Here is a 230,686-nt window from a genome sequence, read left to right on the forward strand (position 1 = left end):
AATATAAGGTTACCTATCAACAAGTGTATCAATGGGTTAAAAAATATGAAACAAAAGGTGCAGAGGCGTTAAAGGACAATCGTGGAAGAACAAAAAGTGAAACAGAACTGTCTCCAGAAGAAAAAATGACATTACAAATGAAGCGACTAGAATTGGAAAATGAACGTTTAAGAGCGGAGAACTTATTTCTAAAAAAGTTAGAAGAGATCGAAAGGAGGAGGAAATAGATCAAATAAGGTTTAAAGATAGGTATATGGCGATACGGGAACTTCATGAGGAAGAGGGATTTCCTATTATCCTTCTTTGTGAAATTGCGAAAGTGACAAAGTCTGCTTACTATAAATGGTTAAATCGAACACCAACAGAACGAGAAGTTGAAAATAAAGAACTTTTAAAAGAAATGATAGATCTACATGAAAAAGTAGAAAGTATTTATGGATATCGCCAAATGAAAATGAATATGGATCGGAAATTTAAAAAGAAATTTAATCATAAAAGAATCTATCGATTGATGAAGGTTGCAGGGTTACAATCGGTTATTCGTAAAAAGAAGAAACGTTATAAATCCTCCATTCCCCAACAAGTTGCGGAAAACATCTTGAATCGTGAATTTAAAGCAGAGAAACCAAATGAAAAATGGGTAACAGATGTCACAGAATTCAAATATGGTTTGTCCAAGAAAGCCTATTTAAGTGCTATACGCGATGTGTATGATGGATCAATCGTAAGCTTTGTTTTTAGCCATCGAAATGATAACCAACTTGTTTTTAGGACAATGGATTTAGCTATCGATATATTAGAGGACGGGGAACACCCACTTATCCATAGTGATCGAGGATATCAATACACTTCACGAGAGTTTAAACGGAAGATAGATAAAGCAAAGATGACGCATAGTATGTCTCGAGTTGGAAAATGCATTGATAATGCACCAATGGAATCATTTTGGGGAACTCTGAAATGTGAAAAATACTACTTACGCAAGTTTAATACATTTGAGGAGCTCTCTAAAGCAATAGATGATTATATATATTTTTATAATCATAATAGATACCAAGAAAGATTAAACGGCCACAGTCCTATGGAATACAGGACGATGGCCGCCTAAATCATTTTTATTATTTCCACTGTCTACTTGACGGGGGGCAGTTCATTCTTCAAATAGAATTCGAATTAGTGAGGATTTTTCTTTTTGGGTTATTTTCGTAAACATGCCCTACGCTCCACTCACTGAATATAGAACCGATCCTAGCGAAGGAAGTACACGGAGACTCCTTGAAAAAGAAAACTACTTTTTCTGCGTGCGATGTGTCGCTGAAGTAGCGTTCCTTGTCCTGGGGGAAAGCGTAGTGTATTTCTGTAGCGGTATTCTGAGCGATATGTTACTGTACACGTTTCAATCAACTAAGAATTAAGTTCTAATCGTTCGTCTTTAGAGTGGAAGTTTTTTAGTATGGAAAAAATGGTTGATTCTTTTAATTATATAGCTTATAGTAAAACTAATTAAATCGGAAAGGGTGTTACTTGGGCAGATGGATAATTAATCCTATTTTTAAACGTGATTTGAATAATTGTAAAAAAGTCAGGAAAAACCTGTCTCTTTTGTTATGCAATTATTCGAATACGAAGAATAGGATTAGACTGTCTTAGTATACCTACAATTCCTGAACAGGGGCAATTCTGCTTTTGTTCGTTTGTTAGGCGTCTGCTTCCTATTCTTCCTAGTGAATGGGAGGCTTTTTTGCATCCCGAAAAAAATATATGGGGTTGATCGGAATGCTTATATTAGAAGGAAAAAATATATCACACGAAATTCAAGGAACAGAATTATTAAACATTGATCATGTACAAATCCAAGAGAATGACCGGATTGGTGTCATTGGAAAGAATGGTTCTGGTAAAACAACATTACTAAATATATTAGCAGGAAAGCTAAAACCTACGTCTGGCAACATTTCAACAACTGCAACTCGAAAGCTATTACCGCAGTTAAAGCGAGCAGATACTACACAAAGTGGTGGTGAGGTAACACAAGCATATATAAATGAAGCACTTGCTGAAAAAGCTGATATTCTTTTTGCAGATGAGCCAACTACTAATCTAGATACGAGACATATGGAGAAGCTAGAAAAACAATTCAATCGCATAGATGGTGCAATTCTAATTGTCTCTCACGATCGTGCTTTTTTAGATGCGCTTTGTACAAAAATTTGGGAAGTGAAAGATACTTCGATAACCGAATACGTTGGTAATTATTCTGATTATGAGGTGCAACGGGAATTAGAGGTTAGACAACAGGAAGCGGCATATGAGCAATATATGAATAAGAAAAAACAACTTGAGAACGCATTGGAGCAAAAAAAGAAGAAAGCAGCTCGTGCAACTAAAAATCCGAATAAACCAAGTGATTCGGATTCTAGGCAAAAGGGAGCAAAACCTTACTTTGCTAAGAAACAGAAAAAACTGGAAACAACTGCAAAAGCAATTAAAACACGATTAGAGAAGTTAGAAAAAGTGGAAAAGGTAAAAACGGAAGCTCCTATGAATATGGATATTGTAGGGGCAAGTACACTAAAAAATCGCGTTATTATTCGTGTAGAGGATTTGGAAGGCAGAATTGGTAATAGAGTATTGTGGAGAAAGTCAGGCTTCCATATTAAAGCAGGGGATAAGCTGGCAATTATCGGTGAAAATGGAACAGGAAAAACAACTTTTGTCAAAAAGATAATTTCTAACGAAAAGGATATTCAAATTTCTCCTACTGTCCAGATCGGTTATTTTAGTCAAAACCTGGATATCTTGGATGTTAGCAAAACCATATTGGAAAATGTAAAGCAATCTTCCTCTCAAGAAACAGCATTAATCCGCACAGTCTTAGCAAGATTGTACTTTTTTGGAGATGATGTTTATAAAAAGGTTAATGTTTTAAGTGGTGGGGAGCGTGTAAAAGTAGCGTTTGCAAAACTTTTCTTAAGTGACATTAATACAATTATTCTTGATGAACCAACAAACTTTTTAGATATTACAGCAGTTGAGGCACTGGAATCATTATTACAGGAGTATCTTGGAACAGTGATATTTGTTTCTCATGATCGACGGTTTATCGAAAACGTAGCCAACCGTATTTTACACATTGAAAATCAAGAAATGAGGTTATTTGATGGGACATATGGAAAGTACATGCAATATGAGCTACTTGATGAACGGGATACCAAAGAAGACCAACGGATAGTGTTAGAGACAAAAATTTCAGATGTGCTCAGTAGGTTAAGTATAGACCCTAAGCCAGAATTGGAGCAGGAATTCCAACAATTGATGAGTGAAAAAAAGAAACTAGAGCTAGAGTAACAGAAGTGGAGCCTTTCCGTTAAAGAAAAGGCTCCATTTTACATTTCTGAATGTTTTTATTCATATATCAAATTTATGATAAAATTGTAAAAAATACGAAGTGAGGGATGAACATTATTGAAAATAACATCTATTGCTACGGCAGATTTTAAGTAACCGATGATTCAGATTAATAAAATGAATGACGTTGCATGTATGTTAAACTTAGATGGGGTGATCATAATGAAACATAAACCGATATATGTTGAAATCCCGATTGATGCTGAGATGGATGAATTATGGGAAGCGACACAAAATCCTAAATTACACGAACAATGGGATTTGCGTTTTTCTTCGATAAAGTATAAGCCTAAAAGAGAAGGTGAACCTCAATTATTCGATTACAAAACAAATATTGGATTCGGATTAGAAATTGAGGGGTGGGGTAAGAGTGTTGGAAGTTATCATGCAGAAGATGGATCAAGAACTTCTTCCCTACATTTTGGTACGGAACAAGCTATTTCTATCATTCGAGAAGGTAGAGGATATTGGAAATACATACCTGAAGGTCAACAATCCATAAAATTTCTTACGCAATATAACTATAAAACTAGCTTTGGTAAGTTAGGAAGCCTGTTTGATGCGATTATATTCCGTCCAATGATTGGATGGGGAACAGCGCTAAGCTTTGATGTATTGAAAAGATGGTTAGAAAAAGGTGAGACACCTGCTTCACAGTATATTCGATTCTTTAGTACAGGGGTTCTTACTGTTTTTTTCATGTTTCTATGGATATACCATGGACTTATTCCAAAATTAATATTTATGTATCCAGATGAGGTTACTATGTTGACTAACACCTTGCCAATAACATATAGCCAAGGTGTGGGAGTTGTTTACATAGCTGGAATATTAGAAGTGGTTTTTGGTGTGTTGTGGATTTTCTATCGAAGGAAGAGGCACCTATTTGGAATTCAAGTAATACTCTTTCCGATACTAACTATAGGTGCCATTATTGCGGAACCAGAACACATCATCCAGCCTTTTAATCCTTTAACATTTAATATAGCACTATTCGTTCTTTCGATATTGGGTTTATTACTGAGTAATGACGTACCAACTTCAAGAAACTGTAAGCGGAAAAGGTAGGAAGGTTCATATGTCAATATATAGACAAGTACTAGGTGAGAATTATAATAAACTTCATCCCATGCTTCAGCGGAGATATGCTTTTGAAAATGCTACACCTTTTATGGCTAAAGGTGTTATGAAAAATGTTTACAGTGGACCGAGATGGTTATATCCATTGTTTATACTAGGAACGAAATGGGATGTATTATTTCCTGAGTATGGTCAGAATATCCCATTCCAAATAAAAAATACTCCTCTAAAAAGTAGAGGGGATGAGGAACAAGTTCTTTGGGAGAGAGAATTTATTTTCGGTAAGAAAAAGAGGTACTTCAATGCACTAATGAGTTTGGATGAAAAACGTAATGTAATAAAAGACTATTTTGGTGAACCACCTGTATTTTACTCAGATCTTGCTCTTATAGTTACCGAGTATGGTGGATTAATCATAGAGTCGAAAAAACAGCGTATTGTATTAGGGAAATTAGAAATTCCTTTACCAAAGCTACTTCAAGGTAAAGCAATTATAAAAGAAGAATTTGATGAAGAAAAAGGTATCTACTTCATTTCTGTTACTGTTAACAATCCACTAATTGGTAGACTTTTTGGATATGAAGGGGAGTTTGTCCAACATGACATTTCGTAATTTAGCAATGATAAATAGTATTGTTCTATTATTAATTTTTTCTCAAATTGATCCTTGGTATAGTGTCTTACTAACAGTTGCACAGACTGTCTTTGTACCATTCACTCTTCATCTCGTTTTACGCGATCATAAAATTAATACTCCCTTATTTTGTTTTGCAATCTTTTCCTCTGTAGCTATATTTACTTTGCAGGTCACCGATCAGTCGGTGTTTGATCCGATTCTAGCAATGATATACTTTGGATTTACAATGGCAATAGCATTGATAGGGTTAAGGAGGTTCTTACATCGAGGTTTTGAACAGTTGGAAGAAGGGCTAATTGATGCAGGTCTTATTTACCTTGCTATTGGAGGTGGTTGGTTTTTCGCATTCGAAGTAGGAATAGACACCGGTTTTTCATCAATTCTTACGTGGCTAACAGCAATTCATTTCCATTACTCTGCATTTTTGTTGCCAATATTCGTAGGTTTTTTAGGAAGGTTATACAAGCCAAAGCTATACCTAATCATTGGATTCCTTATATTAGTTTCTCCCATAATTGTAGCATTAGGTATAACTTTCTCACCTATAATTGAAGTCTTATCCGTTATCCTTTATATCATTGGAATATATGGATTAATTGTACTTACCTACCGGACTCCATTTCACGTATCATTACAAAAATGGCTCATTCGTATATCTTTTGCTGCGGTAGGAATTACCATCTTGTTTTCACTTTTATATGCTGTAGGAAATTCTACGAAACTTTTTACAGTAACAATTGATTTTATGCTTCGATTTCACGGGATAACAAATGCTGTTGTTTTTGCGTCGATTGGTATTATAGGGTGGTACATATTTTTACCTCCTACTACGTATAAAAAAAGGTCGTTTCCTATTAGTAGTTTAAGAGGTGGAGGAACGATTGGAGAAGATTTTTTTAAGGGAAAAGAAGATAACCAACATTACCAGGGATTGGTTGATAACATGGCAGTGTATGAACCCACTATAGATGTGGCAACATTATCACCGACAATTAAGGACTTTTATGAGAATACGAACCAATACCGACTATTTGCAGAAGTGAAATGGAAGGGCTGGTTTCGTCCTTTTGCTGCAATCTACCGTGCAATAAGTCGGACAACGAGGCAATTAAATCTCCCATTATCGAGTAAACGAATGGAAATGACCGGAGATATTACTTCCATAAATGATGAACTGGATGGAAGAAATGAGACAAGAGCATGGTTACGGAAAGCTGATGGGGAGACTGTTTTTGTTGCGCTGTACTCATATCATCAAACGGACGGAAAAACATATATGAATATTGCTTTGCCATTACCAGGATCAACAATGGTTGGAGTTTTACACCTTAAACAAAAAGGGAGTCATTTAGAGCTATCAAGTAAGCAAGCTTCGCGTACTGAAACAGATCCGGGAATTTATCTAGCTATTAGAGAATATTTGTTAAAACTTCCACTCGAAGAGGATTTTCAAGTGAAGGAAATAGAACATGGTGTATTGCAAGCACAGCATCATATGAAGATTTTTACCTTCCCATTCCTAACGATAAATTATGAAATTCATCATGATACAAAAATGGCTTGAATAAATTTTAAAAAGGGCATTCGATGTAAAGACTATAAATGGATGTTCAAAAATTCCGGTAAAAATGACACATCTAGATAGGGGATCTTCGACTAACTACCGACACGTCCTGTGTCGAACGTCGAAGTCACCACATCCTGTGGAAGCTCGTTGGTTTGTTTCTGCGTAAAGAGCGGTGTACCTGCGTCTCCTAGCATACTCATAGAAGCATATTCCTCGGTACAAGGCAGCATTGAAGTTGTTTCTCGATGCAGCCTTGCTCATGTATCTAAATACATACATTCCGTTCCTTGGATAAGAAGAACACTTATCCTACGTGCGATGCAGACTCAGGGGAGCTTTCCTAATGCTCGAAACTATACCGCCTCGAACTTCTTGGTCCTTTTCATCCTCATTTTTGAACACACATTATAAGGGAAGTGTATGATATGGGAGATGGTTGTATTGAATTTCTATAAAATTGGGTTTGGTGTACTGTCAATTTTCTTTATAGTTTTTGTTATCGCAACATTTTCTTCTAGCCCTGAAAGTAGACAGGCCCAATCAGTGGAGGGGAAAAATACCTTGAAACATGAAAGTAAATCCGTACTTAATAATCTGGAGGCAGAGGCTATTGAAATAACAAGCTTGGACGATTATCTGAGGAGTGAGCCAGTATTACAAGGAGCGTTAATTGGCATTAGTGTTCGATCCGCTTCAGACGGTAAACTGCTCTATGAACACTTTGGGAATACCCGACTCCGACCTGCTTCTAATATGAAGCTGTTGACAGGTTTTGCTGCCCTGAACGTACTTGGAGAAGATTATCAATTTTCAACTGAAATTTGGACAAATGGAAAATTAGAGTCCAATACATTAAAAGGGAATCTTTATTTAAAAGGAAAAGGTGATCCTACATTACTTCAAGAAGACTTTGAAGCATTTGCTACAGAAATCCGTGAAAACGGTATAGAGATGATTGATGGAGATATTATTGGAGATGATTCTTGGTATGATGATGTACGGTTATCAAGGGATTTAGATTGGACAGATGAACACTGGTATTATGGTGCTCAAATTTCAGCTCTAACAGCCTCTCCGAATAAAGATTATGATGCAGGTTCAGTAATAGTACAAGTAACTCCAGGCAATAAGGTAGGGGAAAAGCCTAAAGTATCTATTTCTCCTGATACGCCATATATCCAAATCGCAAATACGTCTACAACGAGTACTGCAAGTGTGGAAGAAGATATAACACTAGAGCGGAAACATGGTACCAATACCTTTACAGTTGAAGGTAGTATTCCTATTGGCGCTGCTAATGTAACAGAATGGATGGCTGTTTGGGAACCGACTGAATATGCCATGGATTTATTTAAACAAGCTCTTCAGAAACAAGGAATTACATGGACTGGAACAGTAAAACGTGGCATCGTTTCAGAGAATAGTAAATTACTCTTCACTCATGATTCAATGCCATTATCAGAACTACTAATCCCATTTATGAAATTAAGCAATAATGTACATGCGGAAGTAATGATGAAAGAAATGGGGCAGTTTGTCCATGGTGAAGGAAGTTGGGAAAAAGGTATCGAAGTTGTGGAATCCGAACTAGAAAAAATGGGACTGGATACGAAGAACCTAGTTATTCGAGATGGATCTGGAATTTCTCATGTAACGCTACTACCGCCAAACCAAATTACTCAGTTATTGTATCTTGTACAGGAAAAAGATTGGTTTTCCACTTATTACAATTCTTTACCTGTCTCGGGAAATCCTGAAAGAATGATAGGCGGAACGTTAAGGTCTCGAATGAACGATATTGCTGTACAAGCAAAAACCGGGACCATAGCTGGCGTAAGTACGTTATCTGGCTATGTTGATACAGCAAGTAGTGAAAAACTTATTTTTTCCATCTTGTTGAATAATATTATCGATGAAGATGATGGTCCACAAGTAATTGACCAAATTGTAAGGTTGCTTAAAGATGAATTTTCTGTGAGTTCAAATGGTTGACACGATTTATTTCTTTCTATATGCTAAGTTTTAATAATTAAATATTTTATATTTAATTCTATCTAGAGAGGTGGAGGGACACGGCCCTTTGAAGCCTCGGCAACAGGTTCCATATGGAATACTGTGCCAATTCCTGCAAGCATTTGCTTGAAAGATAGGAGAGAGAATTCCCTTTACCCAGGTCATAAAACTCTTTTCCTATCTTGATGGAGAAGAGTTTTTTTGTTTGGGTTTTTTGAATCTTTTAATGCAGTCTATGTAAATTACTCAGTAAAATTCATTACTTGAATAAGCAACAAACTTTTAGAAAACAGTCTTTTTTTATAAAAATTGAGAAGAGGAGTGGAGAAAGTGAAGTATGGATTTTGGTTACCGATATTTGGTGGATGGCTACGAAATGTTGAGTTCGAGGATATGCCTCCGACCTATGATTACGCAAAGAAGGTCATTCAATCAGCTGAGCAGTGGGGCTATGATACAACACTGATTGCTGAGTTATATTTAAATGATATAAAAGGACCAGAACAGGATTCACTTGAAGCATGGTCAACAGCTGCAGCGTTAGCAGCTGTAACAGAAAAAATTGAAATTATGACTGCAGTAAGACCTGTATTCCATAATCCAGCAGTAACAGCGAAAATGGCTGCAAATATCGACCATATTAGTAATGGACGTTTTACATTAAATGTTGTTTCCGGCTGGTGGGAAGGGGAAGCGAAACAATACGGAGGCGATTTTACGGAGCATGATGAAAGGTATGATCGTACAACCGAATTTTTGGAGATTTTAAAGGGATTGTGGACTGAAGAGAACTTTACCTATCATGGTAAGTTCTATCAAGTAGAAAATACCGTACTGTCTCCAAAACCTGTTCAACGTCCTAACCCGGTTTTATACGCTGGCGGAGAGAGTGAAAAAGGAAAACAGGTTATCACATCACTTTGCGATGCCTATGTGATGCATGGCGGTACAGTTGAAGAAATAGAAGCGAAAATTACAGATATGAAAGAGAGAAGAAATAGAGTTGGGCATGAACCGTTACAATCTTTTGGTATGGCAGCTTATGTTATTTGTCGGGATTCAGAGGAAGAGGCCCAAGAAGAATTAAAGCGAATTACGACAGTAAAAGATACTAGTGGTTATGCTGGCTTTAAGGATTTTACATCTAAGTCTGAACTAGAACAACAAATTCAACTTCAGGATTATTCTGTATCGAACAGGGGATTGCGTCCAAATTTAATTGGAACACCTGAGCAAATTGCAAAGCAAATATTAGCTTATGAGCAAGCAGGCGTTGATTTACTATTACTCCAATGCTCACCACAACTGGAAGAGTTGGAACGTTTCGCAAATCAAGTCATGCCAAAAGTTGAAGAACTTCGTAACGAATAGACAAACATACTAATCATAAAGGAGATAAGAGCCTTGCGTAAAATATATGTCATACACAAAAATAATGAATGGACAGAGCATCTATTGAAGAGATTGGAAGAATTACAACTTCCATATGAAGATTGGTTAGTAGATAAGGGAAATGTTGATCTTTCCTCGGCACCACCAGAAGGGATCTTTTATAGTAGGATGAGTGCTTCTTCACATACGAGAGGACATCGTTATTCACCAGAATTGACGAGTTCTATACTGGCATGGTTGGAGCAACATGATCGAATTGTAATTAATGGAAGTCGTGCACTACAATTGGAAGTTAGTAAGGTATTACAATATGTAGAACTTGAAAAACAAGGTGTACAGACTCCGAAAACAATTGCAGCAGTTGGGAAAGAAAAAATATTAAAAGCGGCTCAATCATTTGCAGGTAAAAAGTTTATCACAAAACACAATCGTGCAGGTAAAGGTCTTGGAGTTCAACTTTTTAACTCGATGGATGCATTTCAAGAGTATATTGATGGAGAAGGTTTTAACGAATCCGTTGATGGAATCACATTAATTCAGGAGTATATTGAGTCTCCAGATTCATTTATTACACGATGTGAATTTGTTGGTGGGAAGTTTGTTTACGCAGTACGTGTAGATACGTCAGAAGGTTTTGAATTATGTCCGGCAGATGCATGTACAATTGACGATTTATTTTGTTCCGTAGGTGAGCATTCGTCAACTCCATCTAAGTTTCAGATACAGGAAAATTTTGACCATCCTATCCTAGAAAAATATGAACGTGTCCTAGCTGCTAATAATATTAAGATTGCTGGAATTGAGTTTACCCAAGACAAAAATGGTGAGATTTACACATATGATATTAATACAAATACGAATTATAATAGTGAAGCAGAAGCTATCAGTGGGAAATACGGTATGTTGGAAGTAGCGAATTATTTAGGAGAAGAGCTTAGTAAGCTGGAAGTGGTTAAAATATAGTTGCAATGATTGTACGAATAATAGCTGGAAAGCCTAGTTAACTCTAGGCTACTTTTCAATCGGATGCAACTTACTCTAGAGCTTCCTTATATTTTTCATACCATTTTTTCCAGCTTTTCTCACGTGGTCCATAATCTGTGCCGTCTAAAAGTGCTTCGATGACATCTAGGCATACATGCCAACCTGCTAGATCTTTTGGGGTATGTTCCGTTAATTCATTAATTGTTTCTATGAGGGTTAATTCACAACCATTATCCTCCTCCATAAAATGAAAGCGAACACGATCCTTATCCCAATCGAACTCTAAAACAGCTTGATGATCCAGTTCAGTTATCTTCATTTCTTCATATGTGCCATCGCCCATATCAAATAATATAGTTCCACCCTGACGAAGATCTTCTACGTGAAGTTCATCAAACCACTGTTGTAATTTACTATTGTCAGTAAACATCGCCCATACATTTGCAACTGGATGAGTTAGGTGTCGCTCATATGTTACAGAATATTTACTCCCATTCTTATTAATTTGTGCCAGCATGATATCAACCTCCATTATGTAGCCTTTAAAATAGTATACCTCTAATTACAATAATTTTCTAACATGTCCGGTTGGTGAGCTTAAAATGGGCTACCGTATAAGTCACCAATAGTTGATTGGATGAATAACTAGTTAAAGAGTAGTTTTTTACCCATTTCTAGAAGGAGTGAGATGATTGTTTTATCATGTAAAAGAGTTACAGTATCGCGCAAAGCCTGACCGGCCAGATCCAGTATTCGCCAGGAAGCTTCAGGAAATCCTAGGTGGACAGTTTGGAGAGATCTCTGTAGCATTACAATATTTATTCCAAGGTTGGAGCACACGAGGTAATGGAAAATACAAAGATCTTTTAATGGATACAGGTACTGAAGAATTGGCACATATTGAAATGTTAGCTACAATGATTGCTAGATTGCTTGATGGTGCACCAGACGTTGAATTAGAGGAAGCTGCAAAGAATCCAATTGTTGCTGCGATTCTAGGAGGATCTAATCCACAGCATACAATCGTATCTGGATTAGGTGCAATGCCAGCGGACTCAAATGGGAATAGATGGACAGCAGATTATATCATTGCTAGTGGCAATTTGCTAGCCGACTTCCGAGCTAATTTAAATGCTGAATCACAGGGAAGATTACAAGCCTGTCGATTGTATGAGCAAACCAATGACCGTGGTGTAAAAGATATGCTATCATGGTTAATTGCTAGAGATACGATGCATCAGAATCAGTGGTATGCAGCTTGTTTAGAGCTTGAGCAAAAAGAAAATATAGTTGTACCAAGTACATTCCCTCGTGAGCTACAAAAAGAAGAAGTTGCTTACACATTATTTAACTATTCTGCTGGAAATGAAAGTGCATATGGTCGTTGGGCTAACGGGCCAAGTATTGATGGTTGTGGAATGTTTAATTTTGTGGAACATCCTGTACCGTATGGTAAGAAACCAAAACTTAAACCGGCACCACCATATATATTTGATACACCACCAGAAGTGTTACGAACCTCTGATGATTTACCAGATCCAGATATGAAATAATAGGGTGATAAAAAATGAGAGACTGTCAAATTTGGCAGTCTTTTGAAGTGCATATTTTAGAGGTGGCTGTCTTCTAAAAGCCTTTTTCCTATCTTAGTGAGTAATTTATGTAGACTACGAAGTAACGTTAAAAGATCGATCACTTTGGTCGATCAATAGAGTATGAGACATCAAATGGATGAGAGAAAATAATAAATGGCTCATGCTGAAGTTACTTCACAATTTTCATCAAACAGAAACAAACTACCCCAAAAGAGCCTTAGATTTAAAACTCGGAATATAGTATAATAATAATTACCTTCTCCTTTCCTTCCATACTACCAATCAAATTTTCTACATTCCAAATTCCAACTTTTTAATTGAAATGGGTGTTATATGATGAGACTTATAATTGCAGAAAAACCTTCCGTTGCCAAAAATATTGCGGATGCTTTATTAATCAAAAATAAACAAGACGGTTATTTTGAAGGACAACAATATGTTATTACTTGGGCTTTTGGCCATTTATTACAGTTGTTTGATGCGAAGGATTATGATACGAAGATGGCTAGGTGGAAGATGGACAACTTTCCATTTATCCCTGATAAATTCGAATATAAAGTCAAGAATGATCCTCGAAATAGAGGTAGATCGGACCGTGGTGCAGAAAAGCAGCTGAAAACAATCCATTATCTTATGAAACGACGTGATGTGGAGATGATTATTTCTGCATGTGACTATGATCGCGAAGGGCAGATTATCGGTGACAGTATTATATATAGAGCAAAATTGAATAAACCTGTATATCGTTTATTACTGAATGAATGGACGAAAGATGAAGTTCTTCATGGGCTTGAGAATATGAAGCCAAATGAACAATTAAGACCTCTACAGGATGCAGGTGTTAGTAGACAGTGGGCGGATTGGGTAATCGGAATTAATCTTACCTCTGTAGCCACTTTGAAATATCAAAAAGGAAAAGGTAAGGCACTAAATATTGGTCGTGTACTTCTACCAACGCTAAAAATAATCTATGATCGAGATAAACAAATTGAACAATTTGTCCCTGAAGATTACTTTAAACTAAAGGCAGTATTCCAAACCGATGAAGGAAAAACATATGAAGGTACATATATAAAAGGAAAAGAGGAAAAGTTTAAGAAACAGGATGAATTACTTCATTTACAACAACTTGTACAACAAAAACAAGCAACGGTGATTGATAAGAAAGTAGAGAAAAAGAAAGAATTTCCGCCATTTTTATTTAATCTATCAAACTTGCAAGGATATATTACGAGTAAGTTTAAGGGGTGGACATCAGATAAAGTTTTAAAGGTAGCACAATCCTTATACGAGAAAAAGTTTATAACATATCCTAGAACCTCTAGTATTGCTCTTGAGGAAAGCTTAGTTGGAAAAACTGCCAAAGTTCTCAAAACTATTTCAGAGGATTTACCTTATAAAGATGAAATTAAATTTATGAAAACAAAACGAATATTTAATAATGCTAAAGTGGAAAGCCATAGTGCGATCATTCCAACTTATATGATACCGAAGCGTCTTACAAAAGAAGAGCAAATTGTTTATACTGCCATAAAAAATCGTTTTATCATGCAGTTTATGCCGATTGCTCAACACGAGGAAACGAATGTAAAAACGAAAATTAATAACCATGAAGTGACAGGATATTTTGTTTCCAAAGGTAGAGTGCAACTTGTTGATGGCTGGAAGAAGGTTGAAAATATACAATCGAAAGATGCATTACTACCAGTTGTTCGAATCGATGAGCATGTTCATGTTCAAGATGCAGAAGTAACCAGTCATGTGACGAAGCCACCTAAACCTCATACAGAAAAAACACTTCTTCGTGTAATGGAAACGTGTGGAAAAAGTTTTCAAGAAGATGAAAAAGAAGAAATTATGGGAAGTATTTTAACCGGGTTTAGTATTGGTACACCAGCAACTCGAGCAGAAACAATTAAAAAGCTAAAAGATGTTGGGTATATTACTACAAATAGCAAAAACGTAGTAACGACAGATTTGGGAAGAAAGTTAGTAGAAACGTTCCCTGTGACAGATTTATTTGATCTTGAATTCACTGGTCGACTGGAAAAAACGTTATCGGAGATTCAAAAAGGAAAGGTACATAAAAGAGAATTTTTACATTTGGTATTTAATTTTACGAATAATTCTGTCGGAACGATTAAAGAAGATCGTGATATCATTATTAATGAAGTTTCTGTAGCAAAAAGTATGACAAATGAAATTCTCGGAAAATGTCCTGCTTGTGAAGGTAACATTGTTGAAGGAAGTAAAGGGTATGGCTGTAGTAATTGGAAGAAAGGCTGTACGTTTGTTATTTGGAAAAATGATTTTTATTTACGGGCTCTTAAGAAACGACCTACCAAAACGATGGTGAAGGATTTACTAAAAAATAGACAAGCGTATGTAAAGGGACTTACTAGTAAACAAGGAAAGAAATTTAACGCATATCTCCAATATGAAAAAAATGAGCAAAATGACTATTATAGTTGGAAAATGGAATTTAAGAAATGAGGCTGCTAATAGCAGACTCATTGTTAAATCATGAATCGAGACAAAGGAAAATAAAAATGGTGCCTAGATATGCTCTAGACACCATTCATTTTCAGTATTATTCATTTGATAACTTGAGGAGATCAAATAACTTAAATAATAAGCTTAATATAATTGCTACTATCGTTGCTAGTCCCATTCCAGTTAACGCAACTTCTTTAATTTGGATGGTTGTACCACTAATTCCAATAACAAGTACAACACAAGTTAGAATTAAGTTTTGTGAACGACTGTAATCAACTTTCGCTTCTACTAGCATTCGGATACCACTTGCTGCGATAATACCGAATAATAGTAAAGATATACCTCCCATTACTGCTGCAGGAATGGAAGAGATAAGCGCGGCAAGCTTACCTGAAAATGATAGAATAATGGCAATTACTGCAGCACCACCAATAATCCAAGTTGAATATACACGTGTAATTGCTAAAACTCCGATATTTTCACCGTATGTTGTATTCGGTGTCGATCCTATAAAACTAGAAAGAATCGTGGATAACCCGTTACCCATTAGTGAGCGATCAAGACCGGGATCCTTTGCCAAGTCCTTTTTAACAATATTACTTGTAACAAATAAGTGTCCGATATGCTCAGGTATTAAAACAAGGGCAGCTGGTAAAATAATAAATATGGAAGACCAATCGAACTTCAGTTGATAAAATTCAGGAGTAGAAACCCAAGCGGCTTCACCTACTGCATCAAAATCGACTAATCCAGTAAAATAGGCAATGACATATCCGGATACAATTCCGATTAAGATTGGAATAATTTTAAAGAAACCACGTAATGTTACCCAACAAACAATTGTAATCGCTAGTGTTAATACGGAAACAATTACTACTTTTGGATCCATCGTCCATGTGGAATCAGCCCCATCTGGAGCAATTAATCCAGCCATTTCCGCTGCTACCGGTACTAGTTCAAGACCAATAACTGCTACGATAGCCCCCATTGCTGCAGGTGGGAACATCACATCGATCCAGCCAGTACCAGCGACTCGTACGATTAAACCAACCAATGTTAACACAATACCTACTGCAAGGAATCCACCTAGTACGTAACTATAACCATCTCCACCGTTATGATGGCCTAATACAACTAAAACTGGGGAAATAAAAGCAAAGCTTGATCCTAAATAAGCAGGAATTTTTCCTTTGGTTATAAAAATATAAATTAACGTTCCAATACCATTCATTAATAAGATGGTGGCAGGGTTAACCCCAAATATAACAGGAACTAAAACAGTTGAGCCAAACATGGCGAATAAGTGCTGAAAACTTAATGGTAAACTTTGTAAAAAAGGTAAGCGTTGATCCACTTGAATCTCATCGTATTTTTCCATTCTATTCTCTCCCTTTCATTAGTAGGTTCATCAGTTACCAGGTAAAAAGGAAGCTACAAAACTATCAAAAAAACACCTTGCCAAGAATCGGCAAGGTGTTTGCGTACATATAAAACAATAGGGCAACATTTCCCCATTGGTTTTAATATTTACAGACCTATGTCTGTTCCACCTTGCCAGTCTCACGGGACTGAATTAAAGGTAACCGTATGAACTTAATTTGATATTACACATAATGGACTACCATGTCAATATATATTTTAAATACTTGTAATAAATTACCTGCATAATACAACATTGGAAAGCTAAAATATAAATATGAAAAAATATATATTAGTTTTAACGACACTGCTCGTATTCATGTTTCCAACTAATTCAAATGCAGATGAAATGGTCACGGTTAAACTAGTTAACTATGTTGGCAATACATCTGAACTCGATATTAAAATTGCAGGAGACTACTTCACATTTGACCCTACATTACAATTAAAAGAAGGAGTGAATTATACATTATCGGTGCAGCGAGGGTCACTTTATTTAAAGGAGGGGAAAGCGAAAAAACAAAAAATAAGTGGACCTTTTATTCTTATTCCAGCGTCAGAGAGTGAAGGACAACAAGTACACGTAAATGATCGTCCGTACTTAGGAGCGATGGAATTTACTATTGAAGAGGATAAATTTATTCGCCCGATTAACCAACTTCCACTAGAAGATTATTTAAAAGGTGTTGTTCCATTTGAAGTATTTTCGTCTTGGGGGATGGAGACATTAAAAGCACAAACCTTAGCAGCTAGAACGTATGCTGTTTCGAAAATAAATCAAATTATTGACGATACGATAAGGTTTCAAGTTTATGGTGGATATTCTTGGGATGAAAGTACAACAAAAGCGGTCGAGGAAACGAAGGGTGAGGTGATTACATTTCACAACCGCTTGATTGAAACGTTTTATTCGGCTAGCAATGGTGGAGTAACAGAAAATAATGCGAATGTATGGGGGGGGAATCCCTTAAAATATTTCCCGGTAAAAGAAGATCCATATGATCCAACTCATCCATGGGAATTTAAATTACATCAACTACAAATCGATTTGGATGAAATTATGTGGGATCTTCAAAATTGGTGGGAAAGCTTAGAGGAGAAGGATAAAGAAATCACACAATCGATGAGAAATTGGTTAAATAATAATGGGTACCCAGGTGAAATCAAAATCCTATCTATACCTAAATTTGAATTATCTAACGAAACATTTGAATCTGGTCGAAGTGAGAAAGGTTCAATAACAATTGAGTTTATGCAGCGACTACTGGAAGGAACGGTTTTATTTCAAAAATTAGAGCTGAAGGATGTAAACTTAAATCGAATACGACCAATGATAGGGGGAACCATTTTCAAAAGTTACTTAATTGATTCATTGGAGGTAAATAAAGAACAGTATACAATGAAAGGTAGAGGGTATGGCCATGGTGTTGGTATGAGCCAATGGGGAGCACACTATATGGCGGAACAGGGGAAAAAATATAAAGAGATTGTTAACTATTATTACCCCGGAACTACGATCGTGGATATAGCCGATGAAGCAATTGTACGTCCAACGAATTAATTAAAAGTCACCATTTGGTGGCTTTTTCTACTTTGTCTATAGCTAGGTAAAAAGTATTGTTCTTTGGTTGTAATTAGGAAATTAGTAATATTGACAAAAATAATAGAAATATTCAATCTAAAATAAAATGATCGTGAAGAATGGGGGAGTGTAACATTGTATAGTTGGTATAAAGGAATCATTTCTATGCTTTTTATCCTATTCATTTTTTCGGGATGCAGTAATGATGATCCAGATAATGTCAATGTTGATGGACAGGAAGTTGAAAATAATAAGATCGAGGAAAATGATGAAAATGACGAACAAACATCGGAAAAAATAGATAATATATTTGAGCAAGTTCAATCTGTTGTAATACCTACATCATTACTAGAAATGAAAGAACAGCAAGGAGGTCTAATGTTAAATGGCCGTTCCTTGCAAGATGAATTAGAAGTAGATATGGCAGAATTTCTTTTGGGTATGGAGAGCGAGCTAAAATCACACATAGAAAGTCTTACTTCTGAAACACAGAATCCGTCTGAATTAGAAAAAGCGCTAATATACATTTTAGGAACACCAAACTATCAGGAGGTATTGGAGTTAGCAGAAGGATTTGAACCAGAATTCGAAGAACCTTACCTTCCATACCCGGGTAAAACGGTAGAAGAGATAAAACAAGAACCAAACAGTGACAAATCGATCATTTTATTAGATGCAAGTTCAAAGTATGTTATTATCGGTCGATGGTGAGGTTAAAATGGATATTGCGAAGAAGGCAGTAAAACGTTTTGCTGATGTGATTGGTCAGGATAGTGAGATTTCACTTGTTGTATATGGTCACGAGGGTTCTGAATCAAGTGAAGATAAATCGTTGTCATGTAATGGTATAGAGGAGATTTATCAGTTAGATACATATGAGAAAGAAAAATTTGAAGCATCTTTATCTACTTTTGAAAGTAAAGGGTGGACGCCATTAGCTGGAGCAATCAATAAGGCAGCAGAAATGAGTGCGAGTGTGGATGGTTCTATAACGGTGTATATTGTTAGTGATGGGGTTGAAACCTGTGACGGTGATCCTGTCCAGGCTGCGGAAGATTTTGTGGCATTGAATGATCATCGTTCCGTAAATATAATTGGATTTAATGTTGATCAAGATGCGGAGGAACAATTGAAACTGGTTTCTGAAGCAGGAAAAGGCGAATATTATACAGCGAACAATGCAGATGATTTAAAGCAAACAATTGAATATGAGTGGCTACCATCTGCAATTGATTTAGCATGGGCATTTACAAAAGCTCCAGGCCCATGGGAGATTCTCGATGAATATAACAAATATGATGTAGATCACGAGAAAATAAAAATCATCATGCAACAAGAACGAGACCGGTATAATTTTGCGTTAAACATGATCAAAGAAGCAGATATGATTCCGAGTGACCAACATCAGGAGTTAAAAGATTTAATAGCTACACATTATAATAAACGAATGGAAGATTGGAGAGAATTACGTTCTGCTAAAATCGATGAAATTAATGCAATTGCAGATGACATAAAAGAAAAAGTAAGCGATTGGACAGAGGAAATGAAGAAACGGAAAAAAGAACGGGGAGACGTTTGGTAACCATTTCTTATTCAATAATAATGTGTCGACTGCCTGGACAGCGGTCGACACTTTTTCTGGTCGATTCATTTAAAGTGAATACAGCAATATATTTTTTGCATGATAATTTCCATTTTAAGACAAGATAAAATATGATGGATAAACTTACTCTCTAACTGCTTTGCTATTATAACAATCTTTGCTATGATAGAAATAAGATTAAATTGGTATTCATTGGTAATTGACACACTTATTTAGAGGTCGGTAAGAAAGTTGCTAGGGAAACTGGAAAGGGTGGAAATGAATGAATTCAAAACCAAAAATAGTCATCTTAGGTGCTGGATATGCAGGAATGATGACGACGAAAAAACTGATGAAGAGATTACAACCAGAAGAAGCGGAAATTGTATTAATTAATAAACATAACTATCATTATCAAACGACGTGGCTACATGAAGTGGCTGCTGGTACAATTAATCACAATCAGGCTCGAATAATGATTCGTGATATTATTAATCCAAATCGTGTACGTTTAATTTATGATGCTGTTGTGGAAGTGAAGCGAGAAGAACAACTTGTGGTGTTGGAAAATAGTGAGATTAAATATGATTATCTTGTGATGGCTCTTGGATTTGAAACAAATACGTTCGGAATAAAAGGGATGGATGAGAACGCCTTTTTCATTCAGGATATCGATTCTTGTCAATTAATTCGGGAGCATATAGAATATCAATTCGCTCAATATAAAAATAGCGAGCAAAAAGATGACCATAGTCTAACGATTCTCGTTGGTGGTGGCGGATTTACAGGAGTTGAATTCATAGGTGAATTAGCTGAGAGAGTCCCACAGTTATGCCGAAAATATGATATTGACCGGAACATACCAAAAATAATTAATGTCGAAGCATCGCCTTCTATTTTACCTGGTTTTGATGAAGAATTAGTTGCTTATGCTAAAAAGTCCTTACAGGAACGTGGAGTCGAACTGAAGCAAGGTACAAAAATTCAATCATGTACAAAAGAAGGATTTATCGTTGGAGAAGGGCATGAATTAATTAAGGCAGGAACGATTGTCTGGACTGGTGGTGTTACTGGCAACTCTGTGTTAGGTAAGTCCGGATTTGATTTAACTAAAGGAAAAGTAACGGTTAACAGTGATCTGCGAGCACCAGGTGAAGAAAATATCTTTGTCTTGGGTGATTGTGCATGGGTAATGAATGAAGCAGAAAACAGACCTTACCCACCTACAGCTCAGGCTGCGATGCAACACGCTACTACTTGTGCTAATAATATTAGAGCGTTACTTCACCATGAGCCTTTGCAGAAGTTTGTATTTAGTGATAAAGGAACAGTAGCTTCTCTAGGTGTAACAGATGCTATGGGAACTATTTTAGATGGTACAAAATTGTATGGAAAACCAGCTGCAGCAATGAAGAAAGTTGTTGATAACCGATACCTATTCTTACTCGGAGGTTTACATCTGTTCCTAAAAAAAGGGAAAGTACGTCCTTTTTAAATAAAAATAACTGTTACTCCAGGAGGGGATTATAGAATGAAACGAGCATTTTATTGGTTCATTGCAGCCATAGCATCATTGGTCGGCTACATGGTTGCTTGTAGAACATTAGAAAATAAGCGCGATTTTAGATGATTAGTATAAAACGTTGGTGTGAAGATCGTTATTACGATTTTACCACCAACGTTTTCTTTGGAATAGTTTCTTTTGGCTCTTTTCGCATAGTTTGTTGCAAAATTGATAGAAAATGCACAGCGAGCATTTGTGAGTAAATAGAATCTAACTGAGGGAGTAACTTAAGTTAAAAAATTGGTGAAACTGATGCGTAATGTTATGCTCCAGACATCGCTCCGGAAATACATTTCGCTTTCCGCGGGCGGCTGGTGAGCCTCCTCGTGCTGTCGCACTCCGGGGTCTCACCGATGCCTTTCCTCCCGCAGGACAAGGAATGCTACATCAGCGTTACATCGCACGCAGAAAAAGTGGTTTTCTTTTTCAAGGAGTCTTCATGTATTTCCTACGCTAGTGTAGTTGTAACAGTTATCTTTAGACATGAAATCACCATCAGCGTAGGCAGAATACGTAGACTCCTGTGGGAACAGCACGTGTCCGAAGACCCCGGAGATGCGCCTGCGTCTTCTAGTTACGCTCCGAAGTATGCTTCCTCGGCGCAAGGGAACGAAGAAGTATATTCGAGAAGTACCCTGGCTGAGGCCGTGCCCACGGCAAAGTAGACACTGTAAAAGCGACCTAAAGGAGCTTGAACAGATGTCGCACTTGTGCTGGAAGTGAAAGCGAAGTATTCTGCCGGAGCGGTTTTGTAGCACTCAATTTAATAAGAGTGTGAGAACAAACCCACGACAATGTTACTGCGCATTCTATATAAATTACTCATTAAGATTCATACTTAATAAACAACAATCTTTTAGAAAACAACCTTTCTTTTTTACATGCTTTTTCCTATTCGTTAAATACTAATAGGAGGAGGTCTGATGATCATGAAGAAAGTTCTATTACTCACCACAATATGCTTACTAATTACCACTAGTGAGGTTGCTGCAACTACATTAGTAATTAAAGACGAACATGTTAGTGAAACGCTAGTTCGAGAGCACTTTCGAATTCAAACTGCAGCTCCACAATTTATTAATCGTAACAAATTGGAGCTACTATTTGATCGAATTGAAGAACAGATATTTAAAGCCCCGAAAAACGCTTATATCAATGATCATGGACAAATAATACCAGCCAAACCAGGAGTAGCATTGAATAGATATAGATTATATCAGCATTTTCACGATTATTATTATTCTAATGTTTCACTTCAAGTAGATGTGCCTTTAAGAAATATTTATCCTAGGGTAGATGGTGAGTTGCTATCTGAAATACGAAATTTTGAATTAGGTAGTTACATGACGTATTTTCGACAAGGGAATAAGGAACGATCACATAATATTGAGTTGGCTGCAGAGGCGATAAATAATCATGTCGTTTTTCCTGGTGAGCAGTTTTCTTTTAATAATGTGGTCGGTAAAAGAACAAAAGAGAGAGGATATAAGCGGGCGCCAGTTATCGTGAAAGGTGAATTGTCTGAGGATATTGGTGGTGGAATATGTCAAGTTTCCTCTACACTTTTCAATGCAGTATCATTAGATGGTATCAAAATAGTAGAGCGTTATTCCCATAGCCGAAAAGTCCCTTATGTACCTCCTGGAAAGGACGCTACTGTTAGTTGGTGGGGACCAGATTTTGTATTTGTAAACGAATACAATCATCCCATCCTCATCCGAGCAAAGGCTTTGGATGGTAAAGTGATCATTCGAATTTTTTCTTCTGAGTCTGTGGAAATAAAAAGTAAAAGAAATTGATTCTAATTGCAAATTATTTTTTTATTGACATAACAAGCGTTTCCATTTATTATATTAATGTAATTGATAAAGATTCTCATTATCACTGAGGTAGGTGAATAACATTAACATAGTAGATATCGTAAGGAGCAGGAGAACGATATTAGATTATAAACCGGAAAAAATTAGAAGAGAATTATTAATCGAATTGTTAGAACATGCGTCCTATGCACCGAATCATCATATGAAAGAACCATGGAAGTTAAAAGTATACGAAGATGAATCACGATCCATATTTGGAGAAAAGGTAGTAGATAGTTACATAAGATTAGGTCTATTAAAGACCCTAAAGGAAGAAAAATTAAAAAAGGCACGTATAGCATATGATCGTTTCTTTACTTCTGTTCCGCACCATATTCTTTTTTATATGGACAAAGAGGATAACGGTGGTTATATTGATGATGAAAATTATGCGGCTGTATGTGCATTTATTCAAAATTTCCAACTGTTAGCTTGGGAAAAGGAAATAGGTACAATGTGGACAGCAAAAGAAACGTTACGTGATGAAGTTTTTATAAATGATATTGGGTTAAGTCCTGATAAACACCGATTGATTGCTGTTGTTCAAGTTGGATATCCCAATAAAGTTCCAAAAGGAAAAGAACGTACATCCATTTGTGATTCGATCGATTGGATTCAAACAAAAAATATTAGATAGGAGAAAATATTATGAAAAAATTTCTAGCAATTACTATTTTTCTTATATTATCATTATTAGTTGCTTGTGGAGGAAATAATGACGAAGGTGATGCAACAGAAGATGCCAATACAAACGAGGAACGAACCGTAACAATTGAAGATGCATTGGGGGAACAAACGATTACCGGAACACCTGAGAACATTGTTGTCCTTGAATGGTCCTATGCGGAGCACTTACTTGCATTAGGAATTCAACCAGCTGGAGTAGCCGATTTAGACGGATTTCATCAGTGGGTAAATATTGATGAAGAGTTTGATGAGAATGTTGTTGATGTTGGAACTCGTCAAGAGCCAAATTTAGAGGCAATCTCACGTTTAAATCCAGATTTGATTATTGCGGTTGATTTTAGACATGAGCAATATTTAGATAGTTTAGAAGATATTGCCCCAGTAGTAACGTTTGCACCATATGGTGATGAAGCAATTCAAGATCATTATCAAAATATGATAAATGAGTTTAACACGATGGCTAAAATCGTTGATAAAGAAAGCGAAGCTGAAACTGTTTTAGCAGAGTTGGATAGCTTTATGGAAGAGCAAAAGCAACGAGTTGTCGAAGCAGATTTAGAAGGAGCAACATATGTAGCAACACAAGCATATACAGCACAGAACACACCTATTATTAGACTATTCACGGATAATTCAATCGTATCACAAGTTATGAGTAACTTAGGGTTTGAAAATGCATATGAATCTGATAAAGTTGAAGTATACGGCTATAGTGAAGTGAACGTTGAGGCGTTACAAAATTTCCAAGAAGAAAACCTGCAATTTTTATATATTGTACAAGAAGACGATAATATATTTGAAAATCAACTTAAAGGAAATCCAGTATGGGAAAACCTAGGTTTTGTTGAGGAAGGTAATACCCATCAGCTGCCGGGTGATACGTGGACGTTTGGCGGAACATTATCAGCGGAAGTGCTTACAGAAACATTAGTCGATGCTATGGTAAAAGAGTGATTGAATGAGTTTAAAAATTAGAAATATGATCATTGCGGTTCTTACCTTTGGCGGTGGAACCGCGCTTTTATGCCTTTTCACATTTATACATATAAACCAAGGTAATGTGTCCATTCCAGTTGAATCTGTATTAGGTGCAATATTTCATCCACAGGATATTTTAGAGCATCATACAATCAGGTATTTACGATTACCACGCGCATTGATGGGAGTCATTGCAGGTGGAGCACTAGCGGTTGCAGGTGTCATTTTGCAAACAGTTACCAAAAATCCATTAGCCTCAGCAAGTACATTAGGAATTCATTCAGGTACATATTTTGCGGTGGTTTTTGCTACTGTTTTATTCCCGACCGCCTTAATTGGGAATGGGATCGTTGTTGCGTTTCTAGGTGGGATTCTCACATTTGTCATTGTGTTCATCTTATCTGGTGGAAATAATGCTTCACCAGTACGAATGGTTTTAGCGGGGATGATCGTTACATTTTTATTTTCCTCGCTTACAAGTGTGTTACAGATTTTTTATGAAAATGAAACAGCAGGGCTGTTTTTATGGGGGGCTGGTACACTTATTCAAAATGACTGGAGTGGTGTTCAGTTTTCCTTACCGATTGTCATTATTGGTGTTATCTTCATCACCTTCCTTTCTTTTAAATTGGATACCTTAACTTTAGGTGATGATGTAGCTATTGCGTTGGGGCAAAGTGTTAATCGTATAAAATTTATTTCGGTTATCATTGCAGTTCTTCTAACATCAGTAACAGTTAGTGTTGTCGGTCCAATTGGTTTTGTTGGATTAGTAGCACCACATTTAATTAAGTTAATTGGCTATCGAAAACATTTTCCATTACTTATTGCTTCATTTATATGGGGGGCAAATGTACTATTACTAGCTGATATTTTAGCAAGGGTAATTGATCCATCTTTCTCTGAACTTCCAGTTGGTGCAATTACTGCATTAATTGGGGCACCATGGTTAATTTATTTGGTACTTCGGATGAAGAAAAATAAATATGGATCCGAAAACTCTTCCATTATTGCAGGTAGAACAACAATGAGACTTCCACTTAAAATTGTTGTTCCCGTGCTATGTGTAATTATCATATGTACCTTATTTATTAGCTTAGCTTCGGGAAATTATGGGTTTGAACCGATACTCACATTCCAAGCGTTGTTTGGCGATAATGAGTTTATGAAAAACGTGATATTAAATCTTCGCTTGCCCCGTGCCTTAGTAGCGTTATTAAGTGGTATGATATTAGCGGTTAGTGGTTTAATCTTTCAAGGTGTACTTCGAAATCCATTGGCTGATCCGTCTGTAATCGGAATAACATCTGGAGCAGGTGTTGGTGCACTATTAACGATGTATGTGTTTGGGATTTCAGCAATATGGATTCCTGTTGGAGCAATGATTGGATCTTTTGTATTCTTTCTAATCGTAATGATACTGGCGATTCGTGCTTCTTTCCAACCGGCAATATTAGCGTTGCTTGGGATCGGTATATCCGCATTTGGTTCAGCAGTTATTCAAATATTAGTTGTCCAAGCAGATATGGGTGTAGCGTCTGCATTAACTTGGCTATCGGGAACCACCTATGCAAGAGGATGGTCTGAGCTAGTTCAATATTTAATTTGGCCAGTTTTGATCCTCATCCCAATACTACTCATGCGAATTCGTAAGTTAGACACCTTGTCATTAGGAGATGAAACTGCTACAGGGCTCGGACTGTCTGTGATGACTACAAGATTTCAATTAGCATTACTGGCAACATTACTGGCTGCTTTCAGTGTTGCGGCAGTTGGTGCTATTGGATTTGTTGGACTAATTGCTCCACATTTTGCAAGGCTATTGGTAGGGCCATCAAACCAACGACTACTGCCAGTTACGATGTTAATTGGAGGAGTTCTGCTTATGGTAGCGGATGTTTTTAGCCGAACATTACTAGCTCCGAATGAGATTCCTTCTGGGATATTAGTTGCTATCATAGGTGCACCATACTTTTTATGGTTAATGAAACGAAGTGGTTAGTAGGTTGAAACAATTATTTTGTTATGAGGAAAATAAAAAGATTAAGAGTTAACTAACAAGTAAAAGGGCGCAATTAATTGCGCCCTGTCGTTTTATGCTTGTTTATGTGCTTCAATTTCGAAGTTGATTTTCACTTCTTCTCCAACAAGTACGCCACCAGTTTCAACTGCAACGTTCCATGTAAGTCCAAAGTCTTTACGATTAATTGTAGCTTCTCCACTGAATCCAGCTACTTCATTTCCACTCATTGGATCTTTACTAACACCTTCCAACGTAACATTTACAGTTACTGGTTTCGTTGTACCATGTATAGTTAAATCACCATTAAGGTCAAAATTGTTATCAGATATTTTCTTAATATCTGTTGCAACGAATGTCATCTTAGGATGATTTTCAACATCGAAAAAGTCACCTGATTTTAAGTGATTGTCCCGATCTTCATTGCGAGTGTTAATACTATCAAGATCTACAGATACTTCCACTTTCGAGTCTGTCAAATCAGCAAGATCTGCTTCGATAACTGCATCAAAGTTCTCAAAAGTACCTTTCACTTTTGAAATCATCATATGTTTTACAGAAAAACCTAATTCACTATGGGCTGCATCTACATTCCATACGGTCTTAGCCATCAATATCCCTCCAAATATAATTATTAATGAGTAACTTACTTTATGTTACTAAGTATATATTTATAATTAAAGTTAGTCAAGTGAGAAATTCGTAAAAATTGACTTTTCTCACTTATTCTATTGTTATATATATAAACTGTGACATAAGTGTTATTCCTGATAAAAGGCATAAAAATTAGTACATGATTTATTGTATGGCAATCATAGAATTATTGGTAAAAATTAGTAAAAAAATATTTCGCTTTTCTAAATATATGTAGTGAAAAATATTTAAGTTATTGTTATTATAGAAAATATACTGATTTTTTTATAAAGGAGAGGTAACATGCAAAGCACGAAAGAATATAGTCAAACATGGGATTTAGATGTGATTTTCCCTGGTGGAAGTGAATCAAAAGAATTTCAAACATATCTTCATACTGTTCAAGACGAAATTAGTAAACTTGAATCTTCTGTGGAAGATTTTGATCCAAAAGACAGTCTTACAAGTGCTACTAAACTTGTAGATATCACGAATAGTTTAGAAAGCACGATGAAAAAACTACGTGAATCTTTTGCTTTTATAAGTTGCTTAAGTGCACAAAATGTAAAGGATTCACATGCCAATCTGCTAGTTGGTAAACGAAGTGCATTAAAAGCTGAAATGGATGCTGTTAAAACGGTATTCGACCAAAAACTTGTAGCAGTTGATGATGAATCATGGAACAATTTAGTTTCTGATGAGCGTCTTCAAAATCTCTCTTTTGTTTTAAGTGAAACGAGAAATAAAGCAAAAGAATTGCTTTCAGAAGATCAAGAAGTGTTAATTAATGACTTAGCTGTAGATGGATACCATGCTTGGGGACAAATGTATGATGCAATTGTTGGGAATATGAATGTTGAAATAGAAGAGGACGGAGAAGTTATATCCTATTCTGTTGGACAAGCGGCCAATAAATTAAGTAATCCGGATCGTGAAGTTCGTAAACACGTTTTCGAGCAAATGGGTAAAGCATGGTCGGATCATGCAGATTTATTTGGTCAAACACTGAACCACTTATCCGGATTCCGTTTGCAAAAATATAAACATCGTGGCTGGGATAACGTTCTTAAAGAACCACTAGCTATTAATCGTATGGAAGAAGATACATTAAATGCAATGTGGACAGCTATTTCAAATAATAAGCAGCATTTCGTGAAGTTTTTGAATAAAAAAGCGGAACTATTGGGATTAGATAAATTAAGTATGTATGATATTGGTGCTCCAATTTCTAAATCAGTAAAGAAATCTAGCTATTCAGAAGGAGCTAACTTTATTGTTAAGCATTTCCGTGAATTTAGTCCGAAAATGGCTGAATTTGCTGAAATGGCGTTTGATAAGCGTTGGATCGAGGCAGAGGATCGTGCTGGTAAACGTCCGGGAGGATTCTGTACAAGTTTCCCGGATAGTGAACAAACTCGTGTGTTTATGACGTATTCAGGTACGACATCTAATATTTCAACGCTTGCACATGAATTAGGACATGCATACCATCAACATGTCATGAATGATGTACATGGTTTAAACCAAGGGTATGCGATGAATGTTGCGGAAACCGCTTCAACATTTGCCGAAATGATCGTTGCAGATGCAGCGGCAAAGAGTGCACAAAATAAAGAAGAAAAACAAGCATTGCTTGAGGATAAAATCCAACGTAGTGTCGCTTTCTTTATGAACATCCATGCACGTTTCTTGTTCGAAACTCGTTTCTATGAAGAGCGAAAACAAGGATTAGTATCTGTAGATCGTTTAAATGAACTAATGGTTGAGGCACAGAAAGAAGCATATAGTGATTCACTAGAAGAATATGATCCAAATTTCTGGGCATCTAAACTCCATTTCCATATTACAGGTACACCGTTTTACAACTTCCCATATACATTTGGTTACTTGTTTAGCCTCGGTATATACGCATATGCTGTGGAAAAAGGTGGTAGCTTTGAAGAAGACTACATTGCATTATTACGTGATACGGGTAGTATGAAGGTAGAAGACTTAGCAAAGAAACATTTAAACGTCGACTTAACAAAACCAGACTTCTGGGAAAATGCAATTGCATTATGTGTAAAAGATGTTGAAGAGTTTGTAGCATTATAATTTTAAACGATGGCAACCCAATTTCGGTGGTGAAATTGGGTTGTTTTTTTTATGTAATGACAGGAAATGTTATGTGGTTGAAAGGCGATGTTCTAATTTGAAATCACGAAATTCAGGTGTAGCATTTGATATCTATCCTGTATTGTTCTAATATCTTCATTGTAAAAATCTGAAAAGTACGTTACAATACTTGTAGCAAAAAAAGTGAATTTAAAGCCTACAGGGGGAGCCGAATGGCTGAGAGTGAACATTTATTGTTCAGACCCTTTGAACCTGTTAGTTAGTACTAGCGTAGGGATGGTGGCTTTTTTGATGGATTAAAAGCAATGTGAGCGGAATTCCCCATCAGGAAGCTTCCCCTTGGCATTGCTTTTTTTGTGTGTTTAAAAATCTGTTTAATAGATTTTTAGATTACATGAAGGGGAGGAATTAATTATGAATACTAATAAGAAAACATTATTTTTAGTTGAGGTAGCTATTTTTACTGCATTAGCTTTTTTACTGGATATTATTCCGTTTTTGTCATTTAAAGTATGGCCAAATGGAGGATCTGTTTCCTTTGCAATGATTCCAGTGTTTATTGTTGCATTTCGCTGGGGGATTAAGGGGGGATTGCTTTCTGGGTTATTATGGGGATTATTGCAATTGACTATAGAACCGTCGATTATTCACCCATTACAAGGATTTATTGAATATGGATTCGCATTTACTGTATTAGGTTTAGCTGGAATATTTGCAAAACCAGTTCAAAAATCCATGAAGGACGGCGTAATTGTTAAACGATTAATGTATATCATGTTTGGTGTGTTGATTGGAACCTTTTTACGATTTCTAGCACACTTTTATGCAGGAATAGTGTTTTGGGATCATTATGCACCAGAAGGTCAAGAGGTTTGGATTTATTCTCTAGTATATAATGGTTCATACATGCTTCCGTCATTTATCCTATGTACGATTGTGGTATTTTTCTTATTTATTAAACAACCAAAGACACTTTTGCAAACCACGTAACATAGTCTTATTCTCCGCTCACAGAAGGATAGCCTCATAATGGGGTTATCCTTTTTATATAGTATAATATAATACAGAATTTTCGTGATTTATAAAAATTGAAAAGGTGGTTAAATGCGTGAATTAATTGGAACATGTGAATCTTGTGGAAGAGAAGTATATTGTGACAATGGATTCTTTGATGGGGTACATGATGAAGGAACGTTATTGTGTCATCAATGTAATGAGGGAAGAGAAGACTAGATGATGAACTAGGAGGGAAATATTGAGTAAGAAAAAAACTGTATTTAGTTTAATAGGTAGTATTGCATTCGTGTTGATAACTTCAATAGTCATGGGAGATAAGAATAAAGAAATAAAAGTACATGATTATACGTACGTTGGAGAGAGTAAGCATTGGCGTGGTGAATATTACCTTCGAGGGGAAGAAATCTTTTATGAAGAAGATGGTGTTTTCAGGGCAGGAAGCTGGCATAATGATCAACATCGAATTATTTATAGAGGTAAAGTAAGCGAATTGAAATCCCTGGAGCATTTAGAAGTGACCTTTCGTACTTCAACACGAAAGAGTAAAACTAGTAGAACATTTAGTAAACCACCAAAAGATATATTCTTTGAACTTGGAAGTGGGGGAGGTAACGGGAATTTTGTCAACTTAAAAGACCCCATCGAAGTTGAAGTGATTTGGGATGGTCAATTAGAAACCTTTATGTTATATCGAGATGATTTATAACTACCAAAGTCTAAATTACAGCATACAACTGTAAATTAGACTTTTTTATTTTTATGTAACTTCCATATATTCCTTTCACCGCTACACATCGTGATGCATAGGCTATAGCACAGTTAATAACGAAAGGAAGATACATGTGGAACTAACGTTATCGCATTTGTTATATGGTTTGTTCACGCTTATAATTATCGGTACGATGATTTTTCGTAAAGGTGTAGTTCTACCAACTTTATTAGGAACCTTCGTCATTGCCTTAGTATTTAAAGGTAGTTTGGTGGATGGATTTACAGCAATATTTAAAGCAAATTTAGTAGCAGCACAAGAGCTTTTTAGTATCTTTTTAATCATTACGTTTATGTTGGCGTTGCTTAATTCCCTAAAGGATCTAGGAGCAGATGTAAGGATGATACAACCGATTCAAAAGATGATGGTCAATGGGCATATATCGTTCTTCGTGCTTATTGGAGTGACCTATGTAATATCCTTATTTTTCTGGCCAACTCCAGCAGTTCCTTTAATTTGTGCACTACTTGTACCTGCCGCCATACGAGCTGGGTTACCAGCCATGACAGCAGCTGTAGCAATAGCGCTTGCAGGGCAAGGTATGGCTCTTTCTTCTGATTATATTGTACAGGTAGCACCAAGCTTGTCAGCATCAGCAGCAGGTATCGATGCAGGGATAATCGCAGATCGAGCGATCGTGCTCTCACTTATAGCTGGTGGAGTCGCGATTTTATTAGCTTATTTTCTGTATCGCAAAACAATTCGCTCGCAGAATGACCCAAGAAATGAATTAGAATTACAGGCGATACAAACACAAGAAAAATCCACAAATAAAGCGAAAACAGAAAACCTTACGACGTGGAGCAAAATATTTGCTGTATTAGTTCCACTATCACTCTTAGCAGTTGTCGTGTACATGATGTATAACAAACTCTATTCGGGAAGTGATGGTTTAGCAGGTGGGGATGGCGCAGCCTTAGTAGGTGGAGTAGCTGTTATACTTCTACTACTTTCCACGATAGCTTTTGGAAAACATCAAGCACTTGATTATATCAGTAATCATATTACCGATGGGTTTGTCTTTGCATTTAAAGCAATGGGTCCAGTTATTCCTATTGCCGGATTCTTTTTCTTAGGGAGTCCAGATTTTTCCGGAAATATATTAGGAGTAGAAGAAGGACCATCGTTCTTGTTCGGACTTGTTGAAGCTACTCAAAATTACTTGCCGCAAAGTGCCTTTCTCGCTGCATTTAGCGTGTTAATCATTGGTATTATATCAGGTTTAGATGGTTCAGGATTCTCGGGGTTACCACTAACCGGTGCATTAGCTGCCTCTTTAGAAACAGCATCCATAGACACAGCAACGCTTGCTGCAATCGGACAAATGGGTGCCATTTGGACAGGAGGCGGAACACTAGTTGCTTGGTCATCACTTATTGCTATCGCTGGACTATGTGGAGTATCTGTCATGGATTTAGTACGAAAAAATTTCCTGCCAGTTATCATAGGACTCATCGTAATGACAGTTGTTGCTGTATTAATTTTGTAGGATAAATTGTTTTCATTGGTATAATGACAACCTTTTGATACAATCATAACCAATATGATGGATTATTGGAGGTTCATGTTGTGGCAAATAATACAGTGGAAATTATTCAAGATTCATTGCATGCATTATTGGACGATAAAACTTTTTTACCAGATTTAAAAGGAGAGGCTAGAGAGAAAGCTTTTACTTCCTTGGTTTCCATTCTATCAACACCAAACCATGTAAATAAATCTTTTCTACGAATTGCCTTAAAAAATGGCAGTGTTGTACGAATTCCATCTTTTCGAGTGCAACATAATAATATACTGGGCCCGTATAAAGGTGGTATACGGTTTCATGAAACGGTTAGTGAAGATGAAGTTGTCAATCTAGCTTCCTTAATGACGTTAAAAAATGCTTTACATGAAGTTCCCTTTGGTGGCGGTAAAGGTGGTGTTGTCATCAATCCAAGAGACTTTGGAGATAAAGATCTTTATTTAATTTGTAAAAAATATGTGCAATATTTTAGTGATATCCTCGGCCCAGACAAAGATATTCCAGCGCCAGATGTTGGTACGAGTGCTCGTGAGATGGATTGGATGATGGGAGAGTATAAAAGTATTCGACCTGGTGAATCCTATCGAGGGAGCTTTACAGGAAAAAGCGTAGAAAACGGTGGATCATTAGGGAGAAGGGAAGCAACAGGTAAGGGAGTCTACTATACATTTCGTTATTTGCTCTATAATTTTGTTAATGAACAGGAAAAGTGGCTTTCGGAACGAGAAAATATATTCGCAAAAACGGCTTTATCTCTGAAAGAAAAATCGTTATCGTTAGCGGTTCAAGGATTCGGTAATGTAGGTTCAGTTGCGGCATTAGCTGCTTATCAATGTAACCATTTAAACAATAAAATTGTAGCAGTAAGTGATCGAAATGTAACACTTTATAATTCGGATGGATTGGATATATCAAATTTAGTAAAGTTTGTAACGGATCAAAATGGCGATCTGCCAACGACAGAAGAACAATTAAAACATGCAGACGTAAAAGCTACAATTATGGATCGTGATAAGGTATTAACGGCTGATGTAGATGTATTATTTCTTGCTGCATTAGAAAATCAAATACACCGAGAAAACATGAAAGAAATAAAGTCTCCAATTATTGTCGAAGGTGCGAACGCTCCTGTGACCACGGAAGCAGATGACTTTTTAAGTGAAAAAGGTGTTATCATTATTCCTGATATTCTAGCTAATGCAGGTGGAGTGATAGTATCTTATTTTGAATGGTTACAAGGAAGGGAAACACAATTTTATAGTGAGGAAGAAGTTATATCAAAACTTTATGAAAAAATGCAAGTAACGTTTGATACGGTATTGCCACAATTTTTTGGAGATCCTTTTCCTCTAAGGCAAAATTGCTATATTCACGCTGTCATGAAACTTTCCACTATTTTATATCGACAAGGAAAACTATATTAAATATATAAGCCTTTCTACATGGGGTAGAAAGGTTTTTCTTTTTGGCTGTTTTCCAAAAGATTGTTGCTTATTTCACTGGTATAGACTGTCCTTTACTTCAAACACTGAACTTTAAACGGACAAATATAATTTATTTACTTTTTGTAATATTTAGTCTACAATAAAAATTGTACTAAAGTAACATGCTATCACATAGCGTGTAATAGGGTTAGTCCATTTATTTCATCTAAGACCCAGACCCACTCTAATTTTATGGAGGATCCAATAAATAGGGGAGGTAGTGAAGTTGAATGGTATTGTAATTGCAGTCATTGGTTTATTGATTTATGCACTTGGTTATCGGTTTTATTCGAAATTTGTAGCAGAAAAAATATTTCGATTAGATCCAAATTATGTGACTCCTGCACACCGGTATAAAGATGATGTTGACTATGTACCAACGAACAAATTTGTTTTATGGGGTCACCACTTTACTTCCGTAGCAGGGGCAGCGCCAATACTCGGTCCAGCAGTAGCTGTATATTGGGGTTGGTTACCAGCGTTGTTATGGGTTGTATTAGGTACTGTATTTGCTGCAGGGGTACATGACTTTGGTACATTAGTATTGTCTGTACGAAATAAAGGGCAATCGGTAGGTACATTAGCGCACCGATTGATCGGTCAACGAGCGAAGATCCTGTTTTTATTCATTATTCTTATTCTTGTATTAATGGTAAATGCAGTTTTCGCATGGGTAATTTCGAATTTATTTATTGCATATCCAGCAAGCGTAATTCCAGTATTTATTCAGATTCCATTAGCCATTTGGATTGGATATGCGGTGTACAAAAGAAATTCAAAAATGCTTATCCCGTCATTACTTGCACTTGCTGCTATGTACATAACAGCTGTTGTTGCTAGTAAAGTCAATTTCCTACAAATCGATTTAGTAAGGTATATGGGTGGTGAAGATGGAGCTGGTCTCTTTGGACTAGGAGCTGTTTCTTCTGCATTCCTAATCTGGATCGTCATTTTAATGGTTTATGTTTACATTGCATCAACCCTACCGGTTTGGAAATTACTCCAACCGAGGGATTTTATTAATTCCCATCAATTAGTTGTTGGATTACTTATTCTATATTTAGGGTTACTATTTACGAATCCTGATATTACTGCTCCGGCTATAAATGGAAGCGCTACCGATGTTTCGTGGTTCCCGCTGTTATTTATTACAATTGCATGTGGAGCTATTTCTGGATTTCATGGTCTTGTTTCTTCAGGTACCACATCAAAACAGTTAGACAAGGAAACAGATGCCCGTTTCGTTGGTTATGCGGGTGCAGTTGGGGAAGGGGTACTGGCTTTAGTAGCAATCATTGCAGTAGTCACCTTATTTAACAGTGAAGAGGCATTTGTAGGTGTTTACAGTAGTTTTGTTGATGCAAATGCATCTGGTTTAGGGAACTTTGTAGAAGGAGCTGCAGTTCTTGCACAAGGATTGGCGATTCCACCTGATGTTGCGACAACGATTGTATCGATTATTGTTGTTAGTTTTGCTGCAACAACCCTTGATACATCTGTTCGTTTAATGCGTTATATTATTTCTGAATTAGGTGTTGAATATAAAATGCCAGCACTTACCAAGACACATGTTGCTACGTCTGTAGCAGTTGTTTCTAGTGCAGTGTTAGTATTATTACCTGAAGGATCAAGAGGTTTTGGATCTGGTGGGTATTTACTTTGGCCACTATTTGGAACGTCTAATCAATTACTAGCGGGTATTAGTTTATTATTAATCTCGATATGGTTGAAACGCCAAGGTCGAAATTATGCAATTACATTAATACCGATGATATTCCTAATGTTTATGACGTTATACGCCATGTTCCAACAAGTGGTATTCCAGTGGTCATGGTTTGGAAACAATTCCAACACATTGCTATTTGTTTTAGGTGCAATCATTTTCGTCTTTGCTGCATGGATAGTGTTAACGGCTTTCCAAGCATTGACTGGAAAATTCGATCCACCAATTGATAACGAGGATAAAGACGCAGTATAAAATAGAGGGAAAGGGATCATAGATTGAAATGATCCCTTTTCTATTATTGTAAAAGAGGTGTTGAGATGCTTGATAAGATAAAAAAGCTGATTGAATATTACGAAGAGGTATTAAGCATGCCACATCGCCAGGAGATTGCTAGAGAGCTTCGTAATGAAGATGACTTGTTCTTATTACTGCTATACTCTGAGATGATTGGCATCCCAAATCCGGTATATTATTATACACTTGAACTTTATCCGTATATGATTGAAAAATTTCATGATTGGCATCTCCGTATGGGAATGGAAAAGTCTCCACTTACTGGTATCAGATGCTGCTAGGTTTTGAGATTATAACTAGAGGTGAAAACAATGCGTGATGAACTAGCGAAAAAGAATATTTTTGTTGGTGGAAAAGGTGGAGTTGGAAAATCTACATCTGCCGCAGCTATTGCTTGGCGGGCAGCTAAATCAGGAGAAAACACATTACTTATCTCCACAGACCCAGCACATAACCTAGGTGATATTTTTGGACAAAGAATAGGCGGTATGACAAAGAAAGTTGCTGAGAACCTGTCTGCACTAGAAATTGATCCTGAGGTAGAAACGTCAAATTATATAAAAAGTGTAAAAGAAAATATTAAAGGTGTTGTTCATTCACATATGATGGAAGAGGTTCATCGACAATTAGATACTGCCAAGGCATCTCCTGGGGCAGATGAAGCGGCATTATTTGATAAGCTAATTTCTATTATTCTTGAAGAAAGTGGTAACTTTGACAAATTGATTTTCGATACGGCCCCGACTGGTCACACGATTCGTCTTTTATCATTACCTGAATTAATGGGTGTATGGATAGAGGGCCTATTACAACGAAGAAGGAAAACAAATGAAAACTACACCCAATTACTGAATGATGGAGAACCAATAGAAGATCCAATTTATGATGTTTTAAGAAATAGGCAAGAACGTTTTTCAAAAGCGCGTGAAATTTTACTCAATCCGAGTACGACAGGATTTATTTTTGTGTTAAACCCAGAAAGATTACCGATTCTAGAGACAAAAAAAGCGATCAATTTACTTGATAAATACCATCTTCATGTGAAATCATTACTAATAAATAAAGTGTTACCTGAACAGTCTGATGGGGGTTTTTTTCTTAAACGAAAACAACACGAAAAAAAGTACATAACAATGATTGAAGAAACGTTTTCCAACCAACATTTGATTTATATCCCACTGTTTCCACATGATATAACTAGTGAGGAACAATTAGATCAATTCAGTAATCACTTCGTAGAGGAGATGAAACAAACATGAAAGCATTCGTGCATGAAAACGGAAATTTAAAGGTTAAGATAATGGATGAGCCAATTGCTAAGAAGGATGAAGTAGTTGTTTCAATTCGCTATGCTGGTTTAAATCGACGTGATCTATATATTCCTAATCGACGTGGTGATAATCCAGATCCTTTGATTTTAGGATCTGATGGTGCGGGAGTAATTGATGCAGTAGGGGATGGTGTAGGTAATTTTCAAATTGGAGATGAGGTTATTATTAATCCATCCTTACGCTGGTATGAAAAAAGTGATGCTCCACCGGAAGGTTTCGATATTTTAGGTATGCCCGACCATGGGACATTTGCTGAGAAAATTGTAATATCAGCAGAACAGGTGGAGAAAAAGCCAGCATACTTGTCTTGGGATGAGGCGTCCGCAATAGCATTACCCGCATTAACAGGTTATCGTGCGTTGTTTACAAAGGGACAAGTGAAAGCGGGGGATACTGTCTTTATTCCTGGCGCAGGAAGTGGAGTAGCAACGTATGTAATTATGTTTGCTAAAAATATTGGGGCAAAGGTAATTGTGACATCTAGGAGTGAAAAAAAACGAGAGCAGGCAATACATATTGGCGCAGATATGGCAATCGATACAAAAAGTGATTGGGTAGAGGAACTAAAAAATGAAACAATCGATCTTGTGATTGAAAGTGTTGGAGAAGCTACATTTAATCGTTCCTTAGAAGTTTTGAAAAAAGGGGGGCGTATGGTTACCTTTGGTGCAACAACAGAGGATACCATTACATTTAATTTGCGAAGCTTCTTCTATGGACAATATCAATTATTTGGATCGACGATGGGAAGTAAAGAGGAGTTACGTGAGATGCTAAAGCATATGGAAAAACATCAAACACATCCAGTTATTGACTGTACGTATACATTAGATGAGGCACAAAAAGCATTTGACTATCTGGAAGCGAATAAACAGTTTGGCAAAGTGATACTGAAAATAGAAAGCTAGGCTCCAAGTGAGTCTAGCTTTATCTTAGAACAGAGAAAAATGGTGAAATAACAATTGCCACAGCAACTAGGAACATAGTGATGGACCCAATTTTACTATCTTCCTTCCATAACGTAACTGAAAATCCAAGCGTGTAAACATTAACGAGTAGGATAACAAACCAAATTGCTATATTCATGTTAATCCTTCACATCCTCTACATTTAACATTTCACCCTGCCTACCGAATTTTCCAAGTCTAACATCCGTTGTTACTTTTATTTCAATGTCCGGATAGCTTTTCATCCAGTCAAACGATGTCCATTCGGGAATAGTTGAAAACTCTTTTCGAGCAATTAACGACCAACCAAAAGGCTCTGTTTTAAATTCATCCTGAGTTTTTTTAATAAGGTCTTCAAATTCTTTCGTTATTGCTTCTTGAAATGACTTCTTTAAAGTCTCTCTCTTTTCATCGTCTTTGGCAACGTTTGTACCACTATGATTCGTTAGTACTTCAATTTGAATGGGAACAGTCAAATCTATACTAGGGTTGTCTTTTTTCAGATTCATATCAAATGTAATCTTCCCTTTAGGTGTAATTCTAGTGGCAATTTGATAATCTTCATGAAATGGATCAGGTAAATTTGTTAAAATAGCCGCTGGATTTAAGGTGGGATTTAATAGAAACATTAGTCTCGTTTCTTCAAGAGTAAGAATATCGATCATTTTTCCTTCTTTAAATAAAGCAGATCCGGCATATTGTGCAGTATTCGTTTCTCCACTATATGGGAAATCTCCAGCTATAATTTCGTCTGGGTCTTTATGAAAGTTAGATTCATTCGTCTGTTGTGCAGTCCCATAGGCAGCGGCAAATAAATCTGCATCTGCTTCCGTTATACGAAAAAAAGTTAATAAATCAGACTGTGGCACCATACCAGTCTGCTTTCCTCGATAGAATAACATTTCAAAATATTCATGTGGTCTTGTTTCAAGTAAAGGTTTATTAGAAAGCATAAATGAACTTGTTTTTTCCTTCGTTACTAATAGCTTAATATCTCTTCGGATTTCCATTTCCTTGGTAGCATCATAGGCCCACCTTACAAATTTGGGGTCTTTGGCAAAATCCTCAGAAACAATGAGTATATCTAATAAATCATACGTAATTTCCTTAGCAATTACTGTATTTGCTAAATTTTTAGATGTGATAAAGTCATTGGAGGGAAAGGTGATAATTTCTCTAGGAGGTTCTTCACCAGCTCCTCCGCCACCTTGGGCTAGCGAACCCACTTCAGGGTTGGAAATTAAATAGGTAACCTTTACTCGATTTTCATTTTCTTCATCTTTATCTAGACCAATTGCAACGACATATGCCATTTTTTCAACTTCTTTTAGATCCCAACAACCACTTAATACGAGGAGGAAAACGAGTAAACAGAGCATTTTAAGTGGAATTTTTAGCTTTGTCATGTTTTAGATCTCCTTTAAGCTTTGCTACAATCCAAATCAGCCCTGGTAAAACGAAATATAAAGGTGTTGCCATATTAATAAGGGTCTGTCTTAATTCAAAGATAGATTGTGTAGGGCTTTCTGGTATTAATCCGATAAATACAACTAATGTTGCCAGAGCTGGAATAGCGTATTCAAAGTGCTTTATTTTGAATAATCTTCCAAATAAAATGGCGCTAATATATATATATACGGAGAATCTTACAAAGGAAGCAACTAACCAAAAAGGGAAGAAAAAAGTTTCCATATTTGTTAAAAAGCCCAATTGGATGGTACGTATTTGTTCATGGAAAGGATAATTTAGCATCATAACTGATTGATAATCAAACATAAAAAGATACATTAACATAGCAAGCGTTAACTCAATAACAATGATTAGTAAGGAAATCCATACTCCCCTCCTGAAATCTTTTTCACTTTTGATAAACGGAAATAGAATAAAAATAAAAAGCAAATCACCAAAAATGGAGAGCTTGAGCGTACTCTCTTTTATAATCGCCCATTCTCCGGGTCCTAATATCGGGAATAGAAAATCCATTTGCCCTTGATGGAAAGACAAAACCGCAGCAATAAGTATGGAAACTTTAATATATGGAATGACAGCCCATGATATGGATCCTATTTGTTCGAAGCCTCTTTTTCCTCCATAGGCACAGACTGCCATTAATAGCCCATAAATAGCTATTGTCGGTGTTCTCGTGAAATACATGGTACCAATTATATCTGTGTAAATGGCGGAATCAATAATAAGTGCACTATATGAGATTCCCCATAAAATAAATATAATGAAAAAGCCAAGGAATCTACCAAATAAATGGTCAATGACATGGATTAAACTTTTATTTTGGTAGCTTGTTATGACTTTCATCAAAAGGGCTATAGGAATAATAAATAATACACCAATGATGATTGGTGCCATCCAACCTGCATTCATTAACTTTTCAAATAATATTGCAGGTGTATCATCTGCTAGCTTTGTTCCAGTCATTAACACCGTTAAAGCTATAAATTCTTTTATCCCGATTTTCCCTTTTGACTGTTCCATTGACGAACTCCTTATTTCTTCTTAATATCCTTTGGTTTAACATATCCTGGTCGAAGTACTTCATGTTGTAATACTCTTCTAAATATCGTATCTCCAGAAGAAGCATATCTGGGTGTAAGTGGTGCCAAATATGGGACACCGAACGATTTAATTGATATTAGATAAAACAAACCGAGAGTAAATAATGCGGCCATGCCATAAATACCGAATAAAGTTGCAGCTAGTAAGAATAAGAATCGAGTTAACCGAATCGCAAAATTCATACTAATATCTCCTACTGCAAAGGAACTTAGACCACCTAATGCGACTACAATAACGACGATAGGGCTTACAATATTAGCTTGAACGGCAGCCTGACCTAAAATAAGTGCCCCAACAATTCCAATGGTAGGTCCAATTGGATTGGGAACCCGTAATCCTGCCTCTCGAATTAGTTCGAAGGCAAGCTCCATCAGGATTACTTCAATTGCAGCAGGAAATGGAACTCTTTCTCGTGTTGCCGCAATTGCTAGTAATAAATCTGGAGGTATCATTTCTGCATGATAGGTTACAACACCCACATAGATAGCAGATGTAAATAATGTGATAAATAAGGCAACGACTCGCAATAGTCTCGTAAAATTACCATAAGGAAAACGCAAATAATGATCTTCAGAAGAATGATAAAACGACCAAAACGTTGCTGGTAGGACTAGAGAAGCTGGTGAATTATCCATAATTAGCACAATATAGCCATCTTCTATAAATGATGCAGCACGATCTGGTCTTTCTGTATTTAAAACAGTTGGAAAAATGGATATTTTACGTTCTTCGATATATTGTTCCAATAAACTAAGGTTTTGAATGGCATCTAGATCTAGCGCATTTACTTTTTTTTTTATATTTGTGACAAGCTTTTCATTTGCTAAATCCTTTTCATAAAGAATAAAAAGATCATTTTTTGAGCGCTCTGAGATGGTTAGTGATTCGACAACTAAATTTTCATTTTTTATTTTTTTACGTATTAACGATATGTTCGTGCTAGATAATTCAGTAAAGGCTTCTTTAGGTCCTTTTACAGTTGTTTCATTTTCAGATTTCTCGACGCTTCTACCTTCAAATTTTGTTACACCAAATAAATAAGCTTGTGATTCATCCTCTATAATTAATGCAGCACTTCCTTTGTTAATTTCAGGTAAAATATCTTTTATTATTTTTTTCGTGTCAACGGATTGAATGGAAACAATGTCCTCAATCTTGTCGGAAGAATTATTTATTAATAATGGACGGAGAATATGTTGATCGATTAATGATGAATCTGTTATGGTCCGAATATATAAGAGGGAAGCTTTTTTATTCATTCCACTGATATGTATATTTCGAATAATGAAATCATGATTGTCTGGGTAAGAATATATTTGTTTAAACGTCTTTAATGTTTGTTCCAAATCTCCATCCAGGTGTATTTCCTTACGTTTAATATCCTCCGGGAAAGATTTCTCTGGAACATTAGGTACATTGCTATATAATTTTTCAAATAACTTTTTTAACATGTACTACAACTCCAACATTTTATTCTTCTCTTACGTTTCCACGAAGTTTCCATATTATGTGTGATGTAAAGAAAAAGCAACACCCAACTATTATTTAAAAGAGGATGTCACTTTAAGTAGGTATCAACCATATGCAATGCTTCTTGGAGTTTTTTACTGTTTTTTTCATACATTTGCTTTACATTTATATTTTCTGTTGCTAATGCAAAAAGCTCTAAATCTGCCTGGCACTTTTTCATTGTTGCTAGAAGGAGTGGCTTTTGTGTTGGACTTGGTACAGCAATTTTATCATCATATAAATCGACTGTTAGCTGTCCATGTGTGTCAACTTGTCCGAGGAAAACATTTTCAATACTAACGTTTAATTTATCTAATTCAGTTTCTAACCAATTTGTATTTAAGGACAGGTTTGCTAGTGGTTCCAGTAATGCTTTTCCATCCATAATAACGGTTTGTGGTTCTCGTTCAGGTGCAAGTTTGATATTCAAATCTTTTGCAGTTAGTGGTTGATTTTCCTTTTTGGGGAGGACTGTTAATTTACCAGTTGGTTCGAGAAGCGCAAACTCGACGTCTGCAACTTTAAATAAATTTTTCTCCCTTAGATTTTCGAGTAAATCGTCCGTTGAATAATGTTCTTTCTTTAAATTATCTTCCATGATTTTTCCGTTTTGAATAACAACGGTGCTTTTTCCTTGAATAAAGTTACGAAAGGATTTGCTTTTTAATGAAATGAGCTCCGCAATATATGGGATAATGAACCAAATAAACATAGCAAGTAAGGCATAATAAATTGGACTATCCAGTGTACTCACGTGGATGGCTACGATCCCACCTAAAACAACACCAGAAATATATTCAAATATATTTAACTGAGATAATTGTTTTGTTCCTAACCATTTAGTCAGCAAAAATAGGATAATTAATAATGAAAATGCTCTGATTATGATCTGAATCCAGTCTGGCATAACCTATTATCCTTTCTATTGTTTATATTGTGGTTCTTCTTGGGATAAAAATATTACTTGTTGATCTAGATCTTGTTTGATTTCTTTAATAATCGCTTCCGCTTTTTTGAAAGCCTCTGCTGCTTCTTTTTCATTGGATTGTAATGCAAGTGTTTCTAAACTGGCTTCAACACTTTTCAAACTGGAATAACTAGCTTTCACTTGGGAACCTACTGTCATACTATTATACCTCCAAATAATAGGGAGTAGGGGAGGGTGTTGGATAACGTTCTCCCACACTATCCCTTTGGTTTAAAGATTAACGCACCGATCATTCCAAAAATAATCGCAGCTGAAATACCAGAGCTTGTGACTTCAAACATTCCTGTTATAACCCCAATCAGTCCATGTTTCTCAGCTTCAGCCATTGCACCATGAACTAAGGAATTACCAAAGCTTGTAATCGGTACAGTTGCTCCAGCTCCAGCGAAATCAATTAAAGGCTCGTATAAACCAAGCCCGTCTAAAATGGCACCAGCTACAACTAAAATACTTAGGGTATGACCTGGTGATAATTTAAAAACATCAAACATAATTTGTCCGATGACACAAATTATGCCACCAACGACAAATGCCCAAAAAAATATCATAATGTATCACTTCCTGATTCGATTGAAACTGCATGGGCAATACAAGGAATGGGATCTTTCTGGTAAATGCTTAGTGGGGAATGTAGTGCACCAGTTGCAACCACTAAAATTCTGTTTAATTCGCCCTTTTTCATTTTGTTAAGAAAATGACCATAGGTTACAACAGCTGAGCATGCTGCACCACTTGCACCAGCTAATACGGGTTGGCCTTCACGATAGATGGTTAGACCACAATCAACATATTTATTTTCATCAATTTCAATACCATTTTTATGAAATAGATCTAAGGAGACTTCTCTCCCGATATGACCCAAATCACCGGTAATAATTAAATCATAGTACGATGCATCAATACCGCGTTCTCGCAAATGTGATGAGATAGTATCTACGGCAGCAGGGGCCATTGCACCACCCATATTAAATGGATCCGTCATGCCCATATCAACTACTTTACCAATAGTTGCCGATGTAACCATTGGTCCAGTCCCTTCTTTAGCGAGGAGAACACAACCTGCGCCTGTAACAGTCCATTGTGCTGTCGGTGGTTTTTGTCCACCATATTCTGTTGGGTATCGAAACTGTTTTTCGGTAGCTGCATTATGGCTAGAAGCTCCACTCAGAATATAATTTGCTCCATTACCATTTATTATCATCGCTGAAAGTGCAAGACTTTCCATGGATGTGGCGCAAGCATTGAATAGACCAAAATAGGGTACTCCTAATGTTTTAGCTGTAAAACTTGTTGGTGTAATTTGATTGATTAAATCGCCACTAATAAAAAAGGAAACCTGTTCCTTTTCAATCTGACTATTCTTGATTGCATGTTGACATGCTTCTTCCATCATCATTTGTTGGGCTTTTTCAAAAGAATCTTGATTTAGCCACATATCCTCATGTAAGATATCGATATCATTTGGGATATTTCCGTTTGCTTCAAATGGACCACCAACAGTACCAGTAGAAATAATAACTGGACTATTTCCAAACAACCAAGTTCGATGTCCCATTAACATTATAATCCACCCCATTGAATCAGGATGGTTTTAATTAACGCTACGATAAATGCGGAAAATACACCAAATAATATAACCGATCCTGCTAATTTAAACATATTACCACCGACACCAAGAACATACCCCTCCGTACGATGTTCAATTGCAGCAGAAATGACCGCATTACCAAAACCAGTTACTGGAACAGCTGAACCTGCACCAGAAAATTGTCCTATCCGATCATAAATTCCAAATCCTGTTAATAACATCGTTATAAATATTAATGTTGCAACGGTAGGATTGCCAACCGTTTGTTCCGTAAAATTAAAAAAATGTATATAAAATGTGGAGATAAGTTGGCCGATAAAACAAATAAATCCACCTACGAAAAAAGCCTTAACACAGTTTTTAACAATAGGTCGTTTTACTTCACGTTTACTTTGAAATGATTGATATTGTTGGGCTGAAGGTGGTAAGTTTTTCTTTTTTTTATCTGCCATTTCATTTCACTCTTTCTTATTATGTTTGTTCTTGTGAAAGATCCATTATTTTTTTTACTTTTTTTTCAAGATCTTTCTTTTTAATGGAGCCTTTTTGGAGTTTCTTTTCTAGTTTTTCAACTTCTAGAATTATTTTTTGATCCGTTGATAATTCCACTTCCATTTTAGGGAATTTTTTCTTCATTTCATCCTTCAATTTTTTTCTTGTGGAAGCTAATTGAAACCTCTCATGGTGTGGTACCTCAATAGTAATTAGCAGTTTTTTTGAGGTATTAACAGCCTTTACAGCAGTTACATTCTTTTTCTGGCTAAGAATATCTTTTGCCTTATTTGCTGGTTGTTGATCAATGTCATTATTAAGATTAGATATCTTCGTAAGTTCGACGGTATTTTTGTCACCATTTGTTCCGTTGTTTGTATCAGTTGTACAACCAACGAGTAGAAATAGTACAACTCCGATAAATAACATTCTTTTTGGATTAGACATATTTTTCACCCAATTCTAATGCATGGTATGGAATAGGGGGGACTTCTCATCCACCCCTACTTTAGTGAAGTAATCGTACGAACTAAAATCCTTTGTATTGTGGTTCTTCTTGTTCAATTTGTTGGACTCTTGGTTCAACGCTCTGTAAGATAGTTTGGGTTTGTTGTGCTGCATTTTCATACATTTGCTTTGCTTGTTTATTTTCTGTTTGTAATGCAAATTGTTCAAAGCTTGCTTGTGCACTTTTTAATCCAGCGATGGTTTGTTTTACCTGAGATGAAACGGTCATTAGTAGATCCTCCTTTAATACCCCTCACTTTTATATTCTTTTAACTAGGGATATTTATACTTACTATATATTTCCTTTATTGGTATATTTAGATGAAAAAAGATGTCCGAATTGGACACCTTAATTTTAACTTTTATTGAAATTTTTATTCTTAACAAATGATGATACTTCGGCCCGTTGTACTTTACTATATTTGCGCATCATTTGTTTTGTCCATGTATCTGATCGTTGGTTATGGGAACGATTTTGATAATATGTTTTTAGTTCTTCATCGAATTTTTTTAGTGATTCAGTTACATCTTGTAATTCGTAGTTATTTTCATGGTAAACAACATCGATCGGTAAACGGGGTTTTTTTTCAGGTTTCTCAGCGGGATAACCAATAGCTAAACCAAATAATGGAATAACGAAATCAGGTAGTTTTAACAGGTCATTTACTCGATGGATATCATTCCTTAAACTACCGAGATAACAAACTCCTAAGTCCATTGATTCCGCAGCAAGAGTTGCATTTTGAGCTGCTAAAGCTGTATCGATGATCGCAACCATAAATTGTTCTGTTGTTTCCATACTTTTTTCAAGTAACTTTTTAACTTCTGAAGAAGCTAATCTGTGGATACGATTTAGATCTGCACAGAAAACAAAGAGATGCCCGTTATCTTTAACATAGGGCTGGCCAGATACTTCACATAATTGTTCTTTTATAGTCTCATTCGTTACACCAATGATAGAATATGCCATAACATAACTAGATGTGGATGCCTGTTGAGCTGCCTGAACAATGATTTTAATTTGGTCTTCGGTTATTTTTTGATCTGTAAATTTTCTGATGGAACGGTGATCAAGTATAGTTTCAATTAATTTGTTCATATGTATACTCCTTCTACTCAAGTTGTGTTTTTAGTAAAATAGTTGTCGTTAGCTTGAGATCTCCTTGCCAACCATCAATCATTTCTTTAGTTGGTTCTACAATGTTCGGTATAGATACTGAAATAGTTTCGTTATCCAGCCAGTCTACAGAAAGAATTGGCCATCTATAATTTAATACATCTACATCGTTTTCATCTAAATTTATTAATTGTATTGGCTTCCATTCCTCAAGGTCCATGACGACAATATTTGCTAATGGAAGGGGAAGGGAAGAGTCTCGTTTAAAGAATAATAATAATTTACTACCATCATTCGATAATTTCGTTTGTGTAATTGTAGCAAGGTCTGCAACAAGGTGACCGGTGTTTTCTTTGTTTTGATCTAATAATAAATAGGAACAATATGTATTATTACAAGAGAATTCAAGCAAGTAAACACTATTCTCATCTTTTTGATGAACTCTTTCTATTGTCATTTCTTCAATTTTTTTATCTCGATCTGATGCAACTTGTAAGTATTGTTGTAATATGGGAACACGACTTAAATTAACCATGATTATCTCATCATTTAAAGGAAATTCAATGAATTCATCAACATCTTCTTTGTCGTTTGTTTGTTTGATTAATTCTGGGGTGGTATTAGGATCTATAGGTGGGGTATCCTTTTTTACAAGGGCGGGTTCATCTTTTGCACAAGCAGAAATGAGTAAGCACATCCATAATAGAACGATTATTCTCTTCATCCTGATCCCTCCTAAAAATTAATGTAATTTCATTATACACTTAATTACAGTGCGGGGAAGCGGACTATGCGAAAAAAACATCACGTTTGGTGATGTTTTGGTTTAGAGTTTTTTTGGATCTTCGATATTTTTTCGGGTGCCATGTGATATATATTCTTCATTGATGTCAGATTCTTGAGGAGAATTATGCACTTTAGCTCTGTTACTAAGTATTAATAGTAAAATCAATAAGATGATCGCAGCTATAAAAATAATTACTGTAATCAATGGGTACACTCCTTTTTGGATGAAATTTGTAAAGTGATTTAATATTTTTTTATTTATCACGCCTAAAATGTAGTGAGGGATGGAGAACCTTCCATTGAATCAATATTTCACTTTATCTTGCCCAAATAAAGGAATATCATTATATGAAAGAGAAGAAGTTTGATAAAATGAAAATAATAATATCAAATAAATAGGGGGTCTTTATTTGAAAACATTCAAATTGCAATCACTACAAATCATCGAGAATGTAGCTGATGAAATAGTAAAGCACCCAGTGCCACTGCATGATGGACTTATTATCAATAGGGAAGATGAGGCAAACCGTTGGTTAATTGAAGCTTATGTAGAAGCTACGTATAAGGATTTTTTTACGGAATTGAGTAATAACAATGAAGAGATAATGGTAGAAGTAGTAATTACAAAAGAAGATAACGCACCAGCTACATTTATCACTTCTATTATTGGTATAAATGATATCGGTGGTCATATTAATGTGCTGTTTTTAGGTAATATTGTTGATAAGCAAAAGAGTAAGATTGAAGAGATGTTAAGTGATTTAATTGACAAAGGGTACCAAGGGGAAGAATTATTAACTACATTTAAGAAGTTAATTTAAAGCTCCTTTGACATCGTTTATTGCAATATTGATGTGAAATGCGAAGTAACCTATCAAAAATTTCTCTGATTACAAACTGTAAATTAATATAACGCTCCTAACACCGCTTCGGAAATACACTTCGCTTTCCGCGGGCGGCTGGTGAGCCTCCTCGTGCTACGCACTGTGGGGTCTCACAGATGCCTTTTCTCCCGCAGGAGTCTTCGTGTATTTCCTACGCTAGTGAAGTAGTAACACTTTTCTTTAAACAAGAAATCAGCATCAGCGGAGGCAGAAAACGAAGACTCCTCGAAAATATAAACCAATTTTCTTCGTGCGATGCAATGCTGCCGTAGCTTTCCTTGGGCCTGCGATTACTCGGCCCACCGAAAACATTTGTCCTGTGGGAACTGCACGTGTCCGAAGACCCCGGAGATGCGCCTGCGTCTTCCAGTTACGCTCCGAAGCATGCTTCCTCGGCGCAAGGGAACGAAGAAGCGTATTCAAGAAGTACCCTGGCCGAGGCCGTGCCCACGGCAAAGTAGACACTGTAAAAGCGACCTAAAGGAGCTTTAACAGATGTCGCACTTGTGCTGTAAGTGAAAGCGAAGTATTCTGACAGAGCGGTTTTGTAGTGCACTATTGTATTAGACTGTGAAAGTAAATCTACGCAAAAGTTATGTCGCAGTCTATATAAATTACTCATTACTAAACTAATCATTACTTAGAAAAGCAATATACTTTTAGAAACCTTTTTTTAACTTGATTATTAATTATTAGCGTTTTCATAGGCGCTTAATAATAGGTCTACAATATGAACAGCTTTCATATTTTCAGTTAGTCCTTCTCTTTCAATTCCGAGTTTCATTTGCAATAAACAGCCTGGGTTAGCTGTTACAATGGTTTTAGCTTTTGTTTTTTTCGTTTGTTCCATTTTATAATCGAGAATTTGCATGGACATTTCTGATTCCACAATATTATAAATACCAGCTGAACCACAGCATCTTCCAGCATCCGTCATCTCAACATAATCTACACCCGTAATCGACTGTAATAATTGACGAGGCTCCATAAATGTCTTTTGCCCATTTTTTAAATGGCAAGAATCTTGGTAAGTAACAATTTGCTTATCTAACTCAAGGTCTAATTTATGAAAATCAAGTTCGATTAATACACTTGTAATGTCTTTAATTTTGTTAGCAAAGTTTACCGCTCGTTCTTTCCAATCAGGTTCACCCTCTAATAAATGACCATAATCAACTAGAAATGCACCACAACCTCCAGCATTTGTAATAATATAATCTACACCTGCATCTTCAAAAGCTTGGATGTTCTTTTTTGCCATTTCTTTTGCTTTATCTCGTTCCCCGCTATGACCATGTAATGCACCACAGCATCCTTGTGTATCCGGAATCACTATTTCACACCCAGCATACTGAAGTAACTTGGTTGTAGCATCATTAGTAGGTAGAAAAATTGTGTCCATTAAACATCCTGAAAAGAAAGCTACTTTTTTCTTCTGTGATGCAAAGGGGGGGAGGTGACTTGGTCGCTTTTTCATTTCTTTTTTCTTTGGTATAGATGGTAAGACTTTCTCCATTGTTCGTAAAGTTTCTGGGAAAAGTTTCATCATCCCTGAACTTCTAGCTACTTTTTGTAGACCAGAACGTTGATAAAAACCTACTAAACTTGTAAAATTAACCATTCTATTATGGTGGGGAAAAAGTTGATCAAATACGATGTGTCTCGTTGCTTTTACGGGAAACGAAAGTTTTTTATTTTGGTAGATAATATCTCTGGCTTGTTCTAATAAACGGCCATAATTAACTCCAGAAGGGCACACCGGTTCACAGGCTCTACATCCTAAACATAAGTCTAATGAACGCTTAACATCTTCATCAGGCTCGAGATCTCCATCCACAACAGCCTTCATCATTGCAATCCTTCCTCGAGGAGAATGTGCTTCATCTTTGCCTGACTCGATATAAGTTGGGCAACTAGGTAAGCAAAAACCGCACCTCATACAATTCAGTAATTCATCATAGTCCATTTTTGTTTTAAAAGCTTCTTGGATATTGTGTTTTTCTCTTGTACTCATCATTTGGTAACGACCACTCTTTTACGTTCTGATTTGGCAAAAATCTTACCAGGGTTCATTATGTTATTTGGATCCAACGCAGTCTTAATCTGCTGCATTGCTTCGATTCCTGCTTTACCGACTTTAAGGTGCAAATAGTCTGATTTCATAGCACCTACACCATGTTCACCTGTAATAGTACCACCAAGTTCTATTGCATATTTGAAAATTTCTTCGAAGGCTTTCTCGACCCGTACAATTTCTGCCTTATTTCGCACGTCCGTTAAACAAGTAGGATGTAGGTTCCCATCTCCTGCATGACCAAATGTACAAATGGTTACATCATATTTCTTTGCTATTTCATCTATTGCTTTAACCATTTTTGCAATTTCTGATCTTGGAACAGTAGCATCCTCCAAAATAGTTGTTGGCTTTAATCGAGCTAAGGCAGAAAGTGCTGCTCTCCTAGCAGTTGTCAGTGCTTCAGCTTCTTCTTCTGTTTTAGCAACAGAAACTTCTACTGCTTTATGTTCACGGCAGATCTTTGCAATTTCATCCATATCCTTTGCTACAACGGATGGGGGTCCGTCCTGTTCAATCAAAAGCACAGCTTTTACTTCTGTTGGTAATCCAATTTGAGCAAAATCCTCAACAACTTGTAATGTAGGTTGATCTAAAAATTCAAGTGTAGCTGGAACGATTCGATTAGCTATTATAGCAGAAACGGATTTAGCAGCAGCATCTAGATCTTGATATAAAGCTAATATCGTTTTTTTCGTTTCAGGTTTAGGTATTAATTTCAGGGTAGCCTCTGTGACGATTCCAAGCGTTCCCTCTGAACCTACAAATAATCTAGTTAAATCATAACCTGCCACATCTTTTGCAAGTTTACCTCCCGTACGAATAATTTCTCCGTTCGGTAACACAATTTCTAATCCTAGTACATAATCACGCGTTACTCCATACTTTAATCCTCTTAGTCCACCAGAGTTTTCATTAATATTTCCACCAATCTGAGATATTTTCATGGAACTCGGATCTGGCGGATAAAACAATCCCCTTGATTCTACAACATCGATAAGGTCTTTCGTTATGATTCCTGGTTGTGTTGTAACTGTTAAGTTTTCTTCATCTAAATCGAGAATTTGATCCATATGTTTAAATAAGAGAACAACCCCACCTTCAACAGGTGTAGTACCAGCACTTAAGTTTGTTCCAGACCCTCTAGGAACAACAGGGATATGGTGTTTATTGCAAAACCTTACAACTTGGGACACTTCATTGGTATTCCTTGGTGATACAACAGCGTCTGGCATGGATTGAAATTGAGGAGTTGCATCATAGGAATAGACTAGTAAACTTGCTTTATTAATATCCAAATTTTCATGACTTACAATTGACCGTAGTTCTTGGATTAATTCTTCACTAAGCATAACCCAACTCCTATTCATTTTTTAATTTATTTTATAAAAAAAAGAGAAGAAATTATATAGATGATTACACAAAAAAAGGATGAAAAAACTGGATTATTTTGTTTTTTCATCCAAATAATATAGTGCAGAGTAAAAAGAGGCGATGGAATAGGTTGCTTTAGGATTTAAATTTGTTAACTTTTCAATTCTTTTTAATCGATAATGAAGTGTATTAATATGAATATGTAATTCTTTGGCTGTATTTTTTAAGTGTAAATTATTTTCCAAGAATACTTTTAATGTGTGTAGTAGTTGGTCCTCCTCTTGTATTGGAGAAATGATACGGTTGATAAATTCTTTCTTTAAATGGTGATCTACATCATCCAAACAAATTTCCAACAATAAATCTTCATAAAAAATAATTGCTTGCGAATTCATAGCTACTCGCAATGCTTTTACGGCATTTTGATAGGAAGATTTGATCACATTAGAATCAACGGTTGAACCTATTCCTATGGATGTTTTAACATGTAAATGTGTACGTGCGTACGTTTGAAAGGATGTTAATTGTGAATGTAAATATAATTTAGATTTACTTTGATCTTTTTCTTCAGTAAGTAATAGTAGTCTATTATTTCCCCACCGAATTAATGTACTATCCAAAGTTAGATCTAACCACCTTTTTAGATCATTAATTTGATGAGATTCAGGGTTATCATGAATATATAATAAAGAACATCGTAATGGAGAAGTATGTTTAATTCCTAATACTTCGGCTCTACTTAAGAAATCAGGAGGTAAAGAATCTAACTGGATCCAATCAAGGAACAATACCTCTAATGCTCTTGATTCCCATTCAGATTCTTGTATATACATACTCTCACGAATTAGTAATTCAGTCATTTTTTTCATTAATGAAGCAAAAGGTGTTATTTCCGTCGGGTTTCCAGTAATTCCGATCACACCGATTACTTTTTGATTAATTGTAATCGGTAAATTTATGCCAGGCTTAATTCCTTGCATCGTTTTTTGATGCTCACGAGTAAGCACAATTACCGAATTTGTTTCTATCGTTTTTTCTGCACCTTCATGAAATTGTCCGATGCGAGAAGCGTCTGTACTTGCAATAATTATTGCTTGAGTATTTACAATAATGATGTTTTCATTAATTAACTTTCTTGCCTCATTAATTATTTTTGAACCAAGTTCTGCAGTTAGTTCCATGCGAAACCTCCTAGGAATAAACATCAGGTTAAAAACTCATGAAAATTTTTAATATTTACATATTGGGCTATAGTCTGCTACATTAATTGTATATGGATTAAGTAATTTTGTCGAAAATAGAGGAATTTATCTCATAGAACTGCTATAATAATAATCAATCTAGCCGATAAAAGAAATAAGTTGGCCATTAAGGAGCATTTTCATGTTATCATCCAATTCATTTTTTCGTTGGATTCAAAATTTGTCTCCAGTTCGAATGATATTCCTTTTCTATTTTCTTGCAGCAGTTATTTCTACTGCGCTCTTATCATTACCAGTAGCTAAACAGGATGGCGTGCATATAGATTTTATAGATACTATATTTACAGCGATTAGTGCGTTAAGTGTTACTGGATTGAGTACTATTACCATTGCTGATTCACTTAGTACAACAGGTATTATTATTTTAGCCACCATCATGCAAATTGGTGCAGTTGGTGTAATGGCAATGGGTACATTTATTTGGATTATTCTCGGAAAGAAAATTGGTTTAAAAGAACGCCGTTTAATTATGACGGATCAGAACCAAACAACATTCGAAGGTATGGTCCGGTTAATAAAACAAATTTTTCTTGTGTTATTATCTATTGAGTTTGTTGCCTTTTTGATTTTAGGTACATATTATTTGCAGTATTTTCCTACTGTGGGGGAAGCATATTTAAATGGCTTTTTTAGTACAATTAGTGCTATTACAAACGGCGGTTTTGATATAACTGGTGCTTCTTTGATGCCATTTAGGAATGATTATTTTGTTCAATTTGTACATATCTTGTTGATTGTTTTCGGTGCAATTGGTTTTCCAGTATTAATAGAGGTAAAAGAGTTTCTATTCTCTAAGTATGACAAGCGAAAGTTTATGCGTTTTAGCTTATTTACCAAATTAACTACTACTACATTTTTGTTTTTGATTGTAATTGGGACCTTATTTATATACTTATTAGATATGGGGAACTTTTTTGCAGGTAAATCGTGGCATGAAGCATTATTTTATGCACTTTTTCAATCGGTAACGACTAGAAGTGGTGGTTTATCAACAATGGATGTAAGTCAATTATCAGAGCAGAATCATCTTTTTATGTCGTTTTTGATGTTTATCGGGGCGTCACCTAGCAGTGCTGGTGGGGGTATTCGAACGACCACATTTGCCTTAGTTGTCATATTTATCATTACGTATGCAAGAGGTGGTAACAGTATACGTATTTTTAGACGAGAAGTATATGAGCAGGATTTAATGAAAGCTGTAACCGTAACACTTATGGCCATCATGACCGCATTTATATCATTATTGCTTATATCCATTGTAGAACCTTTTACATTTACGGAAATTTTATTTGAAGTAACGTCAGCCTTTGGGACAGTCGGGTTATCATTAGGTATAACCGGGGATTTAACTACTTTTAGTAAAATTTTCCTAATGATTTTAATGTTTATTGGTAGAGTGGGGATCATTACTTTTCTACTTATGTTTAAAAATAATAAACATAATGGTAAATTCCGTTATCCGAAAGAAAGAATCATTATTGGGTGATTTTACTTATACAGTTAGGAGATAAGATCTATGACAAAAGGTAAAACAGTTCTACCTATGCATAACCAAATATTATACTCCTTAAAGGAAGCCGTCCTTTTTGTTCAAGATGATGGACAGATAATTGAAGCTAATAGTAATGCTGAAAGAATCTTGAATAACGCTAACATTAACATTCAAGAGCAATCTATTTTCAGCTACCTTGACTTTGATTTATTGACCGATTCCAATGAAGTTCATTTATTAATGGAGCAGAAAAATCAAAAAGGAAGATTACTTGAAGTGAAGTCCATCCAAGTAGCTGAACGTGTTTATTGTTTACTATTACATCCATTATCTATTCAAGATAAAGCAGAAGAAATCAAGCAATATATCAATGAAAACTCTTTTGCTGGAATGGAAGGTATTGTCATGTATGGTGAGAATACTATTTTAGATTGTGATCCGATTTTTGCTAATATGTTCGGTTACAGTATAGATGAAATAAAAGGTATAGAAATTTACAAGTTAATTCATCGTAAAGGTAAATCAATGATAGAGGAAAATTGTTGTAATCTAGAAAACCCTTATGAATTAACTGGTATTAAAAAAGATGGAACGAAATTTTATCTTGAAGTAATTTATTACCCCTATAATAATGAAGGTTCCATTATTCGTGTTGCGAGTGTTAAGGATATTACAGACAAAGTAGTGAATGAAAATCAGATTGAATACATGGCCTATTATGACCAGCTAACCGATTTGCCCAATAGAAACTTTTTCTATAAGGTATTGAAAGAAGCTGTTTCTGAAGCAAGAAAAAGTGGAGAAATCTTGGCTGTATATTTTATTGATTTGGATTACTTTAAGGAGATAAATGACACTCTAGGATACGCATTTGGTGATCAATTACTACAGGCATGTGGAAATCGATTGAAGTCATTTTTAGAAACGAATACATTTATTGCTCGAATGAGTGGGGATGAATTCTTAATATTAAAGCGAGATGCTTCGACAAAAGAAGAAGCAGTAGAACTGGCAGAAAAACTTATAGCTGAATTTGAGAAGCCAATTAAAATAGATGAGTATGAAATTTATACTTCTGTAAGCATAGGAATAAGTGTATATCCAGAAAATGGATCAAATGCAAATGACTTAATTAAACATGCAGACTCTGCCATGTACGTCATAAAAGAGAAACATCGAAATAATTATAATTTATTCGATTCATCCATATCGGAAAACTTTCGAATGCGCCTTACTTTGGAGACAGAGTTAAGAAAGGCGTTAAGAGAGGGGCAATTCGAATTACATTATCAGCCTCAAAAAAGTTTTAGTACTGGAAAAGTAGTTGGATTGGAAGCTTTGCTAAGGTGGAATCATCCTCAAAAAGGCTATATTTCACCATCTGAGTTTATCCCACTCGCAGAGAAAACCGGATTAATTATTGAAATTGGTGACTGGGTGTTGCATGAAGCGTGTAAGCAAAATAAGGCGTGGCAAAACCAAGGATATGATCCGATAACGGTCAGTGTGAATTTATCGGCCAAACAATTTCACCAAAGAAGCTTAGTCGATAAGGTAAAAGACATTCTTAATGACACAGGACTTTCCCCATATTACTTAGAACTGGAAATCACCGAAAGTATGGCGATGTCAAACGAGAATTATATCTTAAAAACATTAAAAGACCTAAGAGACTTAGGAGTACTTGTGTCTATTGATGATTTTGGAACTGGATATTCTTCGTTTAAATATTTAAGTCTATTCCCAATTACAAAGTTGAAAATAGATAAGATGTTTTTGAATAATGAACAACAGGAAAATAAAGCAATTGTTAAATCTATTATCCATATGTCACATTCTTTGAATATGAAAGTAATAGCAGAAGGAGTGGAAACAATGGAACAATTTGCGTTTTTATCTCAAGAACGATGTGATGAAATGCAAGGGTTTTATTTCAGTAAACCATTACCAGCAACACAGTTAACGAAATTTTTTACTGTATAAATGAAAGAGGTCTCGATCATCATGATCGAAACCTCTTTTCATTATTCGTCATAAGTAATATTAATTATTTTCAATTGGTCATTTTCATATCCAATTGTAAAATGATATGTTTTATTTTCTTCAACTAGTTCTTCCTCATCCGGTAACTTCTTTTTAATAGACACTTCCGCAGTTGTGTTTATTTGTTTATTTTCTATCGGTTCACTAGAAATGTTTTCATACTCCAAATCAACAATTTGAATATACCCTTCTCTAAAATTGGAATAGGATGTAGAAGCTTGCATGGAATCACCTAGTAGTGCATAGGCATTTACATAATCTCTAATTAATATACTATCCAAAAAATATTCCACTACATATTTAGCGTCTTCTTTGAATTGTTCTGTATCAAGTGTGTTAATCATATCTTCCGTACTTGCAAAATGCAATTGATCATTTTGCGCTTCATTGGACCACTTTTCGATCTGTGAAAAAACATCGATGACTGGAATACTAAATCCAATTGTACCGTCTTTCGTACCGACAGAATTAATACCAATAACCTTTCCAGTTTCTCTATTCAGCAGAGGTCCGCCACTATTTCCCTGTGTTATTTGTGCTGAAATTTGAAATGCATTGGAATAATTATATCCGTCAACGGAAAAGTTCCGTTCTGTTCCTGATATAATGCCTAGCGTTACCGTGTTTTGGAACCCGTGCGGACTACCTAGTGCAATAACTTCATCTCCAATTTCTGTTTCGTTTTTCGTTTCAACCGGAAGGCCGTTTTCACCTGCAAGTTGTGGTACACGAACAACTGCGATGTCGGTATCTTGTCCAACACCGATAACTGCTGCAGGATAGATTCTTGCGTTCGCTGTACGCACATAAATAACTTCAGCATCCTCAATGACATGTGCATTTGTAATAATATCACCTTTATTATTATAAAGAAATCCAGAGCCAGTTAAGGTACTATACTCATTTTGTGCTTCAATTTGGACAACGTGTTTTTCCGTTTGATAAATTATATTCTTTAGGTTTTGCGGTTGAGAATCTAATTCCACTTTACTAATAATTGGATTACTCACGGAAAGTTCTTGTTTGTCCCAGTTAATATACATATATATAGATATTGTTATTCCTATTAATCCAATCAATATTGTTAGAAGAATAGGTGGATATCGCTTGTGTCGCATGGATAAATCACTCCATTAATAATCTAGATACCAAGTTATTGTATTAACATTTATATCAATCTCATCTAAATTTTTTTCATTTATATCATAATGTGTAAATTCAAATTCACCTGTTTCTTCGGGATATAGCGTGTCTGGAAAAACATATACTTCGTTTGATAAGAACTCTGTTTCTTCGCTTTTAAGAAGGGAGTAGTCAATCAATACGGAGTTAACAGGGTCTGTTGCAATACTTTTTACTTCTCCTTTAACAACGATATTACCTTGTTGGTCATTTTCTATTTCTACTGAAACTAATTCAATTGCATCGTTTTCATTGCTCTCTCTTTCCTCTGCTTCGGCATTGATAGCTTGTTCAATACGTTGCTGCTGTGTCACTTCAAATGATATTTTTTCCTTTTCAATGGTTGTTTTTAAGCTTCCAAGCTTTACAGAATCTGGGGCATATTTAAGTCCGTCTTCCACAATAGTTTGAGCATCTGTAAATTGCTTATTGGATAATTGTTCGCTTGCTTTTGAGAACGTAAAATCAATAATTTGATTACGAATATTTTCGACGATTAGTTCAGCGTCATTTTGTTTTAAAGCGTCTGCTTCCCAGAGCAATGTTTTCAATTCATCAATTGTTGGATTCTGTTCAAGTATGCTTCTTACTTGTTCTATTTTAATTTCATTTCGATAGAAGACTAATTCATCAACTAAGTTGATAACTGCGGATCCATTATAATTTTTTAATGTACTTTCCGCACTGTTCAAAAGTGAAAGCGCATCTTGAAAGTTTTCATCATCTACTTCGTCATTGGCATTTTGAATTGCAGTCTTAACAGCTTTGGCTTGATCCACAAAATTAAGCGCATTTATAGCTTGTGTAAAATTACTTTTATGTTTAATAGCATAGTTAAATAATTCTTTTGCTTCCTCGAAATCTTCATCTACTAATTTTTTTTCTCCCTGTTCATAATAATCTTTCGCCAAAGAGGACTGGTTTTGCAAGAATAAGTAAAAAATACTGATACCAACTACAAATATAATAACTGAGGCAATAGGTATAAACCAAAGTCTATTAAATCTCTTTCTATGTTCTAATCGGTCATCTATATCACCGGGAAGTTTTTTGCCACATGAAATACAATATGATTCCTCTTCTTTAATGCCAGATCCACAATATGGACAATATAGCATTTGATCACCTACTTTATAGTAAATATAAATGATTGCTAGATTAATATATCATAACTAAATACGTTTCACTCTATTTTATCATATTTTCCTTTATTTAGGTGGGGAATCTTGGTATGATAGTATAGGACAGATTAGAATGCTATTCTCGCATGTAACGGGCAGTGGGGATGAAGAAAAACCCCACACTGAATGAAGTTTCACTTTATAATGGGTTAGCTGTCCCTGAATATTCTTTTATAATCTACATAAAGTAAGTCAAGGAGGTGCACTCTCAAATGGATATTTGGGAAGTTTTTGGTATAATTTGTTTTGGGATTTTAGTATTAAATATAGGTTTTTGCATATTTGATAATGAAAAATAGAAATGAAAAAAGGTCCAAACTTTTAACGGAATGTTTGGACCTTCTAAACACAGCTGTTTATCTTGTTCTTTCCATCTCAGAGAAAGGAAAGATAACTAATTCAGATCTTCCAATTATTTCATCTTCTGTAATAAAACCTAGACCATTTCTGCTATCTTTACTGATCGCTCGGTGGTCACCCATAACAAAATAACTATCTTCTGGTATTTCAATTGGACCGAAATTACCCGTATGGTTTATCGCTTCTTCAGTTATGAATGTTTGCTCATATTGCTCATCGTTAATAAACAATTTATGATCCTTAATTTCAATAGTCTCTCCAGGTAATCCTATCACTCTTTTTACATAATTTTTTTGCGGACGTTGAATGATAATGATGTCTCCTCGTGCGGGTTCGCCAATAAAATAAACAATCTTATTAAAGATAACTCGCTCGCCATTTTCCAAGGTAGGATCCATACTATCACCTTCAACGATAGATGTAGCAAACAAAAAGTTTCTTATAATAAAAGCAAGTATAATAGCAATAATAATAGCTTTTATCCATTCGATCCACTCGTTTTTCTTTTTTACTTTTGTCAAAAAAGACATTCCTTTCTTTATTAACACAGCAATTTATAAGCGTTCTTTTCATTCTATTTATCTGTATGATATTATTATACCAACTTTACTGAAATTGCATAATTCTTTAAAAATAAAGGGTGAATCAATTAGATAAATAAATAATATGTTAATTATGTTCATAATCTATGAACTATGCTAAAGTAATATAAATAAATTAAAGGAGGTTTACATTAGCAAAAATATGTATGATACTGACAAGCTCCTAAAGCAAATTGAAATGTTACGTCTCCAAATGACAGATGTTGCACTATCGAAAGGAATTACCAGTTTAGAATCGATAGCTTTAAGCCAAGAATTAGATCGATTGTTGAATATATATAACGAAATGAAAATGAAAGAGTAAACTTCAAACAGAGAATAGCGTAATAGGAGGGGTAGTCACAGATTGGAAATTATTATTGTGTATTGACCCCAACTATTGTATTAGCTTAACGTTTCGGTATGTAAAAAGTCTTCAATTCTGTCTAATCCTTTTCTTAAAGTGGTTAAATCATAAGCATAAGAAAGCCTCATATATCCTTCCCCTAAACGAGAAAAACTACTTCCCGGTACTAAAGCGACTTTCCCTTTTCGTACAAGTTCTAAGCCAAGTTCAAATGAGTTCATCTTATCAATTGGAAACTTTGGTAAAAAATAAAATGCACCCTCTGGTTTGTTAACAGTTAGTCCTATTTTTACCAATCTTTCGTATACGTAATCCCGTCTCTGTTTATATGCTTCACGCATCTCGACTGTGTCCCGCTTCCCATTTACAAGTGCTTCAAGTGCTGCATATTGACTGATGGAAGAAGCACAGGAAACGTTATATTGGTGCACTTTTATCATGTGTTGTGATAGCCATTTTGGAGCAAGTGTATAACCGATTCGAAAGCCTGTCATAGCATGTGATTTCGATAGCCCATTTACAATGATTGTTTTTTCTTTTACTTCATCGAATGATGCAATGGAGGTGTGATTGTGATCGTATACGAGTTCACTGTATATTTCATCTGCGAGGATAAAGATATCTTTATCTTTTAAAACTGAGACAATATCCTGCAACTCGCTTTTAGAAAATGATGCTCCAGTTGGGTTGGAAGGATACGGTAAAACAACACATTTTGTTTTCTCTGTGATCTTTTCTTCTAATTTTGATTTGGTTAATTTAAAGTTATCCTGCGTAGTATCAACATAAATTGACTTAGCACCTGCTAGCGTAATTAATGGCTCATATCCTGGATATATGGGTCCGGGCAATATTACTTCATCACCAGGATTAAGAATGGTTCGACATGTAATATCTATAGCTTGTGATGCACCGGTAGTAACTATTATTTCTGATGCTGGATCATAGCTTACATGATAATTCGCTTCATAGTAAGTTGAAATAGCCTGTCTAAGCGCTAAAATCCCTGGGTTTGGTGTATAGCTTGTCCGATTTTCTATAAGTGCATTATTTGCAGCACGCTTTATATGTTCAGGTGTATAAAAATCAGGTTGCCCAATTGTTAAAGAAATAATATCTGTTTCATCTGAAACCATATTAAAAAATTTTCTGATTCCTGATATCTCAATATGCTGTACTTGTTGATTTAATAGATGTTTCATTTCGTGATCCTCCATATACGCGTTAATACATATTCATGAATATATAATCGTGATTATATGATGAAAAATAATTTCCCATAGTTAATCATAACATATTATAAGAACAAAAATGGAAATAATAGCAGGAGGGATGTGGATCCTCCCTGTTTTTTTGGTAAATTTTAATTTACATGGACTGTACTATTTTTGCCATAGCCCAGCTCTTAATGAATAATCTTTCTTGACTGGAGTTCTTGTGTGCTTTCAGTTTTTTTGGATAATTGAATTAAGATCACAGCGCTAATGATACAAGTCATTCCGATCATTTGCATATAGGTAAACGGCTCATGAAAAATAAAAATCCCGATGAGTGTTGCTACTACGGGTTCAATAGTAGTTAATATAGATGCTTTAGAGGCCTCGGTTTGCTGTAGTCCATATGTATAAATAATATATGCAAAGGCTGTTGGTAAAAATCCTAAACCAAAAGCATATAACAATACGATAGGATCGGTAAGCAAAGATAATTTTTCATGATATGGAAAGAAGGGAATGAGTATGATAGACGCAACTAAAAAAGTGAATGTAGTAACAGATAAGCTCGTGTATTTTTTTAGTGCAAATTTACTAAAAATACTATATAAAGCATATCCAATACCAGAACCAAGTCCAAATAAAATACTACCTAATTGAAGTGCATCTAAATTTAAAGGAATAAGTCCAACTACAAAACACGTTCCAATTAATGTAATCAATAAAGACGTTATCTTTACTTTTGTTAACTGCTCTTTAAATAAAACGAAAGATAATATGGTAACAAAAGCTGGAGCAGTATATAAAAGTGCAGTTGCAACAGGAATAGTCGAAAGTTCTATTGCGGTAAACATACAATAATTAAAAAAGATAATACTTAAAATACCTGTACCTAAAAAATATTTAATATCTGAAAGGGTTGTAAGCTTTAGTTTTTTTGGTGATACAATTAGTAAATAACCTATTAATAGAATCGTAGAAGTCCAAGATCTAAGCGTTACTACCTCCATCGGTGTAAAGCCGAAAGCATATAAATTTTTTACATACCATCCAATAGTGCCCCAAAGAGCAGCACCTACTATAATAAATAGAAAAGCTTTATTCAATGTACTTCACTACCTTTCTAAAAAAACAATAACACACATTATACCAAAATATTAAAAGATTTGATTAATGTATAAATTTCTGTCAAAAAGTTTATGATGAAAGTAAAGTTTATGAAAGGAAGATGTTAGTACCAGTGTATACAAATGTATTTATCATAAAAATGGCACATATAAGATCATTGGGTTTAACAGAAGAAATATTTTTTTCGATTCTCATTATATTGGGGATAGTAGGGAGTTATTTCCTAGTGCGTCCAATTATATCTTTTCTTATTGCATTACATTCTACAAGATTACTTAGCTATTTCATAAGTAGTCTCGTATTCATTGTAATATTTTTTGCAGTAGTATTATTAATAGGAGAAATCCAATTACTAACGTTCCAACTATTCAAATTTGCTCTGCAGTCATTAGCTGTATTTGGAGGAACCTTGCTCATCATCCATGTATTTAAACAATTTACAAACAAGCGTGCATAAAAAAAGCGCACAGTCGTACGCTTTTTTTTGAATAGAGGAGAAGCAGTCCTTTCATCTTCCAATACCAGATTGTTTGGTGTTAACGAAAGGTTTTTTTGGGTGGCCATTCCATTTTCCCTAAAGATGAGGGTGTAAAATAGGAAGAAGTGTATTCTTTTGGTTTTGAGCGTGTTTTTTTAGGTTGCCAATTTATATACTGATAGATGATTCGCTTCGCCTGGGATAAAGACATTTTAGTTTGAGGGTTGCGATAGTTCTGATCGAGAGAACCTAAATGCTCTAGTTCCTTGAAGTCTTCCTTGGCTGGAGGAATATGAAAGTAATATTGATCTACCTTGACAAGTAACGTTGAGTGTTGATTACTGAATTTAGGGTGATCAGAAAAGTGAAGACCAATTTTTTCTGCTCGTTTTTCTTCTAGAAGACGTTTAATGGATTCTTTCTTAATGAAATATAAATGAGCTGGTTCGGGAGCCGTCTTGGCATGCCTATTTATCGTATAAATTGCTTTTGCTAAGTCAATTAGTGGGATATCCTGTTTATTGTGCACGATATTTACCTCCTTTCCATCAGTTTTTTACTTGACTCTATACTAACCGAAAGCTTGTCCACTTTCAAGAACAATAGGTGCAAACTTTTGATTATGTGATAGATTTTTTCTCATGAAAAAAGGAGCATTCACGATGCTCCTTTATCTCATACTTTCAATGTCATTGACAATTTCATCTATTTGTTCTTCCTGTAATAAATATCCGTTATATTTTTTTACAGCCTTTCCTTCTGGGGAAACGAGAAAAAAACTAATACCATGTACGATATCGGTATCCGTTAATTGATCGGCTTGTGTTTTAAACGAATCCCTTGCGAACTGTTCAATTGTTTCAAATTCATATCCAGTTAAAAAGGTCCAGTGATCAAATGTAATTCCACGTACCTCTCCATATTCCTTCAATACTTCAGGCGAATCTTTCTCAGGATCGACACTAAACGATACAAATTCTATATCGTCGATTCCTTCCTCTTGTAAAGCACGTTCAACTTTTTGTTTGTTGTACGTCATTTGTGGACATTCTTCATCACAGGAAGTAAAAATGAAATCAGCAATCCATATTTTTCCCTCAAAATCACTTTTACTAACTTCTTCACCATCTTGATTAGTAAAAGTAAAGTCATCAATTTCATAAGAGAATGCTGGTTCAAACTTCTCACCACATCCGCTAACAATCAAAAAGAGAAAAATAGTTGTCGTTGCTAAAATAAATCTGTTAATCATATGTATTTCCTCCATTATAGTTTCGGTAATAGTGTAGCATGTTTATAGGAAGAATACGATGAATAAATTAGTACAATTATTAGGAGTTGAACATTATTCATTTTTCAAGGTGAATTCATGTATTTCTGGTTTACATAAAAATCGGTAAGGCACCCTTGTTGTTCCAATTCCCCTGCTTACATATAATGTTAGGTTACTAGAATCAATTTTATAGGTACCTTCAACATATTTTTCAGCATAAGCCGGAGTGTAAAGATGTCCTATTAATGGAAGGCGCACTTGTCCACCATGGCTATGTCCTGATAATTGCACATCAATAGGGTACTCTTTTGCTAAATCAGCAAAATCCGGCTCATGAGCCAAGAGTATAGTAAATAGATCTGGATTAACCTTTTGTAGCGTCTTATTTAAGTCAGGGGTACCAAGCATTACATCATCAATTCCTGCCATTACTATCCGATCATTATTTAATTCAATAAGTTTATGATTGTTTTTCAATAAATGAAAATTAGCTTGATCCATCACATTCTTTACAATATCTGTACCATAACCACCATGATCATGATTGCCGTACACCCAAAATTTACCATATCGAGCGTGTAAAGAATGTAGTAAATCAGTAATCCTATTATTCCATTTATATTTATTCGGTTCATCTACTAAATCTCCAGTGAATACAATTATATCTGGATTCATTTTATTTATTTTTTGTACTAAATCGGCAAATTGTTCTAGTGTATATTGAAAACCAATGTGCGTATCGGTTATTTGGATAATTTTAAAGTTATTAAAAGTGCTGGGGATAGCACTTGAGATGATTTCTTCTTTATGAATTTTAAGAGACTTAGGCTCAATGTCCCTTGCATAATAATAAGTCCCGCCACCTAGCCCTATAACAGCCAAAGTGCTTCCTAATATTTTTTTGAGAAAAGAACGTCTATTCATATTGCCAACCTTTCTTGCATCATTCATTACTAAAATTATAGCATGAATAGGAGCGAGATTAATATAAATAAATAGTTCAGATTAATATGTCTTACTTTTGACTATAAATGCAATAAACAATATTATGAAAAGTAAGTATCTATAGAAGGGGGCAGTTGTATATGCAAGGTAAGACAGTAATTGTTACTGGTAGTTCAAGTGGTATGGGGAAATATATGGCAAAAAAATTTGCTGACGAAGGAGCAAATGTTGTACTAACCGGGAGAAAAGCGGATACATTAATGGAGGTAGAGAAAGAGTTAGAAGAAACGGCAACAGGGGAGTTCTTCATATTTCCAATGGATGTAAGGAAACCTGATGATGTAGAACGTTTAGTGAGGGCAACAGACGAACATTTTGGACGCATTGATCATTTAGTAAATAATGCAGCGGGGAATTTCATTTGTGCTGCAGAGGATTTAACTGTGAATGGTTGGAATTCAGTCATTGATATCGTTTTAAATGGTACCTTTTATTGTAGTAGTGCGGTAGGGAAATACTGGATTGAGAAAGAAGTAAAGGGGACCATTTTAAATATGGTTGCTACATATGCTTGGAATGCTGGTGCAGGAGTTATTCATTCTTCCGCCGCCAAAGCGGGCGTATTAAATATGACAAGAACACTAGCTGTTGAATGGGGAACAAAATATGGTATTCGTGTAAACGCAATTGCACCTGGTCCAATTGAACGTACTGGTGGTGCTGATAAATTGTTTGAATCAGAAAAGGCAGCGAAACGAACCATTCAATCTGTGCCTCTTCAACGTTTAGGGCAGCCCGAAGAAATTGCAGAACTAGCATACTTTTTATTATCAGATAAAGCAACTTATATTAATGGTGAAGTGGTGACTATGGATGGGGGACAATGGCTAAATAAATTTCCTTTCTAATCACAAGCGTGCTATCCCTAAGGATAGCACGCTTCTTTATATGACAAAATAAAATATAGAAAAAAAGTGAAACGATGAACCAGCTAATACAAACAAATGCCAAACTGCATGATGGAAACGAAAGGCTCGCCACAGATAAAAGATAGTTCCTATCGTATAGCAAACCCCGCCTAATACTAATAATGTAATGCCGGTTTCATGTATCATATTAGTAAGTGGGTTCCAGGCAATAATAATGAGCCAGCCCATAAGTATATATCCTATTGTTGAAAGTACGATAAATTTTTTCGCGAAAAATATTTTAAATACAATTCCAATTAAGGCAATTCCCCAAACAGTACATAGCAATATCCAGCCATGTTTACCACGTAAATGAACGAGCAAGAAAGGGGTATATGTTCCTGCTATGAAAAGATAAATGCAAGCATGATCAAAGATTAGGAATAAACCCTTCCATTTTCCTTCTGGTAAGCTATGAACGATTGTCGAAGAAAGATACATGAGTAGCATTGTAGAACCAAAAATAGTAACAGATACAATTTGCCATAAATCCCCATCAGGTGAAGCGTAGATGATAAGGAGTACTACTGCAACTATGCTAAAAATAGCTCCGATACCATGTATAACCGCATGTACAATCTCTTCCTGTTTCGAAAATGTATAGACCTTCACGAATGATATCTCCAATTCTCTTCATTTTACATAATTAGTATGTTACGAAAAAAAGCTATCATACATATTAATCACAAGAGTCACATTCTGTATGAAGTTGCGAACTTTCCCCTTCGAGTTGTATTGTGCAGTGCGTAATATGGAATTTTTGGAGAATGAGACGATTGGCTTTGTGTAAGAGTTCATCACGATTGACCTGATCTTCGACCACGATATGACAACTCATCATCGGAACCTCTGAAGTTATAGACCAAACATGTAGATCATGAACATTCTTGACACCGTCCAATGTTAGTAATGCCTTTTTGACGTTATTTATATCAAGGTGCTTTGGTTTTCCTTCCATTAATACATGGATTGTTTCTCTCGTAATACGAAAACCAGAAATAATAATGAGGATTGCAACAATTACACTTGCTATTGGGTCAGCTATATACCAACCAAAAGCAAATATTAATACCCCAGCAATTATTGCGCCTATAGAGCCTAATAAATCGCCTAATACATGAAGTAGAGCACTTCTCACGTTTAGATTCTCTGAAGAACCCCCACGCATTAATAATAGGAACACGCCAATGTTAACTAGTAGTCCGATGATCGCAATAAACATCATATTCGCACTAACATTTGGAGGCGTAACAAAACGGTGCATTGCTTCATAAAATATATATATAGAAATTGCAATTAATGTGACTCCGTTAATAAATGCAGCAATGATTTCGAATCGCTTGTATCCATAGGTTTTGCTGTTGTTAGCTTTCCGTTCTCCAATTTTGAATGCTAACAAACTTAAACCTAAAGCAGCTGCATCACTTAGCATATGCCCGGCATCCGATAGCAATGCGAGACTATTCGTTAAAAAACCTCCAATCACTTCAACAATCATAAAGGTGAAGATAGCAATAAAACTCCAAAATAACACTCTCTTATTGTTTGTATGATGATGGGTATGATTATGGTCATGATGATGTCCCATTATTCCACCTCCTGGTCGCTATGCTTCACATGGTCAATCGTTTGCTCTAATAAATTCATGACATGATAATCGTCTGGAGAGTAATAATACATTGTTTTCTCACGTCGATTTTTTACTAATCGTAGTTGTTTTAAGTATTTCAGTTGATGGGAAATGGTAGACTGTTGCATGTTTAACTGTTTTGAGATTTCATTTACGGATCGTTCTTCATGAAACAAAAGGTGTAATATTTTAACCCTAGTTGGATCTGCCAACGCTTTAAATGTTTGCGAAACATTATTTATAATATCTTCATGAAGTGGCTTATAAGTCACATTAATCAACTCCTATGGTTATATGATCATATGTTCATATTACATAATGTGTTACATAATTTCAAATATCTTTTACAAAACTACTTACAATTTTTTCTCCATTCAAAAGTATGGTAAACTATGGTTAGAGCGTAAAAAACTCCTTTTTGAAGGGTACGTAGTTTGACGATATAAAATAAAAGGAGCGTTTTGTTATGAGCATTCTAGAAGATAAGGAATTAACAACAATTACTGTAGAAGATTTGATGATTCCATCTGAGAAAGTTGCCCATGTTCAAGTAAATAATCCTTTAGAGCATGCATTATTAGTTTTAGTAAAATCAGGGTATTCCGCAGTACCTGTTTTAGATTCATCGTATAAATTAGTAGGAACAATTGGAAAGACGATAATTTTGAATCAAATTCTTGGCCTAGAACGATTTGAAATGGAACGTTTGGCAGATATGCGTGTACAGGAAGTGATGCATACAGATATCCCGCGTTTATCTAGAAAAGACAGTATGTTAGATGGATTAAAAGCTGTAATTGATTATCCGTTCGTCTGTGTGGAAGATGAAGAAGGATATTTTGATGGTATCTTAACTCGGAGAGCCATATTAAAGCATGTAAGACGAGATCTTTATACGACAAAGTACCAATGAAAATAATAACATAGTATTAAAAGGTCCTTGTAATGAAGCAAGGGCTATTTTTATTGTCTCTTTTCGCATATTTTTTATAAACTGTGCCATAACGTAAAAAGATGGCTCGCTTCAGAATAAAGCGCCAAACGGTCGTTCATAGCAGTAATGAAAGCCCGAATGGAGAAAATAAAATGCCATCCGGTCGTTCATAGCAGTGATGAAAGCCCGGATGAGGAGAATAAAATGCCATCCGGTCGTTCATAGCAGTGATGAAAGCCCGAATGAGGAGAATAAAGTGCCAATCGGTCGTTCATAACATTAATGAAAGCCCGAATGAATAGAATAATATGTCAAACAGACGTTCATAACATTAATGAAAGTCAGAATGGGTGAAGAGAAAAAATAACTAATTTTCACATTGCAGTTATTCCGCATTTTACATCAATTACTAATGAAGATTCATTCATGGAATAAATTATTCGTTTAGAGAGGAGACTTTATTTTTAAAAAAACACGCACAGTTGTTGCTTGTCTAATAAGTGTTTGCTAAAGTAAAAAAGAATATATAACTAGGAGGAATTAGTCATGAAGATGATGGATGCAAATGAAATTATTAATTTTATCTCTAATAGTAAGAAGAGCACACCTGTTAAGGTATACATAAAAGGGGTAGACCTAAATTCGTTAACATATAATGACATCCAAGCTTTCATAGAGCAACAAAGTGGTGTCCTTTTTGGGGAGTGGAAAGTTGTTTCTGAATTTTTAGAGCATAACAAAGATAAAATTACAGATTATGTAATAGAAAATGACCGTCGTAACTCGGCAATTCCTCTACTAGATCTAAAAGGAATTAATGCCCGAATTGAGCCAGGTGCTGTTATTCGTGACCAGGTTGATATTGGTGATGGTGTTGTTATCATGATGGGAGCAATGATTAATATTGGAGCTGCAATAGGTGAGGGAACGATGATCGATATGAACGCTGTACTTGGAGGAAGAGCTACTGTCGGGAAGAATTGTCATGTTGGAGCAGGGACAGTACTAGCTGGTGTTATTGAGCCCCCTTCAGCAAAACCGGTTATTGTGGAAGATGATGTTGTCATTGGTGCAAATGTAGTAGTTCTAGAGGGAGTAACCATTGGGAAAGGTGCTATCGTTGCAGCTGGAGCAATTGTGACGAAAGATGTTGCTCCTAACACGCTAGTTGCTGGTACACCTGCAAAAGTATTAAAGGAAATTGATGAGGGAACAAAATCGAAAACGGAAATTAAGCATGAGCTACGTAAGCTAGACAATTAAATAGGAGAATATCATGAAATTTGAAACTTTACAGCAAATAAGGCGAGATTTACATCAAATTCCTGAATTAGGATTTCAAGAAGTGAAAACACAAGCATACGTACTGGAAAAAATTCAAGATATGGCTACAGAACGGGTAGAAGTAGCGAAATGGAGAACAGGAGTCTTAGTCAAAGTTTCTGGAAAAAATCCATCGAAAGTAATCGGTTATCGTTGTGATATGGATGGTCTGCCAATCACAGAAAAAACAAATTATACTTTTTGTTCTACACACGAAGGTCGTATGCATGCTTGTGGGCATGATTTCCATATGACAATTGCTTTAGGAGCATTGCAACATATTATTGAGCATCCGATCCAAGATGACGTTGTAATTCTATTTCAACCAGCTGAAGAAGGACCTGGTGGGGCTTTACCAATGATGTCGTCGGAAGAATTTAAAAGGTGGAAACCTGATTGTATTTTTGCCCTACACATCGCACCAGAACTTCCGGTTGGAACGGTTTCTAGTAAGCCTGGACTATTATTTGCTAACACGAGTGAGTTATTTCTAGATTTTGTTGGAAAGGGTGGCCATGCTGCTTATCCTCATTTAACGAAGGATATGTCTGTTGCGGCCGGGAGTTTCATCTCACAAATCCAGGAAATAATTTCTAGAGGTATCGATCCTTTAGACAGCGCTGTACTAACTATTGGGAAAATGGAAAGTGGTCATGTTCAGAATGCAATTGCTGAGACTGCGCGTTTGGAAGGAACTATTCGAACGCTTCGCCCTGAAACAATAGATATCATAAAAGAAAAACTAGAGTCCATTGTTCGAGGATTTGAAATTAATTTTGATTGTACCATTACCGTTGATTATGGTGCGAATTATTATCAAGTCTATAATCATGATGCATATGTTCATTTGTTTAAAAATGCTATGAAAATTGCAGGAATTACTTTTCACGAGGCTAATAAAGCTATGACAGGTGAAGATTTTGGTTATATGTTAAAGGATATTCCCGGGTTTATGTTTTGGCTGGGGGTGGATTCACCATTTGGCCTACATAATAATCAGTTACAACCTAAGGAGGAATCATTGGTAGTCGGTATAAATGCTGTGGTTTCAACGATAGGTGCGTTATCTAAGTCATAAAGAATTGATGAATATATTACTTCTTCTTGGTAAAACTAACTATGAAAATTTGCATAGCTAGAGGAGTGATATAATGGCACGTATTGGAGTAGAAGGTACACTAACTGATGTGAAAGAAGCATTAATGGAAATGGGTCATGAAGTTATTGATCTACGTTCTGAAGGAGATACTGCACACTGTGATTGTTGTGTGATTTCTGGACAGGACAAGGATGTAATGGGGATGGCAGATACAAGCATTGCAGGTCCTGTAATAAGTGCAGACGGTCAGAATGCTGAGCAGGTTTGCCAAATGGTAAATAATAAATTAAGTTAATAGAAATAAGGCTTTTTCTTTTTAAAGAGAAAGCCTTATTTTGATGAATAAATAAAAAGTTTAGAAAATTTTTGTATGGTTATACTGATTTATGACGATAAAAGTAATAAATACTAAATGAGAATCAATTTAATTGACTTTGTTAAGAAAATCACATAAAATTTTTGTTGGTGTAAAAATATATTAGTTTTTGGAGTGATTACATATGGCAGAAAGAATGGTAGGAAAACAAGCACCACGATTTGAAATGGAAGCAGTTATGCCAAATAAAGAGTTTGGTAAAGTAAGTTTAGAAAACATTATGAAGGAAGACAAATGGACAGTTCTTTTCTTCTATCCAATGGATTTTACTTTCGTATGTCCGACTGAAATTACGGCTATGTCAGATCGTTATGATGAATTTGAAGATCTAGATGCAGAAGTTATTGGTGTGTCAACAGACACAATTCATACGCATAAAGCATGGATTAATACATCCCGTGATGATAATGGGTTAGGTGATCTAGCTTATCCACTTGCAGCAGATACAAATCATGTTGTGTCAAAAGACTATGGTGTTCTACTTGAGGATGAAGGTATTGCATTACGCGGGTTATTTATCATTAACCCTGAAGGTGAACTTCAATATCAAACAGTATTCCATAATAATATTGGCCGTGATGTTGATGAAACACTACGTGTACTGCAAGCATTACAAACTGGTGGACTATGCCCTGCAAACTGGAAACCAGGTCAAGAAACATTATAAGTTTCTGGAAATTTTTTAAAAGAACTTGAATATGATACAGAAGCTGACCATTTGTAATATACATTTTTAACTTTTTTTGGTCAGCTTCTTTTTGATATAATATAGGGAGGAACAAATACATGAGGTTAAGAGCTCAGATGCCTGAATTGGAAGGTGCAACAACTTGGTATAATAGTAAACCTATTATGAAAGCTGATTTATTAGGTGGTAAACCAACACTAATTCATTTTTGGTCTGTTAGCTGTGGTCTTTGTAAGGAAGCGATGCCGAATGTTAACGAATTCCGTGATGAGTATAAAGAGGAACTAAACGTAATTGCTGTTCATATGCCTCGTTCGGAAAAAGATTTGGACTTAGACCAAGTAAAACAGGTTGCAGAAGAACATGATATTACACAACCTTTATTTGTTGATAATGCACATAAGTTGACAGATGCTTTCGAAAATCAATACGTTCCTGCATATTATGTGTTTGACGAAGAAGGTAAGTTACGACATTTCCAAGCCGGCGGCGGTGGTATGAAAATGCTACGCAAGCGAGTAAACCGCGTCTTAGGAAAAACAGATAAATAATATAGTTAGGATAACCTTGGCGTCAGCTAAGGTTATTTTTTTATGGGTAAACATGTCCTAGATATTAAATTCATCCTAATTTAAAAGTAAATAAAAAAATTTTAAAAAATTTGAGCAAAATATATGGCAATTTATTTCGGCAACCGTTATATTAGTTATTACGGATATAAATAACTTCACGAGGGAGGGGCTAATTTGGATACATTTAAAAAACTAAAGCGATTTTATTGGCCGCACAGAAAGTATTTTTTCATATCTTTATTTTTCTTGTTTTTTGTAACGGCTATAACGGTTGTGTATCCGGTCATATTACAGTTAACAATTGATGAAGTAGTGGCAAAGGAGAGGTATTCCTTAATTCCTTACATCGCAATTGGATTTCTAGTACTTATGTTAATAAAGGGGATATCAACGTATCAACATCAATACTTGGGGGACCTATTTGGGATTAAAACGGTATATCATGTTAGAGATTCCCTATACAAAAAACTTCAAGTATTATCTTTTAAGTATTACGATAACGCGAAAACAGGGGATATTATGTCCCGCTTAACAGCTGATGTCGAAGGTTTTCGATTCTTTCTATCTGCTGGATTTGCTGAATTAATTCGTATTACTTTATTGATTGTACTAAGCTTGAGTGTCATGTTTTACTACTCTGTCCCACTTACATTAGTTACAATGGCAGCTATGCCATTTTTAGTACTTGTAGTATTGCGTTTTGATAAGCGTGTACACCCTGCATTCCGTAGTATTCGTAAATCTTTTGGTAGGTTAAATACGAGGGTACAAGAAAATATAAGTGGCATGCAGACGGTAAAATCATTGTCTAGGGAAGATTTTGAGATTGGAAGGTTTTCTGGTAGTAATGATGACTATCGTCAAAACTTTATCAAAACATCGAACATCTGGGCGAAATACTTTCCACTTATGGAGTTTATCGGTAATTTTTGTGCGGTGGCACTACTTGCATTTGGCGGGTATTTAGTAATTTCAGGTCAACTTCAACCTGGAGCATTGATAGCATTCTTTAGTTTAGTTTGGTATATTATGGGACCACTAATGAACCTCGGTTTTGTAGTTAACCAGTTTTCTCAAGCAAAGGCATCAGGTGAAAGATTACTTGAAATCTTGGAAGGAAAAGAAGACATAGTTGAAAAAGACAATGCAATGGACACACCAATTAAAGGTCATGTGACTTTTAAAGATGTTACGTTGACATATGTAAAAGATGATGACGAAGCATTAAAGAATATAAATTTTGATGCACCATCAGGTAAGGTAATTGGCTTAATTGGTTCTACTGGATCCGGGAAGACGAGTATTACGCAGCTAATTACACGATTTTATGAACCTGAAACTGGGGAAGTGCTAGTGGATGGTCGACCAGTTTCTGATTACAAGATCAAAACTTTACGTAAATATATTGGGTTTGTTCTACAAGAATCGTTCTTATTCTCAACAACGATCCGTGAAAACATTGCCTATGGTAATCCAAATGTGACAGAGGACCAGATTATCGATGCAGCAAAACGAGCACAAGCACATGATTTTATTATGGAGATGCCTAAAGGTTATGACACCTTATTAGGTGAAAGAGGAATGGGACTTTCTGGTGGGCAAAAACAGCGTATTGCGATTGCTCGTGCTATTTGTATCAATCCTAGTATCCTTGTGTTAGATGATGCAACTTCTGCTGTAGATATGGAAACAGAATTTAAAATCCAAAAAGCGTTGAAAGAAGTAATGAAGGGTAGAACTTCATTTATCATTGCACATCGAATTTCTTCATTAAAGCATGCCGATGAAATATTGGTATTAGAAGATGGTAAAATCGTAGAGCGTGGAACACATGATGAATTAGTACAGAATAATGGTCAGTATCAACGTATTTATGATATTCAATATCAGGACAGAGATGCAATCATGAATACGTCAACGGTTTAAGAAGGGGGGAGAAATGATGTCAGATGCTACAACACAAGAGCAAAAAGATCGTCATTTGAAACGATTTCATTACACGATCGATCAAGCCATTGAAAAGCCTTTTAACTGGCAGCAAATATGGCGTTTACTTACTTATTTAAAACCATATACAAAAACCTATTTGCTAGGGGCAATCATTGCTATGATTGTTTCTACAGCAGTTCGACTAACTGTACCAATACTTATTGGTAAGGTTGCTATTGATGTTGCCATCGAAAATGAAGATCCGACATTACTAACATATTTAGTGATTGGAATAGGAGTTCTCTATTTAATCAATTATATTGGTAATGTCTATCGAATCAAATGGGTGAATTTATTAGGACAGAACGTCATTTATGATTTGCGTCAGCATTTATTTACTCATGTACAACGATTATCACATCGTTTCTTTGATAATAGATCGGCAGGATCCATCTTAGTAAGAATCATGAATGATACGAACTCCTTACAAGAGTTGTTCACAAATGGGATAATCAATTTATTAATGGATATTGCAACTTTATTAGGTATTATTATTATCTTAGTAACACTAAGTCCTAAGCTAGCATTAGCTGTCATGATTGTGTTGCCTTTAATGTTTTATATTTCAACCAAGCTTCGACGAAATATTCGTCGTTCATGGCAGGATGTTCGTATTCAACAATCACGAATGAACTCTCATTTGAATGAAAGTATTCAAGGGATTCGAATTACCCAATCTTTCTCACAAGAAAAAGAAAACACGGAATTCTTTAATGGTGTGAATACAGAAAACTTCAAAAGCTGGAGAAATGCATCAAAGAAAAGTGCCATGTTCCGTCCATTTGTTGAAATGAGTAATGCAGTTGGAACCGTAGTATTAATCACCTATGGGGCTCATCTAATCATATTAGGGCTAGATGATGGGGGAATTACGCTGGGTACATTTGTATCATTCGCCTTTTTCTTAGGAATGTTCTGGGATCCAATATCAAGATTAGGCCAGGTATATAACCAACTATTAATGGCAATGGCTTCATCAGAGCGTATTTTCGAATATCTAGATGAACAGCCAAATGTTGAGGAGATAGACCATGCTTATGAATTTGGAGAAATGAAGGGGCATATTGAATTTGACAAAGTACAATTCTCCTATGATAGTGAACGAATTGCTTTGCATGAAATATCACTGGAAATGAAAGCTGGAGAAACAATTGCACTAGTAGGTCATACGGGTAGTGGGAAATCTACCATTGCCAATTTAATTAGCCGTTTTTATGACCCTACAATAGGTGAGGTTAAAATAGATGGCCATAATTTAAGAAATGTTAAATTAAGTAGTTTACGTCAACATATCAGTGTCGTATTACAGGATACGTTTATTTTCTCAGGGACTATTATGGAAAACATACGATTTGGTCGTCCAGATGCATCGGATGAGGAAGTTATCGATGCAGCTAAAGTCGTTGGAGCGAACGAGTTTATTGAACGCTTAGCAAATGGCTATCAAACCGAGGTCGAAGAAAGAGGTAATATACTATCTGCTGGAGAGAGACAATTACTGTCCTTTGCACGTGCTTTATTAGCAAATCCAAGTATTATTATTCTAGATGAAGCAACAGCGAGTATTGATACAGAAACGGAAGTGAAAATACAAAAGGCTTTACGCAAACTATTAAATGGTCGAACAGCAATTATTATTGCTCACCGTTTATCGACTATTCGAGAGTCGGACAATATCTTTGTATTGGAAAACGGAAAAATATTGGAAAATGGAAATCATGAAGAGCTGATGGATCTGAAAGGTGAGTATTATCAATTAGTAAAATCACAATTTCAAATGTTAGATGCTATGTAACAAGAGAAGCAATCTCAATAAAAGAGATTGCTTCTTTTTATCTTTCTTGATACAGTAATAAAGTATTAATCGTTATATTCTATGGTATAAGAACACCAAGGATTGAAAATTTACTATTAAGTACATAAACAAAGTATGATATGTATGGAGGAAATAGTATGAAGAGAGAATTTGCAGTAATAGGATTAGGAAGATTTGGTGGAAGTATTTGTCGTGAATTGAGTAGGGAAGGGATGGAAGTATTAGCAATCGATAGTGATGATGATAAAGTGCATGAATTTAAAAATATAGCATCTCACGCTGTAATTGCTGATTCAACAGATGAGGCAACTTTAAAAGATTTAGGCATTAAAAATATTGACCATGTCATTGTTGCGATAGGAGATAATATTCAAGCAAGTATTTTAACTACAGTTATTCTTCATGACTTGGGGATAAGAAGAATTACTGTCAAGGCGCAAAATGATTATCATGAAAAAATATTGAATAAAATTGGTGCGGACCATGTTGTGCACCCAGAGCGAGATATGGGTAAACGAATTGCTCATAGTATTATCTCGAATAATATTCTAGACTATCTGGAACTATCGGATGATCACAGTATTGTAGAAGTTAAGGCTGGTCAAAAAATCATTGGTCGTACACTCGTTGACCTAGATATACGTGCGAGATATGGGTGTAACGTTGTTGCTATTAAGCAAGGTAAAGAAATTAATGTGTCGCCAGCAGCGGATGAAATAATGAGAGAAGATGATGTACTCATCGTTATCGGTGCGGATAAAGACATTTCCCGTTTTGAAAAGCAATTAGTTATTGATGATGACTAAATATTATTAATGAGAAGGGGGGACGTTTTGAATGATTTTCAAAACGTCCCCCCTTATTTTTTATTTTATATTTCCATAATGATTGGTAATATCATCGGTCTACGCTTTGTCTTTTCGTATAAGAATGGAGCGATCGTATCGATAATCTCATTCTTAATTTCGGACCATTGCGTTGTTTTTCTTTCCATAACTTTATTTAGGTGGGATGCTACTAATTTTTGAGCTTCATTTATTAAGTCCTCTGATTCCCGCATGTAGACAAATCCACGAGAAATTATATCTGGTCCTGCAGCAACTTTAAATTCCTTCATATTGATGCTGACTACGACTATAACTAATCCTTCTTCAGATAGAATTCTACGATCTCTAAGAACAATATTTCCGATATCACCGATACCACTACCATCAACATAGATAGATCCAGATGGTATTTTACCTGCAACGGTTGCATTATCTTTACCGAGAGCTAATACATCACCATTATCCATAACAAAAGTATTGTCTAATGGTACACCACAAAGTTCACCTAATTTTGTATGTTCTTTTAACATTCGGTATTCACCGTGTATAGGCATGAAATATTTTGGATTCATCAGTCTTAACATCAGTTTTTGTTCTTCTTGACTACCATGACCAGATGTATGGATATCACTTAATTTACCGTGAATGACATCTGCACCTGCACGGTAGAGCTTATTGATTGTCCGGCTAACACTAATTGTATTTCCAGGGATTGGAGAGGATGAAAATACAACCGTATCACCAGGTATAATTTGAATTTGTCTATGTGTACCATTGGCAATTCGTGAAAGTGCAGCCATCGGCTCACCTTGAGATCCTGTACAAAGAATGGTTACTTCATTCGCTGGAAGGCGATTTATTTGATTTGCTTCAATAAATGTATCTTTAGGAGCTTGAATGTACCCTAATTCTTGTCCTAATTTAATCGCTGATTCCATACTACGACCAAATACAGCGATTTTACGGTTATGTTTTACTGCAGCACCTACCACTTGCTGTAATCGGTAAATATTAGAAGCGAAGGTTGCAAAAATAAGTCTGCCGTCTACACGACCAAAAATATCATTGATGTTTCCTTCAACTACTTTTTCAGACATTGTAAAGCCGGGTATCTCACTGTTTGTACTATCAGAAAGTAAACATAATACGCCTTCTTTACCTATTTCAGCCATTTTAGCCAAATTAGCTGGTTCACCAATCGGAGTAAAGTCAAACTTGAAATCTCCTGTATGAACAATATTTCCTGGAGGTGTCTTCACAACAACACCATAAGAATCTGGAATACTATGTGTCGTACGGTAAAAGCTAACAGATGTTTTACGGAATTTTATTACATCATCTTCTTGAATGGTATTTAATTTTGCATTTCTTAATAGTCCATGTTCTTCTAATTTATTTCTAATTAATCCAATCGCAAGTTTACCTGCGTAAATTGGTACATTTATTTCGCGTAGAAGATACGGGATACCGCCAATATGGTCTTCATGACCATGTGTAACAATTAAGCCTTTAATTTTTTCTTGATTTTGCACGAGATAGGTGTAATCAGGAATTACATAATCTATTCCAAGTAGTTCATCTTCAGGGAATTTTATTCCCGCATCAATTAAAATTATCTCATCTTGGAACTGTACACCATATGTGTTTTTACCTATTTCTCCTAGTCCGCCTAGGGCAAAGACAGCTGCTTGATCATTTTTTACAAATTTCATAGTCTATACATTCTCCGTCGTAAAATTTTCGTCTTGTTTTTCATAATCTAAATGTGATTCATTAAGCTCCTGAATAAACTCAATGTTATAATTGCGATCACTCAAATTTCTTCTAACTGCTTTTTTAGATCCTGCCTCAATATAAAGGCTTTTTGTGCGTTCACGTACTGGAACTTCGTACGATGATTCTTGATATAGTACTTTGTAAATCATTTCATCTCTCCTTAGTTATGTTTATTTCTTTATAATACCATCCATTTTAATCGTAAAACAATCTGATATGTATTATGTTTTTGGCATTACTTAAAAAAGGTTATGCATTATTTGCTATAACGTAACTATGTTTGTATCATTTTTAGTTCCGCTCCATAATACATGATTATCTTAAACAATTTTCCCGTAACTTTCTATTAAATATACATAGATCCCACAATTATATTGTGATTGGTTCATTCCGAATTGGTAGTTATTCTAGAATGTTTCTCGTAAGCGGTAGATAATATTGGTGCAGCTTCAAACAGCTGCACCACCATTTTGAATCACTTAGTCTTTATAAGTTGTGGGTACACGTCCTTGGCCTAAAAAATCCTTCCAGCGTTTTTTTAGCTTTTCTTTTAGGCGTTTTAACATTTTGGACTACAACTCCTTTCAGCGAATTCAAGAAAAGCGAAAAACGTTCTACCGATCCAATCCCTCTTAACTATAGTATAGTACGATTTTAGAAATATTGGAATAAAAATCCCTCTTATATGAAAAAACTTTTTTTTAACTGGTTTTTAATGACATGTAAAAACTAACTATAATATATTACTTGTATGTATATTTTTTACCTACATTCATTTCTTATACATTCGCTAATAATGAAGTTACTAGATAAAAAAACAACAGCTGAAGGATAGCTGTTGTTTTTATTCAATAGCTTTAGCATTTTCTGGAATTGCATAGGGGTTATCATCGTTTATGTGATCATAGAACATAATTCCGTTTAAGTGGTCTACCTCATGCTGAAAAACAATAGCAGCATAATCTCTTAAACGTAATTTTAATTTATTACCATCTAAATCAGTTGCTGTTACTGTGATTCTTGCATAGCGTGGTACATAACCTTCTACATTACGATCAACGGAAAGACACCCTTCACCAGCAGTTAAATAAGCTTTCTCTACAGAATGACTTACTATTTTAGGGTTGAGTAATCCGTAACTGTATAATTTCCCGTTGAGATCTTCAAAATGTAAAGCAACCATCCGTTTCGATACGCCTAGTTGAGGTGCTGCTAAACCTACGCCAGGACGTAAGTTATATTTTGAACAGACTTTTTCATCTTGACTATTTTTTAGATAAGTTAGCATATCATTTAAGAGTTCTAATTCCTCCTCTGATGGTGGAAGTAGTACTTCACCTGCAACTTCTCTTAGTGATGGGTGGCCTTCTCGTACAATGTCGTCCATCATTATCATTTCTTGTCACTCCAAACTTTTTCAATATGAATTCCTGTATGTGTATCAATTCATAAGTTTATCATAAACCATCTAAGTAAATCATAGATTTGCATTAAACAAGCTAATAAATTTTTATTCGTTACTAGTCCTATTTATGTTATACTTGAACTAATTATGAAACATATTTAATTAATTTGAACAGCTATGAAGAGGAGAAGATGCTGCATGACGTTAAAGAAAATTATATTTCCACTTATAATGAGTACTTTTTTTGTGTTAACAGCATGCGGAGAGTCTGTTGATACACAAATATATAATCATTTGGAAGAGGCTGTAAGTCTTGAAAAGGGCTTTGAAGATCAACAAACCGCCATCAATAATCTGGAAAAGAAAGAACAAGAGATTTATGAAAAGATCATTGAATTAGGCATGGATGATTTTGACACAATTAAAGAATTGTCCGTTGAGGCGACTACTGTTATTGATGAGAGAGCAGATAAGATTGAGATCGAAAAAAATAGCATTGATGAATCACGTGTTGAGTTTGAAAAGGCAGAATCATTAATTAATGAAATTGATGATGAAACAGTAAAAGATAAAGCAGAAAATATGTATGAAGTGATGATGGAACGGTATGATGCATATGGAATACTCTACGAAGCTTATATTAACTCATTGAATTTAGAAAGAGAACTGTATGAGATGTTACAAAAGGATGAGATGGATCAGGAAACGTTAACAGCCCATATTGATAAGATAAATGAAAGTTATCAAGTTGTGATTGAAGCAAATGAAACTTTTAACACCTACACTTCTGATTATAACCAACTAAAGAAAGAATATTATGATGTAGCAGATATAAATGTTACCTATGACAACAAAAATTAAATCCGAGCTAGAGAGGCTGTACCAAAAACATTTTAATTGGAAGAACCATCAAAGTAATAAAGCTTTGGTGGTTCTTTTGTAACTTAATAGAGAAAAAGAGAAAGCTAGGCAAACTCATATTTCTAATTGTTTCTATGTGCGATGCCATGTTGTCGAAGCTTTTATTATCTAGCGAGAACAGTACGTAAGGGAAGATTCGGCAAGATGCGAGTGAAATAGATGATACCCATACTCATGGAAAGCGTCTGTCGGTACGGTAATCTACACCAACTTATTATTGGATACATAATTATACTTCAAGAAGAAAAGGGGGCTACCCATATGTCGTGAAACACGACATATGGGCAGCCTTTTTTTGATTGAATAATACAGTTTCAATAACAAATTATAACAGCTTACTATAATGTGGATGATCTGTATCTATTTCCGTAAAACAGTAACAAAAAAATAATAAATCGTAAAACAAACTAGTTGACCGATCGGAACATCATGAGCTAAACTTTAAGTGTATTAAAAATTGTACCAGTATTTTTCTTGATGATTATGTAACAGTTTTTTGGTGTCATTATCTATAATTTTGATTTTGCGTGAAAAATGTACAAAAAAATGGAAAATAGGTACAGATTTTCTAACGTTTTGGGAAGGCTAGAAAAGATAATATAAAAGGATAGAAGAAAGGAAGAGGTGAACTATTTTGAAACACGTACTTGAAAGTGTGGAAAGTCAGTTCGAAATGTTCCAGATTCTTAACGAAGATGGGAAAATAGTAAATAAGGAATACTTACCTGATTTATCAGATGAAGAATTAAAAGAGCTTATGAAGAGAATGGTTTATACGCGCATTCTAGATCAACGCTCTATTGCATTAAACCGTCAAGGACGCTTAGGTTTTTACGCTCCTACTGCTGGTCAAGAAGCATCTCAATTAGGAAGTCATTTTGCTCTTGAAAAAGAAGATTTTATATTACCTGGGTATCGTGATGTACCACAATTAATTTGGCATGGCCTTCCATTATATCAAGCTTTCTTATTCTCAAGAGGACATTTCCATGGAAATCAAATGCCTGAAGGTGTACATGCATTAAGCCCTCAAATTATTATTGGTGCACAATATGTTCAAGCTGCAGGTGTTGGTTTGGGTATGAAAATACGCGGTAAAAAAGCAGTAGCAATTACGTATACTGGTGACGGCGGAACTTCTCAAGGTGATTTCTATGAAGGAATTAACTTTGCTGGGGCTTATGGTGCTAACTGTATTTTCGTTGTGCAAAATAATGGTTTCGCAATTTCTGTTCCTCGTGAAAAGCAAACAGCAGCGAAAACTTTAGCACAAAAAGGAGTCGCAGCTGGTATTGAAGGCCTTCAAGTAGATGGAATGGATGTACTTGCTGTTTACGCAGCAACGAAGCATGCTCGTGATCGTGCAATTAACGGGGAGGGACCAATGTTACTTGAATTGATGACATATCGTTATGGTCCACATACTATGGCTGGAGATGACCCAACACGCTACCGTACATCTGAAATGGATTCGGAGTGGGAGAAAAAAGATCCATTAGTACGTTTCCGGAAATACTTAGAGGGTAAAAAACTCTGGTCTGAAGAAGAAGAGAATAAAGTAATTGAGGAAGCAAAAGAAGAAATTAAAAACGCTATTAAAGAAGCAGATAAATATCCTAAACAAAAAGTAACTGATTTAATTTCAAATATGTATGAGGAACTTCCAGTAAATCTTCAAGAGCAAATGGAAGAATACAAAGCAAAGGAGTCGAAGTAAATCATGGCACAAATGACAATGATTCAAGCAATCACCGAAGCAATGCGCACAGAACTTAAAAATGATGAAAATGTGCTTGTATTTGGTGAAGATGTTGGCCAAAATGGTGGGGTTTTCCGTGCTACAGAAGGCCTGCAAAAAGAATTTGGGGAAGATCGTGTATTTGACACGCCATTAGCTGAATCTGGAATTGGTGGCTTAGCTATTGGTCTTGGTTTACAGGGCTTTCGTCCAGTACCAGAGATTCAGTTCTTCGGCTTTGTTTATGAAGTAATGGACTCTATTAATGGACAAATGGCACGTATGCGTTACCGTTCAGGTGGTACTCATACATCTCCAATTACTGTTCGATCACCTTTTGGTGGGGGAGTACATACTCCTGAACTTCATGCGGACTCATTAGAGGGGTTAGTTGCACAACAACCAGGTCTTAAAGTTGTTATACCTTCCACTCCTTATGATGCGAAAGGATTATTAATATCTTCAATCCGTGATAATGATCCAGTAATTTTCTTAGAACATATGAAGCTTTATCGTTCATTCCGAGGAGAAGTGCCTGAAGAGGAATATACGATTGAATTAGGGAAAGCTGATGTAAAACGAGAAGGTAAAGACGTTACAATCGTTACTTATGGAGCAATGGTTCATGCTTCATTGAAAGCAGCTGAAGAACTTGAAAAAGATGGAGTTAGCGTCGAAGTTATTGATTTACGTACAGTATCACCAATTGATACGGAAACAATTGTAGAATCAGTTAAGAAAACAAATCGTGTTGTTATTGTTCAAGAAGCACAACGTCAAGCAGGTATGGCAGCCCATATCACTGCAGAAATTCAAGAACGAGCAATTTTACATCTGGAAGCACCAATTTTACGTGTTACAGCACCAGATACAGTATACTCATTCTCTGAAGCAGAAGAAGTATGGCTACCAAATCATAAAGACATCGTAGAAAAAGTAAACAACGTAATGAATTTCTAAAAGGAGGTAGTATAATGGCATTTGTATTTAAATTGCCGGATATAGGTGAAGGAATTCACGAAGGTGAAATCGTTAAATGGTTTGTAAAAGAAGGCGATGAAATAAAAGAAGATGACGTACTTTGTGAGGTGCAAAATGATAAAGCTGTCGTTGAAATCCCATCTCCAGTTGAGGGTAAAGTTACGAAATTACATGTAGAAGAGGGAACAGTCGCTGTCGTAGGTGACAGCCTTATATCTTTTGATGCAGAAGGTTATGAAGATGAAGGTGATGAAACTCCAGAAACGGAAGAAAAACAGGAGCAAGCACCGACGGAATCACCTAAAGCAGATACCGAACAAACAATGGATGAGCAAGCAGATGATAAACGTGTGATCGCAATGCCATCTGTTCGTAAATATGCTCGTGATAATAACGTAAATATTCGCCAAGTATCTGGATCTGGAAGAAATGGACGTATTGTCAAAGAAGATATTGACAGCTACTTAAATGGTGGTCAACCAACTGAAGCTTCTGAAACTGCTGAAGAACCAGTACAAGAAGATACTACTGCAAAGACTGCAGCACCAACTGTACCAGCAGGCGACTATCCTGAAACACGTGAGAAAATGAGTGCGATTCGTAAATCTATTGCTAAAGCAATGGTTAATTCGAAAACAAAAGCACCTCACGTAACATTACTTGATGAAGTAGATGTAACTGAGTTAGTAGCACATCGCAAGAAATTTAAAGCTGTTGCAGCAGAGCAAGAAATTAAATTAACTTACTTGCCATACGTTGTTAAAGCAATTGTATCTGCATTGAGACAATTCCCAATACTAAATGCTTCAATTGACGATGCAACGGATGAAATTGTTCAAAAACATTATTACAATATTGGTATTGCAGCAGATACAGAAAAAGGTTTACTAGTACCAGTTGTAAAAGATGCCGATCGTAAGTCCATTTTCACAATATCATCAGAAATCAATGAATTGGCAGATAAGGCAAGAAGTGGTAAACTTAGCCCTGAAGAGATGAAAGGTGCATCAAGTACAATTACGAATATTGGATCAGCTGGCGGACAATGGTTTACTCCGGTTATTAATTATCCAGAAGCTGCAATTTTAGGTATTGGCCGTATTGCTGAAAAGCCAATCGTACGTGATGGAGAAATTGTTGTTGCTCCAGTACTTGCATTATCATTGAGCTTCGATCACCGTATTGTTGACGGTGCTACAGCTCAGCATGCCCTAAATCAAATCAAGCGTTTATTGAGTGATCCACAATTAATCATGATGGAGGCGTAAGGTTATGGTAGTAGGAGATTTCCCAATTGAATTAGACACATTAGTTGTTGGAGCGGGTCCTGGTGGCTATGTAGCTGCTATACGTGCTGCACAACTGGGACAAAAAGTTACGATTGTTGATAAAGGTTCTCTAGGTGGAGTTTGCTTGAATGTTGGATGTATTCCTTCAAAAGCATTAATTCAAGCAGGTCACCAAGTAGAAAATGCACATGGAAGTGCTGATCTTGGTATCTCTACGGAAAAGGTTTCTGTAGATTTCTCTAAAGTCCAAGAATGGAAAGCTTCAGTAGTAAATAAATTAACTTCTGGTGTGGAAGGACTTTTAAAAGGAAATAAAGTAGATATCGTTAGTGGTGAAGTTTACTTTGTAGATAAAAATACGGCTAAAGTGATGGATGATAAAAACTCTCAAACCTATACATTTAATAACTGTATTATTGCAACAGGTTCATCACCAATCGAAATCCCAACATTTAAGTTTTCTGATCGTGTACTAGATTCAACTGGTGCATTAAACTTAGACGAAATTCCGAAAAAGATGGTTGTTATCGGTGCTGGATATGTTGGTAGTGAACTTGGTTCAGCGTATGCTAACTTCGGTACAGAAGTTGTTTTCCTTGAGGGTGCAAAAGACATTCTAAGTGGCTTCGAAAAACAAATGACACAACTAGTTAAAAAGCGCTTGAAGAAAAAAGGTGCTACCATCATTACAGAAGCGATGGCTAAAGGTGTAGAAGAAACAAAAGATGGCGTGAAAGTTACGTATGAAGCTAAAGGCAAAGAGGAAACAGTTGAGGCTGACTATGTATTAGTTACGGTTGGTCGTCGCCCTAATACAGAAGAAATTGGATTAGAGCAAGTTGGTATTGAAATGACAGACCGTGGTCTTGTAAAAGTGGATAAACAATGTCGCACTAATGTAGATAATATCTATGCAATCGGTGATATTGTTGATGGACCTCCACTTGCACACAAAGCTTCTTATGAAGGTAAAATTGCAGCAGAAGCAATTAGTGGCGAGAAATCTGAAATTGATTATATCGGTATTCCTGCTGTAGCATTTACGGAACCTGAATTAGCGACTGTTGGTATGAGTGAAGCAGAAGCAAAAGAAGCTGGTTATGAAGTGAAAGTTGCTAAATTCCCATTTGCAGCTAATGGCCGTGCATTATCGTTAAATAATAGTGACGGATTCTTAAAACTTGTTACACGTAAAGAGGATGGACTTGTTCTAGGTGGTCAAATTGCTGGACCTAATGCAAGTGATATGATTTCTGAAGTAGGGCTAGCTGTAGAAGCTGGTATGACTGCAGAAGATCTTGCACTTACAATCCATGCACATCCAACTTTAGGTGAAATTACAATGGAGGCTGCTGAAGTAGCTTTAGGTACTCCAATTCATATGTTATAAGTTGAAAATATAAAAAAGAGTTGTGCGGAGGTACCGTACAACTCTTTTTCTATGAATAAATGATCATCTATTGCCTTTTTTAACTCTTGCATCCATTTCTTTCTTTTCCGCTTTGAACGATTTTAATAAGGACAACACAATTAAAATCATAATGATTGTAAAAGGTAGTGCTACAATAATTGCAGCAGTTTGTAATGCTTCTAGCCCACCTTGCCATAGCAATACAGCTGCAGCGCTTGATTGAATTACTCCCCAAAATAATTTTACCTGATTAGCTGGATAAAGACTTCCGTTAGTTGTCTGCATGCCGAGAACAAAGGTAGCAGAGTCTGCGGAAGTAATAAAGAATGTACTGATCAATAAAATGGCAATGAGTGACATGATCATACCTAATGGGTAATGCTCTAACACCGCAAATAATGCAGCTTCAGTGCCGGAGTTATTTACATGTTCCATAATATTTGCTTTTTCAAAGAAATCCAAGTTAATTGCTGATCCACCAAATACTGAGAACCAAAGTGCTCCAAAAATAGTGGGAACTAATAACACCCCGGTAACAAATTCTCTAATTGTTCTCCCTCTAGAAACTCGAGCGATGAATGTTCCTACAAAAGGCGCCCATGAAATCCACCATGCCCAATAAAATATGGTCCACCCTTTTATCCAATCTAGATTATCTGTATCAAAGGGTGTCATTCGTAAGCTCATGCTTGGTAGGTTTTGAATATATGTTCCGAATGTAGTTGTGAACATATTCATAATGAATTTAGTTGGTCCTAAAAATAACAGGAATAACATTAAACTTATGGCAAGTACAATATTTGCATTACTTAAATATTTAATACCCTTGTTTAATCCGGTAGATGCAGAAATCATATACAATACGGTTACTATTAGTATAATGATTAATTGAAACAGGAATGTTTGGTCAAATCCAAAGACAAATGATAAGCCACCACTGATTTGAATTGCTCCAAATCCAAGCGAGGTGGCGACCCCGAAAACAGTCGCAAAAACTACTATTGTATCGACAAGCGTACCCCAGCGACCCTTAATTTTATCACCAAATAACGGTTCCAATATGGCACTTACTACACCAGGTGATTGTTTCCGAAACTTAAAATAAGCTAATGCTAATGCTATTGTTGCATATATAGCCCATGGATGAAATCCCCAGTGGAAAAAACTATATTGCATTGCGGTTTTTGCTGCCTCATTTGTTTCTGCTTCTCCATATGGTGGTGAATAAAAATGTGATAATGGTTCTGCTGCGCCCCAAAATACTAAACCTATTCCCATTCCGGCGCTAAACAACATCGCAAACCATGTAATGTAGGAGTATTCAGGTTCATCTCCTGGCCTTCCTAGCTTAATCTGTCCATATTTAGAAAAAATCAAATAGATAGCAAAAATGAGAAACCCTGTTGCACTAAATAAATAGAACCATCCAAATTTATCTACTATGTACCCTTGAATAAGTGTTGTAACATCATCAAGATTTCCATTGGGTAAAATACTTTCAGGTATTAAACCCCATACGACAAACAAAACTGCAACAATTGCAGAGATATAAAACACATTAGAAACTCGTTTCATTACAAAAATCCCTTCTGTCTATACTTGTTTTTTCCAAATGACACTAAGGTATTATATCAATTCTGTTCTTACTATTTCCATTTAAAGGCTTTATAATTCCATGATTTTTAAATCAGTACTTTTAGTCTTGTCAACTCGGACAAGCTAAACTAAACTGAAGGTGACTATATAAAAATAACAGCAGGAGGAATACCAGTGAAAAAAACAGTGTTTTATATCGGTGTTATATTATTAATTATGCTCAGTGCCTGTACAAACGGTGATGAATCAGACTCAGATGAACATGTTGGCGAAGAGACAAAAGAACAGCAAGAGGAAGTGGAAATAGAGGAAGAATCGGATCGAGCTGAAAAGGAAGAAGAATTAGAAGAAATAGAGGATGAAGATCAACGAGAAGAGGACCTGGTTGTTAAAGCTAAATATAAGATTAGTGAAAATTGGTCAGTTGAACCAATCGTAGAAGGAACTAATGAAAACGTGGTATTGTTAACCATTGATGATGCTCCTGATAAATATGCGTTAGAAATGGCTCAAACCTTAAAACAATTAGATGCCGGTGCAATCTTTTTTGTTAATGGTCATTTTTTAGATACACCAGAAGAAAAAGAAATACTTAAACAGATTCATGATATGGGTTTTGTCATTGGAAATCATACGTATAGCCATGCCTTTTTACCTGATTTAACAAATGAAGAACAACAAAAAGAATTGGTACAATTAAATGATGAATTGGAAGAAATAATCGGTGAACGTCCATCCTTTTTTAGAGCGCCTAATGGTGCAAATACTGATTTTTCGATGCAAGCTGCCGAGGATGAAGAAATGGTTGTTATGAATTGGACATATGGTTACGATTATTTTACTCCATATATGGAGGCAGACAAATTGACAACAGCAATGGTTACTGGAGAAGGTCCTGAAGTTGATGTACCTTATTCCTTATTAAAACCAGGAGCAAATTTATTAATGCATGACAGAGAATGGACCAATGAGGCATTAGAGGATATTGTAATTGGATTAAGAGAACAAGGTTACGAAATTCTTGATCCCCATTTAATTCAAACCGTTAAATAGTATCAATAACAAAAGTCAGTGGAATACCGCTGACTTTTTTAGATGTGATAACAAGTACTGGTAAGCGCCTCATAGCTCCCCCTAAAAGTTTAATTAATAGAGACCTTCCGCATACCCTCTTTATCTTCCACAATCCTTCTCCTTTAGTAAAAAACGTATCTGCTTATTACATAATTACCCCCTACGTAGAATATATTCTAATTTACTTCTTCTACTTCAAATTTCAATCTATCTAAATCCCAGATGTCTTCATCATAATTTTTGATAACATTAACCTTTACTTTTTGCCCTACTTTATAGTCTTCTGGATTTGAAACTCGAATAGTTTGTGACATTGACTCCTTTTCAATTTCAAATGAATCTGTAGAAGATACTGTTTCGCTAATTGTCATTCGTCCTTTAACTTCAATATCCCCAATTTCTTCGTCAATTTCTGTTATGTTCCCTTCAATAAATATTCCATCCTTATTCTGGGAACAACCTATCAAAGTGAAAAATAAAATTGCAATAATGAAGAATACCTTGCTTTTTGACATTAGGAATTTCCCCCTTTTATTTTGTTCCATAATCCTGCCAGTTGTATAACATACTTCTTATTTTAACATAAAATTCCATAACGTCCTTTTTATAGTCAAAACCCACAATATTTTATAAAGCAGGCTATTATAATGAAAACTTTGTTTGGAACGCAATGTTACATCACAATTGTAACTAGGGAGCAATTTGGATAAGTTACTTCGCAAGTTATTTTAATTGTAACAAACCATGTGAAAACACTTTTTAAAATGTTACACTAATTACTATTGAAAAATTAATTATGTCATACTATAATATAAATAAGGTAACATAATTAATGATAAGGGAGTTGGGCCACACATGGGCACAATAGTTTGTCAAGATTGTCAGAAAGTTATTGATTACTATGATGAGGAAAAAGTGACAACGATTTATAGTACATGTCCAACTTGTAAATCAAATAAATAATGGGATTGTAAGTATTTCATACCCTACTTTTAACCGCAGTATTTCTTACTGCGGTTATTTTTTGTAATCAAATTTGTCGAAGGTCAAAATAATAGCCAACTTGAATAAATCAATGATAGGATAAATTAACAATAACTTTACTTTAATTGGGGGAGAAGTATATGGGCTGGAATACAAAAGTAACTGAGTTATTACATATTGAATATCCAATCATCCAAGGTGGGCTTGCCTATCTAGCATATGCAGATCTTGCTGCTGCCGTTTCAAATGCAGGTGGACTAGGACAAATTACAGCGATGAGTTTACAAAATCCAGATCAATTAAGGCGAGAGATTCAGAAGGTTAGAAAATTAACAAATAACCCTTTTGGGGTTAACTATGCTATCGGTCAGCATGGCCGTGCCTATGAAGATATGGTTCAAGTTGCAATTGATGAACAAGTTCCAGTGATTTCAGTAACTGGAGGAAACCCTAAAGGGGTATTAGATATGGTACAACCCCATGGTATAAAGACACTTGTATTAGTTGCTGCAAAAAGACAAGCAGAAAAGGCGGAAGAATTAGGTGCGGATGCAGTAATGGTAGTTGGTCAAGAAGGTGGAGGACATTTAGGGCGTGGTGATATTGGAACGTTTGTACTTACACCACAAGTAGTTGACCATGTATCGATTCCGGTTATTGCTTCGGGTGGAATTGTTGATGGCCGTGGATTAATGGCAGCGTTAGCTCTCGGTGCTGAAGGTATCGAAATGGGAACTAGATTCATTGCTACAAAAGAGTGTGTTGATGCTCATGCAAATTATAAAAACGATATTTTACATGCAGATGAAAATTCTACAGTAGTGATTAAACGTTCAATAGGAACACCTGCACGAGCCTTAAAGAATCCATGGACAGATCAAATATTGGAAATAGAGAAAAAGAATAAAGGGTACGAATCTCTGAAAAATTACATAAGTGGGAAAGCAAATAAGCAATATATTATTGAAGGAGATCGTACACATGGATTTGGATGGTCTGGACAAGGTGCAGCGAGAATAGATAGTGTACCAACTGTACAAGAATTATTTCAAAAGATGATAGAAGAAGCAGAATTAATTAAACAGAAATATGTAAAGTGAGGTGTACTAATAACGTGAACTACCAATATCCATTTGATATAAGTTGGACCAAGCAAGAGGTAATTGATGTCGTACAATTTTTTTCGTTGATTGAGCAGGCGTACGAAAGAGGAGTCAGTCGGGAACAATTAATGAGTGCATACCGAAAATTTAAACAGATAGTTCCTTCTAAAAGTGAGGAAAAGCAATTTTTTACGGATTTTGAAAATGAATCAGGTTATTCGAGTTATCATGCAGTTAAAAAAGCAATAGAGAATAAAGAAGCACAAAATATTAAGATGAAATAAGCACCAACTCAATATAGAGTTGGTGCTTTAATTTGTTCATGCTTGGAGTGCTTTTTGATAAAAAGGTATTAACGTTTGATACGTTTCCTTCACCTTTTCAATAAATAAATCACCGTTGGTAACCGTTTTATCTACTGGTGAAAAATGTCTCCCAATAAGAAACTCTGCTTTTTTAATATCTCTAAACCTTTCCACATGCTTCAATTCTAGATCTTGTAATGCGAATGCATCTTTTTTCGTATGATCTAATGATACAACATAATCATCTGGTAGTTTTTTTAGTTCCTTAAAACTAGTTACAAATTCATTAGCAATTTCTTTTTTATGATCTAATTCATAGATAAGTGCAAGCCAAATAAATACATGATCATCAAACAAACCAACTTGAAAATGCGGATGCTTTTTATATCCACGTTTATTATTTGCAATTGCTAGCCAAGTATCTTTTGGTGGATTTACTGTTCTTCTAGCGTGTTTTGCTATATGTAAGTACATTTCATTGCCTAATTGTGCAGAAAGAAAATCTACTAATTCTGATCCTAATTCCTGAAACTTCGGTTGAATGTTTGTTTGAATTGATTCCATTCTTTCATCCAAACCATCTATAGTAAATGTATTAAAATCGTTTTTGTTAAACCCTTGAAATGTCAACTGTATCATCCTTTCAGTAATTAATAATAATTATTAATTAAAATTGATAATCAGTCAAGCATTACAATGAAGTTCCAAATATTCTGTTCAAACCAAAATTTTTATAGTACCTTGAAGGACATCAACTAGAGACTAAAATTTCGTAAATAATTGAACGAAAATGGAAAAAACTCATATATATAAAGAAAATATAATTATTATGGTCAAAATCATATTGTATTCATTCATTTATTATCCACTTTAGAAAATGTTAGGAAAGGGCGTGGATCATTTTGAAATATGTACTTGAAACCTTAAGATTAGAAGAAGAACGTGAAAAACTCCCTGTAATTCGTATGGAAATTGATTATGAACTATTAACACTTTATGATGCATTACAGGCAGATGATACAGTTCTAATAATAAAAACAAAAGAACGGCTAGAACAACTAAGAAGACAATTAATTAAACTTGAAAATAAATAAATCCATATTCCTTCATAAAATATGACTAGATATCTTGAATTTGATAAGCTATATAATATAACACGAAAAATATGGAGGAAATAATATGGATGAAGACACTCGAGATGAATTATTTCACCAAGCAAAAAAGTGGGTAGAAGAAGCTGGTGAAATAATTCGCAATAAAATAAACGATCCTTTAACTATCGATACAAAGTCGGATGCAAAGGATTTAGTTACACAAATGGATAAAGCTATTGAATACTTTTTTGTTCAGCGAATTAAACAAGAGTATCCTAATCATTTAGTGCTGAGTGAAGAAGGGTATGGCGATGATGTAACATCAATGGACGGAACGATATGGATTATTGATCCAATCGATGGGACAATGAATTTTGTACAACAAAAAAGAAACTTCGCTATTTCAGTTGGTATTTACCATGATGGAGTAGGGGAAATTGGGTTAATCTATAATGTGATTGACGATGTGCTTTACAGTGCAAAACGAACTCAGGGGGCATTTCGAAATGATGTGAAGTTGCCAAAATTAAAAGAACGTTTAACCTTAGAGAAATCCATGCTCGGATTAAATCATTACTGGCTATGTGATAATAGACTTGTTGAAGGGACAGAAATGCAGCGTCTTGTCAGAAAAATACGCGGAACAAGGTCATATGGATCCGCTGCTCTTGAATTTGCTTTCGTCGCAGAAGGAATTTTGGACGGTTACTTAGCAATAAGTCTTTCACCTTGGGATATTGCAGCCGGAATGGTGATTGTGAATGAGGTCGGAGGGGTATCCACAAATATTGAGGGAAAACCACTTCATATTTTAGAGAAGAATTCGGTTATGACTTGCCATCCTGCTATACATGATCAGTTAATACAGGAATATATTCAAGTAGGAAAAAAGTGACTTATTAGGAAGTCACTTTTTTCCTTTTTAATGAAATACCCAAGCCCATCACAATAAAACCTAGGAACAAAAATAAGAGAATAAATCCGACACTTCGGAATGCAATAGCCACTCCAACCGCTAAGAATAAAAGGATTACTACTACAGCCAATAAAAACATTGGAATGTTCATGTTTTTCATGCTGATCCACCTCGACTTTCTATATGTAAAGTATATAATGTTTCCTTGCAATTTACAAAAAATGTGGGAAAAGGAGTAAGAAACTAGCATATTTGAGATAAATTTAGTATGATTACAAAGAGTTATTTTGTTGTAATGGGGGATACATATGTTTTTTGATTTTGTAATGGACCGATTTGGCGAAGATCATATTTTTTCGGTATTTTTTATCGTGAATTTTATTTTAGCTGCAATTGCGTATAAATTAGGTTTTGCTAGAAAGCTTTCTGTTCTCAAGTCAATTATTGTCTATATTCTTCTTGCGATCGGCGTATTTGTCCTAAATATCATGTTTATAGTACTACCAATTGCTTGGGCATCCACTCCGTTGCCAATCGCTGAAAGTTTAGTTGTAATTTGTCTTATATTAGGTATTTATCGTTTTCGTTTATATTTGCAACGTCAATCGAAAGAATGATGAAATGAGAAAACCCACTCTGTGTAGTGGGTTTTATTTGTTTAAACTAAATAATAAGGTCAAGGTTAGATTAATTCATTTGTTTTTTTCTTTTCTCGATACAAACGAAAATTACCTGTTTCATGACGTTTGGTCGTATTTTCTCCAACTCTTTCATAGCATGAATCGCATAAATACATATGAATTCGACGATTTCTTAACCGTTTTGCTTGTAACGAGTTTTCTTCAATATCCTCCACCTGGTCACATATTACACATTTAACTTGCATATTTTCACCTCTATAGTAGGAGTGTTCATTCATAACTATAACATATAAAAGTGTGGTAGAGGAATACGAATAGTAGTTTAAACTAAAAATAATAGGGGTATTAGTAAATAAATAGTAAACGAAAGGATGGTTTACTTGAGAAAAAGATATATTGTCTCAGCATTAGGTATAGCTGGTGTTGCAGGAATGTTAATCGGGAATAAGAATGTTCGCCGTAATAACTTTATGAAGCAAGAGTCAAATGCTACTATCGTAAATGCTGGAATTCCAGATCAAGTCTCTAGTGAAAATGAAGCACAATTAGATAATGCCAAAATGGTATCAGAGGGTTCATCATACGGTGTTAACTATTTCAATGATACACAACAGCATGATAGCGTGGAAAATAACGAATAGATAAAGAAAAGAGGCTATCCTAAAAGTCATGTTTCATGCTTTATAGGATAGCCTCTTTATCATGTTATTCTTCTCGTTTTTCTTTTTGATTTTTGGATTGTTCATTCTGGATATCATCTAGTTGATTTTCTTCATTGTCATCTTCAAGGATCTCTTTATTAATGTCATCTTGTTGTGGTTGGTTTTCTGGAATTGGAAGATCGGGCATATATCTACCAACGATTGCAGAAACTTCATCCACTATGCCTTGAATTGGATGACCCTGTTGTATTTTATCTGCCATTAATCGAATGCGTTCATTTACATCACCATCCGCAACAACAACAGCTGTTTTTCCATATGGGTCATGTTGCAAAGCTTCAAGTACGGAATATTTTATTGTACCAACACGGGACCGGTCTAACTCTTTTCGAACATCAATTCCAACTACTGCATAAGGTCCTGCAACAATGGCTACTGCATCATCTACATCCGGAACATCACTTGCGACATTTGCTAAATGATCTGCAATTTGTTCATTCGATAACTCAAGTGGTTCTCTAGGGTCTGAGTTTTTCACATTCACGATTCGATCATTTTGGTCCTGTTCTTTTGATGGTAACGAATTCTCCGTATTATCTTGCTGGCATCCAGCGATTAATAATATGCTAACAAAAAGAATACTAATTCGAAATATCATTTGACACTCCTCCTAATAGTTAAAAAAAGTAGAACTTTACTGTTATTCTTAGTAGTAAGTGTCAAATTATACAATCAAAAGTACCTTATCAATCAAGTAAAAAAACGGTCTAGCTACAGACCGTCCGAGTTACAAAACTTCAATTTTTTTAATTCCCTTTATGGGATTGTCTTTATTAGAACCATCTTGATACATGAGATGAACTGGCCCATCTTCCTTAAGTGGTTTTCCTTCGCGTGCAAAAAACAAATATGCGTCCATTAGGTCAGATAAAGACAAAATAATATCTCCATCTCTCGTAATTAGTTTTGCTTCTTTTGCTTCAGGTTTAACCTCCGCATGATTTATGAAATCTTTAATCGGCATAACGTAAGATTCTGTCAAAATCTTCTTTCCTTCAAGGCGAGAAATACTTTTATTTACAGGAGGATTGATTTTATGATGGAATACTTCATTTTCCCATCTCTTTGCAGCCTTTTCAATGTCATCCTCATTATTATCTATTGGTTGTTTATTTGAAGAAAATGCTTCATGTAGTAATATCTTTCGATCATCAAATATCCAAACCGTAGGGTCCATCGTTATAGAATATGTAACATTGCCAATAATTGGGACTATCATTTTTTTCCACCTTTCCAAAATGTCTTCTATTAGCATAGCAGACAAATTTATATTTTTCACTAGATCCGATAAATTATCACTCATTTTTCTGGTAATATTTCTTTACCCTAATATTTATATTTGCATTTTCTAGATTCTAGCGATAATATAGATAGAAGAAAGTATGTTAAAATTACTAATAAAATAAACTTTGATTTCATAAAATTAAGGTAACGAGTATAGTTTTTTAAGTGGAGGGGAGTATATGATGCCTGAGGTAACGATCGATCATCGTGAAAAAGCCTATGCCCTTCTAAAGGCTGATGCTGATAAAATATTACGGCTTATTGAAGTCCAAATTGAAAATTTGACGATGCCACAATGTCCTTTATACGAAGAAGTTTTGGATACGCAAATGTTTGGTCTTTCAAGGGAGATCGATTTTGCTGTACGTTTAAACTTAATCAGCGAAGATGAAGGTAAAGCACTTCTGGAAAATTTAGAGAGGCAGCTTAATATATTACATGAAGCAGCTCAAAATTCTGTTTGATGGATTCATGTATGAGGATTACGTAATTAAAACTTTGCCGGCATAGGATTTGGCAAGGTTTTTTTGTTTAATTAGGTTAGGGGAAGATGAAAGAGTTGAAATTCTAATGTTTCTTCCAAGAATGTGCTAAATTAGTAATAATTGCACATCATTCTGCTTACTATTATTGAATTGAGGAGAAATAACATGATGCAGAAAATAAAGGACTACGACTATACGCTAATGATTATCCCAATACTTTTGACTGGCTTTGGAATAGTTATGATTTATAGCGCGAGTATGGTTCAAGCTGTTGTAGAGGGGTATGAAAGTAATCATTATTTAATGCGACAGATCCAATGGTTTTTCATTTCGATGATTGGATTTACATTTTGTTGCATTTTACCATATAAATATTATCAAAAACTAATTAAAATAATTATATTAATAATTATTGGATTATTGTTAAGTGTTTTGGTTATTGGGGAAGAAATAAACAATGCTAAATCTTGGTTTGAGTTTGGTCCAGTAAATCTACAACCTGCGGAATTTGCCAAATTAGCATTAATCATGTATTTAGCATCTGTATACTCCAAAAAGCAGGCCTACATAAATGATTTTAATAGAGCTGTATTGCCACCATTAGTTTTAACTGGGCTAATTTTAGGCTTAATTGTTATGCAGCCTGATATCGGTACAGCAGCTATTATATTTTTGATTGCTTGTTCCGTCATTTTTAGTTCGGGAATTCGAATAAAGCATTTATTTTTTCTAGTATCTATCGGGCTTATTATACTAGCTATAGCTGTACCAAATATGGTAACGGAGACAAGGATAAATAGATTTACAGGAGCATTTCAACCATTTAATGCTCCGGATTCAGCAGGCTATCATTTGATTCAGTCGTACCTAGCTATAGGTGGTGGAGGTATCACTGGAGAAGGTTTAGGACAAAGTGTTCAAAAATTAGGCTATTTGTTTGGACCACATACTGATTTTATTATGGCAATCATAGCTGAAGAGCTTGGATTTATTGGCGTTTTCCTAGTAATAGGGATGCTCGCTACAATTGTACTTCGTGGAATATTCATCGCGAGGAAATGTAATGATAACTTTGGTGCACTATTAGCAATTGGTATTTCCTTTATGGTAGGGATACAAGCTTTTATTAATTTAGGTGCAATTAGTGGTTTACTACCAATTACAGGGGTAACGCTACCATTTGTAAGCTATGGAGGATCTTCATTACTAGTATTAATGATTTCCATGGGGATTTTAAATAACATTGCTAAGGATGTGAAAAAGAGCGAACAGGAACCTAAGCCTGTAACCGCACAAACTCCCCCAGTTAGAAATGTCTCTAATTATAAAGGAGGAAGAAAATGGTCAAGTTAAATCAAGTTAATAAAATATTAGTTGCAAACCGTGGAGAAATAGCAATTCGTGTTTTTCGTGCATGTACAGAATTAAATATTCGTACCGTTGCTATATATTCAAAAGAGGATTCAAGTTCGTATCATCGGTATAAGGCGGATGAGGCGTATTTAATAGGGGAAGGCAAAAAGCCAATTGATGCCTATTTGGATATCGAAGGGATTATTGAACTTGCCAAAGAAGTTGGTGTAGACGCTATTCACCCAGGGTATGGCTTTTTATCTGAGAATATTCGATTTGCTAAACGCTGTGAAGAAGAAGGGATTGTTTTTATTGGTCCTACGAGTGAACATTTACATATGTTTGGAGATAAAGTAAGAGCTAGGCAACAAGCAACTCAAGCTGGATTACCAGTTATTCCTGGGAGTGATGGTCCGGTTGATAGCCTCCAAGAAGTGGAGGCGTTTGGTGAAAAGCATGGATACCCCATTATCATTAAGGCATCACTAGGTGGTGGTGGACGAGGCATGCGAATTGTACGGAATGCCAGTAATGTAGCAGAAAGCTTTGATCGAGCTAAATCAGAGGCAAAAGCAGCTTTTGGCAATGATGAAGTTTATGTCGAGAAATTAATAGAAAATCCAAAACATATAGAAGTACAAATAATCGGTGATCAGCATGGAAATATTGTCCATTTATATGAACGAGATTGCTCTGTTCAACGGAGGCACCAAAAGGTTGTTGAAATAGCACCAAGTGTCTCCTTGAATGAAAATCTACGAGAGAAAATATGTCAGTCAGCAGTTGATTTAATGAAGAATGTGGCATACATTAATGCCGGAACCGTTGAATTTCTAGTAACTGGGGAAGATTTTTTCTTTATTGAAGTAAATCCAAGAATTCAAGTGGAACATACGATCACAGAAATGATTACTGGCGTAGATATTGCACAGACACAAATTAAAATTGCTGATGGACAAAATATTCATGATGTTTCTATCGGTATACCACAACAGCATGAAATTACAACATTGGGTTATGCGATTCAGTCTCGCGTAACTACCGAAGACCCTCTTAATAACTTCATGCCCGATTCTGGTAAAATAATGGTTTATCGAACAGGTGGGGGATTCGGAGTCCGTCTGGATGCAGGGAATGGGTTTCAAGGTGCAGAGATATCACCTCACTATGATTCATTATTAGTGAAAGTTTCTACATGGGCATTAACATTTGAGCAATCCGCTCAAAAAATGGTGCGGAACTTAAAAGAATTCCGTATTCGAGGCATAAAAACAAACATTCCTTTTTTAGAAAATGTAATTCTTCATAAGCAATTTATGAATGGGGAGTACAATACGACTTTTATTGACCAAACTCCAGAATTATTTGTTTTTCCAAAACGAAAAGATCGTGGAACAAAAATGTTAACCTATATTGGTCACACGACAATTAATGGGTTTGAAGGAATGACCAAACAATCAAAACCTTCCTTTTCTGTTCCAGCACTTCCTAAAGTAAACAAACTAGAAAGTATGCAACATGGTACAAAGCAAATACTCGATGAGCGTGGGCCAGAAGGTTTGGCTACCTGGTTAAAAGAACAGAAAGAGGTTTTATTAACAGACACTACCTTCCGAGATGCGCATCAGTCATTACTTGCAACAAGAGTCCGTACGAAGGATCTTGTTCAAATAGCGGAACCAACTTCTAATTTGCTTCCAAATCTTTTTTCAGTAGAGATGTGGGGTGGAGCAACTTTTGATGTTGCATATCGCTTCTTAAAAGAGGATCCATGGGAACGCTTGTTAAAATTACGTAAAAAAATGCCAAATATTCTATTTCAGATGTTATTAAGAGCCAGCAATGCAGTAGGGTATAAAAATTATCCAGATAATTTAATTAATGAATTTGTGGAAAAGAGTTCTTCAGCCGGCATTGATGTTTTCCGTATTTTTGATAGTTTAAACTGGGTCGAAGGTATGAAGCCTGCAATTGACGCTGTACGGGAAAATAATAAGATTGCAGAAGCTGCTATTTGTTATACAGGTAATATCTTGGATGCTAGTAGGTCAAAGTATGATTTGGCATACTATAAGAAAATTGCGAGAGAGCTAGAGCAGGCAGGTGCCCATATTTTAGGTATAAAAGATATGGCTGGCTTACTAAAACCAGAAGCTGCATATCAACTCATATCAACTTTAAAAGAATCAGTTGATCTACCTATTCATCTGCATACGCATGATACAAGTGGAAATGGTATTTATACTTATGCACGTGCAATTGAAGCTGGAGTTGATGCAGTTGATGTTGCTTGTGGTCCGATGGCTGGATTAACTTCTCAGCCTAGTGCTCAAACGTTATATCATGCCCTTGAAGGAACAGCTCGTCAACCACGAGTAAATGTAGATTCCTATGAAAAACTGTCACATTATTGGGAAGGAGTAAGGGATTACTATCAAGCGTTTGAGAGTGGAATGAAAGCACCTCATACTGAAATATATTTACACGAAATGCCTGGTGGACAATATAGTAACTTAAGACAGCAAGCAAAAGCTGTTGGTCTGGAAGATAGATGGAATGAGGTTAAATCAATGTTCCGTCGCGTAAACGATATGTTTGGTGATATCGTAAAAGTTACTCCTTCATCAAAGGTAGTGGGGGATATGACCTTATTTATGGTTCAAAATAATCTTACGGAAGATGATATATATGAAAAGGGAGAAACGATCAATTTTCCTGATTCCGTAGTAGAACTTGCTGAAGGTTTATTAGGACAACCATACCAAGGTTTTCCACAGGAACTACAACGGATCATTTTAAAAGGTAAAAAGCCTATAAAGGTTCGTCCTGGTGAATTAATGGATCCAATTAATTTTAATCAGTTAAAAGAGTCTTTATTTAAGACATTAGACCGTCAAGTAACGAGCTTTGATATGATTGCTTATGCACTATATCCGAAGGTATTTATGGATTATCATCGCTTTTATGAGTCATATGGTGATGTTTCTGTATTAGATACACCAACATTTTTCTATGGGATGAATATAGGTGAGGTTATTGAGGTCGAAATTGAACAAGGAAAGACGTTAATCGTTAAGTTGGTTTCTATTTCAGAAGCACGTTCTGACGGTACGAGAGTTGTTTATTTTGAATTGAACGGTCAATCACGTCAAGTAGTAGTTAAAGATGAAAGTGTACAATCCTTAGTTGAAACCAAGCCGAAAGTAGACAAAGCCAATGATAAACAAATTGGTGCAACCATGCCTGGAACAGTTGTTAAAGTCATTTCAGAAAAAGGACAACAAGTTAACAAAGGAGAACACTTACTTATAACGGAAGCAATGAAGATGGAAACTACCGTCCAAGCTCCTTATTCTGGAACAATAAAATCCATACATGTGAAAGATGGGGATGCAATAGCGGTCAATGATTTGTTAATTGAATTTGAGTAATTGAAAAAGGGCGGAAGAAACTCATATGTTTCTTCCGCCCTTGTTATATATTATTTTATTTTCGTAAAACCGTTTGAATGATTCGTGTTTTCATTTCTTTTTTCCATCGCGGCGCTTCTTGAGGAAAGAAGGATAAAGTAGCTTAACATAGCAAAATAACAAGAAATTACTAGTGCGTGCAGTAATGCAATACCAAGATTAAGTAAAGTAAAGATTATCATGGCACCGAAAAATACTTGTAATGAAATTAATATTAATACCGTCGTCCATCCCCATAACATCACACGGGAATGGCGGTATTGTTTAACCATTCGAATAAATAGTAGCACTGTCCAAATAAATAATATACCTGCAGCTAAACGGTGTCCCATTTGGATCCATTGTTCAAGACTATAATCTGAAAAAGCAAAAGGGGTATAATTCGTACAAAACGGCCAATCACCACATACAAGATTGGCGTTTGTATGGCGAACTAATGCACCAGTATATACTACTAAAAGGGTATAGATTGTAAGTGCATATATTTCCATTCGATGCCTTTTTTTTATGTGAAGAGAATTTGCGTCAAATTTTTGATCAATTTCAAAAATAAGTAACATTAGTAAGAATACGGCTGCAAAAGAAATAAGAGAGATGCCAAAGTGAGCAGCCAATACAAAATCAGATTGTCCCCAGATAACTGCCGCTGCACCAATAAGTCCTTGTAATACTAGAAAGAATAAAGATAAAAACGATAGAAATTTCACCTCGCGAATATAACCAATATGTTTCCATGAAAGGAAAGAGAGCAATAGTACAATAAATCCAACTGATCCAGAAACTAATCTGTGACTAAGTTCTATAATTAATTCTGGCGTAATATCTTTTGGAATGAATTCTCCATTACATAATGGCCAACTAGCTCCACATCCTGCTCCTGATTCTGTTTTGGTCACTAGTGCACCACCAATTAATATAAATATCATTCCAGTAGATGCTACTACCGATAGCCATTTTAATATTTTTATCATAAGTAAATCCTCACTTCGTGTTGTTTAATGAGCAAATAAATTTTGTAATCCATTTTAATTTCTATCTTCCATAATAATATCTTACTATTATATAAATCAATAAAATAATAGCAAAACGAAACAATTGACACATAATTTACATATTATCACGTTTTATTACTATTTTCATGTTCAAAAATAGAAAAAAACCTTGCATTGTTTTCGATTGTCTGCTAGAAATAATGTAGGGGATATTTGATAAGCTTCAAAATACTGTGTCCATGTTTTGGGCAGCTACATATTTTTGCTAAATGAAGGCTGAGATGCCTTTTATTTTATTTTATATATGACATTCACAAAATTGTCATATATCATCTGATAGGCAGTCAATATCATGTAGCAAAATAGAATATTCAATTCGTTCCATGATACAATGAAGAATATAATAAGGATACTTAAGGGAATAGTAATAACGAATAGTTCTATAACTACTCAAAAGTATGCTTATTTAGATGTGTTCCTTAAGTCAGGAATATGAAGGGGGGATAATCATAATGAACAAGGCCGAGACAACAACTTCTTCACAGGTGTTGGGGAATGTAACTGTATCAAAGGAAAATAAAACTTCATTATTATCAGACTTAAAAGCTCTCATTAAAGTTGGTATTGTTAATTCAAATTTAATGACAACCGTTGCTGGTTTTCTATTAGCACTTCACTTTACCAATTCCTCGTTTACGGCAAATTGGGACATATTAATACTAACAATAACTGGGACTGCACTTGTTATAGCGGGTGGTTGTATTCTCAATAATTGGTATGATGTAGATATCGATCCGAAGATGACTCGAACTAAGAAGCGTCCAACGGTGACAGGTAATTTATCACTAAAGACAGTGTTAGGCCTAGGAGTTGGATCAACTGTTATTGGATTGATCTTATTGTTATTTACAACAATGGAAGCTGCCTTCATAGCATTATTTGGCTGGGTTGCTTACGTAATCTTATACACCATGTGGTCTAAAAGAAGATATACACTTAATACAGTAGTAGGTAGTTTTTCTGGTGCAGTTCCACCATTAATTGGTTGGACAGCAATCGAACCAAGTCTTCATATCGTGCCAATTGTTCTGTTTCTCATTATGTTTATATGGCAAACTCCACATTTTCTTGCATTAGCAATGAAAAAAGTAGATGATTACAAAGCAGCTAATATTCCAATGCTTCCAGTTGTATATGGATTTGAATTTACAAAGCGACAAATTGTCATTTATATTGCTTGCTTACTGCCATTACCATTTTTCCTGCTGGAATTAGGAACCATTTTCGTAACGATTGCTTCGTTACTAAATGTAGGGTGGCTAATTTTAGCGATAAGAGGATTTTTTGTAAATGATGATTTGAAATGGGCAAACATGATTTTTATCTATTCATTAAATTATTTAACAATTTTATTTGTAATGATGGCAATAATAACTATCGATTTCCCTATTAATTAATATAAAAAATAAGGATGAATGAAGTAGAAAGAGAGGTATAAATACATGTTAGGTTGGATGGGAAAATTTAGAGCTTTATTCCTATTAAGCTCATTAGCACTAGTATTATCTGGCTGTGGTAAGGAAAATTTAACAGCTTTAGTACCTAAGGGGTATGGTGCTGAGTCTTCATTGGATTTAATTATTTTAACAACCGTTATCATGCTATTTGTTTTTGCGATAGTAATGGTAATTTATGTGATTGCACTCGTGCGTTTTCGTAAGAGAAAAGGTCAGGAAGATTACATACCAAAACAAGTTGAAGGAAACCATACTTTAGAAACTGTATGGACAGTGATTCCAATCCTGTTATTGATCATCATTGCGATACCAACAGTTATTGCAACATTTGATTTAGCTGATGAAACTGATGCAAAAGATGCAATCAATGTAAGTGTTACTGGGAATCAGTATTGGTGGCATTTTGATTATGCAGGAGAAGAAATACAAACTAGTCAGGACTTATATATTCCTGTTGGTGAAAAAGTATATTTAAACATGCTTTCTTCTGATGTTATTCATTCACTATGGGTTCCATCACTATCAGGTAAAATGGACGTAAACCCAGAAAATGAAAACACCATGTATATTGAAGCGTATGAAGAAGGCGTTTACTGGGGGAAATGTGCTGAATTCTGTGGTCCTTCTCATTCATTAATGGACTTTAAAATTGTAGTAGTAAGTCCAGAGGAGTATGAGCAATGGATAGCAGATATGCAAAATGTAGATCCAGAAGCAGAGCCTGAAGATGCAGTAGCAGCAGAAGGTCAAGGATTGTTTGAAGAGAATAACTGTATGGCATGTCATGCAATCGGTTCATCACCAGTTCAAACAGGTCCGAATTTAACGAATATCGGAGACCGTTCACGCCTTGCTGGTACCGAGGAACTGACAAAAGCCAACTTAGTAGAATGGCTTAAAGACCCTGAAAAATTAAAACCAGGAAATAAAATGACAGATAAATACCCATCACTTTCAGATGAAGATGCTGATAAGATTGCGGAGTATTTACTACAGTTACAGCCTTCTGACATAACACCTGAAAGCGCTGGTAACTAATTAATAAAATAGGGATGGAAGACGTAAAAGGGAGGTTTAACTTGTGAGTATAGCTACTCAAAATAAAGGCTTCGGCGCCGTGTTATGGGACTACTTAACAACAGTTGATCATAAAAAAATAGGTCAATTATATCTGTATGCAGGTGGTTTGTTTTTCTTACTCGGCGGATTAGAAGCAATGATTATCCGAATACAATTAATTAAGCCTGAGAATGATTTCATTACTGCAGGTTTATATAATGAAATGATTACAATGCATGGTACTACCATGATATTCTTGGCAGCCATGCCACTTTTGCTAGGCTTAATGAACGCGATTATGCCGTTACAAATTGGTGCTCGTGATGTAGCATTTCCATTCTTGAATTCATTGGGTTTTTGGATGTTTTTATTTGGTGGAATCATGCTAAATGTAAGTTGGTTTACAGGTGGTGCACCTGATGCAGGTTGGACTGCATATGCACCTTTATCAACAACATCTCCAGGACATGGTGTTGACTATTACATAATGGGACTACAGCTTTCTGGTGCGGGTACATTAATGGGTGGTATTAACTTTTTAGTTACTATCGTTAACATGCGTGCACCTGGAATGACTTATATGCGTATGCCATTATTTACATGGACATCATTTGTAATAAGTGTGCTAATTCTATTTGCATTCCCAGCATTAACTGTTGGTCTTTTCCTTTTGATGTTTGACCGTATGTTTGGCGCAGCGTTCTTTGATGTTGCATTAGGTGGAAATAGTATTATTTGGCAACATATCTTTTGGATATTTGGTCATCCGGAGGTATATATTCTGGTATTGCCGGCATTTGGTATATTCAGTGATATCTTCTCCACTTTCTCTAAAAAGCGATTGTTTGGTTATACAGCAATGGTATTTGCTACGATTTTAATTGCTTTCTTAGGATTCATGGTATGGGCTCACCACATGTTTACAGTAGGCATGGGGCCGGTAGCAAACTCCATTTTTGCGATTGCAACGATGGCTATTGCAGTACCAACAGGTATTAAGATCTTTAACTGGCTATTAACATTATGGGGTGGAAGTATTACGATTAACTCTGCCATGTTATGGGCATTAGGTTTTATCCCGACATTCACACTAGGTGGGATGACTGGTGTAATGGTTGCAGCATCTGTTGCCGACTACCAATATCATGACACATACTTTGTTGTAGCTCACTTCCACTACGTTATTGTTGGTGGTGTAGTATTTGGTATTTTTGCAGGTCTACATTATTGGTGGCCGAAGATATTTGGAAAAATCCTACATGAAGGAATGGGTAAGATAACATTCTGGACTTTCTTTATTGGATTCCATTTGACATTCTTTATACAACATTTCTTAGGCCTAATGGGTATGCCACGTCGTTACTGGGTATTCCTAAAAGACCAAGAGTTAGAAACTGGAAACTTAATTAGTACAGTCGGGGCATTTTTCATGGCTTTCGGTGTAATAGTATTTTTGATAAACATCATTTACACGACAGCTAAAGGTGAAAAAGCACCTGCTGATCCTTGGGATGGTCGTACATTAGAGTGGGCGATTTCTTCACCACCACCATACTATAACTTTAAACAATTGCCACTTGTTCGTGGTTTAGACCCATTATGGATTGAGAAAATGGAAGGTAAAGGAAAAATGACTCCTGCAGAGCCATTAGGAGATGTTCACATGCCAAATGGATCTATCATTCCTTTCATTATGTCTCTCGGATTCTTTATCGCAAGTTTTGGTTTCATTTATCAAACAAATTACAATATAGCTTATATTTTCCTATTCGGAGGAATGGCTATTGGTTTAGGTAGTATGTTAGTTCGATCACTTAAAGATGATCATGGCTATCATATTACGAAAGAAGAACTAGAAAGGGAGGCTGACTAATATGAGTCACGATCATTCCTTGAATCCAGAAACTATGCCACATAATCCAGAGAAAGCTACACTTGAAGGCAAAAATAAATTTACGGGTCTTTGGTTCTTTCTTGGAGGAGAGACAGTTCTTTTCGCAAGTTTATTCGGTACCTATTTAGCTTTAAAAAATTCAACAGCTGGTGGTCCTGCAGCAGAAGAACTATTTGGCTTAGAACTAGTTTTCATTATGACAATGTTGCTACTTACTAGTTCATTAACTAGTGTATATGCAATGTATCATATGAAAAATAATGATTTTAAAAAGATGCAGTTATGGTTAGCGATTACGGGATTATTAGGACTAGGATTTCTTTCTTTAGAAATTTACGAGTTCTATCACTATATTCACCATTATGAGTTTACATTCCGTTCATCTGCTTTTGGTTCAGCTTTCTACACGTTAGTTGGATTCCATGGTGGACACGTATTGTTTGGACTTTGCTGGTTAGTAGCTATCATGGTTCGTAATGCTAAAAGAGGTTTGAATTTATACAACGCGCCTAAATTCAACACGTTCAGTTTATACTGGCACTTTATCGATGTAGTTTGGGTATTTATTTTCACAGTTGTATACTTGATGGGGAAGGTGGGGTAAGCAATGGCAAATGACACCAAAACCGGAATTGATTCGTTCCATAAACAAAAGCATAAAGACGAAATGGTAAAACAGATAATTACGTTTGCATTAATGATTGTTTTTACAATTATTGCATTCGTTGTCGTATTAACTGAAATGGATAAATTCTTCGCACTTCCTTTATTACTGTTACTAGCAGTAGTACAGGTCGGATTCCAATTTTATTATTTCATGCATATGAAGGATAAGGGACATGAAATGCCGTCTTTAATGATCTACGGCGGGATTGGAGCAGCGATCATAACCGTATTAGCTCTTACCTTAATCATTTGGTGGTAAGCTTAAATGAGAAAAAGATCAGGATGTTTCCTGATCTTTTTTCACATTGTATATTCGGTAAATTCTACCAGTCATTGTTTGATTTTACGTAAAATGTCACATTTATTAGGTTTTTCAGTTCGAAAATACGTTATACTACAAACTATACTAGCTTTCTTGGAGTGAATTTTTATGTGGTTAGAACTACAGATTTTTGGATTTCGAGCATTATGGAGTCCGTATTTCTTTTTATTTGTAATTGGACTAGGGATATTATATTTTCTAGTAACAGGACCACTACGTCATAAATTTTATGCTGGGGCGGAATCAGTAAGTGTCAAACAGCAAGTATTCTTTTATACTGGTTTAGTATTACTTTATGCAGTGAAAGGATCTCCAGTTGATTTATTGACGCATATTATGCTCACAGCACATATGATGCAAATGGCGATTTATTTAATTGTATTTCCGATCCTGATCATAAAGGGGATACCAACCTGGTTGTGGGAAAAGGTTCTACTAAAGCCATTGATTAGACCTGTTATGAGATTGTTAACCTTACCACTTATATCAATTTTATTATTTAATACATTATTTTCGTTGTATCATATACCAGCAGTGTTTAATTTTGCTAAATCGTCTTTGGTTGCACATACGTCCATTTCGATCATCCTATTAGTTGCTGCTTTTATCGTATGGTTTCCGGTAATTTCTCCTTTGAAGGAATTTGATCGGATGAAGCCACTCGGAAAGATATTTTATATATTCGGTAATAGTGTATTAATTACGCCTGCTTGTGTCCTTATTATATTCTCCAATGTACCACTTTATGAAGCGTATAGTGCCGGTGGTGCATGGTTACAAGCGATGAGTCTATGTGTACCTGCAGATATCTTAAATGGTCTTGCATTTGAAATATCTGGCCCAGAAATGTTCTCAACAATGAGCGCATTGGAGGATCAGCAACTTGGGGGAATTATTATGAAAATCATGCAGGAAATTACGTATGGTGTAATTTTAGCACGAGTTTTCTATGGTTGGTTTAATCCCGAAAGTCATAAGATCGATCCGCTACCAGTGGCAAATGCAACAGAGTCACATTAACAGTTATTAAAATTTTCACTATCGAAAAGTACAATACAAAAATTATTGTGCTTTTCGCCCCTATGAACTAGTAGTATGGAATGGTTGAAGTAAATGTTGAAAGGAATTGTAGTAAATGGCTATATTACCGACAATAAGTACATTTTTTATATTGCTAAGTGCAATTTTAGTAGCAATTGGCTGGCGATTAATCGTAAAAGGAAACAAAAGAGCGCATAAAAAAGTTATGATTTCTGCTGCAATAAGTGCATTATTGTTTTTTATTATCTATGCTTCTCGTACGATATTTGTAGGAAACACTAGTTTCGGTGGACCAGAGGAGCTAAAAATATATTACACGCTCTTTTTAGTGTTTCACATTTGTTTAGCAACTACAGGAGCAGTTTTCGGTATTGTTACATTAGTATTGGCATTTAAAAGGAAGATCTCGATACATAGAAAAGTTGGACCCATTACTAGTGTGATTTGGTTCTTTAGTGCTATAACTGGAATAATGGTATATTTATTGCTCTATGTTTTATATGATGGTGGAGAAACTACGAGTTTAATAAAAGCTATTTTAGGAACATAAAAAAACAGTGTGAGAATGAACTCTCACACTGTTTTTATATTTTTATATCCCATTTTATTATTCCAGCTTCTCTTGCTGAATTAAATAAAATTACTGACAGCGGCCCTAAAATAAATCCGAAAATACCTAGTAGTTGTAACCCTAAAAACATTGCGATTAAGGTTGCTAGCGGTGATAGTCCTATATGGTGTCCCATCACTTTTGGCTCTACCGTTCTTCGAATAGCTAGTAGGATGATAGCTAACAACGATAATTTAATCCCCATCGCGATATCTCCGGCTAAAAACATAAATAATGCCCATGGCCCTAATATGATGATGGAACCTATTATAGGGATTAAATCTATTAACCAAATGATGATCGACATCACGATTGCAATATCAGGTACGATGAGAAATAGACCGATTAATGTAACTAAAAATATCGGGATACTTACAAGGAATTGCGCTTTAAAGAAACCAACGATTACACTTCTAACACGACTTGTCATAAAGGACACTTTTTCCGCTGTTTCCTTTGTCATTAGTTGATAGGTTTTTTCTGTTAATTTTGGTAATTCTAGCATAAACAAGAACAAAGCAATTAAATACACAATAAAACTAATTAAATACTCTGGTATTGCTGCAAAAGCGGAAGAGATTCTTTCAATCGTTATTTTATCTCGAACGATTTCACTTAAATCAGTTATGTAACTTTCAATACTGTTTGAAATATCTTCAAAAAATTCAGGTGGCAAATCTTTCGTGTATTGTCTAAGTTCTTCTTCCCAATCGGCATATATTTCTTTCAGTTGTGTGACATAAGTAGGTACGGTCTCTACAAAAGTGACGGTTTGCCCAACTGCTTTCGTCACAATAAATGTTCCGACAAACCCAGTTAGTAATATAAATAGTAGAAATACGATTAATACAGAGTTGCTTCTACTAAGTTTAATTTTCCCTTGAATCAATCGTATAGCTGGATTGAGTGCCAGTGCGGTGATCAGGGCAATTATTAATGGGAGTGATATCGGTAAAATAAAATAAAGCATTAATAATAAGACAATTGCTAAAATTATTAAATTCCATTGACGTTTCGTAATTTTAAGGAACAAAAGGCATATGGTCTCCTTTCAAAAGCTCTAAAATTAAATCTATTACCTATGAAAAATATAGCATGTATTTAAGGTTTTGAACAGATTTATATTGTTAAATCTATATGAAGAAGCCAACAGCTCATACATAGCTGTTGGCAGATTGTAAGGTTCATACGTAGCTATTATTTTTCGTAAGAAGTTAATTCTTCTTTCACTTTCGCTACAAGCTTATGAGCACGTTCAACAAGATTTTCTGGGAAATTTTCTTCTTCACCATATTCTACACCATGTGGATAGTAATGCTTACCTAAGAGTGGTGTCAATAATTTTATAACAGCATTTCCACGATCTACATCACCTTCAAGAGCATAACCTTGAATTCGGATATAATATGTAATATTTTTTTCTTTAGAACCAATTTTATAATCATATGTAACACGTTCATAATCCCATTGACCTGCTCGAATAAAAGCGTGTTTACCCATAATATGATCAAGGGGTTTAAGATCCATAACGGTATCTTCAATTCCTAAATTCTCTAGTTTCATCTTTTTACACCTCACAATTTATCATCACTAAAACTATAATAGTACGAAATACTCTAACTTGCAACGGAAAAGGAAAACATTTTCAGACTGGCTAGATAATGCGTTCATGAAATTGAAACAAATTTTAGACATTATAATTATTTAAATTTAGTATAACGAGTAAGCATGTAATTATAATCTAGTACATATAGTTAATTATATGAACAATTGAAAGAAGGAGATTATAGATGCGCTTATTACGAAGTATAATTACTCTAGTAGTCATTGCCATAACAATATTTTTCTTTCTTGATAAGAATAATGTGATCCCAAGAGAGGCAATAGACCATATAACACTAGTTTTAGATGAGAAGAAACATGATGTACCTACTAAAAAGATACCAGAAAAAATACGTACTGATCAAAAACTAGCAGGGGATCTATTTCATTGGATAGGTAGGGAAACCGATGAATTAATAGAAAAGTATGGGGAGCCAGAACGGAAAGATAGGAGTGCGTATGATTATGAATGGTGGGTCTACTCAAATGCGGAAACGAAGTATATGCAATTTGGTGTAATCGATAATGAAATTAAAACTATTTTTGCAACTGGAACAGAATTGGAGATAGAACCATTTGTAATCGGAGACACCTATGAATCAATCGATAAGGTTCTTTCCTTTTCGGATGAAGTAACCTATAATAAAGGACTCTCATCATATACATTCCAATTAAATGACGAAGATGTAAATAGACGTCCATTAGCCAAGGTTACGGATGATTTATTTATTCAAAGCTATTTTGATACGTTTACGAATCGTCTTTCTTCTATACGAATTTTGTCCGGAGATATACTATTACAACATCGCCCATATGCTTTACAGTATCGGGGAAACCTTCCAGAATCACCAGATTTTAGTGAAAAAGAGTGGCACACCATTGAAAGTGGGATGGAAAAACAAATTTTTGACATTTCTAATGTAATTCGTCAGTCTAATGAAAAATCGTTACTAAGTTGGGATGACACAGTACATGAAGTTGCCTATTTACACAGTAAGGATATGTATGAGAACAATTATTTCTCCCATTACGGTTTAAATGGAGAGGGTTTAAAAGAGCGACTTGCAGATAAAGATGTTTATTATTTTGCTGCTGGAGAGAACATTGCTGCTCAATATGTAGATGCACCTGCTGCAGTAGAAGGATGGTTAAATAGTGAAGGACACCGTGAAGCTTTACTGAGTAGTAAATATACTCATTTGGGTGTCGGTGTTTTTCGATTCTATTATACACAAAACTTTTTAACGAAACCGTAAGAAAACGCATACTTCACATGCGTTTTTTTGTTTGGCTGTTTTCTAAAAGATTGTTGCTTTTTCCAAGTAATGAATCATAATGAATAGTTGATGTAAAATGTGCAATAACTTTCGCTTGGATTTACTTTCTTTCACACTTTCGAAGGGATTGCTATACAACCGCTCTGGCAGAATACTTCGCTTTCACTTCCAGCACAAGTGCGACATCTGTTCAAGCTCCTTTAGGTCGCTTTTACAGTGTCTACTTTGCCGCGGGCACGGCCTCAGCCAGGGTACTTCTCGATTATGCTTCTCCGTTCCCTTGCGCCGAGGAAATATACTTCGGAGCGTAACTGGAAGACGCAGGCGCATCTGCGGGGTCTTCGGACACGTGCTGTTCCCGCAGGACAAGTGTTTTCGGTGGGCCGAGTAATCGCAGGACAAGGAATGCTACGGCAGCATTGCATCGCACGAAGAAAATTGATTTATATTTTCGAGGAGTCTACGTATTCTGCCTACGCTGATGGTAGTAATCTGGTTATGGAGTGGTAGTAACCCATGCTATCAACATTCAGTGAGGCTCTTCTATCCAATACATGTAATGAAGTTGTAATCCACTATTCTAGCGGAAGAAATACACGAAGACTCCTGCGGGAGGAAAGGCATCGGTGAGACCCCACAGTGCGTAGCACGAGGAGGCTCACCAGCCGCCCGCGGAAAGCGAAGTGTATTTCTGGAGCGAGGTTTGGTGCAGTACATTTAATCTCAAATTTCACCACGTTTTTCATAATGAGTTGCTTCGCATTCTATATAAAAACAGCAACAAACTATACGAAAGAGTCTTTTGTTTTACAAAAGCCCTAGATTTCTACCAATAGTCATTTTGCACATGGTATACCCCCTTAGCATAAATTATTAAAGGATAAAATGTATAAATGACTAGTTTTTATGAAAATGGGGTGAACGACATGAGCGATGATTTACATCCGAAAATTGTTGCTTTCAAACAATTCATTAATGATCATCCGAAACTTAGAGAAGAAATAAGAAAGAGTGGAAGGTCATGGCAAGAATATTATGAAAAATGGGTACTTCTAGGAGAAGATGATCCAATGTGGCAGGAATTTGGAGAAGATGATAATAAGTCAACGAAAAAGTCAGGGAATAAGTCTGAATTCTTCAACCAATTGATGAAGTTAACGGAGAATGTTGATGTGGATAAAGTGCAAAAACAAGTTCATGAACTGAGTGGTACAGTATCAACATTACAAGAATTACTTGGTCAATTTCAAGATAAGAAGAAAGCGAATCCGATGACGAGAAATCAACCATATAATTGGTTTCGGGATTGACTTCGGATATGAATAAAACATGCTATGATTATTTAAAATCTCGTCCGGAGTTATTACATTTTGTTCGTCATAATCCAATATGGTATCGTTACTTGTCCAGGGATCCGAGTAGCTTACCTGAAATAGAAAAGGAAGCAAAGCGGTTTTATGGTAAGACTTTTCCGCAACAAGTTGAAAAGATAAATGGCCACGTACAGATGGTAGGTATGTTGTTGCAATTTGCTGAAACGATGAAAGATTAGACGTTTTCATTTTCACCAGGGAGAAATAATGGTAAGATAAAGGTGGAGGTGATTTACGTATGATAGCTACCCTAGAATATGTTGATCTTTTGGATCGAGCTGAATTATTAGGAGATATGATCATACATTCCGATGTTGTTAAAGCTTTTCAGAAAGCACGTCATGATCTGAACACCGACCCGGAATCACAAATGCTTATCAAAGCATTTAATGATATAAAAGAGCAATATGAAGAAGTCCAACGATTTGGCAGATACCATCCTGATTATAATGAAATTATGAAGGAAGTGCGTACATCTAAACGCGAAATGGACTTAAATGATAAAGTTGCTTCTTATAAAATAGCTGAACGCAATCTTCAAAAATTGCTAGATGAAATTAGCGGATATATTGCCCATAGTGTTAGTAAAGATATTAAGGTTCCAAAGGATGGGGCTGCCTTATCTGATGGTGGTTGTGGTTGCGGAAGTGGCGGTAGTTGTGGTTGTAAAGCTTCCTAAAAAGAACATATGGAACTACTAATTATAGTCTGATAATCAAAGTAAAATAAGGATGTTAGTGGGGAAACTCAATGAGAAGAAAACGACAAGGAATCATTGTTTGGTTTCAGCATATGAAAAACGTAAAGCAACTGAAACGGTATGGTCATTTACTGTATACATCAAAAAAATTAAAATACGCAGTCATCTATGTTGACCACTTAGATACAGATGAAATCGAGGCTAAGTTGTTAAGACACTCTTTTGTCTCACGTGTCGACCGTTCTTTCAAGCCTGAAATTCGTACAGATTTTGAAAATGCAAAACCAGATAAAGCAAAACAGTATGATTACAAAATGGGTATTTAATTCCTTTGCGGTAGTTTTATCCGCAAAGGTTTTTTTATGGTCTAGGAAATTATAAAATTTAATGCCTGTGGATACTTCTTGGCAGGAACAGCCACGTCCAGCGACTAGCGCAACTCCCCTCACCTTCGTACGATAACAGTTCGACATAGTCGAACATCCTTAAACTGTAAGATTAAAGGAAGGCCGACTAAAATCGGGCTTTGCGCCCAACGTCGGCATACCCCTATGAAGGGGCATGTTTCCTTTATCTCCTACGGGGAATGTTCAATTAAAACCACCACTTTGCGTGGCAACATTGAACCACCAGCGTTACGCTGGCGCTGTTAGTACGTCGCTACGGCGCACAGGACGTGCTAGTACAGGCGTTGCCACAGGACGTGGCGTTTTTAGCCTGTAAGGGCGCTTGCGCTTTAGTTCTTAAACATAAAAAAACCTGCAGAAATAATTCTGCAGGTCCCTTTGTTTTCTTGTTAGAAAACAAAAAGGCAAAGGGAGAGGAGAAACCGGAGGAGAACTTATGGGGAAGTGTAAGTCTCTTCTCCGTGTTTTGAAACAACCAAGCTACGCATTAGCTGTCTCATATGTTATTATGTACAAGGGTAAAAAATATATACATCCATTGGTCTATTATTTTTTACACATTCAAAACTGCAAAATAAAATGGTTTATGGTAGGATTAATGTCGAATAATGTCCATATGAGGTGTTTGCATGCGTGTAGTAGCAGGATTACATAAAGGAAGACAAATAAAAGCTGTTCCAGGGAAATCTACGAGACCGACTACTGACAAAGTTAAGGAAGCTATCTTCCAAGTAATTGGCCCATTTTTTCAAGGCGGAAATTGCCTTGATTTATTTGCAGGAAGCGGATCATTAGGGATAGAAGCAATTAGTAGAGGGATGGATTCATGTATTTTTATTGATAAACATCCAAAAGCTATACATACCATCTCTGAGAATATAAAGAATTTGAGACTAGAAGAGAACTCGGAAGTTTTCCGTACAGATGCTTATCGAGCATTAAAGGCTTCCGCAAAAAGAGGAATTACTTTTAACCTAATATTTCTAGATCCTCCTTATGGAAAAGCGAATTACACGGAATTAATTAATGAGATTGAAAAACATAATTTATTAAATGAAGAAGGTGTCATTTATTGTGAACATGACCCTAACGAGAGATTTTCCTTCCCAATAGATAATTTTGATATTATGAAGCAAGTTAATTATGGGGGGACGATAGGAGTGACTATCCTTGCAAAGAAAAACAAGTCCTAAAATTTATATTGAGAGAGGTTACATTAATGAGTAGATTGGCGATATGTCCAGGTAGTTTTGATCCAATTACATATGGACACTTAGACATTATTCAACGAGGATCTGCAATATTTGATGAAGTTATTGTTGCAGTCTTTAATAATCAGTCCAAAAATCCACTATTCTCAGTTGAAGAACGAATGCATTTAATAAAGGAATCTACGAAAGATCTCCCAAATGTTACGGTAGATGCAAGTGATGGCTTATTGATTAATTATGCCAAACAAAAGAATGCCCAAGTAATATTAAGAGGGCTACGAGCTGTAAGTGATTTCGAATATGAAATGCAAATTACTTCTATGAATAGAAAATTAGATGAAGAAGTTGAAACACTGTTTATGATGACGAATAATCAGTATTCTTTTTTAAGCTCCAGTATCGTGAAAGAGGTTGCGAAATACAAAGCTAACGTTTCCGATTTAGTACCAAAAGTTGTAGAAAAAGCGTTACAGCAAAAATATAATAAGTAAGCGATCTGATGTTGCACGAATGGTGCAACATCTTTTGTTAATTTTTCCTCTGACGATTGACCAGAATGAAGGCGCCAATAGATAGAAAGAGGATTGTAATAATTGGTCCGATTTGAGCCATTAACTCTAATACTTGAAATAGTTTTTCTTCCTGTATAGGTTTAGTAACTGGAACTTCATCCATCTCAAATACATGTCTATTTACGTATAATGGTTTGTATAGCAAGATGATTAAAAAACTAGCGATAAACCCGTGTAGAATTCGAGCGAAAAAATAAGGAGCAAAACGTATATCTGTCTTGGAAATAATACTTGCTACCTGTGCTTGTACGGAAAAACCGTTGAAGCCAAGTATAAAACTCACGATGATAATACTTGCTAAGAATGGATCGGTAGCTACTTTGGAAATAAGATTTGCTCCAATCGTTATTTCAAATAATCCAGATATAAAGGGGAGAGCTAATTCTACTGGTAATCCAATCATTTGGAAGATAGTTTGAAATAAAAATGCTATTATGGGCGTTACCTCTATTAAAAATAATAATTTCGTCACAACTGAAAATAAAATTATGAATCCACCGACCATAACTAACGTCTTTATCGAATTTAATACAGCATCCCCCATGACCTCTCCAAGCGGACGAGTATCCATCATTCGTGTCTCATGCATTTCTCTAAAAGCTCTTCTCAAGGAAGCTTTTCGTTTACTTTTATAGGGTTTGTCCTTTTTATCTTCTGATTTACCATAAAAGCGCATGCATATTCCTACTAGAGCATTTCCGACATAATGACATGTTGCAAGTAACAGACCAAGCTTTGCGTTATGAAAGAAACCTACCGAAATTGCTCCAAATATAAATAGTGGACTAGATGCATTTGTGAAAGAAACAAGTCGTTCTGCTTCTATTCGTGAAAGTTGTTTTTCTTCTCTTAATCGAACAGAGATTTTTGCGCCTGTGGGATAACCGCTTGCCATTCCCATGATCCATGCAAAGCTTCCGGCACCGGGGACATTAAATAAAGGGCGCATTACAGGCTCAAAAACAACCCCGAGGAAGCGTACAACTCCGAAACTAAGCAATAAATCTGCTATAATGAAAAAAGGTAATAGTGATGGAAAGACGATTTCCCACCACATATCTAATCCACGGATACTTGCTTCAAGGGCATCTTTGGGGAATTTTATTAATGTAAATGCAAAGAAAATGGTAAAACCCGATAGCATTAATGTTTTTACTATTTGTTTCAAAGTTTTGCCTCCTAAATGGTGAATCATGACTGTACTTATTTTGGTGGTAATAGTAAAATGATTCTAGTTTGTATCATTTGTACAGTTCTGAGATATTTTTTTAGACAAGTATTCATGCCTATATCAATATACGCACATACGTCATAAGTTTATGCCATACACTTTTACATAGTAAGTGAAGATTGGATGTTGCGTAACGACGTATTAAGGATTAGAACAAATATTTTTTATTATTTTATTAAGGAGTTTTTGTATGAAGTTTACAAAAAAACAGATATTACTCTTAGTTATTGTCGTTGTTATAGCGATATTCCTATCAGCCTATAGATTGCCATACTATATTCAAAAACCTGGTGGAGCAGATGCACTGAATCCGATTGTTGAAGTGGTTGAAGGGTATGAAAGTGAAGGGGATATGCATTTAGTAACAGTAAGAGGTGGCCAAGCAACTCCCGTTCAATATTTATTAGCAAAATTATTACCTCACCAAGAAATCTTACCCATCCACGAAGTACGGCCTGAGGGTATTTCTGAAGAGGAATATATTCAAATACAATTACAAATGATGGATAGTTCACAGGAAAAGGCAATTGTTGTTGCCTATGAGGCTGCCCAAGAAAATATAACTATTGAAGATAATGGTGTTTACGTTGTATCTGTATTGGAAGGTGTACCTGCAGACAATATTTTAAAGATTGGTGACCTGATTACATCAATTGATGATATACCAATGCAAAGCGCAGAAGACTTGATAGGTTATGTGGAAAATAAACAAGCAGGGGATAGTATTACCATTGCGTTTGAACGAGGAGAAGAGAAGTTAGTGGAAAGTATTCCCCTTGCCGAGTTAGAAGAGTTAGATAACAATGTTGGAATTGGTATCAGTTTAGTGACAGACCGAAAAATTCAAGTAGACCCCGAAGTGAATTTTTCCAGTGGTAGCATTGGTGGCCCTAGTGCAGGACTCATGTTTTCCTTGGAAATATATGACCAATTAACAGAAGAAGATTTAACAAAAGGCTATGAAATAGCTGGTACAGGTGAAGTGGATTATGAAGGAAATGTCCTTCGAATTGGAGGAATCGATAAGAAGGTAATCGCTGCTGATCGGGAAGGATGCGATATCTTTTTTGCTCCAAATGAAAATGGAGCTAGTAACTCAAACTATGATATAGCGAAAAAAACAGCAGAAGAAATTGGAACAGATATGGAAATAATTCCTGTTAATACATTTCAAGATGCCCTAACTTACTTACAGGAGCTCGAAAAAAAATAGACCTCAAGGTCTATTTTTTTTCGAAAATTGGACTGTATAATTCTTGTTTGAATAGTTTTTTTCTGTATTCGATTGGTAAAATACTATAGTATGCATGTGATGCTCTTTCTTCAAGAGAGAGCATTGGATGATTGTTCCGACTGAGTTTGGTAACAATCGGTACATCCATTTGTTTTTTCTTTCCGTTTAAATAAGCCTGTCCTTTCTCTGTTAGTCCTAGCAATCTTACATACGGTATAGAAGTTTTTATATTTAAAGAATCTATCTCTGATTTTTTTGTATTGGTTAGTAAATGTACGAATATACGCTGAATTCTTGTCCAAGTATAGCGTTTCGTTTTAATCTTCGAAATCCAATCATGAAAAGAAGTAGCATGATTAGCTGTTTTTTTGATGCGATATTCAATACCTTCCTCCATTCCATGAATCGAAGCGAGTTCGTTTATTTCCATTGTCTGCACACGGTAAAGCAGAAAATGGAAATAATTCTCCCAAGAATGCCATGTTGAAGCTTTTTGTTGGTAGTTGTTTAGCTGTTGAATAGTGGTTGTTGGCATTGTATATTGGATTTCCTTTACAGATTGTTTATTGCTAAATAAATGCTTACGAATACTTGTGGCACTAGCGATTGAGCTAGTGACAGTTTCATCATGAAAATTATTGCTTGTTCGTTTAATAGTAAGTGGATTTATTGATAATTCCTCATCCATAATGGCAGACACATAACTAAATCCTAAGATATTGTTCGGTTTTGACAAATCAATCGCATTGGAAGTTAGTCCAATTGCTTGGTAGGCTTCTTTACTGGCTTCTGGGAAGGACAAGCCTTTATCTAATGCCTTTGTTAAAAATTCCTTATATGTTGATTCTTTTTTCATTCGGGTTTCATATCCAGAAAGAAATGGGGCAATATCCCCAGACTCACTCCCGAAGCAAATACTATCAACTCCGACTTCGTTTAATGTTCGAACAGAACCTTTGGCAAATAAGTTACTACTTTGAACCGCATAGGTATATGGCAACTCTAACATGATGTCTATACCTGTCTGAAGCGCAGCTTTTGTACGGTGGTATTTATCCATAACGGCGGGTTCACCACGCTGCAAAAAATTACCGCTCATTACTGCGACCATACAATCTGCACCAGATATTTTCTTAGCCTCATTAATATGGTAAACATGACCATTATGAAATGGATTATATTCAACAACAAGTCCACATGCTTTCATAAAAACACTCCTACCTTCTCTAGTATGGTATATTGTACCAAAAATTCATTTTACGTGCATGATAATGTATGAAATGGTACTCTTTAGTTCATGACTATTGGAATGGATAATGGGTATACTATGTATAAATTTGAGCAAAATTTGTATTCTGTAAAGAAAATATATTGACAAAACACCATTTTCCTTTTACAATTACTCTTGTTGCCTTGGGGTGAAAACAATGAAATTTACTGTAGCACAAATGAAGAAATTAGGGTTTAATGAGCCTTTTACATTTGATGAAAAGGTTGATGTTTCTGAACTCGAAACAATGAATAATGATATACGTCGAATTGACCCAGTTCATGTACACGGAGACTGTACGGTTCAAGGGGATCAATTTATCTTTTCATTTACAATTCGTGGTGAAATGATATTACCTTGTGCACGAACACTAGTAGATGTAGAATATCCTCTTGATATTAAAGCTAGGGAGATTTTTACTACTTCTTCTTACCTTGTAGATGATAACGATATTGAAATTCATCTAATTGATGGAGAAGTGCTTGACTTAACGCCGTATATCAAGGAAAATATTTTATTGGAGGTTCCTTTTCGAGTGTTTTCTGATGAAGCGGATGACCAACAAAGCTTCCAACCAAAAGGAAATGATTGGGAAGTAACTTCAGAAGATGCAAAAGAAAAGAAAATAGATCCTCGTCTAAAGAAGCTTGAGAGTCTATTTAAAGATAATGAGAAAGAAAAATAAGAATATCCGATTCAAGTTTTGCTTTCGTATTTGAAGGAGGTGTAAGTCATGGCAGTACCTAAAAGAAGAACTTCTAAAAAAGTTAAAAATCAACGTCGTACTCATAAAAAATTACACGTACCTGGCATGGTAGAATGTTCAAATTGTGGTGAACTAACAAAACCACACCATGTATGTAAATCATGTGGACAGTATGATGGTAAAGAAGTAGTAAATAACTAATGATACCTGAGAAAAACAGATCACCTATGAAAGTGGTCTGTTTTTTTTATATGTGAAAACGAGGAGGTAGTCCCATGAAAGAGTTGGTCCACTATCAACGAAAAAATAATGATTATGGCGTAATAATGTTAGATCGTCAAGAAAAGCATAATGCAATTTCTAAGCGTATGGCTGAAGATTTCAAACGTGCTTTATATACAGCGAGAGAAGATCACGTAAAATTATTAGTAATTACTGGAGCTGGCAATAAGATGTTCTGTGCAGGTGGTGACTTAATTGACTTTCATGCTGACTTATCTCCTGAATCATCCTATGAGCTATTAAACTATATCAAGGAGATCCTGTATGCGATTGTTACTTTTCCTGTTCCAACAGTGTGTTTGTTGAATGGAAATGCGTTAGGTGGGGGATGTGAAATAGCCACCGCTTGTGATTTTAGAATTGCAAAGGCTTCTACTACTTTTGGTTTTATCCAATCAAAACTTGGGATTATTCCTGGGTGGGGCGGTGGTGCACTATTATATGAAAAAGTTCATTCTAGTTTTGCTTATCAATGGTTAATGGAAGCAGAAACATTTTCAGCTGAATATTTACAGCGACAAGGTTGGTTACATCAATTAATTCCAGAAGAAAGATGGAAGAATCAAGAAGCATTATTACATATGTACATAACAAAATCATATAATCAAATGAAAGCTTTAAAGGAACAGTATATGGAAGAATTAAATTTGCCTCGACTTTCTGAAAAAATGAATAAAGAAGTTCAAAACTGTGCCAACCTTTGGGATTCCGAGGAGCATATACATGCAGTCCAACAATTTTTAAAACAAAAGTAATAAGAAAAAATTAGCTTATAATTTAAAATTTCCTTGGTAAAATACTAAAGTGTGATTCTATCACTCCTATTTTTAGCATACATTGATAGCAAATAGATAAGGAGTGATGTTATGAATGCTACACGGCAGGATGCTTGGACGGAAGACGAAGACGTAATACTAGCAGAAACAGTACTTCGTTATATCAGGGAAGGAAAAACACAACTAGAAGCCTTTAAAGAAGTGGCAAAACAATTATCTCGTACATCAGCAGCTTGTGGTTTTCGTTGGAACGCAACAATCCGAAAGCAATACCAAGATGCGATCTTACAAGCAAAAGAAGAGAGAAAGCGTGGTAGTACACCACCATCTGGACAGACACAGTTTTGGAGTTCAAATCCAAAATCATCACAAGAAAAAGATACCTTAGAAACAGCAATACTACTTTTAGAGAAAATGAAATCTGGATACTTAGCAAGTCAAGATATTCATAAACAAGAGAAACTGCTTAATCAGTTGAAAGATGAAAATGAAAAGTTGAAAGAGAAGCTATCTCGATATGAAAATGCTTGGACAGAGATGGGGAATTTATGGCAATGGGTTAAAGAGAAAAAATAATGGATATGTTTAAAAAATGGGTACTGTTTTCTTGATTGTAGTTTATTGCTTTCATAAAAAACCCAATAATAAAAAGACATGAATGATAGTGTTTTGAAATCATTCATGTCTTACATACCCATTTCATATTAAACAGCTTTTTCATTTACTCCTTCAGGTAACCAGATTAAAGGATTTTCACCTAAATCTCTCTCCATATCATACTTCGCTTTTTGAAAGTTCATCTTCTCCCAGAAACCATGAGAATTGATTCTAGGATTTGTTTTTATAGGCAAGTCATATTTTTTTGCAAAATCTACTAAAGCTTTTCCGTACCCTTTCCCACGGTAATGTGGAAGCACTTCCAATTTCCACAATTCTAAATAATCTTGTGCCGGGTCAAAATAGGCATCGTATTTTTTGTCTACTTTGTATAAACTCATTCTAGCTACGAGTGTATCACCGTAATAAATTCCGTAGAAAGGTGATTCACTATTATTTTCTACAATATTTGATTGAAGGTCCTCTAACATGGATAATTCTTGATTACCATACTCTTTAAAGCGCTTAAATTCTTCTAATGTCTTATAGTTGATTAAAAGTCTTTCAACTTTTACTTCTTGCATAAAAACATCCTCCCCCGATGTCAGAATAAGATATTGTAATTGTATCTTTTATATTATTATAATATAAATTGTCATAGAAATAAATAACATTAGCGGGAATCCTATAATTGTTAAGAATTTTCAAGCGAAGGTAATAGTCAGCAAAATCGTTATTCGTGAAGTATAGTTAATTACATACTTGCATGATTATAAATTTACATGTATCAATGAGGAGCAAGTGGATATCTTTTTTATCAGGTTAAAACAGATAACATGAAATTTTCTCGTGAATTATGTACAATACGAATTGGACATGAAGTGATTTGTGAAACAGAAACTTTAAAGGAGCATGTAATCTTATGCAGGTAGAACCAGTACATATAGAAAACCAAAGTCAGTTAATACGTGATTATCGAAGTACAAAACAAAATGTTATGCAGCATTTTGATTACACAGCATCGTTTAAAGAAATGAAGCAACGTGTGAGTGATATAAAGGGACGCGACTATAATCGTGATCAATTAGTAGATGTCTTAATTCAATTAAATAATCAATGGAATGCTCCAAAAAGTACGTTGACCAATATCGAACGGTTAAGAGATGAAAATAGTGTCGTAGTAATAGGTGGGCAACAAGCTGGAATATTAACAGGACCATTATATTCTATAAATAAAGTTATATCGATTGTTCAATTAGCTAGGATGCAAGAGGAGAAATTAAAAATACCAGTAGTACCTGTCTTCTGGATTGCTGGAGAAGACCATGATTTTGATGAAATTAATCATGTATATAAGCAAGAAAAGAATAAAATGAAAAAGCATATTTTAAAACAAAAAAACATTGATAAACAGTCTGTCTCCCAAATTGAATTAGAAGAGCAGAATGTAATACATTGGCTGGATGAGCTTTTTGAGGGATTGGCTGAAACGGAATATACAAAGGATTTATATTCTTTAATCACAGACTGTTTGGCGAATTCTAATACATATGTTGATTTCTTCGCCGGATTAATATTTAAGTTATTTGACGAAGAAGGTCTTGTGTTAATTGATTCTGGTCATACTAGCGTTCGTAAGCTAGAGAGTAATCATTTCTTAAATATAATAGAAAAACAAACACAACTTAGTAAGCGAGTTTATGCTACGGAACAACATTTAAAGCAAGACGGTTATTCAATATCATTGGATGTTGACCCTGATGATGCCCATTTGTTTTATCATCACAACAAAGAACGGATTTTATTGAAGCGAGATGAACATGGTAATTGGGTAGGAAAGCAAAATGAGGTGAAATTAACAACAGAAGAATTGCTTGAAATAGCTCGTAACAATCCAGAGTTATTGAGTAATAATGTAGTCACTCGTCCACTAATGCAAGAATTATTGTTTCCTACTTTAGCTTTTATTGGTGGACCTGGTGAGATAAGCTATTGGTCGGTTTTAAAACCAGCATTCCATATCATGGATTTGAAAATGCCACCAATTATGCCTAGATTGTCATTTACATACATGGATCGTAAGGTTGAAAAGTTATTAGCTAAATATAATATTCCCGTTGCTGAGGCAATTAATAGGGGAATCGATGTTCGAAAAATGCAATGGCTCATGTCGCAGTCTAATCCTCCGATACAAAAAGTAGTACAAGAGTTGAAACGTGTGATGGAAGAAGCACACAAACCACTAAGAGACTATTCTAGAAATATTCGTGCAGACTTAGGGGACCTGGCAGATAAAAATTTATTACACCTATTTAGTGAAATTGAATTTCTTGAAGGTAGGATAATAAACACGCTAGAGGAAAAGTATAATAGAGAATTAATGGAGTTTGATTACTTAAACAATTTTCTTCATCCAATGGCAGGATTACAAGAGAGAGTATGGAACCCACTATTTTTTATTAATAATCATGGGTTTAACTTTATAAACAAATTAACAAAACATACATGCTCGTTTGAACAGGATCATTACGTGGTGTACCTTTAAGACTCTGCTTGGAGTGGTGAGTTAACGGAGCGGACATGGCGTACGTTATTTCTTAAAATAATCTCATTTGAAAATGTTATCGGACATCACGTACGTTATATGCTCTAATTCGTACCAGAATACCTGCCATTTCGGTTAATAACGGAACAGATGTCCTTTAAGCCCCTTTATTACCCAATTTTGTCACAAATAAGGGAAGAATTGTCCGTTTCCCCGTTTCCCCGGTTCCCTGCGGAAAGCGACTGCCCACACGGTTGCAGTTACTTCGCATTTTTCTATAAAGCGAAACATAATATCTAGTTTCTTTTAACGTTCCCGTTTACTCCAAACGGGAACGTTATTTTTTATGTGGAAAAACTCTCCCACTATTCCCCACCAATTGTTGATGAAATGGGTAGCCCTTTTTCAACAAGACTAATTGAACATCAAAAATGCTTATATAACGGTGTTTAATACGTGATAAACCAAGCTCATGGAGGAATTATCATATCCAATATTTGTAGGTCGAAAGCTTCAATTCAATAAAAAATATATTTTTTTAAAAAATTGAGTGGAGGATTGTGGGGGAATGTGGTAATATAGAAACATGAAAGTGGGGCGGACTTTATGTTCATGGGTGAATTCCAACATAACATTGATACAAAAGGCAGAATTATTGTCCCTTCCAAGTTCCGTGATGGACTTGGGGAGCGTTTTGTTGTGACCCGTGGATTAGATAAATGTTTGTTCGCATATCCCATGGAAGAATGGACATTATTAGAGGAAAAGTTAAAAAAACTCCCATTAACCAAAAAAGACGCTAGAGCTTTTACGCGTTTTTTCTTTTCTGGAGCAGTGGAATGTGAAGTGGACAAGCAGGGAAGAATAAATATTCCACAGCCATTACGTAATTATGCTGTTCTAGATAAAGAGTGTGTTGTGATCGGTGTGTCCAATCGAATAGAGTTCTGGGCTAGTGAGAATTGGGAAGATTATTTTAATGATTCTGAGGAATCGTTCGCAGAAATTGCCGAGAACCTAATGGATTTCGATATTTAACGGACATAGCAAAACAATAAAGTGGGTGTAAAAATGTTTGAACATTATACAGTGTTAAAGGATGAATCAGTTAAAGGATTAGATATAAAACCAAATGGTACGTATGTCGATTGTACTGTTGGTGGGGGAGGGCATTCAGAACGAATTGTTTCCCAACTAGAAAAAGATGGATTACTTGTAGCGTTTGATCAAGATGAAGATGCATTAGAAGCTGCTAGACAAAGGTTAGAGCTATACAGTGATCGAATTCTATTTGTACACAATAATTTCCGTCATATCGAACAAGAATTACAGCATAACAATATCGAGCATATTGATGGTATTTTGTTTGATTTAGGTGTTTCTTCTCCACAACTTGATCGAGGAGAAAGAGGTTTCAGTTATCAGCACGACGCTAAATTAGATATGAGAATGGATCAAGCACAAGAATTAACTGCATATGAAGTAGTTAATCATTGGACATATAATCAGTTAGTTTCAATATTTTTTAAATACGGGGAAGAGAAGTTTTCGAAACAAATTGCTCGTAAGATTGAAGAATATAGAAAAGTAGAACCAATTGAAACGACATTCCAATTAGTTGACCTCATTAAAGAGGGGATACCAGCTCCAGCGCGAAGAAAAGGAGGACATCCGGCGAAACGGATTTTCCAGGCAATACGAATTGCTGTTAATGATGAATTAGCTGCGTTTAATGATGCACTCCATCAAGCTGCGAGGGTAGTTGGAATAAATGGTCGTATTGCAGTAATTACATTTCATTCGCTTGAGGATAGACTGTGTAAACAAGCGTTTAAGAAATGGAGCACACCGAAAGAAACACCGAGAAATTTACCGGTTATTCCAAAGGATTATGAAGCTCCATTCAAATTAGTTACTCGTAAGCCGATAATAGCTAATGACAGTGAATTAGATAATAATCGTCGCTCTAGATCAGCGAAACTACGAATTGTTGAAAAAATAAATGTGTGGAATGATGATTTTATATATGAGGAAGGGTGGAAAAAGTAATGGCAGCTAATCACGCGAGAGTATGGCAACAATCCTATACTTCACAAAATGCTACACACGTTCAGGAAGAAAAACAAAAAGTCGTTGTTCGGAAAAAAAGTTGGATAACCAAGGGGGAGAAGGTTCTTTATTCTTTTGTTGGACTTTTCTTAATAGTTGCTAGTGCATATATTGTATCTTATTCTTCCTCGACTGACACATTAAATAGAGATTTACAATCACTTGAACAAAATGTACAATCACAAAAATTAACGAATGAGTCATTAGTATTTGAAATTAAAGAATTAAGTAGACCAGAGCGCATTACGCAAATTGCAAAGGAAAATGGCTTAACTATTCAGAATGCGGAAGTAAAACAAGCCACTTCATTTCACAATTAATAAGGTGAACAAAAATGAATAAAAATAAAACAACACATTTTATGACAGCCATTTTAATCGTGTTCTTTGTAGCAGTGTTTATGGTATTAACTGGTAGATTTTTATATATTCAAGCTGCTGGAGAAATACAAAATGTATCATTGGTTGATTGGGCTAAAGACAAGAGAACTTCCTCTTATCCGCTAGAGTCAGAACGTGGAAAGATATTTGATAATAATGGGATGACATTAGCGTATGATATGCCTACTTTTCGAATGTATGCAATAGTCAATGAGGCATACTCGGAAAATCTAGACGAACCAAAACATGTGGACGATCCAGAAAACACCGCTGAGCTGCTTGCCCCGATATTGGGTGTTGAAAAACAGTATATTTTGGATCAGATAAATAATGGAGTTGCAAATGAGAGAACGCAAGTAGAATTTGGTCCCTCAGGAAAAGACATCAGCCAAAAGGAAAAAGATGAAATCGATGCCCTTCAATTACCAGGAATTAATTTTATAAGAGAGTCTACTCGTTATTATCCAAATGGTACGTTCGCTTCCCATATTATTGGTTTCGCTAGAGAAACTAAAATGGAAGAAGAGGAAGAAGATAAGGTTATCTCCGAGGTTAAAGGTGTTACAGGTATTGAAAATGAAATGAATGACTTATTACGTGGTCAAGATGGATACATATCCTTTGAACGTGATTTATATAATAAGAAGTTACTAGATCCTAATGAGGTTATTAAACAACCAAAAAATGGCGATGATGTCTATTTAACAATTGATCAGAAAGTACAAACTTTACTAGAGGATGTTATGTCTCAGGTTGAAGAAAAATACGAGCCGGAAAGAATAACAGCCATCGTGATGAATCCGAAAACAGGTGAAATTATAGCTATGGGGAATCGGCCAAGCTATAATCCGAACAATCCAGCGGATGTAAAGAATTGGTATAATGATGCAGTATCAACTCCGTTTGAACCAGGCTCAACAATGAAAATGTTCACATGGGCAGCTGCGATAGAAGAAGGTGTCTATGATGGATCAGATGGATTCAAATCTGGAAGCTATCAAATTAATGACCGAATTAAACCAATAAATGATCATAATAATGGAGAAGGCTGGGGCATCATTTCATATGACGAAGGATTTGCAAGATCTTCAAACGTAGCAGCTTCCAAGCTAGTATGGGAAAAAATTGGCCCCGATAGATTTTTAGAGTATCTTCATGACTTTCAATTTGACCAATTATCTGGTATTGATTTACCAGGTGAAGTTGGCGGTAAGATTTTGTATAATTGGCCAGCGGAGAAGCTAACAACTGCCTTTGGACAGGGAAGTACCACAACTCCTATTCAGCAAATGAAAGCAGCGTCTGCCATTGCGAATAATGGGAAAATGGTACAGCCATATGTAATTAATAAAATAGTAGATTCCGATACGGGTAATGTTGTAAGTGAACAATCAACTGAGGTTGTAGGTGAGCCCATATCGAAAGAAACGGCAGAACAAGTAAGAGGCTTGCTTGAATCAGTTGTGAAATCAGAAAATGGTACTGGAAGAAGATATAATCTGAATGATTATTCTGTTGCCGGAAAAACAGGGACAGCGGAAATTCCTAACCCAGATGGACCAGGATATTTAACCGGTCGGGAAAACTATATTTTTTCATTCCTAGGGATGGCTCCGGCTGATGACCCTAAATTGATGATGTACGTTTCCGTCAAACAACCAACCCTTGTAACGGAAGAAGGTATTGAACCAGGAAGTGCACCAGTATCGTTCATTTTTAATCATGTAATGGAGAATAGCTTACATTATTTAAATATAGAACCTGATAAAGAGGATTATGGTGACTCACAGCTCATTACAGTTCCTGAATTGATAGGAAAAGGTGTAACAAAGTCTAAAGAAGAATTAGAGCAAAAAGGATTTAAGGTTACAGTGGTTGGAACAGGAAATCAAGTTGTTGATTCGAATGTGCAGCAGGGTAGTAAAATTCTTCAAAATGAACGAATTATTCTACTGACAGATCAAGCCACCATGCCAAATATAAAAGGTTGGTCCATGCGAGATGTGTGGATATTGTCAGATTTACTACAATTAAAAGTGGATTCGTCTGGACATGGCTATGTAGTCAATCAGAGCATACCCGTAGATCATTCTATTACAAAGGAAGATATATTAGAGGTAGAATTGGAAGCTCCTAATGACAATCGCCAGGAAGAGTCGGAAGATACAAGCGAAAATTAGTGGTCATAAAATTATAGACAAAAATCATTATTACATGGATCTGACTTCATCTATAAGAGTTTTTGCTTTGTAATTTCAAAAAATAAATAACAATTACTATTTAAAAGTATTACTAGAAAAAAAGTATCGAACTTTAAGAAAACAGTGTTCTATTCAGTTTTTTAATTCATATAGTGGATACAAGCCTATCTATGAAGAGGGGATGAAGCATGAAACGAGTATCCACTGTAACCGTTAGAAAACGATTAGTTACTGTTTTTCTTATTGGACTAGTTTTCTTTGCAATTATTGATTTTCGCTTAGGCTATGTCCAATTCATTATTGGTGATCAGCTAGTGGAATTAGCAGATGAATCATGGAGTAGAGATATTAAATTTCAACCAGAGCGTGGCTATATTCTGGATGTTAATGGCGATGTATTAGCAGAAAATGTAACAGCACCTTCTGTTGTAATTGTGCCAAGACAGATTAAAGACCCAGAAGGAACAGCTGAAAAACTGGCAGCTATTCTTGAAATTCCCTATGATCGCACTTTGGAAAAAGTAACACAAAATGCGTCTTCCGTAAATATTAGACCAGAAGGGATAAAAATAACAGATAAGCAGGAAAAAGCTATAAGAACGCTCAATTTAGCTGGTGTATATCTTGCAAAAGACTCCAAAAGACATTACCCCTATGGAGATGATTTAGCTCATGTATTAGGATTTACAGGAATCGATAATCAAGGCCTGATGGGGCTCGAACTTTATTATGATGAGATGCTTAAAGGTGAAGAAGGAAGTTTGTCATTTTACTCGGATGCGAAGGGGAGTAGATTAGAACAGCTAGCAGATAACTACACAGCACCTAAGGATGGACTAGATCTAAAAACTTCCATTGACTCAAGAGTACAAACAATTTTAGAAAGAGAATTAGACGTAGCTGTAGCAAAATATAATCCAGATGGAGCTTTAGCGATCGCAGTGAATCCGAAAACTGGTGGAGTACTAGGAATGTCATCTCGCCCTAATTTTAATCCTGAAAATTATCAAGAGGTAAATCCCGATATTTATAACCGGAATTTACCAATTTGGAGTACGTATGAACCAGGTTCAACCTTTAAGATAATTACGTTAGCTGCTGCTTTAGAGGAAGAAATTGTTGATTTGGACAAGGATGAATTTCATGATCCAGGACATATAGAGGTTGAGGGGGCCAAGCTTCATTGTTGGAAGGATGGTGGACATGGTCACCAGACATACTTAGAAGTTGTGCAAAACTCATGCAACCCTGGGTTCGTCCACTTAGGGCAAGAATTAGGGAAAGAAAAATTATTTACGTATATAGAAAACTTCGGTTTTGGTAAAAAAACAGGTATTGACTTACAAGGTGAGGGGAATGGGATCCTATTTAAACCGGAGAATGTTGGACCAGTCGAATTATCAACAACTGCATTTGGACAAGGGGTATCCGTAACTCCTATTCAACAAGTTATGGCTGTGTCGGCTGCGGTCAATGGCGGTTACTTATATGAACCTTTTGTCGCTAAAGAATGGATTGACTCACAAACAAAAGAGGTAGTATCCAAAGTTGATCCCGTATTAAAAGATCAAGTGATTTCAGAATCGACTTCGAAAGAAATACGTATAGCATTGGAATCTGTCGTTGCACAGGGTACTGGAAGACCAGCATATGTTGATGGTTATCGAGTAGGAGGTAAAACTGGTACTGCACAAAAGGTTGGTCCAAATGGTGGCTATATGGAGAACAATCATGTCGTTTCATTTATAGGTTTTGCCCCTGCTGATGATCCGGGAATTGTTGTGTATGTTGCTGTTGATAACCCTAAAGGTACTGTTCAATTTGGAGGTGTAGTAGCTGCTCCGATAGTCGGTAACATTATTGGTGATAGTTTACGTGCGTTAGGTGTGGAACCAAGAACAGAAGGATTAGATAAAGAATATCAATGGCCAGAAGAACCACCTGTAGAAGTTCCTGATTTAACAGGATTAAAAAAAGGTGATTTAACGCAATACATGACTAATTTATCTATTGAGACGAATGGTGAAGGGGACTATATAATCGATCAAGCTCCTGCTCCAGGAACAAAAGTAGAAGCTGGTTCAAAAATAAGAATATATTTATCTAATAAAGAAGGTACGGATTAATGATAATTTGCTATAATAATTAAAGTGGAGCTGAAAAAGAGGGTATGTCAACCCTCTTAAAATGAAGCTCTAGTGAGAATAATTATGTTGGTTGTCGAAATATGTATTGATGTATGGAGAGTAGAATGACCTATACGTAATAAGTACTTTATTAAACTCTTTTTCTATGGGGAAGGATGTATAATTTGCGACTAAAGGAAATTCTTTCTTTTTTACCGTTTCATGAACGTATTGGTTACGAGGATATGGAGATTAAATCAATTGAAATGGATTCGCGGAAGGTTAAAAACGGGGATCTGTTTGTGTGTATAAACGGTTTTACTGTAGACGGACATGACTATGTCGATGAAGCAATCCAGAATGGGGCGATATGTATTGTCGCTGAAAAAGAGATTACAGCTTCCGTTCCAGTTTTACATGTCACAGATACTGTTCGATTTCTAGGAATGATCGCAGCCAAATTTTACGGATTCCCAACACAACATATACCGTTAATCGGTGTTACTGGTACAAATGGCAAAACTACAGTAACGTATTTACTAGAGTCTATTTTTAATCATCACAATCAAAAGACTGGTGTAATTGGTACAATCCAAATGAAAATTGGTAAAGACACCTATCCAATTAATAACACAACACCAGATGCGTTGTTTTTACAAAAAACAATTCATTATATGATAGAACAAGATGTAGACAAAGTCATAATGGAAGTATCCTCCCACGCTTTGGATCTAGGGCGTGTTTATGGTTGTGATTTTGATGCAGCTGTCTTTACAAATTTATCTCAAGATCATCTAGATTATCATGCCTCAATGGAGGATTATTTACGGGCGAAAAGTCTGTTGTTTGCTCAATTAGGGAATAGTTATAATGAAAAGCAGCCAAAATTTGCTATAATAAATGTCGATGATCCTGCTAGTAATTTGTTACAAAGAAGTACAGCTCAACATGTCGTTACGTATGGTTGTGAAAATGAAGCACATATTATGGCAAGAAACGTATCATTAGATGCAACTGGCACACGGTTCGAGTTAGTTACGCCTGTTGGTAAGGTAGAGGTGAATAGTAAGTTAATCGGCAAGTTTAATGTGTATAATATGCTTGCAGCAAGTGCCGTGGGAGTTGCATTTCATATTCCACTATCAGTCATTAAACAGGCGTTTGAACACATTACTGGTGTGAATGGCAGGTTTCAGCCTGTTAAATCAAACCATAATTTTTCAGTGATTGTGGACTATGCCCATACACCTGATTCGTTAGAGAACGTATTACAAACTATTAAAGGTATTGCTGAAAAAACAATCTATGTAGTCGTTGGTTGTGGGGGAGACAGAGACAAATCTAAGCGCCCGTTGATGGCACAAATTGCCTTGAAGTATGCTGACCACGCAATTTTCACTTCCGATAATCCTCGTACAGAAGATCCTACAGTGATACTTCAGGACATGACGGACGGGTTAACAAAAGATCAAAACAACTACGAGGTTATTACAGACCGAAAAAAAGCTATCCAGCAAGCTATAAACCTAGCAGAAGAAAAAGATGTTATCTTAATTGCAGGAAAAGGTCATGAAACATACCAGCAGATCGGTCATAAAAAACATGACTTTGACGACCGAATTGTTGCGTTGGAAGCAATAGAAGCTAAGGAGAAATGATTATGTTATTTACAACAAAATGGTTATCAACTATCTTGACCAATTATCGCGGTAGAGCTCAGGAACATATACCTATCGAACAAGTAACTACGGACAGTCGTGTGAAATCGACTAACGCATTATTCGTACCAATAGTTGGTGAAAATTTTGATGGTCATGCATTTGTTCAACAAGCCATTGAGCAAGGGGCAAGCGCAGTTATTTGGAATAGGGAGAAAGAATTACCAGAATCAGTACCAGCTGATTTTCCTATATTCCTTGTAGAAAACACCGTACACGCATTACAAGAAATCGCGAGACATTATCGGAAAAAAGTTAATCCTATCGTAATTGGAATTACTGGTTCAAATGGAAAAACGTCGACGAAAGATATGGTTGCGTCTGTTATGAAAACAACTTATCGAACACATTTTACTGATGGTAACTTTAATAATGAAATAGGGTTACCCTTAACGATATTAGCCATGCGTCTCGATACGGAAGTATTAGTTTTAGAGATGGGGATGAGTGATTTTGGAGAAATAGAATTGCTATCACAAATAGCTCGTCCCGATTATGCAGTAATTACAAATATAGGAGAGTCTCATATTGAATTTTTAGGCTCTCGTCACGGTATTGCCAAAGCTAAGTTAGAAATTACTAGTGGGTTAAAAACAAATGGAAAGTTAATTATTGATGGTGATGAAGAATTATTAAAAGATGTACACGGTAAGGAAAATGTAATTACTTGTGGCTTTAAAGCTTATAACGATGTTACAATAAAAAATGTTGAAATAATGCACCATCAAACTGTTTTTGAGCTTTCTGATAATAACAAGTATGTTGTACCATTATTAGGGGAACATCAGGCACAAAATGCTTCCTATGCGATTACATTAGGTAAATTATTACATGTTGATTCTGCTTTTATTGAGAAATCCTTGCAGAGTTTATCCATTACCTCGATGCGGTTTGAAATACTTAAAGGTATTAATGATGTGGCGATTATTAATGATGCATATAATGCATCACCAACATCTATGAAAGCAGCAATTGAAGTTGTAAAGCAAATGAATGGCTTCCAAGAAAAGGTATTAATTTTAGGAGATATTTTTGAGTTAGGTGAACATTCGGAAGGATTACACCGTTCTGTTGCCGATGAAATTGATGATTCTATAACTGCGGTATATACGGTTGGACATGATTCTCATGTTATAACAGAAGCCGTTAAGAGCCGTTATCCGCACTTAATCGCAAAGCATTTTAACGTTAACGAAGAGCTAATTAACGAATTGAACACATATGTTAAACAAGATACGTTATTATTATTCAAAGCATCACGAGGTATGCATTTCGAAACATTAATAGAAAAAATACAAAACCAATAAAGAATGATTAAACAAGCTTGATTTCGTTAAGCCTTTTAAATGAATCAAGTAGTATTGTTTTGTTATGGACGGTTACGTTTTGAGGAGGAACTTGTAGTGAACATGATTGTATTACTGATGACAATAGCTATAGCATTTTTAATCACCGTCCTCTTGTCACCAATTTTTATTCCGTTTCTGAGACGATTAAAGTTTGGACAAAGTATAAGAGAAGAGGGTCCGAAATCTCATATTAAAAAAACAGGAACACCTACAATGGGTGGAATTATGATTGTGATTAGTATCATAATTACATCTATTATTATGGTCAATAAAAATCAAGCTACTTCGATTGGATATGAGCTTTATTTATTAATATTTGTTCTTGTAGGATATGGTCTATTAGGTTTTCTTGATGATTTTATAAAAGTAGCTATGAAAAGAAACTTGGGATTAACATCAAAGCAAAAAATGTTTGGCCAAATTGTAATAGCTCTTATATTTTATTTTATTTTACGAAGTCAAGATTTCCCTACTTATATACAAATTCCAGGTACTAATATTCAATGGGAATTTGGTTGGACATATGCATTATTAATTATTTTTATGCTTGTCGGAGCTTCAAATGCGGTAAATTTAACAGATGGACTCGATGGATTACTGGCGGGTACTGCCGCGATTGCTTTTGGTGCTTTTGGAATTTTAGCATGGTATGGAATTCCTCAAAATGAAGTAGCTATCTTCTCATTAGCTGTTGTTGGAGCTTTATTAGGCTTTCTTGTTTTTAATGCCCACCCAGCTAAAGTGTTTATGGGAGATACCGGTTCTCTAGCGCTAGGGGGAGCAATTGCTGCTTTAGCAATATTAACGAAGTTAGAAATATTATTAGTAATCATTGGTGGCGTATTTGTAATTGAAACTCTTTCCGTCATTATTCAGGTTATTTCGTTTAAAACAACAGGAAAAAGGGTATTTAAAATGAGTCCATTACATCACCATTATGAACTGTTGGGCTGGTCTGAGTGGAGAGTAGTTACAACATTTTGGTTAATCGGAATAATTTTTGCCGCTCTAGGTATTTATATTGAGGTGTGGTTAGGTTGAGTAAACTATTAGATTTCCCATATGAACAAGTACTTGTTTTAGGCCTTGCTAAAAGTGGTACTGCTGCTGCGAAGGTATTATTAGAAAATGGGGTTAAGGTACGTATAAATGACATGAAGGCTAGTGAAGACGATCCTGGAGTTATTGAATTGAAATCAATGGGGGCAGATGTCATTGTTGGTTCTCACCCCTTATATGTTTTAGATGAAATGGAATTAATCGTCAAGAACCCCGGAATTTCATATGACAATCCGATTGTCATTGAAGCACTTAATCGTCACATACCAGTTATTACAGAAATAGAGATTGCTGGCCGCTTAGCACAAGGCTCAATAATTGGAATAACAGGTTCAAATGGAAAAACAACGACAACAACATTAACGAATGACATGCTCCTAAATAGTGGTCAATCAGTGAAACTAGCGGGGAATATAGGTATAGTTGCTACGGATGTTGCCAAACGATTAGCTGCACATGAAAAAATGATCTTAGAATTATCCTCTTTTCAACTAATGGGTACCCAAACATTTAGGCCCAATATAGCTATTTTATTAAATTTATTTGAGGCACACTTAGACTACCATAAAACATTTGAAAACTACGTTGAAGCGAAGTGTAATATTTTTAAGCATCAGACTGAAGAAGATTATTTAGTTTATAATGCCGATGATGAAAAAATCGTTCATGCTGTACAACATGCAAAATCGATTAAAGTTCCTTTTTCAATAAGAGAAAAACAACCTCATGGAGCATGGGCAGATGAAGAGAGCATCTTTTTTAGAGATGAGAAAGTGATCGGCCGAGAAGAGGTTGCCTTGGTTGGGGATCATAATGTAGAGAATATTTTAGCATCCATTAGTGCAGCTAAATTATGTGGAGCATCAAATGAAGGTATTCGTACGGTATTAACTACATTTACAGGTGTTAAACACCGTCTTCAATTTGTGGATAATATTCATGGGAGGCTATTTTATAATGACTCCAAAGCAACTAATATATTAGCTACAAGTAAGGCACTTACTTCATTCAACCAACCAGTTATTTTACTTGCTGGCGGACTTGACCGAGGGAATAACTTTGATGAACTAATCCCCTATTTAGATAATGTAAAAGCTATGATAGTTTTTGGTGAGACTGCTGATAAACTAGAAGAAGCAGCTCAGAGCGCCGGAGTGAAAACAGTAGTTCAAACGAAAAATATCGAAGCAGCTGTACAACGAGCGTATTCTGTTTCACAAGCAGCTGATGTTATCTTACTATCTCCAGCCTGTGCTAGTTGGGATCAATATCGTACTTTTGAAGAAAGAGGAGACATGTTTATTCATGCCGTGCATACATTAAAGTAGGGGCTTGTTTCATTATTTTGGCACTACTTTATCAAATAAGATTCGCCCCTAAGTCTATGTAGAATAAGGGGTGTTTTTTTGATTCCTAAAATGATGAAGATGAAAGATAAGCCTGATTATACGTTGTTAACGATAGTCATTCTTTTACTTATCGTTGGGATTGTAATGGTATTTAGTTCTTCGTATATTTGGGCAGAATATAAGTATTCAGATACATTTTATTTTTTGAAGAGGCAATTATTATTCGCAGGTGCTGGAGTCATTGCAATGTTATTTGCGATGTTAACCCCATATAATACCTGGGGAAAGTATGCGAAAATTGTCTTACTAGTCTGTTTCTTTTTATTGTTAATTGTATTGATTCCAGGAATTGGGATGACTCGTGGTGGAGCACAAAGTTGGATTGGGGTAGGTGCTTTTAGTATTCAGCCATCTGAATTTATGAAATTAGGTATGATAATCTTTTTATCTGCCTATCTCGCTTCGAATCAAAAATATATTACATCCTTAAAAAAGGGTTTTTTCCCATCTCTTATGTTAGTTTTTACAGCATTTGGTTTAATTATGCTTCAACCGGATTTAGGTACTGGCATGGTCTTAGTTCTCACTTCGATGGTAATGATCTTTGTAGCAGGAGCTAGAATATCTCATTTTATTGGACTAGCAGTTTTTGGAGTGGTTGGATTTGCGTATTTAATCATATCCGCTCCTTATCGAATAAGTCGAATCACCGCGTTTCTTAACCCGTGGGAAGATCCGCTAGGGGATGGTTTCCAAATCATACAATCTCTTTATGCTATTGGTCCAGGCGGGTTAATGGGCGTTGGATTAGGTGGTAGTTTACAAAAATATTTTTATTTACCCGAGCCGCAAACGGATTTTATTTATGCGATACTAGCAGAAGAGCTTGGCTTTATTGGCGGTACTGTTGTCATTGTTTTGTTCGGTTTGTTATTTTGGAGAGGAATTAAAATTGCGTTGGAGGCACCCGATCTATTCGGAAGATTTTTGGCGTTAGGGATTGTGTCTATGTTAACGATCCAAGTGATGATAAATGTTAGTGTCGTAATTGGATTGATCCCAGTAACAGGTATTACTTTACCTTTCCTTAGTTATGGGGGGTCATCGTTAACGTTAACCCTTTGTTCAGTAGGTGTATTACTCAATATTAGTAGATATACAAAAGTATGAGAATTAACAAAATATAATTGGTAAATATTTATGCGGAATCTAGTGAAAGTTTACTATATGTTTATTTGCGTATTATGTTATAATTTACCTAACAATAGAAACGGCATGTTCGTGCCGTTTCATTATGTTAATTTCTTATAGAAGGAAGAAATAGCAATGAGTGAAAAGAAGATTGTTTCAATAGAGGATCGAATCCCAAAATTGAAACAAGCGCGTAAGAAAAAAGCAAATAAACGATTAGTGTTTTATCTTTCCATTTTCTTCTTCTTAGTATCTATCATTGTTTATCTTCAATCTCCCTTAAGCCATGTTAAAACCATTAGCGTTGAAGGGAATTCGTATTTTTCGGAGCAATCTATCATTGATCAGAGTGGGTTAGCTATTCATACGAGCATTTGGACGATCAATAAAGAAAAAGTAATTGATTCTCTGAAGAATAATCCAATAATTGAATCTGTTCAGGTAGATAGAAAATTGCCTTGGACAGTGAAGATTCAAATATCTGAACATGAACGGATTGGATATGTAGAAGAGGACAACCTATATTCGCCCATTTTAAGTAATGGTACGGTATTGACAGAACATGGACAAGAAATCCATACCGGTGATGCTCCGCTTTTAGTTCAGTTTACGGAAGAAAAATATTTACATAGAATCTCGAAAGAACTGAAAGAGCTACCAGTAAGTATTTTGAATTTGATTTCTGAGGTGCATTGGAGTCCAACATCGGAGAATAAAAATAAAATTATGCTGTATATGAATGATGGTTATTTAGTAGATGGAACTATACGTGATTTTGCTGAAAAAATGAAAGTTTATCCTTCTATTGTCGCCCAAATAGATTCAGATGAAATGGGGATTATTCATATTGGTGTTGGAGCCTATTTTGAGTCTTTTGAACAAGCAACTAATGAAGAGGACTTAAGTGAAGAATCGACTGAAGAAGCAGAAGGTGAAAACATAGAAGATGAAAATGATGAGTAAAATTAATGTTTTCATTTAAATTAGTGTACAATTTTATTAAAAAATAGCATAATTAAAGAGGAATTAAGAGTTTTTTATTGAATTTACTATTATATATTTCTTTTTTATGTTATTTCCTATAAAATAATAGATTATAGAATATTAATAGAATAAGCTTAATAGAAAATCATCTGATTAGACATAGCGTTTTGTTAGATGCGTCTGAATTAGGAGGTGCCTTTCGTTGAACAACAGTGACATACTAGTTAGTCTTGATATAGGTACAGCAAAAATAAAAGTTATAATTGGCGAGGTATTAAATGACTCACTAAACATTATTGGTGTAGGTACAGCAAGCTCTAATGGAATGAAAAAAGGAGCGATTGTTGATATTGATCAAACTGTACAATCGATAAAAACAGCCGTCGAACAAGCTGAGCGAATGGTTGGCATGCAAATAGACAGTGTAGTTGTAGGAATAAGTGGAAATCATATTCAATTACAGCCATGTCATGGAGTAGTTGCTGTTCAAAGTGAAAACCGTGAAATCAGCGATGAAGATGTTAAAAGAGTAATTGATGGTGCCCAGGTAATATCTATTCCGCCTGAACGAGAAATTATTGATGTCATTCCGAAACAATTTATCGTGGATGGTTTAGATGAAATAACGGATCCAAGAGGTATGATCGGAGTAAGGTTAGAGATGGAAGGTACAATTATTACCTGCTCAAAAACTGTTTTACATAATTTGTTAAAATGTGTAGAGCGTGCAAATCTACAAGTTTCTGATATTTGTTTACAACCATTATCGGCAGGTACTGTAGCACTATCGAAAGATGAAAAAAATCTTGGGGTAGCCCTTATTGATGTAGGTGGTGGTTGTACAACAGTTTCTGTTTTTGAAAATGATCATCTAGCTGCAACTAGTGTTGTTCCGTTAGGCGGAGACAATATAACGAAGGATCTATCAATTGGGTTACGAACATCAACAGAAGAAGCGGAAGATATTAAGCTAAATTATGGACATGCTTTTTATGATGAAGCCCAGGAAGATGAAACTTTTGAAGCTACAATCATCGGAAGTAATAAAACAGAAACGTATAATCAACTGCAAATTTCTGATATGATAGAAGCAAGGTTGGAAGAGATCTATGCTTATGCTGAAAGAGAAATAAGAAAAATGGGTTACCATGAATTACCAGGAGGATATGTATTAACTGGTGGTACAATGAAAATGCCTGGCGTATTAGAACTTGCACAAGATCTGTTCCGAGCTAATGTACGTATAGCTATACCTGACTACATAGGTGTAAGAGAATCACAGTTTACGGCAGGGGTTGGTATCCTTCAATTTGCATATCATAATGCAAAAATACAAGGAAAAGAATTGTTTCCATCCGTACAAGCAGGCATGGAAGAACAGAAACCAAAACGAATGAAAAAACAACAAACGAAATCGAATGATAAACAAGAAAATCAGAAAAAAGAATCTGGAATTGCTAATTTGTTTAAGTATTTCTTCGATTAATCTAGCGTTCCCATACGAAAATTAGCTTCTAGAAATCTTGTAATATGCATATTAGGAGGAACGAAAATATGTTAGAGTTTGATACAAATATGGACCAACTTGCTTCTATAAAAGTTATTGGTGTTGGTGGCGGTGGAAATAACGCTGTTAACCGTATGATTGAGCATGGTGTTGAAGGTGTAGAATTTATCGCTGTCAACACTGATGCACAAGCTTTAAATCTATCAAAAGCAGAAATTAAGCTACAAATCGGTGGAAAACTAACTCGTGGATTGGGTGCTGGTGCAAATCCTGAAGTTGGTAAGAAAGCTGCCGAAGAAAGTAGAGAACAGCTTGAAGAGGTACTACAAGGTGCCGATATGATCTTTGTTACTGCTGGTATGGGTGGCGGAACTGGAACAGGTGCAGCTCCAACTATTGCTCAAATAGCTAAGGACTTGGGTGCATTGACGGTAGGTGTTGTAACACGCCCATTTTCATTTGAGGGAAGAAGACGATCAACACAAGCAGTTTCGGGCATTGATGCATTAAAGAGTAATGTTGATACATTAATCGTTATACCAAATGATCGTTTACTTGAAATTGTTGATAAAAACACTCCAATGTTAGAAGCTTTCCGAGAAGCGGATAACGTTTTACGTCAAGGTGTGCAAGGTATTTCAGATCTAATCGCTAAACCAGGGTTGATCAATGTGGACTTTGCCGACGTGAAGACAATTATGTATGATAAGGGATCTGCATTAATGGGGATTGGTGTTTCGACAGGTGAGAGTCGAGCTACAGAAGCTGCGAAAAAGGCAATTTCTTCTCCATTACTAGAAACTTCTATTGATGGTGCTCATGGAATTTTGATGAATATAACAGGTGGAACAAATTTAAGCTTGTATGAAGTGCAAGAGGCGGCAGATTTAGTTACTAATGCTGCAGATGAAGAGGTAAATGTAATCTTTGGATCAGTTATTAATGAAGATCTAAAAGATGAAATCGTAGTTACGGTTATCGCAACAGGGTTTGATGAAGCGAAAAAAGTAGAAACGAATCCTAGACAGCGTCCAGTTGTTAATCATCATCAACATGCTGCAACAAAAGAAGAACCTAGAGAATCTGTTCAACAACAGCACCGTCCAAAACAAGAGGAAGATACCTTAGATATCCCTACATTTTTACGAAATCGAAATAGGGATAAAAACCGGTAAACTAACTAAATAAATGGAAAGAAACGTATAGTAAATACTATACGTTTTTTTTATACCTATTTTCCCGACAAACTTTCCGATAACTAGTTGAAATTAGCGATATTGTGCATACAAGAAGTGACAGACTTCGCTCATTAACTAAGCTATACTTTGTCTACAGCTAGGCTCTTTCTCACGTCCAGTACTGATCATAGCCCAAAGTTTTCTTGATTGTTAGAAAGGAAGAGTAAGTTGACTATTTATCTTGATGTTGTCTGGGTATTAAATTTTTTTCTTGATATGATGCTTTTATTGCTTACACAAGCATTAGCAAAGGAGAATGTAAAAAAATATAGACTTTTTATCGGTGCTTTAGTTGCATCATTGCTAGTCCCGATAACAGTATTTTATCCAGGCTCATTTTTTACGACTGTAATAGGGAAACTACTTTACTCAGTAATTATTATTCTAAGTAGTTTTCATTTTTATTCCGTGTATCGGACAATTAAGTTACTATTTTTATTCTATTTTACTTCTTTTTCTGTCGGAGGTGGTTTAATAGCAGCACACTTTCTTTTCCAGAATCCAATTGGTTTATCACAAGGAGGGTTTTTGACATTTGATAGGGGTTTTGGTGATCCAATTAGCTGGATTTTTGTAATTATTGGTTTTCCAATCGCTTGGTGGTTTACGAAGATTCGTATGGACAAGCATGCAGTTGAAAAGATACGCTATGATCAATTATATTCTGTGACTATCTCGATTAAAGAAGATTCTTTTTCAACTACTGGATATATAGACAGTGGTAATCAACTTACTGCTCCACTATCCCAAAAGGCAGTCATTATTTGTGACGAACCTTTTTTGAAACAATGGTTTACACAAGGTGAATGGGAAAGTCTTAGGACAGCACATGAAAATTTGGATATTGAAAAAATACCCAAAAACTGGGAAAAATATATTCAGATTATACCTTATCATGGAGTAGAAGGAAGTAGTAGATTTTTATTTGCCATTAAACCAGAACAATTAGTAGTTTACTATGATGAAGAAAAAATAATGACAAATAAAATATTGATTGGTATTCAATTTGGGGATTTGACGAAAGATCACAGATACCATTGTTTACTACACCCACAAATCTTTAAATTGTCTGCTGTACAGTCAGCCTGATTATTAGATCATTTATTATTCATCAAGTCTTATGGTATATGCCTTAGTTACACTTACGCAGGATATGAAAGTTTATACTTACTTATCTGCCAAAAAAGGAGAGATAAATTTGAGATTATTCAAATTAAGGATTCGATTATGGTGGTATAAAATTCTTATAAAATTAGGAATTAAGTCCGAAGAGATCTACTACATCGGTGGAAGTGAGGCATTACCACCACCATTGTCGAAGGAAGAGGAAAGTGAACTGCTAGCATTACTACCAAATGGGGATAAATCAGCTAGGGCGGTATTAATTGAACGAAATTTACGGTTAGTAGTGTATATTGCACGTAAATTTGAAAACACTGGAATTAATATAGAGGATTTAATAAGTATTGGAACTATTGGGTTGATCAAAGCGGTAAACACATTTAACCCTGAAAAGAAAATCAAACTCGCTACATATGCATCGAGATGCATAGAAAATGAAATTCTCATGTACTTAAGAAGAAATAATAAGTTAAAGTCAGAAATTTCATTTGATGAGCCATTAAATATCGATTGGGATGGCAATGAGCTTTTGCTTTCTGATGTCTTAGGTACGGAAGAGGACATCATTACGAGAAATTTAGAGACCAAGGTAGATAAACATTTATTGCAAAATGCATTATCCCAATTAAATGCTAGAGAAAAACAAATTATGGAGCTTCGGTTTGGTTTAATTGGAGAAGAAGAAAAAACTCAAAAAGATGTAGCAGATATGTTGGGGATTTCACAGTCCTATATATCTCGTTTAGAAAAGAAAATTATTAGGCGTTTAAAAAAAGAATTTAATAAAATGGTCTAGCCTAGTTGTGATAAGCATTTTAGCCATTATTTCATTATTTGTGAAAAAGTAATCTTGCATAAAATCCCTTCCTAGCGGAGATACTGTCCATGAACAGCATCTCCAACTGGGAGGGTACAGAATGACTAGACATAAAGTTGTAATATGTGGTGTTGATACATCCAAATTACCAGTATTGAAAAATGAAGAAATGAGAAAGCTATTTGTTAAAATGCAAGCCGGAGATATTTCAGCTAGAGAGGAACTTGTAAATGGAAACTTACGTCTAGTATTAAGTGTTATTCAACGTTTTAACAATCGTGGGGAGTACGTAGATGATTTATTTCAAGTAGGTTGTATAGGTTTAATGAAATCAATTGATAATTTTGACTTGAGTCATAATGTTCGATTTTCTACGTATGCCGTTCCAATGATTATTGGTGAAATTAGAAGGTATTTAAGGGATAATAATCCTATACGTGTATCTAGATCACTAAGAGACATTGCTTATAAGGCTTTACAGGTAAGAGAGAGATTAATTAATAAGACATCCAAAGAACCAACTCCAATGGAAATTGCAGAGGAGATGGGAGTTCCTCACTCTGATATTGTATTTGCAATGGATGCTATTCAAGATCCTGTCTCGTTATTTGAACCAATCTATAATGATGGTGGTGATCCTATTTATGTTATGGATCAAATTAGTGACGAAAAGGATAAAGACGAAACTTGGGTGGATAAGCTCTCCTTAAAAGAGGGAATGTATCAATTAAATGAACGCGAGAAAATGATATTAAATAAGCGGTTTTTTCAAGGGAAAACACAAATGGAGGTTGCTGATGAGATTGGTATTTCCCAAGCTCAAGTCTCCCGTTTAGAAAAAGCAGCCATAAGTCAAATGAATAAGCAAATGTTTGAATAGCATATAAAACATTATAAAGTAAATGTAATAATACTTAGAAGAGAAGAGCAGGTGAAATTCACCTGTTCTTTTTTTTATGATGACATTATAAGCCGCTATACATGCGTATTAAATGCATGGTGACTCCTACAGAACAGCGAAGAGATAAAAATGATGAATGGAGCATGGTGACGTCTGTTCCCATATTATCCGAAAAGACAGGTATTCTCATAGTAGTTAGAGCGAATAACGTACTTGGTCCCTTCTTTAAGCGAAGTCGATGAGTCCCCTACCCTTTAGAGTAGCCTGCGTCTTCTCGTTTTGGTTCCCCTGTGCAGGGGAACCAAGTTGATATGTAGTAGTATATATCAATTACTGATTAAGATTCATTTCTTGGAAAAGGCAGCAATCTTTTATAAAACATATTTTTAAATTACATAAAACTATGCAAAGAAGGGTTTCTAACATGTTTTGTAAAGGATAAATCGAAAGTGGACTGCATATACATTTTTTATAAGGTGGGTGATTTTGGATGGTCACATTGTCGGAGCTTCAAACAAAAGAAGTCGTTGTCATTAATGATGGAAAAAGGCTAGGGCATATTTCAGACTTAGAAATTGACCCTAATCGCGGAAGAATTATTGCTTTGATTATATATTTACGTGACAAAGGGGGTTTTTTTGGGAAATCAGATGAACTAATTATTTACTGGGATCAAATTGTTACGATCGGTATGGATGTTATATTGGTGAGAGATGCTTCAAGCCAACGATTATTAATAGATTAAACCCTTTTCACATAAATACAGTTGTAATATATGTTAAAATAGTAGAAGTTATGAAAAAGGGGTTGAGTTGTATGGCAGATGTCTTTTTACATGAAAACGAATCGTTTCTATCGATTAAAAAGTGGCAAGAATTAAACCCAAACTTAATTGCAGGTTTTACATCAAGAATTGGAGGAGTAAGCGAAACCCCATATGATTCGCAAAATTTAGGTTTACATGTACCAGATAAAAAGCAAAGTATATTATCGAATCGTAGGAGTTTAGCACAACAGTTAAATTTCCCACTAGAAAGTTGGGCTTCAGGCGAGCAGGTTCATCATTCGCATGTTCAAGTTATAACACAAGCAGATAAAGGAAAAGGGGCAATGGATTATGACAGTTCCATCCAAGGCACCGATGGACTTATAACTAATGAGACTGGTTTATTGTGCACAGCTTTTTTTGCTGACTGTGTACCATTATACTTTTATGACCCGCAATCGAAATATATCGGGATCGCTCATGCAGGATGGAAAGGATCTGTTAATCGAATTGCTGAAAAAATGGTAGAGAAATTACAATCTTTAGGTGTTGATGTACGAAAATTACTCGTTGCGATCGGACCATGTATTTCACAAGAAAATTATGAAGTAAATAGTCAAGTGATTGATCATGTTTCTCCTAAGTTAAGAGAAAAAACGACTGTTCACGTGGGAGAATATAAATATTTACTGAATTTAAAACAATTAAATGTCGAAATCCTTTTACAATGTGGTGTTTTTCGTAATAATATAGACATATCTAATTACTGCACGTATACTGAGAAATCGCTATTTTACTCACATCGACGAGATCAAGGTAAAACAGGAAGAATGTTAGGATATATCGGATTAAGGAGATTCTAATGAAGAGGTGAATTGGTTATAATGGATGTAGCAGCAAATTTAGACACGATTTTGTCTCATATTAAGCAATCATGTAATAAAAGTAATCGAAATCCCGAAGAAATTACCATAATTGGTGTGACAAAATATGTTACAATAGAACGAACAGAAGAAACAATTAAAGCTGGCATTACAAATCTTGGCGAAAATCGTCTAGAGGGTTTTCAGGAAAAATACAACCACTTTAATAATAGAGCAAAATGGCACTTTATCGGTACACTACAGTCAAGAAAAGTAAAGGAAGTTGTTGATCAGGTAGAAGCTATACATTCCTTAGATAGACTATCGTTAGCAAAAGAAATAGACAAGCGTGCTTCGAAGCAAGTAAATTGTTTTATACAGGTTAACGTGAGTGGAGAAGAATCGAAGCATGGAATAAATCCTAAAGATTTATTACCGTTTGTAAGAGAACTAGCTCCCTATCCGAATGTTCGTGTAGTTGGTTTAATGACCATGGCTCCACATATAAATGATGAGCAACACTTACGTAAGATCTTTAGAGATTTAGCTGCTTTAAGAGATATGATAAGAGATAGTAATTTTTCACATGCATCTTGTGAATTTCTATCAATGGGGATGAGTAATGATTATCAGATTGCCGTTGAAGAAGGAGCTACACACATCCGAATTGGCTCTAAACTTGTAGGATAATAGGGAGTAATGGGGTGAAACAATGAGCATTAAGAATAAAATTAAAAATTTCTTTACCATGGATGAAGAATACGAATATGTAGAAGAGAGTATGGAGCAACCGGATTTCCCAGCAACAACAGCTCGAGATAATGTCGTTAATTTAAAACGTATCGAAAAAATGAATTCAAAGGTCGTGCTTTGTGAACCTAGAACTTATAATGAAGTTCAGGAAATAGCGGATAACATTATTAATAGGAGAGCAGTTGTAATTAACTTACAGCGTACAGATCTTCAGCAAGCAAAGCAAATTGTTGATTTTTTAAGTGGCACTGTGTATGCACTTAATGGTAAAATGCAAAAACTTGGTTCGCAAACTTTTTTATGTGTGCCAGACAATGTAGATGTATCTGGATCCATTTCGGAGTCATTTGCGGAAGTAGAAGAATTTAACAAAGGATGGTAATATATGTTAGCACAAATATTTAATTTACTAGATATGGCCCTACGCATTTATAGCTTTGGGTTAATTATTTATATTTTTATGTCATGGTTTCCTGGTGCACGTGAGTCAGCCTTCGGAAGTTTTTTAGCAAAGATTTGTGAACCGTATTTAGAGCCGTTTCGTAAAATTATACCTCCACTTGGTATGATTGATCTTTCACCTCTAGTAGGAATACTAGTCATAAACTTAGCAAGACCAGGTTTGTGGGAACTATATCGATTTATTGCGTATTAAAGGAAATGACGAATGGATATCTATCAACATTTTAGAAAAGAAGAACATGAATTTATTGACCAAGTCTTGTCTTGGATAAACGATGTGGAAAGAACATACCAGGCTAAGATTACTGATTTTTTAGATCCTCGAGAACAGCAAATTGTTGAAATGTTAATCGGAACTAGTCATGAAGATGTAACACTTCATCAATTCGGTGGTGGTTCGTACACGGAACGAAAGCGAGCAATTATAGCACCATTTTATGAGAATATATCAGAAGAAGACTTTCAGTTGACCCTATTACAAGCCACTTATCCACAAAAGTTTATTACATTAACACACCCTGATGTAATGGGGGCGTTTCTATCTTTAGGAATTAAAAGAAAAAAGCTTGGGGATATTGTTGTCGAAAATGGAGTTATTCAAATTATGACAACAGATGATATTGCACAATATGTTGTTGCTAATTTAACATCAATTAAAAAGTCTAATATTACAATTGAAGAAAAAGCTATGCAATCACTTATCCAAACAGAACCCAATTGGGTAGAAGTGGACCAAACGGTCTCGTCACTGAGATTAGATAATGTTTTGAAAGAAATTTATCATATTTCTAGAAAAATAGCTTCCGAATATATTGAAAAAAAACAAGTAAAAGTGAATTATAAGCTAGTTGAAGATGGTAAATTTATGCTCCAAGAAAACGATCTCATATCTTTACGTGGTAAGGGAAGAAGTAAGCTTGTAAGTATTAATGGACATACCAAGAAAGAGAAAATAAGAATTACTACTGCCGTTTTAAGAGATTAACCAATTGAAATAATTTTTTTAATATATTTCTCAATTTTTGCAGGAGTTTGGAATTATTTGTCGAAATTTACATAATAACGATATTATACGTGTTTATTATAAATAGAATTACTAAATACTGTGAGGAGGTGGCCTTTGTGCCATTAACACCGCTAGATATTCATAATAAAGAATTTACAAGAGGCTTCAGAGGGTATGATGAAGATGAGGTTAATGAATTTTTAGATCAAGTCATTAAAGATTATGAAATTGTTATTAGAGAAAAGAAAGAACTTAAAGAAAAAGTGGAGCAAATGAATGAAAAGCTTAGCCATTTTACGAACATTGAAGGAACATTAAATAAATCGATTCTAATTGCACAAGAAACTGCGGAAGAATTAAAAGGGAATGCTACAAAGGAATCCAAGTTGATTATTAAGGAAGCTGAAAAAAATGCTGATCGTATTATTAATGAAGCATTAACAAAATCTCGTCGTATTTCCTTAGAAGTTGAAGAATTGAAGAAACAAGCAAAAGTATTTAGAACTCGTATGAAAATGCTTGTGGAAGCACAGTTAGATATGATTAAGACGGATGATTGGGATGAATTATTCGATGTTGAGATGGGTGAAGAGCTCGAATTAATTAATAATGAGTCATAAACCTTGACGTTTTATGGATTTTTACATATAATTCATACACAGATGTATGTGTTCTCTAAAAGTTTATATTTGTTGTAAATACTATGATAGAGAAAGTATAGAAGCAAATGAACTGTTTGAGCGAGTCAGGGATGGTGTAAGCCTGATACAGCTATGCTTTTAGAAAATCACTCTTGAGTATCCATTCGAAAGATGTCAAGTAGAAATGGACGGATATTTCACGTTACGAATATCAAGTGAATTTAAAATGATTTATTTTAAATTTATAAGGGTGGTACCACGAGTCTTCTCGTCCCTTTTGGGATGCTAGAGGGCTTTTTTTAATTTTATTTTGTAAGATAATGAAGGAGGAAAAGTGAGTATGGATTATAAAGATACGTTACTCATGCCGAAAACAGAATTTCCGATGCGTGGAAATTTGCCGAATAAAGAACCGAAAAGACAAGAAAAATGGGAAGAAATGAATCTATATGAAAAAGGACAGGATCGCACAAAAGAAAGACCATTATTCATTTTGCATGATGGACCTCCATATGCAAACGGTGATCTCCACATTGGTCATGCGCTGAATAAGATCTTAAAAGACTTTATTACAAGATACAAATCTATGACTGGCTATCATGCCCCATATGTGCCAGGATGGGATACTCATGGCTTGCCTATTGAAACTGCATTAACAAAAAATAAAAAAATAGACCGTAAAAAAATGAGTATTGCTGAATTCAGACAAAAGTGTGCGGAATATGCGATGGGACAGCTGGATAATCAACGTACCCAGTTTAAACAACTAGGTGTTCGCGGGGAGTGGGATAATCCTTATATTACGTTAACGAAGGATTATGAAGCTGCGCAAATTAAAGTATTCGGTGAGATGGCTAAAAAAGGATATATCTATAAAGGGTTAAAACCCGTTTATTGGTCTCCTTCATCAGAATCCGCGTTAGCTGAAGCGGAAATTGAATATCAAGATAAACGCTCTGCATCGATATATGTTGCCTTTGAAGTGAATGATGGAAAAGGTGTATTAAACAATGGTGATAAAATCATTATTTGGACAACTACACCTTGGACAATCCCAGCAAACCTTGCGATTGCATTACATCCATCATTAAATTATGTGGTAGTGGAAGTAAATGGGGATCGTTTTGTTATTGCAGAGGAATTACTTGAAGCGGTAACGAATGAGTTAGAGTGGGAAAATGCTCATGTTGTAAAAACATTTAAAGGTCAAGACGCGGAAAAAGTTGTAGCTAGACATCCATTCTATGATCGTGATTCCCTTGTAATCTTAGGTGACCATGTAACAACGGAAGCAGGTACTGGTTGTGTTCACACTGCCCCTGGACATGGTGAAGATGATTTCTTTATATCGAAAAAATATGGAATTGACGTATTGTGTCCAGTAGATGAAAAAGGTGTATTTACTGCACAAGCTCCTGGATTTGAAGGTATGTTTTATGATAAAGCAAATAAAGTTATTACTGAAAAATTAGAAGAAGTAGGAGCTTTACTGAAGTTATCATTTATAACGCATTCTTATCCACATGATTGGAGAACGAAGAAACCGACGATTTTCCGTGCAACTTCACAATGGTTTGCATCAATAAAAGACTTCCGTCAAAACATTTTGGATGAAATTAAAGAAGTTAATTGGTACCCGTCATGGGGAGAAACTAGATTATATAATATGGTTCGTGATCGTGAGGACTGGTGTATTTCACGTCAGCGTACATGGGGTGTTCCAATTCCAGTATTTTATGGAGAAGATGGGACAGCGATTATTACGGATGAAACGATTGAACATGTATCTAAATTATTTGCAAAGCACGGGTCTAATATTTGGTTTGAAAATGAAGCCATTGAATTATTGCCGGAAGGATTTACTTCGGAACACAGTCCAAATGGTAAATTTACCAAAGAAACGGATATTATGGACGTATGGTTCGACTCGGGTTCTTCCCATGCAGGTGTTTTATTAGAGCGTGATGACCATAGACGTCCAGCAGATATCTATTTAGAAGGTAGTGACCAATATCGTGGCTGGTTTAATTCATCATTATCTACATCCGTGGCAGTGACTGGAAAAGCTCCTTATAAAAATATTATTAGTCATGGATTTGTGTTAGATGGTAACGGTAGAAAAATGAGTAAATCACTTGGAAATGTTATACAACCAAGTAAAGTGTTAAAGCAATTAGGAGCGGACATTCTAAGACTTTGGGTTGGTTCTGTTGATTATCAAGCAGATGTACGTATTTCTGATGATATTTTGAAGCAAACCTCGGAGGCGTATCGTAAAATTAGAAATACTTTCCGGTTTATGCTGGCAAATTTAGCTGATTTCAATCCGGAAACAGACCGAGTTCCAGAATCTGAAATGCAAGAAGTGGATCGATACATGCTTCATCGATTACAGCAACTTTTAAAAGATGTACGTGGAAGCTATGAAAAATATGAGTTTTCTCCTATTTTCCATCGCATTCATAACTTCTGTGCAGATGATTTAAGTTCATTCTATCTCGATTTTGCTAAAGATATTTTATATATCGAAGCTGCTGATAATCAACGCCGTAGAAGTATTCAAACTGGGTATTACGAAATATTAACTACCTTAGTGAAGTTGTTAACGCCGATTATTCCACATACTGCTGATGAAGTATGGGAATACATTCCAGGGGTAGAAAGAAATAGTGTTCATTTAACGGACATTCCTGAGCCTAGAGAAGTTGCTAATTTTAAAGGGCTGGAAGAAAAATGGAATCACTTTATGGCTGTACGTGACGATGTATATAAAGCATTGGAAGAAGCAAGAAATGAAAAAGTCATTGGTAAATCCTTAGAAGCAAGGATTACGGTTGTAGCTAAAGATGATCTAACAAAAGAGATATTAAATTCAATTCCAGATGTACATCAATTATTTATTGTATCCGAAGCTGTCATAAGTGATCAGGATGAAAAAGCAAAAGCTTATAAACATGTTGATGTTGCTGTTGAGAAACATACAGGTGAAAAATGTGAACGCTGCTGGGTTGCTTCAGATTCAGTAGGAACTGATACAGCACACCCAACATTATGTTCACGTTGTGCAGATGTTGTAAAAGAACATTATTCAGCATAATGAAATAGGAAGAAACCCCTCTAGAAATAGAGGGTTTTCTTTTGGAAATACTATTTCCTAATAGACGGATACTTTTCCAAGTAATGAAACTTAATGAGCAATTGATGTAAAATGTGCAGGAACATATCAAAAATTGCTCTGACTACAAATTGTGAATTAATATAACGCTCGCAACACCGCTTCGGAAATACACTTCGCTTTCCGAGGGCGGCTGGTGAGCCTCCTCGTGCTACGCACTGTGGGGTCTCACCGATGCCTATTCTCCCGCAGGACATGGAACGCTACGTCAGCGACACATCGCACGCAGAAAAAGTGCTTTTCTTTTTCAAGGAGTCTTCGTGTATTTCCTACGCTAGTGAAGTAGTAACACTTTTCTTTAAACAAGAAATCACCATCAGCGGAGGCAGAATACGAAGACTCCTGTGGGAACAGCACGTGTCCGAAGACCCCGGAAGAAGTGGTTTTCTTCTGAGGAGGCTGAGGCCGTGCCCACGGAAAGCGAAGTATTCTGACGGAGCGGTTTTGTAGCACACTATTGAATTAGACTGTGAAAGTAAATCTACGCAAAAGTTATGTCGCAGTTTATATAAAATGACCAACAAACTATGCGAAAAGAGCTATTGGAAATATGATACTTTCCTATCCTGTTAAGGCTATTGCCATAAAGGCTAGGCAATAAGCAAGTTTTCTAACATTGAAAAATAACGAATTTAAGTATAAGATTAATAATGAATTTGTTGTAAAGTTGTTGAAAAAATATAGAATAAGAATTCGGAGGCCAGGAGAATGTATTGGTATTACATAATCGCAGTAATAATTATTGGAATTGATCAATTTACAAAATGGCTTGTCGTAAAAAACATGGAGTTATATGAACAAATTACGATTATAGATAACTTTTTTAATTTAACATCTCATCGGAATAGTGGAGCTGCATGGGGTATTTTAGAAGGAAAAATGGTATTCTTTTATATTATTACGGTCATTGTAATAATAGGTGTACTATACTACATGCATAAATTCGCAAAAGAAAATAAACTCTTTGCCATTGCCTTAAGCTTTATTTTAGGGGGAGCAATTGGAAATTTTATTGATCGACTTATGCATCAAGAAGTTGTGGACTTTTTTGATTTCATCATTTTCGGATATGATTTCCCTATATTTAATATCGCAGATTCCTCATTAGTTGTTGGGGTTGGTCTTGTGATTATTGCTACTATTTTAGATGAGAAGAAGAAAGGAAAAGCTTAAATGACTTTAGAGCACGTAGTTACAGAATCAGAAGCTAAAACGAGAATAGATAAATTAATGGCAATGATTAATCCAGATAAATCTAGATCACAAGTACAATCGTGGATTAACGAGGATATGGTTACAATTAATGATCAAGTGGTAAAAGCTAATTATAAATGTCAGGTTGGAGATGTTGTACGCTGGTCTATTCCCGAGGTAAAACCGTTGGAAATCGATGCAGAAAATATTCCATTGGATATTGTTTATGAAGATAGTGATTTGTTAGTCGTGAATAAAGCAAAGGGCATGGTCGTTCACCCATCTGCAGGCCACCAGAGTGGTACACTAGTTAATGCTTTACTATACCATTGTAATGATTTATCTGGAATTAATGGAATAGAACGCCCAGGAATTGTACATCGAATTGATAAAGATACAAGTGGTCTAGTAGTTGTTGCCAAAAACGATTCAGCCCATGCCAGCTTAGCAGAACAATTAGCTTCAAAAGATATTGAGAGAAAGTATGAAGCGATTGTTCATGGTGTCATTGATCATGACACTGGAATGATTGACGCACCAATTGGGAGAGATCCAAAAGACAGGCAAAAGATGGGTGTAGTAGAAACTGGTAAAAATGCAGTCACTCACTTTCAAGTAGTAAATAGGTATAAAGATTTCACACATATCGAATGTCAGCTTGAAACTGGGAGAACTCATCAAATTCGCGTACATATGAGGTATATTGGCTTTCCACTTGTTGGAGATCCAAAATATGGTCCACGTAAAACAATGAATACAAATGGTCAAGTTTTACATGCAAAAGTCCTTGGTTTTACACATCCTACTTCAGGAAAATGGTTGCAATTTGAGGCTGATCTACCGCAGTACTTTAGAGAAGTCCTTTCAGAAATTGAAAAAATCTATTGACAGCCATCTCGAAGTCTGAAATAATAAGTGAAATGAATAATGATCCTTTAAGATAGTCCCGTGAGGCTGAAAAGGAAAGCGGAGTAAGTACTTACTTGAGATAAGTATATCCAAAACCCTTTTTTCCTCATGGAATAAAGGGTTTTTCTATAGAGGTGAAGGAATGAAGAAAAAAACGGAAGTACTTGATCATAATGCCATGAACCGAGCACTTACAAGAATAGCTCATGAAATACTTGAAAAAAATAAAGGCGGATCAGACATAGTCATTGTTGGAATTAAAACAAGAGGTGTTCCACTTGCGAAGAGATTACAAGAAAAGATTAGATCGATTGAGAGCCTAGAGGTGCCAATAGGCGAGCTAGATATTACATTATATCGAGATGATTTGCAAAAAACAGTAGAAACAAATGAACCTGAATTAAAAGATACAAAAATCGATGTAGATGTAACTAATAAAAAGGTAATTTTAATAGATGATGTGCTTTATACAGGTAGAACGGTTAGAGCTGCGATGGATGCTGTAATGGATATTGGTAGACCTTCACAAATTCAGCTAGGCGTTCTTGTGGATCGTGGACACAGGGAATTACCAATACGCGCAGATTATGTAGGAAAAAACATTCCTACATCAGATAAGGAAATTATTGTTGTTCAACTTGATGAAATAGACGATATGGATCAAGTTTCCATTTATGAAAAGTAAATAAGGACCTTTAACGTAAATCCAGAGAGGTTTACAAGGTCGTTGAGAAAAACGTGTCTATAATTAGCTACACGTGTACCTCTTTGCGACCAAAAACGCAAAGAGGTTTTTTTATGAGATAAAACTGGGGGGATCACATGAGACATTTTATTTCTTTAAATCAGTTGACGAATGATGAAGTCTATACGTGTTTAGAAACTGCGGAGGCATATCGTAATAGGACAAAACGATGTAATCAGAATCATTTTGTGGCAAATTTGTTTTTTGAACCTAGTACACGAACGAAGATGAGTTTTACCGTTGCTGAAAAAAGATTAGGAATGAATGTACTGGATTTTCAGTCAGCAACCTCCAGTATGACGAAGGGTGAAACACTCTATGATACAGCGAAAACGTTTGAAGCAATTGGAGCAGATTTACTTGTCATACGCCATCAATCTGATGATTGGTTTAAAGAGCTTAAAGAAAAAATAACAATTCCTATCATTAATGCAGGTGCTGGTAAAGCGGAACATCCTACACAGTGTATGTTGGATTTGTTAACGATCTATCAAGAATATGGAACAATTGAAAATTTAAAGGTCGTTATTGTTGGTGATATCAAGCATAGCAGAGTGGCCAAATCAAATGCGGAAGCATTAAAAAGACTTGGTGCAGAAGTATTCTTCAGTGCTGCTCCAACTTTTAAGGATGATAGTTTAGAGTTTCCGTATCTTTCAATGGATGAGGCAGTAGAAATTTGTGATGTCTTAATGTTGCTTCGAATACAGCATGAAAGGCATGAGAACCAAACAGAAACAACGAATTATCTAGAAGAATATGGACTAACGAAACAACGGGAAAAGAGAATGAAAAAAGAGTCCATTATTCTTCATCCTGCACCAGTTAACCGAGGGGTCGAAATTGATTCCGGATTAGTCGAATGTAAGCGATCAAGAATTTTTAAACAAATGGAAAATGGAGTTTATGTAAGAATGGCTATTATCACGCAACTATTACAAGGATGGGGGAAGTCAAATGAGTATGCTCTTGAAAAGTGTTAAACGATTATTACCAAATGAGGAAATGGAAACGTGTGATGTATGGATTGATCAAGGTAAGGTAAAACGGATCGGAAAGAATCTTTCTTTTGATGCGGATCAAGTTGTGGATGGAAAAAATAATTTATTATTACCTGGTTTTATTGATGTGCATATTCACTTGAGAGAACCTGGTGGAGAGTATAAGGAGACGATTTTAACTGGTACTCAAGCTGCTGCACGTGGAGGATTTACTACAGTTTGTGCAATGCCAAATACGAATCCGGTTCCAGACTCTCCCTTAAATGTAAAGATGCTCTTAGATAAAATTAAAGAAGATGCGGTAATTCGCGTTTTACCGTATGCATCGATTACAAAGCAACTAGGTGGAAAAGAACTCACATCGATTCAAGAAATAGCGCAAATGGATGATGTCTTCGCTTTCACGGATGATGGAGTTGGTATACAGACAGCGGACTTCATGCTACGTGCAATGCAAGAAGCGGCGGCCTGTGGAAAACCAATTGTTGCCCATTGTGAAGATAATTCCATCGTCTATGGGGGAGTTGTTCATGATGGCGCAGTTAGTGAAAGATTGCAGCTACCTGGTATCCCTTCCTTAAGTGAATCTGTTCAGATTGCTAGAGATGTGCTACTAGCCGAAGCAACAGGATGTCATTATCATGTTTGTCATGTAAGTACGAAAGAATCCGTGCGGGTGATTCGCGATGCTAAAAAAGCTGGAATTAATGTAACGGCTGAAGTAACCCCACACCATTTACTCTTAAATGAGGAATCTATTTTGGAAGATAATGCAAATTATAAAATGAATCCACCTCTTCGTAGTCGTGAGGATCAAAAGGCATTGTTAGATGGATTACTTGATGGAACGATAGACTTTATCGCAACGGACCATGCGCCACATACTGAAGCTGAAAAAGCAAGCGGATTTCTTGACGCCCCTTTTGGCATAGTTGGGCTTGAAACCGCATTTTCCTTACTTTATTCCACTCTAGTAAAACAAAAGAAGATTACATTAAATCAACTAGTAGATTGGTTGACTGTTAAACCTGCGAGTGTATTTAATCTTCCATACGGGAGGTTTGCAGAAGGCGAGGTCGCAGATTTAACGTTAGTGAACATAACTAGAAATTCAAAGATAGATAAACATACATTTTATTCTAAAGGAAAAAATACACCATTCCATCATTGGGAGGTTACTGGTGTACCTGTATTAACGATTGCTGAAGGAAAAATTGTCTATGAGGAGTGTCAACATGATTAAACGTCAATTAGTTTTAGAAGATGGAACAGTTTTTAGCGGTTATGGATTTGGCAGTGATCAAGATATTAGTGGAGAAGTAGTTTTTAACACAAGCATGACAGGCTACCAAGAAATTATCTCAGACCCATCCTACTGTGGACAAATTGTCACTCTGACCTATCCATTAATAGGGAATTATGGAATTAATCGAGATGATTTTGAAACTGTCGCTCCTTTTATCAATGGATTAATCGTTAGGGAAGTTAGTGATCATCCATCAAATTTTAGAAGCGATGAAAATCTTGATACCTTTCTCAAAGCACATAACATCCCGGGACTTGCAGGAATTGATACACGAAAATTAACAAGGATTATCCGAAGCTATGGGACGATGAAAGGGTATATCACCAATACGGAAGTATCTGTAGACGGTATTGTAGAGAGCTTGAAAAGCATTCCGCTTAGAAACGACCAAGTGCAACAAACTTCTACGCTAAAACCATATATTGTACCGGGAAGAGGCATACGTATTGTTTTAGTAGATTTTGGTATGAAACATGGGATTTTAAGAGAATTAACGAAACGTAATTGTCATATAACTGTTGTTCCATATAATTATGGCGCAGAAAATATTCTTCGTCTAAAACCTGATGGGATAATGTTAACAAATGGACCTGGAGATCCAAAGGATGTTCCTGAGGCCATTCAAATGATTAAGGGAGTTGTACCATATATACCAATTTTCGGGATTTGCTTAGGCCACCAATTATTAGCATTAGCCTGTGGTGCAGAGACAGAGAAACTAAAGTTTGGTCACCGAGGTGGCAATCATCCAGTAAAAGATTTAGAGACTGGTAAAACGTATGTAACATCACAAAACCACGGGTATGCGGTAGTAGCGGAATCCTTAGATAATACTGGTCTAACATTAACCCAAATTGCTCTGAATGATCGTACCGTAGAAGGAATTCGACATACTGCATATCCAGCTTTTTCTGTACAATATCATCCAGAAAGTTCTCCTGGACCAGAAGATACAAATTACTTATTCGATGAATTTTTAAACATGGTAAAACAAAATCAAAAAAGAAGCGAGGAGATAGTATATGCCTAAACGTACAGACATCCAGAAAATACTAGTAATTGGATCAGGACCAATTGTTATCGGCCAAGCAGCAGAATTTGATTATTCAGGTACGCAAGCATGTCAAGCGCTTCGTGAAGAAGGTTATACCGTTATTTTAGCAAATTCAAATCCGGCAACGATTATGACCGATCATACAGTTGCCGATAAAGTATATATGGAGCCATTGACGGTGGAATTTTTAACCAAAATTATACGTAAGGAACAGCCAGATGCTCTACTTCCAACACTAGGCGGGCAAACAGGGTTAAATTTAGCTGTTGCATTAGAGGAAACTGGAATATTACGTGAGTACCATGTGGAATTATTAGGAACATCATTAGAGGCAATTCAAAAAGCAGAAGATCGAGAGAAATTTCGTACATTAATGCATGAAATAAGGGAACCAGTTCCTGAGAGTCAAATCGTTAATACGGTAGATGGTGCGCTTGCATTTGCTAAACAAATTGGCTACCCATTAATTGTCCGGCCAGCCTATACACTTGGTGGTACAGGTGGTGGTATGTGCTATAACGAAACAGATTTACGAGAAATCACACGAAATGGGTTAGCACTATCCCCTGTTAACCAATGCTTAATCGAACGAAATATTGCTGGATTTAAAGAGATTGAATACGAAGTAATGCGAGACGGTAATGATCAAGCAATTGTTGTTTGTAATATGGAAAATGTAGATCCAGTAGGTATTCATACGGGTGATTCGATTGTCGTTGCACCTTCACAAACGTTAAGTGATCGTGAGTACCAATTATTAAGAAATGCCTCATTGAAAATAATTCGTGAATTAAAAATAGAAGGTGGATGCAATGTACAACTAGCATTGGATCCGAACAGCTTCAAATATTATATTATTGAAGTAAACCCTCGTGTGAGCAGGTCCTCTGCTTTGGCATCAAAGGCAACTGGCTATCCAATTGCTAAAATGGCAGCTAAAATTGCAGTCGGTTTAACTTTAGATGAAATTAAAAACCCGATAACTGGTACAACATACGCGCTTTTTGAACCAGCATTGGACTATGTTGTTACTAAAATTCCTCGCTTTCCATTTGATAAGTTTGTAACTGGAGATCGGACGCTAGGAACACAAATGAAAGCTACAGGAGAAATAATGTCGATCGGACGTGCTTTTGAAGAGTCATTATTAAAAGGGATACGTTCATTAGATGTAGAAACAGAAGATATTTGGTTAAAGTCCTTAATGGATGTAGACAATGATAAATTAACGCTACGTCTGAAGAAAGCTGATGATGAAAGGATATTTGTTTTGGCTGAATTGTTAAGAAGGGGGATCACAATCGATGAAATTTTTGAGGTAACGAAAATCGACCGCTTCTTTTTAATGAAAATCCAGAACATTATTCAATTAGAAAATCAAATGCTTGAAAACAAATTTTCCATTGACCTATTAACTGCGGCTAAGGAGAAGGGATTTTCGGATACTCAAGTTGCGAGACTGTGGAATGTGCATGAGGATGACATATATACATTACGCAATCAAGAACATATTTCACCTGTGTATAAAATGGTAGATACATGTGCTGCTGAATTTGAATCCCAAACGCCTTACTTTTATAGCACGTATGAAGAAGAAAATGAATCACTTCCTTCTAGTCGTAAAAAAGTACTTGTACTAGGTTCTGGTCCAATTCGAATTGGGCAAGGAATAGAATTTGATTATGCTACTGTACACTCCGTTCTAGCAATTAAAGAAATGGGATATGAAGCGATAATAATGAATAATAATCCGGAGACTGTTTCAACAGACTTTAGCATTTCTGACAAACTTTATTTTGAACCATTAACATTAGAAGACGTCATGCATGTCATTGAGCTTGAGCAACCTGAAGGAGTAATTGTTCAATTTGGAGGACAGACAGCCATTAATTTAGCTGCAGGATTAGAACGTCGCGGAGTAACTATTTTGGGTACAAACTTAGAAGCAATTGACCGGGCGGAGGATCGAGATAAATTTGAACTATTACTTGATGAACTTGATCTTTTACGACCAAAAGGTCATGCTGTGAGGAAGCTTGAAAATGCGAAGGAAGTAGCCAACTCAATAGGATATCCTGTTTTAGTTCGTCCGTCTTACGTAATCGGTGGAAGTAGAATGGAAATCGTTTATAGTGATGAGGAATTACAAGCATATTTGATAAAAACTACGAATTTAAATAACGAACATCCGATATTAATAGATAAATATATTACCGGCATTGAAGTGGAAGTTGATGCAATCAGTGACGGAGAAACAACTATAATCCCTGGGATCATGGAACATATTGAGCGATCAGGTGTACATTCTGGAGACTCCATTGCAGTCTATCCTCCACAACGTATTTCAGAATCTGTTAAACAGAAATGTATGGATGCTTCTTTAAAAATAGCAAGGGGTTTACATGTGAAAGGGTTAATAAATATTCAATTCATCATTTGTGATGAAGATGTTTATGTCCTTGAGGTGAATCCAAGAGCAAGTAGAACAATTCCATTTCTCAGTAAAATTACAGGAGTAACGATGGCAAATATTGCTACAAAATGTATTCTTGGCGATAAGTTATCCGATATGGGTTATCATTCTGGCATCTTGCCAGAAGATCACCAAGTTTCTGTAAAAGTACCGGTATTTTCATTCGAGAAATTACGAAGTGTAGACACGATATTAGGTCCAGAAATGAAATCTACAGGAGAAGCAATTGGATATGATAAGACATTAGAAAAGGCTTTATATAAAGGGTTAGTTGCTTCAGGTTTGTCCGTTCCAAATGAAGGGGCAGTATTATTAACGGTAGCTGATAAAGACAAACAGGAAATGCTTGAAATTGCAGAACGTTTTCATCAATTAGGGTTTCAGTTATTTGCAACACAAGGTACTGCGCAACAAGTGAGAAACTTAGGTATACCTGTTACACAGGTTGCTAAAATTGGAGCTGCAGAACCAAATGTACTATCGATTATTGAAAAAGGTCAGGTGCAATTTGTGATCAATACGTTAACATCTGGAAAGCAACCACGTTCTGATGGATTTATGATTCGTCGTCTATCGGTTGAGCATGGTATAGCCTGCTTAACGAATTTAGATACAGCAAATGCTATTTTAAATGTTATTGATTCGACAACATTTAGTGCAAAACCGATGACAAATAAAGAGGTAGTTCATCCATGATTAAAAAAGAAAAAGTAGTGATAAGAGCTTCTGAAAGCATTGCTCTAGATACAATTGAAATGGTACTGGAAAATGTTTATATAAGTGAAACTGCTATTCCGGGACAGTTTTTGCATATTTATGTTGATAGACACACATTAAGAAGACCCATATCAATTGCAGATGTAAATCGAGAAACTAAGACGATTACGGTGTTGTTTAAAAAGTTAGGATCAGGGACAAATCGACTAGCAGATTATCATCCGGGTATGATGCTAGATGTACTTGGTCCTAGTGGGAACGGTTTTAGGATCAATAGAGAGGATTCCACTGTACTGCTTATTGGTGGTGGGATAGGGGTTCCACCATTATATAATCTTGGTAAAACATTGGCGGAACAAGGAAAAAATATAATTTCCGTACTCGGATTTCAATCAAAAGAACATGTTTTTTATGAACAAGAGTTTCAACGGTTAGGGGAAACCATCATCGTTACCAATGATGGTTCGTATGGGGAAACGGGATTTGTTACAGATGTCATCGATTCTTTACGAGAGTATGATTGTTATTATTCATGTGGTCCAATTCCAATGCTCCAGGCTGTAACGAATCGATTACAAACAAAAAAAGGATACATTTCATTAGAGGAAAGAATGGGATGTGGTGTAGGTGCATGTTTTGCTTGCGTTATTCCGACTGTGGGGGAAGACGGGTATCGTAAAATTTGTAAGGATGGACCTGTATTTTCAGCTGAGGAGGTAAAATTATGAGTCAATTATCCGTTGAATTACCGGGATTACAATTAAAAAATCCGATCATGCCAGCGTCTGGTTGCTTTGGGTTTGGTCGTGAATATAGTCAGTTTTATGATTTAAGTAAGCTTGGTGCTGTTATCATGAAAGCTGCTACTGGTACGGAACGGTATGGAAATAACACCCCCCGTGTAGCAGAAACATCGTCTGGTATGTTAAATGCAATTGGCTTACAAAATCCCGGTGTTGACAAAATAATTGCCAATGAAGTTCCTTTTTTAGCAAAATACGATACGCAGATTATCGCTAATGTAGCTGGGAGTACATTAGAGGAATATGAGAATGTAGCTGCTGCTTTCAATGAAAGTAAGCATGTTCATGCTTTAGAGCTGAATATCTCCTGTCCCAATGTTAAAGAGGGAGGAATTCAGTTTGGAACAGATCCTAGTATGGCTGCTCGTGTTACAGAAGTTGTGAAACGGGCTAGTAATCTACCAGTCTATGTCAAACTGTCACCAAATGTCTCTAATATTGTAGCCATGGCTAAGGCTGTCGAGTCTGCAGGTGCTGATGGATTATCTATGATTAATACGATAACTGGTATGCAAATACATCTTTCGAGTAAAAAGCCACTACTTGCAAATAAAACAGGGGGATTGTCTGGACCGGCAATTAAACCTGTTGCAATACGTATGATTTACGAAGTTTCACAACAAGTCACAATTCCGATTATCGGAATGGGTGGCGTAACAAATGCGGAGGATGTTTTAGAATTTTTACTAGCAGGTGCAAGTGCAGTCGCAGTTGGTACAGCTAACTTCCAAAATCCGTTCGTGTGCGTTGAAATCATCGATGAGTTACCTAAAGTACTCCAAAGGTATGGGTTTTCGTCTGTGAAAGATGTAATAGGAAAGGGGGTATCGGTATGAGTTCATCCATTTATTTAGCACTTGATTTTCCAAATTGGAGTGAAACAGATCAATTTATTAAAACGAATCAGTTACAAGGGGTACCTGTTAAAGTTGGAATGGAGTTATTTTACAGAGAAGGTCCAAAAGTTATTGAAAGATTAAAAGAAAATAACCATGCTATTTTCTTAGACTTGAAACTACATGATATTCCAACAACGGTTATGAGAGCGATGAAAAATATTGCTGCTCTTGAGGTAGATATGGTCAATGTACATGCCCTAGGCGGAAGTGAGATGATTCAACGTGCGAAGGAAGGGTTGCAATCAGGTTCTATTTCTAGTAGTCATCAGACGAAGCTGATTGCCGTCACCGTTTTAACGTCGATGGATCAGAAAACAATGAATGAGGAATTATATATTTTAGGTGATTTACAGGAGAAAGCTGCCTATTTCTCTACATTTGCAGCTGATCATGGAGCGGATGGTGTGGTTTGTTCTGTTCATGAAGCGAAACATATTAAAGAGGTTTGTGCAGATTCTTTTATTACAGTCACTCCTGGAATACGACTTAACGATTCCCATAGCAATGATCAAAAGCGGATCGCAACTCCTAGCTTTGCAAGAGAGAATGGAGCGGACTATTTAGTTATAGGTCGGAGTGTAACACAAGCTGAAAATCCATATAATGCTTATCAACAAGCAGTCAAAGAGTGGGAGGGAACCCTATGAAATTAAGTGAAGAGTTAGTAAGGGATTTATTGGAAATAAAGGCGGTACAAATTAATCCAGACAATTATTTTACTTGGACTTCTGGAATTAAATCACCAATTTATTGCGATAATCGATTGACGATGAGCTACCCAGGTATTCGACGTAAAATAACCAATTCATTTATGGAACAAATAGAAGCACTGAATGTAAAACCTGACATTATCGCTGGTTGTGCTACAGCGGGAATTCCACATGCTGCCTGGCTAGCGGATCGGTTGAACTTACCAATGGTTTACGTTCGTTCCAAGCCAAAAGGGCACGGAAAAGGAAACCAAATAGAAGGAGAGCTAACAAAAGGCAAAAAAGTTCTCGTAATAGAGGACCTCATTTCCACTGGTGGATCTGCTCTTGAAGCAGTGAAAGTTTTGCAACAAGAAGGAGCAGAGGTAATGGCTGTGTTCGCTATTTTTACATATGGATTGGAAAAATCGATAGTGAATTTTTCTAATGCAAATGTTCCTTTTCAGACGATTGCAAGCTTTGATACGTTAATAGATAGATTAGTTGAGGATGGCAAGATGGAACATAATGTAAAAGTGGAATTATTATCTTGGCGTAATAATTTATAGTAACGTAGTAAAGAGGCTGAAGCCTTTGCCTCGGTGAGCGACTGTCTGAAACGGAAATCAACACGGTCTCATCATAAGATTAACCATTTTACTACAAAAAATAAGTGTCTGCCCATAAGTGGTAAAACACGACTTATGGGACAGGCTCGTTTAAACTTTTTCACATAATACCATCCACTCATCAATGGAAATAGAATGAAGTCCTTTATTATCATTAACCACTTTGAAATAGGTGTGAATTTGTTCTGTGGCGCTCAGAATATAGTTTGTTACAGCTTTTTTTTCGTATTGTGAATCTATCATTCGATTGATCCATTCCTCAAAAGGTAATGTTTTTTTCTTTAATTCATGATGTGAAATTCCTAGTTGATTCTCATGCAATAATTGTTTCCATTCAGAAACTTTTAAAGAGCGAATATGGCTATAGTCACGCATTTTTTCTAGTTTATTAAGAAAGGTGTCATAGGCATTATCTTCTGGTGATACATTATCAATCAATAAGAACTTCCCTCCAGGTTTTAATACACGTTCTGTTTCTCGAATGAATTTTTCTGGATTAGGAAAGTGGTGTGCTGCAATTCGACAGGTAACGACGTCAAACGTATGATCAAGAAACGGCAAATTTTCTGCGTCCGCAATGACATAATGAATATTTTGATAACCTTTCAAATGAGTGGAAGCAGTGTTCAACATCTCCTTGGTTATATCTGTAGCATAAACAGTGTTAACATGTTCGGATAGACATTTCGCTACATGACCTCCACCAGTTGCGATATCAAGTATGATCATGTCAGCTGTTGGTTCTATCCAATCTACTAACTGTAATAAGTCTTTTCCTTTTGAATGGGTACTACTAGTAACATACGCCTCGCTATTCTTAGAAAAAGCCTGTTTAACATCATCCTTCTCTTTCATCACCAATCACTTCTCTCTTATAGATTTATTATTACCTTTAGGTTATAATGATTAAGGCAATAAGTAAAATATCAGTTTCAAATCAAGTTCAATAATAAATTCTTATCAAATGGGGAAGATTTATGAAAATAGAAGATTATGAGTTACTGTTAAAATTAAAGGAAATTGGTACGATTCGCGGTACGGCAAAAGCAGTCCTAATTTCTCAGCCTGCTGTTACCCAGCGATTAAAATACATTGAGGAATATTTTGGAGTTAAAATTTTCATTCGAACATCAAAAAGTCTCGTCTTAACACCTAGTGGAGAAATTATTTTGGAGCATGCTAGCAGGGTGATTGAGCAAGAGCAACTTCTGAAGAATCGGCTAGCAGAATCAAGTGAGGAAGTTAAAGGAACATTATCTATTGCATGCTCGTCGCTAATAAGTCAACGTTTCTTACCGGCAATTTTAGGGGAATTCACTCAGGCATTTCCTAAAGTAACAATTGATCTTGTTACTGGGATAAGTGAAGATATAAAAAGCCATTATAAAGACTATCATGTATGTATTATTCGGGGAAAAAAATTAAAAGAAAGTTCTTGTTTTCGGCTGTTTGAAGACCCATTGTACATTTTTGATACAGAGCCGTTTCCTGAACAATCGGTCAAGGAAAGACCACTCATTTCGTTTAAAAGTGATGATAGTATGCATGAATTAGTGGATAACTGGTTGTATCACCACCAACATGAAATTAAACCATTAAAAACGATTCGAGTAGACCAAATCGAAACATGTAAGCAATTTATGAAGCAAGGAATAGGAATGGCTGTATTACCAGAAAGTGTATCTGACTCTATGAAGAATGAATATCCTCATATTCCATTAACATTAGATGAAATACCTGTAACTAGAGATACTTGGGTCTGCTATCAGGAAGGAATTCGTAAATTACCACAAGTCGATGCATTTATTAGTGTATTGACGAAAAAAACCTTCTTATAACGGCGCGATATATTATAACACCTGCACATTTTTTTAGATGTTGTAGGTGTTTTTTTGATTATAAATAACAGTATATTTTGGTAATTTTGTGTTACTATGAAAAAAATACTAATGAAGTAGAAGGGAGGGATAGATTGTTTATATCCGATCAAATTTACGGAGAATACAAGATTGATAAAGTTTTAGAGGAATTAGTCTTAAGTCAACCAGTTCAGAGGTTAAAAGGAGTACATCAAGGTGGTGCAAGCTATTTAGTTAATGAGAATTGGAATGTTACCAGATTCGATCACTCCATTGGTGTTATGCTATTAATTAGAAGGCTTGGTGGATCTTTAGAGGAACAAATTGCGGGGTTACTACATGATGTATCCCACACAGCATTTTCTCATGTAATTGATTATGTACTTGAAAATAAAGATGAGGACTACCATGACAAAATATTCGGTTCAGTCATCCGCCAGTCAGAGATTCCAGCAATTCTTGCCAAATATCACTATGATTATAAAGACATTTTACTCGATATCTCCAAGTGGACACTACTTGAACAACAGGCACCCGAACTATGTGCGGATAGAGTTGACTATACACTACGAGATATGTATTCGTATGGACATATTTCACATGGTGAAATTCAGGAGTTTTTAAGTAATTTAATAATAGTGGAGGATAGGATGTACCTTCAAAGCATCGACATAGCGGAATGGTTCGTCGACATCTATTACAAAGAAGTGATTGACTTCTTTATGGATCCGTTGAATATTTACGGATATGATATTTTAGCCAAGACACTAAAACTGTCATTAGATAAAAATATTCTTACAATCAACGACTTTAATGGTATAGATGAAGAAGTAATTTTCAAGTTGAAATCTACAACAGATGTTGAGGTTAAGGATCAACTCAATCAACTTCATCAGAACGTTCGAGTAACCGAGGACAAAGTAAATTATGATATACATCGTAAAAATAAGGTCCGATTAATAGATCCATCTGTTTTATGTAATAATGAGTTAATCAAAGCATCAATATTGTCTGATAAAGTAAGAGATATGAGTGTGACAGCCTATGAAAAAGCAAAACAAGGAAGATATGTGAAAATAATATCCAACTAATTAAATATATAAAGATATAACATGAGTTAGAGTAGACTTAGCAACTGCCTTCGGACAAATCCGAAGCGGTTTTCAGAGCGCATATATTATGTTGGAGTTAATATGAAAATAGCAACAAACGATGCAAGAAGAACCAAAATTTACGATAATTATTTGTCGATGGTCGTACGATATCTAAATTAGAAATGATTACAAAAGGTTATTACTAATTTAATTAAAAGGGGAAACTACCATATGATTGAACGAATTGACACAGTCTGCTTAAAGGTTAGTAATGTTGAAGAATCACGTACATGGTATCAGAAAACATTGGGATTTGAAGAAGCATTCAAAGGAGAAGGTTATTGCATATTAAATATTGGTAATAGCGGAGTTCCATTAACTATCGAGGAAGGGAGAACAAGTTCTCATCAAGAGGGAACCTATCCTATATTTTTCACTAAAGATATTGAACAAATATATGAAAAGCTTAAAGAACAAGGTGTAAATGTAAGTGAAATTCAAAAAGATGGGGTCAACATGTTTTTTGATTTCTATGATATGGATAATAATAAATTGCAAGTTTGTTTCTGGGAATAGCTGTATTTTACATCATTATTATATAAAATACGAAAAGCACTTATGTTAATTAACTATACATAAGTGCTTCATATTTTTTCATCTAGATATCTTTATTTTTTTAATCCATTCACAACTGCTTTATCGGGTGTTACAAATACTGTTTTTTGATTCTCATAGGTAACAAATCCTGGTTTTGCCCCATTTGGTTTTTTAACATGGCGAATCTTAGTATAATCTACTGGTACGGAAGAAGAGCTGCCTGATTTACTGAAATACGCAGCCAATAATGCTGCTTCCATAATGGTATCCTCACTCGGTTCTTTATCTCTAATAACAACATGAGATCCAGGTATGTCTTTGGTATGAAGCCAAATATCATCTCTATGCGCGATTCTCATTGTTACATATTCATTTTGTTTATTGTTTTTACCTACTAAAATCAAAGTGCCGTCAGTTGAAATGTATTCCTCTGGAGTTGGTTTAGCAGGTTTATTTTTTTTCTTATTTTGCTTCGTCTGTTTTTTTAAGTACCCTTCTTCTCGAAGTTCTTCGCGAATTTCTTCAATATCTTCAACGCCAGCTACATCAATTTGTTGTAGTAATTGATCAAAATATTGGATTTCGTTATTCGTTTTAATAATTTCTTGTTCAACTACTTGTTTGGAGGTTTTTAGTTTTTGATAGGTTTTGAAATAAGCTTGTGCATTTTCACTAGGTGTTTTATTAGGATTTAACTCAATGTCAATCTCCCTTTGATCTGGGTCGTAATAGTCTACAACTGAGATCTTTTTGTCACCTTGTTTGACTAAATGCATATGTGCTGTTAATAGCTCTCCTTTTCTTTGAAAGGCTTCCGCATCTTCCGCTTTCTGCAATGTTTTTTGATGTTTTTTTAATTTGCGTTTATTTTTATCTTGTTCATTTTTAATGAAACGATAAAGGTCTTTTGCTTGTTGCTTTACACGATCTCTTTCTGCTTTTCCGGAATAAAAATGGTCAAGCATTTCATTCGTAGAAGCAAATTCATTTACATCACCTATACTCGTTGTTATTGGGAGAACATGAAAGTCTTCTTTTTGATGTATATAAATTGCTGGATAATAATCCTTGTTCTTTAATTGATTTTGGAAATCCACAAAAATTTGTTTATAAACTTCGGTTGATCCTAGTTGTGCATTCTTAATGAGTTCTTCAGCAATAAAAGGAGATACGCCGACTAGTAAACTCACAATTTGTCTATCAAGTTTTCCGGCATTGAAATCCAGTTTTCGAATAAATGTATCTTCATCGATTTCTAACGGATTTAGCTTATTTTGCTGTGGTGGTACTATATATTCTGCCCCTGGTAATATTGTACGATAACGATTTTGGGCCATTGAGACATGCTTTAAACTGTCAATTATTTTACCTTTTTCTTCATCGATTAACATGACATTACTATGTTTTCCCATTAATTCAATAACCAGTTTTTTGTTTGTAATATCACCTATTTCATTTCTCGTTTTGATAGTAAATGTAACAATTCGTTCCATCCCTTTTTGTTCTACGGACTCAATTGTTGATCCAGATAAATGTTTACGTAACACCATGCAGAACATCGGTGGTTCTGTAGGGTTTTTGTACACGTCATCGGTTAGATGTAATCGTGCATATGTAGGGTGTATGGATAGTAATAAAGTATGATTTTTTCCTTGACTTCGAATTGTTAAAACGAGTTCTGTATCTGTCGGCTGATATATTTTATTTATTTTTCCAGGTATTATTTTTTGTTGTAATTCTTCTGTTAAAGCTTTTGTAACAATTCCATCGAATGGCATGTGATTTCACCTCACATTCAATTATAGCATTTTTTCGGACAAGACTGCATAGATATCCATTAAGAGAAGTAAGGACAAGTCTAATGTTTTGTATACATGTGGAGGAATGTAATGTGAAAAAATGGTATCAGTTAGATGTCGAAAGGATTGAGCAAAAGTTAACCGTTACAACAAATAAAGGATTATCTTCCAAACAAGTAGAACAACGACGTAAACAATACGGAGAAAATGCACTAGTAGCAGAGAAGAATATTTCTAAATGGTTGATTTTTCTTAAGCAATTTCAAGATTTTATGGTTATTGTACTTCTAGCAGCCACATTAATTGCAGGAATGTTAGGAGAGTATATTGATGCGATCGCAATCATGGTAATTGTTTTAGTAAATGGATTTATCGGATATTTTCAAGAACAAAAAGCAGAGAAATCATTAGAAAAACTTAAAGAATTATCGGCACCAATGGCAAATGTGTTACGAGAACAAAGGTGGGAAAAAATCTCTTCACGTGAAGTTGTTGTTGGTGATGTCGTCAAAATTAAAAGTGGTGACCGAATTCCTGCAGATATTCGTATCGTAAAAGCGAATAATTTAGAGACAGAGGAGTCAGCTTTAACTGGTGAGTCATTGCCTGTTATGAAACATGCTACCGCTATTTCTAGAGATGATTTAGATGCTCAGGATCAAGTGAATATGGGCTTCATGGGAACACTTGTAACACGTGGAACAGGTGTGGGAATTGTTGTTGGAACTGGGATGAATACAGTAATGGGTCAGATAGCATCTTTAATGGCAAATACGAAAAAAGTTCCAACACCTTTAGAACGAAAGCTTGCAGAACTTGGAAAGATTCTAATTGTTGTTGCATTATTATTAACGGTATTAGTTGTGGGACTAGGAGTTTTGCAAGGACATCCCGTCTATAACATGTTCCTAGCTGGTGTATCATTAGCTGTTGCTGCAATTCCTGAAGGATTACCCGCAATTGTGACAGTTGCATTATCCTTGGGTGTACAACGGATGATCCGTAAAAAGGCAATTGTTCGAAAACTATCTGCTGTAGAAACGTTAGGCTGTGCATCTGTAATTTGCTCAGATAAAACCGGAACTATGACCGAGAATCAGATGACTGTAAAAGAAATATATGTAAATGACCAAAACCTCCATGTCACTGGTGATGGATATAATATAAGTGGGGACTACTTATTAAATGGAGAGACAGTAGACAGAAATTTTTCTAATTTAGAAACAATGCTTTTGTATGGAATGTTGTGTAATAATGCTTCTTTACAAGTGAAAAAAGGTAAATACTATGTAGACGGTGATCCAACTGATGGTGCATTAGTCATTGCTGCAAGAAAAATTGGTTTAACACCTATGAGTAGCGAAGACTATAAAATTATAAAAGAAATTCCATTTGATTCCGATCGTAAACGGATGAGTGTAATTGTTGAAGATAATAATCAACGGCGTTTCTTAATCACAAAAGGTGCTCCAGATGTTCTATTACCTCGTTCCACGTATTTACTCGATAAAGATGGAAGAAGAATATTAAAGCCTAAAGATAAGGATAAAATTGAGGATGCAATTGATCGAATGGCGGAAAAAGCGCTGCGTACGATAGCCATTGGGATGAGACCATTGTCGAAGGAAGAATCCTTAGATACAGTATTTTTAGAGAAAGAGCTAACTTTTATTGGCTTATATGGAATGATTGATCCTCCCCGAAAAGAAGTTAAATTAGCAATAGAAGAATGTAGACAAGCTGGAATTAAAACGGTCATGATTACCGGTGATCATGTAAAAACAGCTCGAGCTATTGCTATGAAATTAAATTTATTTCCGGAAGATGGACTTGTTTTAGAAGGGCATCAATTAAATCAAATGTCTGTTGAAGAATTAGAAAACATTATCGAAGATGTATATGTTTTTGCAAGAGTAACACCGGAACATAAATTGAAAATTGTTAAGGCTTTTCAACAGAGGGGGCATATTGTTGCAATGACTGGGGATGGAGTAAATGATGCTCCTGCCATAAAAGCCAGTGACATTGGAATCAGTATGGGGATAAGCGGAACAGATGTAACAAAAGAAGCATCTTCCTTAGTATTAATGGATGATAATTTCGCTACGATTAAAGCAGCGATTAAAGAAGGAAGAAATATCTATGAAAATATACGTAAATTTATTCGATATCTGCTAGCATCGAATGTCGGAGAAATTTTAGTCATGTTATTTGCGATGTTACTAGCAATGCCACTGCCATTAGTTCCGGTGCAAATATTATGGGTGAATTTAGTTACGGATGGACTCCCAGCCATGGCATTGGGATTGGATAAACCAGAAGATGACGTCATGAAAAAAGAGCCAAGAAGTCCAAAAGAGGGTATTTTCGCTAGAGGATTAGGGTGGAAGATAATTAGTAGAGGATTTCTAATAGGAATCGTAACATTAATTGCTTTTATGCTCGCTTATCAAAACAACCCAGATAATTTAATTTATGGTCAGACAGTTGCATTTACAACACTTGTGATGGCTCAATTAATTCATGTATTTGATTGCCGTAGTGAAACATCCGTCTTTGACAGAAATCCATTCGAAAATATGTATCTAATTCTTGCAGTTGTATCATCCTTATTATTATTGTTAGTTGTAATTTATTGGAAACCCCTGCAGCCAATTTTCCATACAACAGCTTTAAGCTTACGTGACTGGATGTTAATTATCGGCTTGAGTTCTTTACCTACTGTTTTATTTGGATTTACAAAAAAATAATAATATAATGAGGAACCCTATGAAACAATGGGTTCTTCTTTTTGTTGGCTATAAATTTCTTGAGAGAAATGTTATGTCACAGTTTCTAAAACTTCTAATAAATAATTATTAAAAAGCTATAATTTTTTAGAAAACAGCCTTTTTGTTATACTAGAATCTAAGAAAACTAACCAGATTATTAAATTATGGACGGATGTGATACATATGACAATGAGTATGACTGGCTATGGAAGAGATACTATTCAACTTGATAACACAACAATAACGGTTGAGATTAGAACAGTTAATAACCGTTTTTTAGATTTCAATCCAAAAATTCCTCGAACTTTATTGTTTTTAGAAGATCGAATCAAAAAGCTAGTGCAATCCTTCTTCCATAGAGGTAGAGTGGAGGTTTATGTAGCATTTGAAGGGGAAAGTTTCACTCAGAAAACGCTGCGTACTGACTGGGACTTGATGGATCAATACTTTAATGAATTAAGTGAGGCAAAAAATAGATATCAATTGGCAGGTGAAATACCAGTAGAATTGCTAACAGCGATACCCGACTTATTCATATTACAGGAAAGTGAGAATCAGCCTACAGAATTACAGGATACGATCATGGAAAGTATCCACCGTACTTGTGAACAAGTTATGGTCCGAAGAGCAAAGGAAGGAGAATTTTTATCGAATGATATCAAAGAACGAGTAAAATCTATTCGAAGTATGGTATTATTATTAGAAGGGCGAAGAAATGAAGTCATAGAAGAATATCGATTGCGAATAAAAACAAGAATTGATGAGTATGTTGATGACTCTGTAAAGGTTGACTCTAATCGCATTCATCAGGAAATTGCACTCCTTGCAGAGAAGGGAGATATTTCAGAAGAAATCACAAGACTTCTAAGTCATATAGACCATTTTAATGAACTTATGAACACGAAGGAACCAATTGGAAGAAGATTGGATTTCATCTTACAAGAAATGCATCGTGAGGCAAATACAATTGGATCCAAATCTACAGATAGCCAAATAGGCGAATGGTCGGTTTCATTAAAAAGTGATATAGAAAAGATTAAAGAGCAAATACAAAATATTGAATAATATCGTTGTATTTTTTCTATTTTATTTTTTATAATGGATATACAAATTAACAGGAAGTGTTCATTAATAGAGAGATATAATATAAGGGGGAGCTAATGTGGGCTTACAATTAATAAATATAGGATTTGGAAATGTAGTTTCTGCAAATAGGGTGATTTCCATTGTTTCACCAGAATCTGCTCCAATAAAACGTATTATCACCGTGGCAAGAGACAACAATAAATTAGTAGATGCTACATATGGCCGACGGACAAGGGCAGTTATCATCACTGATAGCGACCATGTCATATTATCAGCGGTTCAACCTGAAACGGTTGGTCAACGTGTGTTAAGTCATGATGAAATAACCGATGAATAATATGATCGGTAGCATTTTTCATATATTTAGGAGGAAACATTTTGATTGAAGAAAAAGGTATTTTATTTATTCTTTCCGGTCCATCTGGAGTAGGGAAAGGTACCGTAAGAAAAGAACTTTTTGACCGGAAGACAGATTTAAAATATTCGATATCCATGACAACGAGAGACATGCGTCCAGGTGAACAGAATGGAATCGACTATTTTTATAAGTCAAATGAAGAGTTTGAATCGCTCATTGAACAAAATAAACTGTTAGAATACGCTAAATTTGTTAATAATTATTATGGGACGCCAAGGGAATATGTCGAACAAACCCTGGCTGATGGATATGACGTATTTTTAGAGATCGAGGTTCAAGGTGCATTACAAGTAAAAGAGAATTTCCCTGAAGGTGTATTTATCTTTTTATTTCCGCCTAGTTTAGAAGAATTGAAAAACCGGATTGTTAATCGAGGTACGGAATCAGAAGAATTAATTCTTAATCGCCTAAAGGAAGCACGTAAAGAAATTGAATTAATGGATGCTTATGATTATGTCGTTGTGAATGATGATGTAGATAATGCAGTAACCAAAATACAATCGATCATACAGAGTGAACATTGCAAGCGGGAACGTATTGCAAAGCAATATAAGAAAATATTGGAGGATGATATCCTATGATGTTAGAACCATCAATTGATAAGCTACAAGAAATTATTAAATCAAAGTATTCATTAGTTACTTTATCTGCAAAAAGAGCTAGACAGCTTCGTGAGGTAAATAATCTTAAGATAGAAAATCCGAAATCAGATAAGTTTGTTGGAATGGCGCTTGAAGAAATTCAGGCTGGTGAGTTAATATTAGAAGAGAATAATTAAACATATTCCCCCCCTTGCACATCAAAGATGCGAGGGGGGTACTTTTTCTTTAAGATGTTTTCTAAATGATTGTTGTTTTTCCGAGTAATGATTCTTCATAAGTAATTGAAATATACTGCTACATAACCGCAATGGTGACTTACGCTCCGGTAATGCGAAAAGGGTACATTTAAAAAAATATATGAAATAAATCGACATGATTAGATTCTATTCGAATTTATGGTATAACTTAGTTAGAGTAAAAGTGAACGTGTTAGAGAGGAGTCCTAATGATGTTACAGAATAAAAAAATCGTATTAGGTGTTTCAGGTGGTATTGCAGCATATAAAGCTTGTGCTTTAACGAGTAAACTAACACAACAAGGGGCAATAGTAAAGGTAATTATGACAGAAAGTGCGGAGCAATTCGTATCCCCATTAACCTTTCAAGCACTATCGCGAAATCCAGTGTACACAGATACGTTCGATGAAAAAGACCCCGAAAAAATTGCTCACATTGATTTAGCAGATTGGGCAGATATCATAATAATTGCTCCCGCAACGGCGAATATAATAGGTAAAATGGCAAGTGGGGTAGCTGATGACATGTTAACAACGACATTACTTGCTACAAAAGCTGCGATATATATTGCACCTGCAATGAATGTAAATATGTATGATCATCCTGCGGTTGTCAATAACATGAAACAATTAGAAGCATGGGGCTATCATTTTATAGAGCCCGGAGCTGGTTATTTAGCCTGTGGCTGGATAGGTAAAGGAAGATTGGAAGAACCGGAGAGTATCATTGATGCGGTACGCAAACATCAATCAAGATCAGAATTATTAGCAGGTAAAAAAATATTAATTTCTGCTGGACCGACCCGTGAAAGAATCGATCCCGTCCGTTTTTTTACCAATCGGTCATCTGGGAAAATGGGCTATTCTCTGGCTGAGGTTGCGGCAAATATGGGGGCAGATGTTACATTAGTATCTGGACCTGTTGCATTAGAAACGCATAATCGTCGGATTAATCGAATTAACATCACCTCTGCAGAAGAAATGTACCATGTCATGAAGGAGCAATTTGTTCACCATGATATCATTATCAAGTCTGCTGCTGTTGCTGATTATCGTCCTAAAATTACCTACGACGAAAAAATGAAAAAACAAACAGGAGAACTACATATCGAAATGGAGCGAACTAAAGATATTCTTCAAGCACTTGGTGAAATGAAAACAGATCAATTTTTGGTTGGGTTTGCTGCTGAAACGACCACACCATTAGAATATGGGGTGAAGAAGCTTCAAAAGAAAAACCTAGACGCCATTGTAATTAATAATGTGAATATGGTAGGGGCGGGTTTTGAAGGAGATACAAATGTTGCAACATATGTCAACAAACAACTACAACAAGAGGAAATTCAATTAGCATCCAAGCATGATGTAGCCCAAAAAATATTAACCTTTATCGCACGGGATATGAAGGATGGTTTCAGTGAATATAGCTAAAGTAATTGTTGATGTGCCAGCTAAAGAAATTAATCAGACATTTGACTATCAAATACCTGATAGGTTCCAAGAAATTTTATCTATTGGTATGCGAGTGATTGTGCCTTTCGGTCCTCGAAAGATATCTGGTTTTGTCGTTGGAAAATCAACAAATTCTTCCTTTGATAAATTAAAAGAAATTATCGATGTATTAGATCTTACTCCGGTACTAACAAATGAATTATTACAGTTAGGAAAATGGGTTGCTGAGGATACACTTACATTATATATCACTGCCTATCAGGCAATGTTGCCACAAGTCTTAAAATCACAATATAAAAAAGAATTAATTCGGGAGGAACATGTCCAACTTCCTATGGAGCTGGAGCACCTTTTTGCTGGAAGAGATATTATTACCTATGAAGAATTTGAACACTCCACTGCCCGATATTCCCAATTGCAAAAAGCAATTCAGTCTGGAGATATTCGAGTGGATTATATTGTTAAATCAAAGATTACAAAAAAGCAATTAACCATGATACGTCCTGCCAAGGAAGCACATCTATTAGAAGAAGCATATGCGGAAATACCAAAAAAAGCTTCGAAACAGCGGGAAATAGTAGCTTATTTTATACAGAATCCTGAGGCAATTGAACAGGGCAAATTACTAAAAATGTTAGGAACATCAAGGTCAACTCTAAAACCGTTACTAGATAGCTCCTTATTGAGGACATACAAAGCGGAAGTATATCGAAATCCCTATAATGATGCTGATTTTGAAAAAACTTCACCATTGCAATTAACTGATCAACAAAAACAGGCTATTACTCCAATTCAAAATGACATCGCGAATGAAAAGCACAATGTCGTTCTTTTACACGGTATTACAGGTAGTGGAAAAACAGAGATCTATCTACAAGCTATTCAAGATGTAATTCAAAAAGGGAAAGAAGCTATTGTACTCGTTCCAGAAATAGCGTTAACTCCACAAATGGTAAAACGTTTTAAAGGTAGATTCGGTTCTAAAGTAGCTGTTATGCATAGTGCCTTATCAAGCGGTGAGAAATATGATGAATGGCGAAAAATTCAACGAAAAGAAGTGCAAGTTGTTGTAGGTGCTAGATCAGCAATATTTGCACCCTTCGAAAATATTGGTATTATCATAATCGATGAAGAACATGAAACAACATATAAGCAAGAAGATCAACCACGCTACCATGCAAGAGATATTGCGATTAAACGTGGTCAATATTATCATTGTCCAGTTGTGCTGGGTAGCGCTACACCGACGTTAGAGTCTTTTGCACGTGCCCAAAAAGGGGTGTATCATTTAGCCACGTTAAATAAACGAACAAATAATCAGGACATGCCAGAGGTTAACATAGTAGATATGCGTGAAGAATTACATGCAGGTAACCGTACGATGTTTTCTAGGTCCCTGATGAAAAAAATGGAGGAAGCTATTGGTCGCGGGGAGCAAGTAGTATTATTATTGAATCGCCGTGGCTACTCTACTTTTGTAATGTGTAGAGATTGTGGTCATGTTACCGAGTGCCCACATTGTGATATTGCATTAACCTATCATAAAAATAGCAATCAATTAAAATGTCATTATTGCTCCTATGAAGAAAAAATGCCAACAGAGTGCCCATCCTGTACGAGTGATTTAATTCGTTATTTTGGAACAGGGACACAACGAGTAGAAGAGGCATTAACACAGTTGCTACCAGAAGCACGCGTAATACGGATGGACGTGGATACGACTAGAAGAAAAGGGGCACATGAAAAACTATTAAAGCAGTTCGCCGAAAAGCAGGCAGATATTTTATTAGGGACGCAAATGATTGCCAAAGGACTTGACTTTGAAAATGTCACATTAGTAGGGGTATTAACAGCTGATTCCATGTTGCACCTACCAGATTTTAGATCAAGCGAGAAAACATTTCAATTACTAACTCAAGTTAGTGGACGTGCAGGTAGACATGAATTAAAAGGAGAAGTAGTGGTACAAACGTATACTCCGGATCATTATAGTATAGAACTTGCTAGTAAGTATGATTTTGATCAATTTTTCCAACATGAAATGAAAATGCGAAAAACGTTTCATTATCCACCATATTACTTTTTAGCACTCATAACTGTTTCTCATACAAATCAAGTAAAAGTCGTACAAGTTACACAACAAATTGTTCATTTATTACTACAACGAATCCAGCAAGAGACGGTTGTATTAGGACCAACCCCGTCCCCGATAACACGTATGAAAGATAGATATCGGTATCAGTGCATGATAAAATATAAAAATGAACCACAAATACGTGCATATATTCGAGAAATAACGGAACAGTTCAGAGATGATGTTCGCAAAAATAATTTATTAATAACAGTTGATATGCAACCGTATCACTTAATGTAGAAAGAAGGTAAATGATGAAACGAATCGTTTTTATGGGAACACCAGATTTTTCGGTGCCCGTTTTGCAAATGTTGACAGCTTCAGATTATGAAGTTGTATTAGTCGTAACACAGCCTGATCGTCCAAAGGGGAGAAAAAAAGTATTAACACCTCCCCCAGTAAAAGTAGAGGCAGAAAAGCATAATATACCTATTTTTCAACCAGAGAAATTAAAAAATGATTATCAAACGATTCTTGATTATGATCCCGATATAATAGTTACAGCAGCATATGGACAATTGCTACCGAATGAATTATTGGAAACACCTCCATTTGGTTGTATTAATGTTCATGCATCATTACTACCAGAACTACGCGGTGGGGCACCAATTCATTATGCAATTATGCAAGGGAAAAAAGAAACAGGAATTACGATTATGTATATGGTTGAGAAACTAGATGCAGGTGACATACTCACCCAGCGAAGTATACTCATCGAGGGCGATGACCATGTTGGAAGTATGCACGATAAACTTTCCGTCTTAGGGGCAGAATTGTTACAAGAGACATTACCAAACTTGTTTGCAGGTAGTATTACGCCACGCAAACAGGATGAAGAAAAAGCCACGTTCGCATCCAATATTAAAAGGGATCAAGAGAGAATCGATTGGAATAAGTCGAATGAAACTATTTATAACCAAATTAGAGGTCTCCACCCATGGCCAGTTGCATTCACAACATATGAAGGTAAGGTCATGAAAATATGGTGGGGAGAATTGGATCACAGTGGCTATACTGGTAACCCTGGTGAGATCGTAAATAAAATCAATGATGAAGCATTTGTCGTAGTTTGCGGGAATAAAAAAGGATTAAAAGTAACCGAGATCCAGCCTGCTGGTAAGAAAAGAATGACAGTGAAACAGTTTTTACAGGGATCAAGCGATCGCATTAAAATAGGATCAAAAATGGGTGATTAGCGTGGAAAAATATGTACTTCGAAATACAATTATTGACTTGTTATTACGAATTGAACAGGATAGCGGCTACAGTCACTTACTTATTGATCATGAAATCAAAAAAAATCATGTATCACCTAAAGACGAAGGTCTTTTAACTGAAATTGTGTATGGGACGATTAACCGTAAAATTACATTAGATTATTATATGAATCATTTTATAAATAAAAAGAAGAAGATGGAACCATGGGTGAGGATGCTACTACGAATGTCTTTGTATCAAATGATATTCTTAGATAAAGTTCCTGACCATGCAATTATCCATGAAGCTGTAGAAATTGCTAAACGTAGAGGACATAAAGGGATATCTTCGCTCGTGAATGGTGTACTAAGGAATGTGCAACGTAATGGGGTTCCAAGCACATCTGAAATCAAAGATAATGTAGAGCGACTAGCTATTGAGACAAGTCATCCGACATGGCTTGTTAAACGGTGGATCAACTATTATGGTTATGAAACAACGAAGGAAATGTGCGAAGCTAATTTAAACCATCGGGCTACATCTGTTCGTATACAACCTTTAAGAATTTCTCGAAAAGAAGCTATGGAAGAGTTGGAAAAACAGGGCTTTGAAGTTAGACCTTCCATTTTTTCAGAACAAGGTATCATTATTGATAAAGGAAATATTATAAAATCCTACTTATTCCAGGAAGGTTATCTAACAATTCAAGATCAAAGCTCAATGCTCGTTGGAGAAATGCTGCAACCGAACCCTGGTATGCACATTTTAGATGCTTGTAGTGCTCCAGGTGGTAAAGTTACACATATCGCAGAGAAAATGCAGAATAAAGGCTGGATAGATGCACATGATCTACATGCAAAGAAAATTAAATTAATCGATAAGAAAGCATCTGAACTTCAGTTAACCATCATTGATGCCAAAAAAGCGGATGCAAGAAACTTACATGAAACTTATCGACCAGACACATTTGACCGTATATTGGTTGATGCACCTTGCTCTGGTCTTGGGGTAATCCGTGGAAAGCCTGATATCAAATATAATAAAGAAGAAGCAGATATTACTAAATTAGCGACAATCCAGCTAGCAATTTTAAACAGTGTTGCACCATTACTAAAAGAAGAAGGTAAATTAATGTACAGTACTTGTACAGTGGACCCGGAAGAAAATGAGCATGTCGTTAAGCAATTTCTGCATCAAAATAATCAGTATATAGTTGATAGTAAACTATTTGACGAAATACCTGAGAGCTTAAAAGATTCATTAGGGGTTTCGGAATATGGGGTTCAATTATTTCCTCAATCATTTCAAACAGATGGTTTCTTTTTAACTCGTTTGATAAAAAGAGTATCACCTTCTTAAGACTTCTTTCACATCGTTTGTTACAATTTTGGTATAAACAGTGAAGCAACAGCAAGGTGTTTCCACTCTGTTAGACCTTCGTTCGCGAGATTGCAGAAAGGGTAGTGTATTTCCGTAGCGATTTTCGGAGCTGAGTGAAACACGGACTAAAAAGCTGTTATATTTTATGATAATATACAAAATAATACCTTTTTGTGTATAATCTGATATTCTTATAGAGAATTTTGTGCAATACTTATAATATAAAATTAGTGCTGGTTTTAAAAAGGGGTGGAAGAATGAAGGGACATTTTTTAAGTGACCGGGGTAAGGTAAGAAATCATAATGAAGATTCAGGTGGTATCTTTTATAATGATAAAGGTCAATTATTGGCAATCATTGCTGATGGAATGGGTGGCCATCAAGCTGGAGATGTAGCAAGTGAAATGGCAACTACATTTATTGAAGAAAAATGGCGACAAAGCAATCCATTAACTTCACCAGAGCAAGTAGAAGAATGGATGGAGCAAATACTTAAAGAGATGAATGAAACTATTCATAAGCATTCAATTGAAAAAGAAGAATGTCAAGGGATGGGGACTACCGTTGTTGTAGCTATTTGCACGGAAGAATTTATTACGATTTCCCATATAGGTGATAGTCGATGTTATTTGTATGATGAAAATGGTTTTAACCAAATAACAGAAGATCATTCATTAGTAAATGCACTTGTTCAATCTGGACAAATATCCAAAGAAGAAGCAAAAGATCACCCTCGAAAAAACGTAGTTCTAAAAGCATTAGGAACGGAAGCAAATGTGGAATCTGATATACAAACAGTAAGTTGGGAAGATGGAGATAAGCTACTGTTATGCTCAGATGGGTTATCAGATAAGGTATTAGACAGCGAACTGGCTGATTATATGAAAGATTTATCGGTAGGAATGGAGGAAGTCAGTCAAAAATTGGTTGATCTAGCAAATGATCGTGGTGGGGAAGATAATGTTACATTAATTATTATTGAACATGAAGCGTCTGTGAAAGTAGGTGAAGATTGATGTTAAAAGGTCACCTATTACATGATCGTTACCGAATTAAAGATACAATCGGTGGCGGGGGAATGGCAGATGTTTATCTGGCTAAAGATATTATTTTGGACAGAGATGTAGCCATCAAAGTATTACGTTTGGAATATGCAAATGATGAAGAATTTATAGCCCGTTTTGACAGAGAAGCGCAATCAGCGACAAGTTTATCCCATCCAAATATCGTAAATATTTATGATGTAGGCGAAGAAGAACAGATTTTGTTTATGGTTATGGAATATGTTGATGGAATGACATTAAAAGAATACATACAACGATACGGTCCAATCGATGTACCAGAAGCGATAGATATTATGAAGCAAATCACTTCTGCCATTTCTCATGCCCATGAAAACGGGATCGTACATCGAGATATTAAACCGCAAAATATATTAATGGATACATATGGACATATAAAGGTTACAGATTTTGGGATTGCTGTAGCATTAAGTGCGACTTCATTAACACAAACAAATTCCATATTAGGATCGGTCCACTACTTATCACCTGAACAGGCAAGAGGTGGCTTAGCTACAAAGAAATCTGATATCTATTCACTAGGTATCGTATTTTTTGAATTATTAACTGGACGCTTGCCTTTTTCAGGACAATCTCCTGTATCTATTGCATTAAAGCATTTGCAGAGTGATACGCCATCTGTAAGACGTTTTAACCAGGAGGTCCCACAGAGTGTTGAGAATATTGTATTGCAGGCAACCTCTAAGGATCCGTTTCATCGATTTAGTACCGTCTATGAAATGGAGGCTAGTTTAGAAACGGCATTAGATCCGAACAAATTAAATGAAGAAAGGTACACACCACCATCAGAAGTTGGTGAAGAAACAAAGGCTATACCAATTATTACAGATAACCAACTACTAAATCACGAACATCAGGATACAATTGTTCATCAATCAAATGGAGAAACTAAAAATGTTGCTGCTGGACAATCAGAATCGATTAATCAGGACAAAAAGCCAAAGAAGAAAAAGCAGAAAAAGCAGCGTAAGAAGAAATGGGTCGTCCTATCCATTATATTATTTGTTCTTTTGGCGTCTGGGATTGCTGCGTTGTTTGTCATTCCTGGCATGATGAAACCAAAAGAAGTTACCATTCCAGATGTTATTGAAATGGAATATGATGATGCGGAAGATCGATTAAAAGAAGAAAATTTACAGGTTGAATCCGAATCCGTTTATTCCGAAGAAATAGAAGAAGGATTAGTCATCAAAACTGACCCAAAAGCAGGAAGGAAAGTTGTAGAGAATTCAACGGTTACTGTATTTGTAAGTCAAGGAAAGAAAAAAGAGGTTTTTGATGATTATGTCGGTAGAGATTACAGTCAAGTTAAACGACTGTTAGAGCAAAAAGGATATGGTGAAGTTATAGAATATAAGGAACATTCTGATCGACCAGAAGGTGAAATTATTGCTCAGGTACAACCGGCACCTGACGAAGAAGTCGTTCCTGGTGAAACAACTGTAATATTTGAAGTCAGTATTGGACCAGAATTAGTAAAACTAAATAATTTAAAAGGTCTTACTGAGGCAGAAGCAAAGGATTATTTAGAGTCTGAAGGCTTAAAAATGAATAAACTAGAAGAAAATTCTGAGGATGTTTCTGAGGGACAAGTCATTAGACATAATCCAAGCACAAATGATGAAATTGAAAAAGGGACTACAGTTGATGTCTATATTTCAATGGGGCCAGAAGAAATACCGCCTAAATCAACTACAGTTTACTTTACGGTTACTTATAAACAGCCTGAAGCAGATGATGGTGAGGGTGACCAAGATAATCAAGATCCTAAAGAGCAAACGGTATTAATTTACATTGATGATATGGAACATAATCTGGATGAAGTATATATTCAAGATACAATTTTAGAAGATACGGAATATCGAGTACCGTTGTTAATTGCCCCAGGTTCGTCAGCAACCTATCGGGTTACCCGTGATGGGGAAGAAATTTATAACAAGACAATACCTTTTGAAGAGGGAGATTAGATGGTAGAAGGTAGAATTATCAAAGCGCTAAGTGGTTTCTATTACGTTCAAACGACAGATGGTGTTTATCAATGTAAAGGAAGAGGCGTTTTTCGCAAAAAAAAAATAACGCCTCTAGTAGGTGATTTTGTTACATTTGATATCGACGACAATAATGAAGGTTATATTACTCAAGTAAAACCAAGGACAACGGAATTAGTGCGTCCACCAATAGCAAATATTAACCAAGCCATAATTGTTAGTTCTGCCACGATGCCGGAATTTAGTACTACATTATTAGATCGTTTTCTTGTGTTAATTGAGGCAAAAGGGTTAAAACCTATCATATTTATTACGAAAATTGATGCAATAGACGAAGTTACACGAGAAAATATAAATAACTATAAAAAAGAATATGAATCCATAGGTTATACGGTAGAGTTATTTTCAGCAAAAAAACCTACAGAATTAGAAAAAATGAAGCAATATTTTTCTAGTTCTGTATCGGTTATTGCCGGCCAATCTGGAGTCGGTAAGTCATCATTATTAAATGTGTTAAATCCACAATTATTACTTAAGACAGCAGATATTTCTAAAAGTTTAGGTAGGGGTAAACACACAACTCGACATGTTGAACTAATGGAAGTGGGTGGTGGTCTAGTTGCAGATACACCAGGATTTAGTGCACTTGATTTTGATGAATTAGAGCTAGCAGAATTACCGCATTGCTTCCCTGAAATGAGAGAGCGAAGTGATGAATGTAAATTTCGAGGTTGTATGCATTTAAAAGAACCAAAATGTGCTGTGAAACAAGCAGTAGAAAGTGGTGACATAGCTTCCTATAGGTATGATCATTACGTTAGTTTTGCAGACGAAATTCAATCAAGAAAGCCGAGGTATTAAACAATGACAAAAATTGCGCCTTCTATATTATCTGCCGATTTTGCTAAACTTGGACAAGAAATTCAGGATGTGGAAAAAGGAGGGGCCGAGTACATTCATGTTGATGTGATGGACGGCCACTTTGTCCCAAATATTACAATTGGACCTTTGATTGTTGAGGCAATTAGACCAGTTACGGATTTACCATTAGATGTACATTTAATGATAGAGAATCCAGATGCTTATATTCAAACCTTTGCTGATGCTGGTGCTTCTATCATTTCCGTTCACCAGGAAGCAAGTGTACATTTGCATCGAACCATCCAGCTTATTAAACAGGCTGGTGTAAAAGCCGGAGTAGTTATTAATCCAGCCACACCAGCAGAGCTGATCCAAGAGGTATTACCAGATGTTGATCTTGTATTGGTTATGACCGTTAACCCAGGTTTTGGTGGACAATCATTTATACATCATACCGTGAATAAAATAAAGAAAATTGCTAAATGGCGTGAGGAAAAAGGGTTATCCTTTGAAATTGAAGTAGATGGTGGGGTTAATACAAAAACTGCGAAATTATGTACAGAAGCCGGTGCAGATGTTCTTGTTGCGGGTAGTGCTGTATTTAATCAAGAGGATAGAAGAAAAGCTATTCAAAATATATTAGAAGCAACAAATTAATGGAGTAGTAGATATGAAAACGATTGGAATCGTAGGAAACGGACCTACCAATATATTACCGAATTTATCATTGTATAAATATAACGTAGATTATTGGATTGGAGCTGATCGTGGTGCTGTAACATTACTGGAACAGAATATAGCATTAGATCTAGCGGTTGGGGATTTTGATTCTGTAACTAGTCAGGAGAAAAGTAAAATCCAACAATATGCAGGGTTGTTTCAGGAATATGCTATTGAAAAAGATGAAACAGACATAGAAATAGCATTACGAAAAGCATTTAAGCTTAATCCGGATAAAATAATCTTGTTTGCTGTAACAGGAGGAAGGTTGGATCATACGTTAGCAAATATTCAACTACTGAAAACGATAATAACAAAAGATATTGAAGCAGTAATAATAGATCAACAGAATAAAATTGAACTAACATTGCCGGGAAGTTATATCGTTCATAACGATCACGAATACCCTAATCTTTCTTTTATTCCAGTGACAGAGCAGGTGAAAGGTTTAACATTGACAGACTTTTACTATCCGCTAACTGACGCAACCATCTGTTATGGAAGTACGCTATCGATTTCAAACAAGCTTCTTTTAAATAATGGTACTTTTTCGTATAAGGAAGGCATACTATTATTTATAAAGAGTCGTGATTTATAATCAAACGATTCACAATGTAGCTTTGTTTGTATATGGAGGAGGGCGAACTCATGAAATTTTATACTATTAAACTCCCAAGATTTCTCGGTGGATTTGTTCGTGTCGTGATCGGTGTATTTAAAAAAGATAAGTAAAGAAGATTCATGCTTTTGTCAATTTGTATTGACAGAAGCTCTTTTTTTTGGAAGTTGATAATGTTAGAGACAATGAAAAAAGCACCCATACTGTTGGGTGCTTTTAACTAATGCGTTCATTCAGGTATATTATACGCGCTCAACTTTACCTGATTTTAGGGCGCGTGCAGAAACATAAACACGTTTAGGTTTTCCATCTACCATAATACGAACTTTTTGCACATTAGCTTTCCAATTACGTTTGTTGGAATTCATAGCGTGAGAACGTTGGTTTCCACTGCGAGTTTTACGTCCAGTTACAACACATTTTCTTGCCATGGTAATCCCTCCTACTCTAACAAAAGTCAATTTCATACTTATATAATTTATCATAACTAGAGAATAAATGCAATATATGTATAAAGAAAAATATCTTGACAGATTACAATGAATCGTTCATTGTAATAAGGGGCAAATTAGATTCCAAGGTAGTATGGGTATGGTTTCTTTCATAATTGTTAAGCTTGTAGTAAAATAAACATATGATAAAAGTATTAAAGGAGGATCATAATGTCCATAGAACTTAATACAAATGATGGTCAGGTAACAATTACAAATGAAGTGATTGCTACAATAGCAGGTGGGGCAGCTGTAGAATGCTACGGTATAGTAGGAATGGCTTCAAAAAGTCAAATCCGTGATGGTATTGCTGAAATTCTAAGAAAAGAAAACTTTTCTCGTGGAGTAGTTGTAAGGCAAGAAAACAATCATCTGCATGTTGATATGTATATTATTGTTAGCTATGGTACGAAAATATCAGAAGTAGCACATAATGTTCAATCACAAGTTAAATATACATTAAACAAATCATTAGGATTAGCAATTGATTCAGTAAACATATACATACAAGGTGTACGCGTAGCAAAAGATTAACATTGCTTACAAGAGTTAAGAGGAGGAAGTATAGTGACGGTTCAAAAGTTAGACGGCATAACTTTTTCACAAATGGTACTCTCTGGAGCTCACCATTTAACGAATAATGCCAAAAAAATTGATGCATTAAATGTATTTCCAGTACCTGATGGTGATACAGGGACAAATATGAATTTGTCCATGACGTCTGGTGCAAATGAAGTGAAGAAAAATAAAAGTGATAATATATCTGAAGTAGCTCAAAGCTTTTCCAAAGGTCTTTTAATGGGAGCAAGAGGAAACTCTGGTGTAATTCTATCACAAATATTTCGCGGGTTTGCAAAGGGCATGGATAACAAAGCAACATTAACTTCTAAAGATTTGGCTGCGGCATTTGAAAATGGCGTACAAACGGCTTATAAGGCAGTGATGAAGCCTGTGGAAGGTACGATTTTAACCGTAGCAAAAGATGCAGCAAAAGAAGCTGTTGAAGCTTCCAAAAAGGAAAATGATATTATCGTATTAATGGAACAAGTTTTGGCAGAAGCGAAAGCATCTTTGAAACGTACACCAGACCTACTTCCAGTACTAAAGGAAGTAGGGGTGGTTGATTCGGGTGGACAAGGCCTTGTAACCGTTTATGAAGGTTTTCTTGCTGTATTAAAAGGGGAAGAGCTGCCTGAAAGTATAGATACAGTTGAAATGGAAGAAATGGTTAATGCCGAGCATCATAAGTCTGCTCAAGATTTTATGGACACTTCAGAAATTGAATTTGGGTATTGTACAGAATTTATGGTTAAATTCGAAGAAGAAAAAACTCAGGAAAATCCATTCGATGAAGATTCTTTTCGAAATGAATTAAGCGAACATGGTGACTCCTTACTTGTTGTATCGGATGAAGAAATTGTAAAGGTCCATGTACACGCGGAATACCCTGGTAATGTATTATCGATTGGTCAACGTTACGGTAGTCTAATCAACATGAAAATCGAAAATATGCGTGAGCAACATACTGCTATTGTCGGAGATAAAGAAGAAGTGAAAGCTCCTAAAGAAAAAGTACCTTTTGCTATTGTTACGGTTGCAATGGGATCTGGGTTAAAAACACTGTTTGAAAGCCTTGGCGCGTCAATCGTTATCGAAGGTGGACAAACAATGAACCCGAGTACCCAGGATATTGCAGATGCAGTAGAAAAAGCTAATGCAAGAAATGTGCTTATTCTACCTAATAATAAAAATATTATTATGGCAGCAGAACAAGCTGCAGATCTTTCTGAGGATAATGTAGAAGTTGTCCCTACGAAAACAATCCCACAGGGAATCAGTGCTTTATTAGCATTTCATCCAGAGGAAAACATTACGAAAAATAAAATGAATATGGATGAGGCAAGCTCCCATGTGAAAACTGGTCAAATTACGTATGCTGTTCGTGATACGCAGATCGAAGGTATTACGATTGAAAATGGTAACTTTATGGGACTTGCAGATGGTAAAATTGTTGCAACTCATCAAGATAAAACAGAGACAGTTAAACGATTGTTAGCAGAATTGATTACAGAAGACGATGAAATATTGACTATCTTACAAGGTGAAGATGTAACAGACAAGGAAGTAGAAGAACTTGTGGCATTTGTCGAAGATACCTATGAAGATGTTGAAATTGAAGTTCATAATGGTAATCAACCAATTTACTCTTATATCTTTTCTGTTGAATAAAATATAAAATATAATCAAAAGTCGCCTTCCGGTGTATGGAAGGCGACTTTCTTTATACCCCTATTATTTTTATAACAAAGTCAAAAATGAATAGACTTGATATAACCAGTAAGGTAGCTGGTAATTCTTTTCGTTTACCTAGCGCCATTTTAACAATTGGATAGGCAATAAAACCAAATGCCATCCCGTCTGCTATGCTATAGGTGAAAGGTATCATAACAACGATTAAAAATGCAGGTATCGCTTCTGAGATATTATCTAATGGTATATGACGAATGTTTTGAGCCATTAAGAATCCTACGATAATCAATATTGGACTAATTGCTGTGCTTGGTATCATCGTAATCCAAGGGATAATGAATATCGTTGCTAAGAACAACATACTAGCAGTTATTGCCGCAATTCCAGTGCGCCCTTTTGATGCTATAACTGCAGCGTTTTCTGCTGCAGACACTGTTGGTGATGTTCCAAGAAAGGCACAAGTAAGCGTTGAAAAGGCGGTTACTCGATATCCGCTTGTATAACTATCATTTCGATCAAGCATATGAAGTTGACCATGTAACAATCCCATATTCTCAAAGATCAAAATCATTGCCAATGGAAATACGGCTAACCAAAATGATAATTCACCAATTGCGGTAAAAGCAGGGATAAACAATACTTCACTAGCTTGTAATTCAATAGCACTACTACCTGTTTCCACAATACCAAACATGTATGCAATTATTGTTCCACCAATCATGGTGATCAGAAAGTTTGCTGGAATATTTTTAACGAATAAAAATATCGCCAAAAACAATGTCAATATACTCACAATAATCGTTGGCGAAGTAAAGTCACCAATAGCTATAATTGTGCTATCTCCACTTACAACTAGCCCACTTTTTTCTAAGCCAATCAATATTAGGAAAAAGCCTAGCCCAACTGTAATCGCATGCTTTAATGAATTTGGAATTGCTTCTTTCAAGATTAAACCAAGCTTTGTAAAAGCAGTAATAATAAAAATAGCTGCAGCAATGAAAACAACTGCTAATCCCTCTTGAAATGTAAACCCATTACCCTGTATGATAGAATATGCAAACAGAGCATTAATACCCATTCCAGGAATGAGAATTAAAGGTAATTTACTTATTAACCCCATTAGTAAGGTTCCAAGAAAGCTAGCTAATATTGTTGCAATCATACCTGCTTCTAACGCTATACCTGCTTCACCGAGAATAGAACCATTAACAACGACGATATAAACGGTAGTTAAATAACCAATTAAACCGGCAATGAAGTCGTTGCGCAAGTTTTCTCGAGTATCAAGCTTTGAATTCTGGTTGTTAAAAAGCATGTAATCTCCTCAAATATAATACTTCCCTCTCCCACCCGATTATTTATCTATAATCCACAAATGATTATTATAGATGTTTTTGTTATAATTTACAATAGGTGTTTTAACTATACAATACAGGCGGTGAAGAATATGAAATATAATTCCGTTTTTGACATTATTGGACCGGTCATGATTGGACCATCTAGTTCACATACAGCTGGAGCAGCAAGAATAGGATTAGCAGCACGTAATTTATTTGGAAAAGAACCAACGTGGGCACGCATTCATTTATATGGATCTTTTGCTAAAACGTATAAAGGTCATGGTACAGACTTTGCATTAGCTGGAGGATTACTAGGTTTCGAGACAGATGACCTACGTATGAGTAAAGCGTTAGATATTGCAAAAGAACGAGATTTAGAGATTGAATTTATAGAAGACAGTGCAAAAACCGATCATCCGAACACGGCAAGACTAATTATCGGTAATGATACGGAAAGTATGGAATTAGTTGGTAAATCTATAGGTGGTGGGAAGGTAGAAGTTACAGAGTTAAATGGTTTTGAACTGCGATTATCTGGTAACCATCCTGCTATTTTAATCATGCATAATGATAGATTTGGAGCGATTGCTTCTGTTACGAAAATATTAGCAAAGCATGAAATAAATATCGGCCACATGGAAGTAAATCGTAAAGATGTTGGTAAGGAAGCATTAATGGTTATGGAAGTAGACCAGAATGTAGATGATAATATATTAAAAGAATTAGAGAATGCCGATCATATCATACAAATATCAAAGATTGTAAGCTAACTAGAGAGGAGTTTTCATATGTTTCGAACCGTTGCGGAATTAGTAGATATAGCAGAAAAAGAACAAATTTCCATTTCAGAAGTAATGATACGTCAAGAGATGGACGTGAAAAATAGATCACGAGAAGAAGTTTATTCAGATATGGAAAAGAACTTAGAAGTAATGGAACAAGCGATTGAGGATAGTTTAAAAGGTGTACAGTCTGTAACAGGGTTAACAGGTGGCGATGCAGTAAAAATCCAGACGTATATGAAAGAAAAAACACCATTATCTGGTGATTTATTACTGGATGCTGTGAGCAAGGCCATGGGAACAAACGAAGTTAATGCAGCCATGGGAACAATTTGTGCAACACCTACTGCTGGAAGTGCTGGCGTTGTTCCGGGAACACTTTTTGCTGTGAAAAATCAGTTACATCCTACTCGTGAGCAAATGATTCGTTATTTATTCACTTCTGGAGCATTTGGGTTTGTAGTCGCAAATAACGCCTTTATTTCTGGTGCTGCAGGTGGATGCCAAGCAGAAGTAGGTTCAGCCGGAGCGATGGCTTCAGCAGCTATTGTGGAAATGGCTGGGGGTACTCCGCAGCAATCATCTGAAGCATTTGCTATGACATTAAAAAATATGCTAGGGCTTGTTTGTGATCCAGTGGCTGGCCTTGTTGAAGTACCATGTGTGAAACGAAATGCTGCTGGTTCATCCCTTGCCATCGTCTCTGCGGATCTAGCGTTAGCTGGAGTAACAAGTAGAATTCCGTGTGACGAGGTAATTGGTGCAATGTATCGTATTGGACAGCAAATGCCTTCAAGCTTACGTGAAACAGGTGAAGGTGGACTAGCTGACACGCCAACAGGACGACTACTCAAAGAAAAAATATTTGGTTTGTCCGTATAGAAAGAGTGATTTTATATGCTAAGTGAAGATGTAACAAATATTAAAGGAATTGGAGAAAAGCTTGCTGAAGATTTAAGTGGTATGGGTATTCATACGATTGAAGACCTAATCTTTTATTTTCCTTATAGATATGATGTGTTTGAAATAAAACCTCTTAGCGAATTAATTCATGATGATAAAGTTTCTATTGAGGGAAGGGTATTAAATGTCCCTTCTCTTTCCTATTTTGGAAAGAAAAAATCAAGGTTAATGTTTAATGTGGAGGTAGAAAACATTGTTGTAAAAGCGGTAATGTTTAATCGAGCTTTTGCAAAAAAACAATTACAAGTTGGGGACATTGTAACATTAACTGGTAAATGGGATGCACATCGGTTACAAATTACGGTAAGTAACTATAAAAAAGGCGCAGCGGAAAACCATGCAAATATTCAGTCGATCTATTCTGTAAAAGGTGATGTAACAAATATAAAGTTAAAAAAGGCAATACAGACTGCTATTCATAGTTATGGAGAACAGATAACGGAATTGTTACCTTCAAATTATTTAACTACGTACAAACTACCAAGTAGGTATGAAGCGATAAGAACAATGCATTTACCTTCCGATCGACAAGCATTGAAACATGCACGTAGAAGGTTCACCTATGAGGAATTTTTGCTGTTTCAATTAAAAGTACAACTTTTGAGGAAACTAAAAAGAGAAGCATCAAAAGGAAATGCTCAGCATTATAATGATGAAAAAGTTCAGAAGTTTATTAGTCAATTTCCATTTAATTTAACTGGTGCACAGGAGAAATCACTAAAACAAATTTTAGCAGATATGAAATCACCATATCGAATGAATAGACTACTTCAAGGTGATGTTGGCTCAGGAAAAACGGCAGTAGCAGCTATCGCACTTTATGCTACTATTACAGCTCATAAACAAGGAGCATTAATGGTTCCTACAGAGATCTTAGCAGAACAGCATTATCAGTCCTTAACGGAATTATTTGGTGATCGGGCACGTATTGTTTTGTTGACTGGATCGACAAAAGGTAAGAAAAGAAAGGAAATGCTAGAATCAATCAATAACAATGAAGTACATATCGTTGTCGGAACACATGCACTAATTCAAGATGATGTATTTTTTCGGGATTTAGGGTTAGTGATTGTAGATGAGCAACATCGTTTTGGGGTCGAACAAAGGCGCACTTTACGAAATAAAGGGTTGCATCCTGATGTCCTCTTTATGACTGCAACACCTATTCCTCGAACTTTAGCCATCACTGCTTTTGGTGATATGGATGTTTCTGTTATAGACGAAATGCCTGCCGGAAGAAAAGAAATTGAAACATATTGGACGAAGGCTAATACTTTTGATCGGATTCTGCAATTTATTGAAAAAAGAATTCAAGAAGGAGAACAAGCTTATGTAATTTGTCCACTTATTGAAGAATCGGACAAGCTAGATATTCAAGATGCAGTAGATCTTTATCATCAACTAGAAGAATATTATGATTCAACTATATGTGTAGGACTTATGCATGGTAGGTTAAGTACCGACGAAAAAGACGAAGTAATGCAGCAATACGCCAAAAATGAAGTACAAATCTTAGTTTCGACTACCGTTGTTGAGGTTGGCGTAAATGTTCCAAACGCAACGATCATGGTTATTTATGATGCAGAACGGTTTGGGCTTTCCCAATTACATCAGCTTAGAGGAAGGGTAGGACGTGGAGATAAGCAGAGCTATTGTATTTTAATCGCTGACCCAAAAGGTGAAGTAGGTAAAGAAAGAATGCGCATTATGACAGAAACAAATAATGGATTTGAATTAGCTGAACAAGATTTGAAATTACGTGGTCCAGGGGACTTCTTTGGAAAAAAACAGAGTGGAGTACCTGATTTTAAAGTGGCAGATATGATACATGATTATCGTGCATTAGAAACAGCCCGTCATGATGCAGAAATAATTATTGAAAAGAATTTATTAGAATTGGATCCAGCATATAAGCAATTAAGGGTTTACATTGAAAAAGAAGGAGTTTACTCCAAGAAACTTGATTAAATCCATACTTGCATAAATGAATGTGGTATTATATATTACTATTAGGACCAAGTCATAATAGTTATATATCTAGTAGATAATAAATTAATTATTCAAAGTGGATGGTGTTTGATGTGAGGTTACCAAAGGGGAAAAGGCAAAAAGAACTAAAGGAAACGATTGAACAAACACCTTTTATTACGGATGAGGAATTGGCGAAAAAATTTTCTGTAAGTATTCAAACGGTCCGTTTAGACCGGATGGAACTTTCTATTCCAGAACTTCGGGAAAGAATTAAAACGGTAGCTACAAACCAATGGAATGAGACAGTTAGAGCTTTGCCATTAGAAGATGTAATAGGGGAAATTATTGACTTAGAGTTAGATAAGAGAGCTATTTCTATCCTTGATATTAGTCAGGAGCATGTGTTTTCGAGAAACAATATTGCCAGAGGACATCATTTATTTGCTCAGGCAAATTCATTGGCAGTTGCACTTATAAATGATGAACTAGCTTTAACCGCAAAATCAGAAATAAAATTCATGAGGCAAGTAAAACAAGGGGAACGAGTTGTAGCGAAGGCTGAAGTTGAGGGGTTAAATGAAAAAGGTTTAACAATTGTTCAAGTTAACAGTACTGTAGAAAATGAAAAAGTATTTACAGGAACATTTCATATGTATCGTTCAACCGAGAGCAAAGGAGATTAATATATGAGATTAGCAATAGATGCCATGGGCGGTGACAATGCACCAGAAGAGATTGTAAAAGGTGCTTTAGAAGCAATTGGAAAGATGGAGAATTTACATATAACATTAGTTGGAGATAAGGATAAAATCACCCCCTACTTAATAGATTACGATCAAACAAAAATAGAAGTTATACATACTACAGAAGTGATTACAGGTGAAGATGAACCTGTTAGAGCTGTAAGACGAAAGAAAAATTCTTCATTAGTTCTAATGGCCAATGAAGTAAAAGAGGGACGTGCAGATGCGTGTATTTCTGCGGGAAATACGGGAGCATTGATGAGTGCGGGACTATTCGTCGTAGGCAGAATTCCTGGTATTGATCGTCCTGCTTTAAGTCCTACACTCCCTACTATAGATGGAAAAGGATTTTTACTGTTAGATGTAGGTGCAAACGTAGATGCGAAGGCACAACATTTAGTCCAGTATGCGATCATGGGATCGGTTTATACAGAAAAAGTTCGATCAATCCAAAATCCGACTGTTGGATTGTTAAACATAGGTACGGAAAATGGAAAAGGAAATGACTTAACAAAGAAAACATTTGAGCAATTGAAAGAGGCACCTATTCATTTTGTCGGAAATGTTGAAGCTAGGGATTTACTTGATGGTGTTGCAGATGTAGTAGTGACTGATGGCTTTACTGGAAATGTTACGTTAAAGACAATTGAAGGGACAGCAGGCGCAATGTTCTCCATGCTGAAAGAGACATTTATGGGATCTTTTAAAACTAAACTAGCGGCTGGAATGATGAAAAGTGACCTAAAAGGACTAAAAAACAAGCTGGATTATTCCGAATATGGTGGAGCGGGTTTATTTGGTTTGGCTGCACCTGTCATCAAAGCGCATGGTTCATCTAACAGTAGAGCTATTTATAGTGCCATTAAACAAGCTAGTCACATGGTTGAAAATCATGTGACAGACACAATTAAAGAAACTATTGAAAAGATGGATGTGGAGGAGAAAGAATGAAACGAGTAGCATTTATGTTCCCTGGTCAGGGCTCGCAAGCTGTAGGAATGGGAAAGGAAATATATGATCAGTTTTCTGCAGTTCAAACATTATATGAACAAGCTAATGGAGTTTTAGGAACAGATTTGAAAAGCCTTATGTTTGAAGGGCCAAAGGAAGTTCTAACTGAAACAGAAAATGCGCAGCCTGCCCTACTATTATCCAGCATAGCTATCCAATCATTACTAAATGAGGAAGGTATAAAACCTGTCATGACGATTGGGCATAGTTTAGGTGAGTATAGTGCCTTGGTTGCGGCTGGGGCAATATCTATGGAAGAAGCTTTACCATTGGTGCAAACTCGTGGTCGGTTAATGGAAGATGCCTTTCCAAAGGGACAAGGAACTATGGCAGCAGTTCTAGGTTTGACTGAAGAAGAGATTATGAATTCACTTGAAAACATTACGGATGAAATTGTCGATATTGCGAACTTAAATTGTCCAGGACAGATAGTAATATCTGGCTCCAAAGCAGGAATTGAACAAGCGACTACCTTGTTAAAAGAAAATGGCGCTAAGCGAGTCCTGCCGTTAAATGTAAGTGGTCCATTTCACTCGCGTTTAATGGAACCTGCGAATGAAAAATTTGCTACATACTTGAATGAGGTTACTATCCATGATGCAAGTGTACCAGTTATCGCCAATGTAACAGCTGAATCTGTGACGGAACGTAATGAAATAAAAGACCTACTACTCAAGCAATTGTATTCACCGGTGCGATTTGAACAATCTATCCGAAATATGATGGATGAGAACATAGACGCATTTGTAGAAGTTGGAAATGGAAAGGTACTAAGTGGATTAGTGAAAAAAATTAATCGAAAAGCACAAATCTTTGCCGTACAAGATACAGCATCTTTGAAAGAATTTGTAGCTTGGTATAAGGAGGATGCTTCATGTTAAAAGGTAAAAGTGCACTTGTAACTGGTGCTTCTCGTGGAATTGGTCGTGCCATTGCATTAGAACTAGCGAAACAAGGTGCTAATGTCGCAGTTAATTACGCTGGCAGTGAAGCAAAAGCACAATCTGTTGTTGAAGAGATTGAACAGCTTGGAGTTAAAGCATTCAAAGTTCAAGCAGATGTATCCGATGAATCCAGTGTCAAAGCTATGATTAAAGACGTTATAGGACAATTTGGAAGCCTGGATATTTTAGTAAATAATGCTGGAATTACGAGAGATAATTTATTAATGCGCATGAAAGAAGAAGAATTTGACCAAGTTATTAACACAAATCTAAAAGGTGTATTTGTCTGTACAAAATCTGTATCACGACAAATGATGAAGCAAAGATCAGGTAGAATTATCAATGTAGCTTCTATTGTTGGTGTAAGTGGAAATCCTGGTCAGGCAAATTATGTTGCAGCTAAAGCAGGTGTCATTGGTTTAACAAAAACAACCGCAAAAGAGTTGGCGTCAAGAAATATTCTTGTAAATGCAATTGCTCCTGGTTTTATTTCTACTGATATGACAGAAGAACTAACTGAGGAACAACGTGAGGGAATGCTGGCAATGATTCCATTAGCAAAGCTAGGCACACCTGAAGATGTAGCAAAGGTTGTTCGTTTCCTAGCTTCAGAAGATGCAAATTATATTACCGGTCAAACTATTCACATCGATGGTGGTATGGTAATGTAATAAACGAAATGAAATCACTTGAAAGGGGGTGAAAGCTATGGCAGACGTATTTGATCGTGTAAAAGACATCATCGTTGATAAATTAGATGTAGAAGAATCTAAAGTAACGATGGAGGCTTCATTTAAAGATGACCTTGAAGCAGATTCATTAGATGTAGTTGAACTTGTAATGGAATTAGAGGATGAGTTTGACATGGAAATCGCTGATGAAGAAGCAGAAAAAATAAATACTGTTGGTGATGCTGTTAATTACATAAACAGTTTACAGTCATAATTTTATGCTTAGTGGGGGCTATTCTCTGCACAGCAAGCCGATTTAACATTGTTGAAAGTCTCGTTATTTACGAGACTTTCCATATATTTTTAGGTATTGAGGTGTCATCGTAAATGAATGTAGAACAATTAGAAAATAGACTAGGTCTTATATTCAATAATCATTTATTATTAAAGCAAGCCTTTACACATTCATCCTATGTGAATGAGCATCGAAACCATGCGTTATCGGACAATGAGCGTTTGGAATTTTTAGGTGATGCGGTTTTAGAATTAGGAGTTTCTCAATACTTGTATCGAAAAAACCCAACAATGCCTGAAGGGGAAATGACAAAATTACGAGCATCAATTGTTTGTGAACCTTCGCTATATAATTTTGCGAAAGAGTTAAAATTTGGCGAGCACCTTTTCCTAGGTAAGGGAGAGGAACAAACGGGAGGGCGAGATCGTCCAGCGTTACTTGCGGATGTTTTTGAAGCATTTCTAGGAGCGTTATATTTAGATCAAGGGTTTGATATTGCGTTAAAATTCTTAGAAGACAACGTTTTTCCGAAAATAGATACAGGTGCTTTTTCGCATGGGATGGATTATAAAAGCCAACTTCAAGAACTAGTTCAACAAGATAAGAATCAAACAATCGAATATAAGATAATTGAAGAGAAAGGTCCTTCTCATAATAAAGAATTTGTTGCAAAAGTTTTTATTAATGAAGGAACTTCAGGCACCGGTATAGGACGGACAAAAAAAGAAGCTGAACAACGTGCGGCAAAAAAAGTATTAGATACATTTAATAATTAATTTCTGGCAAAGAAAAAGACTGTGATTCACACATGTGGTATCACAGTCTTTTTTACATTACTTTTTTCGTACGGAACGTAATTCCTCAATGAATGCCTGTGTTTCTGAAGCACTTAATTGACCTTTTTGTTTTAGAATGTCATACATAAACTTCAAATCATCGTATTTATCTAGGTCGTAGTCTTCTGGGTCCATGATAGAACGGTTTACTACATCCAGTATTTCAGCTAATTCACCAAGGATGAATTTCAAGTTTTCTTGTGTCGGGTTATCTAAGTTCATTACTACACCTCTTAAAATTAGTATGATAACAAATACCTCAATTCGGCTATACACTTCTTTTGTTATCAACTTTATGATAAAATAAATGCGTTAAAAAGCCAACTTCTTTTTTAGTAGGTAGGACAGTATATTTGAATAGCTTTCGCCGAGATGGCTTGGCATAGCTATGTTTTCTAACAATTTTGGGGGAACAGACGATATTAATTATACTAAATATCAGTTTCAATTAGGAGAATGAATATGTTTTTAAAACGATTAGAAAGTGTGGGGTTTAAATCTTTTGCCGAGAGGATCAGTGTTGATTTTGTTCCCGGAGTTACAGCGGTAGTAGGTCCAAACGGTAGCGGAAAAAGTAATATTACGGATGCAATCAGATGGGTACTGGGGGAGCAGTCTGCGAAGTCACTTCGTGGTACGAAAATGGAAGATATTATATTTCAAGGTAGTGATACAAGAAAAGCATTAAATGTAGCGGAAGTATCATTGGTTCTTGATAATTCTGACCAGGCATTACCACTCGACTACGAGGAAGTGAATGTTACTAGAAGAGTGTACCGCTCAGGTGAAAGTGAATTTTATATCAACAAACAATCTTGTAGGTTGAAAGATATTGTGGACTTATTTATGGATTCTGGTCTAGGACGAGAAGCTTTTTCAATTATAAGTCAAGGAAAAGTAGAAGAGATTTTAAGCTCAAAGGCAGAAGAACGGAGAACGATCTTCGAAGAGGCTGCGGGCGTATTAAAATATAAGCAACGGAAAAAGAAGGCAGAATATAAACTTGCAGAAACCCAGGAAAACCTTAATCGTGTGGAAGATATTATCTATGAAATAGAACAACAGATTGATCCATTACAAGATCAAGCAGAAACAGCTAAAGAATACTTGAATCAAAAAGAATTGCTTAAAGAACAGGAAATATCCTTGCTTATAACAGAAATAGAACAACTTCATACCGAATGGCAACAACTATTGAGTGAAATAGATCAAGAAAAGATGAAAGAAATCGAAATTAAGACTGCCATTCAGCAGAAAGAAGCTAAACTTGAAAATGAACGTCAAGAAATTGAAAAACTAGATGACGGAATAGAAGAGTTGCAAACCAAGTTATTGTCAACAACACAGCTTTTAGAGCAATATGAAGGAAAGAAGCAAGTCTTTCATGAACGTTCTAAGCACTTTGAAGAAAACAAAGAAAAGCTCGAATCACAAAAAACTGAAATAACAAACCGTATCACTAAATTGGAACAAGAATTATCCATAGAAAAGGATAAGTTATCGGAACTACAATCACAAAAACAAGAAACTAAACAAACGGTTATAAAATTGGAAGAAAAACTAACGACAGAAAAAGAAAATATTGCAGAGAAAATCGAGGATTTAAAATCCGAGTATATAGAATACTTAAATGAACAAGCAGCCCTAAGAAATGAAAGACAGTCAATTAAGCAACAAATACAGCAACTGACAAGTAAAACAGATAAACAAGCAGAAAAATTCCAGGATTTAATTGATTTGAGAGAAGAATATACGGAACAAAAAGTTCAACAAGAATCTATACTTCAAAAAGTTAGCCAGGATTATGAGAAACAGTCTTCTCAACTTAAGCAATTAAAAACAGACTTGGAACAAAACCGTGTTCAATTTCAAGAGTCCCAAACAAAACTATATCAAGGATATCAATACATCGAGAAGATTAAATCGAAAAAAGAGATGCTTGAGGATATGAAAGAAGACTTTCAAGGGTTCTTCCACGGAGTTAAAGCTGTCTTAAAAGCACGGGAAGAACAAGTTCTTGAAAATATCCACGGAGCAGTTATTGAGTTAATCGATGTACCTAAAAAATATATCACGGCGATAGAAACAGTGCTTGGTGGACAAGCACAACATATCATTGTTGAAAACGATCAGAGTGCCAGAAACGCTATTTCTTGGTTGAAACGGACAAATAGTGGTCGGGCAACCTTTTTACCGTTGGGATCCATTCAACCGAGATTTATTACGAATGATAACTTAATAAATATAAAAAATCATGCAGGATTTATTGGAATTGCATCGGAGCTAGTTACTGCAAATGGGAAATACAAAAAAGCGATTAACCATTTGATGGGGCATGTAGTGATTGCTAATACGCTAAAAGATGCTAATGAAATTGCTTCTCTTGTCATGCGCAAGTATCGTATTGTTACCTTGGAAGGGGATGTTGTTAACCCTGGTGGGTCAATGTCTGGTGGAGCGCAAAAGAAAACGAATCAGTCATTATTTACTAGAGAAAAGGACTTACAAGAATTAACCGACAAATTAGTTGATTTTCAAAAGAAAGCTAGTATATTTGAACAGCAAGTTAGTGATCAGAAAAACAAAATTTCGAATAAGGAAAGTGATCTAGAATCTTTAGAACTAACATTAGGTGAGACACAATCATTACTTCAAAAAACACGAACGTCATATAACGAAATTGAAATGAAATTGCGTTCCTTGGATGATAATCTTTCCTTGTATGATCAAGATAAGCAGCAATTTAACGAGGAACAAAATCAATTACAAGATAGAGATAAAGAAATTTCCACTAAACTTACACAAATTGAACAACGATTAACTGCGGTTCAGGAAGAGATTAATACGCTGACTGAACAAGAGAATGAGTTTAAAGAGAATCAAGAACAGCTTCAACACGATTTACATCAAAATCAGGTTGCTTTAGCAGAACAAGAAGAGCGTACTAGAAATCAACGTGACAAGACGAATTCACTGCATGTTCAGCTACGAGATCTAAAGAAACAATTGAGTGACTACACCAATGAATTAAATGAGTTATTAGAAATGCAGTATACGGAAGAAACAGAAGAAGAAATCAACGAAAACATTCAAAATACGAAGGATGAAAAAGCAAAAGTTACTACTGCGATACAAGAAAAGCGTTCGGAAAGAGGAAAGCGGACACAGTTCATGCAAGATCAAGAAAGAGAATTAAAAGAAGAAACGAAAAGTCATCAAACGCTATCCAAAAACATCCAACAAAAAGAAGTAAAAGCAAACCGATTGGACGTTGACTTGGAAAATCGTTTATCTCATTTACAAACTGAATACACGATAACCTATGAAAAAGCAAAGCAAACCTATGAAAAAGCGGATAATATAGAGGATGCAAAGTCTAAAGTAAAGGAAATAAAATGGACTATTGAACAACTAGGAACAGTAAACATAGGTGCAATTGATGAATTCGAACGAATTTCTGAACGATACACATTTTTAACCGAACAAAAAACGGACTTAGTTGAGGCGAAAGAAACACTATTTACGGTAATTGCTGAAATGGATACAGAAATGGAAAAATTATTTAATGAAACTTTCACCCAAATAAAAGAAGAATTTTCCATTGTATTTAAAGAGTTGTTTGGTGGTGGAAGAGCTGAACTAAAACTAACAGATCCAAAAAGCTTATTGGATACTGGGGTCGACATTATTGCACAACCACCTGGGAAAAAATTGCAAAACCTAGGCTTATTATCCGGTGGGGAACGAGCTTTAACTGCTATTGCATTGCTGTTTGCTATTTTACGTGTTCGCCCCGTTCCATTTTGTGTCCTAGATGAAGTGGAAGCAGCACTTGACGAAGCAAATGTTGCCCGTTTTGCAAAATATGTAAATGTGTATAGTGAAAATACTCAGTTTATCGTTATTACTCACCGTAAGGGTACAATGGAAAAGGCGGATGTATTGTACGGCGTTACAATGCAAGAATCAGGTGTATCTCGTCTAGTTTCTGTTCGATTAGAAGAAACAAAAGAATTAATTGAAACGTAAGGAGTGGTCGAACGTGGGTTTCATGGATAAATTAAAAAATAAATTTAAACAAAATGATACAGAAGATGTATCAACAAAATATAAAGAAGGTATGAAAAAAACAAGAAATTCTTTTTCAGGAAAATTAAATGACCTAATTGCTCGATATCGCAAGGTCGATGAAGACTTTTTTGAAGAATTAGAAGAAGTTCTAATTTCAGCCGATGTCGGGGTAATGACAGTAATGGACTTAATCGATGAATTAAAAATGGAAGTGAAGCGCCGAAACATCAAAGATTCAAAAGAAGTAAAAGATGTCATTTCAGAAAAACTTGTAGAGATTTATTACGGTGACGAAGACGAGGAAATAGAGGAACTTAACATACAAGACAATGATTTATCAATTATCTTAGTCGTCGGTGTGAATGGTGTAGGTAAAACAACTTCCATAGGAAAGCTTGCCCATCAATTAAAACAGCAGGGGAAAAATGTTGTGTTAGCAGCAGGAGATACATTCCGTGCAGGTGCTATAGAGCAACTAGAAGTTTGGGGCGAACGTGCAGACGTTGGTGTCATCAAACAAAACGCCGGTAGTGATCCAGCAGCCGTAATTTTTGATGGTATTAAAGCAGCAAAATCTCGAAATGCTGATGTTTTAATATGTGATACAGCTGGTAGATTACAAAACAAGGTGAACTTAATGAATGAACTTGCAAAGGTCAAGCGCGTTATAGAACGTGAAGTTCCAGGAGCACCTCACGAAGTATTACTCGTTTTAGATGCAACTACTGGTCAAAATGCATTAAGTCAAGCTAAAACATTTTCTGAAGCAACGGATGTATCAGGAATAGTATTAACGAAACTCGACGGTACTGCTAAAGGTGGTATTGTGTTAGCAATTCGAAATGAACTAAATATACCTGTTAAATATGTTGGTCTTGGTGAACAACTAGAAGATTTACAGAAATTTGATGCAAATGCTTTCGTTTATGGCTTATTTGCTGATATGTTAGAAGAAACAAGTGAATAAGACTTGAAAACGAGACTTGCAATGATTGTATTAATTCGTTATCATGAAATGTAAAGGATTTTCACTTAACAAGGGGTGGGGACATGCTAGAGAAAACAACACGAATAAATTATTTATTAGACTTTTATCAAGCATTACTAACACCCAAACAACAAAATTATATGGAAATGTATTATCTAGAGGACTATTCTTTAGGTGAAATATCTGAGTTATTTCAGGTGTCTCGTCAAGCAGTATATGACAACATTAAGCGAACAGAGTCGATGCTAGAATCATATGAGGAGAAACTGCACTTATATGATAAATTTCAGCAACGATCCGGTTTAATGAAGGAGCTTGAAAAAGAGGGTAAAGCACTAGGTGCAGATCGTATAATTTCGTTGATTGATCAATTAAAAGAATTAGATTAGGGGGAACTTCCATGGCATTTGAAGGATTGGCCGACCGTTTACAAGATACAATTAAAAAGATTACTGGTAAAGGGAAAGTTTCCGAACAAGATGTAAAAGAAATGACTCGTGAAGTCCGTTTAGCATTGCTAGAAGCGGATGTTAACTTTAAAGTGGTTAAGGATTTAGTTAAACGTATTAAGGAGCGTGCTGTTGGACAGGAGGTAATGGAAAGCTTAACACCTGGACAACAAGTCATTAAAGTGGTTAAGGAAGAATTAACGGAATTAATGGGGGGAGAGCAAAGCAAAATTGCAGTTGCTGATCGCCCGCCAACCGTTATAATGATGGTCGGTTTACAAGGTGCAGGTAAAACGACCACAACTGGAAAATTAGCTAATCACTTACGCAAAAAACATAATCGTTCACCACTATTAGTAGCATGTGATGTCTATCGTCCAGCTGCGATTAATCAATTGGAAACACTTGGAGAACAGCTTAGCATGCCTGTTTTTTCGATGGGTACAGAAGCAAATCCAGTAGATATTGCCAAAAAAGCAATGGAGCAAGCTAAAGAGGAACATAATGATTATGTGATCATAGATACGGCTGGACGACTTCATGTTGATTCAGACTTAATGGAAGAACTAGAGCAAATTAAAGCGACAGTTAAACCAGATGAAATTTTCCTAGTTGTAGATGCGATGACTGGTCAGGATGCGGTAAATGTTGCTGAAAGCTTTAATGAACAGCTTGATATATCAGGAGTAGTATTAACAAAGCTGGATGGTGATACCCGTGGGGGAGCAGCGTTATCTATTAAAGCTGTAACAGATAAACCGGTTAAATTTGCTGGTATGGGTGAAAAATTGGATCAATTGGAACCATTTCATCCAGAACGTATGGCTTCCCGTATTTTAGGTATGGGTGATGTATTATCATTAATCGAAAAAGCTCAAACGAATGTTGATGAAAAACAAGCCAAAGCTTTAGAAGAAAAAATGCGTACCATGTCTTTTACATTTGATGATTTCTTAGAACAAATGGGTCAAGTGAAAAATATGGGCCCCCTTGAGGATTTGATGGCAATGATTCCAGGTGCTAACAAAATGAAGGGGTTAAAAAACGCACAACTAGATGAGAAACAACTTGCTCATGTAGAGGCAATTATTCAATCTATGACAAAAAAGGAACGCCAAGATCCAAGCTTGATGAACGCAAGCCGAAAAAAACGAATTGCTAAAGGATCTGGGACATCCGTATCACAGGTAAATAGACTTCTGAAACAGTTTGATGAAATGAAAAAAATGATGAAGCAAATGACCAATATGCAAAAAGGAAAAAAAGGCAAAGGTGGCTTTAATTTTCCGTTTATGTAATGTTGTAATGTAAAAACACTTTACAGACGAACAAGTTTCTGTTAGAATTTAAACTTGTGATAAACATTTTATGATAAACATAATTTATGGAGGTGCAAGAAAACATGGCAGTAAAAATTCGTTTAAAACGTATGGGATCTAAAAGAAATCCATTTTACCGTATCGTTGTAGCTGATTCACGTTCTCCTCGTGACGGACGTTCTATTGAGCAAATTGGAACATATAACCCAGTAGTTAATCCAGTTGAAGTTAAAATAGATGAAGAAAAAGCACTTGATTGGATGACGAAAGGTGCAAAACCAAGTGATACAGTACGCAACCTTTTCTCAAATGAAGGCATCATGAAAAAATTCCACGAACTGAAAAATCAAAAGTAAAGTAGTGTGATAATCATGAAAGCCCTAATCGAATCTATCGTTACACCACTTGTTGATCATCCAGAAGATGTCGTCGTGACAGAGACAGAAGAAGAAACAAAAATTGTTTACCATCTCACTGTAAATCAAGAAGATGTAGGGAAAGTTATTGGGAAAAATGGGCGTATTGCAAAAGCGATTCGAACAGTTGTTTATGCAGCAAAATCGGACGCAGAAAAGCGAATTTATTTGGATATTATGTAAAGGGAAAGGGGATACCTTTCCCTTTTTACACATCTCTGATTGATTCTAACTGAATTTGTTTAGTGAGGGTGAGGAATATGAAAATTATTAAAAAGGTCCTAATCAAACAAATCATTACAGAGAAAAGTAAAGAGAAGTTAAAGACGAAATTCATGGATACGAAAATGCGACTTGAGCAAGAGTGTCAACAATTGCTATTTGAACAGCGTAAATTACAAAACAAGCCTGGGGTATCTAAACAGGATATTTCCGAACGTTTTCAACAAGAGATTAAAAAACGCAAAGAAAAAGTAAAGCTGATCGATTTTAAAATGGAACAATTGGATATGCTAGCTATTGGTAGTGAAATCGTAGAAAAAGAAGTTGAAGCTCTTGTTGAAGTGAGCGTTGGATCGCATTGGAATGAAATAATGGAACAAACAGCAATCGTTATAAAAGATGATGTTGTTATTAGGATAGATAAATAGCAGGTGATCGTATGACAGAAAATATGTTTAATATAGGAAAAATAGTAAATACGCACGGTATTCGTGGGGATGTAAAGGTACTACGAATCAGTGATTTTGATGAGCGATTTCAAGTAGGTGAGACGGTTTATGTTGCTTTAGAGAATAAGGATATCAGACCGTTAGTCATAGATGGACATCGAATTCATAAAGGTTTTGATCTTCTTCACTTCGAAAAACACGATAATATAAATGATGTCGAACACTTTAAGGGATCATATCTTAAAATCTCAGAAGACCAACTAACAGACTTAGAAGAGAATGAATTTTATTATCATGAGATTATTGGTTGTGAAGTTCTAACTACAACTCAAGAAGAACTCGGCTTCGTAAAGGAAATTTTATCACCAGGTGCAAACGACGTCTGGGTGATTAAACCGAAAAAAGGAAAAGAGATCTTAATCCCGTATATTGAAGATGTTGTTAAAGAAATAGATGTTGAAGCGAAGCGAATTGTTATTGATCCGATGGAAGGACTGCTGGACTAATGCATATTGATATTTTAACATTATTTCCAGAAATGATTGAAAGTGTCTTTCACTCATCAATCTTAAAAAAGGCCCAAGAAAAAGATAAATTCAGCTATAATCTTGTTAATTTCCGAGATTATACAGAAAACAAGCATAATAAAGTTGATGATTACCCTTATGGTGGAGGCGCAGGAATGGTTTTAACTCCTCAACCTGTATTTGATGCTGTAGAATCGGTAAAAAGGGATAAGGCAACTAAACCTCGTATCATTTTGATGTGCCCGCAAGGAGAAAAGTATAACCAACAAAAAGCAGAAGAATTAGCCGTAGAAGACCATCTTGTGTTTATTTGTGGTCATTATGAGGGATATGATGAGAGAATTAGAGAACATCTTATAACCGATGAAATCTCAATAGGAGATTATGTCTTAACAGGTGGAGAATTAGGTGCTATGGTTGTTGTGGATAGTGTTGTTAGGCTATTACCAGATGTATTAGGTAATGAGGAGTCTGCTCCCCAAGATTCGTTTTCAACCGGGTTACTAGAACATCCACACTATACAAGGCCAGCTGATTTTAGAGGATTAAAAGTTCCCGATGTGTTATTATCAGGTGATCACGCTAAAATAAATGATTGGCGGAAGCGGGAATCACTTAAACGGACATATGAACGACGTAAGGAATTATTAGATCATCATACCTTATCAGAAGCTGAACAAAAGATGCTGAAAGAAATCAAAGACAATTTCTAGATTATAATAGCTTTCGTTTCAATAATAGTGTGAGCGAAAACGTGACTGCGTTATTGTGGAGTCTATATAAATAGCACTTTACTAGAAGAAATTATTAAAATAAAACAGTTAAAAAACTTATATTAGTAGTTGAACTAACCTGTCTATTATGGTATATTAATTATTGTGCTTAAGTGTGATTTAAGCACGTATAAACGATGTTCCGCTGTCGCCTAGTGGGATAAGAGCATTGGTTTGGAAGGAGTGAAGCAGGATGCAAAAAATAATCGAAGACATCACAAAAGATCAACTTCGTACGGATCATCCTGATTTCCGCCCGGGTGACACTGTAAAAGTTCACGTTAAAGTTGTTGAAGGAACACGTGAGCGTATTCAGGTATTCGAAGGTGTTGTAATTAAACGCCAAAACGGTGGAATCAGCGAGACATTTACAGTAAGAAAGATTTCTTATGGTGTAGGTGTTGAACGTACTTTCCCAGTACATTCACCTCGTATTGATAAAATCGAAGTTACACGTCGTGGTATTGTTCGTCGTGCGAAACTATACTATCTTCGTAACCTACGTGGAAAAGCAGCACGTATTAAAGAACGTAGATAATAAAAATGTTCGAAAAGGAGCTTTGCTAAAGTGTGCAGGCTCCTTTTTACGTATATTTTCAACCAAAAAGTTGAATAGCTAGTATCACTAGCTTAAAATAATACATACATATATGTAGGTCGGGGGTTAGTAAATGGCTAAACGGAAAAGTGAATGGTTCGATTGGGTGAAAGCATTATTAATTGCTTTTGCATTAGCATTTATCGTTCGAACATTCTTTTTCACTCCAATTATCGTCGATGGTCCATCTATGCTACCAACACTTCATGATCGAGATCAAATGATCGTCAATAAGTTTAAATATCGATTCAATGAACCGGACCGTTTTGATATTGTTGTTTTTCATGCGAATGAACAAAAAGATTTTATCAAGCGTGTTATCGGTCTACCAGGGGAACACGTAGCATTTAAAAATAATGTATTATACATAAATGGTGAAGCAGTCGAAGAGAATTTTTATTCGAAAGAGCAAGATCCTGCATTACCATTTCCAGGACCAACGAATGACTTTACACTTGAAGAATTACCAGGTGGACATGATGTGATTCCAGAAGGACATGTACTAGTTTTAGGTGACAACCGAAACAATTCAACGGATAGTAGGGCGTTGGGTCTTATTTCCACAGAACAAATTGTCGGTACTACGAGTATAATTTATTGGCCATTTGACCGTATGCAAACGATAGGAAAGTAGGGGTAACATGACAATACAATGGTTTCCGGGCCATATGGCTAAAGCAAGACGTGAAGTAGAGGAAAAGTTAAAGTTAGTTGATTTCGTGATGGAGCTAGTAGATGCACGTGCACCGTTATCGTCACAAAATCCAATGCTACATCAAGTATTACAAAACAAACCTAAAATGATTGTGTTAATGAAAAAGGATTTGGCAGATCAGAAGCAGACGGAAAAGTGGATTACGTATTTTCAGGAAAATGACATTACTGCGATTGCGATTAATGTAAATGATAAAGCAGATATTAAGCGAGTAATTCAAATAGCAAAAGAACAAGGTCAAGAGAAGATGGAAAAGCTCATGAAAAAAGGAATACAGCCTCGAGCTGCAAGGGCTATGATTGTTGGTATTCCAAATGTCGGTAAATCGACGTTGATTAATCGACTAGCAAATAAAAAGATCGCAAAAACGGGTGATCGCCCTGGTGTTACTAAACATCAGCTTTGGATTAAAGTAAAAAAGGATTTTGAATTATTAGATACACCGGGAATTTTGTGGCCCAAGTTTGAAGATGAAATTGTTGGGTACCGCTTAGCTGCAATTGGAACGATTAAGGATCAATTACTTTCCTTGCAAGATATAGTAGCATTTGTCATAAAGTACATGCAGGAACATTACCCGAAGCTGATTGAAGAACGCTATCAAATCGAAAAAGATATGGAAGATATGTGGGATATTTTTGTCAAAATCGGTAAACAGCATGGTGCTTTAGAAGGTGGGGGAAACGTGAATTTCGATAAAGTATCGGATATCGTCATACGAGACCTTCGTACAGGGAGATTAGGTAATATTACACTAGAAACCCCAGAAGAAATTTAAAGGTAATAAGGCTGGGACAAAATTGTTATAGTCAAAGAAAATTCCGGACTGTGATTCAGAATTCTTCAATTAGAATTCGAATTAGTTTGGATTTTTCTTTTTTTGGGGTGTTTTCGGAAATATTGTTACTAATAATATATAGAATGCGCATTAACTTATTATGAAAAACGTGGTGAAATCTAAAATTAAATGTACTGCACCAAATCTGGCTCCAGAAATACACTTCGCTTTCCGCGGGCGGCTGGTGAGCCTCCTCGTGCTACGCACTGTGGGGTCTCACCGATGCCTCTCCTCCCGCCCGGAGTCTACGTGTATTTCTTCCGCTAGAATAGTGCATTACAACTTCATGACATGTATTGATAGAAGAGCCTCACTAAATGTTGATAGCATGGGTTACTACCACTCCATAAGCAGAGAACCACCATCAGTGTAGGCAGAATACGTAGACTCCTCGAAAATATAAATCAATTTTCTTCGTGCGATGCAATGCTGCCGTAGCATTCCTTGGGCCTGCGATTACTCGGCCCACCGAAAACATTTGTCCTGCGGGAACAGCACGTGTCCGAAGAACCCGGAGATGCGCCTGCGTCTTCTAGTTACGCTCCGAAGCATGCTTCCTCGGCGCAAGGGAACGAAGAAGCATATTCGAGAAGTACCATGGCTGAGGCCGTGCCCGCGGCAAAGTAGACACTGTAAAAGCGACCTAAAGGAGCTTGAACAGATGTCGCACTTGTGCTGGAAGTAAAAGCGAAGTATTCTGCCGGAGTGGTTGTATAGCAATCCCTTCGAAATGTGTGAAAGAAAGTAAATCCTAGCGAAAGTTACTGCACATTTTCCATCAACTATGAATTTAAGGTTCTACCGTTGAAAAAATACATTCTATACTTTCTATCATGTATTCGCTCGTCCATAGAGTGAAAAGATTAAGTTATGTCCGAGCCTCATACTATTTAAGGATTAATAAAATTCTTGATTCTACCGATATATAAAGCAAGAAAGACAGGTGTCCATGATGAAAAAGCAATCCATAGCAAATTTAAAACAGTTATTTCGAACAGATAACATAGACGATAAACTCTTACAGGAATTAAAAAAAGATAACCGAAAAGGTGTTCAGATGCTAATTGAAGGCTATGAAAAGCAAAAAATAAAAGAACAAGCATTAGAATTGGCCTTTGAAGAGATGTGTTTTTATGAGAATCATCATTATGCGAGTGGATGCAGATATATTGCCGGAGTTGATGAGGCTGGTCGTGGCCCTTTAGCAGGTCCTGTGGTTGCAGCTGCAGTTATTTTACCGCAAGATTTTAGATTAATAGGGTTGAATGACTCTAAACAACTTAATGAAACACAAAGAAATGCATTTTTTACAATTATTAAGGAAAATGCAGTTAGTTTTGGGATATCAATCGTAACTAATCAACAGATAGATGATATCAATATCCTTGAAGCTACGAAGCTAGCAATGCGAGATGCTATTTCTCAATTAAATCCCATTGCAGACCATGTACTAATTGATGCTGTAGAATTGGATGGATTAACATGTTCATCTGAGGCAATTATTAAAGGTGATTCGAAAAGTATATCTATTGCTGCCGCAAGTGTGTTAGCAAAGGTAACACGAGATAGGATTATGAAAGATATACATACGGAATATCCAGTATATGATTTTCAATCCAATATGGGGTATGGAACGAAACACCATATGGATAATTTGAAAAAATATGGTGCATCTCCTTATCATCGTGAATCTTTTTCTCCTGTTCGAAATGTAATGCTAGATGATATAAATGAGTGAATAGTGAATGAATAGATGGGTGGCGTTACTTGAATGAGTATACAGCAAATTAATGGAAATCGCATGACAAAAACGACAGAATCAATACAGCCGTTAAGAACCGGTCAAATTGTACAAGGTAAAATAATTAAACTTTTTCCAAATAATAAAGCGCAAATACAACTTGGCTCCAGACAACTTGTTGCACAATTAGAAGCTTCCCTAACGGTTGGATCCAATTACCACTTTCAAGTAAAAGCAACAGATTCACTCATTCACTTGCGTGTACTAGGTCATCAATTACAACAGAAGGATCGGTTAAACACACTCCAACTATTGGAACAATTAGGATTTAGAACGACTAATACTAATATTTCATTTGTTCAATTACTTCTAAAAGAGAAAATACCATTTGATAGAGGGCAATTAGCACAAGCATTACAATTGTTTGAAGGAGCTGGAAATCATCCACAAGCAGTACAAATTATAAAGGGTATGATTCAAAATCGTCTACCTTTGTCAGACTCCGTTTTTCAAGCACTATTAACTAAAAATACAAACAATTTTTCTGAAGCAATGAAATCTCTATCCCTATCGTTACATAATGGTATTCAAAAAACAGATTTACAACAGAACCTATTGAATAGACTAACGCAATTGACGGTACCACCAATGGGAGAAAGGTCTGGGCTTGTAAAACAGATAGTATCAGATTTTACAACCAATTCCCCATCTGTGTTAAATGTGTTGAAAGCTGCAGGAGGAGTAAGTCATTCGGTAGAATTTTCGCAGTGGAAAGATAGTTGGGAAGCATTTATGAAACAGAAAAATGTATCTACTAATTTGTTGAATAGCCCAAGTACAACGGAGAAACTACCATATCAACTACAATCAACAGAAGTTAATACAAGGTTGGAGCACCTTGCCCAGAATAAACATGGACTTCAAGCAGCAGCTAGTGAACTATTACAAAAATGGGAGAGATCCCTCAGTCAAGCGATTAATCGGGAAACACCTATGACAAACCAATCTTTTGAACAAATACGTAATGATTTAACCAAAAATCTATCTCCATTATTACAAAAGGACCAACAAATACCAATACAGAATACTGGTGCCGCATTACGACAATTGTTTACACAATTACAGACGTTGTCTAATGAACTAACGTTTCGTACAATCGATCAGATCTTAACCAATTTAAGTACTCCAAAAGATCAGTTTTTAAGTCAACTAAATCAGGTGTTATCTAGTACAGGTCTTTCTTATGAAAGTAGCATAGGAAATGAAAATCCTGAAAAGCAATTACAGACGATTAAGTCGATGCTCATTCAAATGATTCAACAAACAGATGGAGCTGTACAAGATAATTCCAGGCAACTTCTACATTATATAAATGGAATGCAGCTACAATCTGTAAATGAAACAATGAACATACTTCAAGCTAACTTAACTATCCCAGCAGAAAAACTAGGGTTAGCAAAAGATATACAACTAGAATTTGAAGGGAAAAAAACGGAATCTGGTGAAATAAACCCTGATTTTTGTCGGATTCTATTTTATTTGGAATTAGCAAATGTTAAAGAAACAATAATTGATATGTACATTCAAAAACGCGCCGTATCCATTACGATATTTAATGATCATTTAGATATAAGTAATCTGTCGAATCCATTGAAGCCTTTACTACGAAAAGGGTTAGAAGGGTTGGATTATCAACTATCTACTATTTCTTTTAAACCTTTAAAGCAGAACAGTGAACCTCAAATTGATCCGTCTTATATAAAACAGCCATTATCTTATCAAGGAGTTGACTACCGAATATGATAGAAAAAAGGCAGAAAGCCGCTGCGCTTCAATATGATCCCAATCGTGAAAGTGTACCTAAGGTAACGGCAAATGGAAAAGGGCTAATTGCTGAAAATATTATCGAAAAAGCAAAAATGAATGATGTTCCTATTATCGAAGACCCTTCCTTAGTAGAATTGCTAGCAGAATTAAATATAAATGAAAAAATACCCCAGGAGCTATACCAGGCAGTAGCTGAAGTATTTGCATTTATCTATCATACGGATCAACAATTGAATGATGAAGAAAAAAACTAACAAATAAATGACATTATTGTTCTACAATTCTTGTTATATTTTTCATTTTTTAATACAATGGTAATGCAGTGAATTTTGATGGGAGGACAAAGCATGAACATTCATGAATATCAAGGCAAAGAAATTTTGCGCAACTATGGTGTAAAGGTACCAAATGGATATGTAGCATACACAGTGGAAGAAGCTGTCGAATCTGCTGAGAAATTAGGATCACAAGTTTCAGTAGTAAAAGCACAAATCCATGCTGGTGGCCGTGGTAAAGCAGGTGGAGTAAAGGTTGCAAAAAATCTAGATGAAGTTCGTACATATGCAAATGAGATTCTAGGTAAAACCCTTGTTACACATCAAACAGGTCCAGAAGGAAAAGAAGTTAAACGCTTACTTATTGAAGAAGGCTGTGACATTCAGAAAGAATATTATGTCGGGCTAGTATTAGACCGTGCAACTTCACGAGTTGTTATGATGGCATCTGAAGAGGGCGGTACAGAAATTGAAGAAGTAGCAGAAAAAACTCCTGAAAAAATATTTAAAGAAGTAATTGATCCAGTAGTAGGGTTATCAGGGTACCAAGCTCGTAGACTAGCATTTAACATAAATATACCAGATGAATTAATTGGTAAAGCGGTTAAATTTATGACGAGTCTATATCAAGCATTTGTGGAAAAAGATTGCTCTATTGCAGAAATAAATCCACTTGTTACTACAGGTGATGGGGAAGTGCTTGCATTAGATGCGAAATTAAATTTCGATGATAACGCTTTATATCGTCAAAAAGACGTTTTCGAATTACGTGATTTAGATGAAGAAGATGAAAAAGAAATTGAAGCATCTAAATATGACCTTAGCTATATATCCTTAGATGGAAATATTGGCTGTATGGTAAACGGAGCAGGGCTTGCGATGTCTACAATGGACATCATTAAGCACTATGGTGGCGACCCAGCAAACTTCCTTGATGTTGGGGGCGGCGCAACAGCTGAAAAAGTAACAGAAGCATTTAAAATCATTTTGTCCGATTCCAATGTAAAAGGAATTTTTGTGAACATTTTCGGTGGAATCATGAAATGTGATGTCATTGCTGAAGGTGTAGTAGAGGCTACAAAACAAGTAGGTCTTGAAATTCCACTTGTTGTACGTTTAGAAGGAACAAATGTTGATTTAGGTAAAAAGATTCTTGATGAATCTGGCCTAAATATTACATCAGCAGGATCTATGGCTGATGGAGCAGAAAAAATAGTTTCCTTAGTAAAATAAGTTGATATTACGTAAAAAGATAGAAAGGACGGACGAAAATGAGTGTATTTATAAATAAAGATACAAAAGTAATTGTTCAAGGTATTACTGGTGGTACAGCTAAATTCCATACAAAACAAATGCTTGAATATGGTACAAAAATCGTAGGTGGTGTAACACCTAAAAAAGGTGGTACGGAAGTAGAAGGGGTTCCAGTTTTCAATACAGTGCAAGATGCTGTAGCGAAAACGGGAGCGAATGCATCCGTAATCTATGTTCCTGCTCCATTTGCAGCTGATGCTATTCTAGAAGCGGTAGATGCCGAGCTAGATCTTGTTATTTGTATTACAGAGCATATCCCAGTAATGGATATGGTAAAAGTAAAACGTTATATGGAAGGTAAAAAGACTCGACTTGTAGGACCTAACTGCCCTGGTGTTATTACACCTGAAGAATGTAAAATTGGTATTATGCCTGGTTACATCCATAAAAAAGGACATATTGGTGTTGTTTCACGTTCTGGAACCTTAACATATGAAGCAGTACATCAATTATCAGAAGCTGGATTCGGTCAGTCTACAGCTGTAGGTATCGGTGGAGACCCTGTAAATGGTACAGATTTCATCGATGTACTGAAAGCATTTAACGAGGATCCTGAAACAGAAGCAGTAATCATGATTGGTGAAATTGGTGGTACTGCGGAAGAAGAAGCGGCAGAATGGGTTAAAGCAAATATGAAGAAACCTGTTGTTGGATTCATTGGTGGCGCAACGGCACCTCCAGGAAAACGCATGGGACATGCCGGAGCTATTATTTCTGGTGGTAAAGGTACTGCAGAAGAAAAAATCCGTGTCATGAATGAATGTGGTATCCAAGTAGCTGAAACTCCAGCAGTTATGGGAGAAACAATGATTAAAGTATTAGAAGAAAATGATTTAGTAGCAAAGTGTAAAACTCATTAATTAACATAGGAGCCTAAAGGTGATAACCTTTAGGTTCCTACATTTAAATAAAGGAAGTGATTTATCTGAAAGCTATACGAATGAAGTTAATCCATCTTCATCAATGTCGTGGTATTACACGTCGAACCATTCGAAAAATTCTCCAGTTTGATCCCTCTTTAAAAGCAATCTACAATTTATCATCCACGAAGATAAGTAATATGGTAAATATACCGATGAAGAACGCTACACAATTTCATCAAGACCTCCACAATGAAAAGTTATTCAACCAAATTATTCAAGATAGTAGCAGATATACCATCATTTCAATAGTTGACGAAAACTACCCTTTTATGTTAAAAACAATTAAAGATGCTCCACTTGTCATCTATGCAATAGGGGATACGACTATTTTAGACGAAAAACCATCACTTAGTGTAATTGGAACGAGAAACCCATCTAACGAAGCAATGGCAAAATTAGCCCTCATTGTAAAACCGATTGTCAAGGAAGGCTGGGTCATAATTAGTGGGATGGCAAAAGGAATCGATAGTTTTGCCCATCGGTTATCTCTTGCCGAACATGGAAAAACAGTAGCTGTTCTAGGTGGTGGATTTCAACATATCTATCCGAGGCAAAATTTCGGACTTTTTAAACAAATGGAAAAAGATGGTTTAGTATTATCGGAATATCCTCCAAATGTTTCTCCAAAACCTTTTCATTTTCCGGAAAGGAATAGAATTATAAGTGGTTTAAGTTTTGGAACATTAGTCATTGAAGCAATGGAGAAAAGCGGAACATTAATTACCGTTGACCAAGCCCTTGATCAAGGAAGAGAGGTATATGCTGTACCTGGATCACCACTCATTCCCCAAACGAAAGGCTGCCATCAAATGATTCAAGATGGCGCAAAGCTTGTATCTACTTCGACAGATCTACTTGAAGATTGGGAGATCATAGGAGAGAATTGGAAGTCATTACGTATATAAACTATGTTGTTGGGTCTTTATTTGGTAAAACATATAACAGTATGTTTGACAAAAGTGATGTATATATTTAATATTAGTGAAGATTTCTATAATGAAAAAGATTTACGAATCATAATGATATTAATACCTTAATAATGAAGAGATTTAGGAGACATTGTTGTTTCTAAAATGCAACCTCAATTGGAGGAGAATTTATGGCAGATTATTTAGTGATTGTTGAATCACCTGCAAAAGCAAAGACAATTGAACGTTACTTAGGAAAGAAATATAAAGTAAAAGCTTCAATGGGACATGTTCGCGACTTACCCAAAAGTCAAATGGGCGTTGATGTTGAAGAACAATTTAAACCTAAGTATATTACAATTCGTGGTAAAGGCGATGTTTTAAAAGATTTAAAAAAGGCAGCTAAGAAAGCCAAAAAAATATACTTAGCGGCTGACCCGGATCGTGAAGGGGAAGCAATTGCATGGCATTTAGCACATATTTTAAACGTGGATGAAGATTCTGAATGTCGAGTAGTGTTCAACGAAATAACGAAGGATGCAATTAAAGATTCATTTAAAAATCCGCGCTCCATTGACTTGGATTTAGTGGATGCCCAACAGGCGAGAAGAATCCTAGACCGTTTAGTCGGTTATAATATTAGCCCTTTATTATGGAAAAAAGTTAAAAAGGGTTTAAGTGCTGGTCGTGTACAATCAGTTGCTCTTAAAATGATTATTGATAGAGAAAAAGAGATAGAAAACTTTAAACCGGAAGAATATTGGTCCATTGAAGCTGATTTCCAGAAAGATAAAGAAACCTTCCGGGGAGCCTTTTATGGTATTAATGGAAAAAAACAAGAGTTGAAATCAGAAGAAGAAGTTAATGAAGTTCTAAAAAAATTAGATGATCGAAAATTTACTGCAGATAAAGTGAATAAGAGAGAACGAAAACGTAATCCAGCGAAACCATTCACGACATCATCCTTGCAACAAGAGGCTGCTCGGAAATTAAATTTTCGTGCTAGGAAAACGATGATGGTAGCGCAACAATTGTATGAGGGAATTGATCTAGGTAAGAAGGCCGGTGGTATTACAGGTCTAATTACATATATGCGTACTGACTCAACAAGAATTTCAAATACAGCTAAAGAAGAGGCAAAGGGTTATATACAGGAACAGTTTGGTAACGAGTATTTAGGTACGGAGAAAGCGGAAAAGCAAAAAGAAGGTTCACAAGATGCTCATGAAGCAATCCGTCCTACTTCAGTAATGCGTGATCCAAAGTCCTTGAAGGAGATATTGTCTCGTGACCAACTACGCCTTTACAAACTAATTTGGGAACGCTTTTTAGCTAGTCAAATGGCACCAGCTATTTTGGATACGATGACCATTCATTTAGTTAATAGTGATGTAGAATTTCGTGCAACCGGTTCAAAAATTAAATTTAAGGGATTTATGAAGGTTTATGTGGAAGGAAATGATGATAACAAGAAAGATGAAGACAAATTGTTACCAGACATGGATGAAGGTTCTCTTGTGAATGCTGAAGAAATCACACCGAACCAACATTTCACGCAACCACCTCCGCGCTATACGGAAGCACGCCTTGTTCGGACAATGGAAGAACAAGGAATTGGTCGACCTTCTACCTATGCCCCTACATTGGATACGATTCAGCGTAGAGGATACGTAACAATTGACCATAAGCGATTTGTGCCAACGGAACTTGGTGTTATTGTTGTTGACTTATTGAAGGAATTCTTCCCGGAAATCATTGATGTGGACTTTACTGTTAAAATGGAAAGTGATCTTGATGCAATCGAGGAAGGTAAAGTCGAATGGATCAAACTGTTAGATGACTTTTATGGTGATTTCCATAAACGTCTTGATATAGCAGAAAAAGAGATGGAAAAAATTGAAATAAGGGATGAGCCTGCAGGAATCGACTGTGAAAATTGCGGTCATGAAATGGTATACAAAATGGGTAGATATGGAAAGTTCTTAGCATGTTCAAACTTCCCTGAGTGTCGCAATACAAAACCGATCCTAAAGGAGATTGGCGTAACCTGTCCAAAATGTAAAGAAGGAAACGTGGTTGAAAGAAAGTCCAAGAAGCGAAGAGTATTTTTCGGTTGTGATCAGTTCCCCGAATGTGATTTCGTATCGTGGGATAAACCAATTTCAAGACCTTGTCCAAAATGTGAATCACTTCTTGTGGAAAAACGCAGTAAAAAAGAAGTTCAAATACAATGCACAGAATGCGACTATAAGGAAAAAGTTCAGTAAAGTTAACCCGGCTGTTATGGGCAGCCGGGTTTAGTTTGTGAGAATATTGTAAGGATGTAGTTTTACTTTTTAGGTTTTAAGGAAATAATAGGTGGAATATAACTAAAAAATGTAAATTAACATGTATATCTAAATATTTTAAGGGTATACAATATTTAATAAACATTTTAAATTTGTAATTGTTGACTATTCATTATGAACAAGATATAATTACGTCTTGGTAAGGTGAAGTACTTGACAGTAACAAATAAATTCTTTATTTACGTTGTTTCATAGCGTTAAATCAATTTCCTTGAAATCAATTCAGAATTTTGTTACAATTTTGTTAAGTTAATTGCATTTCCTATTCATTGTGTGTTATGATTTATTCGCTGTTCAAAGAGGTGAAAAATTGATTAGTTTTTCTACTTATAGTAAGGACTTTAACGAGTATTTGCAAATCGAGAAAAACGCTTCACCATATACTGTTAAATATTATCTTCAGGATATAGAAACGTTTTTTTTATTTCTACAGCAAGAAAGTATTCATGATTTGGAAATGATAGATCAACGTATTGTCCGAGTATTTTTAACTCAGTTGTATAATCAACAATTATCTCGAAGAAGTGTTTCGAGAAAGATATCGAGCTTGAGAAGCTTTTTTAGGTTTCTTGAAAGAGAATTAATCGTTACAATGAATCCATTTATTAACGTAACATTACCTAAAGCATCTAAACCGATTCCGGGATTTTTATATATGGAAGAGCTAGAAAAGCTTTTTGAGATAAATGATCTTACGGATCCATTAGGGCAAAGAGATCAAGCTATTTTAGAAATACTCTATGCTACTGGAATAAGGGTAAGCGAATGCCAGAAATTAACCTTAGGTAATATCGATTTCTCTATTGGAACAATTCTTGTTTCTGGTAAAGGGAGAAAGGAAAGGTACATCCCATTTGGTAGTTTTGCTGAAAAAGCCTTGAACACTTACATACAAGATGGTAGACAAAAGCTTTTGCATAAATCAAATATAGAAACGGAATGTGTCTTTTTAAATTCTCGTGGTAAACCTCTGACAGATAGAGGAATTCGACTGATTTTAAAGAAAATGGTAGAAAAAGCTGCACTTACTGTTCATGTACACCCGCATAAATTAAGGCATACTTTTGCAACACATATGTTAAATGAAGGAGCCGATTTACGTACAGTCCAGGAGATGTTAGGACATGAGAATTTATCATCTACACAGGTTTATACACATGTTACTAAAGATCATTTGCGGAAAATTTATTTGAACAGCCACCCAAGAGCTAATGATTAAGAATATAGGCGATGAGGTGATTTTATTGGCGCATGAAATACATGCAACTACGATTTTTGCAGTTATGCATAATGGTGAATGTGCAATGAGTGGAGATGGGCAAGTAACATTAGGAAATGCTGTTGTAATGAAGCATACAGCCAAAAAAGTACGAAGGTTATTTAACGGAAAAGTTTTAGCTGGATTTGCTGGTTCTGTTGCTGATGCTTTTACATTATTTGAAAAATTTGAAGCTAAGCTAGAAGCTTATAACGGAAATTTAACTCGTGCTGCAGTCGAATTAGCTAAAGAGTGGCGAAGTGATAAAGTGCTACGAAAGCTAGAAGCGATGTTGATTGTAATGAATAAGGACAATATGCTATTAGTATCAGGTACAGGAGAAGTAATAGAGCCAGATGATGGTATTCTTGCAATTGGTTCTGGTGGTAACTATGCTTTGAGTGCGGGTAGAGCACTAGTTAACTATTCTGATCATTTATCAGCAAAAGAAATTGCACAGGCAGCAATGGAAATTGCGGGTGATATATGTGTTTATACGAATAATCACATTACGCTGGAAGTACTTGACTAATAAGGAGGCCATGTGATCATGGGACTAAATTTTACTCCAAGGCAAATTGTAAATCAATTAGATCAATACATTATAGGACAACAAAATGCTAAAAAATCGGTTGCTGTAGCACTTAGGAACCGTTATCGAAGAACACAGCTTGATGAGAAAATTAAAGATGAGATTGTCCCCAAAAATATATTGATGATAGGTCCTACCGGGGTAGGTAAAACGGAAATAGCAAGAAGGTTAGCGAGGTTAGTTGGTGCCCCTTTTGTGAAAGTAGAGGCTACAAAATTCACAGAGGTTGGTTATGTCGGTCGAGATGTAGAATCAATGGTTCGTGACGTCGTTGAAATGTCCATGAGAATGGTAAAAGAAGAAAAGATGAGCCAAGTTATGGAAAAGGCGAAAGTTGAGGCAAATAAACAACTAGTAAAGCTACTTGTACCTCAAGCTAAAAAACAGTCAACGATGACGAATCCTTTTGAAATGCTTTTTTCTGGTCAGGGAAATTCAAATGAAGATGATCACGAACCAGAAAAAAATGAAGAAATAAGAAATAAACGACAACGAATCGAACATCAATTATCACTTGGCGAGTTGGAAGATCATATTGTAACAGTTGAAATAGAAGAAATGCCACCATCTATGTTTGATATGTTACAAGGATCGGGCATGGAGCAAATGGGAATGAATATGCAGGATGCATTTGGTCAGTTTATGCCAAAAAAGAAAAAGAAGCGAAAACTACCTGTTTCTGAGGCGAGAGAAGTGTTGACACAGCAAGAGGCGCAAAAAATGGTTGATATGGAAGAGGTTGCTCAGGAAGCTATTGAACGCGCAGAACAATCCGGTATCATCTTTATCGATGAAATTGATAAAGTAGCTGGCAAACAAGACAATTCTCCTAATGTTTCAAGAGAAGGTGTACAACGCGATATTTTACCTATTGTAGAAGGGTCAACTGTTGTCACTAAACATGGTCCAGTTAAAACAGATCATATGTTATTTATTGCAGCAGGTGCATTCCATATGGCTAAACCATCAGACCTAATTCCTGAATTACAAGGTAGATTTCCGATTCGCGTGGAACTCGAAAAACTGTCTGTAGAAGATTTTAAACGAATTTTAAAGGAACCTTCAAATGCTTTATTAAAACAATATGAAGCATTGTTGAAAACAGAAGGTATAAATGTTGTATTTACAGACCAAGCTGTTAATAGATTAGCTGAGATCGCTTATCAAGTTAACCAAGATACTGATAATATTGGTGCTAGAAGACTTCATACCATTCTAGAAAAACTATTAGAAGATTTATCATTTGAAGCCCCTGATATTAATATGGAGACTATCGAAATAACTCCTAATTATGTAGATGGGAAACTTAGTACTATCGTAAAAAATAAGGACTTAAGTCAATTTATTTTATAAAAAACTAATAATTATTTAAAAAATGGAGGATCATTATGGAACTTTTAAATCGCGCAAGAAAAATTAATGCAATGTTACAAAAAGCAACAGGGAAGTCAGTTAACTTTAACGACATGGCTGCATCTTTAACAGATGTTATTAAAGGAAATGTGTTCATCTTAAGTAGAAGAGGTAAATTATTAGGTTTCGCTATTAACCAAGAGATCGAAAATGAACGCATGAAAGGGATGCTAGAAGAAAGACAATTCCCAGAGGAGTACACGGAAGGACTTTTCCACATTCACGAAACTACAGCAAACCTTGAAATTGATAGTCCTTATACTGTATTTCCGGTTGAGAACCGTGAATTATTTAAAAGTGGTTTGACAACAATTATTCCAATTATTGGAGGCGGAGAAAGGTTAGGTACGTTAATCATTGGTAGATTAACGGAAAGCTTTAATGACGATGACCTATTGCTAGCTGAATATGGCGCAACCGTTGTTGGAATGGAAATTTTACATGAAAAAACAGAAGAAATTGAAATGGAAGCTAGAAGTAAAGCAGTTGTTCAAATGGCAATTAGCTCTCTTTCTTATAGTGAGTTAGAGGCAATTGATCATATCTTTGAAGAATTGAATGGTAAGGAAGGACTACTTGTTGCAAGTAAGATAGCTGACCGAGTAGGAATTACACGCTCTGTTATCGTAAATGCACTTCGTAAATTAGAAAGTGCTGGAGTTATCGAATCCCGTTCACTAGGAATGAAAGGAACATACATTAAAGTACTTAATGATAAGTTCCTTGTAGAATTAGAAAAATTACGTTCAAGATAAGGGATTATAGAATCCTTACGTTACAAAATGATAAAAATACACAAAAAAAGTTAGCAGCTAATCCTGCTAACTTTTTTTGTGTATTTTACTTTCTATTAAGTATTCATCATCTATAGGTTTTGTGTTGGTTATATCATCCTAGTAAATTATAACTATTTTGCCCCCGTTAAAAGGAAATATGTCGAAATTTGATAGACTTTAATGGGTAAATAAATTACAATATTCGTAGGGAATTATCTATTTATGTCGGTTTTTGTATAAAAAAATATTTCTTTATTATTTTTAGTAAACAGGGAGGGTGAAAAAATGAATTTATTTGGAGGAACAATCCAATCGCTTGAAAAGTCACTCGACTACGCCACAATGAAAAATCAAACCATTTCTACAAACATAGCAAATGTTGATACACCAAATTATAAGTCGCAGGATGTCGTTTTTAAAAACGTGTTGAACGATGCGCTAGCTAATTCAACTTCTGCTAAACGTACGGATGCACGACATATCCCATTTGGAGAAAGTCAACACACACCCTATAAAATAGTTACAAACAATGAAACAGCTTATAATCATAACGGTAATAACGTTGACGTCGATAAAGAAATGTCGGAATTAGCTAAAAATCAAATCTATTACCAAGCTTTGGTAGATCGTCTTAATGGAAAGTTCAGTAGTTTACAATCTGTCATTAGAGGAGGAAGATAATTATGTCAATATTTAATTCAATCAATTCAAGTGCAAGTGCGTTAACGGCGCAAAGACTTCGAATGGATGTCATCTCTTCTAATATTGCAAACGCAACAACGACACGTGCAACCATAAACGAAAATGGTGAATATGAACCTTACCGTCGAAAAATGGTTAATGTAGTACCTACTGATAATAATTTTAAATCATTTCTTCACAAAGCTTCATCCAATATAACTAATTCTGGTACAGGAGTAAAGGTTTCTGGAATAGTGGAGGATGAAGAACCATTCAAATTAGTTTTTAACCCAACACATCCGGATGCGAATGAGGCTGGATATGTTCAATTACCAAATGTTGATCCACTAAAAGAAATGGTTGATTTAATGAGTGCTACAAGATCTTATGAAGCAAATGTAACTTCATTAAATGCGAGTAAGGGAATGCTGATGAAAGCACTAGAAATCGGAAAATAATAAATGGAGGGGTTGTATTCGAATGGTTCAATCAATAAATAATGTTCAGAAACCGTTAGCGGTAGACTTAAAGCTAAATACACCTACAATTTCACCTGGTGAAGCACAGTCCAAGTTTGCTAACGTTCTGAAAAATGCTATTGAAGGCGTTAATGAAACACAAATCATTTCAGATCAAAAAACAGAAGCATTAGCTCAAGGGAAAATAGATGACCTGCATGATGTGATGATTACCGCTCAAAAAGCAAGTGTTACTTTAGAAACAACTGTTCAAGTGCAGCGGAAAGTTATTGATGCTTACAACGAGATTATGCGGATGCAAGTATAATTTTTAATTTTTGTTTTATTTTATTATCGGCTTTATTTTTGAAATGTTTAAACAAAAAATAATATAATTGATATTTGTTTGATATTTGGCGGGGGAATATATGAAGGAAAAAATAATGAAAACCAGAGATACAGTTCAAACCTTTTGGTCGAATCGATCAAAAAGTCAAAAAGGAATCTTTATAGGATCAATCGTAATTATAATTGCCCTCATTGCAACTATTTCATTATTTGCGAATAATTCTAAATATGTTCCTTTATACAATAATTTATCCATACAAGAAGTAGGGCAAATAAAAACGGAGTTAGATGCGAGAGGTATACCATATGAGATACTTGATGGTGGTACGGCCATAACTGTACCTGAAGCACAAGTAGATACATTACTAGTAGATTTAGCGGGTCAGGGTATACCGAGCAGTGGTAATATTGATTATTCGTTTTTTAGCCAGAACACTTCTTGGGGAGTAACAGATAACGAATTCAATATGATGAAGTTAGATGCGATGCAAACGGAATTAGGTAATTTAATTAAAGGGATAGATGGTATACAGGATGCCCAAGTGATGATTACTATGCCTAAAGAACCGGTGTTTGCGAGTGAATCGTTGCAGCCTACATCAGCATCAATCGTACTTCATACACAACCAGGTTATCAGTTTGAAGGTAATCAAATAGACTCTTTATATCATCTCGTTTCGAGAGCGGTGCCGAATCTCGCTCCAGAAAACATTGCTATTATGAATCAATATTTCGAGTATTTCGACCAAAATTCACAAGATGGTTCTGGTGCACAAGATACATACACGTACCAACAAACTGTAAAACAGGATATTGAACGAGATATTCAACGAAGAGTCCAACAAATGCTAGGAACAATGGTAGGAATGGATAATGTAATCGTTTCTGTAACTGCTGATGTTGACTTTACACAGGAAAATCGTGTGGAAGAGCTAGTTGAGCCAATCGACCCTGAAAACATGGAAGGACTACCAGTGAGTATTGAATCCATTCAAGAAACATACTCAGGAAATGGTGCTAATGTCGGTGGAGTTCCGAACTTAGGTGATGATGACACAATAGATGATTATACTGGGTTAGATGATGGTGAAGATGGTGAATACGAACTAGTTAAAGAAACAATAAACAATGAATTTAATCGTATACGCAGGGACATTGTTGAAAGTCCATATAAAGTTCGAGATTTAGGTATCCAAGTCGCTGTTGATAATGTACGACAAAGAGATGGTAACGAAGTCCAATATTTAACCCAACAAGACATGAATGTAGTAGAAGAAGGAATTGCATCGATATTAAACTCAATTATTACTACTTCAGTCGATAAAGAATACGGAGAAATAACACCTGAAGAGAAGACATCAATCGTATTCCAAGAATTTAGCGAAACGACATCTGTTCCACAAGGAGCAACACCAACAATTTCACCTTGGATGTATATTGTAGGTGGCTTATTATTAGTCGTGATCATTGTGTTAATAGCATTACTAATGCGCAACAAAAAAGATAATACAGAAGAAGTCGTTGAGACGGAAAATGAATATGGGCAAAACACGGAAGTACCAGAAATTTCCGGGGATGAAGATTCTGAATCCATTGTTCGTAAAAAGCAACTAGAAAAAATGGCGAAAGATAAACCAGAAGACTTTGCAAAATTATTAAGAAGTTGGATTGGGGAAGAGTAGGAGGTTATTACATGGCAAAACAAAGATTGACTGGAAAACAAAAAGCTGCAATTCTACTAATCTCCCTTGGTCCAGATGTTTCCGCAGAGGTGTATAAACACTTAACAGAGGAGGAGATTGAAAAACTGAGTTTGGAAATCTCTTCTGTAAAAAAGGTTGAAAGTCAATTAAAAGAAGACGTGTTAGATCAATTTCATCAGATTGCACTTGCACAGGACTATATTTCACAAGGCGGGATTGGATACGCTAAAACAGTATTAGAAAAGGCTTTTGGACAACAAGAAGCTACAAATATTATTAGTCGTTTAACATCCTCCTTACAGGTGAGACCTTTTGATTTTGCACGTAAAGCAGATCCGCAGCAGGTTTTAAACTTTATACAAAGTGAACATCCGCAAACAATTGCGCTAGTACTTTCTTATCTTGACTCTGAACAATCAGGTCAAATTTTATCAGAATTACCACAGGAAATGCAGGCAGATGTGGCAAAACGTATTGCGACGATGGATTCCACGTCTCCTGAAATCATTAGCCAAGTAGAAGAAGTGTTAGAACGTAAAATTTCCGCTTCATTATCTGAGGACTATACACAGACAGGTGGAATTCAAGCTGTGGTAGAAGTGTTAAATGGTGTTGACCGAAGTACAGAACGTACAATATTGGATGCATTAGAAATACAAGATCCAGAACTAGCGGACGAGATTAAGAAACGGATGTTTGTATTTGAGGATATTGTTATTCTTGATAATCGTGCAATTCAGCGTGTTATTCGAGAAGTAGAGAATGATGATTTACGTTTATCACTTAAAGTTTCAAGTGATGAAGTAAAAGACATCGTCTTTAAGAATATGTCACAACGTATGGCCGAAACCTTTAAAGAGGAAATGGAATACATGGGCCCTGTACGATTACGAGACGTTGAAGAAGCTCAAACTAGAATCGTAGCAATAATAAGAAGACTTGAGGATATTGGTGAAATTGTTATTGCACGTGGTGGAGGAGACGATATTATTGTCTAATTCACAGAAGAAACTAATTCAGGTAAGGCAGATTCAGGTAAAAAGTGAAAACCCAGATCTTGAAATGCAAGAAGTAATTGCTGAAGAAGAAAATCAACTAGAACAAATTCGGAACGAAATGGAAGAACTAAGACAGCGAAAAGAATCAATAATTGATGAAACAAATAAACAGATTGAGAATGAAAAACAAAATTGGGAAAACGAAAAACAAAAGCATATGGAGCTTGCAAAGCAGAAAGGCTATGAAGTTGGTTTTTCCCAGGGAAAAGAAGAAGGCTTAGAAGAATTTAAAAGTTTAATAGCACAAGCAAACGAGATTATTCAGTCAGCTACAAGCGATTATCATGCGACGATTGAAAAAAGCGAAGATGCTATCGTTGAAATTGCAGTGGATGTTGCGGAGAAAATCTTAAAGAAACAACTACATGATAATCCAGAAACCTTTCTACCTATTGTTACAGATGCCATTAAATCATTGAAGGACAAATCACTTATTTCTATTTATTTACACCCAAAGAACTATGAGCATGTTTTACATCAAAAGAATGAGTTGAAACGCATCATTGATAGTAAGGCAGATCTTACCATTCAAGTGGATGATACAGCCTCAGAGGAAAGTTGCGTTATTGAACACCCTTTTGGAAAAATAGATGCAAGTATTGATACCCAACTAAATC

225 protein-coding genes, 2 riboswitches and 1 other annotated feature (1 of these 228 cut by a window edge) are annotated in these 230,686 nt (G+C 35.7%); of the genes, 173 read left to right on the forward strand and 52 right to left on the reverse strand.

The window, feature by feature from the left end; translation table 11 throughout:
* From ACFSTA_RS04905 to ACFSTA_RS04945, 9 genes are all read left to right on the forward strand, one after another.
* The coding region (locus tag ACFSTA_RS04905; RefSeq protein WP_377555450.1) for a helix-turn-helix domain-containing protein at positions 1 to 227 on the forward strand (227 nt) is incomplete at its 5' end.
* A gap of 5 nt (positions 228 to 232) precedes the next feature.
* Positions 233 to 1,108: an IS3 family transposase gene (locus tag ACFSTA_RS04910; protein WP_377555759.1), complete on the forward strand. Its 876-nt coding sequence runs from the start codon at positions 233 to 235 to the stop codon at positions 1,106 to 1,108.
* Positions 1,109 to 1,776: 668 nt separating this feature from the next.
* The gene (locus ACFSTA_RS04915) at positions 1,777 to 3,348 is read left to right on the forward strand and encodes a Vga family ABC-F type ribosomal protection protein (RefSeq protein ID WP_377555451.1); all 1,572 of its coding nucleotides are present in this window, start codon (positions 1,777 to 1,779) and stop codon (positions 3,346 to 3,348) included.
* A gap of 222 nt (positions 3,349 to 3,570) precedes the next feature.
* On the forward strand, positions 3,571 to 4,476 hold the full coding sequence (locus tag ACFSTA_RS04920) for a DoxX-like family protein (RefSeq protein WP_377555452.1): 906 nt from the start codon (positions 3,571 to 3,573) through the stop codon (positions 4,474 to 4,476).
* Positions 4,477 to 4,486: 10 nt separating this feature from the next.
* Positions 4,487 to 5,101: a DUF4166 domain-containing protein gene (locus ACFSTA_RS04925; protein WP_377555453.1), complete on the forward strand. Its 615-nt coding sequence runs from the start codon at positions 4,487 to 4,489 to the stop codon at positions 5,099 to 5,101.
* Positions 5,088 to 6,689 (forward strand): YndJ family protein, encoded by a 1,602-nt coding sequence (locus ACFSTA_RS04930; RefSeq protein ID WP_377555454.1) that lies wholly within the window; start codon positions 5,088 to 5,090, stop codon positions 6,687 to 6,689. The genes ACFSTA_RS04925 and ACFSTA_RS04930 overlap by 14 nt, the downstream gene beginning before the upstream one ends.
* 444 nt (positions 6,690 to 7,133) lie before the next feature.
* The gene (dacB, locus tag ACFSTA_RS04935; RefSeq protein WP_377555455.1) at positions 7,134 to 8,684 is read left to right on the forward strand and encodes a D-alanyl-D-alanine carboxypeptidase/D-alanyl-D-alanine endopeptidase; all 1,551 of its coding nucleotides are present in this window, start codon (positions 7,134 to 7,136) and stop codon (positions 8,682 to 8,684) included.
* 55 nt (positions 8,685 to 8,739) lie between these two features.
* Positions 8,740 to 8,845: riboswitch (SAM riboswitch) on the forward strand.
* Positions 8,846 to 9,035: 190 nt separating this feature from the next.
* Positions 9,036 to 10,076 carry an LLM class flavin-dependent oxidoreductase gene (locus ACFSTA_RS04940; RefSeq protein WP_377555456.1) on the forward strand — a complete coding sequence of 347 codons (1,041 nt, stop codon included), beginning with the start codon at positions 9,036 to 9,038 and terminating at the stop codon, positions 10,074 to 10,076.
* A 33-nt stretch (positions 10,077 to 10,109) separates the two neighbouring features.
* A complete protein-coding gene (locus tag ACFSTA_RS04945) occupies positions 10,110 to 11,060 on the forward strand; it encodes an ATP-grasp domain-containing protein (RefSeq protein ID WP_377555457.1) in 951 nt (316 codons plus the stop codon).
* 70 nt (positions 11,061 to 11,130) lie between these two features.
* Here ACFSTA_RS04945 and ACFSTA_RS04950 read toward each other — a convergent pair whose 3' ends face one another.
* Positions 11,131 to 11,598 (reverse strand): SRPBCC family protein, encoded by a 468-nt coding sequence (locus tag ACFSTA_RS04950; RefSeq protein ID WP_377555458.1) that lies wholly within the window; start codon positions 11,596 to 11,598, stop codon positions 11,131 to 11,133.
* 175 nt (positions 11,599 to 11,773) lie between these two features.
* Here ACFSTA_RS04950 and ACFSTA_RS04955 point away from each other — a divergent pair, with 175 nt between their 5' ends.
* Together ACFSTA_RS04955 and ACFSTA_RS04960 are read left to right on the forward strand one after the other, a co-directional pair.
* Positions 11,774 to 12,634 carry a manganese catalase family protein gene (locus ACFSTA_RS04955; protein ID WP_377555460.1) on the forward strand — a complete coding sequence of 287 codons (861 nt, stop codon included), beginning with the start codon at positions 11,774 to 11,776 and terminating at the stop codon, positions 12,632 to 12,634.
* 378 nt (positions 12,635 to 13,012) lie between these two features.
* Positions 13,013 to 15,169, forward strand: a complete 2,157-nt coding sequence (locus ACFSTA_RS04960) for a type IA DNA topoisomerase (RefSeq protein WP_377555461.1) — start codon at positions 13,013 to 13,015, stop codon at positions 15,167 to 15,169.
* A 97-nt stretch (positions 15,170 to 15,266) separates the two neighbouring features.
* On the opposite strand, the gene uraA is transcribed toward ACFSTA_RS04960, so the two are convergent.
* Complete coding sequence (gene uraA / locus ACFSTA_RS04965) at positions 15,267 to 16,550, reverse strand: uracil permease (protein ID WP_377555462.1); 1,284 nt, start codon at positions 16,548 to 16,550, stop codon at positions 15,267 to 15,269.
* A 318-nt stretch (positions 16,551 to 16,868) separates the two neighbouring features.
* On the opposite strand from uraA, the gene ACFSTA_RS04970 reads away from it, so the two are divergent.
* From ACFSTA_RS04970 to ACFSTA_RS05005, 8 genes are all read left to right on the forward strand, one after another.
* Complete coding sequence (locus tag ACFSTA_RS04970; RefSeq protein ID WP_377555463.1) at positions 16,869 to 18,152, forward strand: SpoIID/LytB domain-containing protein; 1,284 nt, start codon at positions 16,869 to 16,871, stop codon at positions 18,150 to 18,152.
* A 156-nt stretch (positions 18,153 to 18,308) separates the two neighbouring features.
* Entirely contained in the window at positions 18,309 to 18,884 is a 576-nt protein-coding gene (locus tag ACFSTA_RS04975) for a hypothetical protein (protein ID WP_377555464.1), read from the forward strand.
* 7 nt (positions 18,885 to 18,891) lie between these two features.
* The gene (locus ACFSTA_RS04980; protein ID WP_377555465.1) at positions 18,892 to 19,755 is read left to right on the forward strand and encodes a hypothetical protein; all 864 of its coding nucleotides are present in this window, start codon (positions 18,892 to 18,894) and stop codon (positions 19,753 to 19,755) included.
* Between the two features lie 283 nt (positions 19,756 to 20,038).
* Entirely contained in the window at positions 20,039 to 21,250 is a 1,212-nt protein-coding gene (locus tag ACFSTA_RS04985) for an NAD(P)/FAD-dependent oxidoreductase (RefSeq protein ID WP_377555466.1), read from the forward strand.
* Between the two features lie 992 nt (positions 21,251 to 22,242).
* Entirely contained in the window at positions 22,243 to 23,118 is an 876-nt protein-coding gene (locus tag ACFSTA_RS04990; protein WP_377555467.1) for a VanW family protein, read from the forward strand.
* 94 nt (positions 23,119 to 23,212) lie between these two features.
* Complete coding sequence (locus tag ACFSTA_RS04995) at positions 23,213 to 23,815, forward strand: nitroreductase family protein (protein ID WP_377555468.1); 603 nt, start codon at positions 23,213 to 23,215, stop codon at positions 23,813 to 23,815.
* An 11-nt stretch (positions 23,816 to 23,826) separates the two neighbouring features.
* Positions 23,827 to 24,819 (forward strand): ABC transporter substrate-binding protein, encoded by a 993-nt coding sequence (locus tag ACFSTA_RS05000; RefSeq protein WP_377555469.1) that lies wholly within the window; start codon positions 23,827 to 23,829, stop codon positions 24,817 to 24,819.
* Between the two features lie 4 nt (positions 24,820 to 24,823).
* Complete coding sequence (locus ACFSTA_RS05005; protein WP_377555470.1) at positions 24,824 to 26,845, forward strand: iron ABC transporter permease; 2,022 nt, start codon at positions 24,824 to 24,826, stop codon at positions 26,843 to 26,845.
* A 92-nt stretch (positions 26,846 to 26,937) separates the two neighbouring features.
* Here the strand turns inward: ACFSTA_RS05005 and ACFSTA_RS05010 are convergent, their stop codons facing one another.
* Complete coding sequence (locus ACFSTA_RS05010; RefSeq protein ID WP_377555471.1) at positions 26,938 to 27,474, reverse strand: YceI family protein; 537 nt, start codon at positions 27,472 to 27,474, stop codon at positions 26,938 to 26,940.
* 325 nt (positions 27,475 to 27,799) lie between these two features.
* Between ACFSTA_RS05010 and ACFSTA_RS05015 the strand changes: the two genes are divergently transcribed.
* The 10 genes from ACFSTA_RS05015 (at position 27,800) to ACFSTA_RS05060 (ending at position 38,665) form a co-directional block, all read left to right on the forward strand.
* Positions 27,800 to 29,590, forward strand: a complete 1,791-nt coding sequence (locus ACFSTA_RS05015) for a M3 family oligoendopeptidase (RefSeq protein ID WP_377555472.1) — start codon at positions 27,800 to 27,802, stop codon at positions 29,588 to 29,590.
* A gap of 212 nt (positions 29,591 to 29,802) precedes the next feature.
* A riboswitch (TPP riboswitch) is annotated at positions 29,803 to 29,905 on the forward strand.
* Positions 29,906 to 30,025: 120 nt separating this feature from the next.
* The gene (gene thiT / locus ACFSTA_RS05020) at positions 30,026 to 30,601 is read left to right on the forward strand and encodes an energy-coupled thiamine transporter ThiT (protein ID WP_377555473.1); all 576 of its coding nucleotides are present in this window, start codon (positions 30,026 to 30,028) and stop codon (positions 30,599 to 30,601) included.
* Between the two features lie 114 nt (positions 30,602 to 30,715).
* A complete protein-coding gene (locus ACFSTA_RS05025; protein WP_377555475.1) occupies positions 30,716 to 30,844 on the forward strand; it encodes a hypothetical protein in 129 nt (42 codons plus the stop codon).
* A gap of 22 nt (positions 30,845 to 30,866) precedes the next feature.
* Positions 30,867 to 31,334 (forward strand): hypothetical protein, encoded by a 468-nt coding sequence (locus ACFSTA_RS05030; protein ID WP_377555476.1) that lies wholly within the window; start codon positions 30,867 to 30,869, stop codon positions 31,332 to 31,334.
* Positions 31,335 to 31,470: 136 nt separating this feature from the next.
* Complete coding sequence (locus tag ACFSTA_RS05035; RefSeq protein WP_377555477.1) at positions 31,471 to 32,886, forward strand: hypothetical protein; 1,416 nt, start codon at positions 31,471 to 31,473, stop codon at positions 32,884 to 32,886.
* Positions 32,887 to 32,966: 80 nt separating this feature from the next.
* The gene (locus ACFSTA_RS05040) at positions 32,967 to 34,346 is read left to right on the forward strand and encodes a Glu/Leu/Phe/Val family dehydrogenase (protein ID WP_377555478.1); all 1,380 of its coding nucleotides are present in this window, start codon (positions 32,967 to 32,969) and stop codon (positions 34,344 to 34,346) included.
* 286 nt (positions 34,347 to 34,632) lie between these two features.
* Positions 34,633 to 36,384 carry a carbon starvation CstA family protein gene (locus tag ACFSTA_RS05045; RefSeq protein ID WP_377555479.1) on the forward strand — a complete coding sequence of 584 codons (1,752 nt, stop codon included), beginning with the start codon at positions 34,633 to 34,635 and terminating at the stop codon, positions 36,382 to 36,384.
* A gap of 65 nt (positions 36,385 to 36,449) precedes the next feature.
* Complete coding sequence (locus ACFSTA_RS05050) at positions 36,450 to 36,707, forward strand: cory-CC-star protein (protein ID WP_377555480.1); 258 nt, start codon at positions 36,450 to 36,452, stop codon at positions 36,705 to 36,707.
* A gap of 30 nt (positions 36,708 to 36,737) precedes the next feature.
* Positions 36,738 to 37,685 carry an ArsA family ATPase gene (locus ACFSTA_RS05055; RefSeq protein WP_377555481.1) on the forward strand — a complete coding sequence of 316 codons (948 nt, stop codon included), beginning with the start codon at positions 36,738 to 36,740 and terminating at the stop codon, positions 37,683 to 37,685.
* Positions 37,682 to 38,665 carry a zinc-binding dehydrogenase gene (locus ACFSTA_RS05060; RefSeq protein ID WP_377555482.1) on the forward strand — a complete coding sequence of 328 codons (984 nt, stop codon included), beginning with the start codon at positions 37,682 to 37,684 and terminating at the stop codon, positions 38,663 to 38,665. Before ACFSTA_RS05055 ends, ACFSTA_RS05060 begins: the two co-directional genes overlap by 4 nt.
* Positions 38,666 to 38,684: 19 nt before the next feature.
* Here the strand turns inward: ACFSTA_RS05060 and ACFSTA_RS05065 are convergent, their stop codons facing one another.
* The 14 genes from ACFSTA_RS05065 to ACFSTA_RS05130 all read right to left on the reverse strand — a co-directional run bounded on the left by ACFSTA_RS05065 (position 38,685) and on the right by ACFSTA_RS05130 (position 48,467).
* Positions 38,685 to 38,843, reverse strand: a complete 159-nt coding sequence (locus ACFSTA_RS05065; protein WP_377555483.1) for a hypothetical protein — start codon at positions 38,841 to 38,843, stop codon at positions 38,685 to 38,687.
* 1 nt (position 38,844) lies between these two features.
* A complete protein-coding gene (locus ACFSTA_RS05070; protein WP_377555484.1) occupies positions 38,845 to 40,110 on the reverse strand; it encodes a Ger(x)C family spore germination protein in 1,266 nt (421 codons plus the stop codon).
* Positions 40,085 to 41,194: a GerAB/ArcD/ProY family transporter gene (locus tag ACFSTA_RS05075; RefSeq protein WP_377555485.1), complete on the reverse strand. Its 1,110-nt coding sequence runs from the start codon at positions 41,192 to 41,194 to the stop codon at positions 40,085 to 40,087. Before ACFSTA_RS05075 ends, ACFSTA_RS05070 begins: the two co-directional genes overlap by 26 nt.
* 11 nt (positions 41,195 to 41,205) lie before the next feature.
* Positions 41,206 to 42,726 (reverse strand): spore germination protein, encoded by a 1,521-nt coding sequence (locus ACFSTA_RS05080; protein WP_377555486.1) that lies wholly within the window; start codon positions 42,724 to 42,726, stop codon positions 41,206 to 41,208.
* Positions 42,727 to 42,833: 107 nt separating this feature from the next.
* Positions 42,834 to 43,691, reverse strand: coding sequence for a DUF421 domain-containing protein (locus ACFSTA_RS05085; RefSeq protein ID WP_377555487.1), 858 nt, complete (start codon positions 43,689 to 43,691; stop codon positions 42,834 to 42,836).
* A gap of 15 nt (positions 43,692 to 43,706) precedes the next feature.
* Positions 43,707 to 43,910: a DUF1657 domain-containing protein gene (locus ACFSTA_RS05090; protein ID WP_377555488.1), complete on the reverse strand. Its 204-nt coding sequence runs from the start codon at positions 43,908 to 43,910 to the stop codon at positions 43,707 to 43,709.
* Positions 43,911 to 43,969: 59 nt separating this feature from the next.
* Positions 43,970 to 44,320 (reverse strand): stage V sporulation protein AE, encoded by a 351-nt coding sequence (gene spoVAE, locus ACFSTA_RS05095; protein ID WP_377555489.1) that lies wholly within the window; start codon positions 44,318 to 44,320, stop codon positions 43,970 to 43,972.
* The gene (spoVAD, locus tag ACFSTA_RS05100) at positions 44,317 to 45,333 is read right to left on the reverse strand and encodes a stage V sporulation protein AD (RefSeq protein ID WP_377555490.1); all 1,017 of its coding nucleotides are present in this window, start codon (positions 45,331 to 45,333) and stop codon (positions 44,317 to 44,319) included. The genes spoVAE and spoVAD overlap by 4 nt, the downstream gene beginning before the upstream one ends.
* The gene (gene spoVAC, locus ACFSTA_RS05105) at positions 45,333 to 45,812 is read right to left on the reverse strand and encodes a stage V sporulation protein AC (RefSeq protein ID WP_377555491.1); all 480 of its coding nucleotides are present in this window, start codon (positions 45,810 to 45,812) and stop codon (positions 45,333 to 45,335) included. Before spoVAC ends, spoVAD begins: the two co-directional genes overlap by 1 nt.
* 19 nt (positions 45,813 to 45,831) lie before the next feature.
* Entirely contained in the window at positions 45,832 to 46,299 is a 468-nt protein-coding gene (locus tag ACFSTA_RS05110; RefSeq protein WP_377555492.1) for a hypothetical protein, read from the reverse strand.
* Between the two features lie 82 nt (positions 46,300 to 46,381).
* Positions 46,382 to 46,588, reverse strand: a complete 207-nt coding sequence (locus ACFSTA_RS05115) for a DUF1657 domain-containing protein (protein WP_377555493.1) — start codon at positions 46,586 to 46,588, stop codon at positions 46,382 to 46,384.
* A gap of 126 nt (positions 46,589 to 46,714) precedes the next feature.
* Positions 46,715 to 47,458 (reverse strand): oxygen-insensitive NADPH nitroreductase, encoded by a 744-nt coding sequence (gene nfsA, locus ACFSTA_RS05120; protein ID WP_377555494.1) that lies wholly within the window; start codon positions 47,456 to 47,458, stop codon positions 46,715 to 46,717.
* Positions 47,459 to 47,471: 13 nt separating this feature from the next.
* The gene (locus ACFSTA_RS05125) at positions 47,472 to 48,200 is read right to left on the reverse strand and encodes a hypothetical protein (RefSeq protein ID WP_377555495.1); all 729 of its coding nucleotides are present in this window, start codon (positions 48,198 to 48,200) and stop codon (positions 47,472 to 47,474) included.
* A gap of 102 nt (positions 48,201 to 48,302) precedes the next feature.
* The gene (locus ACFSTA_RS05130; protein ID WP_377555496.1) at positions 48,303 to 48,467 is read right to left on the reverse strand and encodes a hypothetical protein; all 165 of its coding nucleotides are present in this window, start codon (positions 48,465 to 48,467) and stop codon (positions 48,303 to 48,305) included.
* 205 nt (positions 48,468 to 48,672) lie between these two features.
* Here ACFSTA_RS05130 and ACFSTA_RS05135 point away from each other — a divergent pair, with 205 nt between their 5' ends.
* The gene (locus tag ACFSTA_RS05135) at positions 48,673 to 49,083 is read left to right on the forward strand and encodes a YwpF-like family protein (protein ID WP_377555497.1); all 411 of its coding nucleotides are present in this window, start codon (positions 48,673 to 48,675) and stop codon (positions 49,081 to 49,083) included.
* A 748-nt stretch (positions 49,084 to 49,831) separates the two neighbouring features.
* Here ACFSTA_RS05135 and ACFSTA_RS05140 read toward each other — a convergent pair.
* From ACFSTA_RS05140 to ACFSTA_RS05150, 3 genes are all read right to left on the reverse strand, one after another.
* The gene (locus ACFSTA_RS05140; protein WP_377555760.1) at positions 49,832 to 51,160 is read right to left on the reverse strand and encodes a (Fe-S)-binding protein; all 1,329 of its coding nucleotides are present in this window, start codon (positions 51,158 to 51,160) and stop codon (positions 49,832 to 49,834) included.
* Positions 51,160 to 52,572, reverse strand: coding sequence for a glycolate oxidase subunit GlcD (gene glcD, locus ACFSTA_RS05145; protein WP_377555498.1), 1,413 nt, complete (start codon positions 52,570 to 52,572; stop codon positions 51,160 to 51,162). The genes ACFSTA_RS05140 and glcD overlap by 1 nt, the downstream gene beginning before the upstream one ends.
* A 93-nt stretch (positions 52,573 to 52,665) precedes the next feature.
* A complete protein-coding gene (locus tag ACFSTA_RS05150) occupies positions 52,666 to 53,775 on the reverse strand; it encodes a CdaR family transcriptional regulator (protein ID WP_377555499.1) in 1,110 nt (369 codons plus the stop codon).
* Between the two features lie 202 nt (positions 53,776 to 53,977).
* On the opposite strand from ACFSTA_RS05150, the gene ACFSTA_RS05155 reads away from it, so the two are divergent.
* Positions 53,978 to 55,342: a TrkH family potassium uptake protein gene (locus ACFSTA_RS05155; protein ID WP_377555501.1), complete on the forward strand. Its 1,365-nt coding sequence runs from the start codon at positions 53,978 to 53,980 to the stop codon at positions 55,340 to 55,342.
* 30 nt (positions 55,343 to 55,372) lie between these two features.
* Positions 55,373 to 57,331: an EAL domain-containing protein gene (locus ACFSTA_RS05160; protein ID WP_377555502.1), complete on the forward strand. Its 1,959-nt coding sequence runs from the start codon at positions 55,373 to 55,375 to the stop codon at positions 57,329 to 57,331.
* A 41-nt stretch (positions 57,332 to 57,372) separates the two neighbouring features.
* Here the strand turns inward: ACFSTA_RS05160 and ACFSTA_RS05165 are convergent, their stop codons facing one another.
* The 3 genes from ACFSTA_RS05165 to lepB (ACFSTA_RS05175) all read right to left on the reverse strand — a co-directional run bounded on the left by ACFSTA_RS05165 (position 57,373) and on the right by lepB (ACFSTA_RS05175) (position 60,635).
* Entirely contained in the window at positions 57,373 to 58,509 is a 1,137-nt protein-coding gene (locus tag ACFSTA_RS05165; protein ID WP_377555503.1) for a S1C family serine protease, read from the reverse strand.
* A gap of 15 nt (positions 58,510 to 58,524) precedes the next feature.
* On the reverse strand, positions 58,525 to 59,691 hold the full coding sequence (locus tag ACFSTA_RS05170; RefSeq protein WP_377555504.1) for a zinc ribbon domain-containing protein: 1,167 nt from the start codon (positions 59,689 to 59,691) through the stop codon (positions 58,525 to 58,527).
* A gap of 419 nt (positions 59,692 to 60,110) precedes the next feature.
* Entirely contained in the window at positions 60,111 to 60,635 is a 525-nt protein-coding gene (lepB, locus tag ACFSTA_RS05175; protein ID WP_377555505.1) for a signal peptidase I, read from the reverse strand.
* A gap of 223 nt (positions 60,636 to 60,858) precedes the next feature.
* Here lepB (ACFSTA_RS05175) and ACFSTA_RS05180 point away from each other — a divergent pair, with 223 nt between their 5' ends.
* Positions 60,859 to 61,020: a Spo0E family sporulation regulatory protein-aspartic acid phosphatase gene (locus ACFSTA_RS05180; protein WP_377555506.1), complete on the forward strand. Its 162-nt coding sequence runs from the start codon at positions 60,859 to 60,861 to the stop codon at positions 61,018 to 61,020.
* A gap of 80 nt (positions 61,021 to 61,100) precedes the next feature.
* Here ACFSTA_RS05180 and ACFSTA_RS05185 read toward each other — a convergent pair whose 3' ends face one another.
* Together ACFSTA_RS05185 and ACFSTA_RS05190 are read right to left on the reverse strand one after the other, a co-directional pair.
* A complete protein-coding gene (locus tag ACFSTA_RS05185; RefSeq protein WP_377555507.1) occupies positions 61,101 to 62,264 on the reverse strand; it encodes an aminotransferase A in 1,164 nt (387 codons plus the stop codon).
* Positions 62,265 to 62,467: 203 nt separating this feature from the next.
* On the reverse strand, positions 62,468 to 63,382 hold the full coding sequence (locus tag ACFSTA_RS05190) for a DMT family transporter (RefSeq protein ID WP_377555508.1): 915 nt from the start codon (positions 63,380 to 63,382) through the stop codon (positions 62,468 to 62,470).
* Positions 63,383 to 63,630: 248 nt separating this feature from the next.
* Between ACFSTA_RS05190 and ACFSTA_RS05195 the strand changes: the two genes are divergently transcribed.
* Positions 63,631 to 63,861 carry a hypothetical protein gene (locus ACFSTA_RS05195; protein ID WP_377555509.1) on the forward strand — a complete coding sequence of 77 codons (231 nt, stop codon included), beginning with the start codon at positions 63,631 to 63,633 and terminating at the stop codon, positions 63,859 to 63,861.
* Positions 63,862 to 63,940: 79 nt separating this feature from the next.
* On the opposite strand, the gene ACFSTA_RS05200 is transcribed toward ACFSTA_RS05195, so the two are convergent.
* The 3 genes from ACFSTA_RS05200 to ACFSTA_RS05210 all read right to left on the reverse strand — a co-directional run bounded on the left by ACFSTA_RS05200 (position 63,941) and on the right by ACFSTA_RS05210 (position 66,079).
* The gene (locus ACFSTA_RS05200; protein WP_377555511.1) at positions 63,941 to 64,411 is read right to left on the reverse strand and encodes a YkyB family protein; all 471 of its coding nucleotides are present in this window, start codon (positions 64,409 to 64,411) and stop codon (positions 63,941 to 63,943) included.
* A gap of 141 nt (positions 64,412 to 64,552) precedes the next feature.
* Positions 64,553 to 65,134 (reverse strand): SCO family protein, encoded by a 582-nt coding sequence (locus ACFSTA_RS05205; protein ID WP_377555512.1) that lies wholly within the window; start codon positions 65,132 to 65,134, stop codon positions 64,553 to 64,555.
* A gap of 93 nt (positions 65,135 to 65,227) precedes the next feature.
* Positions 65,228 to 66,079: a metallophosphoesterase gene (locus ACFSTA_RS05210; protein ID WP_377555514.1), complete on the reverse strand. Its 852-nt coding sequence runs from the start codon at positions 66,077 to 66,079 to the stop codon at positions 65,228 to 65,230.
* Positions 66,080 to 66,240: 161 nt separating this feature from the next.
* Here ACFSTA_RS05210 and fadH point away from each other — a divergent pair, with 161 nt between their 5' ends.
* Positions 66,241 to 67,008 carry a 2,4-dienoyl-CoA reductase gene (fadH, locus tag ACFSTA_RS05215; protein ID WP_377555515.1) on the forward strand — a complete coding sequence of 256 codons (768 nt, stop codon included), beginning with the start codon at positions 66,241 to 66,243 and terminating at the stop codon, positions 67,006 to 67,008.
* A 36-nt stretch (positions 67,009 to 67,044) separates the two neighbouring features.
* On the opposite strand, the gene trhA is transcribed toward fadH, so the two are convergent.
* From trhA to ACFSTA_RS05230, 3 genes are all read right to left on the reverse strand, one after another.
* Entirely contained in the window at positions 67,045 to 67,680 is a 636-nt protein-coding gene (trhA, locus tag ACFSTA_RS05220; protein ID WP_377555516.1) for a PAQR family membrane homeostasis protein TrhA, read from the reverse strand.
* A gap of 67 nt (positions 67,681 to 67,747) precedes the next feature.
* A complete protein-coding gene (locus tag ACFSTA_RS05225) occupies positions 67,748 to 68,656 on the reverse strand; it encodes a cation diffusion facilitator family transporter (RefSeq protein WP_377555517.1) in 909 nt (302 codons plus the stop codon).
* Complete coding sequence (locus ACFSTA_RS05230; RefSeq protein ID WP_377555518.1) at positions 68,656 to 68,970, reverse strand: ArsR/SmtB family transcription factor; 315 nt, start codon at positions 68,968 to 68,970, stop codon at positions 68,656 to 68,658. Before ACFSTA_RS05230 ends, ACFSTA_RS05225 begins: the two co-directional genes overlap by 1 nt.
* Positions 68,971 to 69,164: 194 nt before the next feature.
* Between ACFSTA_RS05230 and cbpB the strand changes: the two genes are divergently transcribed.
* The 9 genes from cbpB to ACFSTA_RS05275 all read left to right on the forward strand — a co-directional run bounded on the left by cbpB (position 69,165) and on the right by ACFSTA_RS05275 (position 78,301).
* Positions 69,165 to 69,611, forward strand: coding sequence for a cyclic-di-AMP-binding protein CbpB (cbpB, locus tag ACFSTA_RS05235; RefSeq protein WP_377555519.1), 447 nt, complete (start codon positions 69,165 to 69,167; stop codon positions 69,609 to 69,611).
* Between the two features lie 567 nt (positions 69,612 to 70,178).
* Positions 70,179 to 70,895, forward strand: a complete 717-nt coding sequence (dapD, locus tag ACFSTA_RS05240) for a 2,3,4,5-tetrahydropyridine-2,6-dicarboxylate N-acetyltransferase (RefSeq protein WP_377555520.1) — start codon at positions 70,179 to 70,181, stop codon at positions 70,893 to 70,895.
* 13 nt (positions 70,896 to 70,908) lie between these two features.
* A complete protein-coding gene (locus ACFSTA_RS05245) occupies positions 70,909 to 72,033 on the forward strand; it encodes an N-acetyldiaminopimelate deacetylase (protein ID WP_377555521.1) in 1,125 nt (374 codons plus the stop codon).
* Between the two features lie 73 nt (positions 72,034 to 72,106).
* Positions 72,107 to 72,349, forward strand: coding sequence for a YkuS family protein (locus ACFSTA_RS05250; RefSeq protein ID WP_377555522.1), 243 nt, complete (start codon positions 72,107 to 72,109; stop codon positions 72,347 to 72,349).
* Positions 72,350 to 72,554: 205 nt separating this feature from the next.
* Complete coding sequence (locus ACFSTA_RS05255; protein WP_377555523.1) at positions 72,555 to 73,097, forward strand: peroxiredoxin; 543 nt, start codon at positions 72,555 to 72,557, stop codon at positions 73,095 to 73,097.
* Between the two features lie 119 nt (positions 73,098 to 73,216).
* Complete coding sequence (locus ACFSTA_RS05260; RefSeq protein WP_377555524.1) at positions 73,217 to 73,669, forward strand: TlpA family protein disulfide reductase; 453 nt, start codon at positions 73,217 to 73,219, stop codon at positions 73,667 to 73,669.
* 195 nt (positions 73,670 to 73,864) lie between these two features.
* Entirely contained in the window at positions 73,865 to 75,616 is a 1,752-nt protein-coding gene (locus tag ACFSTA_RS05265; RefSeq protein WP_377555526.1) for an ABC transporter ATP-binding protein, read from the forward strand.
* Positions 75,617 to 75,632: 16 nt separating this feature from the next.
* Positions 75,633 to 77,474 (forward strand): ABC transporter ATP-binding protein, encoded by a 1,842-nt coding sequence (locus tag ACFSTA_RS05270; protein WP_377555527.1) that lies wholly within the window; start codon positions 75,633 to 75,635, stop codon positions 77,472 to 77,474.
* Between the two features lie 158 nt (positions 77,475 to 77,632).
* Positions 77,633 to 78,301, forward strand: coding sequence for a potassium channel family protein (locus ACFSTA_RS05275; protein WP_377555528.1), 669 nt, complete (start codon positions 77,633 to 77,635; stop codon positions 78,299 to 78,301).
* A 65-nt stretch (positions 78,302 to 78,366) separates the two neighbouring features.
* On the opposite strand, the gene rnjA is transcribed toward ACFSTA_RS05275, so the two are convergent.
* The 3 genes from rnjA to def form a co-directional block, all read right to left on the reverse strand.
* Complete coding sequence (gene rnjA, locus ACFSTA_RS05280; RefSeq protein ID WP_377555529.1) at positions 78,367 to 80,034, reverse strand: ribonuclease J1; 1,668 nt, start codon at positions 80,032 to 80,034, stop codon at positions 78,367 to 78,369.
* 3 nt (positions 80,035 to 80,037) lie between these two features.
* Positions 80,038 to 80,247, reverse strand: a complete 210-nt coding sequence (locus tag ACFSTA_RS05285; protein WP_377555531.1) for a DNA-dependent RNA polymerase subunit epsilon — start codon at positions 80,245 to 80,247, stop codon at positions 80,038 to 80,040.
* A 695-nt stretch (positions 80,248 to 80,942) separates the two neighbouring features.
* Complete coding sequence (def, locus tag ACFSTA_RS05290; RefSeq protein WP_377555532.1) at positions 80,943 to 81,494, reverse strand: peptide deformylase; 552 nt, start codon at positions 81,492 to 81,494, stop codon at positions 80,943 to 80,945.
* Positions 81,495 to 81,701: 207 nt separating this feature from the next.
* Here def and ACFSTA_RS05295 point away from each other — a divergent pair, with 207 nt between their 5' ends.
* The 5 genes from ACFSTA_RS05295 (at position 81,702) to lpdA (ending at position 87,822) form a co-directional block, all read left to right on the forward strand.
* Entirely contained in the window at positions 81,702 to 82,364 is a 663-nt protein-coding gene (locus ACFSTA_RS05295) for a YkyA family protein (protein ID WP_377555533.1), read from the forward strand.
* 733 nt (positions 82,365 to 83,097) lie between these two features.
* A complete protein-coding gene (gene pdhA / locus ACFSTA_RS05300) occupies positions 83,098 to 84,141 on the forward strand; it encodes a pyruvate dehydrogenase (acetyl-transferring) E1 component subunit alpha (protein WP_377555761.1) in 1,044 nt (347 codons plus the stop codon).
* A gap of 3 nt (positions 84,142 to 84,144) precedes the next feature.
* Positions 84,145 to 85,122 (forward strand): alpha-ketoacid dehydrogenase subunit beta, encoded by a 978-nt coding sequence (locus ACFSTA_RS05305; RefSeq protein ID WP_377555534.1) that lies wholly within the window; start codon positions 84,145 to 84,147, stop codon positions 85,120 to 85,122.
* A gap of 14 nt (positions 85,123 to 85,136) precedes the next feature.
* Positions 85,137 to 86,411: a dihydrolipoamide acetyltransferase family protein gene (locus ACFSTA_RS05310; RefSeq protein WP_377555535.1), complete on the forward strand. Its 1,275-nt coding sequence runs from the start codon at positions 85,137 to 85,139 to the stop codon at positions 86,409 to 86,411.
* A gap of 4 nt (positions 86,412 to 86,415) precedes the next feature.
* Positions 86,416 to 87,822 (forward strand): dihydrolipoyl dehydrogenase, encoded by a 1,407-nt coding sequence (gene lpdA / locus ACFSTA_RS05315; RefSeq protein ID WP_377555536.1) that lies wholly within the window; start codon positions 86,416 to 86,418, stop codon positions 87,820 to 87,822.
* A gap of 63 nt (positions 87,823 to 87,885) precedes the next feature.
* Here the strand turns inward: lpdA and ACFSTA_RS05320 are convergent, their stop codons facing one another.
* Positions 87,886 to 89,418: a glycine betaine uptake BCCT transporter gene (locus ACFSTA_RS05320; protein WP_377555537.1), complete on the reverse strand. Its 1,533-nt coding sequence runs from the start codon at positions 89,416 to 89,418 to the stop codon at positions 87,886 to 87,888.
* A 195-nt stretch (positions 89,419 to 89,613) separates the two neighbouring features.
* On the opposite strand from ACFSTA_RS05320, the gene ACFSTA_RS05325 reads away from it, so the two are divergent.
* Positions 89,614 to 90,492, forward strand: coding sequence for a polysaccharide deacetylase family protein (locus ACFSTA_RS05325; protein ID WP_377555538.1), 879 nt, complete (start codon positions 89,614 to 89,616; stop codon positions 90,490 to 90,492).
* Positions 90,493 to 90,689: 197 nt separating this feature from the next.
* Here ACFSTA_RS05325 and ACFSTA_RS05330 read toward each other — a convergent pair whose 3' ends face one another.
* Positions 90,690 to 91,028, reverse strand: a complete 339-nt coding sequence (locus ACFSTA_RS05330) for a hypothetical protein (RefSeq protein WP_377555540.1) — start codon at positions 91,026 to 91,028, stop codon at positions 90,690 to 90,692.
* A 340-nt stretch (positions 91,029 to 91,368) separates the two neighbouring features.
* Here ACFSTA_RS05330 and ACFSTA_RS05335 point away from each other — a divergent pair, with 340 nt between their 5' ends.
* The 3 genes from ACFSTA_RS05335 (at position 91,369) to ACFSTA_RS05345 (ending at position 92,884) form a co-directional block, all read left to right on the forward strand.
* On the forward strand, positions 91,369 to 91,476 hold the full coding sequence (locus ACFSTA_RS05335) for a GapA-binding peptide SR1P (protein ID WP_377555541.1): 108 nt from the start codon (positions 91,369 to 91,371) through the stop codon (positions 91,474 to 91,476).
* A 161-nt stretch (positions 91,477 to 91,637) separates the two neighbouring features.
* Entirely contained in the window at positions 91,638 to 92,597 is a 960-nt protein-coding gene (locus ACFSTA_RS05340; RefSeq protein ID WP_377555542.1) for an NAD(P)H-dependent flavin oxidoreductase, read from the forward strand.
* A 14-nt stretch (positions 92,598 to 92,611) separates the two neighbouring features.
* The gene (locus tag ACFSTA_RS05345) at positions 92,612 to 92,884 is read left to right on the forward strand and encodes a UPF0223 family protein (protein WP_377555543.1); all 273 of its coding nucleotides are present in this window, start codon (positions 92,612 to 92,614) and stop codon (positions 92,882 to 92,884) included.
* Between the two features lie 36 nt (positions 92,885 to 92,920).
* Here ACFSTA_RS05345 and ACFSTA_RS05350 read toward each other — a convergent pair whose 3' ends face one another.
* Entirely contained in the window at positions 92,921 to 93,535 is a 615-nt protein-coding gene (locus ACFSTA_RS05350; protein ID WP_377555544.1) for a YktB family protein, read from the reverse strand.
* Positions 93,536 to 93,807: 272 nt separating this feature from the next.
* Here ACFSTA_RS05350 and ACFSTA_RS05355 point away from each other — a divergent pair, with 272 nt between their 5' ends.
* Both ACFSTA_RS05355 and ACFSTA_RS05360 read left to right on the forward strand, forming a co-directional pair.
* A complete protein-coding gene (locus ACFSTA_RS05355) occupies positions 93,808 to 93,999 on the forward strand; it encodes a hypothetical protein (RefSeq protein ID WP_377555545.1) in 192 nt (63 codons plus the stop codon).
* Positions 94,000 to 94,084: 85 nt separating this feature from the next.
* The gene (locus tag ACFSTA_RS05360) at positions 94,085 to 94,894 is read left to right on the forward strand and encodes an inositol monophosphatase family protein (RefSeq protein WP_377555546.1); all 810 of its coding nucleotides are present in this window, start codon (positions 94,085 to 94,087) and stop codon (positions 94,892 to 94,894) included.
* Between the two features lie 4 nt (positions 94,895 to 94,898).
* Here ACFSTA_RS05360 and ACFSTA_RS05365 read toward each other — a convergent pair whose 3' ends face one another.
* Complete coding sequence (locus ACFSTA_RS05365) at positions 94,899 to 95,075, reverse strand: DUF5325 family protein (RefSeq protein ID WP_377555547.1); 177 nt, start codon at positions 95,073 to 95,075, stop codon at positions 94,899 to 94,901.
* Positions 95,076 to 95,223: 148 nt separating this feature from the next.
* Between ACFSTA_RS05365 and ACFSTA_RS05370 the strand changes: the two genes are divergently transcribed.
* Complete coding sequence (locus tag ACFSTA_RS05370; RefSeq protein WP_377555548.1) at positions 95,224 to 95,532, forward strand: YlaH-like family protein; 309 nt, start codon at positions 95,224 to 95,226, stop codon at positions 95,530 to 95,532.
* A gap of 65 nt (positions 95,533 to 95,597) precedes the next feature.
* On the opposite strand, the gene ACFSTA_RS05375 is transcribed toward ACFSTA_RS05370, so the two are convergent.
* On the reverse strand, positions 95,598 to 95,801 hold the full coding sequence (locus ACFSTA_RS05375) for a YlaI family protein (protein WP_377555549.1): 204 nt from the start codon (positions 95,799 to 95,801) through the stop codon (positions 95,598 to 95,600).
* Positions 95,802 to 95,936: 135 nt separating this feature from the next.
* On the opposite strand from ACFSTA_RS05375, the gene ACFSTA_RS05380 reads away from it, so the two are divergent.
* The gene (locus ACFSTA_RS05380; protein ID WP_377555550.1) at positions 95,937 to 96,197 is read left to right on the forward strand and encodes a hypothetical protein; all 261 of its coding nucleotides are present in this window, start codon (positions 95,937 to 95,939) and stop codon (positions 96,195 to 96,197) included.
* A gap of 64 nt (positions 96,198 to 96,261) precedes the next feature.
* Here ACFSTA_RS05380 and ACFSTA_RS05385 read toward each other — a convergent pair whose 3' ends face one another.
* Together ACFSTA_RS05385 and ACFSTA_RS05390 are read right to left on the reverse strand one after the other, a co-directional pair.
* Positions 96,262 to 96,876: a YhcN/YlaJ family sporulation lipoprotein gene (locus tag ACFSTA_RS05385; RefSeq protein ID WP_377555552.1), complete on the reverse strand. Its 615-nt coding sequence runs from the start codon at positions 96,874 to 96,876 to the stop codon at positions 96,262 to 96,264.
* A 129-nt stretch (positions 96,877 to 97,005) separates the two neighbouring features.
* The gene (locus tag ACFSTA_RS05390; RefSeq protein WP_377555553.1) at positions 97,006 to 97,497 is read right to left on the reverse strand and encodes a hypothetical protein; all 492 of its coding nucleotides are present in this window, start codon (positions 97,495 to 97,497) and stop codon (positions 97,006 to 97,008) included.
* Positions 97,498 to 97,744: 247 nt separating this feature from the next.
* On the opposite strand from ACFSTA_RS05390, the gene ACFSTA_RS05395 reads away from it, so the two are divergent.
* The 3 genes from ACFSTA_RS05395 to pyc all read left to right on the forward strand — a co-directional run bounded on the left by ACFSTA_RS05395 (position 97,745) and on the right by pyc (position 102,831).
* Positions 97,745 to 98,026, forward strand: coding sequence for a YlaN family protein (locus ACFSTA_RS05395; RefSeq protein ID WP_090869548.1), 282 nt, complete (start codon positions 97,745 to 97,747; stop codon positions 98,024 to 98,026).
* Positions 98,027 to 98,212: 186 nt separating this feature from the next.
* On the forward strand, positions 98,213 to 99,400 hold the full coding sequence (gene ftsW / locus ACFSTA_RS05400) for a putative lipid II flippase FtsW (RefSeq protein WP_377555554.1): 1,188 nt from the start codon (positions 98,213 to 98,215) through the stop codon (positions 99,398 to 99,400).
* The gene (pyc, locus tag ACFSTA_RS05405) at positions 99,388 to 102,831 is read left to right on the forward strand and encodes a pyruvate carboxylase (RefSeq protein ID WP_377555555.1); all 3,444 of its coding nucleotides are present in this window, start codon (positions 99,388 to 99,390) and stop codon (positions 102,829 to 102,831) included. Before ftsW ends, pyc begins: the two co-directional genes overlap by 13 nt.
* 50 nt (positions 102,832 to 102,881) lie before the next feature.
* Here the strand turns inward: pyc and ACFSTA_RS05410 are convergent, their stop codons facing one another.
* Positions 102,882 to 103,841, reverse strand: coding sequence for a COX15/CtaA family protein (locus ACFSTA_RS05410; RefSeq protein WP_377555556.1), 960 nt, complete (start codon positions 103,839 to 103,841; stop codon positions 102,882 to 102,884).
* A 533-nt stretch (positions 103,842 to 104,374) separates the two neighbouring features.
* On the opposite strand from ACFSTA_RS05410, the gene cyoE reads away from it, so the two are divergent.
* From cyoE to ACFSTA_RS05445, 7 genes are all read left to right on the forward strand, one after another.
* The gene (gene cyoE / locus ACFSTA_RS05415) at positions 104,375 to 105,319 is read left to right on the forward strand and encodes a heme o synthase (RefSeq protein ID WP_377555557.1); all 945 of its coding nucleotides are present in this window, start codon (positions 104,375 to 104,377) and stop codon (positions 105,317 to 105,319) included.
* Positions 105,320 to 105,364: 45 nt separating this feature from the next.
* Positions 105,365 to 106,417, forward strand: coding sequence for a cytochrome c oxidase subunit II (coxB, locus tag ACFSTA_RS05420; RefSeq protein WP_377555558.1), 1,053 nt, complete (start codon positions 105,365 to 105,367; stop codon positions 106,415 to 106,417).
* Positions 106,418 to 106,460: 43 nt separating this feature from the next.
* The gene (gene ctaD / locus ACFSTA_RS05425) at positions 106,461 to 108,311 is read left to right on the forward strand and encodes a cytochrome c oxidase subunit I (RefSeq protein ID WP_377555559.1); all 1,851 of its coding nucleotides are present in this window, start codon (positions 106,461 to 106,463) and stop codon (positions 108,309 to 108,311) included.
* A gap of 1 nt (position 108,312) precedes the next feature.
* On the forward strand, positions 108,313 to 108,936 hold the full coding sequence (locus tag ACFSTA_RS05430; protein ID WP_377555560.1) for a cytochrome c oxidase subunit 3: 624 nt from the start codon (positions 108,313 to 108,315) through the stop codon (positions 108,934 to 108,936).
* A 3-nt stretch (positions 108,937 to 108,939) separates the two neighbouring features.
* Positions 108,940 to 109,257, forward strand: a complete 318-nt coding sequence (gene ctaF, locus ACFSTA_RS05435; RefSeq protein WP_377555561.1) for a cytochrome c oxidase subunit IVB — start codon at positions 108,940 to 108,942, stop codon at positions 109,255 to 109,257.
* A gap of 171 nt (positions 109,258 to 109,428) precedes the next feature.
* Entirely contained in the window at positions 109,429 to 110,340 is a 912-nt protein-coding gene (gene ctaG / locus ACFSTA_RS05440) for a cytochrome c oxidase assembly factor CtaG (protein WP_377555562.1), read from the forward strand.
* Between the two features lie 115 nt (positions 110,341 to 110,455).
* On the forward strand, positions 110,456 to 110,911 hold the full coding sequence (locus ACFSTA_RS05445) for a DUF420 domain-containing protein (protein ID WP_377555563.1): 456 nt from the start codon (positions 110,456 to 110,458) through the stop codon (positions 110,909 to 110,911).
* A 34-nt stretch (positions 110,912 to 110,945) separates the two neighbouring features.
* On the opposite strand, the gene ytvI is transcribed toward ACFSTA_RS05445, so the two are convergent.
* Positions 110,946 to 112,004 carry a sporulation integral membrane protein YtvI gene (gene ytvI, locus ACFSTA_RS05450; RefSeq protein ID WP_377555564.1) on the reverse strand — a complete coding sequence of 353 codons (1,059 nt, stop codon included), beginning with the start codon at positions 112,002 to 112,004 and terminating at the stop codon, positions 110,946 to 110,948.
* A gap of 164 nt (positions 112,005 to 112,168) precedes the next feature.
* Complete coding sequence (locus ACFSTA_RS05455; RefSeq protein WP_377555565.1) at positions 112,169 to 112,534, reverse strand: YugN family protein; 366 nt, start codon at positions 112,532 to 112,534, stop codon at positions 112,169 to 112,171.
* Positions 112,535 to 112,761: 227 nt separating this feature from the next.
* Here ACFSTA_RS05455 and ACFSTA_RS05460 point away from each other — a divergent pair, with 227 nt between their 5' ends.
* The 7 genes from ACFSTA_RS05460 to coaD all read left to right on the forward strand — a co-directional run bounded on the left by ACFSTA_RS05460 (position 112,762) and on the right by coaD (position 118,032).
* Positions 112,762 to 113,829: a CAP domain-containing protein gene (locus tag ACFSTA_RS05460; RefSeq protein ID WP_377555566.1), complete on the forward strand. Its 1,068-nt coding sequence runs from the start codon at positions 112,762 to 112,764 to the stop codon at positions 113,827 to 113,829.
* 947 nt (positions 113,830 to 114,776) lie between these two features.
* Positions 114,777 to 115,160, forward strand: a complete 384-nt coding sequence (ylbD, locus tag ACFSTA_RS05465) for a spore coat protein YlbD (protein WP_377555567.1) — start codon at positions 114,777 to 114,779, stop codon at positions 115,158 to 115,160.
* An 8-nt stretch (positions 115,161 to 115,168) separates the two neighbouring features.
* Positions 115,169 to 115,402 (forward strand): YlbE-like family protein, encoded by a 234-nt coding sequence (locus tag ACFSTA_RS05470; RefSeq protein WP_377555568.1) that lies wholly within the window; start codon positions 115,169 to 115,171, stop codon positions 115,400 to 115,402.
* A gap of 59 nt (positions 115,403 to 115,461) precedes the next feature.
* Positions 115,462 to 115,902 (forward strand): YlbF family regulator, encoded by a 441-nt coding sequence (locus ACFSTA_RS05475; RefSeq protein ID WP_377555569.1) that lies wholly within the window; start codon positions 115,462 to 115,464, stop codon positions 115,900 to 115,902.
* Between the two features lie 71 nt (positions 115,903 to 115,973).
* A complete protein-coding gene (locus tag ACFSTA_RS05480) occupies positions 115,974 to 116,249 on the forward strand; it encodes a YlbG family protein (RefSeq protein ID WP_377555570.1) in 276 nt (91 codons plus the stop codon).
* 710 nt (positions 116,250 to 116,959) lie between these two features.
* Positions 116,960 to 117,523, forward strand: coding sequence for a 16S rRNA (guanine(966)-N(2))-methyltransferase RsmD (rsmD, locus tag ACFSTA_RS05485; RefSeq protein WP_377555571.1), 564 nt, complete (start codon positions 116,960 to 116,962; stop codon positions 117,521 to 117,523).
* A 26-nt stretch (positions 117,524 to 117,549) separates the two neighbouring features.
* Positions 117,550 to 118,032, forward strand: a complete 483-nt coding sequence (gene coaD, locus ACFSTA_RS05490; protein ID WP_377555572.1) for a pantetheine-phosphate adenylyltransferase — start codon at positions 117,550 to 117,552, stop codon at positions 118,030 to 118,032.
* 37 nt (positions 118,033 to 118,069) lie between these two features.
* Here coaD and ylbJ read toward each other — a convergent pair whose 3' ends face one another.
* Complete coding sequence (ylbJ, locus tag ACFSTA_RS05495) at positions 118,070 to 119,281, reverse strand: sporulation integral membrane protein YlbJ (protein WP_377555573.1); 1,212 nt, start codon at positions 119,279 to 119,281, stop codon at positions 118,070 to 118,072.
* A 253-nt stretch (positions 119,282 to 119,534) separates the two neighbouring features.
* On the opposite strand from ylbJ, the gene ACFSTA_RS05500 reads away from it, so the two are divergent.
* A complete protein-coding gene (locus ACFSTA_RS05500; protein ID WP_377555574.1) occupies positions 119,535 to 120,557 on the forward strand; it encodes a SepM family pheromone-processing serine protease in 1,023 nt (340 codons plus the stop codon).
* 10 nt (positions 120,558 to 120,567) lie between these two features.
* Here ACFSTA_RS05500 and ACFSTA_RS05505 read toward each other — a convergent pair whose 3' ends face one another.
* Entirely contained in the window at positions 120,568 to 121,785 is a 1,218-nt protein-coding gene (locus ACFSTA_RS05505) for a nucleotidyltransferase (protein WP_377555575.1), read from the reverse strand.
* Positions 121,786 to 122,005: 220 nt separating this feature from the next.
* Between ACFSTA_RS05505 and ACFSTA_RS05510 the strand changes: the two genes are divergently transcribed.
* The 4 genes from ACFSTA_RS05510 (at position 122,006) to ACFSTA_RS05525 (ending at position 124,188) form a co-directional block, all read left to right on the forward strand.
* Positions 122,006 to 122,533 carry a YceD family protein gene (locus tag ACFSTA_RS05510; RefSeq protein ID WP_377555577.1) on the forward strand — a complete coding sequence of 176 codons (528 nt, stop codon included), beginning with the start codon at positions 122,006 to 122,008 and terminating at the stop codon, positions 122,531 to 122,533.
* Positions 122,534 to 122,581: 48 nt separating this feature from the next.
* Positions 122,582 to 122,755 carry a 50S ribosomal protein L32 gene (gene rpmF, locus ACFSTA_RS05515; RefSeq protein ID WP_019378535.1) on the forward strand — a complete coding sequence of 58 codons (174 nt, stop codon included), beginning with the start codon at positions 122,582 to 122,584 and terminating at the stop codon, positions 122,753 to 122,755.
* A 74-nt stretch (positions 122,756 to 122,829) separates the two neighbouring features.
* Entirely contained in the window at positions 122,830 to 123,591 is a 762-nt protein-coding gene (locus ACFSTA_RS05520; RefSeq protein ID WP_377555578.1) for an enoyl-CoA hydratase/isomerase family protein, read from the forward strand.
* 111 nt (positions 123,592 to 123,702) lie between these two features.
* Complete coding sequence (locus tag ACFSTA_RS05525) at positions 123,703 to 124,188, forward strand: RsfA family transcriptional regulator (RefSeq protein ID WP_377555579.1); 486 nt, start codon at positions 123,703 to 123,705, stop codon at positions 124,186 to 124,188.
* Positions 124,189 to 124,316: 128 nt separating this feature from the next.
* Here ACFSTA_RS05525 and ACFSTA_RS05530 read toward each other — a convergent pair whose 3' ends face one another.
* A complete protein-coding gene (locus ACFSTA_RS05530) occupies positions 124,317 to 124,793 on the reverse strand; it encodes an N-acetyltransferase (RefSeq protein WP_377555580.1) in 477 nt (158 codons plus the stop codon).
* 338 nt (positions 124,794 to 125,131) lie between these two features.
* On the opposite strand from ACFSTA_RS05530, the gene bshC reads away from it, so the two are divergent.
* The 36 genes from bshC to pyrE all read left to right on the forward strand — a co-directional run bounded on the left by bshC (position 125,132) and on the right by pyrE (position 166,830).
* The gene (bshC, locus tag ACFSTA_RS05535) at positions 125,132 to 126,754 is read left to right on the forward strand and encodes a bacillithiol biosynthesis cysteine-adding enzyme BshC (protein ID WP_377555581.1); all 1,623 of its coding nucleotides are present in this window, start codon (positions 125,132 to 125,134) and stop codon (positions 126,752 to 126,754) included.
* Between the two features lie 606 nt (positions 126,755 to 127,360).
* Positions 127,361 to 127,792, forward strand: a complete 432-nt coding sequence (mraZ, locus tag ACFSTA_RS05540; protein ID WP_377555582.1) for a division/cell wall cluster transcriptional repressor MraZ — start codon at positions 127,361 to 127,363, stop codon at positions 127,790 to 127,792.
* Positions 127,793 to 127,825: 33 nt separating this feature from the next.
* Positions 127,826 to 128,803 carry a 16S rRNA (cytosine(1402)-N(4))-methyltransferase RsmH gene (gene rsmH / locus ACFSTA_RS05545; RefSeq protein WP_377555583.1) on the forward strand — a complete coding sequence of 326 codons (978 nt, stop codon included), beginning with the start codon at positions 127,826 to 127,828 and terminating at the stop codon, positions 128,801 to 128,803.
* Positions 128,803 to 129,183, forward strand: a complete 381-nt coding sequence (gene ftsL, locus ACFSTA_RS05550; RefSeq protein ID WP_377555584.1) for a cell division protein FtsL — start codon at positions 128,803 to 128,805, stop codon at positions 129,181 to 129,183. The genes rsmH and ftsL overlap by 1 nt, the downstream gene beginning before the upstream one ends.
* A gap of 14 nt (positions 129,184 to 129,197) precedes the next feature.
* Positions 129,198 to 131,423 carry a penicillin-binding protein gene (locus ACFSTA_RS05555; protein WP_377555585.1) on the forward strand — a complete coding sequence of 742 codons (2,226 nt, stop codon included), beginning with the start codon at positions 129,198 to 129,200 and terminating at the stop codon, positions 131,421 to 131,423.
* A 209-nt stretch (positions 131,424 to 131,632) separates the two neighbouring features.
* Positions 131,633 to 133,570: a stage V sporulation protein D gene (locus ACFSTA_RS05560; protein ID WP_377555586.1), complete on the forward strand. Its 1,938-nt coding sequence runs from the start codon at positions 131,633 to 131,635 to the stop codon at positions 133,568 to 133,570.
* A gap of 185 nt (positions 133,571 to 133,755) precedes the next feature.
* On the forward strand, positions 133,756 to 135,228 hold the full coding sequence (locus tag ACFSTA_RS05565; protein ID WP_377555587.1) for a UDP-N-acetylmuramoyl-L-alanyl-D-glutamate--2,6-diaminopimelate ligase: 1,473 nt from the start codon (positions 133,756 to 133,758) through the stop codon (positions 135,226 to 135,228).
* 2 nt (positions 135,229 to 135,230) lie between these two features.
* A complete protein-coding gene (locus tag ACFSTA_RS05570; protein WP_377555588.1) occupies positions 135,231 to 136,595 on the forward strand; it encodes a UDP-N-acetylmuramoyl-tripeptide--D-alanyl-D-alanine ligase in 1,365 nt (454 codons plus the stop codon).
* A 102-nt stretch (positions 136,596 to 136,697) separates the two neighbouring features.
* Entirely contained in the window at positions 136,698 to 137,678 is a 981-nt protein-coding gene (gene mraY / locus ACFSTA_RS05575; protein ID WP_377555762.1) for a phospho-N-acetylmuramoyl-pentapeptide-transferase, read from the forward strand.
* Positions 137,675 to 139,024 carry a UDP-N-acetylmuramoyl-L-alanine--D-glutamate ligase gene (gene murD / locus ACFSTA_RS05580; RefSeq protein ID WP_377555589.1) on the forward strand — a complete coding sequence of 450 codons (1,350 nt, stop codon included), beginning with the start codon at positions 137,675 to 137,677 and terminating at the stop codon, positions 139,022 to 139,024. Before mraY ends, murD begins: the two co-directional genes overlap by 4 nt.
* Positions 139,025 to 139,114: 90 nt before the next feature.
* On the forward strand, positions 139,115 to 140,215 hold the full coding sequence (spoVE, locus tag ACFSTA_RS05585; RefSeq protein WP_377555764.1) for a stage V sporulation protein E: 1,101 nt from the start codon (positions 139,115 to 139,117) through the stop codon (positions 140,213 to 140,215).
* 156 nt (positions 140,216 to 140,371) lie between these two features.
* The gene (locus ACFSTA_RS05590; RefSeq protein ID WP_377555590.1) at positions 140,372 to 141,199 is read left to right on the forward strand and encodes a cell division protein FtsQ/DivIB; all 828 of its coding nucleotides are present in this window, start codon (positions 140,372 to 140,374) and stop codon (positions 141,197 to 141,199) included.
* A gap of 223 nt (positions 141,200 to 141,422) precedes the next feature.
* On the forward strand, positions 141,423 to 142,706 hold the full coding sequence (gene ftsA, locus ACFSTA_RS05595; protein ID WP_377555591.1) for a cell division protein FtsA: 1,284 nt from the start codon (positions 141,423 to 141,425) through the stop codon (positions 142,704 to 142,706).
* Between the two features lie 68 nt (positions 142,707 to 142,774).
* Positions 142,775 to 143,902 (forward strand): cell division protein FtsZ, encoded by a 1,128-nt coding sequence (ftsZ, locus tag ACFSTA_RS05600; RefSeq protein ID WP_377555592.1) that lies wholly within the window; start codon positions 142,775 to 142,777, stop codon positions 143,900 to 143,902.
* Between the two features lie 231 nt (positions 143,903 to 144,133).
* Positions 144,134 to 145,054, forward strand: a complete 921-nt coding sequence (gene spoIIGA, locus ACFSTA_RS05605) for a sigma-E processing peptidase SpoIIGA (protein WP_377555593.1) — start codon at positions 144,134 to 144,136, stop codon at positions 145,052 to 145,054.
* Between the two features lie 109 nt (positions 145,055 to 145,163).
* Positions 145,164 to 145,883 (forward strand): RNA polymerase sporulation sigma factor SigE, encoded by a 720-nt coding sequence (sigE, locus tag ACFSTA_RS05610; protein WP_377555594.1) that lies wholly within the window; start codon positions 145,164 to 145,166, stop codon positions 145,881 to 145,883.
* Positions 145,884 to 146,004: 121 nt separating this feature from the next.
* Positions 146,005 to 146,784 (forward strand): RNA polymerase sporulation sigma factor SigG, encoded by a 780-nt coding sequence (sigG, locus tag ACFSTA_RS05615; RefSeq protein WP_377555595.1) that lies wholly within the window; start codon positions 146,005 to 146,007, stop codon positions 146,782 to 146,784.
* 511 nt (positions 146,785 to 147,295) lie between these two features.
* Positions 147,296 to 147,550 carry a YlmC/YmxH family sporulation protein gene (locus ACFSTA_RS05620; protein ID WP_377555596.1) on the forward strand — a complete coding sequence of 85 codons (255 nt, stop codon included), beginning with the start codon at positions 147,296 to 147,298 and terminating at the stop codon, positions 147,548 to 147,550.
* A gap of 71 nt (positions 147,551 to 147,621) precedes the next feature.
* Positions 147,622 to 148,434, forward strand: a complete 813-nt coding sequence (pgeF, locus tag ACFSTA_RS05625) for a peptidoglycan editing factor PgeF (protein ID WP_377555597.1) — start codon at positions 147,622 to 147,624, stop codon at positions 148,432 to 148,434.
* Positions 148,435 to 148,455: 21 nt separating this feature from the next.
* Positions 148,456 to 149,124, forward strand: a complete 669-nt coding sequence (locus ACFSTA_RS05630; protein WP_377555599.1) for a YggS family pyridoxal phosphate-dependent enzyme — start codon at positions 148,456 to 148,458, stop codon at positions 149,122 to 149,124.
* Positions 149,125 to 149,146: 22 nt separating this feature from the next.
* Positions 149,147 to 149,569, forward strand: a complete 423-nt coding sequence (locus tag ACFSTA_RS05635) for a cell division protein SepF (RefSeq protein ID WP_377555600.1) — start codon at positions 149,147 to 149,149, stop codon at positions 149,567 to 149,569.
* Positions 149,570 to 149,572: 3 nt separating this feature from the next.
* Positions 149,573 to 149,842, forward strand: coding sequence for a YggT family protein (locus ACFSTA_RS05640; protein ID WP_377555601.1), 270 nt, complete (start codon positions 149,573 to 149,575; stop codon positions 149,840 to 149,842).
* Positions 149,843 to 149,854: 12 nt separating this feature from the next.
* Positions 149,855 to 150,634: a YlmH family RNA-binding protein gene (locus tag ACFSTA_RS05645; protein WP_377555602.1), complete on the forward strand. Its 780-nt coding sequence runs from the start codon at positions 149,855 to 149,857 to the stop codon at positions 150,632 to 150,634.
* Between the two features lie 137 nt (positions 150,635 to 150,771).
* Entirely contained in the window at positions 150,772 to 151,275 is a 504-nt protein-coding gene (locus tag ACFSTA_RS05650; protein WP_377555603.1) for a DivIVA domain-containing protein, read from the forward strand.
* 74 nt (positions 151,276 to 151,349) lie between these two features.
* Positions 151,350 to 151,575: a binding site (T-box leader), on the forward strand.
* Positions 151,576 to 151,636: 61 nt separating this feature from the next.
* Positions 151,637 to 154,393 (forward strand): isoleucine--tRNA ligase, encoded by a 2,757-nt coding sequence (gene ileS / locus ACFSTA_RS05655; RefSeq protein WP_377555604.1) that lies wholly within the window; start codon positions 151,637 to 151,639, stop codon positions 154,391 to 154,393.
* Between the two features lie 786 nt (positions 154,394 to 155,179).
* Complete coding sequence (gene lspA, locus ACFSTA_RS05660) at positions 155,180 to 155,644, forward strand: signal peptidase II (RefSeq protein ID WP_377555605.1); 465 nt, start codon at positions 155,180 to 155,182, stop codon at positions 155,642 to 155,644.
* The gene (locus tag ACFSTA_RS05665; RefSeq protein ID WP_377555606.1) at positions 155,645 to 156,553 is read left to right on the forward strand and encodes an RluA family pseudouridine synthase; all 909 of its coding nucleotides are present in this window, start codon (positions 155,645 to 155,647) and stop codon (positions 156,551 to 156,553) included.
* Positions 156,554 to 156,716: 163 nt separating this feature from the next.
* On the forward strand, positions 156,717 to 157,259 hold the full coding sequence (gene pyrR / locus ACFSTA_RS05670) for a bifunctional pyr operon transcriptional regulator/uracil phosphoribosyltransferase PyrR (RefSeq protein ID WP_377555607.1): 543 nt from the start codon (positions 156,717 to 156,719) through the stop codon (positions 157,257 to 157,259).
* Between the two features lie 137 nt (positions 157,260 to 157,396).
* Entirely contained in the window at positions 157,397 to 158,302 is a 906-nt protein-coding gene (locus tag ACFSTA_RS05675; RefSeq protein WP_377555608.1) for an aspartate carbamoyltransferase catalytic subunit, read from the forward strand.
* Positions 158,277 to 159,563: a dihydroorotase gene (locus ACFSTA_RS05680; RefSeq protein ID WP_377555609.1), complete on the forward strand. Its 1,287-nt coding sequence runs from the start codon at positions 158,277 to 158,279 to the stop codon at positions 159,561 to 159,563. The genes ACFSTA_RS05675 and ACFSTA_RS05680 overlap by 26 nt, the downstream gene beginning before the upstream one ends.
* Positions 159,556 to 160,656: a carbamoyl phosphate synthase small subunit gene (locus ACFSTA_RS05685; protein WP_377555610.1), complete on the forward strand. Its 1,101-nt coding sequence runs from the start codon at positions 159,556 to 159,558 to the stop codon at positions 160,654 to 160,656. Before ACFSTA_RS05680 ends, ACFSTA_RS05685 begins: the two co-directional genes overlap by 8 nt.
* A complete protein-coding gene (carB, locus tag ACFSTA_RS05690; RefSeq protein WP_377555611.1) occupies positions 160,649 to 163,849 on the forward strand; it encodes a carbamoyl-phosphate synthase large subunit in 3,201 nt (1,066 codons plus the stop codon). Before ACFSTA_RS05685 ends, carB begins: the two co-directional genes overlap by 8 nt.
* Entirely contained in the window at positions 163,846 to 164,598 is a 753-nt protein-coding gene (locus ACFSTA_RS05695) for a dihydroorotate dehydrogenase electron transfer subunit (protein WP_377555612.1), read from the forward strand. The genes carB and ACFSTA_RS05695 overlap by 4 nt, the downstream gene beginning before the upstream one ends.
* Entirely contained in the window at positions 164,595 to 165,509 is a 915-nt protein-coding gene (locus ACFSTA_RS05700; RefSeq protein ID WP_377555613.1) for a dihydroorotate dehydrogenase, read from the forward strand. The genes ACFSTA_RS05695 and ACFSTA_RS05700 overlap by 4 nt, the downstream gene beginning before the upstream one ends.
* Complete coding sequence (gene pyrF / locus ACFSTA_RS05705; protein ID WP_377555614.1) at positions 165,506 to 166,219, forward strand: orotidine-5'-phosphate decarboxylase; 714 nt, start codon at positions 165,506 to 165,508, stop codon at positions 166,217 to 166,219. Before ACFSTA_RS05700 ends, pyrF begins: the two co-directional genes overlap by 4 nt.
* Positions 166,216 to 166,830, forward strand: a complete 615-nt coding sequence (gene pyrE, locus ACFSTA_RS05710) for an orotate phosphoribosyltransferase (RefSeq protein WP_377555615.1) — start codon at positions 166,216 to 166,218, stop codon at positions 166,828 to 166,830. Before pyrF ends, pyrE begins: the two co-directional genes overlap by 4 nt.
* Positions 166,831 to 166,980: 150 nt before the next feature.
* Here pyrE and ACFSTA_RS05715 read toward each other — a convergent pair whose 3' ends face one another.
* Entirely contained in the window at positions 166,981 to 167,745 is a 765-nt protein-coding gene (locus tag ACFSTA_RS05715; protein WP_377555616.1) for a class I SAM-dependent methyltransferase, read from the reverse strand.
* 122 nt (positions 167,746 to 167,867) lie between these two features.
* Between ACFSTA_RS05715 and ACFSTA_RS05720 the strand changes: the two genes are divergently transcribed.
* The 3 genes from ACFSTA_RS05720 to ACFSTA_RS05730 all read left to right on the forward strand — a co-directional run bounded on the left by ACFSTA_RS05720 (position 167,868) and on the right by ACFSTA_RS05730 (position 170,419).
* Positions 167,868 to 168,728, forward strand: a complete 861-nt coding sequence (locus ACFSTA_RS05720; protein ID WP_377555617.1) for a LysR family transcriptional regulator — start codon at positions 167,868 to 167,870, stop codon at positions 168,726 to 168,728.
* A gap of 134 nt (positions 168,729 to 168,862) precedes the next feature.
* Positions 168,863 to 169,840: an HD domain-containing protein gene (locus tag ACFSTA_RS05725; protein WP_377555618.1), complete on the forward strand. Its 978-nt coding sequence runs from the start codon at positions 168,863 to 168,865 to the stop codon at positions 169,838 to 169,840.
* A gap of 234 nt (positions 169,841 to 170,074) precedes the next feature.
* Positions 170,075 to 170,419, forward strand: a complete 345-nt coding sequence (locus tag ACFSTA_RS05730; protein WP_377555619.1) for a VOC family protein — start codon at positions 170,075 to 170,077, stop codon at positions 170,417 to 170,419.
* A gap of 92 nt (positions 170,420 to 170,511) precedes the next feature.
* On the opposite strand, the gene ACFSTA_RS05735 is transcribed toward ACFSTA_RS05730, so the two are convergent.
* Positions 170,512 to 172,218: an Rqc2 family fibronectin-binding protein gene (locus ACFSTA_RS05735; protein WP_377555620.1), complete on the reverse strand. Its 1,707-nt coding sequence runs from the start codon at positions 172,216 to 172,218 to the stop codon at positions 170,512 to 170,514.
* 83 nt (positions 172,219 to 172,301) lie between these two features.
* On the opposite strand from ACFSTA_RS05735, the gene ACFSTA_RS05740 reads away from it, so the two are divergent.
* From ACFSTA_RS05740 to spoVM, 15 genes are all read left to right on the forward strand, one after another.
* Positions 172,302 to 174,989 carry a calcium-translocating P-type ATPase, SERCA-type gene (locus tag ACFSTA_RS05740; protein WP_377555621.1) on the forward strand — a complete coding sequence of 896 codons (2,688 nt, stop codon included), beginning with the start codon at positions 172,302 to 172,304 and terminating at the stop codon, positions 174,987 to 174,989.
* A gap of 204 nt (positions 174,990 to 175,193) precedes the next feature.
* Entirely contained in the window at positions 175,194 to 176,075 is an 882-nt protein-coding gene (locus tag ACFSTA_RS05745; protein WP_377555622.1) for a YicC/YloC family endoribonuclease, read from the forward strand.
* Between the two features lie 97 nt (positions 176,076 to 176,172).
* Positions 176,173 to 176,433, forward strand: coding sequence for an extracellular matrix/biofilm regulator RemA (remA, locus tag ACFSTA_RS05750; RefSeq protein ID WP_377555624.1), 261 nt, complete (start codon positions 176,173 to 176,175; stop codon positions 176,431 to 176,433).
* 41 nt (positions 176,434 to 176,474) lie between these two features.
* A complete protein-coding gene (gmk, locus tag ACFSTA_RS05755) occupies positions 176,475 to 177,095 on the forward strand; it encodes a guanylate kinase (protein WP_377555625.1) in 621 nt (206 codons plus the stop codon).
* Positions 177,092 to 177,292: a DNA-directed RNA polymerase subunit omega gene (rpoZ, locus tag ACFSTA_RS05760; protein WP_377555626.1), complete on the forward strand. Its 201-nt coding sequence runs from the start codon at positions 177,092 to 177,094 to the stop codon at positions 177,290 to 177,292. Before gmk ends, rpoZ begins: the two co-directional genes overlap by 4 nt.
* Before the next feature lie 272 nt (positions 177,293 to 177,564).
* Positions 177,565 to 178,782, forward strand: coding sequence for a bifunctional phosphopantothenoylcysteine decarboxylase/phosphopantothenate--cysteine ligase CoaBC (coaBC, locus tag ACFSTA_RS05765; protein ID WP_377555627.1), 1,218 nt, complete (start codon positions 177,565 to 177,567; stop codon positions 178,780 to 178,782).
* Positions 178,769 to 181,177 carry a primosomal protein N' gene (priA, locus tag ACFSTA_RS05770; RefSeq protein ID WP_377555628.1) on the forward strand — a complete coding sequence of 803 codons (2,409 nt, stop codon included), beginning with the start codon at positions 178,769 to 178,771 and terminating at the stop codon, positions 181,175 to 181,177. Before coaBC ends, priA begins: the two co-directional genes overlap by 14 nt.
* A 14-nt stretch (positions 181,178 to 181,191) precedes the next feature.
* Positions 181,192 to 182,133 (forward strand): methionyl-tRNA formyltransferase, encoded by a 942-nt coding sequence (fmt, locus tag ACFSTA_RS05775; protein WP_377555629.1) that lies wholly within the window; start codon positions 181,192 to 181,194, stop codon positions 182,131 to 182,133.
* 1 nt (position 182,134) lies between these two features.
* The gene (gene rsmB / locus ACFSTA_RS05780; RefSeq protein ID WP_377555630.1) at positions 182,135 to 183,493 is read left to right on the forward strand and encodes a 16S rRNA (cytosine(967)-C(5))-methyltransferase RsmB; all 1,359 of its coding nucleotides are present in this window, start codon (positions 182,135 to 182,137) and stop codon (positions 183,491 to 183,493) included.
* 278 nt (positions 183,494 to 183,771) lie between these two features.
* Positions 183,772 to 184,530 carry a Stp1/IreP family PP2C-type Ser/Thr phosphatase gene (locus ACFSTA_RS05785; RefSeq protein WP_377555631.1) on the forward strand — a complete coding sequence of 253 codons (759 nt, stop codon included), beginning with the start codon at positions 183,772 to 183,774 and terminating at the stop codon, positions 184,528 to 184,530.
* The gene (gene pknB, locus ACFSTA_RS05790; RefSeq protein WP_377555632.1) at positions 184,530 to 186,563 is read left to right on the forward strand and encodes a Stk1 family PASTA domain-containing Ser/Thr kinase; all 2,034 of its coding nucleotides are present in this window, start codon (positions 184,530 to 184,532) and stop codon (positions 186,561 to 186,563) included. The genes ACFSTA_RS05785 and pknB overlap by 1 nt, the downstream gene beginning before the upstream one ends.
* Positions 186,564 to 187,445, forward strand: a complete 882-nt coding sequence (rsgA, locus tag ACFSTA_RS05795) for a ribosome small subunit-dependent GTPase A (protein ID WP_377555633.1) — start codon at positions 186,564 to 186,566, stop codon at positions 187,443 to 187,445. It begins immediately after the preceding gene.
* Between the two features lie 3 nt (positions 187,446 to 187,448).
* The gene (gene rpe / locus ACFSTA_RS05800) at positions 187,449 to 188,102 is read left to right on the forward strand and encodes a ribulose-phosphate 3-epimerase (RefSeq protein ID WP_377555634.1); all 654 of its coding nucleotides are present in this window, start codon (positions 187,449 to 187,451) and stop codon (positions 188,100 to 188,102) included.
* Between the two features lie 13 nt (positions 188,103 to 188,115).
* A complete protein-coding gene (locus tag ACFSTA_RS05805) occupies positions 188,116 to 188,763 on the forward strand; it encodes a thiamine diphosphokinase (protein WP_377555635.1) in 648 nt (215 codons plus the stop codon).
* 50 nt (positions 188,764 to 188,813) lie between these two features.
* Positions 188,814 to 188,897: a stage V sporulation protein SpoVM gene (spoVM, locus tag ACFSTA_RS05810; protein ID WP_155669575.1), complete on the forward strand. Its 84-nt coding sequence runs from the start codon at positions 188,814 to 188,816 to the stop codon at positions 188,895 to 188,897.
* A gap of 129 nt (positions 188,898 to 189,026) precedes the next feature.
* Here spoVM and rpmB read toward each other — a convergent pair whose 3' ends face one another.
* On the reverse strand, positions 189,027 to 189,215 hold the full coding sequence (gene rpmB, locus ACFSTA_RS05815; RefSeq protein ID WP_072886868.1) for a 50S ribosomal protein L28: 189 nt from the start codon (positions 189,213 to 189,215) through the stop codon (positions 189,027 to 189,029).
* A gap of 231 nt (positions 189,216 to 189,446) precedes the next feature.
* On the opposite strand from rpmB, the gene ACFSTA_RS05820 reads away from it, so the two are divergent.
* Complete coding sequence (locus ACFSTA_RS05820) at positions 189,447 to 189,809, forward strand: Asp23/Gls24 family envelope stress response protein (RefSeq protein ID WP_377555636.1); 363 nt, start codon at positions 189,447 to 189,449, stop codon at positions 189,807 to 189,809.
* Positions 189,810 to 189,842: 33 nt separating this feature from the next.
* Entirely contained in the window at positions 189,843 to 191,504 is a 1,662-nt protein-coding gene (locus ACFSTA_RS05825; RefSeq protein WP_377555637.1) for a DAK2 domain-containing protein, read from the forward strand.
* Between the two features lie 52 nt (positions 191,505 to 191,556).
* Here ACFSTA_RS05825 and ACFSTA_RS05830 read toward each other — a convergent pair whose 3' ends face one another.
* Positions 191,557 to 192,840 (reverse strand): NCS2 family permease, encoded by a 1,284-nt coding sequence (locus tag ACFSTA_RS05830; RefSeq protein ID WP_377555638.1) that lies wholly within the window; start codon positions 192,838 to 192,840, stop codon positions 191,557 to 191,559.
* 132 nt (positions 192,841 to 192,972) lie between these two features.
* On the opposite strand from ACFSTA_RS05830, the gene sdaAB reads away from it, so the two are divergent.
* From sdaAB to rnc, 9 genes are all read left to right on the forward strand, one after another.
* Entirely contained in the window at positions 192,973 to 193,635 is a 663-nt protein-coding gene (gene sdaAB, locus ACFSTA_RS05835; protein ID WP_377555639.1) for an L-serine ammonia-lyase, iron-sulfur-dependent subunit beta, read from the forward strand.
* An 18-nt stretch (positions 193,636 to 193,653) separates the two neighbouring features.
* Positions 193,654 to 194,529 carry an L-serine ammonia-lyase, iron-sulfur-dependent, subunit alpha gene (gene sdaAA, locus ACFSTA_RS05840; RefSeq protein WP_377555641.1) on the forward strand — a complete coding sequence of 292 codons (876 nt, stop codon included), beginning with the start codon at positions 193,654 to 193,656 and terminating at the stop codon, positions 194,527 to 194,529.
* Positions 194,530 to 194,544: 15 nt separating this feature from the next.
* Positions 194,545 to 196,578: an ATP-dependent DNA helicase RecG gene (gene recG, locus ACFSTA_RS05845; RefSeq protein ID WP_377555642.1), complete on the forward strand. Its 2,034-nt coding sequence runs from the start codon at positions 194,545 to 194,547 to the stop codon at positions 196,576 to 196,578.
* A gap of 113 nt (positions 196,579 to 196,691) precedes the next feature.
* Positions 196,692 to 197,264: a transcription factor FapR gene (gene fapR, locus ACFSTA_RS05850; RefSeq protein WP_377555643.1), complete on the forward strand. Its 573-nt coding sequence runs from the start codon at positions 196,692 to 196,694 to the stop codon at positions 197,262 to 197,264.
* A gap of 3 nt (positions 197,265 to 197,267) precedes the next feature.
* Complete coding sequence (gene plsX, locus ACFSTA_RS05855) at positions 197,268 to 198,275, forward strand: phosphate acyltransferase PlsX (protein WP_377555644.1); 1,008 nt, start codon at positions 197,268 to 197,270, stop codon at positions 198,273 to 198,275.
* Positions 198,272 to 199,216 (forward strand): ACP S-malonyltransferase, encoded by a 945-nt coding sequence (fabD, locus tag ACFSTA_RS05860; RefSeq protein ID WP_377555645.1) that lies wholly within the window; start codon positions 198,272 to 198,274, stop codon positions 199,214 to 199,216. The genes plsX and fabD overlap by 4 nt, the downstream gene beginning before the upstream one ends.
* A complete protein-coding gene (gene fabG / locus ACFSTA_RS05865; protein WP_377555647.1) occupies positions 199,210 to 199,950 on the forward strand; it encodes a 3-oxoacyl-[acyl-carrier-protein] reductase in 741 nt (246 codons plus the stop codon). The genes fabD and fabG overlap by 7 nt, the downstream gene beginning before the upstream one ends.
* Before the next feature lie 37 nt (positions 199,951 to 199,987).
* Complete coding sequence (gene acpP / locus ACFSTA_RS05870) at positions 199,988 to 200,224, forward strand: acyl carrier protein (RefSeq protein WP_155670262.1); 237 nt, start codon at positions 199,988 to 199,990, stop codon at positions 200,222 to 200,224.
* A 113-nt stretch (positions 200,225 to 200,337) separates the two neighbouring features.
* Positions 200,338 to 201,021, forward strand: a complete 684-nt coding sequence (rnc, locus tag ACFSTA_RS05875) for a ribonuclease III (RefSeq protein ID WP_377555648.1) — start codon at positions 200,338 to 200,340, stop codon at positions 201,019 to 201,021.
* Between the two features lie 57 nt (positions 201,022 to 201,078).
* Here the strand turns inward: rnc and ACFSTA_RS05880 are convergent, their stop codons facing one another.
* A complete protein-coding gene (locus ACFSTA_RS05880) occupies positions 201,079 to 201,303 on the reverse strand; it encodes a DUF1128 family protein (protein WP_377555649.1) in 225 nt (74 codons plus the stop codon).
* A gap of 240 nt (positions 201,304 to 201,543) precedes the next feature.
* On the opposite strand from ACFSTA_RS05880, the gene smc reads away from it, so the two are divergent.
* The 29 genes from smc to fliH form a co-directional block, all read left to right on the forward strand.
* Positions 201,544 to 205,110 (forward strand): chromosome segregation protein SMC, encoded by a 3,567-nt coding sequence (gene smc / locus ACFSTA_RS05885; protein WP_377555650.1) that lies wholly within the window; start codon positions 201,544 to 201,546, stop codon positions 205,108 to 205,110.
* A 13-nt stretch (positions 205,111 to 205,123) separates the two neighbouring features.
* Positions 205,124 to 206,119 carry a signal recognition particle-docking protein FtsY gene (ftsY, locus tag ACFSTA_RS05890; protein WP_377555651.1) on the forward strand — a complete coding sequence of 332 codons (996 nt, stop codon included), beginning with the start codon at positions 205,124 to 205,126 and terminating at the stop codon, positions 206,117 to 206,119.
* 83 nt (positions 206,120 to 206,202) lie between these two features.
* On the forward strand, positions 206,203 to 206,529 hold the full coding sequence (locus tag ACFSTA_RS05895; protein WP_377555652.1) for a putative DNA-binding protein: 327 nt from the start codon (positions 206,203 to 206,205) through the stop codon (positions 206,527 to 206,529).
* Between the two features lie 11 nt (positions 206,530 to 206,540).
* On the forward strand, positions 206,541 to 207,887 hold the full coding sequence (gene ffh, locus ACFSTA_RS05900; protein ID WP_377555653.1) for a signal recognition particle protein: 1,347 nt from the start codon (positions 206,541 to 206,543) through the stop codon (positions 207,885 to 207,887).
* Between the two features lie 104 nt (positions 207,888 to 207,991).
* Complete coding sequence (gene rpsP, locus ACFSTA_RS05905) at positions 207,992 to 208,264, forward strand: 30S ribosomal protein S16 (RefSeq protein WP_377555654.1); 273 nt, start codon at positions 207,992 to 207,994, stop codon at positions 208,262 to 208,264.
* Between the two features lie 15 nt (positions 208,265 to 208,279).
* Positions 208,280 to 208,507, forward strand: coding sequence for a KH domain-containing protein (locus ACFSTA_RS05910; RefSeq protein WP_377555655.1), 228 nt, complete (start codon positions 208,280 to 208,282; stop codon positions 208,505 to 208,507).
* Between the two features lie 77 nt (positions 208,508 to 208,584).
* Positions 208,585 to 208,974, forward strand: a complete 390-nt coding sequence (locus tag ACFSTA_RS05915) for a YlqD family protein (protein WP_377555656.1) — start codon at positions 208,585 to 208,587, stop codon at positions 208,972 to 208,974.
* Between the two features lie 11 nt (positions 208,975 to 208,985).
* Positions 208,986 to 209,501, forward strand: coding sequence for a ribosome maturation factor RimM (rimM, locus tag ACFSTA_RS05920; RefSeq protein WP_377555657.1), 516 nt, complete (start codon positions 208,986 to 208,988; stop codon positions 209,499 to 209,501).
* The gene (gene trmD, locus ACFSTA_RS05925) at positions 209,501 to 210,235 is read left to right on the forward strand and encodes a tRNA (guanosine(37)-N1)-methyltransferase TrmD (RefSeq protein WP_377555658.1); all 735 of its coding nucleotides are present in this window, start codon (positions 209,501 to 209,503) and stop codon (positions 210,233 to 210,235) included. The genes rimM and trmD overlap by 1 nt, the downstream gene beginning before the upstream one ends.
* 253 nt (positions 210,236 to 210,488) lie before the next feature.
* Complete coding sequence (rplS, locus tag ACFSTA_RS05930) at positions 210,489 to 210,833, forward strand: 50S ribosomal protein L19 (RefSeq protein ID WP_377555659.1); 345 nt, start codon at positions 210,489 to 210,491, stop codon at positions 210,831 to 210,833.
* 133 nt (positions 210,834 to 210,966) lie between these two features.
* The gene (gene lepB, locus ACFSTA_RS05935) at positions 210,967 to 211,527 is read left to right on the forward strand and encodes a signal peptidase I (RefSeq protein WP_377555660.1); all 561 of its coding nucleotides are present in this window, start codon (positions 210,967 to 210,969) and stop codon (positions 211,525 to 211,527) included.
* A 7-nt stretch (positions 211,528 to 211,534) separates the two neighbouring features.
* Complete coding sequence (gene ylqF, locus ACFSTA_RS05940; RefSeq protein WP_377555662.1) at positions 211,535 to 212,386, forward strand: ribosome biogenesis GTPase YlqF; 852 nt, start codon at positions 211,535 to 211,537, stop codon at positions 212,384 to 212,386.
* Positions 212,387 to 213,398: 1,012 nt separating this feature from the next.
* Complete coding sequence (locus ACFSTA_RS05945) at positions 213,399 to 214,184, forward strand: ribonuclease HII (protein ID WP_377555664.1); 786 nt, start codon at positions 213,399 to 213,401, stop codon at positions 214,182 to 214,184.
* A gap of 33 nt (positions 214,185 to 214,217) precedes the next feature.
* Positions 214,218 to 215,990, forward strand: a complete 1,773-nt coding sequence (locus ACFSTA_RS05950) for a hypothetical protein (protein ID WP_377555666.1) — start codon at positions 214,218 to 214,220, stop codon at positions 215,988 to 215,990.
* Positions 215,987 to 216,268 carry an EscU/YscU/HrcU family type III secretion system export apparatus switch protein gene (locus tag ACFSTA_RS05955; protein ID WP_377555667.1) on the forward strand — a complete coding sequence of 94 codons (282 nt, stop codon included), beginning with the start codon at positions 215,987 to 215,989 and terminating at the stop codon, positions 216,266 to 216,268. The genes ACFSTA_RS05950 and ACFSTA_RS05955 overlap by 4 nt, the downstream gene beginning before the upstream one ends.
* A gap of 93 nt (positions 216,269 to 216,361) precedes the next feature.
* A complete protein-coding gene (sucC, locus tag ACFSTA_RS05960) occupies positions 216,362 to 217,522 on the forward strand; it encodes an ADP-forming succinate--CoA ligase subunit beta (RefSeq protein ID WP_377555668.1) in 1,161 nt (386 codons plus the stop codon).
* 38 nt (positions 217,523 to 217,560) lie between these two features.
* Positions 217,561 to 218,463 carry a succinate--CoA ligase subunit alpha gene (gene sucD / locus ACFSTA_RS05965; RefSeq protein WP_377555670.1) on the forward strand — a complete coding sequence of 301 codons (903 nt, stop codon included), beginning with the start codon at positions 217,561 to 217,563 and terminating at the stop codon, positions 218,461 to 218,463.
* Between the two features lie 80 nt (positions 218,464 to 218,543).
* Positions 218,544 to 219,431 carry a DNA-processing protein DprA gene (dprA, locus tag ACFSTA_RS05970; RefSeq protein ID WP_377555671.1) on the forward strand — a complete coding sequence of 296 codons (888 nt, stop codon included), beginning with the start codon at positions 218,544 to 218,546 and terminating at the stop codon, positions 219,429 to 219,431.
* Between the two features lie 194 nt (positions 219,432 to 219,625).
* Entirely contained in the window at positions 219,626 to 221,701 is a 2,076-nt protein-coding gene (gene topA, locus ACFSTA_RS05975; protein WP_377555673.1) for a type I DNA topoisomerase, read from the forward strand.
* A gap of 391 nt (positions 221,702 to 222,092) precedes the next feature.
* A complete protein-coding gene (xerC, locus tag ACFSTA_RS05980) occupies positions 222,093 to 223,001 on the forward strand; it encodes a tyrosine recombinase XerC (RefSeq protein WP_377555674.1) in 909 nt (302 codons plus the stop codon).
* A 25-nt stretch (positions 223,002 to 223,026) separates the two neighbouring features.
* Positions 223,027 to 223,572, forward strand: coding sequence for an ATP-dependent protease subunit HslV (gene hslV / locus ACFSTA_RS05985; RefSeq protein ID WP_377555675.1), 546 nt, complete (start codon positions 223,027 to 223,029; stop codon positions 223,570 to 223,572).
* A gap of 18 nt (positions 223,573 to 223,590) precedes the next feature.
* Positions 223,591 to 224,985, forward strand: coding sequence for an HslU--HslV peptidase ATPase subunit (gene hslU, locus ACFSTA_RS05990; RefSeq protein WP_377555677.1), 1,395 nt, complete (start codon positions 223,591 to 223,593; stop codon positions 224,983 to 224,985).
* Positions 224,986 to 225,020: 35 nt separating this feature from the next.
* Positions 225,021 to 225,800, forward strand: a complete 780-nt coding sequence (codY, locus tag ACFSTA_RS05995) for a GTP-sensing pleiotropic transcriptional regulator CodY (protein WP_377555679.1) — start codon at positions 225,021 to 225,023, stop codon at positions 225,798 to 225,800.
* Positions 225,801 to 226,106: 306 nt separating this feature from the next.
* Entirely contained in the window at positions 226,107 to 226,502 is a 396-nt protein-coding gene (gene flgB / locus ACFSTA_RS06000; RefSeq protein WP_377555680.1) for a flagellar basal body rod protein FlgB, read from the forward strand.
* Between the two features lie 2 nt (positions 226,503 to 226,504).
* Positions 226,505 to 226,960 carry a flagellar basal body rod protein FlgC gene (gene flgC / locus ACFSTA_RS06005; protein WP_377555681.1) on the forward strand — a complete coding sequence of 152 codons (456 nt, stop codon included), beginning with the start codon at positions 226,505 to 226,507 and terminating at the stop codon, positions 226,958 to 226,960.
* Between the two features lie 22 nt (positions 226,961 to 226,982).
* A complete protein-coding gene (gene fliE, locus ACFSTA_RS06010; protein WP_377555683.1) occupies positions 226,983 to 227,288 on the forward strand; it encodes a flagellar hook-basal body complex protein FliE in 306 nt (101 codons plus the stop codon).
* A 100-nt stretch (positions 227,289 to 227,388) separates the two neighbouring features.
* On the forward strand, positions 227,389 to 228,990 hold the full coding sequence (gene fliF, locus ACFSTA_RS06015; protein ID WP_377555684.1) for a flagellar basal-body MS-ring/collar protein FliF: 1,602 nt from the start codon (positions 227,389 to 227,391) through the stop codon (positions 228,988 to 228,990).
* An 11-nt stretch (positions 228,991 to 229,001) separates the two neighbouring features.
* Entirely contained in the window at positions 229,002 to 230,009 is a 1,008-nt protein-coding gene (gene fliG, locus ACFSTA_RS06020; protein WP_377555686.1) for a flagellar motor switch protein FliG, read from the forward strand.
* Positions 230,002 to 230,686, forward strand: the 5' portion of a protein-coding gene (fliH, locus tag ACFSTA_RS06025; protein WP_377555687.1) for a flagellar assembly protein FliH. Its footprint extends 47 nt past the window's final position; only the first 685 of its 732 coding nucleotides appear in the window; its start codon is at positions 230,002 to 230,004; the stop codon falls past the right edge of the window. The genes fliG and fliH overlap by 8 nt, the downstream gene beginning before the upstream one ends.

It is taken from the genome of Ornithinibacillus salinisoli (assembly GCF_042684965.1).
Lineage (GTDB): Bacteria > Bacillota > Bacilli > Bacillales > Amphibacillaceae > Ornithinibacillus > Ornithinibacillus salinisoli.

Bases quoted from the DNA above. Each gene is read 5' to 3' on its own strand.
- recG (WP_377555642.1), top strand. From the start codon at position 194,545: ATGCTAAGTGAAGATGTAACAAATATTAAAGGAATTGGAGAAAAGCTT.
- ACFSTA_RS05475 (WP_377555569.1), top strand. From the start codon at position 115,462: ATGATAGCTACCCTAGAATATGTTGATCTTTTGGATCGAGCTGAATTA.
- ACFSTA_RS05530 (WP_377555580.1), bottom strand. From the start codon at position 124,793: ATGCAAGAAGTAAAAGTTGAAAGACTTTTAATCAACTATAAGACATTA.
- ACFSTA_RS05025 (WP_377555475.1), top strand. From the start codon at position 30,716: ATGCGTGAATTAATTGGAACATGTGAATCTTGTGGAAGAGAAGTATAT.
- sdaAA (WP_377555641.1), top strand. From the start codon at position 193,654: ATGTTTCGAACCGTTGCGGAATTAGTAGATATAGCAGAAAAAGAACAA.
- ACFSTA_RS04950 (WP_377555458.1), bottom strand. From the start codon at position 11,598: ATGCTGGCACAAATTAATAAGAATGGGAGTAAATATTCTGTAACATAT.
- ACFSTA_RS05695 (WP_377555612.1), top strand. From the start codon at position 163,846: ATGATTAAAAAAGAAAAAGTAGTGATAAGAGCTTCTGAAAGCATTGCT.
- ACFSTA_RS05310 (WP_377555535.1), top strand. From the start codon at position 85,137: ATGGCATTTGTATTTAAATTGCCGGATATAGGTGAAGGAATTCACGAA.
- ACFSTA_RS05640 (WP_377555601.1), top strand. From the start codon at position 149,573: ATGTTAGCACAAATATTTAATTTACTAGATATGGCCCTACGCATTTAT.
- fabD (WP_377555645.1), top strand. From the start codon at position 198,272: ATGAAACGAGTAGCATTTATGTTCCCTGGTCAGGGCTCGCAAGCTGTA.
- ACFSTA_RS04985 (WP_377555466.1), top strand. From the start codon at position 20,039: ATGAATTCAAAACCAAAAATAGTCATCTTAGGTGCTGGATATGCAGGA.
- coxB (WP_377555558.1), top strand. From the start codon at position 105,365: ATGTTAGGTTGGATGGGAAAATTTAGAGCTTTATTCCTATTAAGCTCA.
- codY (WP_377555679.1), top strand. From the start codon at position 225,021: ATGGAACTTTTAAATCGCGCAAGAAAAATTAATGCAATGTTACAAAAA.
- ACFSTA_RS05715 (WP_377555616.1), bottom strand. From the start codon at position 167,745: ATGAAAGAGAAGGATGATGTTAAACAGGCTTTTTCTAAGAATAGCGAG.
- fmt (WP_377555629.1), top strand. From the start codon at position 181,192: ATGAAACGAATCGTTTTTATGGGAACACCAGATTTTTCGGTGCCCGTT.
- ACFSTA_RS05360 (WP_377555546.1), top strand. From the start codon at position 94,085: ATGGATGAAGACACTCGAGATGAATTATTTCACCAAGCAAAAAAGTGG.
- ACFSTA_RS05225 (WP_377555517.1), bottom strand. From the start codon at position 68,656: ATGGGACATCATCATGACCATAATCATACCCATCATCATACAAACAAT.
- lpdA (WP_377555536.1), top strand. From the start codon at position 86,416: ATGGTAGTAGGAGATTTCCCAATTGAATTAGACACATTAGTTGTTGGA.
- sucC (WP_377555668.1), top strand. From the start codon at position 216,362: ATGAACATTCATGAATATCAAGGCAAAGAAATTTTGCGCAACTATGGT.
- ACFSTA_RS05820 (WP_377555636.1), top strand. From the start codon at position 189,447: ATGTCCATAGAACTTAATACAAATGATGGTCAGGTAACAATTACAAAT.
- smc (WP_377555650.1), top strand. From the start codon at position 201,544: ATGTTTTTAAAACGATTAGAAAGTGTGGGGTTTAAATCTTTTGCCGAG.
- ACFSTA_RS05370 (WP_377555548.1), top strand. From the start codon at position 95,224: ATGTTTTTTGATTTTGTAATGGACCGATTTGGCGAAGATCATATTTTT.
- rsmH (WP_377555583.1), top strand. From the start codon at position 127,826: ATGTTTGAACATTATACAGTGTTAAAGGATGAATCAGTTAAAGGATTA.
- pknB (WP_377555632.1), top strand. From the start codon at position 184,530: ATGTTAAAAGGTCACCTATTACATGATCGTTACCGAATTAAAGATACA.
- ACFSTA_RS05285 (WP_377555531.1), bottom strand. From the start codon at position 80,247: ATGATTTACAAAGTACTATATCAAGAATCATCGTACGAAGTTCCAGTA.
- ACFSTA_RS05745 (WP_377555622.1), top strand. From the start codon at position 175,194: ATGACAATGAGTATGACTGGCTATGGAAGAGATACTATTCAACTTGAT.
- pdhA (WP_377555761.1), top strand. From the start codon at position 83,098: ATGTTCCAGATTCTTAACGAAGATGGGAAAATAGTAAATAAGGAATAC.
- ACFSTA_RS05330 (WP_377555540.1), bottom strand. From the start codon at position 91,028: ATGTCAAAAAGCAAGGTATTCTTCATTATTGCAATTTTATTTTTCACT.
- ACFSTA_RS05630 (WP_377555599.1), top strand. From the start codon at position 148,456: ATGGATGTAGCAGCAAATTTAGACACGATTTTGTCTCATATTAAGCAA.
- ACFSTA_RS04925 (WP_377555453.1), top strand. From the start codon at position 4,487: ATGTCAATATATAGACAAGTACTAGGTGAGAATTATAATAAACTTCAT.
- ACFSTA_RS05375 (WP_377555549.1), bottom strand. From the start codon at position 95,801: ATGCAAGTTAAATGTGTAATATGTGACCAGGTGGAGGATATTGAAGAA.
- ffh (WP_377555653.1), top strand. From the start codon at position 206,541: ATGGCATTTGAAGGATTGGCCGACCGTTTACAAGATACAATTAAAAAG.
- ACFSTA_RS05335 (WP_377555541.1), top strand. From the start codon at position 91,369: ATGGGCACAATAGTTTGTCAAGATTGTCAGAAAGTTATTGATTACTAT.
- rpsP (WP_377555654.1), top strand. From the start codon at position 207,992: ATGGCAGTAAAAATTCGTTTAAAACGTATGGGATCTAAAAGAAATCCA.
- flgC (WP_377555681.1), top strand. From the start codon at position 226,505: ATGTCAATATTTAATTCAATCAATTCAAGTGCAAGTGCGTTAACGGCG.
- ACFSTA_RS05250 (WP_377555522.1), top strand. From the start codon at position 72,107: ATGGCACGTATTGGAGTAGAAGGTACACTAACTGATGTGAAAGAAGCA.
- ACFSTA_RS05945 (WP_377555664.1), top strand. From the start codon at position 213,399: ATGAAAAAGCAATCCATAGCAAATTTAAAACAGTTATTTCGAACAGAT.
- rpmB (WP_072886868.1), bottom strand. From the start codon at position 189,215: ATGGCAAGAAAATGTGTTGTAACTGGACGTAAAACTCGCAGTGGAAAC.
- dprA (WP_377555671.1), top strand. From the start codon at position 218,544: ATGAAGTTAATCCATCTTCATCAATGTCGTGGTATTACACGTCGAACC.
- acpP (WP_155670262.1), top strand. From the start codon at position 199,988: ATGGCAGACGTATTTGATCGTGTAAAAGACATCATCGTTGATAAATTA.
- ileS (WP_377555604.1), top strand. From the start codon at position 151,637: ATGGATTATAAAGATACGTTACTCATGCCGAAAACAGAATTTCCGATG.
- ACFSTA_RS05085 (WP_377555487.1), bottom strand. From the start codon at position 43,691: ATGCCAGACTGGATTCAGATCATAATCAGAGCATTTTCATTATTAATT.
- ACFSTA_RS05080 (WP_377555486.1), bottom strand. From the start codon at position 42,726: ATGTTAAAAAAGTTATTTGAAAAATTATATAGCAATGTACCTAATGTT.
- rnc (WP_377555648.1), top strand. From the start codon at position 200,338: ATGAATGTAGAACAATTAGAAAATAGACTAGGTCTTATATTCAATAAT.
- ACFSTA_RS05740 (WP_377555621.1), top strand. From the start codon at position 172,302: ATGTTTTGTATACATGTGGAGGAATGTAATGTGAAAAAATGGTATCAG.
- spoVAD (WP_377555490.1), bottom strand. From the start codon at position 45,333: ATGTTAATGGGACATCGAACTTGGTTGTTTGGAAATAGTCCAGTTATT.
- ACFSTA_RS05365 (WP_377555547.1), bottom strand. From the start codon at position 95,075: ATGAAAAACATGAACATTCCAATGTTTTTATTGGCTGTAGTAGTAATC.
- ctaF (WP_377555561.1), top strand. From the start codon at position 108,940: ATGGCAAATGACACCAAAACCGGAATTGATTCGTTCCATAAACAAAAG.
- bshC (WP_377555581.1), top strand. From the start codon at position 125,132: ATGCAGGTAGAACCAGTACATATAGAAAACCAAAGTCAGTTAATACGT.
- ACFSTA_RS05115 (WP_377555493.1), bottom strand. From the start codon at position 46,588: ATGACCGTTTCATCTCAGGTAAAACAAACCATCGCTGGATTAAAAAGT.
- ACFSTA_RS05390 (WP_377555553.1), bottom strand. From the start codon at position 97,497: ATGATAGTCCCAATTATTGGCAATGTTACATATTCTATAACGATGGAC.
- sucD (WP_377555670.1), top strand. From the start codon at position 217,561: ATGAGTGTATTTATAAATAAAGATACAAAAGTAATTGTTCAAGGTATT.
- ACFSTA_RS05480 (WP_377555570.1), top strand. From the start codon at position 115,974: ATGAGAAGAAAACGACAAGGAATCATTGTTTGGTTTCAGCATATGAAA.
- ACFSTA_RS05160 (WP_377555502.1), top strand. From the start codon at position 55,373: ATGACAAAAGGTAAAACAGTTCTACCTATGCATAACCAAATATTATAC.
- rpmF (WP_019378535.1), top strand. From the start codon at position 122,582: ATGGCAGTACCTAAAAGAAGAACTTCTAAAAAAGTTAAAAATCAACGT.
- coaD (WP_377555572.1), top strand. From the start codon at position 117,550: ATGAGTAGATTGGCGATATGTCCAGGTAGTTTTGATCCAATTACATAT.
- ACFSTA_RS05255 (WP_377555523.1), top strand. From the start codon at position 72,555: ATGGCAGAAAGAATGGTAGGAAAACAAGCACCACGATTTGAAATGGAA.
- rsgA (WP_377555633.1), top strand. From the start codon at position 186,564: ATGGTAGAAGGTAGAATTATCAAAGCGCTAAGTGGTTTCTATTACGTT.
- spoVM (WP_155669575.1), top strand. From the start codon at position 188,814: ATGAAATTTTATACTATTAAACTCCCAAGATTTCTCGGTGGATTTGTT.
- ylbD (WP_377555567.1), top strand. From the start codon at position 114,777: ATGAGCGATGATTTACATCCGAAAATTGTTGCTTTCAAACAATTCATT.
- rimM (WP_377555657.1), top strand. From the start codon at position 208,986: ATGACAGAAAATATGTTTAATATAGGAAAAATAGTAAATACGCACGGT.
- ctaG (WP_377555562.1), top strand. From the start codon at position 109,429: ATGTGGTTAGAACTACAGATTTTTGGATTTCGAGCATTATGGAGTCCG.
- ACFSTA_RS05635 (WP_377555600.1), top strand. From the start codon at position 149,147: ATGAGCATTAAGAATAAAATTAAAAATTTCTTTACCATGGATGAAGAA.
- ACFSTA_RS05385 (WP_377555552.1), bottom strand. From the start codon at position 96,876: ATGATATTTCGAATTAGTATTCTTTTTGTTAGCATATTATTAATCGCT.
- ACFSTA_RS05260 (WP_377555524.1), top strand. From the start codon at position 73,217: ATGAGGTTAAGAGCTCAGATGCCTGAATTGGAAGGTGCAACAACTTGG.
- ftsW (WP_377555554.1), top strand. From the start codon at position 98,213: ATGATGCAGAAAATAAAGGACTACGACTATACGCTAATGATTATCCCA.
- def (WP_377555532.1), bottom strand. From the start codon at position 81,494: ATGATAATGATGGACGACATTGTACGAGAAGGCCACCCATCACTAAGA.
- ACFSTA_RS05165 (WP_377555503.1), bottom strand. From the start codon at position 58,509: ATGCGACACAAGCGATATCCACCTATTCTTCTAACAATATTGATTGGA.
- ACFSTA_RS05590 (WP_377555590.1), top strand. From the start codon at position 140,372: ATGAGTGAAAAGAAGATTGTTTCAATAGAGGATCGAATCCCAAAATTG.
- ACFSTA_RS05895 (WP_377555652.1), top strand. From the start codon at position 206,203: ATGCTAGAGAAAACAACACGAATAAATTATTTATTAGACTTTTATCAA.
- ACFSTA_RS05065 (WP_377555483.1), bottom strand. From the start codon at position 38,843: ATGAATATAGCAATTTGGTTTGTTATCCTACTCGTTAATGTTTACACG.
- ACFSTA_RS05955 (WP_377555667.1), top strand. From the start codon at position 215,987: ATGATAGAAAAAAGGCAGAAAGCCGCTGCGCTTCAATATGATCCCAAT.
- ACFSTA_RS04960 (WP_377555461.1), top strand. From the start codon at position 13,013: ATGAGACTTATAATTGCAGAAAAACCTTCCGTTGCCAAAAATATTGCG.
- ftsZ (WP_377555592.1), top strand. From the start codon at position 142,775: ATGTTAGAGTTTGATACAAATATGGACCAACTTGCTTCTATAAAAGTT.
- ACFSTA_RS05340 (WP_377555542.1), top strand. From the start codon at position 91,638: ATGGGCTGGAATACAAAAGTAACTGAGTTATTACATATTGAATATCCA.
- ACFSTA_RS05460 (WP_377555566.1), top strand. From the start codon at position 112,762: ATGCGCTTATTACGAAGTATAATTACTCTAGTAGTCATTGCCATAACA.
- ACFSTA_RS05665 (WP_377555606.1), top strand. From the start codon at position 155,645: ATGACTTTAGAGCACGTAGTTACAGAATCAGAAGCTAAAACGAGAATA.
- ACFSTA_RS05805 (WP_377555635.1), top strand. From the start codon at position 188,116: ATGAAAACGATTGGAATCGTAGGAAACGGACCTACCAATATATTACCG.
- lepB (WP_377555660.1), top strand. From the start codon at position 210,967: ATGGCTAAACGGAAAAGTGAATGGTTCGATTGGGTGAAAGCATTATTA.
- ACFSTA_RS05110 (WP_377555492.1), bottom strand. From the start codon at position 46,299: ATGTCTAATCCAAAAAGAATGTTATTTATCGGAGTTGTACTATTTCTA.
- ACFSTA_RS05320 (WP_377555537.1), bottom strand. From the start codon at position 89,418: ATGAAACGAGTTTCTAATGTGTTTTATATCTCTGCAATTGTTGCAGTT.
- ACFSTA_RS05470 (WP_377555568.1), top strand. From the start codon at position 115,169: ATGAATAAAACATGCTATGATTATTTAAAATCTCGTCCGGAGTTATTA.
- cbpB (WP_377555519.1), top strand. From the start codon at position 69,165: ATGAGCATTCTAGAAGATAAGGAATTAACAACAATTACTGTAGAAGAT.
- ACFSTA_RS05680 (WP_377555609.1), top strand. From the start codon at position 158,277: ATGAGTATGCTCTTGAAAAGTGTTAAACGATTATTACCAAATGAGGAA.
- ACFSTA_RS04920 (WP_377555452.1), top strand. From the start codon at position 3,571: ATGAAACATAAACCGATATATGTTGAAATCCCGATTGATGCTGAGATG.
- ACFSTA_RS04930 (WP_377555454.1), top strand. From the start codon at position 5,088: ATGACATTTCGTAATTTAGCAATGATAAATAGTATTGTTCTATTATTA.
- carB (WP_377555611.1), top strand. From the start codon at position 160,649: ATGCCTAAACGTACAGACATCCAGAAAATACTAGTAATTGGATCAGGA.
- nfsA (WP_377555494.1), bottom strand. From the start codon at position 47,458: ATGAACAAATTAATTGAAACTATACTTGATCACCGTTCCATCAGAAAA.
- ACFSTA_RS05555 (WP_377555585.1), top strand. From the start codon at position 129,198: ATGAATAAAAATAAAACAACACATTTTATGACAGCCATTTTAATCGTG.
- coaBC (WP_377555627.1), top strand. From the start codon at position 177,565: ATGTTACAGAATAAAAAAATCGTATTAGGTGTTTCAGGTGGTATTGCA.
- ACFSTA_RS05050 (WP_377555480.1), top strand. From the start codon at position 36,450: ATGCTTGATAAGATAAAAAAGCTGATTGAATATTACGAAGAGGTATTA.
- ACFSTA_RS05000 (WP_377555469.1), top strand. From the start codon at position 23,827: ATGAAAAAATTTCTAGCAATTACTATTTTTCTTATATTATCATTATTA.
- ACFSTA_RS05735 (WP_377555620.1), bottom strand. From the start codon at position 172,218: ATGCCATTCGATGGAATTGTTACAAAAGCTTTAACAGAAGAATTACAA.
- ACFSTA_RS05520 (WP_377555578.1), top strand. From the start codon at position 122,830: ATGAAAGAGTTGGTCCACTATCAACGAAAAAATAATGATTATGGCGTA.
- cyoE (WP_377555557.1), top strand. From the start codon at position 104,375: ATGAACAAGGCCGAGACAACAACTTCTTCACAGGTGTTGGGGAATGTA.
- ACFSTA_RS05140 (WP_377555760.1), bottom strand. From the start codon at position 51,160: ATGAGTACAAGAGAAAAACACAATATCCAAGAAGCTTTTAAAACAAAA.
- fliF (WP_377555684.1), top strand. From the start codon at position 227,389: ATGAAGGAAAAAATAATGAAAACCAGAGATACAGTTCAAACCTTTTGG.
- ACFSTA_RS04970 (WP_377555463.1), top strand. From the start codon at position 16,869: ATGAAAAAATATATATTAGTTTTAACGACACTGCTCGTATTCATGTTT.
- pyrE (WP_377555615.1), top strand. From the start codon at position 166,216: ATGAAATTAAGTGAAGAGTTAGTAAGGGATTTATTGGAAATAAAGGCG.
- ACFSTA_RS05205 (WP_377555512.1), bottom strand. From the start codon at position 65,134: ATGATTAACAGATTTATTTTAGCAACGACAACTATTTTTCTCTTTTTG.
- ACFSTA_RS05720 (WP_377555617.1), top strand. From the start codon at position 167,868: ATGAAAATAGAAGATTATGAGTTACTGTTAAAATTAAAGGAAATTGGT.
- ACFSTA_RS05270 (WP_377555527.1), top strand. From the start codon at position 75,633: ATGTCAGATGCTACAACACAAGAGCAAAAAGATCGTCATTTGAAACGA.
- ACFSTA_RS05060 (WP_377555482.1), top strand. From the start codon at position 37,682: ATGAAAGCATTCGTGCATGAAAACGGAAATTTAAAGGTTAAGATAATG.
- fliG (WP_377555686.1), top strand. From the start codon at position 229,002: ATGGCAAAACAAAGATTGACTGGAAAACAAAAAGCTGCAATTCTACTA.
- glcD (WP_377555498.1), bottom strand. From the start codon at position 52,572: ATGCTTAGTGAAGAATTAATCCAAGAACTACGGTCAATTGTAAGTCAT.
- dapD (WP_377555520.1), top strand. From the start codon at position 70,179: ATGAAGATGATGGATGCAAATGAAATTATTAATTTTATCTCTAATAGT.
- ACFSTA_RS05730 (WP_377555619.1), top strand. From the start codon at position 170,075: ATGATTGAACGAATTGACACAGTCTGCTTAAAGGTTAGTAATGTTGAA.
- lspA (WP_377555605.1), top strand. From the start codon at position 155,180: ATGTATTGGTATTACATAATCGCAGTAATAATTATTGGAATTGATCAA.
- ACFSTA_RS05070 (WP_377555484.1), bottom strand. From the start codon at position 40,110: ATGACAAAGCTAAAAATTCCACTTAAAATGCTCTGTTTACTCGTTTTC.
- rnjA (WP_377555529.1), bottom strand. From the start codon at position 80,034: ATGAAATTTGTAAAAAATGATCAAGCAGCTGTCTTTGCCCTAGGCGGA.
- ACFSTA_RS05125 (WP_377555495.1), bottom strand. From the start codon at position 48,200: ATGAAGAGAATAATCGTTCTATTATGGATGTGCTTACTCATTTCTGCT.
- ACFSTA_RS04915 (WP_377555451.1), top strand. From the start codon at position 1,777: ATGCTTATATTAGAAGGAAAAAATATATCACACGAAATTCAAGGAACA.
- trmD (WP_377555658.1), top strand. From the start codon at position 209,501: ATGCATATTGATATTTTAACATTATTTCCAGAAATGATTGAAAGTGTC.
- plsX (WP_377555644.1), top strand. From the start codon at position 197,268: ATGAGATTAGCAATAGATGCCATGGGCGGTGACAATGCACCAGAAGAG.
- ylqF (WP_377555662.1), top strand. From the start codon at position 211,535: ATGACAATACAATGGTTTCCGGGCCATATGGCTAAAGCAAGACGTGAA.
- ACFSTA_RS04990 (WP_377555467.1), top strand. From the start codon at position 22,243: ATGATCATGAAGAAAGTTCTATTACTCACCACAATATGCTTACTAATT.
- ACFSTA_RS05455 (WP_377555565.1), bottom strand. From the start codon at position 112,534: ATGAAACTAGAGAATTTAGGAATTGAAGATACCGTTATGGATCTTAAA.
- ACFSTA_RS05950 (WP_377555666.1), top strand. From the start codon at position 214,218: ATGAGTATACAGCAAATTAATGGAAATCGCATGACAAAAACGACAGAA.
- ACFSTA_RS05395 (WP_090869548.1), top strand. From the start codon at position 97,745: ATGCCTGAGGTAACGATCGATCATCGTGAAAAAGCCTATGCCCTTCTA.
- mraY (WP_377555762.1), top strand. From the start codon at position 136,698: ATGATTGTATTACTGATGACAATAGCTATAGCATTTTTAATCACCGTC.
- fliE (WP_377555683.1), top strand. From the start codon at position 226,983: ATGGTTCAATCAATAAATAATGTTCAGAAACCGTTAGCGGTAGACTTA.
- pgeF (WP_377555597.1), top strand. From the start codon at position 147,622: ATGGCAGATGTCTTTTTACATGAAAACGAATCGTTTCTATCGATTAAA.
- ACFSTA_RS05700 (WP_377555613.1), top strand. From the start codon at position 164,595: ATGAGTCAATTATCCGTTGAATTACCGGGATTACAATTAAAAAATCCG.
- ACFSTA_RS05430 (WP_377555560.1), top strand. From the start codon at position 108,313: ATGAGTCACGATCATTCCTTGAATCCAGAAACTATGCCACATAATCCA.
- ACFSTA_RS05500 (WP_377555574.1), top strand. From the start codon at position 119,535: ATGAAGTTTACAAAAAAACAGATATTACTCTTAGTTATTGTCGTTGTT.
- ACFSTA_RS05880 (WP_377555649.1), bottom strand. From the start codon at position 201,303: ATGAACTTAGATAACCCGACACAAGAAAACTTGAAATTCATCCTTGGT.
- ACFSTA_RS05830 (WP_377555638.1), bottom strand. From the start codon at position 192,840: ATGCTTTTTAACAACCAGAATTCAAAGCTTGATACTCGAGAAAACTTG.
- ACFSTA_RS05505 (WP_377555575.1), bottom strand. From the start codon at position 121,785: ATGAAAGCATGTGGACTTGTTGTTGAATATAATCCATTTCATAATGGT.
- ACFSTA_RS05685 (WP_377555610.1), top strand. From the start codon at position 159,556: ATGATTAAACGTCAATTAGTTTTAGAAGATGGAACAGTTTTTAGCGGT.
- ACFSTA_RS05445 (WP_377555563.1), top strand. From the start codon at position 110,456: ATGGCTATATTACCGACAATAAGTACATTTTTTATATTGCTAAGTGCA.
- uraA (WP_377555462.1), bottom strand. From the start codon at position 16,550: ATGGAAAAATACGATGAGATTCAAGTGGATCAACGCTTACCTTTTTTA.
- ACFSTA_RS05005 (WP_377555470.1), top strand. From the start codon at position 24,824: ATGAGTTTAAAAATTAGAAATATGATCATTGCGGTTCTTACCTTTGGC.
- ACFSTA_RS05075 (WP_377555485.1), bottom strand. From the start codon at position 41,194: ATGGAACAGTCAAAAGGGAAAATCGGGATAAAAGAATTTATAGCTTTA.
- ACFSTA_RS05910 (WP_377555655.1), top strand. From the start codon at position 208,280: ATGAAAGCCCTAATCGAATCTATCGTTACACCACTTGTTGATCATCCA.
- ACFSTA_RS05090 (WP_377555488.1), bottom strand. From the start codon at position 43,910: ATGACAGTAGGTTCCCAAGTGAAAGCTAGTTATTCCAGTTTGAAAAGT.
- ACFSTA_RS05180 (WP_377555506.1), top strand. From the start codon at position 60,859: ATGTATGATACTGACAAGCTCCTAAAGCAAATTGAAATGTTACGTCTC.
- rpoZ (WP_377555626.1), top strand. From the start codon at position 177,092: ATGATGTTAGAACCATCAATTGATAAGCTACAAGAAATTATTAAATCA.
- ftsL (WP_377555584.1), top strand. From the start codon at position 128,803: ATGGCAGCTAATCACGCGAGAGTATGGCAACAATCCTATACTTCACAA.
- ACFSTA_RS05015 (WP_377555472.1), top strand. From the start codon at position 27,800: ATGCAAAGCACGAAAGAATATAGTCAAACATGGGATTTAGATGTGATT.
- flgB (WP_377555680.1), top strand. From the start codon at position 226,107: ATGAATTTATTTGGAGGAACAATCCAATCGCTTGAAAAGTCACTCGAC.
- ACFSTA_RS04980 (WP_377555465.1), top strand. From the start codon at position 18,892: ATGGATATTGCGAAGAAGGCAGTAAAACGTTTTGCTGATGTGATTGGT.
- ACFSTA_RS05170 (WP_377555504.1), bottom strand. From the start codon at position 59,691: ATGCTATATTGTCCATATTGTGGATCTGGCATTAAAGAAGAGGAATCA.
- ACFSTA_RS05055 (WP_377555481.1), top strand. From the start codon at position 36,738: ATGCGTGATGAACTAGCGAAAAAGAATATTTTTGTTGGTGGAAAAGGT.
- thiT (WP_377555473.1), top strand. From the start codon at position 30,026: ATGAATACTAATAAGAAAACATTATTTTTAGTTGAGGTAGCTATTTTT.
- mraZ (WP_377555582.1), top strand. From the start codon at position 127,361: ATGTTCATGGGTGAATTCCAACATAACATTGATACAAAAGGCAGAATT.
- pyrR (WP_377555607.1), top strand. From the start codon at position 156,717: ATGAAGAAAAAAACGGAAGTACTTGATCATAATGCCATGAACCGAGCA.
- ACFSTA_RS05150 (WP_377555499.1), bottom strand. From the start codon at position 53,775: ATGGAACTAACTGCAGAACTTGGTTCAAAAATAATTAATGAGGCAAGA.
- ACFSTA_RS05210 (WP_377555514.1), bottom strand. From the start codon at position 66,079: ATGAATAGACGTTCTTTTCTCAAAAAAATATTAGGAAGCACTTTGGCT.
- hslU (WP_377555677.1), top strand. From the start codon at position 223,591: ATGGGACTAAATTTTACTCCAAGGCAAATTGTAAATCAATTAGATCAA.
- sdaAB (WP_377555639.1), top strand. From the start codon at position 192,973: ATGAAATATAATTCCGTTTTTGACATTATTGGACCGGTCATGATTGGA.
- rpe (WP_377555634.1), top strand. From the start codon at position 187,449: ATGACAAAAATTGCGCCTTCTATATTATCTGCCGATTTTGCTAAACTT.
- ACFSTA_RS05185 (WP_377555507.1), bottom strand. From the start codon at position 62,264: ATGAAACATCTATTAAATCAACAAGTACAGCATATTGAGATATCAGGA.
- fadH (WP_377555515.1), top strand. From the start codon at position 66,241: ATGCAAGGTAAGACAGTAATTGTTACTGGTAGTTCAAGTGGTATGGGG.
- ACFSTA_RS05525 (WP_377555579.1), top strand. From the start codon at position 123,703: ATGAATGCTACACGGCAGGATGCTTGGACGGAAGACGAAGACGTAATA.
- sigG (WP_377555595.1), top strand. From the start codon at position 146,005: ATGACTAGACATAAAGTTGTAATATGTGGTGTTGATACATCCAAATTA.
- ACFSTA_RS05510 (WP_377555577.1), top strand. From the start codon at position 122,006: ATGAAATTTACTGTAGCACAAATGAAGAAATTAGGGTTTAATGAGCCT.
- ACFSTA_RS05410 (WP_377555556.1), bottom strand. From the start codon at position 103,841: ATGATAAAAATATTAAAATGGCTATCGGTAGTAGCATCTACTGGAATG.
- spoVAC (WP_377555491.1), bottom strand. From the start codon at position 45,812: ATGGCAGATAAAAAAAAGAAAAACTTACCACCTTCAGCCCAACAATAT.
- rsmD (WP_377555571.1), top strand. From the start codon at position 116,960: ATGCGTGTAGTAGCAGGATTACATAAAGGAAGACAAATAAAAGCTGTT.
- ACFSTA_RS05275 (WP_377555528.1), top strand. From the start codon at position 77,633: ATGAAGAGAGAATTTGCAGTAATAGGATTAGGAAGATTTGGTGGAAGT.
- ACFSTA_RS05645 (WP_377555602.1), top strand. From the start codon at position 149,855: ATGGATATCTATCAACATTTTAGAAAAGAAGAACATGAATTTATTGAC.
- ACFSTA_RS05675 (WP_377555608.1), top strand. From the start codon at position 157,397: ATGAGACATTTTATTTCTTTAAATCAGTTGACGAATGATGAAGTCTAT.
- ACFSTA_RS05305 (WP_377555534.1), top strand. From the start codon at position 84,145: ATGGCACAAATGACAATGATTCAAGCAATCACCGAAGCAATGCGCACA.
- ACFSTA_RS05560 (WP_377555586.1), top strand. From the start codon at position 131,633: ATGAAACGAGTATCCACTGTAACCGTTAGAAAACGATTAGTTACTGTT.
- ACFSTA_RS05915 (WP_377555656.1), top strand. From the start codon at position 208,585: ATGAAAATTATTAAAAAGGTCCTAATCAAACAAATCATTACAGAGAAA.
- ACFSTA_RS05620 (WP_377555596.1), top strand. From the start codon at position 147,296: ATGGTCACATTGTCGGAGCTTCAAACAAAAGAAGTCGTTGTCATTAAT.
- spoVE (WP_377555764.1), top strand. From the start codon at position 139,115: ATGATGAAGATGAAAGATAAGCCTGATTATACGTTGTTAACGATAGTC.
- pyc (WP_377555555.1), top strand. From the start codon at position 99,388: ATGGTCAAGTTAAATCAAGTTAATAAAATATTAGTTGCAAACCGTGGA.
- ACFSTA_RS05245 (WP_377555521.1), top strand. From the start codon at position 70,909: ATGAAATTTGAAACTTTACAGCAAATAAGGCGAGATTTACATCAAATT.
- spoVAE (WP_377555489.1), bottom strand. From the start codon at position 44,320: ATGATATTTTTTTGGGCATTTGTCGTTGGTGGCATAATTTGTGTCATC.
- rplS (WP_377555659.1), top strand. From the start codon at position 210,489: ATGCAAAAAATAATCGAAGACATCACAAAAGATCAACTTCGTACGGAT.
- topA (WP_377555673.1), top strand. From the start codon at position 219,626: ATGGCAGATTATTTAGTGATTGTTGAATCACCTGCAAAAGCAAAGACA.
- ACFSTA_RS05785 (WP_377555631.1), top strand. From the start codon at position 183,772: ATGAAGGGACATTTTTTAAGTGACCGGGGTAAGGTAAGAAATCATAAT.
- ACFSTA_RS05010 (WP_377555471.1), bottom strand. From the start codon at position 27,474: ATGGCTAAGACCGTATGGAATGTAGATGCAGCCCATAGTGAATTAGGT.
- pyrF (WP_377555614.1), top strand. From the start codon at position 165,506: ATGAGTTCATCCATTTATTTAGCACTTGATTTTCCAAATTGGAGTGAA.
- ACFSTA_RS05295 (WP_377555533.1), top strand. From the start codon at position 81,702: ATGACGTTAAAGAAAATTATATTTCCACTTATAATGAGTACTTTTTTT.
- ACFSTA_RS05570 (WP_377555588.1), top strand. From the start codon at position 135,231: ATGTTATTTACAACAAAATGGTTATCAACTATCTTGACCAATTATCGC.
- fabG (WP_377555647.1), top strand. From the start codon at position 199,210: ATGTTAAAAGGTAAAAGTGCACTTGTAACTGGTGCTTCTCGTGGAATT.
- ACFSTA_RS05155 (WP_377555501.1), top strand. From the start codon at position 53,978: ATGTTATCATCCAATTCATTTTTTCGTTGGATTCAAAATTTGTCTCCA.